This window comes from Rhodococcus sp. H29-C3, assembly GCF_030063405.1.
Lineage (GTDB): Bacteria > Actinomycetota > Actinomycetes > Mycobacteriales > Mycobacteriaceae > Rhodococcoides.
The window spans coordinates 288357-519042 of sequence record NZ_JASITC010000004.1 but is presented as its reverse complement, the minus strand read 5'-3'; the positions used below and the strand labels follow the sequence as shown (position 1 = coordinate 519042).

Sequence of the window (230686 nt, the reverse complement as noted above, 5' to 3'; positions counted from 1 at the left end):
TGCGAACCGTTCCTGATCGGAGCAGCAACCGCCCCGACGGCAGAGCACTTGATGCGATCGCGCTACAGCGCCTTCAGCGTCGGCGACGGCGAGTACCTGCTGAACACCTGGCACAGTTCGAGCGCCCCGGCCGAGTTGACGCTCGACCCGCAGCAAAGCTGGTACCGATTGGACATCCACAGAACCGCCGAAGGAGGGCTGATGGACCAGACAGGTGAGGTCGAGTTCAGTGCGTTCTATCGCCATCCCGAGGGCAATGGGGTGCTCAGAGAATCTTCTCGATTCGTTCGTGAGGACAACCGGTGGGTCTACCTCGACGGCGTCCTGGCGCAGTAAGCGCCTGGGCTACCGCTGTTTCTGAGGCCGGTTGGTAGCGGCCCGTCGAGCCTCGTCCTTCGCCTTGACCCGCGCGGCTTCCGCACGGACGTCGTCCTGTGTACGACGCTCTCGAACCAGCCACTCGGGCTGCTCGTGGAGAAGCTTGTCGATCTCGGATTCGGTCAAAGCGCCGGTGATCTCGGCTCGCGCAAGACCCGCGATGGACACCCCGAGCTTGCGCGCAATAACGTCCTTCGGGAACGGGCCGTTATCTTGGAGGTCGACAAGCCACTGCGGCGGTTCTTTGCGCAATGCGTCCAGTTCGGTGCGGGAAATGGACGCGGCCTGAAACTCTTCCGGCGCTGCGGGAAGGTAGATGCCGAGCTTGTTCGCCGCGGTAAGGGGCTTCATCTGCTGTGGTTTATTCTCCGGGCTCACCCCGACAGCCTATCTGCCCACAGTTGGGCCGGACGCCACTGTCCAGGACAACGGCCCGAGTCGCCTACTGTTGAGATGTGAATTTCGACGTGCAGTCCCTCCGCTGGTACATCGCTGTCGCGGAAGAATTGCATTTCGCCCGCGCTGCCAAAACCTTGAACATCGCCCGGACACGGTTGAGTGCCGCGGTCATCGAACTCGAAACCGAACTCGGCTACTCGTTGTTCGTCCCCGGCGCGTCGCCGACCGAGCTCACCGATCGTGGCTCCGAATTCCTCCAGACCGCACGCGTGATGGTCGCCGAAGAAGACGAACTGCTGCGTGCCGACGCGTCGAACGAGCAGTCCGCCACGCTCACCGTCGGTTTCACCGAAGGCGTCACGCCGACCAAGTGGACCCGAATCTGGTCCGAGCGATTTCCCGACATCGCATTGGAACTGATCCCCACCACAGCCGACACGCAGGAGTCTTCGCTTCGATCGGGCGTCATCGATGTCGGTTTCGTACGACTCCCGGTCGACCGGAACGATCTCAGCGTCATCAGCCTCTACGAGGAAGTGGCGGTGGTGATCGTTCCCAAGGATCACCCAGTCGCCGCGTTCGATCGAATCGCCGTGACAGACCTCGCCGACGAGCACCTGCTGCAGAAACCGTCGGCGGTACCCGAGTGGGCGTCGATTGCCACCGAAATCGCGGACGGCACGAGACTGGCACCGCCGCAGGTGAATTCACATGCCGAACTGGTCGAGTACGTTGCCGCTGGGCTGGGCATCGCCGTTCTGCCACAGTCGATCGCTCGATTGCACAGCCGCAAGGACCTCGTGTATCGCCCGATCGACGGCGTAGCGGGCTCCCCCATCGCCATTGCATGGCTCGTAGACAAGACCACCGAAGAGGTCGAGGACTTCGTCGGCATCGTCCGCGGACGCTCGGTCCGAAGCTCGCGGGGAACTCCGACGCCACCAACCAGTGCAGCGAACCGCAACAACAGTGCGGCAAAGAAGAAACAGCAACTGGCCGCGAAGTCGAGCCAGCCGGCGAAGGGCGCGCGCGGAAGCAGGAAGAACCCTTCCGGCAAGCGCCCGAGGCGGCCCTAGTCATCGGGCTATTTGCATAGCCCGATGACCAGGGCCGACTACCTTCTTCGCGGGGCTACTACGACTTCCACGCCGTCCCGAAGAGCGCCATCGAATTGGAGGAGCCCACCACTCCATGCACGGTGGGGTTCCACACGACGAACTCAGCGAAGGAACTGTAGACCAAGAAGGGCACGTCCTTGTTGACCTGCTGCTGGATCTGGTCGACCAGATCGGCCTTCTCGTCCTTGTCGGAGGCCAACTGCAGATTGTCGATCAACGAGTCCATTTCTGGGCTGGTGTACATCCCATAGGTTTGCTTGCCTTCGCTGTGCATCGTTGCCTGCATCTTTGGAAATGGGTCGGCTTCGCGATAGGACAGACCCCACGCCGCAAGATCGTAGTCACGTTCCTTGGCGATAGTGCGGACTTGGTCACCGATTGTCGGCATCAAGTTGACCTGGACATCGAAGCCAACTGCTTCCAGTTGCGCTTCGACGGCGAGCGCAGTCTGCTGCGAGGCCGGGTCTGATGCGTCGATCACTTCGAGTTTGCCGTTGTAGCCGTCTGCCATCGCCTCGGCAAGCAATTGCTTGGCTTCATCAGGGGCAACGGGCGTGGACTGGGTCTGCGTGTGCCAGCGCGAGTACTCCGGGAAAATCGTGCCGTTTCCCAGGTCGGGATCGTCGAATGCGCGCTGGGTGATGATCTGCGGATCAACGGCAAGTTGCATCGCCTGACGCACGCGTGGGTCAGCTCCGGGACGGCCCTCCGAGGCATTGATGAGCGCGGCGTTTCCGGCGGCGGTCATGTTCACATAGCCGCTCATCCCGCGCTCCACGACCTCGTTGACCTCGTCGGGTTCGCGGACGAACGTCGAGTCGATGCCACCGTTGTACATGGTTTCCAGTCCGACCTGCGTCCCAGGAAGGTACACGATGCGCAGCGCATCCAGATTCGGCTCCCCTGCCCAGTAGTCGTCTCGTGCCGACAACGTCATGCTGTCAGCCTGAGCCCAGGCAGCAAGGGTGAAGGGTCCTGCCCCGATCGGCGTGAACTTTCCGTCCGGACCGTCCGACTCGGTGGAGACGATCATGCCCGGACCGGTTGTGAGCAACCCGGGAAAGTCGGACCAGGACTTATTGAGTGTGTAGGTGACGGTCCGATCGCCCGATGTCTCGATGCTCTCCACGCTGTCGTTCCATAGCGCTGCCTCCGGAGCCGGCTTGGCCGCATAGCGTTCCTGGCTCGCTTTCACCGCCGCCGCATCTACTGGCATGTTGTTGGAGAAACTCACGCCTTCCCGCAACGTCAGGGTCCAGGTTCGAAAGTCGTCGTCGTGGTCGAGGCTCTGCGCCATCTGCGGAACGAATTCGTTGGACTCGGTGTCGAATCGCAGCAGTGAATCGTAGATGTTCAGCATCTCTACGCCACCGGTGGTGACCGCCGCGATCGCCACTGCTGGGTCCAGCGCCGCCGGTTCGGAATACGCCCCGAAGGAAAGAGTGCCGCCGGAGACGGGATCACCACTGTCGGTGGACCCCCTCATGCCCTCGCTCAACTCGTCGGTGGCGGCCCCGCTACCGTTGTCGGCCCCGCTGGCGCAGCCGACAAGCAGCAGCGTGGCCGCGACGGGCACCGCGATCGACTTCCACAGCAATTCCTTGTTGCGATACATAGAGGACTTCCTTACTTTCTCGATGGTGATTTCCTCTCTATGGGGTCGCTCTGCGGCGATGCGAAACCGCGAAACGCTCGACCGATAGCTCGGGAGACGCTGAGCGCGGCGGTGCGCACCGGCGGCGCGGTCCGAGTGATGGCCATTGCATCGGGCACTGAGAGCACAGTCGGATCAGCTTTCAGCGGCCCGAACCAGAGCGCTTCTTGAGCAAGCGCTTGATTCGACCGTAACAGCAGTCGGTCGAAAAGAAAGCGATAAAAGTGAAACCAGTCACAGATGCATGTTCGTGTACTTTTTCGACATCGAGAACGCGGAACGTAGATCCGCGGAGATGAGTGGAACCACACCCTGAAGACCAGGACCAGGCCTTTCAGGACATCAGCAAGGTCATGGGATCGACGAGGCCGCAGGCTCACTGGTGATCATCCGCTTCACGCGCAGCGCTGTCAGCTACGCAGCACGGTCAGCGAATCGTCATCTGGCCGCCGTCGATGTTCCACGACTGCCCAGTGATCCACCGTCCCTTGTCGCTGGCCAGGAATGCCACGGCAAACGCAATTTCTTGCGGGGTGCCGGCTCGGCCCAGCGGCACTCGCTCCGCGATCAGCACGTCCCACTGGTCGGCCGTCAGATCGTCCAGACGTGAAGTAGACACGATCCCCGGGCACAGCGCGTTGACCCGAATCTGGTCACTTCCCAATTCCTTGGCCATCGACGAGGTCAGTGACTGCACCGCAGCCTTCGAGGCCGAGTACGCCGCCGCGTTGGCACCGCTGATCTTCCCCGCAATGGAGGAGATGTTGACGATCGTGCCGCCACGCCCCTGCGCAACGAATTGGCGAGCGAATGCCCTGCTCATCAGGAAGGTCCCGCGCACGTTCACCCGCATCACGAAATCCCAGACGTCAGCCGCCAGGTCCGTGACAGGGACGCGGTCCCCAGCGCGAGCAGCCGCGGCGTTGTTCACGAGGACGTCGGCTCCGCCGAACTCCGCGACGACCTTGTTCACCAACCCGTCGACTGCGGCCTCGTCGGAGACGTCCAGTATCGCGGTGAGGGCGCGGACCCCGAGGCCCCGCGCCTCCTCCGCTACCGACTCGATGTCCCGCCATCCGCTGGCACGTTCCTCTTCCGTGTACCGGTCGGGAGTGCGCCCCGTGCCCGTGAGCACCAGATCGCAACCCTCGCGCGCGAGCTCCATCGCGATGGAGCGGCCGATGGATCTACTGCGGCCTGCACCCGAAATCACCGCCACCTTGCCCGCAAGCCCGCTCGCCTGCGCGCCGCCCGTCATAGCCGCTCGATAATCGCGGCGCTGGCCATGGCTCCACCCGCACAGACTGCGATCAACCCGAATTGCTGGTCGCGAAGCTCGAGTTCGTCGATGATCGCCGCGATCAACCTGATGCCGGTCGAGCCCACCGGATGGCCCAGAGCGATTGCGCCGCCGTTGACATTGAGCTTGTCCGGGTCCACCGCGTGCACCTGCGCCATCGACATGGGAACCGAGGCGAAGGCTTCGTTGACCTCGACCAGATCCATGTCGGACATGCTCATCCGGGCCCGATCGAGCACCCGCTGGGCAGCTTGCACAGGCCCGTCGAGTAGGAACTCGGGCTCGGCACCGATCAGGCATTGGCTCACCATGCGGGCGCGCGGACGCAGTCCGAGGTGCCGGGCGCGGGACTCGTCCATCAGGATCGCTGCGGTTGCACCATCCGAGATCTGCGAGGCGGTGCCTGCGGTGTGCAGCCCACCGTCGATCACTGGACGCAACGTGGACAGTGCGTCCACGGAGGTTTCTCGCAAGCCCTGGTCGCGATCGATGACAGCGGAGCCGTCGGGCCCGGGCACGGTAATCGGAATGATCTGACGATGAAAGCGGTCCTCGCTCCACGCCGCAGCCGCGCGCTGCTGCGAACGCAGCCCGAACAAGTCCAGATCCTCACGGGTGAAAGAGCGCCGGCGCGCGATCCTGTCGGCACCGACGAACTGATTCGGAAGGTCCAGCGTCCAGTCGGCTGGCTTCGGCCCACCGAGACCCTCGGGGATGTTCGACAGCAGCGGCACCCGCGACATCATCTCGACCCCGCACGCCATACCCACGTCTATCGCGCCCAGCGCGATTTGACCGGCGATCAGGTGCGCGGCCTGTTGGCCCGAGCCGCATTGGGAATCAATGGTGGTTGCGCCGGTCTGCTCGGAAAGCCCGGCATTGAGCCAGGCCGTGCGGGTCACATTGGAGGCCTGCTCACCAGCTTGGGTGACGCAGCCACCGATAGCCTGCTCCACCAGTTCGGATTCGACACCGACGCGTTCCAGCGCCGCACGTTGAACCTGACCGAGCAGTTGTGCCGCGTGCAAGCTGGACAGCCAACCGCCGCGTTTTCCACTGGGCGATCGGGCAGCATCGACAATTACGGGGGTGCCCATCAGGCCTCCTATCAATGATGAAAGCAGGGGCGCTTGCATCAACGGCGACTGTAACCACGGCGAAGCGCGCGCCATCGTGCCGATCTCGCTGGACGAGACACGGAGCCTCCCGCCGCGCTCGGCGTCTCGTCCGAGCTACTCGTCTAGTACGAGGCAGAATCCGCTGAAAAATAGCGTCGTCATCAGCTCGGAGAACTCTGCCAGCGTGTATTGCTTTCGGTCCGGCCAATGCGTGGTCGACCAGAGAGTGTCTCGCACGGTCCGGTAGAAGATTTCCGGCGCGATATCGACCCGGAACGCACCCTCTTCCGCGCCCCGCCTGATCGCCTCGAGCCAGTGCTCGCGGATCCCGCGTGACGCACGGTCGACCGGTTCCAGTAGTTCGTGTGCACGAAGGTAGTTGCGATCGTTCTGGTAAATCGCGGTCGCGTACGGATGCAGCTCGATCACCGTGAGCGTCTCACGGATCAGCCCGCGAATGATCTCGACGGGACTCGATGCCGTCGCCTCGATCAGCTCGAACCTTGCCGCAATATCGCCCATCAAATCAGCGAGTAATTCGGCCACGATCGCGTTCTTCGACTTGAAGTAGTGGTACAGGCTTCCGGAGAAGACTCCAGCCGCCTCACCGATGTCGCGCACGGTGGTCCCCGCGACGCCCTTCCTGGCAAACAACTCCGCCGAGCTATCAAGGATCTGCGCCCTGCGGTCCGGGGTCGTTGTTGTCAAGTCATCACTTCTTGTCTGTTGTCGGACACAATCACGCCGATACCCCGGCGTCATGAATTCTTGGTGGTTAGTGCCAGCGAGATGCGCCCTGGCACGAAGGGGTGCCGCAGCATCATCACGACGACGGCCGCAAGAACTCGATGGCTAGGTAATTCACCCCTCGCTAGCCTGCGACGTGGCCTCAGCGTAACCGACTGGACGGACTGATCTGCCCCGTGGGCCCCTCTCTCGGACCATGGTTTTCATTTCTGCGAGGCGCTGATACTCTACAAATCAAGCGCTTGCTCAAGTATGAAATTGCGGAGGGCATCAGTGGAACACTTGGAAAAACAATTCGCCGACTTCATCGGGGTGGAAGCCGAGCCGCCCCGCGTGGCTCGCTATGACGTCAATGCCGCCATGATCCGCAACTGGGCCGAGGCCCACGACGACTTCAACCCGATCTACGTCGACCCTGAGGCTGCGCGCGCAACCGGCCGTAGGGATGTCATCTGTCCACCCGCGATGATCTCTACCTGGGTTATGGCCGGATACCGCCGATACCGCGAGGTGCAGCGTCTCCGCACGGAAGGCGCGATCGAGGATTTCGCCTACTCGCGGCTGCTCGCGATGCTCGACGAGGCGGGCTTCACCTCGGTGGTGGCCACCGACGTCGAGCAGGAGTACCGCGCGGAGCTGCACCCCGGCGACCACGTCACGGCGCTCTTCACCATCGAGTCCATCTCGCCGTTCAAGCAGACCGGCCTCGGCCAAGGCTGCTTCATCACGCTGCACAAGAACTACGTCAACCAGTCGGGCGACACCCTGGTCGAGGAGCGCTTCCGCATCCTCCGGTTCAACCCCACCAGTCAGGAGACCAACGCATGAGCGAGACAACCGAACCGGTCCGGCACACCTCGGTCCCCCGCCTGACGGTGACCCAGGACAACGACTTCTTCTTCAACGCCGCGAAGGAGGGCCGGCTCGAGATCCAGCGCTGCGCCGCCTGCCAGACGCTGCGCCACCCGCCGACCCCGGCCTGCCCGTCCTGCCGCTCCTTCGAGTGGGACACCGTCGAGTCCACCCGCAAGTGCACGCTGCACAGCTTCACCGTGCTGCACCACCCGAAGGACCCGGCGTTCGAGTACCCACTGGCCGTCGGGTTGGTGGATCTCGAAGAGGGCACACGGCTGGTTGCCGATATCGCCGGCATCGACCACGACGAACTCGAGTTCGGCATGGAACTCGAGGTCGCATTCTCCGAGCACGCGCACGGAGAGATCCTGCCGCAGCTGCGCCGCCGCAGCACAACTGGTCTCGACGGGGAGGCCCAATCATGAGCATGCCAAAGTGCCAGATCGGCTACCAGCTGCCCAAGCTCGATCTTCCCCTGGACCGGACGCTGATCGTCGCGGCCGCGATGGCCTCGCAGGACTACGAGGATGTCCACCACGACCCGGGCGCGGCGCAGGGTCGCGGCACACCCGACATCTTCATGAGCATCAACTCCACGAACGGGTTCATCGACCGGTACATCACCGACTGGTCCGGGCCCGCCTCCCGCATCAAGAAGACTTCCCTGCGCCTCGGCGTGCCGAATTTCCCCGGCGACACCATGACGTTCACCGGCGAGGTCACCGCGGTCGACGGCGACGCAGTGACCGTCAAGGTGATCGGTAGCAACGCGCGGGGTCCCCATGTGACCGCCACGGTGACCGTGGAGCCGACCCCACAACAAGGAGAGAGCACATGACCCGCGGATTCTCAGGCGCCACCGCCATCGCCGGTATCGGCGCGACAGAGTTCTCCAAGAACTCCGGACGCAGTGAGTGGCAGCTGGCCTGCGAGTCGGTAGTCGCCGCACTCGCGGACGCACAGATCGGAATCGAGGAGGTCGACGGATTCTCCCTTTTCACCATGGAGAACAACCCCGAGATCGCCGTCGCCCGCGCGCTCGGCATTCCTCAACTCAAGTTCTTCAGCCGCATCCCGCACGGCGGCGGCGGCGCGTGTGCGCCCGTGCAGCAGGCCGCGCTCGCGGTAGCGACCGGGGTGGCCGACGTTGTCGTCGTTTACCGCGCGATGAACGAACGGTCGGGACACCGATTCGGCCAAGGCCCGCCCGCCTTCGCGTACAACCAGAACACGGACCAGGAGTACCGCAACTGGATCAACCCCTACGGATTGCTCACCCCCGCCCAGCAGGAGGCGTTCCTGGCCAAGCTGTACATGCACAAGTACGGTGCCACCAGCGCGGACTTCGGGGCGATCTCGGTGCTCTCGCGCAAGCACGCGGCCAACAATCCGAAGGCCTGGTTCCACGAGCGGCCCATCACCATCGAGGACCATCAGAACTCGCGCCTGATCGCTGATCCGATCCGGCTGCTCGACTGCTGCCAGGAGTCCGACGGTGGCGTCGCGCTGGTCATCGTCAGCGCAGAGCGTGCGCGCGACCTGCCGCACAAGCCTGCCATCATCACCGGCGCAGCGCAGGGCGTAGGCCCGCAGCAGATCTCGATGAGCAGCTACTACCGTGACGACATCGACTCCATGCCGGAAGTCGAACTCGTCGCCCAGCAGCTCTGGAGCCAGTCCGGCCTCAGCCCGGCCGAGATCGACGCCGCGATCCTCTACGACGCCTTCACTCCGATGGTGCTGCTCCAGCTCGAAGAGTATGGCTTCTGCGGCAAGGGCGAGGCGAAGGACTTCATTGCCGACGGCAACCTCGAACTTGGTGGCCGCCTGCCGATCAATACCAACGGCGGCCAGCTCGGCGAGGGTTATATCCACGGCGTCAACGGCATCGCGGAGGGCGTGCGCTTGATCCGCGGCACATCTGTGAACCAGCCCAACAAGACCTTGGACAACGTCCTGGTCACCGGCGGCTCCCCCGTGCCCCACAGCGCTCTCGTGCTCTCAGCCGACCGCTAGCACTCCCCACCTTCTTGTTTCACGATCAGCCATTTAGGAGTTTCCCATGACCGACCGCATCACCTACGCCCGCGCGACCCACGGCGAGGAAGAGATCCAGGCAGTCGTCGACGTGCTGCGCAGTGGCCACCAGGGCCTGCGTATAGGTAAGAATGTCGCCGAGATGGAGCGCCGCATCGCGGAACTCAGCGGCAAGAAGTTCGGCGTGATGGTGAACTCGGGCTCCTCGGGCCTGTATGTCGCCGTCGAACTGCTGGACCTGCCCAAGGGCAGCGAGATCATCACCTCGCCCCTGACATTCTCCACTGATATCGCGCCCATCGTTCGCGCCGGTATGGTCCCGGTCTTCGTGGACGTGGAGCCCAACACGGTCAACATCGACGTCAGCAAGATCGAGGCGATGATCACCGAGAAGACCGGTGCCATCCTGTTGCCGAACCTCGCCGGCAACTGCCCCGACTGGGACGCGATCCGCGAGATCGCCGATCGCCACGGCCTCAAGATCGTCGAGGATTGCTGCGACGCCATCGGCCCGACGCTCCGCGGCACCCCCACCGGCGCCCGCGCCGACATCAGTGTCACCAGCTTCTCGATGGCGCACATCATCACGTGCGCAGGCACCGGCGGCATGGTCTTGGTCGACGACGAGGCAAGTCGCGACAAGGCGCTGCTCCTGCGTCGTTGGGGCCGGCGCAGCGAACCGAACCTGTTCGGCAGCGGCAAGGATGTCGGCCGCGTCTTCCGTGAGCAGCTCGACGGTGTCGACTACGACAACGACTTCATTTTCGACGCCGTCATGCCTTGGAATTTCGAGCCCTCCGAGCTGGGTGCCGCGTACGGCGTCGTGCAGCTGGACAAGCTCGCCGACAACTACAAGACCCGTAAGGCAACCTGGGCCGCCTACACCGAGGCCTACAGCGCGTTCCCGAAGTTTTTCACCACGCCCGTCGAGCTCGAAGGCCTGGACACCGCGTGGCTCTGCTATCCGGTGATGATCAACGCCGACGCACCCTTCACCCGCAGCCAGATGCAGGAGGCTATCGAGGGCGACGGCATCGACACCCGCACCGTCTGGAGCGGCAACATCACTCGACACCCGATGATGAACAACGTCGAGTTCCGTCAGCCCCCCGAGGGGTTGCCGGTGGCCGACGAGGTGTTCGCCCGCGGCATGACCTTGGGCATGAGCCACGGTCTCACCGATGAAGAGGTAGTTCGCATCGGTCAGAGCATCCACCGTTTCGCCTCGAAGTTCGAGTAAATGGTGGGCATGCGATTCGAGGGACGACGCGCGGTGGTCACCGGTTCCAGCCGCGGGATCGGCGCGGGCGTTGCGGAGCGGCTTGCCGCCGAGGGTGCCGACGTGGTTCTCGTCGCGCGCACTCTCTCCCCCGGCGGGCAGCTACCCGGCAGCTTGGAGGAGACCACCGAACGGCTGCGCCGATACGGTCGCAGGGTCGAGATGGTCGTCGCCGACCTGACCGACCCCGAGGACCGCTCGCAGGTGATCGAGAAGGCAGCCGAGTTGCTCGGCGGCCCGATCGACATTCTGGTCAACAATGCGGCAGCTGCGATCTACCAGCCGCTCGTGGACTACCCGCTGCGGCGCCGCCAACTCACGTTCGAAGCGAACGTGCACGCTCCGCTCGACCTGATGCAGGCTGCGACCCCCTCGATGGTCGAGGCCGGCGCAGGCTGGATCGTCAACGTCTCTAGCGCAACGGCCCGCCACCACGAGGGTCCGCCATTCGACCTGGTGCCCCCTGGCACTTCGATGGCGGTCTACGGCGCATCCAAAGCCGCCCTGAACCGGATCACGCACGGCATGGGCGCGGAGCTCTACGGCACGGGGGTGCGGGTCAATACTGTCCAGCCGCGTGCCGCCGTCCTCAGCGAGGGCGCCACCGCATTGGTCGGTGCCACAGTCCGTCCGGACCAGATCGAGGCCATCGAGGAGATGGTCGAGGGCGTTCTCGCGCTCTGTGACTGCGCCGCCGACGTGACGGGGCAAGTGTGCGTGAGCCTGGACCTGATCGACCAGTGGAACCTGACCACCCGCGGGCTGGACGGTAAGTCCTGGGACAACCCCGGACGGAACGTCTCGGATGAGCATCGACGGAACGTCTTGAACAAAATTGAGGAGCTGTCATGACACCGGTAATCGTCGACCTTGCCAGGACCCCGTTCGGCAAGCGCAACGGTTGGATGTCCACGGTCCACTCTGCCGAACTACTCGGCTTGGCGCAGCTCGGAGTGCTCGAGCGCACCGGGATCGATCCGGAGATCGTCGAGGAGGTCATCGGCGGCTGCGTTACCCCCCTGGGTGAGCAGTACGGCAACATCGCCCGCACCTCATGGCTGCACGCCGGTCTACCCCCGCATACCGGCGCGACCACAATCGACGCCCAGTGCAGCACCGCGCAGCGCGCTGTGCAGCTACTGGCTGGTCAAATCGCTGCCGGCGCAACGGATGTCGGCGTCGCCTGCGGCGTAGAGCTGATGACCCGTGCACCGCTGACCGCAAAGGTCGGCACGGGCCTGGGCACGCCGCGGCCCGAATCCTGGTCGGTCGAGTATCCCGACCAGTACACGGGTGCGGACCGCATAGCCCGCAACCGCGGGTTCACACGAGAGGATCTCGACGCGTTCGGTCTGCGCTCGCAGCAGCTCGCGAAGGCGGCATGGGACGCGGGCCGGATCGATGCGCAGATCATCCCCGTCACAGTTCCGAGTCTCGAGCCGGGTCAGAAGCCGGTCCGCGTCACCCGCGACCAAGGTCTGCGCGATTCCACCCTGGAGGGGCTGGCACGCCTGCAACCCGTCCTCGATGGTGGCTTGCATACGGCGGGCAGTTCCTCGCAGATCTCCGACGGTGCCAGCGCTGCCCTGCTGATGTCCGCCGCGCGAGCTCGCGACCTCGGTGTGAAACCCAGGGCACGGATTGTTGCCCAGTGCATCATCGGAGGTGATCTGGAGTACTTACTCGACGGCCCGATCGACGCAGGCCGCAAAGTGCTCGAGCGCAGTGGCATGACCATCGCCGACATCGACCTGTTCGAAATCAACGAGGCCTTCGCGTCGGTCCCGATGTCCTTCGCCCAGGTGCACGGCGTGAGCGAGGACCGGCTGAACGTCAACGGGGGCGCGATCGCGGTCGGTCACCCCGCCGGTGCGACTGGCATCCGGTTGCTCGCGACGGCACTCGACGAACTCGAGCGCCGCGACGCATCCACGGCGATGGTGGCCATCTGCGCCTCCGCGTCGACAACCGCGCTCATTCTCGAGCGGATCTGAGGGGCACATCGTGGCATTAGCACTCGAAGAGGAACATCGGCACCTCGCCGACTCGGTGGCTGCGTTCTGCGTGCGCGCCGACGCCATCGCGCACGGCCGCGCGAACACCGCCGGGCTTGCGGCCGGCGAGCGACCGGACACCTGGGATCATTTGGTGCAGCAGCGCCTGCATGCCATCCACTTATCCGAACAGAACGGCGGGGATGGGGCCGGTATCACCGAGTTGGCCGTCGTTGTCGAGCAGCTGGGCAAAGCCCTGTATCCGGGGCCGTTCCTACCGACCGTCATCACGAGCGCGATTCTTGCGCGCGCCTTCGGCCCCGCGGGGAATTCGGGAATTTCGGTTGGGTTGCTCGAAGAGTTTGCGGACGGCGCGACGGGCGCGACCGCCTTCGGCTCTGGATTGACCGCTGAGCGCACCGATACCGGCTGGCTCGTGCACGGTGCGTCCGAGCCCACACTGGGCCTGCCCGGTGCGACAATCGTGCTGGTCCGCGCACTCGACTCCGACGGTTCGTCGGTATGGTTCCGGCTGGTGTCGGGCGAGACTGCTGCTGTCACCGCCGAGGACGGCGTCGACCTGACCCGTGCCATCGGGATACTCACGCTCGACGGGCACGAGGTTGCGCAGGCCGACGTGCTGGGTGACATCACTGATGCGGATGCAGAGTGGTTGCGTAACACCCTGTTCGCTGCCGAGGCGAGTGGTATCGCGTCGTGGACGCTATCGACAGCCGTCGACTACGTGAAAACCCGTGAGCAGTTCGGCCAGGCCATCGGCACCTTCCAGGCCGTCCAGCACAAGTCCGCGATGATGCTGGTGCGGGCGGAGGTGGCGTGTGCTGCGGCATGGGATGCCGCCCGCGCACAGGAGCATGATGCCGACCAGCGTGCGCTCGTATCCGCGCAGGCGGTGGTCGCCGCGCTGGCGGCAGGCATCGACAACTCCCTCGAATGTGTGACGCTCCTGGGTGGGGTCGGCTTCACCTGGGAGCACGATGTGCACCTGTATTGGCGTCGCGCGATCAGCCTGGCCACCCTCGCCGGTTCCGATCAGATGTGGGCCAAGCGACTCGGCGAACTCGCGATCACCACGACACGGGACTTCTCCTTCATCGGAGCGGACACCTTGCCCGCGCTCCGGGCAGAGGTAGCCGCCGTGCTCGACCAACTCGACGCACTGCCCGACGACGCTGTGCGCAGCGAGGGCTGGGCGCCGGAGCGTGGTGGCAGTCGGCGCGCTCTACTCGCCGACGCGGGCCTGGTGGCGCCTCACTACCCGAAGCCGTTCGGTCTCGGCGCAGGCCCGGAACAGCAGGCCGTCATCGCGCAGGAATTCGCGGTGCGCGGGCTGAAGCAACCGACAACCGTGATCGGTGAGTGGGTCTTGCCCACGATCCTCCAATACGGCAGCGCTGAGCAGCAGCAGAGGTTCGTTCATTCGACGCTGCGTGGCGAGATCGTCTGGTGTCAGTTGTTTTCCGAACCCGGCGCGGGTTCGGACCTTGCAGGGCTGTCCACCGCGGCCCGCAAAGTCGACGGTGGCTGGATTCTCTCGGGCCAGAAGGTATGGAATTCGATGGCTCACGAGGCCGACTGGGGCGTGTGCCTGGCGCGGACGGATCCGGATGCGCCCAAGCACAAGGGTATTTCGTACTTCCTGGTCGACATGCGCAGCACCGGTGTCGATGTGCGTCCGCTTCGGCAGGCCACCGGGTTCTCCGAGTTCAACGAGGTCTTCCTCGACGAAGTCTTCGTGCCCGACGAGTGCCTGGTCTCCGAACCGGGCAAAGGGTGGCGCCTCGCGGTGACAACACTCTCGAACGAGCGACTGAGCATGGGCGGAGCCCTGGACCACGGCTCGAGCAACCGCTTCCGCGATGTCTTGGCGAAGGGCGCGCACAGTTGCTCCCGTGAGGACGCCGTACGTGCCCTGGGTTACAGCACGAGCCGCGAGCTCGCGCTGTCTGCGCTCAATCTGCGCGGTGTGTTGGCTCGGCTTTCCGGTCAGAGTCCTGGGGCGGAGATCAGCGTCGCCAAGGTCTACAACGCACTCGCCCAGCGCGAGGGTTCGCGGGAACTGCTTCGGCTGCTGGGCCCACAGGCTGCGGTCTTGGATCCGGACGCCGACCACGTGATCGACCACATCGGTCTGCCCGCTGTCCTCTTCGGCGGTGGCACCGTGGAGATCCAGCTCAATGTGATCTCACAACGAGTACTGGGTTTGCCACGCTGACGACCCACCCTTCACAAACCCCATGAAAACTCCGTAGAAATTCCTGAACAGGAGACACCTACATGTACTTGGACTTGTCCGACAATTCGAAGGCCCTCCGCGCGGAGCTTCGCGCGTACTTCGCCGCAAACATCAACGAACAGGACCGCCGCGACTTGGTCACACAGACCGAGGGCGGACCCACCTTCGATCGCATTCTGCGCAAGATGGGTGCCGACGGCTGGCTCGGCCTCGGCTGGCCCGAGGAGTTCGGCGGCCGGGGCGAGGACCCCGAGGCGCTCTACGTCTTCTACGACGAGGTCGTGCGCGCGAACGCCCCTCTGTCGCTGGTCACGCTGAACACGGTCGGCCCCGCGCTGATCAAGAACGGCACCCAGCAGCAGAAGGACTTCTTCCTGCCGCCGATCCTGGCGGGCGAGCTCATTTTCGCGATCGGCTACACCGAGCCCAACGCGGGCACCGACCTCGCGGCTCTGGAGACCCGGGCGCGCGTCGAGGGCGACGAGCTGGTCATCAACGGCAACAAGATCTACACCAGTGCCGGAGTGTTCGCCGACTGGGTGTGGCTGGCCGTGCGAACCGACCCCGACGCGCCCCGACACAAGGGCATCTCCGTGGTGCTTGTCCCCACCAGCGCACCCGGGTTCTCGGTCACCGAGATCCACACCGTCGGTGGCATCAGCACCTCCGCCACTTACTACGAGGACGTGCGAGTGCCGCTGTCCAACGTGGTGGGCGAGCTGAACCAGGGTTGGGGCCTGATCACCAACCAGCTCAACCACGAGCGGGTGGCACTGGCCGCGCGCGGCGGCATCGCCAACGAGATGTTCGCCGAGGTCCTCGCGTGGGCTAAGGCCGAGCCCGCCGGCGAAGGCGTCGTCTTCGATATCTCCTGGGTGCGCGACAAGATGGCCGAGGTGTACGCGCTGCTCAGCGCCGCGGACCTGATGAACCTGCGCCTCGTCGCGGACGTCGCCTCGAACACCTTGGGCGGCGGCGACTCCGCAGCCGCCAAGGTCTTCGGCACCGAGGGCGTCGTCAGCGCCTACGGCATGCTGCAGGAGGTCCTTGGTGCCAAGGGTCTGCTGCGCCCCGGCACCCCGGGCGCGGCCCTCGAGGGCCGCGTCGAGCAGCTCGGTCGGCGTGCGCAGAACAACACCTTCGGCGGCGGCACCAACGAGGTCATGCGGGAGATCGTCGCGGGCAAGACCCTCGGCATGACGATGGGTGCGCGTCGCCGCCCCGACGCCGCCAAGACCGACGCCACCAAGACGACAACGGGAGCGAAGTAACATGGAATTCGAATTCAATGAGGAATTGTCCGACGTCCGCGGCCTGGCAGACCAGATCTTCTCCGCCCAGTCCGATGTGACGCACCTGCGGATGGTGGAGCAGAGCGGTGGCCACGACGCCAAGTTGTGGAAGAGCCTTGCGGACTCCGACCTACTGGGCATCGCGTTGCCCGAAGAAGCTGGCGGCGCCGGTATGGGCATGCTCGGGCTGATGGCCGTGCTGGAGCAGCAGGGTCGCCGCGTGGCGTCCGTGCCCCTCTGGTCTTCGATCGCCGGCGCGGCGCTGCCCATTGCCGAGTTCGGCAGCCCCGAGCAGATGTCGGCCTGGCTGCCGGGTCTGATCGACGGCTCCCACATCGTGACCGGCGCGCTCGAGACGGGTTTCGGATCCGACGTCCCCGTGCGCGCCGAGGCCGATGGTGACGGCTGGCGCCTGCACGGTGAGATCGCGTCAGTGCCTGCCGCCGACGTGGCCGCCGCGCTGCTGGTGCCGGTCCGACTACCCGACGGCGGCGTCGCCGTTGTGCTGGTGCGCACCGACGCCGACGGCCTGGCCCGCACCCCGCTCAGCGTCACCAGCTACGAGAGCAGCGCAGCGGTGAGCTTCGACGGCGTCTCCGTGGCCGCCGGCGACGTTCTTCCCGGCGACGGCGCGCAGATCCTGGCGTGGACGGTCCGCCGTGCACGGGTCGCACTCGCGTCGATCGCCATTGGTGTGTGTTCGGAGGCGCTCGCGCAGACCGCGGCCTACACCTCGCAGCGGGTCCAGTTCGGTCGTCCGCTTTCGACGAACCAGGCCGTCGCCGTGCGCGCCGCTGATGCTTATCTCGACACCGAGAGCATCCGACTCACGACCCAGCGCGCCGCCTGGCTGATGGACCTCGGCAAGGAGGACGAGGCGGAGGCCGCGGCCCTCGTCGCGAAGTACTGGGCCTCGAAGGGCGGCCTGCGTGCCGTCCACGCCACCCAACACCTGCATGGCGGCATGGGCGCGGACATCAGCTACCCGATCCACCGCTACTTCCTGTGGGGCCGGCAGATCGCGTTCAGCCTCGGCAGCGCGGGAGCCATCGGCACCGAGCTGGGCGACGCGTTGGAGAAGGGCGCGTCGATCGGCTCGCCTGAGTGACCAGGCCCGAGAACCTCGCGGTGCGCGTGCTGCGCGCACCGCGGGGCCTCCCCCAGCCGGGGGATTTTCTGGTCGAGCCAGTGGAGATAAGCACACCCCGGGACGGCGAAGTCGTCTTCCGGGCGTGCTATCTCTCTATCGACCCCAGCGCGCGCCGCCGGCTACCCGCCGCAGATTCCGGGCCTGGCCCCCTCGGCCAGGTCGCTCGGGTCGGCGATGTCGTGCTCGCCGGCGTAGTGCCGCCGCGCAATGGCCTCGACGGCGCCCTGGTCGGAGAGGTCGTAGAGTCGCGCGACCCGCGATTCCGGCCTGGCGACCTGGTGCGCGGCGGCAACTCTTGGCAGACCTACCACACCGTGGCCGGCGACCTGCTGGACAAGCTGACTCCCGTCCCCGGCTTCCGGATGGCTGCCGAGCTCGGCGTGTTGGGGCGACCGGGATTCGTGGCCTACTGCGGACTGAAGTTCGCCGCCACCGTCCGGCCCGGCTCCACGGTGCTCGTCTCCGCGGCCGGCGGCGCCGTCGGCATGGTGGCCGGCCAGCTGGCCGCGCTGGCTGGCGCCCGAGTCGTTGGCATCGCCAGCGCAGACAAGCCCGGCTATGTGGTGCGCGAGCTCGGCTACGCGGACTGCGTCGACCGGTCCGCCGAGACCATCCCGGAAGGCCTCGACCGAGCGTGCCCCGACGGCGTCGACCTGTACTTCGACAATGTCGGCGGCCCCGCCTTCGACCCCGTCTTCGAGCGCCTCAACGACTTCGGCCAGGTCGTGATCTGCGGCATGGCCAGCGAGTACAACGCCGCGGAGGCAGAGCACGGTCCCGCGCTGCGGCCCGTGCTGCGCAAGCGCCTGCGAATCCAGGGATTCGTGGTGCACGACCACTACGACGAATACCCGGTCTACCGCGAGCTGGCCCTCGGCCACATCGCAGCGGGCCGGCTGCGGTATCGCGAGGACGTGATCGCCGGCATCGAGAACGCCCCACGAGCCCTCGCGGACGTCCTGACGGGCCGCAACCAGGGCAAGCAGATGATCCAGGTCGGCGCCCTCCCCGACGCGCTGCGCAGTCGACACAGCTTCTAGAGATTCTGTTCACCAACCCCCAAGAGATAGGTGTGCACATCGTGACAACTCAGGATCACAAGCCGGGCCTCGCGCTGGTCAGCGGTGCCAGCCGCGGGATCGGCCGGGCCATCGCGCGACGCTTCGCGGCCGAGGGCATCGCCGTGGCCGCGGTGTCCCGCACCATGAGGGCGGGCGACGGCGCGCTGCAGGGCTCGCTCGAGGAAACCGTCGAGCTGATCTCCTCCGACGGCGGCAACGCCGCGGCCTTCGCCGTCGACCTCGGCAACCCCGAGCTGGACCGCGCCGCCCTGATCGCGGAGATCGAGGAGAGGTTCGGCCGTCGGGTGGACGCCCTGGTCAACAATGTCGCCGCGGCCCGCCGCTACGACACGCTGTTCGCCGATATGTCGCGCGAGTGGTTCCAGGACTCCGTCGAGACCAACCTGTGGAACACCTGGGACCTGATGAAGGCCGTGATCCCCGGCATGCGCGAGAGCGGAGCCGGCTGGATCGTCAACATCTCCTCGCGCCAGGCCGGCCCCCGCGTCGGGCCGCCGTTCGCCTTCCATCCGCTGGCCGGCTCCGTGCTCTACGGTGGCACCAAGGCCATGCTCGACCGCATCAGCACCGGCTCCGCGATGGAGCTCTACGAGGACAACATCGCGGTGAGCTCGCTCGCCCCCAACCGCGGCGTCGCCACCGAGCACGCCGCCGGCGCGGTGCCTGGCTGGCCGTCGGAGCCCGAGGACACGATGGCCGAGGCTGCACTGCTGCTCGCCAGCTCGAACCTGGAGCGGATCACCGGCCGCGTCGCCTACAGCCTCCCGCTGCTCAAGGAATTCGGCCGTCCGGTCCAGTCGCTCGACGGGACGGGCCTGCTCGAGGGATGGCAGCCGGCAGACTTCGATGAGGAGACCTTTCTGCTGCCGTACCTGAACTTCAATCCCCCGGGCGCGGTTCCTGAGGGCCTGCTCGAGAAGGATTAGCCGGGAGCAAACCATAGCCCCAGAAAATTTGTTCAATCCTGGTGCCGCCCCATCCCTGGCGGCGAGCGCCACAATCATTTTGGAGTGTGCACGTTGGAAACATTCACCGAGATCGTCCGGCTTCGCGCCGAGGACGACAAGGTCGGGCTCCGGTTCGACGACCAGTCCTGGACATGGCGCGAGGTCGTCCAGGAAGGCGCCGACCGCGCAGCAGCCCTCGTGGGTCTCGTCTCGCCCGCGCCGGCTGACCGCCAAATCCACATCGGCGTGCTCCTGGAGAACGTGCCGGACTTCGTCTTCTGGCTCACCGCGGGGCCGCTCGCCGGCGCGGCCGTCGTCGGCATCAACGCCAGCCGCAGCGGGCCCGAGTTGGCACACGACATCCAGCACGCCGACGTCGACATCATCATCACCGAGGACAAGCTCGCACACCTGGTGGAGGGCACCGGCCACGGCGTACCACCGGAGCTGGTCCTCAATGTCGACCAGCCGTCCTACCTGGAGACGCTCGCCCCGTACCGGGGCGCAGGCCTGCCCGAATCCATCACGACGCCAGATCAGCTGGCATTGCTCCTGTTCAGCTCGGGCTCGACCGGCGCACCCAAAGCTGTCATCGTCGGCCAGGGCAGACTGGGCCGTCTGGCTGAGGTACTCGTCGACCGGGTGTCGATGCGCAGGGATTCGGTCACCTACTTGTGCATGCCGCTTTTCCACGGCAACGCCGTGATGATGAACCTCGCCGTCGCCATGCGAGTCGGCGCGACGGTGGGCATGACCAGAAAGTTCTCCGCCAGCAGGTTCGCCGACGATATCCACCGCTTCGGGGCGACCTACGTCAACTACGTCGGTCGGGCACTGTCCTACGTCCTCAGCCAGCCGGAGAATCCCCGCGACCGGACGGGCACCCTCGAGCTTGCCTTCGGCACCGAGGCCTCGGAAGCTGATGTCGCACGCTTCACCGAACGGTTCGGTTGCGAGGTCATGGAGGGCTACGGGCTCAGCGAAGGAGTGTTCCGCCTTGGTCGCACCCCCCATTCCCCGGCCTATTCTTTGGGTAGGCCTCAAGGAGACCTCGACATCCGGGTGCTCGATGAGCAGACCGGGGAGGAGTGCCCGCGGGCGGAGTTCGACACGAGCGGCCGACTCACCAATCCCGCGGCGGTCGGCCAGATGGTCGCCGTCGGCCTTGCCCACACGTTCGAGGGCTACTACAAAAACCCCGAGGCGATGAGCGACCGCGTCCGAGGCGAGGATTTCTGGTCCGGCGACCTGGGCTACCGAGATGCGGCGGGGTACTTCTACTTCGCCGGACGGTCCTCGGATTGGCTACGGGTCGATAGCGAGAACTTCTCCGCAGCACCAGTGGAGCGAGTTCTCCAGCGCGTCCCCGGCGTTGCTTCGGCACCCGTATTCGCGGTGCCCGACCCCAGCACGGGTGATCAAGTGATGTGCGCAGTGGAGATGGCCGCGGGCGAGCAGTTCGATGCTGCGGACTTCGGAGCGTTTCTCGCGGAGCAGCCGGAGATGGGTGTCAAGTGGTGGCCCACCTATGTGCGGGTGATCGACCAGATCCCGTTGACCGGCAGCGGCAAGGTCAACAAGGCACCGCTTCGCAATGCCGCGTGGAACACCCACGACCCTGTCTACATCCGGGTCGGCAAGACCAGCTCCTACGGCAAACTCGATGACGTTCAGCGGGCAGCGATCGAGGCCGATTTTCTCAGCCACGGCCGCGCCGCACTCTTGCCTGCCCACCTACCCGAGGCCGCACCAGCAACGAATTGACATAGTCGCAGGTCGAGCGGGGCATCGTCGGACAGCTCCGCTCGACAGCCGAATCCGCCAAACAGCGTTGGGCACGTAGTGCCCTTGTCGAATCGTTGAAATCCGAAGGAAATTGATGAAGGTTTTGATTATCGGTGGTACCGGCATGATCGGTACCGCCACCGCCACATACCTGCGCGAGCAGGGCGACGACGTGACAGTGGCCGCCCGCACTGAGCCGGCGCCGGGCACGGTCGCCAACGAGTTCCCCGTCCTGCTCGGCGACTACAGCGAGGGAGGCTTCAACACCTCGGACCTGGCCCCGTTCGAGGGAATCGTCTTCGCCGCGGGCAACGACATCCGACACATCCCCGCCGACGCCGACCGGGCCGAGTTCTGGGAGAAGATGCAGATCGGTGGCGTGCCGCGGTTCGCCGCACTAGCCAAGGAGGCGGGCGTCCCGAACTTCGTCCAACTCGGAAGCTACTACCATCAGGTCCTGCCGGAGCTAGTCGAGACCGACGACTACGTCCGCGCCCGCGCGCTGGCCGACGAGCGCGCTCGAGCCCTCGGCGACGACCAGTTCACCGTCTCCACCCTCAACGCGCCCAACATCCTTGGCGTCACCCCCGGCCCCTCGATGGCCCGCATCGGCCGATTCCTCGATTGGGCCGACGGCAAAAAGCCCGAGATCCCGAACTTCACCCCCGCGGGCGGCACCAACTACATGTCGGTGCACTCGCTCGCCGAGGCGGTCGGGGGTGCGCTGCGCAACGCCGAGACCGGCACGGCGTACCTGCTGGGCGACGCGAACCTCGCCTTCCGCGAGTACTTCCAGATGATTTTCGACGCGGCGGGCAGCACCATCACGCTCGTCGCACGCGATGAAGAGCACCCGATGCTGCCCGACGCGTTCATCGTGCAGGGCCGCGGCAACACGATCTCCTACGAGACGGATCCGGCCCAGACCGCGGCGCTCGGCTACACCCAGGGCGACGCCCCCCGCGCGATCGCAGAGATGGTCGCCCAGACCCGCTCGGGCCTGGCATGACCGACACCGACGCGCTGCTCGGGCCGCTGCTCATCGGCAAGTCGGCAATTGTTACCGGTGGGGCACAAGGAATCGGGGCCGCAATCAGCCGGCTGTTCGCCGCGCACGGGGCGGCGGTGGTGGTGGTCGACAACGATGTGGCGGCCGCCGCATTGGCCCGCGAGGTGCCCGCCATCACGGCGGTCATCGCGGACGCCACCGATCCGGCCGTGGCGCTCGATCTCGCCGCGCATCAGCCGGACATCCTCGTCAACAACGTCGGCCACTTTCTGCGGCCCCCGATCACCTTCGTCGAGGCCGACCCCAGCGAGTGGGTCCAGCTCGGTGAGATCAATCTCGGCCACGCCATGCGCGCTACGCACGCGGTGCTGCCGGGCATGATCGAGCGTGAACGAGGCGGGTCCATCATCAACCTGACCACCGTCGAAGCACACCGCGGCATCCCTGGCCACACCGTGTACGCCACCTACAAGGCGGCGCTGCGGCACTTCACCCGCAGCCTCGCACTGGAGGTGGGCCCTCATGGCATCCGGGTCAACAACATTGCGCCCGACCTCATCGAAACCCCGCAGGTGCCGTACACGAAGTTGGTCGCCGAACAGGATCGGCACCGCTGGCCTCGGTGGGCCCCACTGGGCGGCCCGGGTACCCCGCACGACGTGGCGGGGCCGGCACTGTTTCTGGCCTCGGAAATGTCCCGGTACGTCACCGGCACCACCCTGCACGTCGATGGCGGTAGCGATGCTGCTGGTGGCTGGTTCGCGCGGCCGAACGGGACTTGGACCAATCGACCCCTGAACCCCTGAACCCCGGAGCTGGTTCCGTCGACGGCAGCGGCGGGAGTCGTTCGCTGTCCGCGTAGCAATTGCCAACGTGGGAGTCCACTCGATCGACCCATCACCACCAACCACGATGGTGATGGGTCGATCAACTCTTGCTGCAAGTCGCTTCGAGGTGGCGGATACTGCCTGTCGAAAGGCCGACTGCGCTGGTCGCCCGTGCTACTGGCCCCCTGCGATCGCTCCAGTGGTATCCAGCGCGTTGATGTTGGTCGCCGCGTAGCTCTGTCCCTCCGGAAGATCCTCTATGTACGGGACGACTTGCTCTGCCAATTCAGCCACCGAGAAACTCCCGTTCGCAGCCACGAACTTCTCCTGCACGACGGGTGGTGCCATGAGCGCGACCATGTCGCCGTAGACGATGAAGACCTGGCCGTTGACCTTCTCCGCGGCCGGGGCGGCGAGGAACGAGACGCACGTGGCGACCCGCTCGGGGGCCATGATGTCCAGACCGTCGCGTTCCGTGCCCTCGCCGAAGACTGCGGCCGTCATCTCGGTGCGAGCGCGCGGACAAATCGCGTTCGCCGTCACCCCGTAGCGCGATAGCCCACGGGCGGTCGACAGCGTCAACGCAACGATGCCGGCCTTGGCCGCAGCGTAGTTGGCTTGGCCGGCCCCACCCAAGAGGAACGCCTCCGACGCAGTGTTGATCACACGGCCGTACACCGGTCCGCCGATCGCCTTCGAGGCTGATCGCCAGTGCACAGCTGCGGCGCGGGAAACCGATGCATGTCCCTTCAAGTGGACGGCGATCACGTCGTCCCACTGCTTCTCGGTCATGTTGAACAGCATCGTGTCGCGCGTAATGCCAGCATTGTTGACCACGATGTCCAGGCTGCCGAAGTTCGTTACCGCGGCCTCGACGAGTCGCTCTCCGAGTGACCAATCACTGACGTCGCCGAGCACAGCGACGGCCCGACCGCCCGATGTCTCGATCTCGCGCGCTACAGCTTCGCCCGCTGGGCCGACGTCATTGACCACAACGCTTGCGCCCAGTGCTGCCAGGCCCAACGCTTCGGCCCGGCCTAGACCCGACCCTGCCCCGGTAACGATGGCAGAGCGGCCTGAAAGATCGATGTTCTGCATGCTTTGTCCTCTTGCTGGTAATAAACCATTGGTCTCGGAGCCACTTATGTCTTACGGCCAACCGCAACGTGGGGCCTAGCGTCTTCGCGACCCTGTCCGGGGCGAAGCCTCGGTAGGCGACGTCCTGAGATGCCCCAGCGCCATCCAGCGGCGCAGCAAGTTCAGTTGGCATTCATCTTGACGATAGTAGCCATCGGCGGTGACGAAGTTGAGAGCTGTTTGCTCGTAGCCACTCATGCCGAAGTTGGACGGTCATCAGTTCGTGCGCACGCCTCCGTCCGGATGCTATCCGTAGGATTTCGTTTATCCCTCGGCATCCCACTGTTTTTGGTAGCCTTCTGCTGCTACAAGACAATCAAGCGCTTGATCAAGTGGAAATCACGTGATGGACCGCCCCGAACGAGCTGGAGGAGCACGATGCTATTTCCTGGCAAACGACGATTTGGCACTATTGCCATCGCCACCATGGCCAGCGGCCTGTTACTCGTAGGCTGCACGAGTAATAGCGACAACGACGGCTCTGGTTCGACCGACGCCCAGTCCGCGCCCGGGTCTATCGGCATTGTTGGCGATCAAGGCAAGGGCGGCGATCCGGTTGAGGGCGGCACGCTGAGCTTCGCCGGCTACTCCCCAGTCTCCACGCTCGATCCCGCCAAGACCCAGCCCGCGGGTTCCACGGGCGGCACCGAGATGGCGGCGGTCTACGACCTACTTGTCCGCTACGACGCAACCACCGAAGCCTTCGAGCCGCAGTTGGCGAAATCACTCGACGCGAACGACGATGCGACGGTCTGGACCCTGAAGCTCCGTGACGGCGTCAAGTTCAGCGACGGCACCCCGCTCGACGCCGAAGCCGTCGTCGCCAGCACCAACCGCTTCAACACGAATCGCGGCGGTAACAGCCAGGCCTTCACCGCCGGCGTCAAGTCCGTCGAGGCCACCGACGCCTCCACCGTGACCTACACGATGAACCAGTCATGGACCGAGTTCCCCTCCATGCTCGCCTTCGGCCACGGCATGATCGTCGCCGCCGGCTCGGATCAGCCAGACGGCACGTTCAAGCCGATCGGTGCCGGCGCGTACACGATGGAGAGCCTCACCCCCGGTGCCGACCTGGTGCTTCAAGCCCGCGAGGACTACTGGAACGGCAAACCGAACTTGGACACCCTCAAGTTCGTAGCCATCAAGGATGACCAACCCAAGATCGACGCGCTCAACAGCGGGGGCATCCAGATGGCGTTCCTCATCAACGACGACGCCGTGGACACTGCCATGGCCACCCTGCCCGGATACCTCGAGACCGTCAGCCTCGGCAACTCCATTGTGCAGATCAACCAGCGCGAGGGCCGTCCCGGCGCCGACGTACGGGTGCGCAAAGCGATGCAAATGACCATCGACCCCACCGTCGTCGACACGCGCGCCAAGAACGGTGAGGGCATGCCCGGCACCGAGATGTTCCAGTCCTGGTCCAAGTGGCACAACGACATCGCCCCTGTGCCGCTGGATACCGATAAGGCGAAGGCACTCGTCGACGAGGCAAAAGCAGACGGCTTCGACGGGAAGATCACGTACTTCACAACTCAGACGCAGTCCGGACAGGCCACGGCTCTTTCCATTCAGGCGATGTTGCAGCCGGTCGGTATCGACGTGACCATCGAATACGGAGCATCGGTCACCGATGTCGTCAAGCGCCTTTACGTCGACAAAGACTTCGATATTTCCACCGGCTCGTACAGCATCGCGGATCCAGCCCCATTCACGCGCCTGTACAGCGCTTTGAACAGCACCTCGAGTAACAACATCATCGGAGTCAACGACCCGAAGATGGACAAAATCCTGAGTGATGTCCAGACAGCGAAGGATGACGATGCGAAGCGCGCGGCACTAGCCGACCTGCAGACCGAGGTCAATTCGACGGCTCCGTTCCTGCCGCTCGCGGCTGGTCACAGTTTCGTGCCATGGACCGACAACGTCTACGGCGTAGTCCCGTCGCTCGATGCCATCATGTTGCTCGACCAGGCATGGATCGAATAGGGACCCCGAGGCGAACGCCTCGAATTCCTGCGCCTTCGTAGAGAGGGTAGGGACTGCCCCGGTGCGGTCGACGGAGAGTCGACTGAACCCGGGGCAGTCCCGTTGGCACCTGTGGTCGAGTTGGCTCGGTGCATATGCCGCTGTCGCGCTGACCGCGCACCCTTTCTGGTAACCGGGGCCGGTTGTTCTCGGAAGAGCTTGGGGGTTCACTCGATAAAAAAGGTGTTCACTCACCCCGGCGATAACTCGTTCACTCTCACAGCAGAGTGAAGTCGGTCGACTCCGAGCGCGGTTTGTCGAGCGCTCGGTGCTGCGCTAACCCGGACCGCCCCGGCGGTCACATTCAGGGCGCGCCCCGTGTACGGCCCGTCATTCCCCACCACCCGCAAGTCCGACAGGGGGATCGACACGCCACGCAGATTGGCTTCGATCGTCGTCGACCCGACGTATTCGTTGGGGACGTCCGGTGCCCGACCTCCGCGTTCTGGTGCCGTTTCGGAGACAAACCAAATCGTTAGAATACAACTTGAAATAGTTCCGCTCACATACCTCGAAGCTTGTCGAGGTCGCGTCTCTCGCGTTTGGTCGGTCGGCCTGCGCCGCGGTCTCGCCGCGGTTGCGAGGCGAGAACTTCCTTCGGCGGTGGCGGTGGGCTGCGGTCGATCATGCATTCCGCCACGACACCGGCACCGACACGTTTGGCGATTGCACGCGTAACCACAACGATCTTCTCGGCGCCGTCGACTCGCAAGCGGATCTCGTCGTCAGGACCGATACGTTGCCCTGCCTTGGCTGGGGTGCCGTTGACGCGGACATGACCGGATCGGCAGGCTGCCGCAGCAGCCGACCGCGTCTTGAACAGGCGGACCGCCCAGACCCAGCTGTCGACCCGCACACTCTGTGTTTCGACCATCGACAACACAACCTACATGTCGAGTCCGAGGTCGAGAACCGTCACCGAATGGGTGAGACCCCCGACCGCAAGAAAATCGACACCGGTCTTCGCATAATCGTGCGCTACATCCAGGGTGAGTCCACCCGAGGACTCGAGCTTGGTGAGCGGTGAGAGTTTCACGCGTCGCTGAACCGCCATCTGGGTTTGCCACAACGCGAAGTTGTCGAGTAGCACCAGTTCGACGCCCTCGGCGAGTACTGCGTCCAACTGCTCGAGGCTGTCGACCTCGACTTCGCAGTCGATATCGGGCGCGGCAGCGCGAACTGCCTGCAGCGCGGCGACTATCGAGCCCGCAGCGGCGACGTGGTTGTCCTTGATCAGAGCAGCGTCGCCAAGGCCCATGCGATGGTTCACTCCTCCCCCGGCGCGGACGGCGTATTTCTGCAGGGCACGAAGACCGGGCAAGGTCTTGCGGCTGTCACGGATCTTCGCGTCACTGTCTGCGACCTCGGCAACCCAAGCCGCAGTCGTGGTGGCGATGCCGGACAGATGGCACATCAGATTGAGCATCGTCCGTTCCGCGGTCAGCAGAGAACGCGTCGGCGCTGCCAGGCTCAGAACCGACTGTCCGGCTTCGACTTCGGTTCCGTCTGCAACTCGATCGACGAGCTCGTATGCCCCTTCACCGATGACCTCGTCGAGGACGAGCAGCCCTACGTCGATCCCGGCCACAGTTCCGGCCTGGCGGGCGACGACGGATGCCGACGCGACGGCGTCGGCGGGGACGGTCGCAATGGTGGTTACGTCCGGCCCGTAGCGCAGGTCCTCGTCGAGGGCGGTTCGGATGAGTGCACGCACCTCGTGTGGGTCGAGTCCCTGTTCGGTCAGTGCGCTCACTGTCAACTCACTCCTGTCATGGCCGGTGGCCGTATCTTGTTGGAGGACAACACGAATTCGAGTGAACCGTCCTCGGCCCGACGAATTCGCGTGCTGCGCCGCAGTGCGTCCGAAGCCGTTGGATGGTCCCTGCGGGTATGGCACCCACGACTCTCGGGTCGGGCAGTTGCCGCCTTCACCAATGCCGATGCGGTCACCGTCAGTGCTGCATCTTCGATCAGAGTGACGGCATCGTGCGACAGGGCGGTGTCCGGCCATGCCAGGTCCACTGCCGAGCCCAGCACCGACGCCGTGTGGGCCAGGCCGTTATCATCACGGACAACTCCCACGTGCTCGGTCATCAGAGCCTGTAGATCGCGCCGCGGCACTGTGCGCATCGACGGCAGGATTGGTTCGGCATCGACGCGGGGGCTGCCGAGTCGTTCCAGGGCTGCAATTCCAGCACGTCTGCCGACGACCAGTCCCTCGAGAAGACTGTTCGATGCCAATCGGTTTGCGCCGTGAAGACCGGTTCGCGCCACCTCGCCGGCAGCGAGAAGTCCCGGCACAGTTGTGCGGCCCCACACATCGGTGACGATGCCACCGCAGGAATAGTGCGCCGCGGGGGCGACTGGAATCAGGTGCTCGACGGGATCGATTCCGGCTGCGAGACACGAGGCGGTGACGGTAGGAAACCGTCTGGAAAACCCGGGGATCGCACGTGCGTCGAGCAGGACATGGTCGGTACCGGTGATACGCAGTCGTTCGGCGATAGCTCGCGACACCACATCGCGTGGAGCCAGGTCCCCGAGCGGATGGAGACCGTCCATGAACCGGATGCCGTCGAGATCGACAAGGTGCCCGCCCTCGCCGCGTACAGCTTCACTGACCAATGGTCGTCGTCCCTCCGAACCTGGAGCGAACAGCACCGTCGGGTGGAACTGTACGAACTCCAGATCCGACACTTGAGCACCAGCGGCGAGCGCGAGCGCAATTCCGTCGGCAGTCGAGCCCGGCGGGTTGGTACTGCACGAGTACAACTGGCCCACACCACCAGTGGCCACCAGTACGGCAGCGCAATGGATCACGCCCATTCCCTCGGCAGAGGATGCGAGCAGTCCGCTGACCTCGCCTCGCGCCGTGAGCACGGACACGGCAGCAGTGCCGAACAATACAGCTTGACCCGAGACATCAAGTGCCCGTTGCACTTCGGCGCCAGTCGCATCGCCTCCCGAATGAATGATCCGACTTCGCGAGTGTCCGCCTTCGAGTGTCCGCGCCACCTTGCCATCGGCGCCTCGGTCGAAGACCGCACCCAATGCTTCCAACGCCGCTACTGCGTCGGGACCCCCGGAGACGATGGAACGAACCGAAGGCTCGTCGCACAGGCCTGCTCCGGCCACGCAGGTATCGGCAACATGATCGTCGATGGAATCACCGGAGGCGTCCGAACCTGGGACTGCGATCCCGCCTTGGGCGTACTGTGTCGCCGTGTCCGCCGAACCGCCCTTGCTCACGGTGATGACGCGCAGTCCCCGCCGGCCGGCTGCTATTGCTGCACTGAGGCCCGCGACGCCACCGCCGACCACCACGAGATCGGCCGAAGCCTCCCACGTGATCGAGACCGGCGTGGTCCCTCCCCCGAAGGACAGTGTCACTCGCCGCCGCCAGAGTTACCGATCTCGATCATCCGTTGTACCGACTTGCTCGCGGTGTGTGCGGTCTCGGGATCCACATGCACTTCGTCCTTACCTTCGACGAGGCAGCGCAGCAATGCAGCCGGGGTGATCATCTTCATGTACCCGCACGATGCTCGATCGTTGACTGCCTGAAAGTCGACGTCCGGCGCTGCGCGCCGCAGTTGATGCAACATCCCGATCTCGGTTGCAACGAGTACCTGCTTGGCCCCGGTAGTGCGCGCGGCGTCGAGCATCCCGCCGGTGGAGAGAATCTTGACCTTGTCCGGCGTGACGAAACCTTCACCTGCCAAGTAGAGAGCCGATGTGGCACAACCGCATTCGGGGTGGACGTACAGTTCTGCGTCAGGATGCATTCGAGACTTCTCGGCGAGTTCGTCACCATTGATGCCGGCATGGACATGGCATTCGCCTGCCCAGATGTGGAGATTCTCTCGACCGGTGATCCGCTTGACATGCGCACCGAGAAACTGGTCCGGCAAGAACAGAATTTCACGGCTCGGGTCGATCGATTCGACTACCTCGACGGCATTGGAGGAGGTGCAGCAAATATCGGTCAGTGCCTTGATCTGTGCGGTCGTGTTGACGTAGGACACGACGACGGCGTGCGGGTAGTCGGACTTCCACTCGCGGAGCTGGTCGGCGGTGATGGAGTCCGCAAGCGAGCAGCCGGCACGCTGATCCGGAATGAGGACGGTCTTGTTCGGGCTCAGAATCTTGGCAGTCTCTGCCATGAAGTGCACGCCGCAGAAAACGATCTCGTCTTCTGGAACTTCCGCGGCCAGACGCGAGAGTGCCAGTGAATCTCCGACGTGATCGGCGATGTCCTGGATGGCGGGAACCTGGTAGTTGTGAGCCAGAATGGTGGCTCCCCGCAGGCGCGCAAGCCGTTTGATCTCGGCTGCCCACTCCTGCGTCGGCTCCACGCCGCCGTATCCTCCCGGTCCGTCGACGATGTCGGACACTCCAGCCCAGCTCGATTCCAGCTGCATGGAACCGCTCATTGTCGACACATCGACCGTCGCAGCAGTGGCCGTAGAGCCTTTGGTCTCGTAGCCGGTTGCACTGCTCGCCATGGCGGTACTCCTTCGCCGATTATCCGGCCCGAAAAGTCCGGATTTCCTATGATGGGGTTTTCGACTTATGATCGAAAACATGATTCATCGTAGCACCGTCCACGAAGTACTGATCGCGGTGTTCCAGGTTCGGACCTTCACCGCAGGCCAGAGCCCCGAACTCGGAGTCCTGCTGTGGCAGCGCGCACTCGAGCCGGAGTTGGGCTCGTGGTCGCTTCCCGGTGGTGTCCTCGAATCCGACGAGGATCTCCCCTCCTCCGCTCGTCGCCAGCTCGCCGAGAAGGTCGACGTCCGAAAAGTCGCCCACCTCGAACAATTGTCCGTCTTCAGCGACCCCGATCGGGTACCCGGAGACCGACGGATCGCCTCGACCTTCCTGGGCCTGGTCCCGATCTCCACGGACCCGAAACTGCCGGTAGACACCGAGTGGCATCCGGTCGCGCGGCTTCCCGACATGTCCTTCGACCACCGGACCGTCGTTCGACACGCACGAACCCGATTGGTAGCGAAACTGTCCTATACCAACATCGCATTCGCGCTTGCGCCAGTCGAATTCGCTATGTCCACGCTGCGCGAGATATACGCCGCTGCCCTCGACTACCAAGTGGATGCGACAAATCTCCAACGCGTGCTCGGGCGTCGAAAAGTGTTGGAGGCGACGGGCAAGACTTCACCGTCCGGCAAGGCAGGAGGTCGCCCACCCGCTCTCTACAGATTCGCCGACGCTTCCTTGCGCGTCACCGACGAGTTCGCCGCTTTACGTCCGCCCAGTTAGATCAGAATGTTCGTCGTTCCATAGTGGACCCCGGGCTCTGTTTCCGTCCTCGGCGACAGAATTCGCACTGGGCTCTGATTCCTCGTCGTCCAGCGTGAATCGAAGATTGTCGTGCGGGTTCATCGCCGCAAGGAGCAGCACGACGAACGAGGTCGCCAGTGCCTGCACGATCAGCACCAGCGGAGATTCCACGCCTGCAGCCCGCGTGACAACGGATCCGACGGCGGGATCGTCCGGTCGACTGTGCAGGATTCCGGAGATCCACACCCCGAGGCTCAGCGTCGTTGCCGACCCCAGAAAGGAACCGAGCACCAACCCGAGGGCCATTGCCGGGCCGCGGCGCTCGGTCCACATCCAGAATCCGACCGGGAGAAGTACCCCTGCGACGAGGGTGATGCACAAGAAGATGGCGACCGAATCGAACCGGTGCAGGCTCTCTCCGGTCAACGGTGCACCCCGTCCGGGTGCGAGAACGACGAGATGTTCTGCCGGGGCCAGAAGGGCCCAACACACGCCGGCGAGAGCTCCGACCCCGACAGCAACGGCGACAGTTATGGCCAAGATCCGGAACCGAGGTATCGGTGCCGCGTCCCCGTCGAAGGCGGCGCGGTCCGATTCCATCGTCGAATCCACTGGTCCTATCGCCTTCCCGAAGTCGCGGAGTCGTTCGATCCGTGACGCGAGCACTTCGAGGTCCATCCGTCCGGACGAATCTGCACGACCATGCGTCGACCACACTCGGCGCAGAACCGTGGCGGTTCCAGACCGAGCCGAGCCGCCTCGGTGACAGTCTCGTCCACACCGGGCACCACGGGCTTGCCCGTGTGCAGGCTGTAGCGCTGATCGGTAGTCACGCCTCCACCTTAGATGGTCGAGTTCAAGGCTTTGATCGGCATCCGAAGCTCACCGAGGAGGTCCAGATCTTCCTCCGCAGGCCGTCCCAGAGTGGTCAGGTAGTTGCCGACGATCACGGCATTGATGCCACCGAGAATGCCCTTTTGCGCGCCGAGGTCACCCAAGGTGATCTCGCGCCCACCGGCGAATCGCAGAATCGTCCTCGGCAGAGCCAGTCTGAATGCGGCAACAGCCAGGAGCGCCTCGGACGGTGGTAGTACGTCGAGGTTTCCGAACGGAGTTCCCGGTCGCGGATTGAGGAAGTTCAGTGGCACCTCGTCCGGTTCCAGGGCAGCCAGATCCGCGGTGAACTCCGCTCGCTGCTCCAGCGACTCCCCCATCCCGAGAATCCCTCCGCAGCACACCTCCATTCCTGCCGCTCGCACCATCTCCAATGTGCCCCAGCGCTCTTCCCACGTATGGGTGGTGACAACCTGCGGAAAATACGAGCGGGCAGTTTCGAGATTGTGGTTGTAGCGATGAACTCCCATCGCAGAAAGCTGATCGACCTGCTCCTGGGTCAACATGCCGAGCGAGCACGCGATGTCGATGTCGACTTCGTTGCGAATCGCCTCGATGCCTGCTGACACCTGAGCGAGCAGTCGCTCATCCGGACCACGAACTGCAGCGACGATGCAGAACTCGGTGGCTCCGGACTTGGCCGTCTGTTTGGCAGCCTCCACGAGGGAGGGAATGTCGAGGCGCGCAGCGCGAACCGGTGACTCGAACAGGCCTGACTGCGAGCAGAAATGGCAATCTTCGGGGCAACCGCCAGTCTTGAGACTGATGATCCCTTCGACCTCGATCTCGGGACCGCACCAGGCCATTCTCACCTCGTGCGCCAGCGCCAGCGCTTCCTCCAACCTTTCCTCCGGCAGCCGAAGGATCTCGAGCACCTGACTCTGCGTAAGCCCCTCACCGTTCTCGAGCACTTGCGCACGCGCCCTGTCGACAATGTCGGACTGCACAGATATCTGGGTCACGAACTACTCCTTCGGTCATACGAGCATAATTGAACACCGTTCAAGTTGAACGGCGTTCAGGTTATGCTGGCGGTCGGATACTGTCAAAGCCGAACCGAAGAACAGGAGTGCCGAGTGCAACTGCGAAGAGCGGACGTCCTCGACGGCGCGATATCGATCCTCGACGAATACGGGCTCGGCGATCTGACGATGCGCAGGTTGGCAACGTCTCTGCACGTCCAACCCGGCGCGCTGTATTGGCACTTTCCCAACAAGCAGACACTCCTCGGCGCGATCGCCGATCACCTTCTCACCGACGTCGATGCACCCCCGACCCGTGCCGGATGGGATGAGCAGGTGCGCGAACTTGCCCACCGCCTACGCGATGCCTTGCTTTCACGTCGAGACGGCGCCGAACTGGTTGCCGCGACCTATGCATCGAGACTGACTACCAACCGAGTTCGCGAGCGCATCGCCGCAGTCTGCATCCGAGCAGGTTCGAGCCGCAGCGACGCCGAGCTCACTGCGGACACGCTGCTGTATTACGTACTGGGCCAGACTGTCGACGAGCAGTCACGTATGCAGATGGACTCCGTTGGCGCCCTCACCGAAGAAGCGTCCCCGCTGTTCGAAAGTCCTGATTCGACAAGCAGATTCGATTTCGGCCTGGGGCTGTTCATCGACGGAGTCCGGCACAATCTGGGTGCCTCCGCTCGGCTCTAGACGCCGAAGACGGCTCCCAGTCCGGCGCTGTTGCCCGCACTGGAGGCAAACGGATTGTCGTGCACCATGTACGTCCATGTCGACGTCGGGCGTTGCAGACCCGCATTGTCGAGATCGATTCCCTCGGAAGTGATCTCGGCCGTCTCGAACGTCACATGAGCTTGTTCCATCGCCTTGTCCGAGACGGTCTTGAACGCCTCGACAGCGATTCGGTGATATTCGTCCAATGGGTTCTCTCGACCGAGCGCGCGCAGGTGGATACTCTCGCGCACATCGGCGAGGTGTGCCAAGTAGTCCGACCACGCCCGGTCGAGATGAAACAGCACGATTCGACGGGCCGCGACGACCAGTGTGTCCTTCGATACCTCGGCGCGGAGCTCCGAAGCACGTTCCGGTGCAGCGGAAGTGAGAAGCTCCAACGCGTCAGCAGTGGCGAGCAACGTCGTACGTCTACGGTCGAGGATGTCGCGATGCGCAGCGGTGAGCTGGTTGTACCGCCACGTGCGTGAATGCACTTCGAGCATCGTGCCCTCGGCTATCCGCTGCGCATGATCGATCTTTCCGGCAACACCCGCCGAAGTGATCAGCCCGGTGTCGTCGTGCTTCCTGGGCTGCTCCTTGGGTCCGATATTCGCCGTCACGACGTCGTCCTCCCAGCTGGAGAAGAACACCGAACGTCCCGGATCACCCTGGCGGCCTGCGCGGCCACGAAGTTGATTGTCGAGCCTCTCGGTCGTGTGCCGACCGGTTCCGACCACGAGGAGCCCGCCGAGTTCGGCCACTCGGTCCTTGGCGGCTTTCGTATCGGAACCGGGTCCACCGAGCTTGATATCGGTTCCTCGTCCGGCAATCTGAGTCGACACTGTGACCGCTCCGATCACGCCGGCAGCCGCGATGACGCCGGCTTCCTCGGCGTCGTTCTTCGCGTTCAACACGACGACCGGAACTCCCTGCTTTTGAAGCTGCTCGGCCAGGTCCTCGGATTCGGCAACGTCGTGAGTGCCGATAAGAATCGGTTGTTCTCGCTCGTGAACCTCCTTCACGAAGGCCACCACCGCCGCATTTTTGTTCGAGGCAGTGTCGTAGACACGGTCGGCCTCGTCGATTCGAATGTTCGGCCGGTTGGGCGAAATCAGCGAAACCCCGAGCCCATAGAACTTCTTGAGCTGTTCGCCGGCGGCCAGCGCAGTACCGGTCATTCCGCACACCGTCGGATATCTACCGATCAGAGCCTGCACGGTGATCGTGTCGAGAATCTCCCCTGTCTCCGTCGGCTTCAGTCCTTCCTTGGTCTCCACCGCAGCTTGGAGACCGTCCGGCCACCGTTGCAACTCGGCAACGCGCCCACGTGAGGCATTGATCAACTGGACCCTCCCGTCCCGGACGATGTAATGCACGTCGCGCTGGACCAACACCTGAGCGTGCAGCGCGACATTGACCGCAACCAAGGTGGTCCCGACATGCTCCTCGGAGTACAGGTCGATATCGCCGAGTTCCTTCTCCAACCGGGCAGCGCCCTCATCGGTGAGAAAGACGTTTCGGCCGTCGGCGTCGGTGTCGAAATCGGTGCTCTTCGCCAGGCCGCGAATCGCCTCGAACACCTTCGACGCAGGCACATCCTTCTGTACCGATCCTGCAAGGACCAAGGGAACGAGTGCTTCGTCGACGAGTACCGAATCGGCCTCGTCTATCAGCGCGACGTCAGGAGTCGGCGCGACCAGATCGGCGATGTCGTCGACCAGATGATCACGAAGAACGTCGAATCCGATCTCGTTGACCGATGCGTACGTGACGTCACAGGCATATGCCTTCCGTCGTTCCTCGGACGTCGAGGATTCGGTGACCCACCCGACCGTCAGCCCCAGCATCTCGTACAACGGTGCCATCCAGGCGGCGTCGCGTCGGGCGAGGAAGTCGTTGATGGAGATGACATGCACACGACGACCGGAGAGCACATATCCGCCTGCCGCGACCGCGCCCGCAAGAGTCTTTCCTTCACCGGTTGCCATCTCGACCACGTCGCCCGCCATCATCCGGACGGCCGCGAGCAGCTGAACGTCGAAAGGCCGCAGCTCGACGGCCCGATCGCTCGCTTCACGAACGAGCGCCAGGTAGCGCGGAACGTCGAGGTCTTCGCTTCTGTCGACGCGAAGCGATATCGCCGCCGCGGTGAGCTCGGAGTCGGTGAGACCACGCGCCCAGTCCTCGTGTTCGGACGCCAGGTCCACCCGACTTCTGGAGCGAGCTTGACCCTTCTGCGCCGAACGGCCGAGTACTCGCCAGAGTCGATCAGAACCCAATGCCATCTACCAATCCCTACTTGCGAAGAAAAATCAACGGTGCCTCAGTACTTCTTTCTCCCAGACTACTGAAGCGACGAGCTCGACCGGATGAACCGGATGACACGGGAATTATGCAAAGAGACAGTTGTTGATTCATTTGGGTTCTTCAGCGAAGAGAACCGCAGGAAGGACGAGAAGATGTCGCATTCGTACAGCAAGGACGAGCAGTCACTCGATCGGTTGACTCCCGAGCAGTTGCGAGTAACTCAGAAAAACGGCACCGAGCGAGCTTTCGACAACGAATACTGGGATAACCACGAGCGCGGTCTGTACGTGGACGTCGTAACGGGCGAGCCGTTGTTCTCCTCGGCGGACAAATTCGAATCTCACTCCGGGTGGCCGAGCTTCACCAGGCCCGTCGAGCCGCAGAATGTGGTTGCGAAGCGAGATTTCAGCCACCTGATGGTTCGCACCGAAATACGGTCCGCGAACGGAGACTCTCACCTGGGACACCTTTTCAAAGATGGTCCGAAGGTCGATGGTGGCTTGCGGTACTGCATGAACTCGGCAGCGCTGCGGTTCATCCCCGTCGATCGCCTCGAGGCCGAGGGTTACGGTGACTATCGCGCAAAGTTCGACAGCATCGAAGATAGTTCAGACGAAGGAGCGCAGCAGTGACTACATCTACCGAGACCGCCATCCTCGCCGGAGGCTGCTTCTGGGGAGCACAAGAACTGATCAGGCATCGGCCGGGTGTTGCCTCTACTCGCGTCGGATACTCCGGGGGTGACGTCGCCAACGCGACCTACCGCAATCACGGAACCCACGCCGAGTCCGTGGAAATCGTTTTCGATCCGGAGCAGATCTCCTACCGCGACATCCTGGAGTTCTTCTTTCAGATCCACGACCCTTCCACGAAGAACCGTCAGGGCAACGATGTCGGTGTCAGCTACCGCTCGGCGATTTATTACACGAGTGAGGAGCAGAAGCGCGTCGCCCTCGACACGATCGCCGATGTAGATGCGTCGGGTCTGTGGCCGGGCAAGGTCGTCACCGAAGTGGAGTCGGCCGGACCGTTCTGGGAGGCAGAGCCCGAGCATCAGGACTACCTGCAGAACTACCCGAGTGGCTACACGTGTCACTTCGTTCGTCCCGGCTGGAAGCTTCCACACCGCGAAGCCGCCACCAGCTGACGAGCACATCTTCACGTGTTGTGGCCCCGAGCTCGAGCTCGGGGCCACTTCTCGTTCGGCGCAATACTCGAGATCCGGGTGACGGTCCGCTGATTGCTCGTCTCGTGGGGTGGACCAGTATCGTGGGCGCCAGCAGGCCTCATCGACGATCAACGACCGAGTACCGCCGAAAAGTCGGAGCATTCAACTTCCCATGCATGTCCAGCCCCAATTTCTCGCCGGCGACGAGAACGAGGCGACGAACCCACCGCGCCCGACCTCGGCCTCCGAAGTCCGAGTCGATCTCAACGGGCTCCGTGGGATCGCTATCGCCCTGGTGGTCGTCTTCCACATCTGGATGGGACGGGTTTCTGGCGGCGTCGACGTCTTCCTGACGTTGAGCGGTTTCTTCTTCACCGCCTCGCTCATTCGCACCGCGCAGTCCGGCGGAAGTATCGATCCGATCACGCGGGTTCGGCGAATTCTACGCAGGCTCGGACCCCCACTGATAGTGGTTCTGGCCGCTGTCGCCCTTGCCACCCTGGCTCTTCTGCCCCGCACTCGATGGGCAGACGTAGGCGATCAGCTGATATCTGCAGTGTTCTTCTACACGAACTGGGAACTCGCGTGGACGGCACAGGACTATCTGGCAGCGGACCAGAGTGTCAGCCCGGTTCAACATCTCTGGTCCGTAGCCGTGCAGTTCCAGTTCTATCTGCTCGCGGTCGCCGTCGTGTTCGGCCTCGCTTGGATCGTCCGTCGTTCCAGGGGTGGGCGGCAGGTGAGCCCGCCTGCCGGTCTCTACCTCGTGTTGTTCGCAGGTGCCGCGCTTCTGTCCTTCGTCTACGCCGCAGATGGCACCAGCGAAATGCAGTCGTGGAACTACTACGACACCGGAGCACGCTTGTGGGAGATCCTGATCGGAGCGGCAATCGCAGCGATGTTCGCGGCCCGTCAAGTCCGCGACCGCCCGGCACACCGATGGCGGGACGGGCAGTCGTGGGTCGGTCGGTGGGCGCGCACGCTGCTCGCCGTCGCCGGACTGACGGCCATCGCCCTGTGCGGGTTCGTTCGCGACGGCGTCCGGGAGTTCCCCGGCCCGTGGGCGCTGCTGCCCGTCTCGGCGACCGTCGCGCTGATTCTCGCCGGCCCGGCGACCCCCGTCGCGCAGCTGATGAGCACTCGGCTCGGAGTGTGGCTGGTGTCAGTTTCAGAAGACGAGTGCACGAGTTCAGAAGTGGACTGCACTGGACTACCAAACAAACTACCCAGGAAGAACAACACGCTGTTCAAGACCTCCTCCGTAGCCGTCATACCGGTGGCAGTTTCGGCGGGCATCTCGTCCGCGCACTGGACGTTCTTGTCAGCGATCCAGGCACAAGCGGCGGCTTTGCCGCGATAGCCTGAGCACCATCGTTCTGTGCGTCGTTTTCTACCTCGTGTTGGCGGCGCTCGCCGTAATGTACTGCCGGCTAGGGCGCGCCCCCCCGACGACCCTCGACGCAGCTGACGTGTCAATCGCTGAGGAAGGGTCGATTATGCCCTGGGTGACGTTTTCCTGGCAGGCCCCGGGGATCAGCATCGAATGCGGTCATGAGACGTGGGCACCCCGGGATGAACGGGAATTGATCTCATGACCCCTGCGTCCGCAGCAGCTGAGCAACACGCCCTAGGAGCCTGCGAAGCTGTAGCGCTCACCTCGCCGGCCAATCTGTTCCGTAGCGGTCGGAGACGACCTCGTGGTCGCGGTAAAGCTGTTTGCGTTTGCGTTTGGATAGTCGGTCCCCGAACACGATCCCGTTGATGTGGTCGGTTTCGTGCTGCAAACAGCGTCCAAGGGTGCCGCCCGCTCTGAGTTCGATCGGGTCGCCGTATTGGTCTTGGCCACGACATGTCGAGGAATCGGGCCGTGCGAGGTTCACGTATGCGCCGGGTAGTGACAGACACCCTTCCTCGAAGTCTATGAGCCGCCGATCATTCCCCTCCGGCAATGCGACGACCGGATTGCAGACGACGCCGGTGCTCCGTCGCCCGGTCTCGTCGTTGCAGTCATAGATGAATACGGCGAGGTCCGATGCCGACTTGCTGGGCCGCTAGACCCGCGCCGTCAGCAGCCGTGTTGGTTGCGAACATGTCGGCCAGCAGTTCTTGGAGTTCGCTGCCGAAATCAGTGACCGGTCGAGCTGGTGTATGCAGAACTGACGTGCCCCAACGGGCGATAGGGCGGGCGTTGCCGAGGCGGAGAAGTTCAGAGACAGGCATGACGTTCATGTTCCACTCTGGTTCTGGATGTGGCAACAACTGGGGCATTCCGCCGGTCTACGTTAAGTGACATGCAAAAATTGGGAACTCGATGGTTATATGCGGGTTTCGACATCCACCGGCCACGACGGTCCTGTGACGATCAAGAAGATCGCTATCGCGCACAGTAGAAGCACACCGAAGTTTTCTATCGGGATCACCGAATCACTTGACGTGTATCGCACTTGCTCCCAGTAATAGCTTTGACCGATCTGGAAGACGGCCAATACGGATACGAAAACCGCCGCCCACCTGTTACGCCAACGGGACCCGAACAGCAGAAACGCAACCGTCACTTCCAATACCGCCATGACAGCAAACGCGATCCACATCGATTTCTCGAAAAAGCCTAATCCAGTAAACGACACGACAGTAACGAGTACAAGTCCTGCAATGATCGAGAATTTCATCGTACTCCTTTGACCGGAATAACCCGGGGTGATCGGACGCAGTCCCACGGCTCGCCCGCCTGGTCCAGCGCACTGGTGGAACAGCATCCCTTGCCGACCCGAGCGAGCCAGCAAAGTTGCGGCGTCAATGGTTGTCATTTCTGCATAACCAAACACTCGCATGCCATCGCCGCGGGCGACAGAGTAGAAACCCCTACGCGTGCTCCGACACCGGACCACGCGCCGAGCTGCCGAGGTGAGATGGCTCGACGGGCAGTCTCTCGATCACGCGTGTCGGTCCGTGAACTCCAAGACCAGATTTACATGAGTAACCCGTAGACAGCGGGCAGCGAACGAGTAGTTGTCGACAGCGATCCACGACCACCCAGCGCGAGGCCCCTGTTCTGCCTCTGCGCGCGCATCTCCTACCGTGACGACCCCGGTGTCGCGGCACCGGAGAACAACCGCATCGTCCGCTTAGTCGCGAGCGCGACCGCCCGATCGAGCGGAATGTGACGGGCGATAATGTCCGCGGCCCCGGTCTCGTAGACCGCTTAGGGCTGGACTCTGCGCCTGGAAGGCGTTGTGGATCGTGCCGTACGCCAGTGCAGCGTCGAAGCGTATCGATCCAGCATAAGACGCCTGAGCGCCCCTGATAATGCCAGATGCTTCTCGCGGCCGCAGTATTGTTGTGCGACACCGTCGGACTGGAACTACACGACACGGCTGCATTCACTTGTCGCATACATGCCCCGATCGAGTACGAACCTCACCACTATTCTGACCTCACCGCCGATGATCAGCTCCAAATGGAGGCGGCACAGAATCTGGGATGATTTAGTGGCCACGACTCGTAACGGCGGACATCGAGAGAGGACGACCAGCATGCGAGATAACGACAGACCCACTGATTGGCGCGGAATAGCTGGCAGCAGAGTTCTTGCGGCCGTTTTCGCTGCATTGACAATCGCGTCGATCATTTTATTGTTTTACGTGGGCAATTGGGCGTTGATCGGTCTGGTGTTCGCGATGATCGTGGCAGGCAGCTTGACTTTTTGGTCGGTTGAGGTTTCTGAGGGAGCCATCGAAGCGCGGGCGACATATGGATGGCCACGGATGCGGATCAGCGCCGATGAGATAGACAGTGCGTCTGTCACCGACGTGCGCCCGATGCGCGACTGGGCTGGCTGGGGTCTTCGATTCAATGCCAAAGGCGATACCGGAATTGTGCTGCGCTCCGGGGCCGCCGTGAACATCAAGAAGAAAAATGGTAAACGGACGGTAATTACTGCTCGGGATCCCGAGCAGGCAGTCGCCGCCCTGAACAAGGTCCTCGATCGAGGCTGAACACGGTTTCGCCCCATCGGGCATACGGACCGCGGTCTGCTCCGGCTCCCCACCCGAGCCATAGCCGCGGTCACGTCAGCACTCATCCGCGTCTGCGAGGTCGTCGAGGAGTTCGGAGAGCGCAGCGAGTAGAGACGTTGCTCGGTCTTCGACGTCGTCGAGGACCGAGGTGATCGAGCCGAGATGTGTATGGGCGGCGGCACGAGCTGCGATTCCTCGTTTGTAGTACTGCGTGTCCAGACGCACTGCCGGAGAATATGATCCGCTTGCATCAAGCGCGATACCGGACTCGATCGAACTGCCGGTTGCTCGTGCCGGCAGGAGGTGGTCGGGCGCTGCATCGCGCAGGTGCGCGGTAACGATGTCAGCGACAGCGTGGGCACTGATGGTCGGAGCGATCAAGGGGGTGTGGCCCCATCGATCGATCGAAGTCAACAGAGGCCGATCACCGTGCGGGAGAATGCCCTGGTCGTATCCACTCAGTGCTGTCTCGCTACCCGCCCGAAGCCGCTCGGCGAGCATGGTCGTGCTCGGATACCGGTTCAGGAAGCCGAGGACTTCGCACCACCGTCGAAGCACGAGAACCGGTGATACCCCAGCTGCGGCGACAGCACGCGGAGTGCGTGCGCAGATACCGGTCGCTGTGTCGACGTACAGGACATCACCGGTCAGGTCGTAGCTGACATCACCGACCCGTAGATCCGTGATATGCGTGTACGGCAGACCTGTCGAGGCGAGCACCAGTATCAGTGCGTCACGGCGTCCGAACAATGCTGCAGGCCAACCGGATGTTGGAAGCTGGGCGACGATGTTGCCGAGCTTGGAGGCGAGCTCGTGCACACGCTCAGTGCGTGCGATGTCGAGGGCGGCGCGGACGGCCTCACTTCGTGCCGGCGACGTCAGACCGTACCTGTCGTGTGCGGCACCGACGACGGCGACGCGTCGACGGTGTGTGGTGTTCGCGGCGGGGTGTGCGCCGAGAAAAAGCGCCAGCGTCTGCGGGGTCGCAGGCAACGCCGACAGATCGTGAGCGGTACACCAGTCCTCGAACAGCGTCCAGGTGTGCCGATCCCTTTGCGGGAGCATTGATGTGGCGGTCACGAGTCAGAGTCCGAGATCGTTCACGGCGTTTCCGATCAGGGGTGCGTTCTCGCGGGCGTAGATCTCGACCATCCCGGGGGTGGTGTGCCCGGTCTGGCGCATGATCGCGTGAGCATCTGCTCCATTGCGGAAGGCTTGGGTGACGAACCCGGCCCGCAGCGAATGCCCACCGAACTGGGCGACGAGTTCGGGGTCGTAGCCCGCTTGCTCTGCGCGGCGACGGATCACCGCATGCACTGCCGCACCCGAGAGAGCCGACTGAGACAGGTTGCCGTTCTTGGCGATTGCGCGGAACAACGGAGAGTGTGCCGCGGTCGACGGGGCTGTGTTGCGGCACACGTGGTGATCGAACGGTGCCGCACGGGCGAGGAGCCGGATGACACCGACCCGGCCCGCGGTGTCGAACGCGGCGACGATCTGTGCCCACCGATACCAGGCGCACGGCGGGCAGTAGTCGTGCCGCTCGGTGAACGGTAGAGCCTTCACTGCTCCGGTGCCGTCCTGATCGGTTTTCGAGCGCCGAAGTCGAACGTGCACACCGTCGAGACGGTTCATACGCACATCCCCGCAATAGAGCTCGACGAGTTCACTGCGCCGAAAGGCTCCGGTGTAGCCCATCAGGATCAGGGCGGTGTCGCGGCGCTCAAGTACCTCAGCCGCCCACCCGGTCGCTCGATCGCGTGCAGCCGCGATGATGGCGGTGATGTCGGCGGTGAGCAGAGGTGCCCGAGGAGTGCGGGGCCGATCCCCCGCTGCGGCGTAGTCACGTCGGATCCCGGCGAGGGTGGCACGCACCATCTCATGGCTGCACGGGTTGTCGTCGCCGGCGGTGCGGTGGCGGTCGGTGATCGCGGCGACCCATTTGCCGAAGGTGGCCGGCGAATACGCCCGGATGCCGCCTGTGGTGATCGTGTCCGCCGCGGCTACGAGGTACGCGGCGACCGTCGCCGGGTGCGCCGGCAGCGCAGTGTGTCCGTGGACGGCGGCCCAGGTCTCGAAACGTCGCCACGCCGAGGCGTACGCGCGTCTAGTCCCGGGTGAGCGAGCGGACTCGATCGACCGACCGATCCGGGCCGCGACATCGCCCGTCAGATCCGGGAAAACCGCCACACCCTCCATCGGGGAGGCCGCGGAGGTCAGCGGCCGGGCGGTGACGTGCTCATTCGTCATGGTTCGGACTGTATCGGCTGATACCGACACCCTTCTCCGACCTCGAAACTGTGCTGAGCTGGTATTTCACCGGACATGCTGCGGGAAGGAAAATTCTCGTTGTTCACCGCACATAAACTGTGGGTGACTACGATTCCGGCCAAAAATCGGTCTTCTGGGCTGTCGACGCGTGTGCGTTGCGGGACGAGCCTCACCCCATCCGGAGAGCTACGTCGGCGGATGTTGCAACGGGATCCCGTGGTCGACGAACAGTTGCACCGTTTCATCCAGCTCCCTCGCTGTGCGGCATCCCCAGCGCAGGAAGTTGTACAACGACCTGGCTGATGTGGGATCGACGCGGGCTGCAGCGATGGCTGCCTCGGCCGCAGCGTGCACCTCGGCCCAAGCATCGCGCTCAGGTGCGGGATAGTACGAGCGTGTAGGAGCCGTTCCAGGATCGACCGGCTCGTACGGACGCGGGCACAGCAGAGATGCGTGCGCACCGCCCGCGTCGATCTCACCGTTCTCGATCATCGTGACGGCGGCAGCGGCGGCGCCGAGCACTTTCGCCTGCTCGTCCCCGCGCAGGCCTTCGAATGGCACCCGTGCGGTCCTCGGCGGCCGCGAGTAACCAGCGGCCCTCCAGATCGCCACGAGTCTCGTGGCCCAGCGGCCCGTGCGGCACAAGGGCGTGGACACTTCGTCGACGACAGTGCGGAGAAGCCGAAACCAGACTGCGGCATGAACCCGGCCTGGGCGAAGGTCCACCCATCCCGTTGTCAGAGCCGCGGTGGTACGCCGATCCATTTCCGTGACCGCTGCGGGCACTGGAACGGGTGGCACTCGTTCGTCCGAACCGAACCGGACCTGATCCCAGAAGATTGCGTGGCCGGGGAGGACAGAACAGGGTTCGAGTCGACAGCGGTGGTCGAGGCAGCTGCTCAGCACCGAGGTTTGCTGCAGCAAACGCACTGTGATGTCGGCGGAGGATTCGAGGCTGTCGATGCATGTCGGGCATGCCCGGTTACCCATAGCGCTCACCCAGGGCAGCCATGCGTCGTCTGTGGGTGTCCGGCGTCGTCGATCCTCCATGCTCAGATCAGCTGGTAGCAGGATCGAGAACTGGTGGACGTAGGTATCGAAGTCGCAGCCGACCGGGTCCGTACTGTCGAGCAGCCACGGCGTCCACCCCGCCAACGTCATCAGCCGCAACCTCTCCACCGGGACCGCGCCCCGTCCGGCCAGCACGGTCAATATCGGCTCGGCTGTGTAGCGGTCGAGGTCGCGTGCTGCGATGTCGAAGCCTGTGAGCAGGTGGGCGGGGTTGGTCAGCGAGTACACCTCGCACGTGCGGCTCAGCCACGACGTCAACGATTCGCCGGGCCGTGGCGCCGGGTGTAGCGGCCACGGGCGAATACGGTCATCCCCGCATTCCGTTCTTGGCCGTGCTGTCACGCCAAGTGGCGTTCGAATCGGCGACGTCGCTCGGTGGGCCCTACGTACGGAGTGCGCGCGAGGACTGAGGAGTTGATTGCTTCCTCTCCGTTGTCGACGGCGGTGACAGCGGCGGCCGTGAGCAAAGTTGCCAGTTCGCCGATGGTGCCCTCGCAGCGGGTGAGAAGGTAGTCGGTCATCTCCGGGGATGTCAGGTGCGAGGGTTTGCGGAGGGGAAAGCTCGCGGTGAAGCTGGCCAGCAGCAATCTGGTGTCGGTGGTGTTAGACCATGTCGGCAGGGTCATCGGGTGGAAGCGGTTTTCCAGTTGGGGGTCGGTGCGGATGGCGAGGTAGGCGTCGCGGGTTCCGACGCCTACGAGTGGGATGCGGAGTTCGTTGCCGAGGAAGCGCAACACGTTGAGAAATTCGCGGCGGACGTTGTCGCGGCCGGCGAGAACATTGTGGAGCTCGTCGATGATCAGCATGCGTACGCCGGTGGCGCGAAGCAGCGTCAACGCTTGCTGTTCGAGTTCGTGGACCCGATTGCGTGGACGGGTCGGTGTTCCCAACGCGGTATGCAGTGCGAGGTAGAACCGACCAGGCGAGGGGTCTGGGGGCATCTGCATGCACAACACCGGGATTTGCTCTCGGTCTGACAAGCTAGCCGCTGGGTGCGTGCGCCGAAATTTTTCGATGATCATCGACTTGCCGTTGTTTGTCGGACCGAGCAACAGCAGGTTCGGCATCCGTTGCCGGTCCGGCCAAGCAAGCAATGTCTCCAACTGGTCGAGGACGGCGCGGGCCTGCGGATACCCGATCCACCTCTCGGACCGGATCATCCTGATTCGGTCCGGCCCGTCGAGGGCCGCGAGCGGGCGGACCGCTTCCCTCAGGTGACCTAGAACCGCATCGGGTACCTCTGCCGGTTCAGCGTCGCTCGTCGGGCTGGACGTCATGAGCGCCTCACCATTCCTCGATGTCACTGAACACCGGCACTACGTTTGCGCCGTCCATTGGCCGGTTGTCCGGCGGGTGCACCACGGGCCCCGGTACATCCGCGGTATCGGTGAAGTGCGCGCGACGCGCGCGGTTGCGGCGAGCTCTGCGGGTGGCTTTCTGCGACCGGTCGGCGATCTCGCGCATCTGCTCGATCGTCGCAAACAGTGCACTCTCGTCGACGTTCGACTGTCCCTGCTCACGAAGCCTTGTGGTGGCAGCTCTGTGCTCCCACAGGGTCACCGCTGGGTGTGACATCGTCCGATACGGCACCTCGACATACCCGACGCCGTCGGGTTCGAGGACCCAGATTCTGCTCAAATCGCGTGGGTCACGCCGAATGATGAACCGTCCCAGCTGCTCTCTTCGTGCGATCCACGGTTTGAGCGTGTTGGAGAAGTAGTGCACGTGATCGAGGACGAACCCGGTGCGGGTCAACCGTCGCCGGATGACGGGAAGAAAGTCCACCAAGAAGGCAGTCTCGCCGAGCACTGTGAGAGGGGCGCGACCGTCTGCGGCGACTCCGCTGTCCCACATCGCTGCCGGGGTGCGCCCGAGCCCCGAATGGACGGCTCCGTGATACGAGGAGACGGCCAACACTAGCCAGCGCTCCAACTCGCGCAATGTCAACGCCGCGTGCTTGTCCGAGTCGTAACTTCCTCGGTCCGCTGGATTCGAGAAGGTGGTCCCAGGCAGCTCGTGCACAGCCGTCATGGCCGTTCCGATAATGCGCTCGACGATCCCGCCGTAGTGCGGCCGGCCAGGCGGACGGTACTCGAGGGCGATCGCATGCTGGGCGCATCCGCGGCGCAGCGCTTCGCCTTTGAACTCGGCGGCGTTGTCGAGATATAACTGCTTGGGCTTACCGGCCATCGGCCACTGCACCTGCTCGGCCAGCTCGCATGCCTCCAGCCACGTCTGTTTCTCGCTGCACACACGTCCGAGGCACAGTCCGACCGACACCGCCGACGGCGGCTCCAAGGTGACGACGAACCCAAGAACCGAACGGCTGCAAACATCGATGGCGATCGTCAGATAGGGGCGACCGATCGGCTGGCGTTCGTACTCGTCGACGATCATCACATCGACAACGGTGTGATCGATCTGAACCTGATCGAGGATGCCTGTGACCGGCGGTGGAACGTCGCCGGCGGACTGACGCGGGCGGGCTGCGTCCGGTCCGCCGCGTGAGCGAGCCACTGATGCCGGATGCAATGCAGTGATGCGCGCGTTGACGGTGTTCCGGGCTGGCACAGGCAGACCAGCGCGGTGGCAGGCCAGCGCGATTCGTCGATGCAGAGCAGCAACACTGAGCTTTTGACGGTGCAGGAAGTACCGGGCGATGTGATCGCCAATGATCTCTTCGACTTCGGCGGGCAACCGGCCACTGCCTCGACCACCCGGTGACACGTGTGTTAGCAGGTCAGTAACCGTACCCGCCCCGTTCCGAAGCCTGGCGAGCAACGAGTAGACGTGTCGCCGCGACAGCCCCAATTGCTGCCCTACATCATCGATCATTTCCAGACGCACTGGATGCGTTTCCGACATCGGTGCCAACACGGCGAATCGAGCCTCGGCCCGTGCCCACCGCTCCCCTGACGCCGTCAGCACACCGGTCTCCACGACATCGAGCTTGTCCGGGTCCACCACAAGCCTCCCCGCCACCGATAGCTTCGCGTGACCGTGCACCGCACTTCTGACATCAGAATGTCAGAAGACGAGTGCACTCACCTACGAAACGCCTGCAATCAGCGCAGTCGTCTTCTGAAACCGACAGCTGGGCTCGATTGCCTTCCCCCTGTACCTGTGGCACTGGCCGATCCTGATCTTCGCACTGTTCTTGACCGGCGAGCCATCCGCCGGCCCGACTCTGGGGTTCGTCGTCGTCGGCTTGTCGGTCCTTCTCGCAATGGCAACAGTTCGGCTGGTCGAGAAACCCTTGCAAGCGCCGAATACGTCGATTCCCAAGGTGTTGATCACCGTCGTGGCAACAGCGACGGCAGCGGTCGTGATCTGTGGTTCGGTGGGATGGAACTACTACATCGACCGCTCCGTCGCGGACCTGCAAGCCGGCGCCATCGTCGATGCATCTACGCATCCGGGCGCACTCGTTCTCACCGACAGCGCACTCGCCGAGGACGCCGAGGTAGTACCCGCATTGTTCTCCGCGCCTGCAGACCTCCCCATCACGACGATCGAGGGATGCATCGCGGACTTCGATACCCGTGACGTCATCAGCTGCGAGTACGGGAACAAAGGTTCCGAACGGACCATAGCCCTGGCTGGAGGTTCGCACGCCGAGCAGTGGATTACCGCCCTGGACCAACTCGGACGCGAGAAAGGGTTTCGTGTAGTCACCTATTTGAAGATGGGCTGTCCACTCACCGTCGGAAGCATGCCGATGCTCGGTGACAGCGAATACCCCGGTTGTCTCGACTGGACCGACTCCGTTCTCGGCGAGATCGAGCGGAACAAACCCGACTACGTCTTCACCAACTCGACGCGTCCACATCCCGACGACCACGGCGACGTCACCCCGGATTCGTACGTACAGGTGTGGGCCCAGCTGGCCGATCACGGCGTACCGGTTCTCGGCGTCCGCGACAATCCATGGCTCGATCGCGACGGCGTTGCGTACCGAGCGGCCGACTGTTTGGCCGAAGGTGGAACCTCTACGTCATGCGGAGTGCCCCGCCAGAACGCTTTCTCCCCACTCGACCCGGCGCTGGCCGCGTCGTTCCGTTACCCAGGCGTACATCTACTCGACCTTTCCAACGCACTGTGCGACGGTCCGGTATGCCGGGTGATTCAGGGGAACGTCCTCGTCTATCGCGACGAGCATCACCTCACCGCAACGTACGTTCGCACTCTGACAACCGAGTTGAGTCGGCAGATTGCGTCGGCGACCGGTTGGTGGTGAGCCGGCTACACCGGGCCACAGTAAGGTTGTCCCATGCCTGAGGACGCTCCCACCGAAACATTCGAGATCGCAGTCTGGCCGGGCTCCGCCTATCCACTGGGAGCAACCTACGACGGGGCGGGTACCAACTTCGCACTCTTCTCCGAGGTCGCCGACGCTGTCGATCTATGCCTGATCGCCGACGACGGCACCGAAACTCGAGTCCGTTTCGAGGAGTCCGACGGCTATGTCTGGCATGGGTATCTGCCCTCGGTGGTACCCGGGCAGAAGTACGGATTCCGCGTTCATGGACCGTGGGATCCGAGCAACGGGCACCGGTGCGATCCGAGCAAACTCCTCCTCGACCCGTATGGGAAGGCCTTCGAAGGCGACTTCGATGGTGACCGCTCGTTGTTCTCTTATAGCCTCGACGCACCCGAACCCGAAGCGGAAGCTCCCGCGGAACCGGCGGCAGAGAGCGTCGGCACAGTCTTCGAAGACGAGACCGATCTCGACGATCCAGACGGTGAAGTAGTCGAAGAAGACCCGATCGCGCACGACGAGTCACCGAGCGAGGACTTCCCGCAGTACGACTCGCTGGGCCACACGATGACCACCGTCGTCATCAACCCGTTCTTCGACTGGCAGTCCGACAGAGCACCCAAGCGGCCGTACCACGAGACGGTCATCTACGAAGCCCACGTCAAAGGTATGACGGTGGCACATCCCGACATCCCGGAGTCGCTTCGCGGCACGTATGCGGGGCTGGCGCACCCGGCGATCATCGACCACCTGCTGAACCTCGGAATCACCGCGATCGAATTGATGCCGGTCCACCAATTCATGCAGGACCAGACCCTGCTCGATCAAGGCTTACGAAACTACTGGGGCTACAACACCTTCGGATTCCTTGCACCGCATGCCGACTACTCGTCCAACCCCACCGCAGGTGGCGCAGTGACGGAGTTCAAAGCGATGGTTCGGGCGTTCCACGACGCCGGCATCGAAGTCATTCTCGACGTGGTCTACAACCACACCGCCGAGGGCAACCATATGGGCCCGACCATCAGCTTTCGCGGCATCGACAACGCCGCCTACTATCGATTGGTCGACGGCGACGAAAAGCACTACATGGACTACACCGGCACCGGCAACAGCCTCAACGCCCGGCATCCACACACCCTGCAGCTCATCATGGATTCGCTGCGCTACTGGGTCACCGAGATGCACGTCGACGGTTTCCGATTCGACCTCGCGTCGACACTTGCTCGTGAACTCCACGACGTGGACCGGCTGAGCGCGTTCTTCGATCTGGTGCAACAGGATCCGGTCGTCAGTCAGGTCAAATTGATCGCCGAGCCGTGGGATATCGGCGAAGGCGGATATCAGGTCGGAAACTTCCCGGGCTTGTGGACCGAATGGAACGGCAAGTACCGCGACACCGTGCGCGACTATTGGCGCGGCGAACCCGCCACCCTCGGTGAGTTCGCATCGCGACTGACCGGATCCTCGGACCTGTACGAGGCGACAGGACGCCGCCCAGGGGCGAGCATCAACTTCGTCATCGCGCACGACGGCTTCACGCTCAACGACCTCGTGTCTTACAACGACAAACACAACGAGGCCAACGGCGAAGGCAACAACGACGGTGAGAGTCACAACCGTTCGTGGAACTGCGGAGTCGAAGGCCCAACCGACGATCCCGAGGTTCTCGAACTTCGCAGTCGCCAAGTCCGCAACATCATGGCCACGCTGTTGCTCAGCCAGGGCACGCCGATGATTGCGCACGGCGACGAACTCGGCCGAACGCAGCAGGGCAACAACAACGTCTACTGCCAGGACTCGGAGTTGGCGTGGATGGACTGGTCGCTCGCCGAGACCAATGCCAATCTCATCGAGTTCACCCGCAATGCCATCGCGTTGCGCAACGACCATCCGGTGTTCCGCCGCCGTCGATTCTTCGAGGGTCGCCCGATTCGTAGCGGTGAGCAGGCACGCGACATCGCGTGGCTGACACCTTCCGGCGAGGAGATGACGCCGGAGGACTGGGACAGCGGATTCGGCAAGAGCCTGACGGTGTTCCTGAACGGCGAGGGCATCCCCGAACCGAATCAGCGCGGGGAACGAGTGGTCGACGACTCGTTCCTGATGTGCTTCAACGCCCATCACGAGAGCATCGAGTTCGTCACACCCGATGGGAACTACGCGAAGGAATGGACCGTCGCGCTCGACACTGCCACGCCGACCGGGGTGAGTGAGAATGTCATCGAAGCGGGTACACCGGTCAAGGTGGCCGCCCGGTCGCTCCTCGTTCTACGAAAGACGGACTGACCTATGCCGATCCCGTCCAGCACGTATCGACTTCAACTGCGCGGGGATGGATTCACTCTCGACGACGCCCGAGACCTCGTCGACTATCTTGACGATCTCGGCGTCACCCATGCGTACCTGTCTCCAATCCTGACAGCTACCGAAGGCTCGACGCACGGGTACGACGTCGTGGATCCGCAGACGATCTCTGCTGCTCTCGGTGGTCGGGGAGCATTCGAGGCGCTCGTGGCCGAGCTTCACTCACGGGGAATGGGTGTGATCGTCGACATCGTGCCAAATCACGTCGGTGTCGAGGACCCGCAGCAGAACGCATGGTGGTGGGATGTTCTCGCTTGTGGCAGAGACTCCGACCACGCCGACTGGTTCGACATCGACTGGCGCAGCGACAACGGCACCGATGGAAAGATCGCCCTCCCGGTACTCGGATCCGAAGAGGACACAAGGGAACTGGCGATCGACCGGTCCGGTGACAAGCCTCTGCTCGCGTATTACGACCACAGGTTTCCGATCGCCGAGGGAACCGAGGACGGTGACGCCGAGCAGGTACATGCCCGTCAGGCCTACCGTTTGGTCAGCTGGAAGGCGGGCCTGGTCGGCTACCGACGATTCTTCTCGGTCAATGGCCTTGCCGGACTTCGCCAAGAAGACTATGACGTCTTCACCGCCTCGCACCAGCAGGTCAGCAGCTGGATGTCGGACGGGCTCGTCGACGGGCTGCGAGTCGATCACCCGGATGGCCTCGCCGATCCGGCCGGTTACCTGACCGAACTCCGAGAGGTGATCGGTCCGGACCGTTGGCTGGTAGTGGAAAAGATCCTCGCGCGCGGCGAACCCCTGGACGAATCTCTACCGGTCGACGGAACCACCGGATACGACGCTCTAGCCGATCTCGGCGGGGTGTTCATCTACCCGGACGGTGCGGAGGCCCTCGGCGAGCTGTCGCGGGTCTACACGGGTGTAGTCAACGATGCGAGCTGGCTTCACAAGACCGAGCGGGCCTTGAAAGTCTCTGTCGCACAAGGTGATCTGGCGCCCGAGATTTCTCGCCTGAGCCGTGCGATCGCGCGAGAGTCTTCAGCTGCCATCTCTCACGAAGACATTGCTGCCGCGGTGGTCGCACTGGTGTCTCGGATGCCGTACTACAGATCCGATTACGCCCCTCTCGCCGGCACTGTCGCAAGAGTCGTCGGCGAGGTCCGCGCGAACGACCCGGCCCTCGACGCCGGCCTCGATGCGGTGACAACCGCACTGATCAGTGGCACCGAATCAGCCGCTCGGTTCGAGCAGGTATGCGGGGCCGTGACGGCCAAGGGCGTCGAGGATTGCCTGTTCTATCGCGCGACTCGACTCATCTCGCTGCAGGAGGTCGGCGGCGATCCCGCCGAATTCGGCATCAGCCCAGCGCAGTTCCATCTCGCATCCGCAGACCGAGCAGTACGGTGGCCCGCCGCGATGACGACGCTGTCCACCCATGACACCAAGCGCGGCGAGGATGTTCGTGCCCGCATCGGCGTGCTGTCGCAGACGCCCGAACTATGGGCGCGCTGCCTGACGGACTGGGAACTGCTCGCACCGAGCCCGGACGGGGCAACCGGACTGTTCCTGTGGCAGAACGTCTTCGGGGTATGGCCCGCTGACGGCACGATCACCGAAGAATTTCGAGCCCGGCTTCACGCCTATGCCGAAAAAGCCGTCCGCGAAGCCGGTCTCCGCACCGGCTGGAACGACGTCGAGACTACGTTCGAATCCTCGGTCCACGATTGGCTCGACTCCATCACGGCGGGGTCGATCGCTGAATCGGTCAGCATGCTGGTCTCGCGGCTTGATCCCCACGGCCGCAACGACGCACTCGGACAGAAGCTTCTGCACCTTCTCGGACCTGGTGTGCCCGACGTCTACCAAGGCACCGAACTGTGGGAGGACTCGCTCGTCGACCCGGACAACCGGCGCTCCGTCGACTACTCGGTGCGACGTGAACATCTCGCAGACACCGGCATACCCGTCGTCGACGGCAGCGGTACTGCGAAATTTCATATCGTCCGCACCGCGCTCCAACTCCGGCGTGAGCGGCCCGATAGTTTCGTCGGCGGAACTTACGCGCCCGTCTACGCCGTCGGATCCGCTGCAACGCACGTTCTCGGATTTGCCCGCGGATCGGTACTCGCCGAACCAGATGTGATCGCGCTTGCCACCCGCCATTCGCTGACACTCGCATCACAGGGTTGGGGATCGACAGCGGTGGTACTCCCCGACGGACAGTGGCGCGATCGTCTGACCGATTCCGTGTTCACGGGCGAGATTTCCGCGGAGGTGCTCTTCGCTTCGCTGCCTGTGGCATTGCTGGTACGCGAGAACTGAGGAGCTGCACCCATGATCCACTGTTTCCAAGTGTGGGCACCGACCCCCGAGAAGGTTCGACTGCATCTGGACGGCGAAGTCCACGACATGGACCGTCGGGCCGACGGTTGGTGGTTCACCGAGAAGGAAGCTCAGCCGGACAGCCGATACGGGTTCCTTCTCGACCAGGACGACACGGTGATTCCGGATCCCCGTTCCCCGCGTCAACCGGACGGGGTGCACGCTCCTTCGCAGCTGTACAGGGTGGACGAGTCGAAGTGGACGGATTCGACATGGACGGGCCGACAACTGCCCGGTGGCGCACTGTACGAGTTGCACATCGGAACCTTCACTTCCGAAGGCACATTCGACGCTGCCATCACCAAACTCGACCACCTCGTCGACCTCGGTGTCACCTTCGTCGAGGTGATGCCGGTCAACGGGTTCAACGGCACCCACAACTGGGGTTACGACGGTGTGCTCTGGTACACCGTTCATGAGCCGTACGGTGGGCCGGAAGGTTTGCAGCGCTTCGTCGATGCCTGCCACCGACGTGGACTCGGAGTGGTACTCGACGTGGTCTACAACCATTTCGGCCCATCCGGCAACTACCTCGACCGCTTCGGACCGTATCTCGCTCAGGGGTCCAATTCGTGGGGCCAAGCGATCAACTACTCCGAGGCCGATTCGGGGCCGGTGCGGCGCTACGCAATCGAGAACGCGCTTCGATGGTTCTCCGAGTTCCACATCGACGGGCTCCGGCTCGATGCAGTCCATGCCATCGTCGACCACACTGCCGTCCACCTGCTCGAAGAATTAACTGTGGACACGCGTCGACTGTCGGCTCATCTAGGACGCCCACTGACTCTGATCGCCGAAAGCGACCTCAACGACCCCAGCCTCATCACTGCGCGGTCCGGCGGCGGTTATGGCCTGGATGCGCAGTGGGACGACGACATTCACCATGCGATCCATGCTGCGGTGTCCGGTGAAAGACAGGGGTACTACGGAGATTTCGGTTCGCTGCAGACGTTGGCGAATACCCTGCGCCACGGATTCTTTCATGCGGGGACGTACTCGAGCTTCCGTGGCCGGACGCATGGCCGTCCCATCGACACCCGCCGAATTCCGGCGAGTTCGTTCGTTACCTACACCACGACGCACGATCAGATCGGCAACCGTGCGACCGGTGACCGACCGGGCTTCTATCTCGATCCCGGTCAGTTGGCAGTCAAGGCCGCATTGGTGTTGGCCTCCCCCTACACACCGATGTTGTTCATGGGTGAAGAGTGGGGCGCGTCGACACCGTTTCAATTCTTCACATCACACCCCGAACCCGAGCTGGGTAAGGCGACTGCCGAGGGCCGCAAAGCGGAGTTCGCCGAGCATGGTTGGGACCGCGCGGACATTCCCGACCCTCAGGATCCGGAGACATTCCAGCGATCGACACTGGACTGGTCCGAACTCGGCGCCGGCGACCACGCGCAGCTACTCCAGATCTACCGCGATCTACTGTCCTTACGTCGTGAATACCCAGAGTTGACCGATCCGTGGCTCGAGAACTTTTCCGTCGACTACGACGAGGACGAGCGCTGGATCGTACTGCACCGCGGATCGCTTCGACTGGCCTGCAACCTTGCACCGGACGAGGTTACGGTCCCGGTCGGCGGCACCCCTCTCCTGTCCTGGAGTCCGCCGACCTCGAACGAAACAGGCTCGGCCACAACCATCCCCGGCCATTCGTTCACCATCCTCGCAACCAACGCGCCTGCGGCTACGAAGTCGTGAACGAGACCGCAGACGGTTGAGCCGACCCGTCATGCATCCGTTGTGGTGCCTCGCAGCTTGACGAATACCGCAATCGAGGTAGCAGCCATGACAACAGCGGTAGCCACCGACGCAACGTGCATGCCGCTGATGAATGCCGCGTCAGCGGATTCGGACAAAAGTTCAGCGGTTCGAGCAGGAAGCGTGCGGGCGACGGCAACCGATCCGCCGAGCGTTTCCTGGGCGGACAACGCCTGAACCGGATCGAGGCCGGACACGTCGAGTCCTCGACGGAAGTACGACATGACGACCGTTCCGAGAATCGCAACGCCGAGCGCGATGCCGAGCTCGTACGCTGTCTCCGATACTGCGGACGCAGCACCTGCACGTTCGGGCTCGACCGCGCTCACGACCAGGTCCGAGGTGAGGGTCAGCGCTGTACCTGCGCCGGCACCGACAAGGACGAATCCTGCGATGAACAGTCCAGGTCCACCGTCGGCCCGAAGTCCTATCAGAAGAGCCGCACCTACTGCAGCGACGGCCAACCCGGCTCCGAGCACCGTCCCCGGTGACCAGATGCGAACCAGGTAGGCCGCGATCAATGAGGTCACGATACTCGAGACAGTGCCGGGTAATAGCAGCAGACCGGCCTGGAGCGGGCTGTTGCCCAAGACGAGCTGTAGATATTGAGCACCGAAGAACAGGACTCCGGCAAGTGCGAACACCGACAGGAAGTTGGTGAACACCGCCGTCGAGAATGCAGGCTTGGCAAAGAGACCAAGGTCGATCATGGGTGATTCCAACGTTCGCTGACGTCGCACGAATGCGATACCTGCAGCGATGCCAACGGCTGCAGCGACGGCGTTGACCGTATCGAAACCATGCGTCGCGGTCTCCTTGATTGCGAAAACCAAAGGCACGAGGGCAGCCAGAGACAACGCCGAGCTCACGAGGTCGAATTTGCCGGGGTTCGGATCCTTCGATTCTGGGATCACCAGCGGTCCCAGCGCAATCAGCACGAGCATGACCGGAATGTTGATGAGGAACACAGATCCCCACCAGAAGTGCTCCAGAAGCCACCCGCCCACGAGCGGACCAGCGGCAGCACCGCCGCCTGCCATAGCGCCCCAGATCCCGATCGCCATAATCCGTTGACGCGAGTCGGTGAAGATCGTCCGAATGAGGCCGAGAGTCGCGGGCATCAATGTCGCACCGGATACGCCCTGAAGTATCCGCGCTGCGATGAGCATCTCGGGGCTGACGGAAAAGGCAGCGATGATCGATGCGATGCCGAATCCAGCGGCACCGATGAGCAAAAGCCGACGACGGCCGATCCGATCGCCGAGGGTGCCCATCGTGATGAGCAGACCTGCCAACACGAACGAGTAGACGTCGATGATCCACAGCAGTTGATTACTGGTCGGCGCAAGGTCGGCGCTGATGAACGGCAGCGCAAGGTCGAGCACGGTGCCGTCGACTGCGATCAGAAGCACCGCGAACGCGAGCACCACCAGGCCGAGCCAGTCCTGTGTGGTGGCCCGGCGGTCAGGGGTGGATTGCATGCTGGGCATGCTCGACTCGTTCAAGAACTTCTCCTCGGTTCGACAGTCCTCTACTAGACCGTCCAGACGGTACAGTTAGCCAGAATAGCAGTTCACCGTCCAGTCGGTACAGTGCTGGATATGTCGTCTGACACACGTGATCGAATACTCGACGCCCTCGAGATGCTGCTACTCGACGAAGGATCCACGAAAGTGACACTCGAGAGTGTCGCCGCGTCGGCGGGGGTTTCGAAAGGCGGATTGCTCTACCACTTCAATACCAAAGACGCGATGATCGCCGCCATGGTCCGCAGACTCGGCGAGCGTTCGGACACGCAACGAGCCGAAGCCGAACGCGGAGGATCCACCGTCTCCCACTGGTATCTGCAACCACCCGGAACGATCTCCGACAAAGAGACGGCCCTCTACCGTTCGACCCTCGCCGTACTGCGTAGCATCGACGGCAAGCCTGGAGAGATACAACAAGCCGTCATCGACATGATGCGACTCTGGGACGAGAGCCTCCAGGCCGAGATCGAGGACCCGGTGCACGCGGAGATCGTGAGACTCGTCGGCGACGGCATCTACCTGGGCGCGCTATTGAATCTGCCGCCGGTGGATCCGACACTGCACCAACAGGTCGTAGAACGGCTACTCGGATCCGATCACGTCAAATAGCGATATGCGGGTGTTCCGGGCTCCAACTGCTCGACCTGCAGATGAGACGAACGCATACGTTCGAGAAGCGAACTGAGTCCTGACGCGACCCCGAGTTGAATACCGACCAACGCCGCGCCGGTCTCACGGTTGTTTCGCTTCACGTACTCGAACAGGGTGATGTCGTCGTCCGGGCCGAGAACGTCGTCGAGAAAACGACGAAGTGCGCCTGGTTCCTGCGGAAAGTCGACGAGAAAGTAGTGCTTGAGTCCGAGGTGCACGAGGGAACGTTCGAGTATCTCGCCGTATCGCGACACATCATTGTTGCCACCCGAGATCAAGCACACCACGGTACTGCCGGGCGCGACCGAAATCTGATGCAGCGCAGCGACACTCAATGCGCCGGCCGGCTCGGCAATTACACCCTCGTTCTGGTAAAGGTCGAGCATCGCCGTGCAGATGGCCCCCTCGTCGATCTGCGTGACGAGAAACGGACCGGCGTCGAGGGTTCCCGGCCGAAAAGCAGGCATAGCCATGAGCGGTAACGACGCATGCGAGACAACCTCGGCGCCCAGGTTCTGCAGAGCCGCGTACGGTACGTCACCGATCCGACGGACTGCGGCGCCGTCGACGAAGGGATCGATCTCCGCCAGCGTCACCGGCCCACCTGCGACGAGTGCGGCCGTCATCGATGCGGCTCCGGAGGGCTCGACCCCGACCAATGCGGACGCCGGGGAGCGCTCGCGCAGGTACGTCGAGATGCCTGCGATACATCCACCACCACCCACTGGCATGACCACGGTGTCCGGAGCAGCACCGAGCTGCTCGATGATCTCGGCTGCAATTGTTCCCTGCCCTGCTACTGTCCGCGCATCGTCGAACGGTGGAACCATCGTTGCGCCTGTTCGCGCGACATCGGTCGCGGCAGAAGCACTGGCAGCATCGAACGTGTCCCCGGTGACGATCAGTTCGACGAACTCACCACCATGGACGCGGATACGGTCACGCTTCTGTTTGGGAGTGTTGGCAGGAACATAGATCCGGCCGTGCACCTGCATCGATCGACACGCGAATGCCACACCCTGCGCATGGTTCCCGGCGCTGGCAGTCACTACCCCGACCGCCAGCTCTTCCGGGCTCAGCTGCGCCATCAGATTGTAGGCACCACGGATCTTGTACGAGCGAACGATCTGGAGGTCCTCGCGCTTGAGATAGACCTGCGCACCGGTAACGGCAGAGAGTCGTTCGCAGTATTGCAGCGGCGTCGCGGACACCACGCCCGAAATTCGTCGCGCAGCCGTGTCGATATCGTCCGCAGTGACTGCGAACGTGTGACTGTTGGTTACGACTACATCAGGCGAGTTGGACACTGGTCCATGCTGCCACCAGCACAGTTCCCGATTCGAACCGGGCGTGCATTGCGCCATCGAAGACCTGCTGCGGCCGACCCCGAGCGTCTCGGAGTCGGCCGCAGCCTGTGTGGGCTCAGCCTGTGGCTTACAGAGCTGTGGCGACCTTCCAGGCCGTATGAATCGCACCCTCGATGTAATCGACCGAGACAGCGTCACCGACAACCTGCACATCGGCAACTACACCCGCCAGCGCTTCGGCGAGCGGAGCCTGCGCCGAAACACCCGAAGCGACGACGACCATGGCGGCCGGCGCAGTCGACGTCTCGTCACCGACTCGGAACTCGACGTGGTCCTTGGTAATTCGCTGCACGGTCGCGTTGCGGTGGATCACCACACCGTGCTCCTTCGCATGGCGAACCGCAGTCCAGCGACGCGGCATCGCCATCGGCACGCCGAGCTGCTGCCCTTCTTCGAGCAACGTCACATTCCGTCCACGCTCGGCCAAGAACTCTGCGAGCTCGAGCCCCACGAGCGAGCCACCGACCACGACGACGTTCTTGCCCATCGGCAGGAACTTACGTGTCACGGTTCGGATTGCGGCGGGGCTCTTGGTGATGCCGGAGAGCTTGCCCAACTTGGCCATGATCCGAAGGAACGGTGGCACCTGTGAGGTGTCACCGGCACCGGTCATCAAGGCGCGCAGCGTGTCACCGGTGTGTACGTGCGGCAAGTCGCCACCCGGAACGCTGGGCCGATCACGAACTGCGCCGGTGGCCACCACGACCACATCCGCATCCAACGCCTTGATCGAGGCGACGGTGGCCTCGGTATTCAACCGGATGTCAACACCCAAACGCTCGACCTCGACCTTCAGCCACTTCAGCAGACGCCCATTGTCCGGAGTCGTAAGGCTCGAGAACCAGAGTGTGCCGCCGAGACGATCGGACTTGTCCAGCACCGTAACTCGGTGTCCGCGCTCGCTGGCCACGCGAGCAACCTCGAGTCCGCCGGGACCTGCGCCGACAACAACAACGTGCTTGGGAGTCGCGGTGCGCACGAGCGGAAGCATTGCTTCATTACCCAGGGCGGGGTTCACCGCACACAACGGAGTCTCGTCCCAGAAGTTTTCCTGAACGCACACATAACAATTGATGCAGGGACGGACGCGCTCCGGCGTTCCGGCCTCGAGCTTGTTCACCAAATCCGGATCAGCGAGCAGCTGGCGACCCATCGCCGCGAAGTCCGTGCGTCCTTCTGCGATCATCTTCTCGCTGACGTCGGGGAGCATACGTCCGACGGTGATCACGGGGATCGATATCGCCTGCTTGATTCGCGTTGCATTATCGGTGTAGAAGCCGACCTTGTCGGGCAGGGGCCCGTCGGTGAAGTTGGCGAAAGCGTTCAGTGCGGTACCGGTGACGTGGATGGCGTCAGCGCCGGCCTCCTCGAACATCTTTGCGGCCGCAACGGCTTCGTCGACGGTCAGCCCGTCGGTTTCGCCGTACTCTTGACCGGCCAGACGCACGATAACGGCAAGCGAATCGCCGACCTCCGCCTCGACCGCCCGAATAACTTCACAAGTCAGGCGAGCCCGATTCTCCATGGAACCGCCGTACTCGTCGCTGCGCTGATTCGTGTACCGACTCAGGAAGGCGCCGAGGACGTAGTTGTGGGCACAGTGAATCTCGACGGCGTCGCCGCCCGCGGCCTTCACCCGTCCGGCAGCCTCGGCGAACATGCGGACCAGCCAATCCAGATCTTCCTTGGTGGCTTCGTGGTAGGTCGCCTTCTTGCCCTCGTTGATGGCACCCATCTTGCCCAGTTCTTCGGGTGTGCAATCGATCATCGCACTCATGTCACTCGGCGGCTTCGGCATGGACGGCACCAGCTGCGGTCGGCCGTCGAGGGTGTCGATGCGCGCCACCTTGCCGTGGTGCGTCATCTGCACGCACAGCTTGCTGCCAGTGGCGTGCACCGCGTCGGCCAGCGCCTTGATTCCGGGGATGAACCGGTCTTCCGAGAGCCCCGGCTCCTTGCGGCTGGTGCATCCCACCGGGTAGGCAACAGCGCAGCAACCGGTGATGATCAGCCCTGTGCCACCGGCCGAGCGAGCAACGAAGTGGTCGATGTCGCCCTTTTCGATTTCACCGTCGTGGCTGAGGTTCATGTCCATTGCGGGCAGAACGACGCGGTTCGGAACGGTCATAGGGCCGATGGTCCCGGAGGCGAGCAGGTGCGGGAAAGTTTGGTTGCGGGTCACGAGTAGACGATAATTCGCTTAGCGCCGTGACAATGAATCGCTCTCGATGAACGGGACTCCACGGCGAAAAGCGAACTGCCACCGGCGCGTTTCAGGCTCTGTTCAGTACGAAGACTGGTATGTCGCGATCGGTCTTCTTCTGGTAGTCCGCGTAGTCGGGATACGCCGCAACAGCGCGCTCCCACCACACCGCTTTGTCCTCGCCGGTGACCTCCCGCGCCACGTAGTCGGCCTTGTCCGTGCCGTCCTGCAATTCGACATTCGGATCGGCCACCACGTTGTAATACCACACCGGATGCTTCGGAGCTCCGCCCAATGAGGCGACGACGGCGTACTCACCGTCGTGCTCGACCCTCATCAACGGTGTCTTACGGAGCTTGCCCGTCTTGTTCCCCTTGGTGGTCAGCAGAACTACCGGCATCCCATTCATGGATGTGCCTTGCGTGCCCCCCGATTCCTCGAGAAGTTCGGCCTGCTTACGGGCCCAGTCGGAGGTGCTCGGTTCGTATTCCCCAGTCAACGGCATGGCGTCCAGTCAACACCTACTCGGGCCCCCATGCCACCAGTGCCGACTTTCTTCCCGTTGCGCGATGACACGGAATACCCGACACTGAAGTTCGGTAGCCCGAAACCTTGGGTACGTATAACCTGAACAAGAATGCGCTACCTCCGATTGGAGCAACGAGATGACACACGCCGAGACGACTGCCGGTACGCGTACGCGCCTGCGCACAGTGGATATCGCCGGCACACCGTGGCCGGTGTACAAGCTCGAAGCTCTCGCCGTAGGCGTTCTGGTGTTGCTCGGCGCACTAGCACTGACTACGTCACTGCAGGTAGCCGTTCTCGGTAGCGCATGCGCGACGGTCCTCGCCTGGTGGTCCCTGAGGCTCGCGGAAGCGGTCAGCCTGCCAAGCAGCCAGGACCGAACAGTGCCTTCAAATCACCCATCAACGCCGACGTCGGGGTAACCCGCAGACTGTCGTCGAGCTTCATTGCGGTCACCTTGTCTCCGCTCACCAGACGCAGATGCACATCCGAAGTACCCGGGTGAGACATCAATATCTTCTTCAGTGCACCAACTTTGTCGGCCGTGCACTGACGGGTCGGAAGGCTGACGGCCAATGGCTTCGCAACTCCGACAGCCGAGAGATCCGGTACCGCGAGATCGTTGGCGATCAATGAAATCCGATCGTCACGCACCGATACTCGACCCTTGACCAGTACCACGGAATCTTCGGTCACATCTGCGCCGAAGACCGAATACGCCTGCGGGAAGAACAGCACCTCGATGCCACCGACGAGGTCTTCCAGTTGCGCCGATGCCCAGGTAAGACCGTTCTTGTTGACGCGCCGGTTGACCGAGGCGAGAATTCCGCCGATGGTGACCTGGGTGCCGTCCTTGACGTCCCCTTCGAGAATCGCCGGAATGTTGGTGTCCGACTGCGCATTCAGCATGTGCTCGACACCCAACAGTGGGTGACCGGACACATACAGACCGAGCATTTCTCGTTCGAGTGCCAGACGATGCTTCGAATCCCACTCCTCGTCCGGAACACGCACATTGAAGACCGCCGAGATCGACTCGTCGGCGTCCTCGCCACCGAAGAGGTCGAACTGCCCGATTGCCTCGGCCTTCTTGGTGCCCATCACCGCATCGATAGCGTCGGCGTGAATGAGCATCAACCCTTTTCGAGGGTGGTCCAGTGAATCGAAGGCGCCCGCCTTGATGAGCGACTCGGTGACCTTCTTGCTACATGCAACGGCATCGATCTTCTGGAGATAGTCGGAGAAGTCGGTGTACTTCGACTTTTCCGCCCTCGCACGAAGGATGGAGGCTACGACGTTGGTTCCGACGTTGCGCACCGCGCCGAGACCGAAGCGAATATCCGTGCCGACGGAGGCGAAGTTGAGTTCGGATTCGTTGACGTCCGGCGGCAACACGGTGATACCGAGCTTGCGACAGTCGGCCAGATACAGCGCAGCCTTGTCCTTGTCGTCGCCGACACTGGTAAGAAGCCCTGCCATGTATTCGGCGGGGTAGTTCGCCTTCAGATACGCCGTCCAATAGGACACCAGACCGTAACCGGCGGAGTGCGACTTGTTGAACGCGTAACCGGCGAACGGCAGAACCGTATCCCACAGCGCCTTGATAGCTGCCTCGGAGAAACTGTTGTCCAGCATGCCCTGCCGGAAACCGGCATACGCCTTCTCCAGCTCCGAAAGTTTCTTCTTACCCATCGCCCGACGCAGCAGGTCGGCCTGACCGAGCGAGTACCCGGCCACCTTCTGCGCCAACTGCATGATCTGCTCCTGGTACACGACCAGTCCGTAGGTCTCGCCGAGAATCACCTTGAGGGGTTCTTCGAGTTCGGCGTGGATGGGCTTGACCTCTTGTCGAGCATTCTTACGATCTGCGTAATCGTTGTGCGAGTTCATCCCCATCGGGCCCGGGCGGTACAACGCGAGAACTGCGACGATGTCCTCGAATCCGGTGGGCTGCATGCGTCGGAGCAGGTCTCGCATTGCACTGCCGTCGAGCTGAAACACGCCGAGAGTGTCACCGCGCGAAAGCAATTCGAACGTCGCCGGATCATCGAGCGGCAACGCATCGAGGTCGATGTCGATACCCCTGTTGGCCTTGATGTTCTCGATTGCATCACCGATGACGGTGAGGTTTCGCAGCCCGAGGAAGTCCATCTTGAGCAGGCCGATCGCCTCACACGACGGGTAGTCCCAGCCGGTGATTATCGCGCCGTCCTGTGCACGCTTCCAGACCGGGATCGCATCGGTGAGCGGCTCGGAGGACATGATCACCGCGCAGGCGTGCACGCCGGCGTTACGGATCAGCCCTTCGAGACCCTTGGCCGTTTTGTAGATCGTCGCCACGTCGGGATTGGAATCGATGAGCGCACGGACTTCGGTGGCTTCCTTGTACCGCTCGTGCGCCGGATCGGTGATCCCGGCAACCGAGATGTCCTTGGCCATGATGGGAGGTGGAAGCGCCTTGGTGATCTGATCGGCGATACCGAACCCCGGCTGCCCGAACTGAACACGCGCAGCATCCTTGATCGCGGCCTTCGTCTTGATGGTTCCGAAGGTGATGACCTGAGCGACGCGGTCGCTGCCCCACTTCTCGGTTGCATAACGGACCATCTCACCGCGTCGGCGATCATCGAAGTCGATATCGATATCGGGCATCGACACGCGCTCGGGGTTCAGGAACCGCTCGAACAACAGTCCGTGCGGAAGCGGATCGATGTTGGTGATCCCCATCGAGTACGCCACGAGAGAGCCAGCAGCCGAGCCACGGCCTGGCCCTACTCGGATGCCGACGGCCTTTGCGTGGTTGATGAGGTCTCCGACGACGAGGAAGTACGCCGGGAACCCCATTTCGAGAATGACGCCGATCTCGTATTCGGCCCGGGCGAGGTATTCCTCGGTCGGGCCGTCGGGGAAACGGCGGTCCAGCCCGGTCATGACCTCGTGCCGAAGCCACGTTCCCTGGGTGTGTCCTTCGGGAACGGGGAAGATCGGCATGCGGTCACGGTGCGCCCACACGTCGTCGTAAGGCTGGACGCGCTCGGCGATGGCAAGCGTGCTGTCGCAGGCGCCGGGAACCTGGTCGTCCCATAGTTCGCGCATTTCTGCTGCCGACTTGAGGTAGTAACCGTCGCCGTCGAACTTGAAGCGGGTGGGATCGCTGAGAGTCTTGCCCGTCTGAATGCACAGCAGCGCCTCGTGATTGACCGCTGCGTCTTTCGTGACGTAGTGGCAGTCGTTCGTGGCGAGTGGCGGGATCGACAGCTTCTTGCTGATCTCGAGCAGCCCTTCGCGGACTCGGCGCTCGATCGACAACCCGTGGTCCATCAACTCGACGAAGAAGTTCTCCGGGCCCCAGATTTCCTGCCACTTGGCGGCAGCCTCCATCGCCTCGCGATCCTGACCGAGCCGAAGTCGCGTCTGCACCTCACCCGACGGACACCCGGTGGTGGCGATGATGCCTTCTGCATGTGTGGCGATGAGCTCTTCGTCCATCCGTGCCCACTTGCCCAATTGGCCCTCGATGGATGCCAGCGAGGACAACTTGAACAAGTTGCGCAGACCGGTGGCATTCTCGGCGACCATCGTCATGTGGGTGTACGCGCCACTGCCGGAGACGTCGTCGGACTTTTGACTCCGGTCGCCCCAGAGCACACGCTTCTTGTTGAATCTCGACTCGGGCGCGACATATGCCTCGATGCCGATGATCGGCTTGATGCCCGCCTTCTTGGCCTCGTTGTAGAACTCGCTCGCGCCATACATGTTGCCGTGGTCGGTCATTCCAACCGCGGTCATCCCCAAGCGTCCGGCCTCGGCGAACATCGGCGCGATCTTCGCGGCCCCGTCGAGCATCGAGTACTCGGTGTGGTTATGCAGATGAACGAACGAGTCAGCCACGAACATGTCTCCTGAAGGTCGAACTGTGTGTGAATCTCGGCCCGAAAGTCTCGGGCAGTGCCAATCGCGCCAGCGGGAAAGATCGATACCGAAGCCCACCCACTCTAAGCGTTCGAACCGACAGATTTTCCATGCTGTCGGTGTGTCCTGAGGAACGATGACCGTGTCCTGCCGCTCTCGAGACAGGTGTGACGAAAGCGACGGAAATCGCCATCATCGTGGCGGGGGTACGGGCCCGTCGTCGGGAAGGGGGCCCACAACGGAAACGAATTCAGAAAGCAGCACTCGCACCGCGAAGCGACCGGCAATCGCGTCGGCAGGCAGCGCTTCGACGGCTCGTACTCCCTCGGTGTTCTCGATGGCAAGCAACGCCGACGGAGTGGCACGGAGCACCGCGCCGACGACACAATCGCAACCGGAACCGAGCTGCGCGGCCGATGTGGCGTCGATCTGAGATTGACGATCCCACTGCCCGGCGCTCACCCCGAGCCTCGACGCCGCGACGCTTTCGGCCCCCAGCACCGATTGCTCGCTCCCCGCGACACCGATGTCGATCACCTGGCTTTGCACGCGGTCCATCGGCACTCTCAGAAGTACCCGCGCAATCCGTTCACCGTCAGCAATTGCGACCAGCCGTTGCGGGGAAAGCGGCGTGTCGAAAGAAACGAGAGCCCAATGCGGATTACCGTCATCGACACCACGCAGGGTTCCGCGCGCCCTGTCCAGGTAATCCGACACCATCTCGCCGTTATCCGGCCCGAGTCGATCGGTGTTGACCCCGGGTCGTGGAAGCGGATTCAGAGCACCGACCAACCAGAGCAGTCCGACAACGACTGCCACCAGCACGCCCGCCTCGAGTGCCCCGCCGAACCGTCTCATGCCTTGCGCAATACCTCCAGCGCGTGCTGAAGATCGGCGGGATACTCGCTTTCGATCTCGACCCATCGGCCGTCGGATGGGTGCGTGAACCCCAACGACTTAGCGTGCAGCCACTGACGCTCGAGCCCGAGCCGTGCCGCGAGTTTCGGGTCCGCCCCGTACGTCAGGTCGCCGCAGCAAGGGTGCCGAAGCGCCGAGAAATGCACCCGAATCTGATGAGTGCGACCGGTCTCGAGGTGCACGTCCAACAGGCTCGCAGCCTGAAATGCCTCGATCGTGTCGTAGTGCGTCACACTGGCTTTGCCGTCGGCGCGTACAGCGAACTTCCAATCGTTGCTGCCGTGGCGGCCGATCGGGGCATCGATCGTCCCGCTGCTCGGGTCCGGATGTCCTTGCACCAGAGCGTGATACCGCTTGGAGATGGTGCGCTCCTTGAACGCGCGCTTGAGGACCGTGTACGCGCGCTCCGACGTAGCAACCATCATCACACCCGATGTACCGACGTCGAGACGATGCACGATGCCCTGACGCTCGTGCGACCCGGACGTCGAGATTCGGTACCCTGCGGCGGCCAGTCCACCGATCACGGTAGGTCCGGTCCAGCCGACGCTCGCATGCGCAGCCACTCCGACCGGCTTGTCCACCGCGACGATGTCGTCGTCGGCGTAAAGGATGGCCATTCCCGGGACCGGCTGCGCCACGACCGTCAACTCACGTGCGGGCTCAGGCAGTTCGACCTCGAGCCACGTGCCTGCCGACAGGCGGTCGGACTTACCGACCTTGGCACCGTCGACTACCACCGACCCCTCTTCCGCGAGCGTCGCCACCACGGTTCTGGAGTAGCCGAGCAGCCGAGAGACGCCGGCGTCGACACGCATGCCGTCGAGTCCGTCGGGAACCGGCATCGAACGCGATTCCCTCATTTCTCCACTGCCTTCGTCGCTGTGGCGTTTTTCTTCGACTCGGTACGTCGACCGTTCGGTTCGAGCCCGAACAGGCTCAACACGACCAGAAGAATTGCGCCGCACACGATCGAGGAGTCGGCGACATTGAACACCGGCCACCACCCCACCGACACGAAATCGACCACATGCCCTTGCAACGGCCCTGGGGAACGAAAGAAACGATCGATGAGGTTTCCGAGCGCACCACCGAGAACGAGACCGAGGCCGAGGGCCCACCATGGCGAGCGCAACGTCCGTCCGATCCGAATCACGCCGATCACGACGCACACTGCCACGATGGTGAGCAACCAGGTCATACCGGTCGCCATGGAGAACGCGGCGCCAGGGTTACGCACCAGGCGCAAGGTGACGACGTCACCGAAAATCTCGACCGGTCTGCCCGGGGAAATCCAATGAACAACGGCGATTTTGGTTGCGAGGTCGAAGGCGAGCACGACCACCGCGATCACAACGAGCATCCGGGTACGCAGCGGCTTGTCGGGCACGCCGTCCGACTTCGTGGATTCCGCAGGAATATTCGCGCCTACATGCGCGGCTTCGGGCTTCTCGGCGGTGCTGTCGGGGCTGGTTGGATCGGTCGGGCGGTCTTCACTCACACCCCCATCATGTCGCATCGGGACCCCGCACCACACATCCGGACCGGCGGCGACCACTCTCGCGGGAGCCGTGTCCGTAATCTGGGTGCCGTGATCTCGACTTCCGAAACCTCCGTACGACGTCTACGCGGACTTGCCGCAGCCGCCGCAATCGCCGCTCTCATGACCGCATGCACCTCCTCCGGGGAGGGCACGTCGGTGACCGCGACAAGCTCGTCCCCTACCTCCGGCGTCTCGCTACCCGTCACTCCGGTGACGACAACTCTGCTGGACCCGGGTGCGGAACCACGATCGACCGTGACCTCTGTGCGCAGCGGCAATCAGACGGTTCAGCTGTCCACCCGTTCGGCAGTGACTCAGCAGATCGACGATCAGGCTGTGCAGGACTTCTCCACCCCCGAGCTCACCCTGCCGTTGACGGCGACGGACATGGACTCCTCCGACACGGTGAACCTTCGCGTCGGCAAGGCGACATCAGCAGACCAACGACTCACCGACGCGTTGGCGCCTGCGGAAGGTTCGGCTGCCGGCTTGACCATGACCGATGCCGGGGCGATCACTGCCCTGACGATCACACCGTCGGACGAGACGCAGGATGCAGCGCGTGCGGCTATCGAACAGGCGCTGAACCAGGCCGTATACCGGTCGGTCTCGTATCCGGACGACGAGATCGGCGTCGGCGCGGTGTGGACCGTAGAACAGCAGGTCATCAGCGGAGTGACGCTCAACCAGGTGACGACCGCAACGCTGAGATCACGGGACGGCGACCGCCTGACCATCGACCTGCGGATAGACCAGACGCCCGAGTCGACCACGCTGGAACTGCCCGACAACGCCGGTTCGCTGGCCATCGATTCCTACACCATGACGGGAGCAGGAACCCTCGAGGTCGACGCCGGCACACCACTTCCGTTGTCGGGTGAGGTCACCGTCGGTGGCAAACAGCAGTACAGCGACCCCGAAGGGTCGACCGTGCTGCGTCAGGACATCAGCGACACCGTTCGATGGACCACGCCATGATGACGCGTCCACTGCTGCTCACCGCTCTGGCCGTCGCGACGGGGCTGTCTGCCGCCGCGTGCGGTGGACCCGAGACCGCGCACGATGACGCACCGAACGTCGCTCTCGGCCCGGTTGCCGCCGCACCCGATCCCTTGTTGGGATCGCCGATCACCGATTCTGCGGCGCTACAGTCCGCGATGCTCAGCATGGATCTATTGCCAGACGGGTTTGCGCCGATTCCCGACCCTGTCCGTGATCTCGGCATGGATCCGGCTCCCGAGTACGACGCACCGGACCGATCGGGCACCGATCCGGAAGCCTGCGGCGACGTCCTCGCACCGATAGAACGACAGTTGCCCGGTGCGTCTGCTGGGGCCGACGTGCGGTACTCGGGTCCGAATTTCTCCTCACTCGACGAGGACGCGGTGAGCTACCCCGGCCGCGGAGCCGCCGAGGCTTTTACTGCACTTCAAAACACCTTCGCGGAATGCACCGAGTACTCCGGTACCGATGCGGACGGGGTGCGCGTGGACTACCGACTCGAAGGTCGTGAGCAGGACCCGGTCGGAGACGCTTCGGTCTCGGTGCGTCTGACTATCGACAGTGGCGGCTACACACTGGTCTCGGACGTCGTAGTTGCTGTTGTCGATTCGACGGTCGTGCAACTTGTGGGGACCGGCCAGGATGCATTCGATCCCACAGTCATGACCGAGTTGGCCACGACGGCGGTGGATCGGATCAGAGGCGCCGACCGAGGCGTATAGAACGACGCGTGCGCGCTACCTCTTCGAGCACCTCACCCCGGAACACGCAAATGCCGGTGCCGTCCCAAGAGGGACGACACCGGCATTTATCCGATCGAGTGCTAAGAAATCAAGCGCACGCGGGCGAAGTCAGCTGCGCGAGCTGTACGAGGCCACACGCGTTCTCCTTCGACAGCTTCCACTTTCCGTCTTCGGCGACGAAGGTGAAGTTGCCGGGGTTGGCCTGACCGTTGATGGTCAGCGTTGCGCCTGCATTGAGCGTGCCGTCACCCAAGTCGTCGACGCTGGTGAGCTGAATCGCTGCACCGTTCTGTACGGCTGCGGCCGCGACCTGGTTGATGAGGTCGGGATCGGCCTCTGCACCCTGGATCAGTTCGGCCTTCTCCTCCACCGGCACCGCTGGGTCGAGCCCGCGAAGCAGTTCCGCGTTGAGTTCCTCCGGCGTCGGAACCGGCGGGTAGTCGCCGCTCGCGTCGGGTGCGGCTGAAGCAGAAGATGCCGAAGCAGTGGTGGTGGTTGCGGTGTCGCCGCCATCGTCCGATCCGCACGCGGTCATCGTGAACGCTGCAGCAATCGCGATGCCTGCAACCATGGCCTTACGGGTGTTACGAAGCTTCAAGTGCTTGTCCTTTTCACTCTGATCGCCAGCGATCACTGTCGATCACTGCGGGGGTCAACTTGTCATCGTTCGTCTCGGGTGCCCCACTATGCCATTCGAAATCTCGCACGGCCAGATTCGGGTACCGACCGGTAGGAAATCGCGTCATTGGAGACTGTCGAGCGCATCCGCTAGGCGGAGCATCTCATCCCCCTCGGCAAAAGTACGAGCCCTACCCGGTCCGGAAGATCGGGTCTCGAAACGAACAGTCACCACGGAATGGCCTGCCCCCTGTATCCATCCGTGTCCGTACTCAGGATGCCTTACATCCATCCCGGGGTGCCACCTAGGGCTCGGTTCCGGCGGGACAGGCGCTGGGTTCGGTGTGGTTCTCGCATCGTCGAGAACGTCGCCTGAGTGGTAGTCCAGCTCAGGGAAGAGCGAGCCCTGCTGCACGGTCGACAACCCGGCCAAACCCACTCCCACCAAGCGAATAGGGCCAAGTTCCACCGGGTCGAGCACCAGGCGCTGGGCCGCAGCGACAATGGTCTGCTTGTCGACGGTTGCGTACGGAAGGGTCACCGAGCGCGTGAGGATACTCATGTCTGCTTTACGCAATTTCAGAACCACAGTTCGAGCGCCTCGGCCGTCCTTGCATAACCTGCGGTGGGCGGCGTCGCCGCTCGATTCCACCGCAGCGCGCAGTTGGGCCAACGTCACAAGATCATGTGCGAACGTCGTTTCGGCGCTGACCTGCTTCGCTTCGGCTCGCTCGGCCACCGCGCGATCGTCGATTCCCCGCGCAAGTCTGTGCAGGCTCGGTCCGACCGTCGCCCCGAGGATCGAGGCAACCTCCGATTCCGAAGTGGAGACGAAGGTGCCGATCGTGTCGATCCCGAGCCTGCGAAGCTTCTCCTCCGCCACCGGACCTATCCCCCACAGCTTGCGCACGGGCAATGCCGCCATCAACTCCGTCTGCTCGTGCGGAGTGACGACCTTGACACCATCCGGCTTGGCCAGCCCGGATGCAATTTTCGCAATCTGCTTTCCGGCACCCGCGCCGATCGACGCCACCAAGCCGGTTTCCTCGCGCACCAGAGTCCTCAGTGACTCGCAGAAGTCGAGTACCTCCGCCGACGTCGCACCCACAAGCTCGGACGGCTCCCCGAACGCTTCATCCATCGACAACTGTTCCAAGAGCGGCATCGGAGTACGCAGAGCGTCGAACACTCGGCGGCTGAGCGCCTGATACAAGGAACCCCGAGGGGGCAACACGACGGCACCTCCCCCGACGAGCCGTCGCGCCTGATGCATGGGCATGGCCGAGCGAGCACCGAAAACTCGCGCCTCGTAGCTGCATCCGGCAACGACCCCGCGGCCACCGGCCCCACCCACCAGGACCGGCCTACCCCGCAACGTGGGACGGGTCAGCTGCTCGACGGATGCGAAGAACGCATCCATGTCGAGATGCAGGACCCACCGCGCGCTGCGAGAATTCGTCATGAGCGATGAACCTCGCGCGGATCACGACACTCCACCGTTGTCTCCCCCGGCCGGTCTCTCACTCTTGGCTGAGCTCGAAGCCCAGCGATGCTGCCGCCCGCTCTGGTGACGGATCGCGCCACAGTTCGCCGTAGACCTCGTTCGATGCCAGGGATCTGGTGACGGCCTTGTCGATATAGACCATGCCGTCGAGGTGATCGGTTTCATGCGCCACGATCCGTGCCGGCCACCCGCGGACGATCTCGTCGATCTCATTACCGTTCGAATCGACACATTCGAGCCGAACGGCCGCAGGCCGCGAGACGACAGCCTGATACCCGGGCACCGACAGACACCCCTCGAAGAACGAGCGTCGAGCATCCCCGATCGCGGTGTACGTGGGATTGACGACAACCCGAAACGGCAGCGGAGTGCGATCGCGCGCCTCCGCCATCTCCGGGTCCACCTCGTACATGTCCTCGATCACCGCAATCCGGAGCGGAATACCGATCTGCGGAGCAGCTAATCCCACGCCCGGCGCATCGTGCATCGTCGCCCGCATGACCTCGACGAGCCGCTCGAGTGTCCGGACCTCGAGTTGATCGACCAACGGCGCGGCCGGAGCCCGAAGCACCGGTTCGCCGACGACCACGATCGGGACGACGCCACCACGAGCCGAAGAGAGAATTTCGCGGACGACGTCCTCCATCGATGCGGCTGCCGTCATCGCGCTCGGCTGACCAACGCGCGCACGCCCTCGCCCAGCTCGACCGCTTCCGGGCCCGGATCCCCATCGACCAAGGTAAGCGCAAGGACCTCACCCTTGATGAGTTCCCGGTGGGTGTCGAGCCAGTCGCGTCGATCAGCCGGTACCTCGACGACGATATCGATCCGATCCGACACCTCCAGCCCGAGGTTACGGCGTGCGTCCTGGAATTCGCGGATACGATCCTTCGCCCAACCCTCGGCTTCGAGTTCGGCTGTGACATTCGAGTCGAGCACGACGAGTCCAGCGTTTCCGGGCAACGCAGCCGTCGAATCCGGTTCGGCAGCAACCAATTTGCGGGTGTATTCGGAGGGCAGCAGCTCGATCCCAGCAGCGCCGACAACACCGTTGGCGTCCTCGGACCATTCCCCGGCCTTGACGGCCTTGATGACCTTCTGAACGTCCTTACCGATGCGAGGACCTGCCGCACGAGCGTTGACCACAAGTTCGAACTTGCCGTGCACAGCGACGTCGTCGGTCAGATCCACCTTCTTGACATTGACCTCATCCGCGATGATGTCGGCGTATGGACGCAACCGCTCCGCGTTCTCGGCAGCGACGGTGACCTCGGGCAGCGGCAAGCGCACTCGAAGATTCTGCGCCTTACGTAGACCGAGCACGGTGGAACAGATGGTTCGAACCTCGTCCATGGACTCGACGAGTTCGGGATCGGAAGGCAGCTCACCCGCGTCAGGCCAGTCCATCAGGTGCACCGAACGCCCGCCGGTAAGGCCACGCCAGACGACTTCACTGATCAACGGCAGAAGCGGTGCCGCGATCCGCGTCAGAACTTCCAGCACTGTGTGGAGTGTGTCGATCGCATCGACGTTCTCACTCCAGAACCTCGAACGCGAGCGTCGCACATACCAATTGGTCAATGCATCACAGAACACGCGAAGCTCGTCGCACGCACCTGCGATGTCGTTTCCCTCCAACCCATCGGTGATCGCATCGCGAGTCGCAGCCAGCTTCGCAAGCACGTACCGATCGAGAACATGCGGCGAATCGGTACGCCACACGCCCGGCTTGTCCGCGTACAACTGCAAGAAGCTCCACGCGTTCCAGATCGGCAGCAAGGCCTGACGAACACCCTCGCGGATGCCCTGCTCGGTCACGACGAGATTTCCGCCTCGAAGGATCGGAGAAGACATCAGGAACCACCGCATGGCATCGGAGCCGTCCCTGTCGAACACTTCCTTCACATCCGGATAGTTCCCCTTGGACTTGCTCATCTTCAAGCCGTCGTCTCCGAGGACGATCCCGTGTGCTGCAACGGTTTTGAAGGCCGGCCTATCGAACAGGGCCGTCGCCAGGACATGCAGCGTGTAAAACCATCCACGCGTCTGACCGTTGTACTCGACGATGAAATCGCCGGGGTTGTGAGTGGCGAACCACTCCTCGTTCTCGAACGGAAAGTGCACCTGCGCATACGGCATCGAACCGGACTCGAACCAGCAGTCCAATACCTCCGGAACACGACGCATGGTCGAATTGCCGGTCGGGTCGTCGGGATTCGGCCGCGTCAGATCGTCGATGTAGGGACGATGAAGATCGGTCGGTCGCACACCGAAATCACGCTCGAGATCATCGAGGCTGCCATAGACGTCGAGTCTCGGATACGCCGGATCATCCGAGGTCCACACCGGAATCGGACTGCCCCAGTAGCGGTTTCGGCTGATGTTCCAGTCACGCGCACCCGCGAGCCACTTACCGAACTGCCCATCCTTGATATGTTCGGGGACCCACGTGATCTCCTGGTTCAACTCGACCATGCGATCGCGGAACTTGGTCACCGCCACGAACCACGACGGAACCGCCATGTAGATGAGCGGCTGACCACTCCGCCAACTATGCGGGTACGAGTGCTCGATCGTCTCGTGACGCAGCAACCGTCCCGAGGCCTTCAGATCCTTGATGATGACCGGGTTCGCATCGAACACCATCAAGCCCTCGTACGGCGGCACCATCGAGGTGAACTTTCCACCCGGATCCAGCGGTTGCACCACCTCGATACCGTTGGCCGTCGCCACGTCCATGTCCTCTTCACCGAATGCGGGCGCCAAGTGCACGATTCCGGTACCGGAATCGGTAGTCACGTAATCGGCGGACAGTACGCGATGCGAGTTGGGATGCCCGGAGAAAAAGTCGAACGGAGGCGTGTACTTCAGCCCTACGAGATCGGCACCGGTGTGCTCGGACAACACCGTCGGGTTCTCCCCCAACTCCCGAGCGTAATGAGCCACACGATCACGAGCGAGTACGACGCGTCCGCCTTCTCCGTCCTCGACCTGTACGTAGTCGATGTCCGGACGGACCGCCATCGCGAGATTCGACGGAATGGTCCACGGCGTCGTCGTCCAGATCAATGCATCGGCGCCGTCGAGGGGCGACCCAGGAGCGGAGAGCACCATTCGCACGGTGACGGCCGGATCCTGACGCATCTTGTATGCGTCGTCGAGACGCGTCTCCTGGTTCGACAACGGTGTCTGCTCGTACCAGGAGTACGGAAGCACTCGGAAGCCCTGGTAGATCAGCCCCTTGTCATGGAGCGTCTTGAATGCCCACATGACCGACTCCATGAAGTCCAGATCGAGGGTCTTGTAGTCGTTGTCGAAGTCGACCCAGCGAGCCTGACGGGTCACGTAGTCGCGCCATTCGTCGGTGTACTGCAGGACCGACTGCTTGCAGTACGCGTTGAACTTCGCCAGACCCATCTCGTCGATCTCGGACTTGTCCTTGATCCCGAGTTGCTTCTCGGCTTCGAGTTCGGCCGGTAACCCATGACAGTCCCAGCCGAATCGCCGCTCGACCTTCATACCCCGCATCGTCTGGAAGCGAGGTACAAGATCCTTGACATATCCGGTCAGAAGATGGCCGTAGTGCGGCAGTCCGTTTGCGAACGGGGGGCCGTCGTAGAAGACGAATTCCTCGGCGCCTTCACGGTTGTCCACGCTGGCGCGGAAGGTTCCATCCGCAGCCCAGGCGTCGAGGACCTTCTTCTCGAGATCGGGGAACGATACGCTGCCGGCTTTCGAGCCGTAGATGTCGACGAGCGGGTAGGAATCGCGTGTCGATGTGTGATCGTCGGTCATGGTGACTCCTCGTGCCATCCGCTCGTACGAGCGGAACGTGTCGGCACGGGGACGATGTCCGACGTGTCTTTACGTCGGTACCGCGGTACCACCCCGTTTGCATCGGATTCGCCCGCAAAGGAAACGATCCGGTGCCACTCACGCGGGCTGTGACGGGCCCACCCGTTCGGCTCTACTGAGCAAACCCGTACAAGGCTCACCGTTCTTCCGAAGACTCCCCGGTGATTGCCGGATCAAAGCCTTACTTCTTTCGATCGAACTGCTCTGGAACCGGACCGACTACTGCGCACAGCGATCCAGACCAGCTAATGCTAGGGAACTAATGCTTGGGCGGGGCGAGAGGATCGGGAGGAGACTTCCTACCGGCCAACGCGCCCACAAGCAACAGAACCGCACCCACTACACATACTGCGATACAGCCCCACGCCCAGATCACCGAGCCGGTCATCAGAGCGATGACCAGCAAGGCAAACCCCACTGCCGCCGCACACAGCGTCAGTACAAGCACAACACACCTCGTTCCGGATGCGCCGGCAGGCGATCGTCAGATCCGGAGCGAGCCGTCGCGCGCCATGCGTGAAGCAAACAACCTCTAGTTGTTGCCTTTGGCGTACGACTGGCTGTAACCGGAGGACTGTCCCTCTTGGCTGAAGCCGTCCTTGCCATTGTCCACAGGTAAGGCCGAGGAGCGATTCTCCAACTCTTCGAGCTGCGACTCCAGGTACGACTTGAGACGGACCCGGTACTCGCGCTCGAACGTCTTGAGCTGCTCGATGCGACCCTCCAGCACAGATCGCTGCTCGTTGATCGTCGCCATGATCTCGGTGTGCTTGCGTTCGGCATCGGCCTGAAGTGCGTCGGCCTTCTCCTTCGCCTGCCTGAGCTGCGTCTCCGACCGTGTCTGTGCATCCGACAGTAGCGACTCGGATTTCTGACGAGCATCCGTGACCATTGCCTCCGAGCGCGTACGCGCATCGGTGACGAGGCGCTCGGCGTTGGTCCGCGCGTTGCCGAGCAACTGCTCCGATTCGGTTTTGGCATCGCTCGTCAGACGATCTGCCATTTCCTGAGCGAGGCCCAGGATCTTGGCCGCCTGCATGTTGGAATCGGCGCTCGGCGACGCAGCAACGGGAGCCGGAGCCGGGGCCACCACAGGTGCAGGCTTGGGAGGCTCGACCGGGCGTTGCGGCTCCGGAGGTCGCTGCGGCTCTGGCGCCTTCTGCTGAACGGGTGCAGATTGGCCGGGGCCGGATTGGCGAGCAGAGCTCTTGGAGTCGGACAGCTCCTGATCGAGCTCGCCCACTCGCTGGCGCAGATCAGCATTTTCTTCGATCAGTCGCGACAACTCTTGCTCGACGAGATCGAGGAATGCATCTACCTCGTCTTCGTTGTAGCCGCGCTTTCCGATCGGCGGCTTACTGAACGCGACATTGTGCACATCAGCTGGAGTCAGCGGCATGGAAGGATCCCTTCACGCGTCTTGAGGCGGTAGAGCAAGCATTCAGTTATATCCCATTCCATACGGTCCGGAACAATCAAACTGTAACTGGCGTCCATTCTGTCACATCGGTCGCGCTGGTCGCCCGCGTCCCCGAAGTCTTGTACCAACGTATCGAACCCTACGACCCCAGCCCTCTCACGACAGTCATCAGGATGAATACCCCGAAGAGCAACACCATGATCGACAAATCGAGTCGAACTCCGCCGAGATTCACCGGCGGTATCAGTCTGCGAAGCAGCTTGACCGGCGGGTCGGTCACCGTGAAAATCGCTTCGAGCAAGATCACCACAATTCCAGTGGGACGCCAGTCGCGGGCGAACGTTCTGATGAATTCGACGATGATGCGGCCGATGAGAAGCAGCCAGAACATGAAAAGTACGAAATAGAGAACCGCAAACAAGGCCACGTCTCATACTGTGCCCGAAAAAAGCGGCTCGATCAAAGCGAGCAGGTCAGAGACCCCCGACGCTCGATCGAGCCGCGGACTTATCGCACAACCCGTCCGAGTCATTGCTGACTGTAGAAGCCGGTTTCGGCGATCCGGCGACGCTCCTGAGGCGATACGTCGACATCAGCGGGCGAGAGCAGAAACACTTTCGTCGCAACCTTGTCGAAGGAACCACGCAGTGCGAACGCCAGTCCCGCTGCGAAGTCGACCAACCGCTTCGCGTCGGCATTGCTCATCTCGACGAGATCCATGATGACGGGAGTTCCGTCACGAAAGCGCTCACCGATGGTGCGCGCCTCGCTGTAGTCGCGCGGGCGCAACGTGGTGATTTTGGACAAGGGGCCTCCGTCGTCGACAATCGGGCTTCGACGAGTCTCCGCACGGACATCCATCCTGGTATCGACGGCGAGGTTTCCGCGAGTCGCCGTCGGCCGAGTACCGCCGCCGGATGCGCCGCGTGAACTTCTGCTCCCGATCGGCGCCAGAGTCGGAGCCGGGCGAGGCGCGTCGAAGTCGTCGTAATCTTCGGCGTCGTCCAGATCGGCATGCGCCGGCCGTCGAGACGTAAAGCTAGGGCCGCCGAATTCACGGTCGCCGCGCTCGTCGAGTTCGGCGTATGGGTCGCGCCCCCGCGAAACCCGATGACTATCAGGCTCGTCGAGGTAGTCGTCTTCGTAGTCCGCGAGTGGAACCATGCCGAAGTACGCCTTGAACTTGTGCAGGGTGCTCATCGATCCTTGCCTTCCTTCAAAACTGGCCATTCGGGCTTCACTCCCGGGCGGGTGTTCAGCGTGTCGTCACCAGGTTCACATTGGGTCAGTTGTGACTGATGTGAACCGTGGTCTCTATTGCGAGGTTATCGGCCGCGAACCGAGTATTGCGGTACCGACACGCACGCACGTCGATCCGTGTCGCACAGCGGCTTCCAGGTCGCCGGTCATGCCCGCAGACAGTTCGACGGCCTCGGGATGATCGACGAGAACACGCCGGTGCAGTTCGGCAAGATCGGCGAACGAACTATCGGGGTCGGCTTCGATCGGCGGGACCGCCATCAAACCCGCAAGAGAGAGATCCTCTGCTGATGCGACGAGGTCGACCAGTTCGTCCAGCTGTTCGCGTTCGATGCCGGCCCGGTGAACATCGCCATCGAGACTCACTTGAATCAGCACCCGCAGAGGGCTTGTCCGCTCGCCCTCGCCCAGCGCACGCTGCACTGCGTTCTGAAGCGACTGAACCAATCGCGCACTGTCCACCGAATGAATCGAATAGGCCCACTTCGCAACCGACTTCGCCTTGTTTCTCTGCAGATGCCCGATCATGTGCCATTTCGCGGGAGAGTCGGCGAAGTGCTCGGCCGTCTCCTGAGCCTTGACCGTTGCTTCCTGCTCCCGCGACTCACCGAACTCACGGCAGCCCAGTCGATAGAGATTTTCGACGTCACTCGAGGGGAAGAACTTGGTGACCGGAAGCAACGTCACGTCCTTTTCGGCACGGCCGGCGGAGATACACGCCGCACGCAGCCGATCGCGCACCGACTGCAGTGCGTTCTCTATCTCTACGGCTCTGTCACTTGCGATAGTCATGGCACCAGTCAAGCAGGCTCGGTGTCCATCCAGATCACGCTGGCGAACCTACCGGTCGGTGCTTCCCGCCGATGACTGAACAGGGTTCTGTCCTCGATGGTGCACCGAGGATCGACCACCACCGCCGACACACCGGAAGACTCGAGTTGCCTCCGAATACCCGCTCGGATATCGAGGCCCGGCGTCTTACGAACCGTCGTCGTCGCACTACCGGGTAAATGACGCTCGACGTCGGCCCGCATATGCGCAGGCACTTCGTACTGGCGGCCACTTGCTGCCGGACCCAGAAAAGCACCGATACGTGAGAGGTCCGCCCCGAGCGAAACCATCTTCTCCAGCACCTTGGGCACGATGCCGATTCGGGCCCCCACCCGCCCTGCATGGACGGCAGCGATCACACCTGCCTCGTCGTCGGACAGCAGAAGCGGAACACAATCCGCAGTCAATACCACCAGGCCGAGATTGCGAACGGTCGTCACGAGTGCGTCGGTGACCGGTACGGGCTCGGAGACCGGGCCGTCCACCACCGTGACGGTACGACCGTGTACCTGCTCCATCCACACCAGGCCGTCGACGCCCAGGCCCAGTTCCCGACCCAACCGTTCTCGGTTTGCCGCAACGGCCGCCGGAGCGTCCCCCACATGGTCGCCGAGATTGAAAGTGTCGAACGGCGGCGCCGACACCCCACCTGCTCTGGTGGTGGTAACCCTGCGGACTTTGCCGTTCAGCGCGACATTCCTCTCGGTAGGTGCAATCCTTCTCGGGATGGTCGGATCAGCGACGCATGAACGACGGTACGTCTACCTCATCTTCGCCCTCTTCTTCGGACACCGGGACACGTCGCCCGGTCCCGGGCACACTGTTGGACGGCGCACTGCGTGACTCCGAATTCGGCAGCGGCGGAAGACTACTTCCACTCGGAGTGCCCGCGGAATCACGAAAGACTCCCGCCGAACTGGTCGAATCCGTTGGCCTCGACGAGGACACTTCGCCGGACCGGGCCGATCCGACGGATCCGCGTGCATTTCCTGGCGCAGCTTCCACAGGTCGACGGGTCGGGGTGCCACCGTCGAACCCGGCGGCGATCACTGTGACCCGCACCTCGTCACCGAGCGAATCGTCGATGACCGTGCCGAAGATGATGTTGGCGTCGATGTGAGCAGCTTCTTGCACCAGCGATGCAGCCTCGTTGATCTCGAACAGGCCCAGGTCGGATCCACCGGCGATCGACAGCAGTACACCTCGGGCGCCTTCCATCGACGCTTCGAGCAACGGCGAATTGATGGCAGATTCCGCAGCCTTGATGGCCCGACCCTCACCGCGTGAGGAGCCGATTCCCATCAGAGCACTACCGGCGCCGGACATGACACCCTTCACATCTGCGAAGTCGACGTTGATCAACCCTGGAGTCGTGATGAGATCGGTGATGCCCTGGACTCCGTTGAGCAGTACCTCGTCGGCACTTCGGAATGCATCCATCAAACTGACGGCCGCATCTCCCAACTGCAGCAGCCGATCATTGGGGATCACTATCAGCGTGTCGCAGGACTCACGAAGCTGCTGAATTCCGGTGTCGGCCTGGCCGCCACGACGCTTGCCCTCGAACGAGAACGGTCGCGTGACGACTCCGACAGTCAGAGCACCGAGTTTGCGGGCGATATTCGCGACGACGGGCGCGCCACCGGTGCCGGTGCCACCGCCTTCACCCGCGGTGACGAAAACCATGTCGGCCCCCTTGAGGACCTCCTCGATCTCGTCTTTGTGATCGTCTGCCGCGCGGCGACCCACTTCGGGATCCGCTCCGGCACCGAGTCCGCGAGTCAGCTCGCGACCTACATCGAGTTTGACGTCGGCGTCGCTCATGAGAAGTGCTTGAGCATCGGTGTTGACCGCGATGAACTCGACTCCTTTGAGTCCCTGTTCGATCATCCGGTTGACCGCGTTAACGCCGCCGCCGCCGATGCCGACGACCTTGATTACGGCGAGGTAGTTGTGCGGGGGCGTCATGGGCTCTCGCCTTCCGTGGTTGTTTGTCTGGGCTGTCGGGTGCGGGATAGTCTCAACCTGAACCATAGGCTTAGAGTTATGTCAAGTACCCGACTTGATGAACGCTATTGATCGGTGCAACCTTCTGCCATTAGGCGCGCCGGGCACCGCGAAAAGATTTTGCTTCAGACCGTACCTGCCGGTCACTCGGACAGCTACTTGATGGTCGGTAGATCTGGGCTCGATACATCCAGAACCTGTCCAGGCTGAGACAACAATGTAAGCGCCACAGCGGATTTGCGCTCCGAATTGTCGCTACTCCCCCACACGAGGGTCCTTCCGTCGAGCAACGAAAGGGAGACCTCCGATATCGAGCTCGCGCGAACCTCGCCGACTTGACCACGCAGAGCGTCAGGCATCGAATCCAGAACGGCGAGTCCGCTTGTCGTAGCTGCATCCCCTGGACCGGGTGTATCGGTCACCAAGCGCACGACTCCCGGCGGGGGCGTACCGACCGCAAAGTCGACGCCGTCCTTATCGAGCAGGTGAGTTCCGTCCGGCTCGTCCACGAACGCCACAGGCACTCGTTCCGTCACCGTCACTCGCACGGTCGACGGATACATCCGTTGAACGCGAACCGACGCCACTGCCGGGATAACCGCCACACGCTGTGCAGCTGATCCGACATCGACCCGAACGAGCTTCTCCCCCAGCAGAATGCCGAGGTCCGTGACAATTTCTTCCTCGGACACCGTCACGTTTCCGGTGACCTCGATCTTGCGGACCGACAACACTGGAGTGAGGTACACCAGTGCAAATCCCGCCACGATCACGGCCACCACCGCCGCCGCGATCAGTCCCAGTTTGCGACGCGACCGTGAGACACGCAGACGTTCCGCTTCTCGAGCCTCGCGCCTGCGCTCACGGTCCTTCGCCTCGTGCGATGCGGCCGCCGAATTCACACCGGTATTCGACCTACCATCGAATTCGGCGTTCTTCGGTGTGACCACAGATTTCGGTCTTGTCTTGGACGTGCGGTCGGGCTTGGCGGCCCGGCGTCTACTCCCCCGCTCGGGCCGACCGGTCACTCCGATGCCCGACCTTGCCCGATCCTGAAGTCGGTCTTCGACCGCAACGCATCGAGAATCGGTCCGGCCAACATCGTGACGTCGCCTGCTCCCATGGTGATGACCACATCTCCGGGGCCGGCCAGCGCGGCAACCTGCTTGGCCACCAAAGACAGATCCGGCTGATAGTTCACCGGAACGGTCACCGCCGCTGCCACCAGAGCACCGGTCACCCCGGGGAGCGGTTCTTCGCGCGCGCCGTATACATCGAGTACGACCACCTCGTCGGCAAGGCTCAGCGTCGTACCGAACTCGGAAGCGAAAGTTTCGGTCCGCGAATACAGGTGAGGTTGGAAGACCACGATCACCCGTCCACGCTCGTCTGGGCCCGCGACTCCAGCGACGAGTTGCTGTGCCGCAGTCAGAACTGCACGGACCTCCGTCGGGTGGTGCGCATAGTCGTCGAAGACACGAACGCCGTGTTCGCGACCACGGAGCTGGAAGCGGCGATGAACGCCACCGAATCCGGCGAGACCGGACAGTAGTTCATCGACCCCGGCCCCTACCTGACATCCTGCGCTGAACGCGGCGAGAGCATTGAGCGCTGTATGACGTCCGGGAACCCCCAGACGCAACGTCCGAGGTTTCTCCTCACCCTCGACCAACAACTGGGCCACACCCCCGACATCCTCGGGTTCCCAATTCAGAAGACGGACCGCCATCTCGACCTCGCCCGCATCGACGTTCGCCGATCCGTAGCCGAGCACCCGAACCCCTGACAGGCGGCGTGCGTGAATACGCTGAGCGAGGGCGGCGGACCCCGGGTCGTCCATGCAGGCGATCAACACCCCTCCGGGTTCGAGCAAAGCCGCGAAATCGTCGAATACCTGTACGTAGGCCTCGGTCGTGCCGAAGTAGTCGAGATGATCGGCCTCGATATTGGTGACGATCACGACGTTCGGGCTGTACTGCAGCAGGGATCCGTCGCTCTCGTCCGCTTCGGCTACGAACACGTCGCCGCTGCCATGGTGCGCATTGGTACCGGCCTCGTTGAGCTCACCGCCGACGGCGAAAGAGGGGTCGAATCCGCAATGTTGCAACGCAACCACGAGCATCGACGTCGTAGAGGTCTTTCCATGGGTCCCGGACACCAGCAGGGCCCGATACCCGTCCATCAACGAGGACAACACCGCAGGCCGCAGCACGATCGGAATACCCCGCTCCTCGGCTGCGACGAGTTCGGGGTTGTCTTTCGGAATCGCAGCGAGCGTCGTGACTACGACTGTGGGTCCACCCGGCAGCATGTCCAACGCTGAACTGTCGTGCCCGACTCGGACTTGGGCACCACGTGCACGAAGCGCTAGAACACCGCGGCTCTCCTTGGCATCGGATCCAGAGACCTGGCCGCCACGAGCCAGCAGAATCCGTGCGATGCCCGACATACCGGCACCGCCGATACCGACCATGTGCACCCTCGCGAGCTCGGCTGGAAGCTCGGACATGTCCGTCCTTTCACCCGTCACGACAGTGACGATTCGTTTGGTCGAGCCGAGGCGACGTCGACCACGATCTCGGCAACCGTAGCTGCAGCGTCGCGATGACCCGCACTCCCCGCTGCGATGGACATAGCAGCGATCCGCCCGGTGTCGGTGATCAAGTCCACGATCACGCTACCGACGTAGGAGGCGTCGATCTGCGCGTCCTGCACCAGTATCCCGCCCCCCACATCGACGACAGGCCGAGCGTTCAGTTCTTGCTCGCCGTTGCCGTGCGGCAACGGTACATACACAGCGGGCAGCCCCGTCGCCGACACCTCGGCCACGGTCATGGCACCGGAGCGGCACATCGCCAGATCCGCGGCCGCGTAAGCCAGCTCCATGCGGGTGAGGTACGGAACAGCAATGTACGCAGTCGTTGCTCCTTCGATCGACTCGACGTCGACGGTGTTCTTCGGGCCGTGTGCATGCAGGACCGAGACCCCCGCGGCGGCGAGTTCGGCTGCGGCGCCGGACACTGCGTCGTTCAGCGAGCGTGCACCTTGCGATCCGCCGAACACCAGTAGCACGGGGCCGTCCGCAGGCAACCCGAAGTGGGCTCGCGCTTCTCCACGGCGAGACGCTCTGTCCAGCCCGGTGATCGTGGGTCGGACAGGTATTCCGACTATCTCTGCATCCTGCGCGCCGCGAGCGGATACGCCCGATCCCGGCACTGCCGCCAGCACCCGAGTAGCCAGACGGGCACCGACCTTGTTAGCAATCCCTGCACTGGCGTTGGCCTCGTGCAGAACGATCGGTATGCGTCGACTGTCACGAGCGCACCGCGCCGCGATGTAGGCGGGGAGAGCGACGTATCCGCCGAATCCCACGAGCACATCCGCTTCGGTCTCGGAGAACACTTTCTTGGTCCTACGCACCGATCGAACGAGTTGTCCCGGCAATCGCAGCAAATCGAGTGTCGGTTTGCGCGGAAGCGGAACAGGAGGAATCAGTGCAAGCGGATATCCACGCGCCGGCACGAGGGTGGTCTCGAGTCCACGCTCGGTTCCGAGCGCGGTGATGCGCATCTCGGGATCGAGGGCGCGTAGTGCGTCGGCGACGGCAAGGGCAGGCTCGATGTGTCCTGCAGTCCCTCCGCCCGCTACGACTACGGACAGTGCTCTGGTGACCGGCGGTCGAGTTCGTGCATTCACCGTCGATATCCTTGCCCATCGGGGTGGTTGCGCCGCGCGCCGGGTTGCCTCGGGACCCGACGGCGAGGATCGGACCGTTGTTCACCTGGGGCCCCACGACGTGCTCGATTCGGTGCCCCGCCTACCTGCGCGTGTTCACGCGCGGCCGAACGACCGCTCTCTGCACGTGCCGCAAGCCGACGGCGGTCCTCCTGGTCGAGGGCAGGCCTGGTCGATTTGGATCGAGCGGCGGCTGCGCGCAGAGGCGAGAACGACGCGGGCATCGGAAGCCGGAGCACTCGATCGAGCCGGCTGTCCCTGCCTGCGTGCAACGCCGCGATCGCTTCGGGTTCGTGTCTCGCAGCGTTGGCGATGATACCGAACATGAGCAGCGTGATCGCGGCAGAAGATCCACCGTAGGACACCAGCGGCAGCTGCAGACCCGTCACCGGAAGAAGCCCGACGACATAGCAGATATTGATCATCGCCTGAGCGAAGATCCAGGTCGTCGAACCGGCCGCCAGAAGACGAAGGAACGGATCGACGGATCGCATGGCAATGCGGAGGCCGGTGTATACGAACAGGGCGAAAAGACCCAATACTGCCAGGCACCCGATGAAGCCGAGCTCCTCGCCGATGATCGCGAAGATGAAGTCGTTGTGCGCGTTGGGAAGATAGCTCCACTTGGCGCGGCTCTGACCGAGGCCGACACCGAAGGGTCCACCGTCGGCCAGGGAATACCGCGCTTGCTTGGACTGATATCCCAGACCCTGCGGATCGTCCCCCGGGTTGAGCCATCCCTTGATCCGGTCCGAGCGATAGCCCGCAGTGAATGCCAGCACTGTCGCGGCGCCGATTCCGCCGACCACCAGGATTCCGAACAAACGAGCATTGAGCCCGGCGAACCACAAGAGCGAGACGAGGATGATGCCGATGGCAATGGCCGTACTCAAGTTCGGCTGCAGCACAACCAGCGCGCACATCAACAACGATGCAGGTACCAATGGGATGAGTAGCGACTTCAAGCTGGCATGCTCGCTGCGCCGCGAGGCCAGCAGATGTGCACCCCACAAGACGAGCGTGACTTTGGCTAGTTCGGAGGGCTGGAACGAGACTCCAGCGATGTTGAACCATCGACGCGCACCGTCCGCGCCTTCGGATCCCACACCCGGAATCAAGACGAGCATCAGCATGACCACCGAAATGCAGAACAGCGGGAACGACAGCTTTCGAAGCATCCGAACCGACATACGCAGCGCAATGTAGAACGCAACGACACCGAGTGCGACGCCGATCAGCTGCTGTGTGAAGAGTGAATAGGCGGAGCCGTCCGTCGCATAGGCCTCGGCAGCGGAAGAGGACAGCACCATGACCAGCCCGAGGATGGTGAGCAGGGCCGCAATGGTGACAATCAGATGGAACGACGCAAGCGGTCGGCGCATCCACAAGCCGATTCTGGTCCGTGGTCCGGCGTTGGACGGGCCGGAGCCGGGTCGAGATCGACCGGTAGCGGTACTCACGTTACCGGCCCGACGCCGCGACCGATATCCGCGGAGTCGAGATCGACTACGGCCTCGGCGAAGCTGCGACCGCGATGCCCGTAGTCGACGAACATGTCGAGAGACGCCGCTGCCGGGGCCAGCAACACGGCGTCGCCCGGCCGCGCTCGACGTGCTGCCTCCTGGACGACCGCCCGCATCACTACGTCAGCATCTTCAGCAACATGAGTCACATCAGCATCGTCTCCCGCCGGATACCGCACAACTGGAACATCCGGCGCGTGTCGCGCCACCGCCTCTGCGATCTGCGTCCCATCGCGGCCGATGACAAGTGCGGCGACGAGACGCGGAGCAATCTCGACGACGAGTTCGTCGATGGCAGCGCCCTTCAGCAGCCCCCCTGCGATCCACACGACGCGGGGATACGCGAGGAGCGAAGACCGCGCAGCATGCGGGTTCGTGGCCTTCGAATCGTCCACGAACGTCACTTCGTTCGTCGTGCGAACCACGGCGCCGCGATGGGGCCCGACCTCGTAAGTACGAATACCGTCGGCCACATGCTCCGCACCGACGCCGATCGCACGGGCCAGAGCAGAGGCTGCGAGCGCGTTCATCCACCCGGCGGGACCTGCGGGCAGCACTGCCGTCACCGGCACGATCTGCTCACGATCGGCGAACGCGTTGTCCACCAAGTGATCACCGATGATGCCGAACTCGCCGGCCGCAGGCTCGGACAGTCGGAATCCGATCACACGGTCCGCCGTCGATGTCGCCGAGAGCGCGGCGGCGCGGGCGTCGTCGAGACCGACCACAGCGATATCACCGTTCAGCGCCCGGGCCTTGGACTCGACGTAACCATCCATGCCACCGTGCCAATCGAGATGGTCTTCCGCGATATTGAGCACTGTCCCCGCGGCGGGACGCACCGATGGCGCCCAGAACAACTGGAAAGACGACAGTTCGACGGCCAACACCTGCGGATGCGGCGAGAGCCGAAGGGCACCGAGTATCGGCAGACCGATGTTCCCGCACGCGACGCTGTCGATCCCTGCGGACTTCAAGATCGACGCCAGCATCGACGTTGTCGTAGTTTTGCCGTTGGTACCGGTGACGACCAGCCACCGCGTCGGCGGGCCGTAGATTCCGGCGCGATCGATCCGCCACGACAACTCCACGTCGCCCCAGATGGGAACACCGTGGCTCGCCGCCGCCGCCAACACCGGCGAATCAGCTCGTAATCCAGGGCTCGTCACCACCAGTGCGACGGCACCGATTCGATCGGTGTCAGCGAGTAGCTCGTCCTGCAACACGACGCTCGCTCCGAGTGCGCGAGCGTTGTCCAGCGCAGCCGGATCCGAGTCGGTGACCAGAACCTCCGCTCCCAACTCGAGAAGCGGCGGCACCGTCGCCAAGCCGGACACGCGAGAGCCGGCGACAAGGACGGTCCGTCCCCGTAGCCACGAAAGATCTTCGTCGTATCCGGTCGCGTCGGCAGTCTCGGACACGTGTATCTACCCTCCGATTGCAGCGAGATATTCGCTGTAGAACAGCGCCAACCCGACGGCCGACGCGATGGCGGCCAGAAGCCAGAATCTGATGATTACCGTGGTTTCCGCCCACCCGGCGAGCTCGAAGTGATGATGGAACGGGGCCATTCGGAACACTCGTCGTCGACTGGAGCGGAAGACCGCAACCTGGATCACGACCGACGCTGCCTCGGCAACGAACAGTGCAGCGATGACCACCATGATCAGCTCGGTCCTCGTCACGATGGACAATCCGGCAAGCAGACCGCCCAACGCCAAGGACCCGGTGTCACCCATGAATATCTTTGCGGGCGCGGCATTCCACCACAGGAATCCGATACACGCACCCGCCGCCGCCGCGCAGATCAGTGCAAGGTCGAGCGGATCGCGAACGTCGTAGCAACCGGGCCCGGGGTTCGTGGAACATGCCTGGCGGTACTGCCAGAACGTGATGACCGTGTACGCACCGAGAACCAACGTCATCGAACCCGCCGCCAGACCGTCGAGTCCGTCGGTCAGATTGACCGCATTGGACCAGGCCGTCACCAGGAAGTAGCACCACACGATGAAGACGATCGAACCCATGCTGACGGTGGCGATGTCACGCACGTAGGACAGTTGGGTACTTCCGGGGGTGAGCCCGTTCGGCCCTCGGAACTGCAGGGCAAGGACGCCGAAAATTACTGCGGCAAAAAGTTGACCCACCAGCTTGGCAGTCTTGTTCAGGCCGAGATTTCGCTGCTTACGAATCTTGATGAAGTCGTCGAGGAAACCCACCAGGCCCAGCACCGTGGTCAAACCCAGAACCAGAAGGGCCGAAGCCGACGGCCCGTCCGCTTCGTAACCGATACCGATGAGATGCGAACCCCAGTACCCGGCCCACAGCCCGGCGAGGATCGCAACACCGCCCATCGTGGGAGTCCCGCGCTTGGACTGGTGACTTGCGGGCCCCTCGACCCGAATCTCCTGCCCGAATCCTTGCTTCGAAAACGCCTTGATCAGCACAGGCGTGAGCAGGATCGCCACAGCGAGTGCAATGCCTCCGGCGAAGAGGATCTGTCTCACTGCGATTCCTCCGGTGTCATCGTCTCGTTCTCTCCATCTGCCTCGTTCGGCGCTTCCAGCAACGCATCGGCCACCGACCACAACGCGACCGACTGCGAAGCCTTCACCAGCACGATGTCACCGGGCAACACCTCTCGTCGCAAAACCGCGATTGCCTCCGCATCGCTGGACACGAGCATCGACTCCTCACCCCACGACCCTTCCATCACCGCGCCCTGGTGGAGCGCTCGTGTCGGACGACCGGAGTCGACGATCACCAGACGACTCACATCGAGTCGCACGGCAAGCCTGCCGATCGCGTCGTGCTCGATGACAGATTCTGGACCCAGTTCACCCATTTCACCCAATACGGCCCACGTCCGTCGACGCGGCCCGCTGCCCGAGCGCGACATCGAAACCAATGCTTTGAGCGCCGCCCGCATCGAGTCGGGATTGGCGTTGTACGAATCGTTGACGACGGTCACCCCGTCGGGACGGGTACGAACATCCATTCGGCGAACCGAGGTGGCATTGGAACCCGCAAGCGCGGTTGCGATCGTCTCCAGGCTCGCGCCGCATTCGAGGGCCACGGCGGCCGCGGCCAGCGCGTTGCCTACCTGATGTTCACCGTGGACGGCGAGAGCGATGCCGATGCTCCCGGTGGAGGTAACGAGAGTGAAGCTCGCACGGGCGTCGGCGTCGAGCTCGACGTCCGTTGCTCGAACATCGGCTTCTACCGAATGCCCGACAGTAACCACTCGAGCCGACGTCCGTGACCTCATCGACAACACCAGCGGATCGTCCGCGTTGAGAATTGCCACTCCGCCGTTCGCGGCATCCGGAAGCGCTTCGATCAATTCGCCCTTGGCAAGCGCGATCTTCTCTCTCGATCCGAACTCGCCGAGATGGGCCGTTCCCACGTTCAGGACGACGCCGATTCGCGGAGGCGCGATTGAGGCCAAAGCGGCCACGTGCCCCACACCTCGCGCCGACAACTCGAGAACCAAGAACTTCGTGGATTCGTCGGCCCGAAGGGCCGTCCAGGGATGGCCCAGTTCGTTGTTGAACGACCCAGGCGGCGCAACAACGGAACCCAGTGGTGCCAGTACCGAGGCGAGTAGATCCTTCGTCGATGTCTTTCCCGAGGATCCGGTCACGCCGACGACCGTCAGAGACGTCGTATTCGCCAGGTCGACAACAGAGGCACGAGCCAATGCAGCCAACGCGCCGAGAACTGCGGCTCCTGATCCATCGCTATCGTGTTCGAGAGCCATGGCTCGACCGTCGTGCGCAACGGGTTCGACCACGATTGCGGGCACCCCGACAGGACGGGCGGCTAGGACGGCTACGGCACCCGCGGCCACCGCTGCGGCTGCGTGGTCGTGTCCATCGACCTTTGCTCCCGGCAACGCCAAGAACAGACCTCCCGGGGTTACCTTGCGGGAATCGAACTCGACCGACCCGTCGACGATCCGCGACGGGTCCGGCACCTCGTGCAGGGTTCCGCCGACGATGGTCGCGATCTGTTCGAGCGTCAACGCTTTCACGATGGATCTCCTGCTTCTGCGTCGATCCTGCTGTCGATGGCGGCAGCAAGAACCACCCGATCATCGAATGGATACTTCACACCCGCAATGTCCTGTCCGGTTTCGTGGCCCTTTCCCGCGACCAGAACGACGTCGCCCGCCCTGGCCCACTTCACAGCCTCGGTGATGGCGGATTCTCGGCCGGCTACGTTTCGGACCTCCCCGCGCGCCTGCGGGTCGACCGCCAGCGCCCCGTCGAACATCGCGTCTCGGATCGCCGACGGGTCCTCCGAGCGTGGATTGTCGTCGGTGATCACCAGCAGGTCCGCCCCGCGCGCTCCGGCGGCGCCCATCAACGGGCGCTTCGCTTTGTCTCGATCACCGCCCGCACCGAGGACCACCGCAATTCGCCCCGAGGTCTGTTCTCGCAATGTCTCGATGACGGCTTCGACTGCGGCAGGCTTGTGTGCGTAGTCGACCACCGCCAGAAAGTCCTGGCCGCGAACGATGCGTTGCACCCTGCCGGGGACGTCGACCTCGGACATACCGCGGATCGCGCGGCGGACGTCTACCCCTGCCGCCGAACATGCTGCAGCGGCAAGTACCGCATTGGCAATGTTGTATCGGCCGGGTAGCCGAATTTCGGCGGGGTAGCTCGCGCCGCCCGGTTCGACGATCGAAAAAGTCTGCGTGCCGTTGGCTTCCTTCGACCAGTTTGCGATCGTCCAATCGGAGTGCGCAGCGACCGAGGCTGTCACGACGCTCGTGCCGGCCGCACGAGCTATCTCGGCCATCCGCTTTCCCCAATCGTCGTCGATACACACGACGGCCGAGCGGCTTCGGACACGCGACTCAGCGGTGAACAGTCGACTCTTCGCCTGGAAGTAGTCCTCGAGGGAACCGTGGAAGTCCAGATGATCCTGTGACAAGTTGGTGAAAGCGCCGACCGAGAACACCGTGCCGTCGACGCGGCCCAGCGCCAAGGCATGACTGGACACCTCCATGACCACCGTGTCGATGCCGCGTTCGAGCATCACCGCGAACAACGCGTGCAATTGAGGGGCTTCCGGAGTGGTGAGGGCACTCGGGACCCTGGAGCCGGCCATCTTCGTCTCGATGGTCCCGATCAACCCCGTCACCCTGCCTGCAGCGACCAAAGCGGCCTCGAGAAGATACGCCGTCGTCGTCTTTCCGGACGTGCCGGTAATACCGATGACGGTCATGTTCTCGGAAGGATTGCCGTAGACGAGTGCCGAGACGGTGCCGAGGATCATCCTCGGACTTTCGTGAAGCAAGACCGGCACCGGCAACTGCGGATACTTCCCACGCACGATGCCCATGCCCTCGGAATCGGTGAGGATCGCGACGGCACCCCGGTCCAGCGCGTCCTCGACGAACGTCGCACCATGTACAGACGATCCAGGAAGCGCCGCGAAAAGGTCGCCGCGCTCGATGCCCTGAGCACGCAGGTCGATGCCGGTGACAGGAATTCGCTGCGTCACCTCACCGTCTACGACCACCGCGTTCGACGCGTCGGCAAGGTCCTCGACCGACGTGTGGGGCGGCTTCGACGGGCGAAACGCCGTCGGAGCAGGCTGAGGCACTTCTGGCACGGTCACTGTGCTCCTTTCTGCCCGGCTGCGAGGATGTCTCGGGTCCGCCCGGGGGCGCGGTCGTCGACACTGATATCAAAACCCCCGAATGTGCGGAAGAGGCCGACGAGTCAGGTTACCGGCGAGTGCACCCGGACCCGAATCGGGAGCTGGCCCGATTCGTCGATCGCGATCACAGAGCAGAAGCTAATCATGTCAGTCGGCCTGCAGAACCAGTTTGCGTCCGGGATCGGCCGACAGTGGCACGCTGTCGCGCTGAAGCATCCAGCTAGCGATGTTGTGGAATAGCGGCGCGGCAGACTGACCACCCGATCCGTCGGCACTCCGCGACGGTGCGTCGAGCATTATTCCAATCACGTACCGCGGATCGTCGGCGGGCGCGATCCCCGCGAACGTGATCCAGTAGTTCGAGTTCGAGTAGCACTTGCACTCCGGGTCGACCTGCTGCGCCGTACCGGTCTTTCCGCTGATCTGGTAGCCGGGAACACCGGCCGCCACCCCGGTTCCCCGTTGGTTGCCGGTGTCGTCCTGAGTGACAGCGCGAAACATGTCGCGGACGGTCGATGCAGTCTGCGGGCTGACGACGTATACGCCCTCCGGCTGCTCGGTCTCGGTCGTATCTCCGCTCGGACCCGTCGTCGAACGAATGATCCGTGGTGGAATCCGAACACCGTCGTTGGCGATGGCCTGGTACATGGCCGTCATCTGGAGCAGTGTCATCGACAAACCCTGCCCGATAGGAAGGTTGGCGAATGTGCCGCCCGACCATTGGTCGCGGCTCGGGACACTGCCGGCACTCTCCCCCGGTAGACCGACGTCACTACGCTGACCGAGCCCGAAACGGGACAACATATCGGCGTATCGATCCTCGCCCACACGCTGGGCGAGCATCAGAGTCCCGACGTTGGAGGACTTCCCGAACACTCCCGTCGTCGTGTACGGAGCCACGCCGTGCTCCCATGCGTCCTTGACCGAGACGCCGGACATGAAGATGTTTCCAGGTACCTGCAGAACCTCGTCCGGTGTTGTAAGACCGTATTCGATCGCAGCTGCCGCAGTGATGATCTTGTTCACCGAACCGGGCTCGAAGGGCGTCGTGACAGAGAGATTACCCATCTCCTTGTTCCTGTCATTGTTGCCGACTCCGACACCTGGATTGAAAGTGTTGTCGTTCGACATGGCAAGAACCTCACCGGTATGCACGTCCTGCACGAATGCGGAAGCATCCTTGGCACCGGACAGATCCTTCGCCAACTGCACCTGCTGCTGCACGTAGTACTGAAGGTCGGCATCGATCGTCAACTCGACACTCGAGCCGTTGACGGCGGGTTGCTTGTCACGCCAGCTACCCGGAATGACAGCACCGTCGGACCCACGATCGTAGGTCTGAGAACCATCGGTACCGGCAAGGGTCGAATCGAGTGAATCCTCCAGCCCGAGAAGGCCGTGCCCGTCCCAACCGGTGGCTCCCACCATGTTCGCGGCAAGCGATCCACCCGGGTATTCACGGATGTCCTGTCTTTCCAGTCCTACTTCGTCGAATTCCTTGCTGAGCTTGGTTGCGATCGTCGAGTCGACTCCACGCACGAGGTAGGTGAATTCGTCGTTGCTCTTCAGCTTCGCGAGGATGTCCTTTTCGCTCGCGATATCACCGAGTTCATCGTGAAGTCCGGCAGCAATGGCCTTCAGACGATCGTCGGTTCCCGGCTTGGTCGGATCCTTGGCTCGCGCCTCGTCCAACTCTTTACGAACACGGACCGGCTGGAACGTCAGCGCTTTGGCCTCCATCGTGAACGCGATCGGCTTGCCGTTGCGATCGGTGATAGCGCCTCGGGTAGCAGGATCGACCAGCGTGGTCGTGCGTTGCGACGCCGCCTCTGCCGACAGCCGAGACCCATCGATCCCCATGATCCACAAGAGCTGCAGCGCAACGACTGCGAGCACACCGAACATCAGAACTCTGCCGAAGCCGCTCCGGAAGCCGAACGACGACGCGTCGAACCGCCCTCGGCGAGGGTTTCGAGGCGGCAGGGACGATCCTGATGGTCGAGTCGCGGGCCTCCTGGCGCCGTCTCGCGCGCCGACCCCCGGTGCTCGACGTGTCGACCGTGGACGTCCAGCTGTTCCGGTGGTCGGCCGTGTCACTGCCGACTACCCGACGCGCTATCCGGCGACGGACTTTCCGACTGGGTACTCATGGGAACCAATTGTTCACCGAGAGACCCGGCACGAGCGTCAATGGAGGTGTTCGGCGTGGCGGGTGTTGGACGTGTGGGAGAGGAAGCGGAGCGCGGAGTGACCGATAGGGATGACTGTGTCGGCGAAACACTCTGCGAATCCGGAGGATCCAAGGGCGCGACCGGCTTGCCTTCCGCGGGAGCCGGCGTCCCGATCACCTGCACGGAACCATCGGGCGCGACGACGAGACGCGCAACATTCGCTGCGGGTACCATCCCCATTTCAGCGGCACGCCTCGCGAGTTCTGGTGCCGAGTCGGCTAATTCGACGTCGCGTTGAAGCGAGGCACGTTCCTGAACAAGTCCCTCGTTGTATGCCTTGGCATCGGACAGGTCGTAAGAATCCCCCGCCGATCGAGTCGTCAGCAGCAGCGTCAGACCGAGCCCGAGGGACAACAGCCCGATGATCAGAGCGACGAACGGGATACGGGCCGTCATCGACGCCCCGGACTGCGATAAGCGAGCAGCACCGTGACTGGTAGCCGTTCCGTCCCCGGAGTGCACCGTGGCTCGCTGCTGACGACGCTCGTAGGCGCGCAGCGCAGCACCGGAGCGTGCAGCGCCAGTCTCCGTCGAGGTCGCTCGTGTTCGACGCGTGCGCCGAGTTCCTGCCGAACCCGCGGTGATTGTCATGCCGCTCTCCTTGCGATGCGCTCGGCTGCACGCAGGCGCACAGGCGCCGAACGCGGGTTGTCTTCGATTTCTTGATCCGAGGCGCGTTCGGCCCCTCGGGTAAGCAGCGCGAACTCAGGACCCATCCCGGGGAGCTCAACCGGAAGGCCCTCCGGGCTGCGAGATTTGACGCGTGGAGCCAGCTCCTTCTTGACTACTCGATCCTCGAGCGACTGGTAGGACATGAACACCACTCGTCCACCGATCGAGAGTGCATCCAGACCGGCAGGCACTGCCTTCTCCAGCGAATCGAGCTCACCGTTCACCTCGATGCGCAGAGCTTGAAAAGTACGCTTGGCCGGATGCCCGCCCGTGCGGCGCGTCGCTGCCGGAATCGACTCGTAGAGAAGTTCCACCAGGGCACCGCTCGTGGTGAAGGGTGTGATCGCTCGACGACGAAGTATCGCCGATGCGATACGACCCGCGAACCGCTCTTCGCCATAGGTACTGAGCACCCGCGCGATGTCGCCATGACTGTAGGTATTGAGGATGTCCGCGGCAGTAATTCCCACCGTCGAGTCCATCCGCATGTCCAGAGGCGCGTCTATCGAATAGGCGAATCCACGTTCCGCCTCGTCCAACTGCATCGACGAAACACCGAGGTCGAACAGAATCGCATGTACCGACTCGTACTCGGGCAGACCTGCCTCTTCGAGCGCTGCACCGATTCCGTCGTATGTCGTATGTACGAAGGTTGTCCTGTCGGAGAATTCGGACAGGCGCCGACTCGCGAGATCAAGAGCGGCCGGATCCCGATCGAGACCGATCAGTCGGACACCGGGGTAGGTGCGCAAAAAGTGTTCGGAGTGGCCCCCGAGCCCGAGGGTGGCGTCGATCATGACGCTGCCTTCTCCACCGGGGCCTACTGCGGTCAACGCGGGACCGAGCAGTTCGTCGGCTCGGCCTAAACGAACCGGAATATGCTTGGCACGTGGGGTATTCGATGCATTGGATCCCTGCGACGGTCCTACGGTATTTCCAGGACGGTCAGGAGGGTTGTCCGGGACGGGCGGCTGAGACTCGCCTTCCACAATGATTCCTCCCGGTCTTGCTTGGCGCACCTTGTGCTCGGCGAGCGGATGGAAGAGATGAACGGTGTCGAATGCTTCGAGGTCCCTGTCCGATAGGGATCCTGGCGTTGGGGAAGAACGTCAGGTTCCTGATCTGTGAAACCTGGCGTTGGGGAAGAACGTCAGGGTTCTGATCGGGCAGAGGCCTCGCGGCACTCGGCGGTGATTCGAAGGGCTACATAATCCCTCCGAGGGATTCGTCGAAGGCGTCGGAGAAACTCTGCTCGCTTTCCGCCGAGTAGCGAGTCCAGGACTCTTGGTTCCAGATCTCGATGAACTCGATGGAGCCGTTGACGACGACTTCGCGTCCAAGATTTGCATAGCGCCGATGGTCGGCGCTGATCATGATCCGCCCCTGCCCGTCGAGCTGCTGCTCGTCGGTGCCGGCACCCAACTGCCTGATGTATGCACGTGCGACGGGATTCGACCGCGAGGCTTCGGTGAGCTTGCGAACCCGCTCGGCAAACTCTTCCGGGGTGTAGACAGCGAGGCTGTGATCCTGCCCTTTGCTCACCATCACACCTCCAGAAAGCGCTTCGCGGAACTTCGCCGGCAACGTCAACCGACCCTTGTCGTCGAGCTTTGGCGTGTAGGTACCGAGGAACACTCGACACCTCCTACCTCAACCCTTCGCTGTCCACCACTTTACCCCACTTCCCCCCACTATCAATCCCTGGCGGGGATTCATTTCTCGTCTTCTTCACAAAAACCCAGCTCAAAGAGGCGGAAGGCTGTGGGGAGGATTTCTGCCTGCGGCGCGCCTAGCTCGGATCCCGGACTCTGATCCGTGAGCAGAGGCCAAGAAACTGCAGATCGGATCCCCGTCACGAGCACTACAGATCGTCGGACGAGCGGTGGTGGGTCCAAGTGGGGATTCCCCGGTTCAGCGTCGGCCCGTTGGCGAAAGCGACGTAGACAGCAAAAAAGCGGCGCCCCACCTTTCGGTGGAACACCGCTTTCGCGTTCTTCAGCATCGCGCGTTGCTAGTGCCGCGCGATCTCTGTCGTCAACCGCTGCGGGCGACGATCACGTCCATCGGACTGCAATCGCGCGCACAGTGTTCACTCCTGCTCGAACCGCCGACGGAACCGATCTTCCATGCGCGACGCGAAGCCTCCGCCTTTACGGGCAGACTTGGACTTCTGCCCCGAGCTTCTCGGACCGGAGCCGGAATTGGATCCGCTCACACTCGATGCGTCGCCGTCGGACGGCGTTGCAGCTTTGCGTGATCCGCCGAGAAGAAACAGCACGCCTGCCCCGAACATCAGGACGAAGCCAACGAGACTTATCACAGGAAAACCGCCAGGCTTGAATGGCAGAGCCACCCCGGCGATCAGAAGAACAAGCCCCAACGCGAACAATGCGGCCGCTTGAAAACGGCGTTTGCTCGATGCCGTACGCATGCGTCCGCTTCGTACGTGCGAGGCGAATTTGGGATCCTCGGCGTAGAGAGCGCTCTCGATTTGATCGAGCATGCGCTGCTCGTGCTCGGAGAGTGGCACGGTACCTCCCCCTGAACAGAAATTGAAAGTCATTTCGGGTGCGAAACGACGGGAAGCTGACCTTGGCGGCTACCTACTGTCGATAATACGAGCAGAATCGCCTGCTTACCACCTACTCGCGATATGCGTTCCTGAGAATGTCCAAAGTTTCCCAGCCCAACGCCACAATCTGCACTCGGAAGTCGCTGATCTGCAGCAGCTGCCACAGGCGTCGGGACGCCTACCTGCGACCGAACATGGCGCTCAAGCAGATATCGGATGCGGGCCGACTCCCAGTCTGTCGAGTCGCGAATCGGCTCCGATGTACTCCTCCACCACCTGAAGGAATCGACCTACTTCGCGGTAGAACTCGTCAGCATCGCTCTCGTCGATCGATCGGGACAGGCCCGCCTGGACCGCCGCTCTGGTCGCCGAGAAGCCAGAGAAGTACTCGGCCCAGGAATCGAGCACAGGCGCCGCCTTGGCCATCAACACCCAAGCACTTCGCGAGCGCGCTCGCGAAGTGGCGATCGGCGTCGCCTCCAGGACCGATGCCGCGCCGCGCAGCGCCGCCATGTAGCAGTCGAGAAACATCTCAGCGGCATCCGCGGCGCCGACCGACCGAGACAGCAGAGCATCCGCTCGGCCGAGCAACGCTCTGGCGCGAGGTGATACCGGCGGACGCACGTCAGCACGAAGAACTTTGGTAGCCATACTCGAACACCTCCCGTTCGATTCGCCTCACGTGGTCGTCCGATCTGACACTTCGGATTCGGTGGTACGGATTAGGTACTACCGACACGCCCGGACAACGATGAAGCTCTAAGGTCGGAACCCGGCGAGTCTCGCTTCCCTCGAGCTCTTCGCCGGATCGCCGACATCGAACATTCGTTCGACATATTCAATATAACTGCGCCCACCGACAAGTAGTCAAGGAAAGGTTGAGAACAGTCGCTACCGATGCGGAAACGACCCCTTATCTCGTCGACCTTTCCTCTCAGGAAATTCGTCGCCGCCTCCCCGAAGCTCTGGCCATCTACGTCGAGGCCATGGGTTACCCCAAGGGCACCGAGTACCACCGCGCACCCATGTGGATCGAGCATGTGTCGCGGCCAGGCTGGCGGGGAGTCGGAGCAGTGCTCCCCACCCCCGATGCACCCCTGGTCGCCGTGGCGTACGGCTATCACGGTGCCCGCAGTCACTGGTGGTATCAGCAGGTGCGCGACGGGCTGCGCAGGTCCGGACACACCGGCGAGTACATCGACGGAGTACTCGACGACTACTTCGAGTTGACGGAGCTGCACGTCACACCGAGCGCCCAGGGCCATGGACTCGGCAGCGCACTCACTCGCAGACTGCTACAGGATCGACCCGAAAAAAGCGTGCTGCTGTCCACCCCCGAGGTCGAGCACGAGGAAAATCGCGCCTGGCGGTTGTACCGCCGACTCGGATTCGAGGACGTGCTGCGCAACTTCACGTTTTCTGGCGATCGACGGCCCTTCGCCGTGCTGGGTCACGCGCTACCGTTCGAATGAAGAACGACCTATAGCCTGGACCGGTGATCGACGCTGTGGTAGTCGGCTCCGGCCATAATGCTCTGACTTCGGCTTGCTATCTAGCTGCAGCTGGACTGTCCGTCGAGGTGCTCGAACGAGACACCATCGCCGGCGGCGCGGTGTCGTCCGTGGAGAGATTCCCAGGACACCGCGTGGATCGCGGGTCGTCTGCGCACATCATGGTGCGTCATACGGGAGTGATCGAAGAACTCGAGCTCGCCAGTTACGGACTGCGCTATGCGGAGTGTGATCCGTGGGCTTTCGCGCCCGGAGCTCCGAACTCCACCGAGGAAGCCTTGGTGTTCCACCGCGACCTGGATCGAACATGCGAGTCGATCGCGCGGTCCTGCGGGAGCGCCGATGCGATCGCTTATCGGCAGTTCGTTGCGGTGTGGGGCCCACGAAGTGCAAGGACGATGCGGGCGTTCTCCTCCCCACCCACCGGCCCGGGCTTGCTTCGCTCCTTCTGGGGTCTCGACGCCCCCGACGGCGGAAGCGCATTGTCCCGGGAATTCCTCACTACCGGCGACGCACTGCTCGATGCGTTGTTCACGAGTGAGCGCCTGAAAGCTGCACTGGCGTGGTTCGGCGCGCAATCGGGACCACCCATGTCCGAGCCGGGCACTGCCCCCATGGTCGGCTTCGCGGCGTTGATGCACACGCTTCCTCCCGGGCGTGCTATCGGCGGAAGTGGCGCACTCACCGAGGCCCTCGTTACTCGGCTGACGGCTACGGGCGGGTCGGTTTCCCTTGGCGACGCGGTCGAAGCAGTCTCGCCGAGAGATGGACAGTGGACGACCACGACATCTTCTGGACGATCGATCCGTAGCCGAATGGTCATCGCAGGCTGTCACATTCTGACCACTCTCGACCTTCTCGCGGCAGGCGGCCATGATCCTCGCGCGATCGAAGCCTGGCGCCGACATATTCGGGTCGGCCCCGGTATCGGGATGGCAGTTCGTCTGGCCACCGACTCGCTGCCGCAGTATTCGAGCGCAGCGGCCGATTCAGACGCGACGACGGGTCTACAGATGTTGGTTCGCGACCGTGCACATCTTCGTCTGGCCCATGGGTCCGCGTCTGCAGGTGAACTCCCACCGAGGCCGGCGGTACTCGGCATGTCGTTCACCGCGATCGATCCCACCGTTGCACCCGCAGGCCAACATCAGATTTCACTGTGGTCGCAGTGGCAGCCCCACACCCTGTCCGGAGGACGCCAGTGGCGTGAATCGGACCAGGTACGCGCCGACGATCTCGCTGAGCTCGAGGCGGACCGAATTGTTGCCGAGCTCGAGTCCTACGCACCGGGCTTCGGTGCGTCTGTGCTCGAGCGACATGTCCAGTCACCCGTCGATATCGAACGCGAGCTCGGCTTGATCGGGGGAAATATCATGCATGTAGAGATGTCACTCGATCAGATGATGATGTGGCGACCAGTCCCCCAACTCGCCGGATATCGAGTACCTGGGGCTCCAGGAATGTACTTGACGGGCGCCTCGACCCACCCGGGTGGCGGAGTGTCCGCGGCGAGTGGGCGCAGTGCGGCGCGAATCGCGCTGGCCGATGCGCGAGCAGGCAGACTCCGCCGTTGGATCGGGAACCGCAGACGATGAACAGGTTCGTCATGGCACTCGTGGGTGCCGCAATACTGGCCCAGATTTCGTACCCCCTCGTGACCGGTTCGCGACGCGATATCGTCACCGTCGCAATCGTCGTTCTCCTCGCGTTGTCCGCGCTCGTACACGCCGCCTTGTCCCGCGGTGTCGGGTGGGCTCTGATGCTGTTCGTGACGACCGCCGGACTCGGCCTGATCGCCGAAATAGTCGGGACCGCAACGGGGTTCCCTTTTGGAAGCTACGGATATGCAGCTGATCGACTCGGCCCCGACATCCTGGGCGTGCCCGCGGTGGTCCCACTTGCGTGGACCGCAGGGTTTTATCCGATCTGGTGCGCAGTCTCCTATGTGTTGCAACGATCCTCGACCTCCCCGGAGTGTCGAAGAATCCACCGCGTCGTGATCACCGCGGTCGGGATGGTCGGATGGGATCTCTACCTCGACACACAGATGGTGACAGATGGGCAGTGGACCTGGACGTCGCCGATCGCTGGACTACCTGGAATTCCTTCGATTCCGGTGAGCAACTATCTGGGGTGGTTTGTCACCGCAGCCATCATGGCGCTGATCGTCGATACTCTGGGGCGCCGGTTCCAAGCTGACCGCACCACGCTGTCGCCGATTTCCGACACCGCTCCTCTGGTGCTGTTCACCTGGACGTGGCTCGGGTCGGCGCTTGCTCACGCCGCGCTTCTGACCGGACCGGAACTCCGATACTCGGCCGTCTACGGATTTTTCGCGATGGGGGTCGTCGGAGTTCCGCTCGTATGGACTTGGGCGACGTCGAGATGGACCACTTCGGGAAATCCGACCGCTGAACCGCGAGGACGCACGCGGACTCGGTGACGTTCTTTCGGCTCCCTGGCGCAGACGGTGTCCTACGTCTGGCACGATGTCGAACGTGCAGTCGACATTCCGTGCAGGAACCCGTAACCGTCGAATTATGTCCGCCCTTGCATTAGCGCTGTTCGTAGCGCCGATGTTGGCCGGTTGCCTTCGGGTACAGGTGTCTATGGGTGTCTCTGCAGACGACCGAGTGTCGGGGCAGATCGTGGCCGCGACGATACCGACGTCCGATACCGACACCGGCCCGGTGCTCACGCCTCCGTCTTCGCTCGCGAGCAAGATCCGTGTAGCGGAATACAAGCAGGATGGATATGTCGGCACCCAAGCACGTTTCAGCGATCTCTCCTTCGGCGACCTTCAAACCCTCGGTTCCATGTCGGATCAGGCGACCGGGAGCTACCAGCTCGTGATGCAGCGAGCGGGCGACACCGTAACGCTCGAAGGTAAGGCCGATTTACAGACGGTCCCCGAGCAGGGCACCGATGTTCAGTTCACCATCGCATTCCCCGCTCGAATCGGGACGACCAACGGTACCCGTGAAGGGGACAACATCATCACTTGGAAGTTGCCCGCGGGCGAGGTGACGAGCATGCGAGCCGAGGTCAACTATCCCGATCCCAACACCCGAAGTTTCGCGGGCTGGGCCGGCATCGTCGGCGGTGTCACTGTAGGTATTGCGGCGATCGTCGGAGCCATGGCCTGGGTGACCAGAAACCCGCCGGTGCGCCTCGTCGAGTTGAAGAAGTAGGTCGAGTCGAAGAAGTAGACCGCAGACGCTGAACGCCACACCGTGAGCATCTTCGTCAGCAAGGAATCGATCGTGACTACCGCCGGCCGAGTGATCGCCGGGGTGACTGCTGCCGGTGCGGTGCTATCGGTATCGACGGCGGCCATCTCGGTCGTCAACGCCTTCACAGTGCCTCGCCTGTCCCGCACAACCGATTCCGACATCTACGACTCGATCGTGGTCTGCGTTCCCGCCCGCAACGAACAAGAACAACTCCCCTTGCTCATTGCCGACCTTCGAGCTCAGCGTCGGTGCCGTGATCTTCGGATTCTGATACTCGACGACGGTTCGTCGGATGACACCCTCGCGGCGGCCCAAGCAGCTGCCGGCGACGACGCCCGCGTCAGCATCGTCGAATCGCGCGCCGAGCCACCTTCAGGTTGGACAGGCAAGGCGGCAGCGTGCCGGACCCTTGCCGGTCTCGCGTTCGAGATGAACGATCACCTCGACGCAATCGTGTTCGTCGACGCCGACGTTCGTCTCGCCCAGGACGCGATCGCAGCAGCAGCGTCGGCACTGCGCGGCCACGATGCTGCATTGGTGTGTCCATGGCCGAAGCAGATCAGCGGAAGCGTCGTAGAACACCTGGTACAACCGCTACTTGGCTTCTCGTGGATGTCGACGCTACCGATTCGGCTCGCCAACGGTTCGCTCCGTCCGTCGACTACCGTCTCGTGCGGTCAATTCATGATGTTCGACGCGGCGGCGTACCGCGACATCGGTGGGCACGAGTCGGTGGCAGCCAGCGTGACCGAGGATCTCGACATTGCCCGCACCTTGCGTCGCAGCGGTCGGCGCACGATTCTCGTCTCGGGGGCCGGTCTGGTCGAATGCCGTATGTACGACGGTGTGAACGATCTACGCGCAGGATATTCGCGCTGGTTGTGGAACGCTTTCGGCGGTACCGGGGGTTCGATCGGAGTGTTGTCCGCGGTCTCGGTGATGTATTTGCTTCCACCCGTCGCAGCCCTGGTGGGATCTGGTTCCGTCCGAAGGTGGGGCCGGATCGGCTACGGCGCAGCCGTGGTGTCGAGATTCGCTGCAGCGCAAGCCGAATATTCGAACATGCCCGGTCGATCGACCGACGTTCTTCGCTGTGCTGTCGAGTCGAGCGCCCAACCGCTGTCCGTGGCCATCTACATCTGGCTCACGATCGATTCGCATCGGTCGCACGCGCGCGGAAACCTGAGGTGGAAGCAGCGCCCACTGATCGCCGAGGACCAATCCCCCGCGGTCGAAGGACTTTCCTAGACGCTCACCGGTTTCAGGTCCAGATCACACGCGTGCTGCGCAGAGTCCCAGATTGGTCAGCACTTCCCGCGTCGCACGCGCGAAGTTCAGGGTGATGAAGTGCAGTGCCGGCGCGCCCTCGGCGATGAGACGCTCGCATGTCGACGTCGCCAATTCGATTCCGACTTCGCGAACCGCAGCTCGGTCTTCTTCGGCACCGGTCCCGGCCGCTCTGGTGAAGCGCTCGTCGATCTCGCTGGGAAGCGCCGAGCCCGACAGCGTCAGCGCCCTACGGACCGTACGGAGCGAGGTGATCGGCATGATCTCGGGAATGATGGGCTTGCACGCCTGCTCGGGGTCGAACGCCGCAACGCGATCGCGCAACCGCAGATAGTCTTCGACGTCGAAGAACATCTGCGTTATCGAGTATTCCGCTCCGGCACGAAGTTTGTTCACCAGAACACGGGTGTCCTGTTCGAGATCGACGGCCCGGTAGTGCCCCTCGGGGAACGATGCGACGCCGACGTGAAAGTCTCCGAGCTCTCGAACGAGGCTGACGAGCTCCTCTGCATATTCGACACCCTCGGGGTGCTTGGTCCAGTCGCCGAGCGGATCGCCCGGCGGATCGCCGCGAAGCACCAGAATGTTGGAGATCCCGCGGTCTGCGTATGCGCCGACCATGGATCGAAGCTCATCGATGCTATGAGACACCGCGGTCAGGTGCGCCACCGGCAGCAACGTCGTGTTTTCGGAGATCTCTCCCGTTACTCGGACTGTCCGGTCTCGGGTCGAGCCGCCTGCGCCGTACGTCATGGACACGAATGCCGGCTGCATCTGCTCGAATTCGCGGACAGCACGCCACAGCCTCGCTTCCGCGGCCTCGTCCCGTGGTGGAGAAAACTCGACCGAGAATGGAATCGTCGACTCCGTCGATGTCCGTAGACGATCGACTATCGATGGGGTTCGGGTGACCCACCCCTCACTCGACCGCCCCCTGACGGCATCTGATGTCACGGGCACATCATAGTTTCGTACGAAACTCCGGTGACAGGAGGCTCACGATAGAGGGATCGATCAGCGGTGACGGCTAGTGTGAAAGTGATACATCCCCACCCCGCACTCGACTGGAGGATCCCCTGTCCAGAGACTCGACTCTTCCCGCTCCGCGTCGAACGAGTGACCCCGACCCAGCCCTACGAGAAGCGATCACTGCGCCGGTTGCACTCGTCGAGTCCGCGTTGGCCGAGTTCTTCCATTCCCGACGCGACCAGGTGGCCCGGGTCGGCGGCGGTTACCGTTCTGCCGTCGCAGACCTCGAAGCCTTCGTATTGCGTGGTGGAAAGCGAATCCGGCCCTCGTTCGGCTGGATGGCCTGGCTCGGAGCAGGCGGCGATCACCGTAGCCCGCAGGCCGCATCCGTGCTCCGTGCCTGCGCATCTCTGGAATTGATACAAGCGTGCGCGCTCATTCACGACGACATCATCGACGCTTCGCTCACCCGCCGCGGCTTTCCCACCGTGCACGTCGGTTTCACCGAGAGGCATCGTGCGGCGGGCTGGTCCGGCTCCTCCGAGCGCTTCGGTGAATCTGCCGCGATCCTGCTCGGCGATCTGGCATTGTGCTGGGCCGACGACATGCTTCGAGAATCCGGAATCGGACACGACGCGATGGGGCGAGTGTCTCCGGTGTGGTCGGCTATGCGCACCGAAGTGCTCGGCGGTCAGTTGCTCGACATCGAAGCCGAAGCCGGTCTCGACGAATCTGTGGAGGCAGCGATGCAGGTCAATCGCTACAAAACCGCGGCGTACACCGTCGAACGCCCGCTCCAGCTGGGTGCCGTGTTGGCCGGGGCACCGGAGAGCCTCGTCGACGCATATCGATCCTTCGGAACCGACATCGGCCTCGCCTTCCAGCTTCGTGACGACCTCCTCGGTGTCTTCGGCGATCCGGCAGTCACCGGCAAGCCATCCGGCGACGACATCCGAGAAGGCAAACGCACAGTCCTGATGGCAGTGGCCTTACAGCTCGCCGACCGAGACAGGCCGGAGGCGGGATCACTGCTCAGGTCGAGCCTCGGAGTAGTCGATCTGACCGAGGACACGATCGCGACCATCCGTACGTTGCTGATCGAACTGGGAGCAGTCGCGGACGTCGAACGCCGAATTTCCGAACTCACCGACCGCGCACTCGACACGCTGAAGGCGAGTGCAGTCGAACCGCACGCCGCCGCGCAATTGCGTGCAATGTCCATAGCCGCCACGCAGCGCACCTACTAGATCGGTAGAGAACATTGTCTCAGCAGCCACGCAACCGAAATCGCCTCCGGACCGTACCGGGTCAAATCGAGACCGTCGTGGTGGTCGGTGCAGGACTTGCGGGGTTGTCTGCTGCTCTGCATCTCGCCGGCGCAGGCAAACAGGTGATCGTCTTGGAGCGCGAAGACTCGGTCGGGGGTCGAGTGGGGACCTATACGGTCCGCGACACCGACGGGAGTCGTCTCTATGACATCGACAATGGTGCGAGTGTCCTGACGATGCCCAACCTCATCGAGAACGCGCTGGCGGCAGTCGGTGAGTCTTTCCAATCGACAACACCGGCAATCCAGCTGAGCGCGCTGTCTCCGAGCTACCACTCCCGCTACGCCGATGGCACCGCTATCGACGTGTTTGCCGATCCGAGCGCAATGGCAGCAGAAGTCGAGCGCACGTGCGGATCGACGGAAGCCGCTGGCTACCTGCGACTCCGAGAGTGGCTCGCCTCCATCTTCGAGGCCGAGTTCGACCGGTTCATCGACTCCAACTTCGATTCGCCGCTCGATCTGGTGTCCTCGCGTGCAGCGCTCCGCGACACGGCCACTCTCACCAGGCTCGGTGGATTCGGCCGACTCGGACCCCGCGTCGAATCGTTCCTGAAAGACGAGCGACTTCGACGGGTGTTCACTTTCCAGGCACTCTATGCAGGCATGGCGCCGGCGAAGGCTCTCGCTGTCTACGGCGCGATCGCACATATGGATACCTCGCTCGGCGTCTACTTCCCGGTCGGTGGGATGTCCACGATCGCCGCGTCGATGGCCGATGCACTTTCCCGGAACGGTGGTTCGGTTCGCACCGGCGCAGAAGTATCGACTCTGATTGTCGCCCGCAATCGAGTCACCGGCGTCGCGACTGCGGACGGTGAAACCTACGAGTGCGACGCGGTGGTTCTCACACCGGATCTACCGGTAGTGGACGCACTGCTGGAGCGAGCGGGAGTTACCTCCAAGGGAAGATCACGCGGCTACGGTGTCGTGTCACCCTCGGCGGTCGTTTTTCACGGCACCGTCCCGATCTCGTCCACCGCGTCGTGGCCGAGTAGGTCACATCACACAATCGATTTCGGAGCCCAGTGGGCGAGCACGTTCCAACGAATCACCGCGCGCAGTGGACGCGGAAAGCTGATGGAGGATCCGTCACTGCTCATCACCCGTCCGGGGGTCAGCGACCCATCACTACAGCTGGTCCGTGACGGCGTGCAGTGCGAACCGGTGTCGATACTGGCACCGTGCCCGAACCTCGACGGAGCGCCGTTGGACTGGGCGGCGTTGGCTATGCCGTACGTGCGCGAATTGCAGGGCGAATTGGAACGACGTGGCTATCACGGTCTCACCGCCGATATGACGATCGACCATGTCGACACTCCGCGGACGTGGGCCGATAAAGGCATGCTGCACGGCAGTCCGTTTTCCTCGGCACACGTGTTCAGGCAGACGGGCCCGTTCCGACGGAAGAATCTCGTGGCAGGGCTCGACAACGTGGTGCTGGCCGGGTCGGGAACCACCCCGGGTGTCGGAGTGCCCACGGTTCTCGTTTCAGGCAAACTTGCGGCCGAACGCATCCTGGGAACCCCCGCTGACGCGTCGGCTGGATCGGCCGTAGTTCGGAGCACGGCCGCCGACGCTCTAAACTGACTCCGGTCCAGCACGGATTCAGCGTTCGCACCCGCCACGCCAGCAACTTAGTCCCCGAGAGGAGAGTGACCCGACTTATGTCTTCGGTCTCGTCGAGTTCCACCGCCTCGGGTACCGCGGGAGAAGATCCCGCAGCAACTGGGCAATCTTCAGCCGATACCGTCCGTGTCGGCACCGGACTGCATGCCTCTCGCTTTCACACGGTGATGCTGTTCCTTCGGAGTCCAGAAGGACACTCGGCCATCCTGGGTTTGGTCGGTTCCGTGCTCATCACGTTCGGTGGATTCGGTGCAGGCAGTGTGCGAAGACGCGATCCGCTGCTCGAGTCGATGCATTTGTCTTGGCTTCGATTCGGCCACGGCCTCGTTCTGTCGAGCATCATCGTCTGGATCGGCGTCCTGCTGATGATCATCGCGTGGGTTCGTCTGGGTCGTGCCACGCTCGGTGGTCGCACCACACTGGGCGAACTCCGCTGGATCGTCCCCGCCTGGACAGCCCCTCTTCTGTTCGCAGTGCCCATGTTCAGCCGAGACGCGTTTTCCTACCTTGCGCAGGGTGCCTTGCTGCGCGACGGCTTCGACCCGTATGGAGTTGGACCCGTTGCCAACCCAGGCATTCTCCTCGATAACGTCAGTAACGTCTGGACCACGACGACCGCTCCTTACGGGCCACTGTTCCTCCTCCTCGGTCAGGCGATCACCAGCATCACCGGTGACAACGTCATTGCCGGCACGATGCTGCTACGCATCACGATGCTCCCCGGTCTGGCACTGATGGTGTGGGCTGTCCCCCGGCTCGCCCGGCACCTCGGGGGCTCGGCACCACTCGCTTTGTGGCTGGCGGTACTCAATCCTCTCGTTCTGGTCCACTTGATCGGCGGGGTCCACAACGAGTTGCTGATGGTCGGCTTGATGACCGCCGGCATCGTGCTCGTTCTCGAACGGCATCACGTCGGTGGTGTCGCACTTGTCGCCTTGGCCGTTGCGATCAAAGCCACAGCAGGTCTCGCGTTACCGTTCATGGTGTGGATCTGGATGATTCACGAACGCGAGCGTGCGATCCAAGAGAATCGGACACCGCTGTCACCAATTGCCGCATTCGCGAAGACTGCAGGTATCGGCGCAGGTGTGTTTGCAGCAGTCTTCGTTGTCGCGTCCGCCGTCGCAGGAGTCGGAATAGGCTGGCTCACCGCACTGTCAGGTTCGGCAAAGATCATCAACTGGCTTTCTCTGCCTACGATATTGGCCCATCTCACCACGGTCAGCACGTCCTGGTTCCTCGATGTACGCCTCGGACCTGTCCTCGACGTGACTCGCATGCTGTGTGCCATCGCCCTTGCTGTCATCATCGTCGGCACCTGGTGGCTCTACCGCAAGACCGAGCGCGACGCCGTCAAGGGGATCGTCATCGCGCTGGTTGCGATCGTCGTGCTCTCCCCTGCTGCGCTGCCCTGGTATTACTCGTGGCCACTCGCGCTTGCTGCTGGTTTCGCACTGTCGACACGAACGCTGATGATTCTCGTCGGTCTGTCGACGTGGCTGATGCTCGTATTCAGACCCGATGGATCCATCGGCCTCTACACTTTCGCTCACGTGGTGCTCGCAACGTTCGCGGCCGTCGTGGCAGGGCTTTCACTCACCCGAGTAGACCCTCTGCGACTGCGTGCCGGACACACCGACCGCAAGCCGACGATCGAATCCGACACTCCAGCCGAGAACACCGAAGTGAGTAAAGCGGACCATGGGTGAACTAGACGCTATCGACCCGGCCCTGCACGACGCGTATCGCCTGTGCCGTGACCTGAACGCGCAGCACGGAAAGACGTATTTCCTCGCAACGCGCCTGCTTCCCAGCGACAAGCGGGCAGGAGTGCACGCACTGTACGGCTTTGCTCGAATGGTCGACGACATCGTCGATGTTGACGTGGACTCGGCCGACGTCGAGCTCGAGACGACGACCGCCGCCCCGATCGGCACCACGGTGTCGCAATCCGATCGCGATGCTGCCGCCAAACTCGACGTCCTCGAGCAACGGGTACGCAATGCTCTCGGCGGCGCAGTCTTGGGATCGAGCCGATCGGACAGAGTTCTACAAGCGCTGGCGGACACCACAGCGCGATACTCCATCCCACACGAGTACTACTTTGCGTTTCTTCACTCCATGCGCATGGACATCCCGGGCACACCGATGTTCAAGTCCCGCTATCGGACGATAGCCGAGCTCGACGAATACATGTACGGCTCCGCCGCAGTGATCGGTCTGGAGATGCTCCCGATCCTCGGCACCTCGACGAACATGGCCGACGCAGTACGTCCCGCCGCGGCACTCGGTGAAGCTTTCCAGCTGACGAACTTCATTCGGGACATGGGTGAGGATCTCGACCGCGACCGGATCTACCTTCCGACAGACGAACTGGAGGCATTCGGCGTCGACGAGGAGCTACTGCGAGAGTGTCGGCAATCAGGTCGCACCGACGCCCGAATCAATCGAGCGTTGGCACACCTCATCGCGCACACCCGGGCGGTCTATCGAGACGCCGAACCAGGAATCGACATGTTGGCACCGTCCGTCCAGCCAGGAATGCGCACCGCGTTGCTGCTGTACGGAGGGATCCTTCGTGAAGTCGAAGACGGCGGCTACCGGGTGCTCATCGAACGCGCCCGGGTTCCACAATGGCGTCGAGTATCGGTTGCGGCGCCGAGATTGGCTGCCACCGGATGGACCATGGTTCGCGAAAGGGCACGGCTCAGAAGGCCATCGCTTGAGCGCGCCTGATGACCTCTCGCATCAAATCCCCGTGCAGTGCTTCGGCGGGAGTTCCGGGAAGACTGGAGTCCTCCTCGAACAGCCACTTCAAGATTTCCTCGTCCTGATACCCGCCATCGTGCAATACCGCCAGAAGCCCCGGCAGACCTTTCACGATCTGACCGCTTCGGGCGTCGAGGAACACTTCGGGGACACCGGGAACCCTGTTCCGCTTGACTGCGAGGAGCTGGCGGTCGCGGAGCATCTGCTCGACTCTGGCCTTCGGCACTTCGAGAACCTTGCTGACATCCGCCAGCTGCAGCAGGGAGACGGACGGGTCGAGGACATCGTCGGAATAAGGGATTGTGCTCACTCCGGTAACGTTAACGGGTTCGAGCTCGTATACGAAAAGCACTGCTGCAGGGCTGGCGCCCGCAGAGAATCCCGCTAGGCGACACGTCGTGCTGCGAGACAGTGTCGATATCTACGCTGTTTATCATCGATTCCGTCTTGAAGAAAAGTGAAATGAGGTGCTCCACGGTGATGACCGGAGGGTCCGTGTCGGTAGGTTCATTGCTGGACCGGCGCTACCGAATCGACGCACCGATCGCCCGCGGTGGAATGTCGACGGTGTACCGAGCGCTCGATACACGCCTGGATCGGCCGGTGGCGGTAAAGATCATGGACCCCGCATTCGCCGCGGATCCCCAGTTCGTCGCACGCTTCGAGTTCGAGGCACGAGCGGTGGCCAGGCTGACCAATCCGGGCCTCGTCGCCGTCTACGACCACGGACGCGACGGCGAGTTCGCATTTCTCGTCATGGAGTTGGTCGAAGGCGGAACGCTGCGCGAACTGCTCCGTGAACGCGGTCCGATGCCCCCGCATGCCGCAGCTGCCGTCGTACGGCCGGTACTCGAGGCGCTCGGAACAGCGCATCGCGCCGGACTCGTCCACCGCGACGTCAAGCCCGAGAACATCCTCATCTCGGACTCCGGTGACGTCAAGATCGCCGACTTCGGGCTCGTGCGGGCCGTCGCAGCGTCGAATACGACGTCCAGCAGTGTCATTCTCGGCACGGCGGCCTACTTGTCTCCCGAGCAGGTGACCACCGGTTCGGCCAATGCCGGCAGCGATGTCTTCGGTGTCGGGGTCGTGCTGTTCGAGCTACTGACCGGCCGGACGCCTTTCACTGGGGACACCTCGCTGTCCATCGCCTACCAACGCATCGACAACGATGTCCCCCGCCCCAGCGAGATCATCGCCGGGGTACCGGGAGAATTCGACGATCTGGTCCGCCACGCCACGATCCGCGATCCGGCGGGCCGATTCCAGAACGCCGACGAGATGGCCCGCGCGTTGGCGAGCGTCTGCGCAAAGCTCGAACTGCCTTCGTATCGGGTCCCCGCACCCAGGCGCTCTGCCGAACACAGCAGCGCCGCCGCGATGGGTGCTCCGACCACATTCGCTGGACAGCGTCACGAGCCGCAGGCCCCTGCCACGGAGGTAGTAGCCCTCCCTCAGGCCGAGGCTGTCCATCACACCCGCGTCCAGACGGCACCGACGTCGAGGCCGGAGTACGACTACGAAGACACCCCGCAGCCCGCTGCGGTAGGCCGTCGCCAATACCAGTTTCCGGATTTCGACGCGGACAGGCACCGGTCTCGAAGAACTATCGTCATCTGGCTCACCATCGTGGCATTGCTGGCGGTGTTGGTCGGGTTCGGCGGATGGTGGATGGGTTCCGGACGGTACACCTCGGTACCCGTAGTGGAGGGATTGGACATCGCGGCCGCCGCGAACACGCTCGAATCCGCCGGGTTGACGAGCACTACTCGCGGCACGTATTCCGACAGTGTGCCGCTCGACGCCCTCATCGGAACAGATCCCGGCTCCGGCTCACGGGTCACCAAGGGTGAGGAAGTTTTTCTACTCGTCTCCCTCGGCGCGCCGACCGTCCCCGACGTCGCTCCGAGCACCGCTGTCGGTGATATGCAGCGCCAACTCCGCGATCGCACGTTCGTGCCCGTCGACGGAGGAGAAACGTTCAGCACCACCGCGCCGGTCGGTGCCGTCGCGGCGCTGAATCCCGCACCTGGCACCGTCCTGTCCGTCGGAGACACCGTCAAAGTATTGCGATCCAAAGGTGCTCCCCCCGTGACGATTCCAGACGTAACCGGCAAGTCTGCGGAGGAGGCAACTGCCGAGCTGGCCACTGTCGGCATATCTGTCTCGGCGACCCAGTTGGCGTTCGACAAGTCGACCGACGGCGGAAAAGTAATTGCCACCGACCCAGCGATCGGGGGCACCGTCAACGCCGGCAGCACGGTGACCCTGAAGGTGTCCAATGCGATCACCGTGCCGTCGCTACTCGGACGCTCGGTGGGATCTGCTCGCGGCACACTGGAACGGCTGGAACTGGGTGTCCAGGTTCGGCAAGTCGTGGACACCGATGGGTCACTGGTCATCACCCAGAACCCGAGCCCAGGGTCCAGAGTGGCCCCGGGTTCTTCGGTGTCCGTCGTCTCCCTCCCCTGATCGGACAGTGAGCTGATCGCACTGTGAGCAGGGAGACGCTCATGCGAGGGCTCAGCCGCGCAACATCTCCGCAACCAGGAACGCAAGCTCGAGCGACTGCTGCGTGTTCAGCCGGGGGTCACATGCTGTCTCGTAACGACCGGAGAGGTCGAGGTCGGAGATATCCTGTGCGCCGCCGAGGCATTCGGTCACATTGTCACCGGTCAGTTCGACGTGAATACCGCCTGGATGTGTTCCGAGCCCATTGTGGATCTCGAAGAACCCTTGAACCTCGTCGACGATCCTGTCGAAGTGACGTGTCTTGTATCCGGTCGACGCCTCGTGAGTGTTGCCATGCATCGGATCGCACTGCCAGATGACCTGGTGCCCTGTTGCTTGCACCTTCTCGATGATCGGGGGCAGCAAATCCCGCACCTTGCCGTTGCCCATGCGCGAAATGAGGGTCAACCGTCCCGGCTTGTTCGTGGGGTCGAGTCGTTCGACGTATTCCACGGCCATCTCGGGGGTAGTGCTCGGCCCGATCTTCAAGCCGATGGGGTTGGAAATGAGTTCGGCCAGTGCGATGTGGGCACCGTCGAGTTGGCGCGTGCGATCGCCGATCCACAAGAAATGCGCCGAAAGGTCGTAGAGCTTGGGGTGATCGTCGGTGTTGTCGAGCCGCAGCATCGCGCGCTCGTAGTCGAGCACCAGCGCTTCGTGACTCGCATAAATCTGCGCGGTGTGCAGGTTCGGGTCTTTGACGCCACACGCATCCATGAAGCGGAGGCCTCGATCGATCTCGCCTGCGAGGGCTTCGTAGCGCGCACCTGCAGGCGAATTGGCGACGAATTCACGGTTCCAGTCGTGGACCTTGTGCAGATCCGCCATTCCGGCACCGGTCAGCGCTCGCACGAGGTTCATCGCAGCACTTGCGTTCGCGTACGCACGGACCAGTCGCGATGGGTCGTGGCCTCGCACTGCCTCGTCGGCTACCAACGAGTTCACCATGTCTCCGCGGTAGGACAGCAGTCCGAGTGCGTCGGTGTTGGCAGACCGCGGCTTTGCGTACTGCCCCGCGATTCGCGCCACCTTGACCACGGGCATGCTCGCGCCGTAGGTAAGAACCACGGCCATCTGCAAAAGCGTGCGGATATTCCCCTTGATATGCGGTTCGGTGTTGTCTGCGAAAGTCTCCGCGCAGTCGCCACCCTGCAACAAGAACGCCTCACCACGGGCGACGGCGGCAAGCTTGTCCGACAACGCCTCTACCTCGCCCGCAACCGTGATCGGAGGGACGCTCTCGAGCACCTTGCGCATGTCGGCTGCCTGCTCGGGGTCCCACTGCGGCTGCTGCGCCGCAGGCTTGGCCAGCGCGTCGTCCAACTGAGAGCGCAACGTCGGAGACAGCGGAGGAAGTTCGGGCAAGCGGTCGATGGGTACGTCGACAGTCCAGTTCACGTACCTAGGATATTCGCTGGCCGCAGCGTGGTCTCCGACGGGTTGTCCGTCCGTGCCGTCGGGAACACATATTCAGCCAGAATCAGGCCGACGCAGCCTCGATAGCGATGAACTTAGCCAGGTTGTGCCGCGCGTCGGCGAGGGCGTCGTGGGCATCATCGGGGACCGCAGGCAATGCCGGGCTCCCCCGATCTTCCCAATGCTGCCGGAGCTCGCGGCTGAATCTCGGCAGCGACCTCGGTAGTTCGGTCATCGATCCCCAGAGTTGGCACAGTGCGACGTGGTCGTAGGCAGCCACCCAAGCCCACAACTCCACCTCGGCACCTGGATACGGCACCAGGAACTCGAGCAGTTCGTCGCGAATTCGGGATCTGCCCATCCACAGCGGCGACGAGTACGGTGGCAGCTTGGGCAGGACGTTTCGCCGGACCCATTTGCCGGCGCGGGAGGGATCGAACTCGGAGGAGACTGCATAGAACTCGCGGCCGTCCTCGGAGACCACAGCGATCGAGACGAGCTCGATTGTGCGACCATCCTCGATGAACTCGGTGTCGTAGAAGTAGCGCACGCAGGACACACTAGCCCCGGCGGTAGCGCCGACAAAGATCGCCCGCCATCAGAAGGAACACCCGTTGACACCTCCCGAGACCTCCGACCCGATCGATATCGGCGTCGACGACACCGCCACGCCGGCGAACGGCGTCCGATCCACAGCGCCGGTTGTCCGAAGGACAGCCGTGGCGATCTCGTGCATCGTGATAGTTGCGGGCGTCGCTGCGGGCATCGCCTACAACTTGTTCACGCTTCCCGGTCTTCGTGGGCTGGACGTTCTGGGTGACTACTACAGGATCGATCTGGACGTGTATCGGATCGGCGGCGGCATCTTCGCCTCAGGCTCACCGCTGTACGGTCAGATGCCCGCGACCGCGCTGGGAAACACTCTCCCGTTCACCTATCCCCCGATCGCGGCGGTCCTCTTCAGCCCGTTGTCGATGATCTCGCTCTACTGGGCCGGCATCGTGGTGACTGCACTGTCTTTGGCGCTGCTGGTGACCACAATCGTACTGACGCTGGTTTCTCTCGGGTACTCTCCCAAAACCTTGTTGCTGTGGGCAGCCGGCGCAATCTTCGCGGTGTCGATGATTCTCGAGCCCGTCTTCTCCACACTCGACTACGGACAGGTCAACATCATCCTGATGGTGTTCGTTGCTGCGGATTGTCTGCCGAAGAAGACCCCTTGGCCTCGTGGTGTCCTCATCGGATTCGTCGCAGCCGTGAAATTGACGCCCGCTGTTTTCGTCCTCTTCTTCCTGATTCGCAAGGACTTTCGGGCGGCCGTCATCTCGGGCGTGAGCTTTGCCGCGTTCACCGCCATCGGCTTCCTGGCAACAACGTCCGATTCGGTCGAATACTGGACGCACACCCTCGTCGACTCCGACCGAATCGGCAAACCTGCCTACCCAGCGAACCAGAGCATCACCGGAGTTCTTGCACGGCTAGGACTCGACGACTCGATGCGGTCGGTGTTGTGGATCGCGCTGTCCTTCGGTGCGCTTGCACTCAGCGCGCTCGCTATGCGGAAGGCGTTCGAGGCCGATCTCACTGCCATAGCCCTCGGCGTGAACGCCGTTCTCGGGCTACTTGTTTCGCCGATCTCGTGGTCACACCATTGGGTGTGGGTCGTGCCGTTCCTCGTTGCACTTGCGACTTCTGCTTATCGTCAGCGAAGCGCCTGGCTGGTGTTCCTGGTCGGCATCGGCCTCGTGCTGTTCCATTTCGCGCCACACTGGCGCCTCGCGCCAGGTCGCTCCTCGGGCCTCGGGTGGCCACTGTGGGACCAGTTGGCAGCGTCGTCGTACGTCTGGTGGGGAATTGCGGCAATAGCCACGGTGGCCTTCTCCACTTGGAAAACCTCACAGCGGAAGGCCACGAACAGCTCACATGAACTCCCGCCGACCGAGCCGACACCGGCCGACTCGCATCGGTGAGCTCAGCTCGCTTTGGAGTCCGGGAGACGCTCGGGGTCGATGCCGGCCACGGGCGCTACCGGGGCGTTCTTGAGGGATGCGGCGTAGACATCGACGTACTCCTGACCGGACAACAACATCAGGTCGTACATCACTTCGTCGGTCACCGCTCGCTCGACGAACCGATTACCCGCCATGCCTTCGAAGCGAGAAAAATCGATAGGTTTGCCGATCTTGATGGTGACTTTCGACGGCTTCCAGATCTTCGAACCGATGGGATTCATCTTGTCGGTTCCGATCATCGCCACCGGCACCACCTGTACTCCGGTCTCCAGAGCCAGTCGGGCCATACCGGTCTTGCCCTTGTACAGCCTTCCATCCGGTGAGCGTGTGCCCTCCGGATAGATGCCGAGCAGTTTGCCCTTGGCGATCACCCGAGCGCCGGCGTTGAGCGCATCCTGCGCAGCATCGGCACCCGTCCGGTCGATCGGCACCTGACCGACCGCTGTGAAGAACCACTTCTGGAATGAGCCCTTGAGTCCCGAACCTGTGAAGTATTCACTCTTGGCCAGGAACGTGATTCTTCGCTGCACTTTCAACGGCAGATAGAACGAATCGAGAACTGCCTGATGATTACTCGCCAGAATTACCGGCCCCCGCGCCGGGATGTTCTCGGCGCCTTCTACTGTCGGTCGGCCCATCGCAATCAGAATGGGACCGATAAGCACGTACTTGACCAACCAGTACCACATGGGGTCCTTCCTGATTCGAGACTGTCTGTCCCCGCGGATTCGACGTTGACTCTACCCACCGTTTATGACACCAGCCACAACAACTCGGCAGCCGCGACAGAGGTCACACGCAACTAACGCGCATCGATCAGAAATTCGGAACGCGCAAGGTCCGCCGCACCGATCATGCCAGCCGCTTCACCGAGTTGTGTGCTCACGATCCGCGCAAGCGGCCGGTGACCAGCACCGGTGATGAGTCGCGCATAGTGCCCCCGCGCCTCGTCCAGGAACTGACCCGACGAAGTCGCCACCCCGCCTGCGATGACGATCAAATCCGGATCATAGACATCGCTGACCAAAGCAAGACCGACCCCGAGCCAACGAGCAAAGTCGGCCATCGTGCGTCGCGCGATCTCATCGCCGTCCTGCGCGGCGGAGGCGATACGGCGGCCGGTGAGTGATCCCGGATCGAGAAAAACCTCGCGCGCCAGAATCGTGGACGACGGTTGGTCGGCAGCGAGGAATTCGACGGCCGTGTCGACGAGCGCAGTTCCGCTGCAATACCGTTCCCAACATCCGCGCTTTCCGCACGGGCAGGCACGACCGTCGGGGACGACCTGGATATGCCCCAGCTCCGGTGCAACACCATGACTACCTCGATAGATGCGACCATCGATCAGGAGTGCAGCCCCGATTCCCGTGCCTATCGACACCATCACCACGTTTCGACCGCCTGCCGCAGCACCGAAACGATATTCGGCCCATGCGGCCGAATTGGCATCGTGTTCGAGAAGAACCGGCAAACCGATGCGCTCGCTCATCCGACTGGCCACCGGCGTGTCGATCCACGGCAGGTGCGGCGCGAATCTTACCGAGGTTCGGTCCGAGTCGATGAACCCTGCGACAGCAAGCCCGACCGCGGAAACAGGATGTCGGGCGGCGAGTTCCTGGACGGCTCGATCGAGACCGTGCTCGAGGGCGGCAGCCGAATGAGGCGTGGGCGACTGGGCGGAATCGATGACCTGACCGGACGAATCGACGACGGCGGCACGCAGGCTGGTACCACCGACATCGATGCCGATGGTGAGCAATTCTCGACGCCGCTTCATTACTGACCCTTCCAGTGCCGCCAGCCCCCGAAAAACGACATCGACGATACTTACCGATTCGCACCGGATCTTTCAGATCTCGAATCTCGCCGCTGTCCCGATCGAACTACACCGGATCCTTGACAGTGACGGTAATCGGTACGAATCCGCCTCGTCGAACTACCGGCTCTTCCGTGTCCTGTGCCTCAGCCTGACCCGCCGGGTGATCCGGACCATGCCCGTCGGTGGCGGTGGCGGTGTCGACTCCTGGGTCCTGGGTTGTCGCTGTCGAGGCGTGCGTCGCTTGCGCAGCCGGACCATCCATGTGCTCGGCAACCAATTGCCGGATCATTGCGATGACGGTGGCACCCTCGGTCGCGAGAACTGTGAGTAGATCGTGTTGCTCGCCCCTGATCAACGCAGACAATGCACACACCGGGCACCAACTGCATCCCTGACGTGGGCGCTCCTGCTGATCGGCAACGGCTTGGCGGAGCATCGGCTCGACGCGTGTGAGCACGGTTTCGGCCAACGCCCACAGCTCGGCTGCGACGTCGGAATGCTCGGTGGTCATCTACAGCGTCACCTTTCAGGCCGGCCACAGGGCCGGGTCGGGCCGGAAACGGACCACGAGATTTCCGGATTCGAACTCTGCGCCGAAAACTACACAACGACGCAGCACCGAAGCCAAGCGAACCCGCTTGCGGGTTCCGTCGGCACCGATGATCACGTCGTCCTCCACTCGCCCGAGACTGACCGTCGACGGGTCGACGACCGGGAGACGCAGCGTCATCGTGTACACCGATTCCAACCCCGATCCCGACTCGCGCGCCACCACTGGTTTATCGAACTGGCGTGCGGCGATGTCGGCCCCACCCGATCGCCCGGCCCCCGCTCGGTTTTTCACTGTGACGACACCCACCCGAGTCTCCAGCGCGCGGAGAGATGCCAACCCTACCGGTTCGTCTGCACTTTGTTCCACGACCAGCAACGAACAACCCCGCGCAAGCTGCTCGACGTCGGCAAGGCGGGCCTGCTGGGCTGCGCGCCAACTCTCGAACCACAATACCGCCGGGTGCACACCTACCAGCCCCATCGACGGTGACTCGAGGTCTGGCAGAACCTTGTTGACGATCACCTCGGCGACCGGCAAGCCCATCAATGCAGCCGCCGACATCGTCCGACGTGCCTCCGCGACCCCGACCGAATCCGGCGTCAGAACGATTGTCGCCGTCGTTCGCCGGTGATCGAACAACAGCTCACGAACTGCGTCGGAGTCTGCGAGGACGCGTTCCATCGCTGCGACCAGAACAGTCAGACGTGGGTCCGTCCCGGTACCCGCGACGACCCGATCGTGTTGGGGCCAGAGGCGTTCCAGATAGCCACACAGCAGGTCTGGAAGCGCCAGGGTGCGCAACGCATCAGCGGTTGCCGGAAGGTCGACGAATACTGTGTCCCAAATTCTTTCGTCCACCAGTTCGACCAGCCGATGCAACCCGAGGAGTTCCTGGGCTCCCGGCGCGCCGACGATCTCTTCGGGGTCGATACCGCCGAAACGGACGCCGTGTTCGTGCCCCGTTCCTGCAAACGACACGATGGCCGAGATCGATCGGTAGCTCGCCTCCAGTAGCGCCAAGGTATCCAACTCGAGAACATCGAGTCCCTCGGCCACCGAACTGGGCCGATTACCGGCCGGCGACGTCGAATCATCCGAGGGTGGGCGTCCGAGAACATCGAGCAACGAATGTGCCTGATCGAATGACACCACCAACACTCGACGCCCCGACCTGGCGTCCGCAATCGCAGCCTTGGCAGCAAGCGTCGTCTTTCCCGCTCCGCCCTTTCCGACGAACAGTCGGACCATGGTGCGGGCGTCGGTGCGAGGCTCGCTCAGCCTTCGACCCGTTTCTTCAGCTCTTTGAGCGCGGTGTCGGTGATGACCTTCTCCGCTTTGCGCTTGAACAACCCGATCATCGGAATGTTCAGATCTACCGTCAACTCGTAGACGACATCGGTTCGTCCGTCACCGGTGGCCTTCAACGTGTAGGACCCCGACTGCGACTTCTGCATTTCACCCGATACGAGCTCCCATGCCACCGCCATTCCATCCGGTGCCCAGTCGTAACGAAGTTCGTAGGTGTCCTTGACCATTCCAGCGTCGAGGACGAACTTGACGCGGTCCGCTCGACCGTTCGAGCCGGTAGCCAGCACCTCCACTGACTTCGCTGCCGAGACCCAGGACGGATACGCGTCGAAGTCTGCGATCACGTCCATTACCTGTGCGGACGGAGCGTCGACGGTGATCGACCTCTGAGTTTTCTCGGCCATGCTGTTGGTCCGCTTCCTCTCTCATTCGGTGTCGATGGGCTTGTCTCACCCACGCATCGGCGCTCGCCGTCGACGCCCCTCATCACACACGATCACCTACTGTCCGCACAACGGGGACCGCAAGTGAGCGCGCTTCGCCTCTAGATTCGTGCGTGATCCGGACGTTCGCCCGCAGCGCGGCCTGCCTCCAATTCACGCTTGAGCGCGAATGCCATCGATTTTCCTGCAATCCTTCGCCTGCGGTTCTCGCCGACAAGGTCTAGTCCTTCTCGTCCAGCGGGTGGCTCTGCGTGCAAAAAATAATGGACGATCACGCCGTCGAGGACCGGGACTTCCTCGAGCCACACTTCCATCGTCCCGGTCAGCGCTCCGTCGATGGTCCAACGGATGCCTTTCTCGCCCCGATCTTCGGACACCTCGATCCGCAGGTCAGGCCACCACGACCGCCAACGATCTCTCGGCGCCATCGCCTCGGAGACGCGCGCGCCCGGAACAGCAATGAAGGTTTGATCCGCTACTTGGATACTGCTCATCGAAAGAGCTTCACATATATCTTTCGCGGCGCCGCACCTGAGGCGGTCGAACTGCTACTTAAAGCCGGACTACAGTACAAACAATCCGAGCTACTCGTGAGTAGAGCTAACCGATCCGTTGTTGGAGGTACCCCCGTGCGTGAGTTCACTGTGCCCGCCCGATTCGAAATCGAGGACGGGGAATCGGCAGTCGATTCCGTTTTCACCCGCCGGGCTTCGGCACCCGAGTCGGTGGCGTTTCTCCGCCAAGAGAACGGCAACTGGATCGACGTCACTGCCGAGCAGTTCGCGACTCAGGTCGTATCGGTTGCCAAAGGACTGATTGCCTCCGGTGTCGAGCAGGGTGATCGCGTCGCATTGATGTCCTCGACGCGCTACGAATGGTCGGTACTCGACTATGCGATCTGGGCGGCAGGCGGCGTGACGGTTCCGGTCTACGAGACATCATCTGCCAATCAGGTCGAGTGGATTCTGTCCGACGCCGAGCCGGTTCTACTCGTGCTGGAAAACGGGCAGCACCGCGACGAAACCGCCGACGTCGTCACAGCGTCGACGACGGTACGTAGGACGTTCCAGGTGGACGGTACAACTGCCGATACCGGCGCGATCCACGAATTGACCGAACTCGGCGCGGCCACTGCCGACGGCGTGGTCGAGGCGCGTGTCGCTGCCCTACGTTCGTCCGATCCGGCGACCCTCATCTACACCTCCGGTACTACCGGCCGCCCCAAGGGCGTACAGCTCACCCACGCCAATCTCCTAGCGGAGTCCAAGGGAATCCGCGAGACGACGCTGAAGACACTGCTGAGGGGCGGCACGCGGACCCTGATGTTCCTGCCGCTCGCGCACGTGTTGGCCCGCGCCGTCACGATTGCGGCCTTCGATGCGGGGACAACAGTCGGCCACACGAACGACATCCCCAACCTCGTCGCGACGTTCGGGTCGTTCAAACCCGACTTCATCCTGTCGGTTCCTCGAGTGTTCGAGAAAGTGTTCAACACCGCGAAGCAGAAGGCACACGCCGACGGCAAGGGAAAGATCTTCGACGCGGCCGCCGACACAGCTGTCGCGTGGAGCCAGTCGAAGGACGACGGCTCCACCGGAGTCGTTCTTCGGGTCAAGCATGCAGTGTTCGACAAACTCGTCTACTCGAAACTCCGCGCGGCTCTGGGTGGCAACTGCAAGCTGGCAATCTCCGGCGGCGCCCCGCTCGGCGCACGACTCGGCCACTTCTATCGCGGAATCGGGGTACCGATCTACGAGGGATACGGACTGACCGAGACCAGTGCTGCCTTTGCGGTGAATACGATCGGATATCAACACGTCGGCAGTGTCGGTCGACCCCTCCCCGGCAACACCGTCCGTATCGCCCCCGACGGCGAAATTCAGCTGCGCGGCCCTGTTGTGTTCGCCGGCTACTGGCGAAACGAAGAAGCGACTGCCGAGTCCCTGGACGACGGATGGTTCTGTACCGGCGACCTCGGTTCGCTCGACGCCGACGGGTACATCACGATCACCGGCCGCAAGAAAGAATTGATCGTCACCGCAGGTGGGAAGAACGTCTCGCCCGCAGGTCTGGAAGATCAACTGCGCGCGCATGCCCTGATCAGTCAAGCAATCGTCGTCGGCGATCAGAAGCCATTCATCGGCGCGCTCTTGACGCTCGACACCGACGCTCTGACCGGCTGGAAAGCGCGCAACTCCAAACCCGCAGATTCATCTGCTGCCGACCTGACCACCGACCCGGACCTGATCGCAGAGATCGATGCGGCGATCGCTGAGGCAAACAAGTCGGTCTCACACGCCGAAGGGATCAAGAAGTACCGGATCCTGCCGAACGACTTCACCGAGGAGGCGGGCGAGGTGACACCGACGATGAAGCTCAAACGCAATGTGATCACGAAGTCCTACGCGGACGACGTCGAAGCGATCTACTCCAAGTAGTCACCGCCCTGTTCCCTTGTGTGCCGACCACGCGCACAAGGGAACAGGCCGCGGATCAGAGCAGGCCGCGCAACTTGTGCGCGAGAGTGTCCCAGCGCCAGTTCTTTTCGACCCACTCACGTCCAGCCGCGCCCATCGATGCAGCGAGCGCTGGATCGGACAGAATTCGGACGATCGCCTCGGTTATCTGCTCGACCGAACGACCATCCACTACAAGTCCGGTTTCGTCCTGCCGCACCGTCTCCGGTGCGCCACCGGACATGCCCGCTACGACCGGCACGCCGCACGCCGATGCTTCCAGGTAGACGATTCCCAGGCCCTCGACATCGAGCCCCCAGCCGCGAGTTCTGCTCGGCATCGCGAAGACGTCCGCGATCGTGTGATGCGCGGCCAGCTCCGCCGAAGGGACTGTGCCAGTGAAGATCACGTGTTCCTCCACGTCGCAGCTTCGGACCAGTCCGCGCAAGGTGCCCTCGTACGGCCCGCCACCGACGATGACCAGAACCGCACCGTCGATCGCTTCTCTGATTCCGTGCATCGACCGGATGAGAAAATCCTGTCCCTTGCGCGGCACCAAGCGGGACAGACACAGAATCGTCGGGCGATCCCCCAACCCGTAGCGGGCCCGAAGTTCTGCTCGCGCAGCGGAATCCGGCTTGAATTTATCGGTGTCGACACCCGGCGGCACATGCTCGAGCGCGGCCTGCGGACCGAAAGCCGACGCGAACCGTCCTCGCGTGTACTTGCTTACATACGTCACGGTGTCGACGGAGTTGCCGATCGCTCGTAGCGTTCCACGACCACCTGGAATCATCGACCATCCCACTTCGTGACCATGGGTGCTGGCGATGATCGTCTCTGCCCCAGCGCGTCTGACCACTGGAGCCATCACAGCGAGCGGCGCTGCAGCACCGAACCACACACTGTCACAATCGTGCGACTTCACAAGCCGCGCAGCTCTTCGCGCCACCAGCGGCGTCGGGAGCATCAATGTCGTGGGATGCCGAACTACCTCGTACGGCTGGCGTGCATCGAACGCGACATGACTATCGCCCCGCCATCGGGGGGCATACACCACCAGTTCTTCGGGTGGGAATCTATCCGCAATGCTCTGGAGGTAGGACTGAATACCTCCGGGACGCGGGGGAAAGTCATTCGTTACCAAGAGCGTCCGACCCATTGCACTACCGTAGGTCAGCTCGCATTCTGCGCAACCCAAGCCCCCCAGTCCGCGATGAACGTGTCGGGTCTCGACCCGACAGTCACTTCGAGACCCGCGCTGATCTCGGCGTCTGTGTGTGGACCGGTTGCCAACTGCGCGTAAAGATCTCGGAGCACCTGCTCGCCGTACCGCTCGGCGACGAACGCTGCCAGGGACCATGCGGATTCGTAGGCGAGGGTGGAACGGAGCCCACCTGTCGAGAAATCGGAGTCTGCCGGGAGAACCGTGGGCGGTCCACCTGCCCGGACTGCACGACTCAGGGTCGGCGCCAGCGTCGCGAAGTCGACACCCGATCCGCGATATCCCGAATAGTCCGCGAACCCCTCGAGCATCCACGTCGGGGATCCGTCGACGGTGTTCGCGCGAGCGGCGATGTGCGTGAGTTCGTGACGCAGGACCGAGCGAGTAGTGAAGTCGGTCAATCGCTCTGCGGCGGAGGGAGAGAAGATGACACGCTGCCCAGTCACCGGATCGCCGGGCACGACAAAATCAGAGACGGACACAGCCGCCACGTCCGGGCCTGCAACTCCCCCTGCCGAAGCGAGGAACTCGTCTGTGGAACTCGTCGTCACTACCAGCGTCTTGCGCGGCCAGTCGTCACCCACGAAGTCCGCCACTGCCTCGACCGCGGCCGGCAACTCGGTGGCAAGCCGAGAGGTGAGAAGATCCTGCTCTCGTTTTCCCAACACCATCGATGTTCCCCCGGCCGTCGCGATCGGCGTGACCGTCACCGGCCCGAAGTCCCACGGTCCTCGCCAGGTATGTCGGTCGATACCGGGTATGTCCGTGTCGGACACCAGTCGCCATCTGTCGTCGCGCTCGGCCACCAGCAGCGAGATGGGTCTGCGGGTCGGTAGATCATCCGGCCCGTCGACGCCATACCGAAGAACCACCGACGGCGCCCACACATCGGCGGCCCCCACTCGCTCGGCTACCTCGGACGGGACGGGCGTTTCCGGCTCGTCCACGATCTCGTAACCCCACTCGGACAGCGGCACATCCGAGAGGTTGGATGCGGTGCGGATCAGCGATTGCAGGAATTCAGGTGATGCTGCCGGGTCGACCAGAGCTTCGAGCGCGGCAGCGTCGTTGGACGAGACCGCATCCGCCCAATCCGCCAGAAGCTGTTCTACGCCAGCCTGACGCTGATCCTCGTACGGATTCGAAGGCATCGGCGGCGTCGACTCGGCCGGCGGGCCGGACGCTGTACACCCCGACACCCATACGAGGGCGCCGACGAGGACTGCCGCCAAAAAAGAGCGGCGGACAGTCATCGAGTGAACCAAGCTGGCGCTATCAGTACCGGCGCGCACCGTAGAACGGGAACGAAGCCATCGACTGAACCTTCACCGGCACACCGAACGTCGACGCATGCAGCACGTTGCCGTTGCCGGCATACAGGCCGACATGGGATGCGTCCGGATAGAAGAGAACGACGTCGCCTGGCTGAAGGCTCTTCTGATCGACTGGGGTTCCGCCGGCCGCCTGTGCCTGGCTGGACCGCGGAAGCGTCTTGCCGACCTGCTTGTAGGCCCACACAACCAGCCCTGAGCAGTCGAAGCCATCGGGCCCGGTAGCGCCCCAGACATATGGTTTACCTATCTGCGTCAAACCTGCCTGCAGAGCACCGGACCCCGACCCCGGAACCAAACCCGCGATTATCTTCGACAGGTCGAATCCTGGAGGTAGCGGGCTGCCTGCGTAGTCACTCCGTTCGGCGCCGGACAGCGCACTGAACGCCGCCATCACCTCTGCCGTTTGCCCTTGAAGTTCGCTCTGCTTGGCCTGCAGATCATCGCTGACCATCTTCGCCTGATCTGCAGCCGTGCGCGCCTCGTCTGCAGCTGAACGTGAGGCTTCCTCGGCCGCCACGGCATCGGACGTCGCCTGCTTGAACTGCCCCACCTGCCGGGAAGTCTCCGCGGAAATGATGTCGAGGGCCGACATCTGGTCCAGCAGTTGCTGCGGTGAATCGCTGACCATCACGGCGAACAGCCTGTTTGTCCGACCACCCTGATAGTTGACGTTGGCAACTTTGTCCACGGCGGGCTTCAGCTCGGCCAACGCCGACTCGGCGACCGCGAGCGCGCTCCGATGGGCCTCGACGGCGGCGTCTGCTTCACGCTGTACTGCGGTCTTGGCATCGAGATCTATTTGCGCGTTGTGCAGAGCTTCGGTCGTTTGCTCGGACTCACGCGCAAGGTCCGACAACCGCGTCTGAGCATCGGATGCGCTGTCTATGCCAGGTTGCGCCTGGGCTGTTGCGGCCGGCGCCACGAGTAGACACAGCGCACACGCTGCAGCGGCGAGGACGCTGCGCTTGGATCGGACAACGTTCTTGACTGTCGGTGTCGCCACAGAAGGTGACTCTCCGTTCTTGCAGGTGTGTCGATGAAGCAATGGCGCAGTGCAGATTTGCTGCGACGTTCGCTCACCAGTGCACAAACGACTGAAATGCGCATGATTGACTGAAAACAAACTCTACCCATCAGTTTCGTTATATGGGCGAGAATGAAGTCGGATACAGCGGAACTTTTCAAGCATTCGGACTTTTTACACAGTCGGGACTCGGCAAGATTACGGAATCGTCACACCTGTGTCCAACCATGACCGAATCAGCGGGCGGACACGCACGTCTCGAGACCTCCGAAACGACGAAACAGCATCAGGTCCGCGGCCGACGCGACCGGGTCCTGATGCTGTTTGCGCACCGATCACACGAATCAGTATCGACGAGCTCCGTCGAACGGCATCGACGACACCGGTGCAACCTTGACGGGAACACCTGAAGTGGATGCATGGATTACGTTGCCTCCGCCTGCGTAGATACCCGAATGCGACCCACCGTAGAAGGAGACGACATCTCCCGGCTGGAGATCGGACTGAGATACCGAAACACCAGCGGACGCCTGGTCGTAGCTCGTACGGGGCAAGCTGACACCGGCCTGCTTGTATGCCCACTGCACCAGACCCGAGCAATCGAACGAGTCAGGACCGGATGCACCGTAGACGTACGGGGAACCGACCTTGGACTCGGCGGCTTGCACAGCCTTCGCAGCAGGCGTGACCTGGGGAGCGATAGGTGCCGGTGCGCCGGGTAGCCCGGGGACGGCCGGCAGCGGGGGCATGCCCGGGATCTCTGGTATTTCGAACGTACCGACACCCGGGATCGTGATGGGGGCCGCCATTGCGGGGGCAGCGGGCAGGATGACCGCGCCGGCAGTGATCGCACCGGCTACGAGTATTCGACGCAATTGGCGGGTTGAAGTATGTGACGCCACGAGAGGTTGTGCTCCGTTTCTTCCACTCATCCGCCGACCGAGTTAGCTGACGGGTTCGGGCTGGGAAGATCAGCCCTACCCACCGTTCGCATAACTGCGATCCGGCGGGATTCACCCCAGTAGAAATCGGGTTCCCGGTACGGCCACTCTGTCGAGTGCCCGATTAGGCGGTGACTTGCGACGCCACTCCTGTCTGGACTGGCGAGACTCCGCAAGGTCTCAGGAAGGTTACGAAATGGCATAGCTCCGTGTCGACCCCAACGCGCCGAAGAGTCACGAATATCTGAAAATCGGACTACATCGCACGTAGATCCGCGCTTGAATCACAAGACGGTAACGACGAGCTTCGGGAAGCGTCGCCTGCTTCCACGACCAGACGTAAACGCGGGACGAGACCGACGTCTGCCAGAACCCCGATTGCGCCGAGTTCCGCCTGGTCGATGTCTATTTTCGAGCCTTCGTGACCGACTCCGACATCGACCGAACCGGCCGCTCCCGGAGGCCCCAGAAGGACAGTTACGACGCAGTCTCCGCACGCGATGTCGCGAACCCTGCAATCACTGCAATCCACAATCATGTGATCCTCGTCTCTTTCGTGTTTCAGCTCGAAATTTCGACCCGTTTCGGGTGAACGTACCGACGGGGTACGACACGCCTTCCGCTGAAGAGGCAACACACGATTCTGTCGGTACCGCCATCTACCGTCCTGTTTCGTGACTCTTCCGATCCAGCTGACGTTCGATGAACTGGACACACCGTTGCATCAGACGACTTTCGTGATCGTCGATTTGGAGACGACGGGTGGCAGCGCCGATACCGAAGCAATCACCGAAATCGGGGCGGTCAAGGTCCGTGGAGGTGAGGTGATCGGAGAGTTCGCCACACTCGTGGATCCAGGCCGGTCGATTCCGCCTTACATCGTCGAGCTGACCGGAATCACGTCCGCGATGCTCATCGACGCCCCGCGCATCGAGCGTGTACTTCCCGGCTTCCTGGAATTCGCACGGGGCGCAGTCCTGGTCGCCCACAATGCGGGGTTCGACACCGGTTTTCTCCGAGCCGCCGCCAGCCGACTGGACATCGCCTGGCCCAAGTTCCAAGTGTTGTGCACCGTCAAACTGGCGCGTCGTGTGCTCACCCGCGACGAGGCACCATCAGTGAAGTTGTCGGCTCTCGCATCGTTGTTCGACGTCGGCACCACGCCGACTCACCGCGCCCTGGACGACGCTCGCGCGACGGTCGACGTGCTGCACGCGCTGATCGAGCGCGTCGGAAATCAGGGTGTGCACAGCTACGCCGAACTCGTGGACTATCTCCCGAACGTATCCGCCGGACAGCGCGCGAAACGTTCTCTCGCGGCCCACCTCCCCCGAACCCCGGGGGTATACCTGTTCACGGGCCCCGGCAAGGAGGTTCTGTACGTCGGTACCTCGACCAATCTGCAACGTCGAGTCCGGACCTACTTCACCGGTTCGGAAACTCGCGGACGGATGAAGGAGATGGTCGGCCTTGCTGTCGATGTCGACTACGTGGAGTGTGCTCACGGCCTCGAGGCAGGCGTACGCGAACTCCGGTTGTTGAGCGCGCACATCCCGCCGTACAACCGCCGATCGAAGTTCCCCAAAAAGGGATGGTGGATCACCACGACGGTCGAAGCATTCCCCCGGCTTTCCATCGTGAGAACACCGACAGCCAGCTCACTCGGGCCCTTCACAGCGCGGAGTGATGCCGCAGACGCTGCAGCGCTCGTCTCCGAATTCGCTTCGATCCGTACCTGCTCCACTCGCATCCCACGCACCGGAACACACGGACAGAGCTGCCCACCGACCGCAGTAGGTGGTTGCGCGGCAGCGACAGCAGGTGTGCTGTCGTCCGACGAATACTCGGTTTATCCCACGCGATTCCACGCTTTGATCGACGGCGTCGACAACTCCATGCTGGACGCGGCGCGAGCACGGGTCGTACAACTCGCCGACACCGAGCTTTTCGAATCGGCAGCCCGTCTGCGTGATCGACTCACCGTTCTCGCCGACATGATCCGAAGAATGCACCGTCTCGCCGCGATTGCAGCAATCACCGAACTCGTAGCCGCCAGAAGAACTACGGAAGGAGGATGGGAACTCGCAGTGATTCGCAACGGGCGGCTGGCGGGCGCGGCTACCACCGCGCGTCGCGTGCACCCGATGCCGGTCGTGGAGGCCATCACCACCGCAGCCGAGACCGTCATCCCGGACACCACCACGTTGCGCGGCGCATCACCCGAGGAGGTGGGCCTCATTGCCCGGTGGCTGGACTCCGACGGCGTCCGCATAGTCAGGACCACCGACGGGTACGCCGAGCCGGCATACGGCGCTGGCGCGTGGAAAGACTGGTGCAGCATCTCTCGCGCCGCATCCCGTCACGAGTACAGCGCGCCGCCGTACCCGGACCGGCACGCACTCTAAGCTCGCGGGGAGTCGAAACGTACGCGTGTTCGCGCATTCAATGAGGGAGACCCATGATCCACGCCATTGTCATGATCGACGCCGAGGCAAGTGCCATACCTGAGACCGCGCAAGCAGTCGCGGACGTCGACGGTGTTTCGGAGGTCTATTCGTGTGCGGGAGATGTCGACCTGATCGCCATCGTCAAGGTCCGCGACCATCAGCAGATCGCCGAGGTAGTGACGCAACGGATCAGCAAGGTGGCCGGCGTCCTGAATACCGCGACGCACATTGCATTCCAGTCATATTCGAGCGCCGATATCGACGCGGGGTTTTCGATCGGCGAGTGAGGCACTTCCGCGCCTGAGCCGGTCGGATCAATCCAGCTCGTTCGACCGGGTCACCCATCGAGCCAGCAGTGCGGCTGCCGCACCTGAGTCGACAGCCTTCGTTGCGCGCACCAACCCTGCAGAAAGCGCACCGATGATGTCGCCGGCGTCGATTCCTTCGTCTATTCCGGCATGAGCAGTCAGTGCGGCTGCCGCGTTCAGCAGAACTGCGTCGCGCACCGGGCCGGTCTCTCCGGCTAGAACAGCGTGCACCACCCTCGCGTTGAACGCAGCGTCACCGCCTTTGAGCGCCGACAGCGGTTCGTAGTCGAACCCGAAGTCCTTCGGATCGATCGTGGTAGCAGTAACCGAGCCTCCGGAGACGACGTGCACGCTGGTCGTGGTGGACATCGTTATCTCATCGAGGCCGTCGTCACCGCGGACCACGAGAGCGCTCGTGCCACGGCCGGCGAAAACCCCTGCAACAACCGGCACCAAAGCTTCGAATGCGCACCCGATCAACCCTGATCGTGGCCGACCGGGATTGGTGAGTGGGCCGAGAATGTTGAAGACCGTCGGAATGCCGATTTCCTTCCGCGGCGGGCCTGCGAACCGCAGCGCGGGATGAAAGACCGGGGCGAAACAGAAACCGATACCTACATCGCGCACACTTTCGGCAACTCCACTCGGTCCGAGACCGAATTTCACTCCCAGCGCTTCCAGAACGTCGGTGGTACCGCTCTGCGACGAGGCCGCTCGATTCCCATGCTTGACCACTGGAGCACCCGCCGCGGCAGCCACGATCGCGGCCATCGTGGAGATGTTCACCGTATCTGCGCCGTCGCCACCGGTACCGACGACGTCCACCGATTTCGGTTCACTGTCGACGTGCGAGGCATGCGCGAGCATCGAGTCGGCGAGCCCTCCCACCTCGGCCGGAGTGGGCCCCTTCATCTTGAGGGCCACACCGAAGGCGGCAATCTGCGCGGATGTGGCGTGGTCGGACATGATCTCGTCCATCGCCCAAGCCGTATCGGCACTCGATAGATCGACCCACGACGTCAATGCCCCCAGAATGCTCTTCCAGGTCCTGCTCGACTCGTCGTTGATCGGTGTGGTCATCTTTTCCCGTGCCTTCCTGAACTGACGGCCATATCTCCGGCACCAGTGTGGCCCGACCGATGTGGCGAAAGCTTAGTCAGCGACACGGCCTGCGTCGGAATCAGGCTGCAGGGCGTCCCACCCCAGCACGAGTCCGCCGCGGCGTTGCGCGAGCCCAGCCATACGAGAACGCTCCTGTGAGCAGTGCAGCGCGTCCAGCACTTGAACGCGCTGCAGGATTATCGGAATTCCTCCATCGACGGCAGGCTGATATCCGGTGATCTCGGGCGCTTCCATCGTCATCGAACCGGGGGCCCGCTCGTAACCGTCCTGGGCAGCGATCGCCACCGCGTCGTCGATCATGTCCGGCGGCAGGATCAGGTGGTGCCGGAGGACTATCTCTTCGTCCTCAACCCATGCATTCTGCTGTGCGCCGCGTTCCAATGCCGCAGAACATGACTCGGCGTCGTCGAAGGACGATGCCACGACGAGCAAATCGGTCCTGTCGGGGTCGAGTGGGATCGACCGTGCGCGCGAAAACCACCGTCGGAACCAACCCGTCTTACCGTTCGTTGACATGAGGCAACCCTTCCACGGAGCCCTCACCCGAGCGCGACTGGTGCCGCCGACCAGCACCTCGACTGGGGAAAGAGTCTGTACCGATGGTCGCGACGCGCCAACACCGGACCCGGGTATGCAATCGGTACTACGGGCAGTCATACTTCTCTTTGTGACGAGCGCTGTAGGGACTCAGGGATCGGCAATCACCCAACGCGTGCACTCGCTGAACCGTCCTAATATGGTCAGCGTCGGCACCATAGTGTGGTTGTCGAGCGAACTAATGTTTTTCGCTGGACTTTTTGCGATGTACTTCGTCGCGAGGGCGCAGGCAGACGGCATCTGGCCACCGGAACCGACCGAGCTGAACCTCGGTCTCGCGGTACCGGTGACAACCGTTCTGATCGCATCCTCCTTCACCTGCCAGCTAGGCGTATTCGCCGCTGAGCGCGGTGACGTCTTCGGACTGCGACGCTGGTACATCATCACGTTGGTTATGGGGACGTTGTTCGTCGCCGGCCAGGGGTACGAGTACTACCACTTGGTGGAAGAGGGCACCACGATCTCTTCGAGCGTCTATGGCTCGGTCTTCTACATCACGACCGGATTCCACGGCCTCCATGTGATCGGTGGACTTATCGCCTTCGTCTTCCTGATCACGCGAACGCTGGTCAGTAAGTTCACGCCCGCTCAGGCAACAGCTGCGATCGTCGTGTCGTACTACTGGCACTTCGTCGACATCGTCTGGATTGCGCTGTTCGCGACCATCTACTTCATCCGCTGATGAATATCGGCAAAGCAAGTGTTTCGACTTCGTCGACAACAATGAACGTCAGGAATCAGCCCCAGGCGTTCAGTCCGTCCCGACACGACAAGGGATAGAAGATGAGCTCATCTCCCCCAGCATCACCCGGCGACAACACAGATATCCCGTCAGCCGGTTCTCCTTCAGCAGTGAAGAGTCGGCGGCAGCGCAAGGTTCGCCGCCGTGTGACAGGCGCAGTAGTACTCATGATGGGTCTCATCAGCGCGGGATTTCTTGCGTCGGCTCTGACCCCCACCCCACAGGTGGCGACGGCCGATCAGGATTCAGCCGCTTTGATCCGCGAAGGTAAGCAGTTGTACGACACATCGTGTGTCACCTGCCACGGTGTGAACCTGCAGGGTGTGCAAGACCGCGGGCCCAGCTTGATCGGTGTCGGTGAAGCCGCTGTGTACTTCCAGGTCTCGACGGGTCGGATGCCCGCGGTTCGTAACGAAGCGCAGGCTGAACGCAAACCGGCGAAGTTCGACGACAAGCAGATCGACGCGCTCGGTGCGTATGTCCAGGCCAACGGTGGCGGCCCGACCGTGCTCCTCGACAGCAACGGCGAGGTTGCGCAGTCTTCGCTTACCGGCGGTGATATTGCCCGCGGCAGCGAGCTCTTCCGTCTCAACTGCGCGTCATGCCACAACTTCACCGGCCAAGGTGGCGCCTTGTCCTCGGGCAAGTACGCACCTTCGCTCGGGCCTGCCTCCGAGCAGGAGATCTACACGGCCATGGTCACGGGCCCGCAGAACATGCCCAAGTTCTCGGACCGTCAACTGACGCAAGAAGAAAAGATCGACATCATCTCTTACGTGAAGTCAGCGCAGGATACGACTGCACCGGGCGGCTGGGGACTCGGCGGCTTCGGCCCGGGTACAGAAGCCCTTGCAATCTGGATCATAGGAATCGGTGCCGTTGTCGGCGCAACGTTGTGGATCGGAGCGAGGTCATGAGTGACGGTGATTCCGGACGCGCGGACGCCGGGCAGACCGGTGGGAACGATGTGGATGTGAACAGGAAGTATTCCGACGAGGAACTCGCCGGAATGACGCGTGACCAGCTGGTGAAGCTGGGCACCAATCTCGACCACGTCGATGTTGCATTCCGTAGAGATCGATGGGCAGTTCAAGGCACCCGCGCTGAGAAGCGCGCCGAACGCAACGTTGCGTTCTGGTTCGCTCTTTCAGGCGTCTCGGCTGTCGCATTCATCGCGATCTACCTGTTCTGGCCTTGGGAATATGCCGGAATCGGTGAAGAGAGCTACTGGAAGTACACCCTCTACACCCCGCTGATCGGCCTGACCATGGGTCTCGCGATCCTCGGTGTCGGTGTCGGCGCTGTCCAGTTCACCAAGAAGTTCATTCCCGAAGAGGTATCCATTCAGGATCGCCACGACGGATCTTCGTCCGAGGTGGATCGACAGACTGTCGTTGCCCAGCTGAGTGATTCGCTCGACACGTCGACCATCGGACGACGCAAGGTAATCAAGCGCTCGTTGTTCTTCGGCGGCGGCGCGCTCGGAATCATGGCCATCCTGCCCCTCGGTGGTCTGATCAAGAACCCGTGGGCCGAGGGTGACAAATCTCCTCTATGGGTCTCCGGCTGGACTCCGCGCTACCCTGGAGAAACGATTTACCTTCGGCGCGATACCGGTCGTCCCCACGACGTCGTTCTGGTCCGCCCAGAGGATATGGATGCCGGAGCCATGGAGACAGTATTTCCGTTCCGTGAGGCCGACCGCGACGACGATCACGCCTTGCTCAAATCGCTTCGTGGAATCCGCAACGCGACCATGCTTATCCGTCTCCGCTCTGAGGACACGGCCAAGGTCATCAAGCGCAAGAACCAGGAAAGCTTCAATTACGGCGACTACTTCGCCTACTCGAAGATCTGCACCCACCTGGGTTGCCCGACGTCGCTGTACGAGCAGCAGACCAATCGGATTCTGTGCCCGTGCCACCAGTCGCAGTTCGACGCACTCGAGTATGCCAAGCCGATCTTCGGACCGGCTGCTCGCGCTCTGCCGCAGCTGCCAATCACTGTTAACGAAGAAGGTTTCTTAGTAGCGGACGGGGATTACATCGAAGCCCTCGGACCCGCCTTCTGGGAGCGTAGACCGGAGACTGATTCATGAGTCCTTCACTGCAAGCCCTCGCTGCCAAGCAGGCCGACGACGTCGACAGTCGTTACCATCTGGCACCGGGCATACGTCGACAGATCAATAAAGTCTTTCCGACTCACTGGTCATTCCTTCTCGGCGAGATCGCGCTTTACAGCTTTGTGATCCTGTTGATCTCAGGCACGTTCTTGACGCTGTTCTTCGACCCCTCGATGAGCGAGGTCGAGTACAACGGCATCTACGAACCGCTCCGTGGCGTCACGATGTCTCGGGCATACGAAACAGCATTGAATATCTCGTTCGAGGTCCGCGGCGGTCTGTTCATGCGACAGATCCACCACTGGGCAGCACTGATGTTTGCTGCTTCGATCATCGTTCACATGATGCGTATCTTCTTCACCGGTGCGTTCCGCAGGCCGCGTGAAGCCAACTGGGTCATCGGCTGCTTGCTTCTCATCTTGGCGATGTTCGAGGGCTTCTTCGGCTACACGCTTCCTGACGACCTGCTGTCCGGCACCGGTCTTCGTGCCGCGTTCTCCGGTATTTCGATGAGTGTTCCTGTCATCGGAACGTGGTTGCACTGGTTGGTGTTCGACGGTGACTTCCCCGGCACGATCATCATTCCGCGCCTGTACGTCGCTCACGTTCTGTTGCTCCCCGCCATCATTTTGGCGCTGATCGCAGCACACCTCGCTCTTGTCTGGTACCAGAAGCACACGCAGTTCCCCGGACCGGGCCGCACCGAGACCAACGTCGTCGGCGTCCGCATCTTGCCGGTCTTCGCCGTCAAGTCCGGTGCATTCTTCGCCGTCACGTTCGGCATCCTTGCACTCATGGGCGGCCTCATCCAGGTGAACCCAGTCTGGAATATCGGACCGTACAACCCATCTCAGGTCTCGGCCGGCTCCCAGCCCGACTTCTACATGATGTGGACCGACGGCTTGGCACGACTGTGGCCCGCTTGGGACATCTACATTGCGGGTCGCTACACGATCCCCGCAGTCTTCGCTGTCGCGCTGATCATGGGTCTCGTCTTCACTGTGATGATCATGTACCCGTGGATCGAGAAGCGTCTTACCGGCGACCGGGCACATCACAACCTGCTTCAGCGTCCGCGCGACGTACCGGTCCGAACTGCGATCGGCGCAATGGTCCTGGCGTTCTACCTTGTCCTGACCATCTCATGCGTGAACGACATCATCGCTTACAAGTTCGACATCTCGCTCAACGCGATGACGTGGATCGGTCGAATCGGAATGCTGATTCTGCCTCCGATCGCGTACTTCGTTGCGTACCGGTTCTGCATCGGACTGCAGCGCAGTGACCGCACTGTTCTCGATCACGGCATCGAGACGGGCATCATCAAGCGTCTACCGCACGGTCAGTACGTCGAGGTCCACCAGCCACTCGGGCCGGTCGACAGCCACGGACACCCGATCCCGCTCGAATATCAGGGTGCAGCAATTCCGAAGAAGATGAACAAGCTTGGTTCTGCTGGAAAGCCTGGATCAGGTTCGCTTTTCCAACCAGATCCGGTTGCCGAGAGCAAGGCTCTGGAAGAGGCTCTCCACCATGGCGAGGTCGAGCAGCTGAACATGTTGAAGAACTATCAGCTCCAGCTCAACGGTCACTCGAACGGCAACGGTCACTCGAACGGCAACGGTCACCCGAACGGCAACGGAACCAACGGCCATTCGAACGGCCATGCCAACGGCAACGGCTCCGCGAAACATGCTGTCGATCGTGAAGACAGTGAGAGCGAGACCTAGAAGTTCTCGACGAACATGAAAAGGGCGGCACCCATCGGGTGCCGCCCTTTTTCGCGTCGAAAGCTGGCGACGCATGCGGGGGCGTCCCGAAGTCCGCCCAGGCTCGCATCAGGCGCACCCTCCCCTCCCCCGCCGGGCACAGGTCCACCTGTGCATGTACATGGTTGGGCAGCTCGTTCCAGGTGGTGTCTGCGCGAGAACACTTCACAGCACGAAGCTGTCTGCATCCGGGCTCCGACCTCGATTACAAGAGAGCGCCCATTGGCTGCTCGAGTTCGTTCTCCGGCAGATGCATGGGCCCAAGAGTGCATTCAGACCGACGATTGTCGGGGGCGGTGGTGAGCATCGCGATCCCCAATCCCATTTCGAGACCAAGCACGAACCTGTCGCAACACGAATGAAGGATGTGTGTACTCGAGCACGACCCACTGCCATACGGTGTCGCGGCCCAGATCTGGGGTGAAGCTGCATCAGACCCGGGCATTCGCAGCATTGTCGAGCCCGGATACCGGCGATCGAGGACGCCTTCGCCGTGCGAGCTATTCATGCCGTCGTCGGATCGCCGACCGTAGCCACGTTCGTCAGGAACGTGGGGCAGCAACGATCCGCCGGAAGGGGTCCATGCGGTGTACCGCCCGACCGGATTCGCCGCTCCACGCTCCAGTTTCCGGCACAGATCATCTGGAAGTCGGATACAAAGCAAGGCGCTGACCGTCCCCGTAGGGACGATCAGCGCCTTGGCTCGAGTCTAGAGACCGACTACGTGCAGGTCAGTGCTTCTCTGGTCCGATGTGGTACTCGAATACCAATCCGGCAGCAGCGGCCAGAACCAATGCGATGCCCAACGCCATGAGCCACGGCATGAAGAACGCAAAGCCGACTGCCGTGACCGCTGCAGCGCCTGCAAGGCTGATCGGCCAGAAGCTACCGGGGCTGAAGAAGCCTAAGTCGCCGGCGCCGTCGCTGATCTCCGCATCGTCGAAGTCTTCTGGACGCGTGTCCAAGCGTCGAGCGACGAATCGGAAGTACGTCCCGATAATGAGGGTCAAGCCGAACGACAGGGCAATTGCGGTAACGCCTGCCCACTCGACACCGGTGCGGGAGAACCCGGTGAATACGGCGTACACAATCCCAACGAGAAGGAAGAAGACAGTCAGGATCTCAAAGATCTTGGCTTCGATTTTCATATCAGCATTCTTCCTTTGTCAGTTGCCGTCGGCAACGGATTCAGACTTCTGCGTGCGGTCTGTAGTGAACGGGATGGTGCTGGTCGAAACCGGTGACTGACCGATTGCTTCCAACGCCTGCGCGTTCGTCAAAGCCTCGCCGCCTTCGCTCTTCGGCTTACGCGATTCGATGTACTGCTGGAAGTCGTCCGGGGATACCGCACGAACTTCGAAGTTCATCATGGCGTGATAGGTGCCGCACATTTCGGTGCATCGACCGACGAAGGAGCCTTCTCGTTCGATCTCCGAGATCTGGAAGACGTTATCGGAGTGGTTCTCCTCCGGGTTCGGCATCACGTCGCGCTTGAACAAGAACTCGGGGACCCAGAAGCCGTGGATGACGTCGGACGAGGCCAGTACGAATTCGATGCGCTTGCCGGTCGGAAGCACGAGCACAGGAATCTCGTCGCTGGTGCCGACTGTCTCGATCTTGTTGTAATGCAGGTACGACAGATCCTGCGGGCTCACACCGTGGATAGCTCCCGGTACGATCTCGCCGTCCTCGCTACCTTGGGCTTCACCCTCGGGCGGGGAGGCTGCAGCTTCTGCTGCTGCCTGCGCCTCGAGGTCGGTGCCCTCGTACTTGACGACGCCGTCCTTGAGGTCGATGGTCTGGTACCCGAACTTCCAGTTCCACTGGAACGCGGTCACGTCGACGGTGACGTCGGGATCCGGCTGCTTGTCACCGATGTAGTTCTGCACGACCACAGTGAAGTAGAAGAGCACGGCGATGATGACGAACGGCACGGCTGTGTAGAACAGCTCCAATGGCACGTTGTACGCCGTCTGCCTAGGGAACTCCGGAGAGTCCTTCTTCTTACGGTGGAAGATGACCACCCAAAAGATCAATGCCCAGACGATGATGCCCATGACAAGCGCCGCCACCACGGACCAAGTCCACAATTCACGAATACGTGTGCTCTGTGGAGTGATGCCCGACGGAAAACCGAAGCGCAAAACTTCACTGTCGATGGAACAACCCGACAACAGCACAGCGGCTAAGCCGAGAACTGTTGTCAGCCCGGCTCGCCGAAGGATCCGACTCTGCGCCACGTTCACGCCTTCCTGATCGCCCACCACTGAAGAATAAGGGCCTCCACATGGAGATGCCCTAGTACTACGCAGCGTAGACCAAAGCTGCCACAGGACCACTGTTGGGTCACTACCTTCGAGCGCGTCGCGTCTGCGGCATACTCGGACCCGGGCGCTCGCCTTACGACTACCAACCCGCGTCGGGCGAGTGTCGGTTGAACCGATCCCTAATTGGAAAAGAGGTAGTGGACTCTGTGTGTGGACTACTAGGCCTGCTCACGTCGGCCGGCACGGACGACGCAGGAGTCGACCTCGTCGGTTCCGCCATGCATTGCATGCGTCACCGCGGGCCAGACGAACCTGGCACTTGGCACGACGAAGACGTAATTTTCGGATTCAACCGATTGTCGATCATCGATATCGAGCATTCGCACCAGCCACTTCGCTGGGGGCCCGCCGAGAATCCGACGCGCTACGCCATGACGTTCAACGGGGAGATCTACAACTACCTGGAACTACGTGAGGAGTTGACGCGCGAGCACGACGCTGTCTTCTTCACCGAGGGCGACGGCGAGTCGATCGTCGCGGCATTCCACTACTGGGGTCACGACGCTCTGCGCCGATTGCGAGGCATGTTCGCCTTCGCGATCTGGGACACCGAGACTCGCGAGTTGTTCCTGGCCAGAGATCCGTTCGGCATCAAGCCACTGTTCATCGCAACCGGGCCCGGCGGTACTGCATTCGGGAGCGAGAAGAAGAGCCTGCTCGAACTGGCCGATCTCATCGGTATCGGTACCGAACTCGACCCTCGTGCGATCCAGCACTACACCGTTCTGCAGTACGTTCCGGAGCCCGAGTCGTTGCACCGAGAGATCCGGCGACTCGAATCGGGTTGTTCGGCGACCCTCTCCCCCGGCACACAACCGAAGATCACTCGTTACTTCACTCCGAAGTTCCCGGTGAAGCCGTTCGTAGCCGGAACGGAGGCGGCGAGGTATCAGGAGATCACCGACGCGCTCGAGGACTCCGTTGCCAAGCACATGCGCGCAGATGTCACAGTCGGCGCTTTCCTGTCCGGCGGAATCGACTCGACAGCGATCGCAGCGCTGGCGATACGCCACAATCCGAATCTGATCACCTTTACGACCGGATTCGAGCGCGACGGCTATTCCGAGGTAGATGTCGCCGCCGAGTCCGCTGCGGCGATCGGTGCCAAACACGTCGTGAAGGTCGTCGGACCGGAGGAGTTTGCATCCTCGATCCCAGAGATCGTCTGGTATCTCGACGATCCGGTGGCCGATCCCGCACTGGTGCCGCTCTACTTCGTGGCCAAAGAAGCCCGAAAGCATGTGAAGGTCGTGCTCTCCGGTGAGGGCGCGGACGAATTGTTCGGCGGCTACACCATCTATCGAGAACCACTGTCCCTCAAGCCTTTCGAGTATCTTCCACGCGGATTGCGTCGTGCCGCAGGCGCCCTCAGCGACAAGATCCCCGACGGTACGCGCGGCAAGAGTTTGCTTCATCGCGGATCCATGACGCTAGAGGATCGCTATTACGGGAATGCCCGAAGCTTCGGCGATGCTCAGCTCCGTGCAGTTCTGCGGGATTTCCGTCCGGAGTGGACCCACACCGATGTGACGGCGCCGATCTACGCGCAGAGTCGAGGATGGGATCCGGTTGCGCGTATGCAGCATTTGGATCTGTTCACTTGGCTACGTGGCGACATCCTCGTCAAGGCCGACAAGATCACGATGGCCAACTCGCTCGAACTGCGGGTCCCGTTCCTGGACTCCGAGGTTTTTGCCGTCGCCGAGAGGTTGCCGCTCGATCAGAAGATCACTAAGGACACGACGAAGTACGCACTGCGCAAGTCGTTGGAGGGCATCGTTCCCGGGCATGTCCTCAACCGCGCCAAGCTGGGATTCCCCGTTCCCCTCCGCCATTGGTTGAGGGGTACCGAATTGTTCGACTGGGCGCATCAACAGATCGCCGAATCCGAAACCGATCACATACTCAACAAGGCTGCGATCACCGCGATGCTGAACGAGCATCGCGACGGCAAGTCCGATCACAGCCGTCGACTGTGGACCGTTCTCATCTTCATGATCTGGCACGGGATTTTCGTGGAAAAGCGCATCGTTCCGAAGATCAGCGAGCCGACCTACCCGGTCGAAATCTGATCCTTCCGGACACAGGTTCCGCTGAATTACCGAAAGGGACCGTCATAACCGTGAACACGGTAAGGACGGTCCCTTTTTGCGATGAACGCCGGGCTACGCCGGGAGCAGCGCGCCGATCTGCTCGGCCGCGGTAGCTCCGTAGGCGGCGCTCAGACGCTTGAGTGCGTCGTCTCGTACAAAAGTCCACTCTTGAGTTCCGGTGGTCTCGAGAACGAGGACCGCCACATAGGAGCCCAGCTGTGCTGCCCGCTCGACGGAAGCGCCGGCGAGATGTGCCATGAGGAAGCCGGCCCGGAAACCGTCGCCCACTCCCGTCGGGTCCACTTTGCTGGTCTCGGGAACCACATCCACGTGCGTGCGTACGCCGTCGGGAGTGACGATCTCGACGCCGGACTTGCCTAGCGTCGTGACCCGAATTCCCACCTTGGCCGCGATCTCCGTCTCGGACAGGCCCGACTTCTGGCGCAGCAGTCCCCACTCGTACTCGTTGGTGAAGAGGTATGCCGCACCCTCGATGAGATCGACCGCTTGTTCACCGGTCAGACGCGCGAGTTGCTGTGACGGATCTGCTGCGAAAGGAATGTTCAGCGCTCGACACTGCTGAGTGTGGGCGATCATCGCGTCCGGATCGTTGGCGCCGACCAATACCAGTTCCAGCGTTCGTCCTGCGGAAAGCTCATCGATCGAGATTTCGCGCGCTTCACTCATCGCACCTGGGTAAAACGACGCAATTTGAGCCATGTCCACGTCGGTGGTGCAGACGAAGCGCGCAGTGTGAGCCGTCGCCGACACGCGTACCGCGGTGCAATCGACTCCGTTGGACTCCAGCCAAGACCGATATTCACCGAAGTCCGGCCCGACGGCACCCACCAGGAGCGGGGATCCGCCCAACACGCCCAGGGCGTAGGCAATATTGCCGCCGACTCCACCTTTTCTGATGACCAGATCATCGACAAGGAAGCTCAGCGAGATATTGGAGAGCTGGTCTGCAACCAACTGCTCGGCGAACTTGCCCGGGAACCGCATCAGATGATCGGTAGCTATCGATCCCGATACCGCGAGAGTCACGTGGTTGAGCCTTTCGATGGTGGTCGGAGCGAGATCCATGCTACTGCGCGGCGCCCCAGAACTTGGTGCGAACACAACTCTGACCGGTACCCGAAAATGCAGTACCGGTCAGAGTTGGTGGTTCAGATCAGTTGAACGAATCGCCGCAGGCACATGAGCCCGTTGCGTTCGGATTGTCGATCGTGAAGCCCTGCTTCTCGATGGTGTCCACGAAGTCGATGGATGCACCCTCGACGTACGGAGCACTCATCCGGTCGACAGCCAGCGTGACTCCGTTGAAGTCCACTGCGAGGTCGCCGTCGAGGCTGCGATCGTCGAAGAAGAGCTGATAGCGCAGGCCCGCACAGCCACCAGGCTGCACAGCAACGCGAAGCGCGAGGTCGTCGCGTCCTTCTTGGTCCAGCAGCGCCTTGGCCTTCAATGATGCAGCTTCAGTCATCGTGACCTTGTGCGTGATGGTTTCGTTCGAGACGGTCATGGGCTCTCCCTATCAGTCGTACTCAACCCGTGAACGACTCAACCGTACTCCGCGTACAGGTATTCCTCACAGCCCGCCGCGTAAAGGCGGCGTGCCTTGATCGAACCGTCGCGCTGCGTACGCGGCCAAATGCTCGAGTTGTGGTCCGGCATCACTCATCGCCTTGTCCACCGAACCGGCGAATTCGGCTACGGAATACGCTCGCGAAAGACCTGCTGCTTTCCACTGTGCGGTCTCGAGAGCTACTTGACCTGCAAGAACTATCGTCTGCGCTCCGGATATCGCGCCCGCGGATGCAAGTTGAGTGACGAGCTTGCCGCGAAGGGACTGACTGTCGAACTTTCCTTCACCGGTGATGACGAGATCGACCGACTCGAGTAGATCGGCTTGGTCGGTGAGTTCGGCCACCACGGCCGCGCCGGACTCCCGCCGCCCGCCCAGCGCAAACAGTGCCGCACCGATACCCCCGGCAGCGCCCGCACCTGGCAGCTCGGCGACGTCGACTCCCGCCACGCGTTCCAAGATTACTGCCCATTCGCGGTTGAGCTCTTCGAGAACGTCGACCATGGCGGCATCCGCGCCCTTCTGTGCCCCGAAGACGTGCGCTGCGCCGTGCTCGCCCAGAAGCGGGTTCTCGACGTCGGTGGCAGCGACCAGTTCGACCGACCGCAGTCGTGCTGCGGCATCGGCGAGTCCACCGAGTGCACGAATCATCCCCCGTCCGCCGTCGGTACAACTACTGCCGCCGAGACCGACGAACACCGTCTCGATGCCGTCGACACCCAGGGCAGCATCGATGAGCTGGCCGACACCGTCGCTACTTGACCGCGAGGCGCTGCTGGTGGTCGGCGGACCGTCCAGGAGGCTCAATCCACAGGCCTGCGCGACTTCGATGAACGCTGTGTGACCGTCGAGCAACCACCGCGCCCGAACCCGTTTCCCGAGTGGTCCGTAAACGTCGAGTTCGCGCACTTCGCCACGCTTGCCCGCCAACACGTCGACGAATCCCGGACCGCCGTCGGATTGGGGCGCCAACACGAGTTCGTCCTCCGGACGTCCGAGCCGCCAACCCCGGGCGATCGCGTCGGCCGCCTCGTTCGCGCTCAGTGTGTTTCCGAACGAATCAGGCGCAATCATCACTCGCATCGTCGGAAGTCTAGGTCGATGCTCGAGATGCGGCATGTCGAGGGCGCCGTGCTCGAGGAGCCTTCGCGGACGTAAGTTGGCGTGGCCGATGTTCACCTATTCGCTTCCATCCCATAGCCTGGGTGAGTGAAGTTGCTACGCCGCGGAAACTCTGACAATTCGGACAAGCATGATTCGGCCTCGACCGAGTCGTCACCGACGGATGTGTCGCCGCCGAACGAGATCGTCGGCAAAGGTCGCCCCACGCCGAAACGACGTGAGGCCGAAGCTCGACGCCGCGGTCCGGTCGCGCCACCGCCGATGACGAGCAAAGAGGCCCGCGAGCGTCGCAAGGCGAACAAGGGAACCAAAGTCGACCGTAAAAAGGCATCCGAGGAGCGCAGAGCCTCCTCCGCCGACCGCCGCGCGCGGATGCTTGCCGGCGAGGACAAGTTCTTGCTTCCGCGGGACAAGGGCCCCGTCCGGGCGTACGCCCGCGACCTCGTCGATGCCCGCCGGAATTTGGTCGGTTTGTTCATGCCGCTCGCGCTTCTGCTGATCTTCGCGCTCTTCCTCGATCCTGCTGTTCAGGCGTACGTCACGCTGGCGATGTTCGTGATGATGCTGTTCATGGTCGGCGAAGGAATTTTCATCGGCCGCCAGATCAACAATCGCGTTCGGGCTCGCTTCCCCGAAACCACCGACGGTGGGTTCAAGCTCGGGTGGTACGCGTTCGTTCGTGCTTCGCAGATCCGCAAGATGCGTGCACCACAGCCTCGCGTCAACCGCGGCGCGGCTGTCTGACACTATGACGCTGCCCAAGCGCACACTGCTGCTCGGTGGCGCGCGATCGGGCAAGTCCGGCCACGCCGAACATCTCGCCGCAGAAGCAGAAGACGTCAGATACGTGGCCACCGGACGAAGGCGCCCCGCTGACGCCGATTGGGATGCGCGGATCGAAGAACATCGAGTACGGCGGCCGGCCACCTGGACAACTGTGGAATCGACCACGAACCTGCCCCAGCTGATCGTCGACGGAACACTAGGAGTCACGCTCGTCGACGATCTCGGCACCTGGCTCACCCACACCATCGACGATCGGGCGGCCTGGGACAGTCCTCGCGGCACGATTGCGGCGGAGATCGACGCGCTCGTCGAGGCCGTCGCGCAATGCACGGGCACCCTATTGCTGGTCACTCCCGAAGTGGGGTTGTCCGTTGTCCCGCACACTCGATCGGGCAGATTGTTTCAAGACGAGATCGGCGCGCTCAATTCCCGGCTCGCCGAGGTGTGCGACGACGTCGTACTCGTCGTGGCCGGCCTTCCCCTCACACTCAAGTGTGCCGGGGTTCACCCTTTCCGAAAGGCTGAGCAGCAACCGTGACGTCCGAAACAACCGAGAACTCGACGCCGTTGCGCCCGGTCGCTCCGCCGTCGCCGCAGACCCGCTCTGCGGCGTCGGAACGACAGAAGTCGTTGACCAAGCCTGCCGGCAGTCTCGGTCGACTCGAAGAGATCGGTGAGTGGATTTCGGCGTGCCAAGATCAGTGTCCGCCCCACGCGCTGGTCCGACCCCGGGTAGTTGTGTTTGCCGGTGACCACGGTGTTGCGGCGCACGGGGTTTCGGCCTATCCCACCGAGGTGACCATTCAGATGGTGGCCAACATCGCGGCCGGTGGGGCCGCGGTCAATGCACTGGCCGCCGTGGCAGGCGCAACGGTCCGTGTCGTCGATATCGCTGTCGACTCGGATACGGACACCACGATCAGCCGATACAAGGTCCGACGGTCCAGCGGTTCGATCGATCGTGAGGATGCGTTGTCGGAGTCCGAGGTTCGGGCTGCGATCGAGGCCGGTCGTACGATCGCCGACGAGGAGATCGACAGCGGTGCCGACTTGCTGATCGCCGGTGACATGGGAATCGGAAATACCACTCCGGCAACGACATTGATCGCAGTACTCACCGACACCGAGCCGGTGGCCGCAGTAGGTCGCGGTACTGGCGTCGACGACGCCGGTTGGATCCGCAAGACGGCAGCGATTCGTGATGCGATGCGGCGTGCCCGTCCGGTCGTGAAGGATTCTGTCGCGCTGCTACGCGTTGCCGGTGGCGCGGATCTTGCTGCCATGGCCGGGTTTCTCGCCCAAGCTGCGCACCGTCGTACGCCTGTCATTCTCGATGGGCTCGTCGTGACGGCTGCGGCCTTGGTTGCGGAGGAGTCGGCGCGAGGGGCCCGTGAATGGTGGATCGCCGGCCATCGCTCGTCCGAACCCGCACACTCGATTGCCCTGCGCCACTTGCGAATCGAACCCCTTCTCGAGCTCGACATGCGACTCGGCGAGGGCTCGGGCGCTCTCACCGCCCTACCGTTGGTGCACGCGGCAATCGCCGCGCTGAAGGACATGTCGACCTTTGCAGATGCAGGTGTGAGTAACCGAGCCTCCAATCCCGAAGCGCCGTCCGAGGCCTGAGAAGTGCATTCGATATGGGTGGGCCCTCGTCTGGCCCTGTCCTGGTTGACAGTCCTTCCGGTGCGGGGTCCGCACCACATCGATCGGGATGCTGCCCGTAAAGCCATATCGGCCGCGCCTGTCGTCGGACTGCTGCTCGGGGTGTTTGCGGCAGGCGCTTCGTGGTGTGCGGACGCACTCTCGCTCGGCGGACTGCTCGGCGGACTGCTCGTCGTCGGCGCGCTTGCCCTGCTGACACGCGGCATGCATATCGACGGCCTTGCCGACACGGCAGACGGTCTCGGTTGCTACGGCCCTCCTGAACGAGCCCGTGAAGTCATGCAGAGTGGAAGCGCCGGGCCGTTCGGGGTCGCTGCACTCGTCCTCACCCTCGCAATTCAGGCCACCGGCTTCGGCCTGCTGGCGGAGCAGCAGGCTTTCTCCTCGATAGTGCTGGCCGTCGCAGTAGGTCGTGTCGCTGTCGTACTCGCGTGCAGACGTGGGACGTTTCCAGCCGTCGAGCACGGGTTCGGAGCACTCGTTGCGGGCACGCAAAGCCGCACAGTGATCGGTTTTTGGTGTGCCGCAGCGCTTGTCGCAGCGGCCGGCTGCGTGGACGGTCGCTGGTGGCAAGGCCCCGCCGTCGTCGCAACCGTGTTGGCGATCGGCGTAGTTCTTGTGCGCCACTGTGTCCGACGGTTCGATGGCCTCAGTGGCGACGTACTGGGCGCGGCTCTGGAAATCACCACAACCCTCACCGTGGTGGGTTTGCTGATCGGATCCTGAACTCAGCCGAGCTTGGTCATCCACCCATGAGTGTCGGCGAAGGTGCCGCGCTGAATGCCCGTCAAGGTATCGCGCAGGGCGAGAGTGATGTTGCCCGGTTCGCCGTCGGCGATGGTGAACTCACCGTCAGCTGATTTGACGCTGCCGACGGGAGTGATGACTGCCGCGGTTCCGCATGCGAATACCTCGGTGATGTCGCCGGACTCCGCCTTCTTCTGCCACTCTTCGGTCGAGATGCGTCGCTCCTCCACCGGGATTCCGGAGTCGGTCGCCAACGCCAGGAGCGAATCGCGGGTAATTCCCGGAAGCAGCGACCCGGACAGTGAGGGCGTGACCAAACGGGCATCGGAACCGGAGCCGAAGACGAAGAACAGGTTCATACCACCCATTTCCTCGACGAAGCGACGCTCGATCGCGTCCAGCCAGACAACCTGGTCACAGCCTTGATCGCTGGCCTGCGCCTGCGCAAGCAGCGATGCCGCGTAGTTGCCGGCAAATTTCGCCGCTCCGGTACCACCGGGAGCGGCGCGTACGTATTCGGTCGAAAGCCACACGCTGACCGGTTTGACACCACGAGGGAAGTACGCGCCGGCGGGAGAGGCAATGAGCATGTACCGGTACGCGTCCGCCGGCCGGACACCGAGCCCCGCTTCGGTAGAGAACATGAACGGGCGAAGGTAGAGGGCATCCTCGCCACCGGCGGCCGGGATCCACTCGCGATCCACGGCAAGCATCTCCTCGATCGAGGAGATGAACAGCTCAGTGGGAAGCTCCGGCATCGCCAACCGCCTGGCCGAGGATTTGAATCGCTCGGCGTTGGCATCGACGCGGAACGAGGAGAGATCCCCGTTGGGCTGACGGTAGATTTTCAACCCTTCGAAAATCGCCTGCCCGTAGTGCAGGACCATCGCCGCGGGATCCAACTCGATCGGCCCGTACGGCGCGATGGTCGCGCCGAACCAGCCCTTCTCCGAGGTGTAGTCGATCACTGCCATGTGGTCGGTGAAGAACTTCCCGAACCCGGGTGCAGCCAATACTGCTTCTCTGACCTCCGAAGGAGCCGGAGAAGGATGCTGCACACGAGTGAATTCGGGAACGCCTGTCATGCAGTGAGCTTATCGAACGCGTCGAAGCCCGCTCACTTGGTGTTCGCTGCAACGAAAGGCGGGGCGACGATCTCACATCGAAGTGCCCGGCCACGGACATCGACCTCGACGATGCCACCCGGCGTCACCCCCGCCGTGGCGTCTATTAATGCAAGCGCAATTCCTGCCCCGAGCGTGGGCGAGAACGTCCCTGACGTCGTGACGCCGACCACGCCGCCGTCCATCACAACGTTCTGTCCCTGCCGCAGCACTCCGCGGTCGAGTGCTTTGACGCCACGGAGCACTCGCGTCGGACCTGCTGCCTTTTCTGCAAGCAGAGCGTCCCTGCCCCAGAATCGGTCCTTCTTCCATCCGATCGCCCAACCACATCGGGCTTGGAGCGGCGAGATGTCCAGCGAGAGCTCATGGCCGTGGAGTGGATAGCCCATCTCGGTCCGCAAGGTATCTCGCGCACCGAGCCCTGCCACCTGACCGCCGGAAAGTTTCACGACGTCGACAAGGGCACGGAACAGTGCTTCGGCGTCGTTCCACGAGCAGACCAATTCGTAACCGTGCTCACCGGTATAACCCGTGCGGCACACCCGGACCGGTGCCTCGTTGCCGTCGGCATCGGACCACTTCGCGTCGACGAAAGCCATGTACTCCAATTCCGCTGGGAGACCCAACTGCTCGACCACAGCTCGAGAATCGGGCCCCTGCACCGCGAACACGCCGAAATCACGATGCTGGTCGCGAACCACGACGCCTTCGGGAGCCTCGGCGCTCAACGCGGCGACGACCGATGCGGTGTTGGCGGCGTTCGGAATCAGGAATATCTCTTCGGGTGAGACGAAGTAGGCGATCAAATCGTCCACCACTCCCCCGGACATGTTGCAACACAACGTGTATTGCGCCTTCCCTGGGCCCACCCGGGTGAGGTCGTTGGTCAGCGTGGAGTTGACGAAGTCCGCCGCACCGGGTCCTTCGACTATCGCCTTCCCGAGATGACTGACGTCGAAGACGCCGACGGAGGTACGGACTGCCTTGTGCTCCGCCACGACTCCGACGTAGGAGACTGGCATCTCCCATCCGCCGAAAGGCGCGAACGTCGCTCCCAGTTCGACGTGAACGGCGTGCACGGGTCCGCGAGCAAGTTCTTCTGCACTCATAGCGGCCAACGCTAGCGGACGGCCGCACGTCGGGCCCGAGTCACTACGATCGTGTACGACCGAGAACAATCAATCCTTCAGGAGCTGCAACGTGCCATCGACTTCACCCCGCACTCTCGGACCCGAGCTGGTGCTGGCCGGCCACCTCGGAAAAGATGTCGACGTTCTCGTCGTCGCACTCAGTACAAGTGAAGACGGACTCGAGCTCGTCATCACCGACGACATCTCCGGAGATGCGCTCGCGGCCGAGTTGCTCGATGCCTTCGAGGCTGTCGGTGCAACAGGCAAGGCTGACGAGCTCACCCGCATTCCCGCCCCTGCAGCGCTGGACGTGACGAGTGTCCTCGCAGTCGGGCTGGGCAAGTCGGCCGACATCGACACCGAACGCATCCGCCGGTCCGCCGGTACTGCAGCTCGCGCGCTGTCGGGAACTTCGATCGCGGCGACGACGCTCTCTGCCCTCGACCTGGGCGCCGCGGCAGAAGGCTTCTTCCTCGGTGCCTACACCTTCACCGAGTTCAAATCTGCACTGTCGGCACCCACTCCCGAAGCGGGACCTCTCGGGCGCGTCGAACTGCTGGTAGGCGACCCACGCGCTCGCGAAGCCAAGGACGAGCTGACCCGTTCTGTTGCCATTGCCGAAGCCGTCGCGATCGCCCGCGACTTCGTGAACACCCCACCCAGCCACCTGTACCCGGAGGAATTCGCCGCACGCGCGAAGGCACTGGGCACCGATGCCGGACTGAGTGTCGAAATTCTCGACGACAAGGCTTTGGAGAAAGGCGGTTACGGCGGAATCCACGGCGTCGGCAAGGGCTCCTCACGACTGCCCAGGTTGGTACGTCTGACGCATTCAGGTGGTAAACGTAAGTCCAAGAAGGTGGCGTTGGTCGGAAAGGGAATCACCTTCGACACCGGCGGCATCTCGATCAAGCCCGCGGCCGGCATGGAAAACATGACCTCCGACATGGCTGGTGCTGCAGCCGTGATCACGACTGTGATTCTCGCTGCCAAGGTGGGTCTCGAACTCGACGTCGTCGCCACGGTTCCCATGGCGGAGAACATGCCGTCCGGCACCGCGCAACGGCCTGGTGACGTACTGACGCAGTACGGCGGTATCACAGTCGAGGTCATCAACACCGACGCCGAAGGACGACTGGTGCTCGCCGACGCCATCGTGCGCGCGTGCGTGCGAAGACGATCCCGACTACCTGATCGATACCGCAACGCTGACGGGCGCGCAGGTCGTCGCACTCGGCAACCGGACGCCGGGAGTCATGGGCACCGACGAGTTCCGCGACCGCGTCGCCGAGATTTCGCAGGCCGTGGGCGAAGATGCTTGGGCCATGCCGCTCCCAGGTGAGATTCGACGCGAGTTGGACTCCAGAGTCGCCGACCTCGCCAACGTCACCAACGGACGCGCGGGCGGGATGTTGGCTGCTGCATTGTTCCTGAAGGAGTTCGTCGCAGACGGCGTCCAGTGGGCGCACATCGACGTTGCCGGTCCGGCATTCAACACCGGCGGCCCGTTCGGCTATATCGGCAAGGGCGGAACTGGAGTGCCGGTCCGCACGATGTTCGCCGTTCTCGAAGATATCGTCGAGAACGGTTAGACGCTTCACACCATGTGCGTGATTCGAGTGCGTCGGGGGCACTCGAATCATGCACCGCTATTCGCGGGCCCTCCGCTCGAGGATTTTCTGTCGAGCGTCGTGGTCCCGCATCCGCTGGGGGTAGCCCGTCTTTCGGACGTCGTAGACGGGGATCTCGAGGTCGGGTCCAAGCTTTTTGATGTGTTTCTCATCAACGACGCGCCGAGTCCACTCACCATCGTGTGCCACCAGAACGACCGTGACAGGAGTCACTGTCGTCTTCGGTTCCACGAATGCTTCGACGCCGATTCTCGCCGCCGTCCAGTCCGCGAGATACTGCGCTACCGACCCCTCTCGGGGGCCTCTACCTTTGCCACTGCGTCGAGTGAGGCGATCGAACAAGCTCACTGAATCACTCCTGTCTCAGGTGCGTGAAGATTGACCTTCTCGTTCGCACAAGCCTTGTTACTCATGAGTTTGCCAGTGCGAGGGCAGCCCCTCGCGGAACGTGAGCACTCCAAGGATGGAAGGATGAACATAGAGGGTTCAACTCTCTCGTTGTAGAGAACGATTTCCGGTCTCGTCGAAAGGGCGTCTACGTGTCTGCAGTAAAAGTCCGTGGATCGTGGAAAGACGTTTTCTTCGATTCGGCGCGGACACAGACAGCGCCGAGGATCGCAATTAACGCAAGTATCGTCCGCGAACCTTGCAACGCCAGCACAATGGTCTACGACCACAAGTCGTAAGAACTAAATTACCCGCACACAACTGTCGAGGAGTCAACAGACATGGCCTTCTCCGTCCAGATGCCAGCTCTTGGTGAGAGCGTCACCGAGGGAACTGTCACCAGGTGGCTCAAACAGGAGGGCGACACCGTCGAGGTCGACGAGCCGTTGCTCGAAGTGTCGACCGACAAGGTCGACACCGAAATCCCGTCCCCCGCTGCTGGTGTTCTGACGAAGATCGTGGCACAGGAAGACGACACCGTCGAAATCGGCGCCGAGCTCGCTCAGATCGGCGAAGCCGGCGAGGCTTCCGGGTCTTCCTCCGAGCCCGAGCCTGCTGCCGAAGAGCCCGCCGCCGAGCCAGAGCCCGCGGCCGAACCTGTGGCTGCTGCAGAACCAGAGCCGCAGGCCGAGGAAGAAGCACCGGCTCAGAGTGCGCCGGCCGCCAGCTCCGACTCCGGCTCTTCGGGTACCCCGATCAAGATGCCGGAACTGGGCGAGTCGGTCACCGAAGGCACTGTCACCCGCTGGCTGAAGGCCGTGGGCGACGAGGTCGCCGTTGACGAGCCACTCCTGGAGGTGTCCACCGACAAGGTCGACACCGAGATTCCCTCCCCGGTGGCGGGAACACTGCTCGAGATCAGTGCAGAAGAAGACGACACCGTCGAAATCGGTGGCCAGTTGGCCGTCATCGGCACGGGCGCCCCTGCGGCCAAGGCTGCGGAGCCGGCAAAGCCTGCTCCCAAGCAGGAAGCTCCCAAGCAAGAGGCACCCAAGCAAGAGGCACCCAAGCAAGAGGCACCCAAGCAGGAAGCACCCAAGCAGGAACCTGCGAAGGCTCCCTCGGCAGACGCATCCCCCTATGTCACGCCTCTGGTTCGGAAGCTCGCAACGGACAACGACGTGGACTTGACCACGGTCAAGGGCACCGGCGTCGGTGGACGCGTCCGTAAACAGGACGTTCTCGCGGCCGCCGAGGCGAAGAAGGCTCCGGCAGCTCCCGCTGCTGCTCCGGCAGCCGAGTCGAAGCCTGCCGCACCGGCTACAGCCGGAGTGCGACCGGAGTTGGCTCATCTACGCGGAACCACGCAGAAGATGAACCGCATTCGCCAGATCACGGCGAAGAAGACGCGCGAGTCTCTTCAGTCCTCTGCTCAGCTGACTCAGACCTTCGAGGTCGACGTCACCCGGGTAGCCGGTCTGCGTGCCAAGGCCAAGTCCAAGTTCCAGGAGAACGAGGGCGTCAACCTGACGTACCTTCCGTTCTTCGCAAAGGCAGTTGTCGAGGCTCTCAAGGCTCACCCGAATGTCAACGCCAGCATCAACGAAGAAGCCAAGGAGATCACCTATCACGCCGAGGTTCACCTCGGTATCGCTGTGGACACCGAGCAGGGCTTGCTGTCCCCGGTCATCCACAACGCGGGCGATCTCTCCTTGGCTGGTCTCGCCCGGGCGATCAACGACATCGCCACTCGCGCCCGATCCGGTGGCTTGAAGCCCGACGAGTTGTCCGGTGGCACGTTCACGATCACCAACATCGGCAGTCAGGGCGCGTTGTTCGACACTCCGATTCTGGTACCGCCACAGGCAGCCATGCTCGGCACCGGCGCGATCGTCAAGCGTCCCGTCGTGGTCAAGGACGACGCGGGCAACGAGTCCATCGGCGTCCGGTCGATGTGCTACCTGCCGCTGACCTACGACCATCGTCTGGTCGACGGCGCGGACGCAGGTCGTTTCCTCAGCACCATCAAGCAGCGGCTCGAGATCGCGTCGTTCGAAGCAGACCTAGGTCTGTAGAGCAGGTCGAAAGCCGAGCAGTCTGTACTGTGGACTGCAGGTGAGCAGTGTTCAGCGCTCGGCCGATCCTCGAATCAACGGGGAACCGAACTAACAGTGTCGGGGCATCATCCGCTTGGCGGATGATGCCCCGGTTCTGTCGAGGAGGCTTTCGAATTCATGCGTGTAGTCATTGCTGGTTCTTCCGGATTGATCGGTACCGCGCTCGTCGCCTCGTTGCGAGGTAAGGGGCACGAGGTTGCCAGATTGGTTCGAAGAGCACCTGCCGGCCCGGACGAGTTCGAGTGGAACCCGCCGCAGGGCTCGTTGAACGATCGTGCGTTGCGTGGCGCAGACGCTGTGGTCAACCTTTGTGGGGTAGGCATCGGGGACAAGCGATGGTCGGGCGCCTACAAGCAGAAGGTCCGCGACAGCCGGATAACTCCCACCGAGGTGCTGGCGGAAAACTGCGCAAAGTTCCAGGTTCCGACACTGGTCAATGCCAGCGGGATCAACTTCTACGGCGATACCGGCGACCGGGTGGTCGACGAAACGGCCCCTGTCGGCGAGGGGTTTCTGGCGGAAGTGTGCCGAGACTGGGAGAACGCGACTTCGGCCGCTACGGCCGGCGGAGTCCGCACCATAATGTTGCGCAGTGGCGTGGTCTTGTCGCAACGCGGCGGAATGCTGGACAAGCTGAGGCCTCTCTATTTGCTGGCGCTCGGTGGACGCCTCGGCAGCGGCCGACAGTACTTTCCCTGGATCTCACTCGAGGACGAGATCGCAGCGACCATTCATGGCATCGAGAACGAGTCGGTATCGGGCCCGGTCAACATGGTCGGTCCAGCCCCAGTCACCAACGCACAGTTCAACAGCGCCATGGCCCGTGCACTGCATAGGCCTGCGCCATGGGCTGTACCGGGATTCGCGTTGAAAGCGGTCATCGGCGAATTTGCCCAGGAAGCAATTCTGACCGGACCTCGAGCTGTCCCGAAGGTGTTGGAAGACACCGGATTCGTTTTTGCTCACAACACGATCGGCGAGGCACTGCGAGTAGCTGTCGGTAGCTGACTCGGCGTAGCGTGCCTGGCATGACTAACGCGGGAACCTCCGCACGGGAGAGTTCGGATCCGGTCGACGTCCGAAGACTCGGTCGCATCGATTACCTCGAGGCGTGGGCACGTCAACGCGAACTCGCCGACATGCGCGCTGAGGGGCAGGGTCTCGACACGCTACTTTTGCTCGAGCATCCGCCAGTGTTCACTGCCGGCAGGCGTACGGCACCCGAGGACCGGCCGCGCGACGGCGCGCCTGTTATCGAGGTCGATCGCGGCGGCAAGATCACCTGGCACGGTCCAGGACAGCTCGTCGGATACCCGATCATTCGCCTCGCACAGCCGATCGACGTCGTGAAGTATGTGCGCCGGATCGAAGAAGCGCTGATTTCCGTGTGCACCGAGCTGGGCATCACCTGTGGCCGCATCGATGGCCGCTCTGGTGTGTGGTTGGCAGCAGGACGCAGTGTCGCGGGCGATACCGATGACGGGCCGTGGTTGCCGGAGCGGAAGATCGCAGCCATCGGCGTACGGGTTCAGCGGGGTGTGACACTGCACGGTTTCTCACTCAACTGCAATGCGTCCATGGCAGGCTTCGACGCAATCGTGCCGTGTGGCATCGCCGACGCCGGTGTGACCTCACTGTCCGCGGAACTCGGACGGGACGTCACTGTCGACGAGGTCGAACCCGCCGTCACCGAGGCCGTTCTGGCTGCTCTGGACGGCGGATTGCCGGTGACCGAACACGACGTCGTGCGCCCCTTGCTGGAGACAGTCTCCAGTAACCCGCACTTCACCACGACGAAGTTCGGCGCGTAGCATCGACCATGTGACTGTGGCTCCAGAAACACCCTCGAACGCTGCGCCGTCCCTCGGGTCATCCCCCGATACTTCGCTCACCTCCAGCACTCCACTCGCCCCACCCGGACGCAAATTGCTTCGCCTCGAAATCCGAAACGCGGAGACACCGATCGAACGCAAGCCCAACTGGATCAAGACCAAGGCCAAGATGGGCCCGGAGTACACCGAACTCAAGGGTTTGGTAAAGCGCGAGGGTCTGCACACCGTCTGCGAAGAGGCCGGCTGCCCCAACATCTACGAGTGCTGGGAAGACCGTGAGGCGACGTTCCTCATCGGCGGTGAACAATGCACCCGCCGTTGCGATTTCTGTCAGATCGATACCGGCAAGCCCGATGACCTCGACCGCGACGAGCCCCGTCGAGTCGCCGAAAGCGTTCAGGCCATGGGTCTGCGCTACTCGACGATTACCGGAGTGGCGCGCGATGACCTCGAAGACGGAGGCTCTTGGCTGTACGCCGAAACGGTCCGGTACATCAAGAAGTTGAACCCCAACACCGGCGTCGAATTGCTGATTCCCGACTTCAATGCCAAGCCCGATCAGTTGGCCGAGGTCTTCTCTTCGCGACCGGAAGTTCTTGCGCACAATGTTGAAACGGTTCCGCGTATCTTCAAGCGAATCCGCCCGGCTTTCCGCTACCAGCGATCCATGGACGTCATCACTGCAGCTCGAGACGACGGTCTGGTAACCAAGTCCAACCTGATCCTCGGTATGGGCGAGACGCCGGAAGAGGTGCAGGAGGCAATTCGTGACCTGCACGAGGCAGGCTGCGACATTCTCACCATTACCCAGTACCTGCGCCCGTCGCCGCGCCACCACCCCGTGGAGCGGTGGGTCAAGCCCGAAGAGTTCGTCGACCATTCCGATTACGCCACCGAGGTCGGCTTCGCTGGGGTTCTGGCGGGACCGCTGGTCCGCTCTTCGTACCGGGCAGGGCGGCTGTACGCACAAGCGATGCAGCATCACGGTCGCGTACTCCCCGAGAGCATGAGTCACTTGGTGAACGGTGGCGAAGCCTCGCAGGAGGCAAGTTCGTTGATTGCTCGTCTCGCTGCTCGCTAGGCATAGAACCGGCTAGCGATGCACGTGACTTCAGCGTCTACACGTATCCTGTGAAGCATGGCGAACGGCAGTAAAGCGGGCAAAGCAGGTAAGCCCAGCAAAGAAGCAAAGGCGGCAGCGAAAGCGGCCCGTAAGCAGGCATCGAAAGAGCGTCGCGGCCAGTTGTGGCAGGCGTTCAACATGCAGCGCAAGGAAGACAAGCTTCTTCTGCCGCTGATGATCGGCGCCATCGTCGGTATCGGTCTCGTGCTGTTTCTCATCGGCTTGATCTTCGATCTGCAGTGGTTTCTGCTGCCCATCGGACTACTCGTCGGAGTCCTCGTGGCCTTCATCATCTTCGGCCGTCGGGTCCAGAAGTCGGTGTACACCAAGGCAGACGGGCAGGCGGGTGCAGCCGCTTGGGCTCTGGACAACCTGCAGGGATCTTGGCGCGTGACCAACGCGATTGCTGGAACGACTCAACTCGACGCCGTGCACCGCGTCATCGGCAAGCCCGGGATCATTCTTGTCGCGGAAGGCGCGCCGCAGCGTGTGAAATCACTTCTCGCCCAGGAGAAGAAGAAGACCGCGCGAATCGTCGGCGATACCCCGATCTACGACATCGTCGTCGGCAACGGGGAAAACCAGATCCCACTGTCCGGTCTCCAGAAGTATCTGACGAAGCTGCCCAAGAACATCGACAGCAAGCGGATGGACACCATCGAGTCCAGACTCTCGGCACTCGGTACCAAGAGCGGCCCCGCAATGCCGAAGGGACCGCTGCCCGGTGGCGCGAAGATGAAGGGCGTTCAGCGGACGATCAAGCGTCGCTGATCGTCAGCGCACCCGCACCATCGCTGTGCCTGTCGCCCGGTCGTGCATACCGCGACCGTCGTGGTCCGAGATCACGGCCGGGACGACGAAGATGATGAAGAACGTTCGCACAAGTGCTCGCACGAATCCGACGCGGGCATGCGCATCCACACGCGTCACCTGAATTCCAGCTACCAGTTGGCCTGGTGTGAACGAAAAGATACTCACCGAGCCGACGCCGAGAACGAACCAGACCAGCAGGGTCAAGCTGGAGACCTGTACCGCAGCCCCGGTCGCGCCGACGATCAGTGCCGACACCCCCATCGACATCAACCAGTCGAGCAACAGTGCGCCGGAACGACGCCCGAGCCCTGCTATCGCGCCCGGGCCTTCGGCCGGAAGTCCGAGTCTCTCTCCTGGAAACTTCTGCTCGGTTCCGTCCTCGGATCGAGCAGCCGAGGGTCCGGACAACCAAGAACCTGTCATTCGTGCCATGGACACCAGGATAGGCGCCGACGTGAATGCGCGGATCAGCCGTCACCGTAGTGTGTGCGGTGAGTACGATTCTTTTTCTTCTGCCCGCCTGGAGAGTGTCGTGGCTCACTCGGGTACGCGCATTGATGAGACGACGTGTAACACGGGCGAAACACAAGCTTGACCGGCGGGCAACACCAGGTCCATAACGTTTGGTCGACGGACTCAACAAAGGAGCAACAGCGTGGCGTTCAGCACGGCCGAAGAGGTCATCAAATTCATCGCCGACGAAAGTATTGAATACGTCGACATCCGATTCACGGATCTGCCAGGTATTCAGCAGCACTTCTCGATCCCGGCTTCTGCATTCACGCAGGATGTCTTCGAAGACGGCCTCGCGTTCGACGGTTCGTCCGTACGTGGCTTCCAGTCGATTCACGAATCAGACATGATGCTCCTGCCCGACGTGTCGACGGCGCAGGTCGACCCCTTCCGGGCCGCGAAGACGTTGAATATGAACTTCTTCGTTCACGATCCGTTCACCCGCGAGTCCTACAGCCGCGACCCGCGCAACGTCGCCCGTAAGGCCGAGGAGTACTTGCTCTCCACCGGCATCGCGGATACCGCGTTCTTCGGCGCCGAAGCCGAGTTCTACATCTTCGACTCGGTCAATTACGACTCGAGCATCAATGGCGCCTACTACGAACTCGACTCCATTGCGGGTTCGTGGAACACCGGCAAGAAGACGAACGCCGACGGCAGCCCCAACCTTGGTTACAAGGTCCGCGCCAAGGGCGGGTACTTCCCCGTGGCTCCGTACGACCACTTCGTCGATCTTCGCGACGAAATCTCCACGAACCTCACCAATGCAGGCTTCGAACTCGAGCGCGGACATTCCGAGGTCGGCACCGGCGGCCAGCAGGAGATCAACTACAAGTTCAACACGCTGCTCGCTGCTGCGGACGATCTGCAGTTGTTCAAGTACATCGTGAAGAACACCGCGTGGAAGAACGGCAAGTCGGCCACCTTCATGCCGAAGCCTTTGTTCGGCGACAACGGCTCGGGCATGCACGTGCACCAGTCGCTGTGGAAGGACGGCAAGCCCCTCTTCCACGACGAGGCCGGATATGCCGGACTGTCGGATCTAGCTCGCCACTACATCGGCGGCATTCTCCATCACGCACCGTCGCTGTTGGCGTTCACCAACCCGACCGTCAACTCGTACCACCGACTGGTGCCGGGCTACGAAGCCCCCATAAACCTCGTGTACAGCCAGCGGAACCGTTCGGCCGCAGTTCGAATACCGATCACGGGAAACAACCCGAAGGCCAAGCGCGCCGAGTTCCGCGCACCGGACTCCTCGGGCAACCCTTACCTCAACTTCGCCGCTCAGATGATGGCCGGCCTGGACGGGATCAAGAACAAGATCGAACCGCTGGCCCCGGTCGACAAGGATCTCTACGAGCTGCCGCCCGAGGAGGCCAAGAACATTCCTCAGGCACCGACGTCGCTGGAGACCGTCATCGACCGCCTCGAGGCCGATCACGAGTACCTGACCGAGGGTGGCGTCTTCACCACGGACCTGATCGAGACCTGGATTTCACTCAAGCGTGAGCAGGAGATTGCTCCGATCAACCTGCGGCCGCACCCGTACGAGTTCAACCTCTACTACGACGTGTGATCCACCCTCTGCGTTGACGTGTGATCCACACATAGCTCTCCTTCACCAGAGCCACCCGCCCTTGCCATAGAGCAGGGCGGGTGGCTCTGTTTGTGGGCAGAGTTGTGTGTACGCACGGTAACGAGTTATCGAAAACAGGTTTGGATACGAGCGACATCAGCCATTCTCGAACTAAGAGACTGGCCGGATTCTCCAAAGAAACCGTGTATACGGAAAGTTGGTGGGTTTACCTTCAATGGACGAGCTCTGGAATTTCGTCTCCGGACGACGACAACAGCTGCTGACAGATTCATATCTTCACGTCTCTGCCGTCATCCAGTCGATCATCATCGCCACGATCATCGCAATCATCGTGGGCATCGCGGTCTACCGATCCCCCGCGGGATCAGCCATTGCGACAGCCCTGGCCAGCACGATTCTGACTATCCCCTCCTTCGCCCTACTCGGGCTGTTGATTCCGATCCTCGGGTTGGGGGTGGCTCCGACCATCACGGCGCTGGTCCTGTATGCACTCTTGCCCATCGTCAGAAACACGATCATCGGACTCGCAGCGGTCGACCCCGCTGTCACCGATGCTGCTCGCGGGGTCGGTTTGAATCGCGCGCGCATTCTTGCTCGGATCGAGATGCCCTTGGCGTGGCCGTCGATCTTGGCAGGTATGCGGGTCAGCACACAGATGATCTTCGGAATCCTCGCCATCGCGGCGTATGCGAAGGGCCCTGGACTCGGCAACCTCATCTTTTCGGGTCTGTCCCGCGTCGGTAGCCCTACAGCCGTTCCGCAAGCACTGGTCGGCACCGTTCTGATCGTCATTCTCGCTTTGATTGTCGACGGCATCCTCGTTCTCGTCGGCCGTCTTACAACCTCGAAGGGCATCGCGTGACCCCAACAGCGAACAATCAGAACGTCTCTGGCGTCGATATCGTGCTCGAGTCCGTCAGCAAGCGCTATCCCGGCCAGAAGGCTGCAGCGGTGGAGAACGTGTCGTTGACCGTTCCTGCAGGTGAGATCGTTGTCTTCGTGGGGCCTTCCGGCTGCGGCAAGACCACCACGATGCGCATGATCAACCGACTCATCGAGCCTTCTTCGGGAAAAATCACCATCGACGGCAAGGACGCTTTGTCGATCGACCCGGACGAGTTGCGACGGGGAATCGGATACTCGATTCAGCAGGCCGGATTGTTTCCGCACCTGACGATCGCAAAGAACGTTGGGACGGTGCCTGGGCTGATCGGGTGGGACAAGAAGCGGATCGCGGCTCGGACGGACGAGATGCTCGACCTCGTGGGACTGGATCCGGATACCTATCGAGACCGCTATCCGCGTCAGCTTTCCGGCGGCCAGCAACAACGCGTCGGTGTTGCACGAGCGCTCGCTGCGGATCCGCCCGTGCTGTTGATGGACGAGCCGTTCGGCGCGGTAGACCCGATCACCCGAGGCCTGTTGCAGGACGAGTTGATGCGGCTGCAATCCGAACTCGGCAAGACGATCGTCTTCGTCACGCACGACTTCAACGAGGCAGTCAAGCTCGGTGACCGCATTGCCGTCCTGGGTGACCGCTCGACGATCGAGCAATACGACACCCCGGAGGCGATCCTGGCGAATCCTGCCAGCGACATGGTGGCTGGATTCGTAGGCGCGGATGCGTCGCTCAAACAGCTGACGCTCACTCGCATTCGTGACGTTCGCCTGGTTCAGTGTCCGACCGCTAAGGAAAGCGATCCGGTGGACGGGATCCGCGCGAAGGTCGCGACCCGCAAGTGGCCGTGGGGACTGATTCTGGACGACCGAAACAGGCCGCTTCGCTGGGTTGGTCCCGCTCATCTGGCACACGCGTCTTCGCTGCGCGGAATCGGTGTGCCGATCGGCGAACTGGTGTCCATTCAATCCACGCTTCAAGATGGGTTGGAAGCACTTCTCGCCGAGAGCACCGCGTCGACGGTCGTCACCGGTCTTCGCGGTGAGTACGTCGGGTTGATTTCGATCGATGTTCTCGTCGGCCATCTGCAGCAGATGCGCGAAGCCCATGAGCACGATCACGACGACGATGACGCCGATGCCGATGAAGTCAGTGGGGAGTTGCCCGCATGACCGCATCCGTGGAAAGCCCCCTCGCGGCCGAGATGGACGCGGCACCTGACGAAGGTGCGTCGGAGCGAAATGCTGTGAAACGCGCCGATCGCCTACGCCTGCTGGTGCAACCCGCCGTCGTTCTGATTCTGGTTGTCGGTGTGCTCGTCTGGGCCTTCAGTCGTGACCTGACCGCGACTCAACAGGGCAGCATTACTGCCAGCAACCTCGCAACGCTCACCTGGCAACACATCTTGATTACCGCAGCAGTGGTGATCATCGTCGTGTTCATCGCCGTCCCGCTCGGAACTCTGCTCACCCGACCCGGATACACCCGTCTCGCTCCATTTTTCGTGGGCATCGCCAACGTCGGCGCGGCTGCACCTGCAGTCGGGCTGCTCGTCCTCTTTTACCTGGCAACGCGTCAGACGGGTTTCTGGATAGGAGTACTGCCCATCGCTTTCTACTCGCTGCTTCCGGTGTTGCGCAACACAATTCTGGGATACCAAGAGGTCGACAAGACGCTCATCGATGCCGGCCGCGGTCAAGGCATGTCCTCGATGACGGTGCTCCGGAGGCTCGAGTTCCCGATGGCAGTGCCGTACATTCTCGCCGGCCTACGCACATCACTGGTCCTCGCGGTCGGAACGGCGACGCTGTGTTTCCTCGTGAGTGCAGGTGGACTCGGCATTCTCATCGACACCGGATACAAATTGCGAGACAACGTCACCCTGGTAACCGGCGCCGTACTTGCTGTGTCCCTGGCACTGTTCGTCGATTGGCTCGGCGCCTTGGCCGAGCAGTTCCTGGGCCCCAAAGGATTGCGATGAAGAAGACGAAGACCGTATTTGCACTGGCCATGGCGGGCGCTCTACTGGCCGGCTGCGGACTCGAATCCGGCGGCGCCGTTCCGCTCTCGGTCGGGCCGGCGAGCATCCAACCGGTCCCCGAACTCGAGGGCGTGAAGATGACCGTCGGTTCCAAGGACTTCACCGAACAGATCACGCTCGGCTACATAATCGAGTTCGCGATGGTCGCCGCCGGTGCCGAGGTCCGAGATCTGACCAACATTCAGGGATCCAACAGCACACGTGACGCCCAGTTGAACGGTCAGATCGATCTGACGTACGAGTACACCGGCACTGGGTGGATCAACTATCTGGGCAACGAGACACCGCTACCCGACTCGACCGAGCAGTACGAAGCGGTGCGCGATGCCGACCTCGCGGCAAACGACATGGTGTGGGGGCCTCCCGCCCCGATGAACAACACTTACGCGCTCGCGATGAACAAGCAGACTGCGGAGGAAACTGGAGTCAAGACGCTGTCGGACTACGCCAACCTTGTTCGAACCAACCCGTCCGCGGCCACCACCTGTGTCGAGACCGAGTTCAACGTTCGTCAGGACGGCTACCCCGGCATGGCCGCCAAGTACGAGTTCGATCCGAACCTTGCGCCTCGGCAGATTCTGCAGACCGGCATCATCTATCAGGCCACCGCCGACGGCACCCAGTGCAAGTTCGGTGAGGTGTTCACTACCGATGGACGCATCATCGCGCTCGATCTAGTTCTACTCGAAGACGATCGAGCCTTCTTCCCGAAGTACAACCCGTCACTGATCATGAAGAAGGACTTCGCCGATGCCCATCCCGAGGTGCAGGAAGTCATGGCGCCCATCACCGCGAAGCTGGACGACAAGGTCATGACCGAATTGAACCGCCAGGTGGACGTCGAGGGCAAGGAGCCCGCCGACGTCGCCCGCGACTGGCTCGTCTCGGAAGGTTTTGTCACCGCCGGCTGAACGACGGTGGAGTGGTCAGGCCCCGAAGGTCCGCTCCACCACGGCCTTTGCGCGACGCGTCACACGTAGGTAGTTGTCGAGGAACTCCCCCGCGTCGGCGTTCTTCCACCCGGCCACCTTGGCGACGGCGGAGAGAACATGTCCCGGTGCGGGGAGTTGGTCCGTCGGCTTTCCGCGCACGAGTACGAGTGCGTTGCGTGCCTTCGTCGCGAGAATCCATGCTTCGCGCAACAGTTCTATGTCGGTTTCGCTCATCAACTCGGCCGCGCCGATTGCGTCGAGAGTTTGCAGAGTCGAGGTGTTGTGCAACGACGGCACATGGTGCGCATGCCTGAGTTGGATGAGCTGCACCGTCCACTCGATGTCGGCGAGCCCGCCTCTGCCGAGCTTGGTGTGGGTGGCGGGGTCGGCGCCCTTCGGCAGACGTTCGGAGTCGATTCGTGCCTTGATGCGGCGAATTTCTCGTACGGACTCCTGGGAGACGCCGCCTTCCGGATATCGGATCTTGTCGACCATGAGCAGAAACTTGATGCCGAGATCCTGATCGCCGGCAACCTGATGGGCCCGCAGCAGCGCCTGGACCTCCCAGGCCTGAGCCCATTGCGCGTAGTACGCCTTGTACGACGCGAGGGTCCTGACGACCGGCCCGTTTCGGCCTTCCGGCCGCAATCCGGTGTCCACTTCCAACGGAGGATCGGTACTGGGCGCGCCGAGTAACTTGCGAACCCGATCGGCAATGCCGTTGGCCCACTTGACTGCGACACTGTCGTCGGAGCCCTCGACGGGTTCGCAGACGAACAGCACATCTGCATCGCTGCCGTAACCGAGTTCTCCGCCGCCGAGTCGGCCCATCCCGATCACAGCCAGGGCGGCCGGAGCCGGCTCACCACGTTCGGCTTCGCTCGCGCGAATAGCGGCTGCCAGTGCCGCGTTGATCACCGCGGCCCATACCGAGGACAAAGCGGTACAGACCTGTGGCACGTCGAGCATGCCGAGGATGTCGGCCGACGCTACTCGCGCAAGTTCGTGTCTACGCAGGGCACGCGCGGCGTCGATGGCGCGAACCGGATCATCGTACCGGCCCGAAGACGACAGGATAGCTCGGTACGTCTCCTGTGGTTCGACGTCGAGAAGCCTTGGGCCGGTTGGGCCGTCGGCGAACAGTCGGATGACCTCGGGGGCCTTGATGAGCAGATCCGGCACGTATGCCGAAGATCCGAGCACGATCATCAGCCGCTGGGCGACGGCACCTTCGTCGCGAAGTATCCGCAAAAACCAGGTGTGGTCCTGAGCGGCCTCGCAGAGTCGGCGGTAGTTGAGTAGGCCTGCGTCCGAGTCCGGGGTATCCGCTAGCCATTCGAGCAGTGTCGGCAGCAGAACCGCTTGAATCTGGCCACGCCGAGAGCCTGAACCGACGAGGGCGCGCAGATGCCCGATCGCGTTCTGGGGCGCGGCGAAACCGAGCGCCGAGAGTTGCCGCACGGCTGCTTCCGGAGTCAATCTGACAGTGTCGGAATCGAACCGTACGACGGAATCCAGCAGTGGTCGATAGAACAATTTCGCGTGCAGCCTGCGAATCCGCAGCGCGTTGCGTTTGATCTCGGCGTTCAGCACTCCGAGCGCGTCACGATTGCCATCGGGACGCATGTGCGCTGCACGGGCGAGCCAGCGCAACGCTTCCTCGTCGTCCGGCGGTGGCAGAGTGTGCGTTCGCTTCATCCGCTGAAGCTGCAGACGGTGTTCGAGCAATCGCAGGAACTCGTAGGACGCGGACAAATTCGCTGCGTCGTCGCGCCCGACGTATCCCCCGTCACTGAGCGCCACCAGGGCGTCCACCGTGCCGAGAACTCGCAGAGTTTCGTCGGTGCGGCCGTGCACGAGCTGCAGTAGCTGCACTGCGAACTCGACATCCCGCAGGCTTCCGCGACCGAGTTTGATCTCGCGTTCACGGAGCTCGGGTGGGACCATCTCCTCGACGCGCCGACGCATCGCGCGGACCTCGGGAACGAAGTCCTCCCGCTGCGAGGCCAACCACACCATCGGATTGAGTGCGGCGACGTAGCTGTGACCGAGCTCGAGGTCGCCGGTCATCGGACGCGCTTTGAGCAGAGCCTGGAACTCCCAGGTCTTGGCCCACCGCTTGTAGTAGGCGACATGCGAATCGAGGGTGCGGACCAGTTCGCCACGTTTGCCCTCCGGCCGAAGCGCTGCATCGACCTCGAAGAACGCCGAGGAGCCGATTCGCATCATTTCACCCGCGATCCGACTGGCAACCGCATCGGCGGGTTCCGCCACGAATACGACGTCGACGTCGGAGACATAATTGAGCTCTCGTGCACCGCATTTGCCCATTGCGATCACGGCAAGTCGGGTCGGCATCGGATCGTCCGGGCAAACTGTCGCGACAGCGACGGCCAAGGCTGCGGTCAAGGCTGCGTCAGCCATGTCGGAGAGCTGATTTCCGACGAGCTGATACGGCACTACCGGTTCGTTTTCCACGGTGGCAGCGAGATCCGCCGCGGCGAGAACCATCACTTGGTCACGGTAGGTTTTACGCAGTGCGACAACGGCATCGGGTCCGGTCAGACCAGCCCGGTACAACTCCGGTGAGGCATTCGGACCGGTCTCGGGCACTGCGTCGACTGCGGCCAGAAGTTCGTCGGTGAGCTGCTGCTTGCTGGGTAGTTCCACTCGCGCGGATGGACCCGTGGCGCGGCCTGCCGGTGTGGTGAGCAGACGCCAAGTATCCGGATCGGCAACGAGGTGATCGGCAAGCGCGCTCGAGGCACCGCAGAGACCCAACAGTCGACCGCGAAGGCCCTTGTCCGAACGCAAGGCCTGGTCGACTTCGGAGAAGCCGTCGCCGAGCAAATCCTGCAGCCTTGTGAGTGTCCGCAGCGCGAGATCCGCGTTGGCCGCACGCGACAACGACCACAGGAGTTCGAGACTGTTCTCGTCGACCCACCCGAGCTTCTGCAGATCTCCAGGCGCAGTGGCCTCGACCAGACCCAGACGTCCTGGCCCTGGCACGATCGAACGTGATGTGGGTGGACGCACCATCAGCGAACACCTCGACTCTGGCGTAACACAGGTTCACCTCACCGCGGGCGGGAACTAGCTCTTACTCGAACGAAGTAAAATCTAGCCCATCACGCCGGCATTCGATGACAGTGCGCAGATCACAATCCCAAGTAGGCCTTCAGCTCGTACGGCGTCACATGCGAGCGGTATTCCTCCCACTCCCGACGCTTGTTGCGCAGGAAGAAGTCGAAGACGTGCTCACCGAGGGCTTCGGCGACGAGCTCGGAGCCTTCCATTGCGTTCAGAGCCTGATCGAGGTTGCCTGGAAGCTCCTTGTACCCCATGGCGCGACGCTCGGCGGATGTCAACGCCCACACGTCCTCTTCGGCCTCGGGCGGCAACGTGTACCCCTTTTCGATGCCACGCAGACCGGCAGCGAGCAGGACTGCGAAGGCAAGGTACGGGTTGCAGGCGGAGTCGGGGCTGCGGATCTCGACGCGACGCGAGGACGCCTTGTTCGGGGTGTACATCGGAACCCGGATGAGTGCCGAGCGGTTGGACGGTCCCCAAGACGCTGCGGTCGGTGCTTCGCCACCGCGGATCAACCGCTTGTAGGAGTTGACCCACTGGTTGGTGACGGCGCTGATCTCGTTGGCATGTTCGAGGATTCCGGCGATGAACGACTTGCCGGTCTCCGAAAGCTGCATCGGGTCGTCCGGATTGTGGAACGCGTTGGTGTCGCCCTCGAACAAGCTCATGTGCGTATGCATCGCCGAGCCGGCCTGATCACTGAACGGCTTGGGCATGAACGTTGCGCGGACGCCCTCGGCGATCGCAACTTCCTTGACCAGGTATCGGAAGGTCATGATGTTGTCGGCCATCGACAGTGCGTCGGCGTAGCGGAGGTCGATTTCCTGCTGACCGGGCGCGGCTTCGTGATGGCTGAACTCGACGGAGATGCCCATCGACTCGAGCGCATCGATGGCGTGCCGACGAAAGTTCGGCGCCGAGTCGTGCACGGCCTGATCGAAATATCCACCGTTGTCGGCGGGCGTGGGCGGCGATCCGTCCTCCGGGCTGTCCTTGAGCAGGAAGAACTCGATCTCCGGATGCACGTAGCAGCTGAATCCGAGGTCTGCGGCCTTGCTCAATTGGCGACGCAGCACGTGGCGCGAATCAGCCCAGGACGGTGAGCCGTCGGGCATCGCGATGTCGCAGAACATGCGTGCCGAATGCTGGTGCCCCTTGCTGCTCGACCAGGGCAGGATCTGAAAAGTCGACGGATCGGGCTTGGCGACGGTATCGGCTTCGGAGACGCGGGCGAATCCCTCGATAGCGCTTCCGTCGAAGCCGATGCCTTCGTCGAAGGCACCTTCGAGTTCCGCCGGGGCGATGGCAACCGATTTCAGATAGCCAAGAACATCGGTGAACCATAGGCGGACGAAGCGGATGTCGCGCTCCTCCAGGGTCCGAAGCACGAATTCCTTTTGGCGATCCATGTCCGCGAGACTAAGCAAACCGCGTTAAATCTGTGTTACATCGTGATCTCGGTCTCACGTCGGACATTTCTCAGCGGACACATCGGGGACGTGAAGCTCGCGTCAGCACACCAGATCGTTACCTGTCGGAACCAGATCGACGAGATAATCGACCAACGGATCGTCGACGCATTCCTCGCCGGAGAAGGCGACCGTATGTTGGGTCCCTTCGTAGGTGACCAGGTCCGCGTCGAGCTGGCGGGCAAGGTCGACGCCTGCCTGGTACGGCGTGGCCGGGTCGAAAGTCGTGGACACGACCACTAGCTTCGGTAGCCCCGGCGCCGAGATCGTGTGCGGACTTCCGGTATTCGGTACGGGCCAGAATGCGCACAGGTCGAGAGGCGCGTTTCCGGTCCCGCGGCCGTCGTCGAGGAACGGGGCGGCCTCTCGATAACGTGTGTCTGCCTCGTCGGCCTCGGCTCGGTCGATGACCGGTGGATCATCGACGCACCGAATTGCATTGAACGCGTCGTCGAGATTCGCGTACGACCCGTCTTCGAGTCGTCCGCTGTACGTGTCGGCCAATCGCAGGAGCGTGTCGCCGCGACCGTCCCGCAGTTCGCTCAGTCCCGCTCGAAGAAGCCGCCACAGAGTTTCGGAGTAAAGCGCCTGCTGGGTCCCCGTCAGCGCGTCGTCGTAGCTCAGTCCACGCGGATCCGTCGTCTCGGCTGGACGCTCGATGAGTGGGTCGACGAGGGCACGGAACTGTCGGTTCGCGTCTGCGACGTCGGTGCCGAGCGGACAGGACGTCGATCGTGCGCAATCCGCAGCGAAGCCGTCGAATGCGCCCTGGAAGGCTGCTCCCTGCTCGACGGCCTCGTCGACGGGACTTTGCTCTGGATCGAGTGCGCCGTCGAGCACCATTGCTCGCACGTTCCCGGGGAACGCCTCGGCGTACGCGGTGCCGATTCGAGTGCCGTACGAGTAGCCGACGTAGGTGAGCTTCGCGTCCCCCAGTACCGACCTGATCACGTCCATGTCTTGGACTACCTCGCGTGTTCCCACGTGTTCGAGAAGGTCCTTACCGCTCCGCTCTGCGCATGTGGAGGCGTAGTCCTGATGCTCCGCTTCCGATTTCGCGATACCTTCCGGCGAGACGTCGACATCCGGCTCGCGTCGCTCCTCTTCGATCTCTTGCGAAGTCAAACACCGAACGGCCGGAGTCGATGCACCGATTCCGCGCGGATCGAAACCGATTCGATCGAAGCGTTCGGATAAACCGGAACCGTCCGCCTGCGTGGCCATGTACAGCCCTGACGCCCCTGGACCACCTGGGTTGAACAAGATCGAGCCGATCTTGTCCCCGTTCGCCTGCGTCCGCGAAATGGCGATCTGGGCCCTTTCTCCCGTCGGTTCCTCGTAGTCCAGTGGCACCGTGACCTTCGCGCACTCCATATCGTTACGAAAATTCGTTCCGTCGGTGTCGTAGGAATCGCAGGGCCCCCACTCGAGCGACTGGGTGTAGAACTCGGCGAGGCCGGCGGGGACGATTCCGGCCCCGGGCCCGAAAGATTCGACGGACGGCGAAAGCCCCTCTGCTTCCGGGGTGCCCTCGGTTGTCGAGCTCTGCGCGCACCCCGCCGCGGCCATCAACCCCACCGCGCCCATGGCTGCCATCCGAACCAGCGGAGTGCGACTCGTTCTCATTCCCACGATGGTGCCAGAACTTCGTGTGCGCACTGCTCACGCAGGACAGCAGCGAAGCCGAACCTCCCGCGAATGGCTCGTGCCCGGAACAGACGGTGTGACCGATTGCACTACCGCGTGCTCTTCGGTCGAGTAGACACGGGTGGCAGACTGAAGGCGTCATCAACCCCATCCCGGGGACCCGAAATCGGGCCTCGAGGAACCGAAAGGGACAAAGATGTCCGACAACACGATTTACGGTGGATCCGACGCATCCGTATCCGGATTGACTCGCAAGACCCGTACCCACCATCTTCTGCAGATGAAGGCCGAGGGTGAGCGCTGGGCAATGCTCACCGCTTACGACTATTCCAGCGCTCGCATCTTCGAGGAGGCCGGCATTCCGGTTCTGCTCGTCGGAGATTCCGCAGCCAACGTCGTCTACGGCTACGACACCACAGTTCCGATCACCATCGACGAACTCCTCCCCCTCGTCCGCGGGGTCGTGCGTGGAGCCCCCAATGCACTCGTCGTCGCAGACCTTCCCTTCGGCAGCTACGAGTCCTCCGCGCAACAGGCGCTGGCCACAGCCACCAGATTCATGAAGGAAGGGCTCGCCAACGCCGTCAAGCTCGAAGGCGGAGAGCGCGTCGCAGATCAGATCGCCGCCATCACTGCAGCGGGTATCCCGGTCATGGCACACATCGGATTCACCCCGCAAAGCGTGAACGGCCTCGGCGGATTCCGGGTGCAGGGCCGCGGCGACGCCTCGGACAAACTGGTCGCCGACGCTATCGCCGTCCAAGAGGCAGGTGCGTTCTCCGTCGTCATGGAGATGGTTCCGGCCGACATCGCGGGCCAGGTATCCCGCAAGCTGACGATTCCCACCGTCGGAATCGGTGCGGGCAACGAGTGTGATGCACAGGTACTCGTCTGGCAGGACATGGCCGGTTACACCAATGGAAAGACGGCGAAGTTCGTCAAGAAGTTCGGCCATGTCGGAGACGAACTCCGATCTGCGGCCGCGTCGTATCTGTCCGAGGTCCGCTCCGGTGTCTTCCCAGGACCCGAACACAGCTACTGAGTCGCCTCCGGTGGCGTGAGCTGATTGCTGGAGCCGATCGAGATGGCACACTCGTTGCCATGAACTCAGCTACCCAGGCCCAGTCCAGGTTTCGTCGAGTACCCCGAGTCGTCGTTTCTGTCGCGGGCGCGGTAGCAGTGTTCGCTGCTACCGCCGCTTGCGGTACGAATTCGACGACCACCGGCTCGTCGTCGACCCCGACCGCGACTGACACACCCACGAGCGCTACCTCCCCCTCTGGTGCAGCCGGAATCACCGAGCAGCAGAGCCGGCAACTGTGCAGCGATCTGGATGCGCAGCTGCAGGAATGGAGAATTCAAGGCCCGACGATCGGCCGTGGAGGTCTCAATATCGTCGTCCAGACCTGGGCGGCGCAGAGCGGCACGATCAACCTTCAGGTTGTGCAGAACCGCTCGATCGTCGACGAGGTGACCATCGCTAACTGCCCGGATACCCGTGCGGAAGCCATGCGGTCGCTCGAGATTCCTGATCTCGCATCCGGTCTCGTCGGGTTCTGACGCGTGACGTCGACATCACTGCGAGAGCTGTATCCGCCGATCGAGCCGTTCGACGGCGGTCTCCTCGACGTAGGCGACGCCCAGCACATCTATTGGGAGGTCAGCGGTAACCCAACGGGCAAGCCGGTTGTGTTCGTTCATGGTGGGCCGGGCGGTGGAACCGGCCCTACGCAGCGCCGTTACTTCGACCCCGCGGTGTATCGCATCGTTCTGTTCGATCAGCGGGGCTGCGGGCGTTCCACGCCGCATATCGCCGACGGCGGAGATCTGGCGGTGAACACGACCGACCGGCTCGTTGCCGACATGGAAAAGCTACGAACGAATCTCGCCATCGAACGGTGGCTCGTGTTCGGTGGTTCCTGGGGTTCGACTCTCTCGCTCGTGTACGCACAAACTCATACCGAACGCGTCAGCGGTTTGATCCTCCGAGGAATCTTTCTTCTTCGACGCAGTGAGATCGACTGGTACTACAACGGCGGTGCGGGCCATGTCTTTCCGGAGCAGTGGGACAAATTCCTCGCTCCGATCCCGAAAAACGAACGCGACGGGGACCTGGTCGAGGCGTACCACCGCCTGCTGACTTCCGAGGATCGTGATGTCGCGACCTCGGCCGCGGTCGCCTGGTCGGCGTGGGAAGCCTCCACCAGCTATCTCGTTCCTCGGCCGGATCAGATTGCGCAGAACGAGGATCCACGATTCGCACTCGCGTTTGCGGGAATCGAAAATCACTACTTCGGCAATGCGGGGTTCCTTCGGGACAACCAAGTGCTCGCCGACGCGCACAAGTTGGAGGGCATCGACGGAATCATCGTCCAAGGACGGTACGACGTCGTGTGCCCCGCGACAAGCGCATGGGAACTCCACAAGGCCTGGCCCGGCGCCGAACTCGTGATAGTCGACGACGCCGGCCACTCGGCCGCCGAGCCTGGCATAGTCCACCATCTGATCGAGGCCACCGATCAGTTCGCGTCACTACCCGATTCGTAGGCGAAGCCGATTCGACGGGAGTCGGTGTCGGCGACGGTGAGCCGCACCGTCACCTTCTCCCCTTCGGGTGGATTGCCTGCGCATCTGCTGATGACGATCGGGTCGTGAACAAAGACTTCGGCCTCGCGCTTGTTCTCGGCCCCGCGAAGCACCAACGCGCCGAACCGTTCACCGACGCGGCCCGTGAGAATTGCCGATTCGGCGAGATCGATGCACGCCCGATCCACCTTGGACGCAACGGAATCGGACTTTCGCATGGTCGCCGGAAGTTCGGGAAGCGCGCTTGCGGCCCACTCCGGTACATCCGTCCCCGCAACGACCGCCAAACACACCTCGGTGGCGAACCGGTCCGACAGTCGACGAAGCGGCGCCGTCACATGGGCGTACGGAGCTGCGATGCCGGAGTGCTCGCTGAGTTTCGGCGCGGCGCCGTCGAACGCCGCGTAGTCGGCGCCGCGCAATAGGCCGGTCGCCTGGGTCATCATTGCCAACGTTTCGGGCGCATCGGCTGGGAGAGCAGAGAGTACTGCGCCGGCCGATACACCGTCCGGCCAATCGATTCCGAGCATCGAGGCGGTGTTGCGCAATGTTGCCAACGCCGTGTCGGTCGCACGCGGAAGTGTGCGCAGTAAACCGATGTCGGCGGCGAGCATGATCTGTGCGGCACACATTCCGGTCAACAGTGACACTTCGGCGTTCCAGCCGTCGACAGAAGTTCTGGCCTGGAGCTCGATACGCCACGAATCGCCGTCGGGAACCACTTCCTGTTCGGGCAGCGTGATGTCCACCGCACCCCGCCGAATCGACGATTCCGCTCGCAGCCGCCCGAACTCGTCCAGATATGCAATCGACGGATGCGGACTCGCGGCATCGAAGTCGGCCTGCACTCCGGCGTAGTCGAGTCTCGCAATCGACCGTACCGACGCTCTGGTCACCGTCCACGACGTCGGCTCGCCGGATCTGTCCAGCTCGATCCTCCACAGCGCCACCGGCCGAGTCTCGTTCGGCAACAAGCTCGCCGAACCCTCCGACAGGACCCGCGGATGAAGTGGAACCGAGCCGTCCGGGAGATAGAACGTCTGTCCGCGTTCACGCGTCTCCGCATCCAAGGCGCCGCCGGGAACGACAAGCGCTCCGACATCGGCTATCGCATAGTGGATGACGAAACCGGTCGTTGACTTCTCGATGTGTACAGCCTGATCGAGATCCATCGACCCGGGCGGGTCGATGGTCACCAGCGGGATGTCGGTGCGATCGACGCGATCTCCGATATGACGGTCCGTAGCCGACCGAGCCTCCGCGAGAACGACCTCGGAAAACTCGTCGCGGAGGCGAAACTCGGATCTGATCGCGCGAAAATCGAAAGCTGGTGCGGTCAGCCGGGTCAGAAACACCGGCTAGTTCTTCCAGTCGTCGTCGGCCTTGTCCGCAGCCTTGTTGCGCTCGGCGGCGATCGTCAACGCGCGCTCGGCGGTCTGGCGGTCCGGGTAGGGCCCCATCCGGTCCAGTGCGCCGGACTCCTTGCCCTGAGCCACGGTCTTGGTGCGGATGTCGTAGAACCACGCGTCATCGTCATTACTCATGTTCACAGTCTGCCCGAAGGTCCACGACGGAATCCAGGGGGTCATTCCGCAGGCTCCACTCCCGACGAGTGCGAACGAGTCGGTATATAAGCCGGATCCTGTGATCCTTACCTCGCCGAGGCGAGGAAAGGAACGACGACCATCCATCTGGGCACACCGTCGCCGGGTACCTCGAGCAGTCCACCCGCAGGCTCGGGCGAGCAGCCCTCGAGCACCTGCGCAGCCGAACCTTCGCTAGAAGGTACGGCCTTCGACCTTGCTCCGGGCGGGGTTTACCTAGCCACCCCAGTCACCTGGGGTGCTGGTGCGCTCTTACCGCACCGTTTCACCCTGACCCGTGTCGAGATCTCCCGAAGGAGATTTCTTCGACACGGGCGGTCTATTTTCTGTGGCACTGTCCCGCGAGTCACCTCGGGTTGCCGTTAGCAACCGCCCTGCTCTGTGGAGTCCGGACTTTCCTCGGCCTGGAGCTTGGCAGAATCGCTCTGCCAGTCCTCCGAGCCGCAGCCGTCCAACCGACTCGTTCGCGAGATGAACTCTACTGTGTCCTCGCTCCGAACTACAGTTTCACTCATGAAGCACGTCGTCCTTCTTCGCGGAATCAACGTCGGTGGCATCAATATCAAGATGGTCGAACTGCGCGCAGCCTTGACCTCCGCGGGATTCGACGACGTTCGAACAATCCTCGCGACAGGCAACGTTGTGCTCGAAAGCACGCTTTCCGCCCTTGAAGTGAAGAAGTCCGTCGAGAAGATTCTGTCGGAGACCTTCGGTTACGAGGCGTGGGTGATCGTTCTGGACGTGTCGTCACTGCAGTCGATCATCGAAAGCTACCCGTTCGACGCCGAACGTAACGGCTGGCATCCGTACGTCATCTTCGGCAACGATGCCGACCATCTGCGCGAAGTGGCAGGTATAGCAGACACTCTCGACCCCGAACTGGAATCACTCGCCCCGGGCCACCGCGTCGCATACTGGGAAGTGGTGCGGGGTCACACCACGGACAGCCGCGTCGGGAAGTTCATGGCCAAGGCGAAGTACAAGCCGACCACCACTACTCGTAATCTGCGGACGCTCGTCAAGATGCTGGCGTGAGCGTTGTCGCCGCGGCACTTGTTGCCGCAGTGCTGATTTTCGCGATCTTCGCACCACGTTCCCTACCGGAGATCACGGTCGCGATCCCTGCCGCCGTTCTGACACTCCTGCTGGGACTGGTGACCGTAGCCGACGCACGCAAGCAGATTCTCGAGCTACTGCCGACGGTCGTGTTCCTGGCATTCATTCTCGTACTGGCTCATCTGGCAGACGCACTCGGATTGTTCGCCTGGGTCGCATCGGTCATGGCGCGATCCGCGAGGGGAAGCCCGCACCGGCTCCTCCTATCGGTATTCCTCGCTGCCGCAATCACCACCGCAGTATTGAGCCTCGACGCGACGGTAGTACTTCTGACACCTGCGGTCATCGGTGCGGCACGGGCGCTGCGGATGCCTGCACGTCCGCACAGTTATGCCACTGCGCACCTTTCCAATTCGGCGTCGACGCTTCTGCCTGTGTCCAATCTGACGAATCTACTGGTGTTCTCGGCGACGGGGCTGACGTTCGCACATTTCGCTGCGCTGATGGCACTGCCGTGGATTGTGGCGATCGTCATCGAAGCTGCTGTGTTCTGGGTGTTCTTTCGCAAGGACTTGGTGAGCACAGAGGCAGTGGTGAGCACAGAGGCAGTGGTGAGCACAGAGGCAGTGGACCCGACTCCCGATGTGGCTGCGCCGATCGGCACGCTCGTCGTCCTGGGGATCACTCTGGTGGGTTTCGGTGTGTCCGGAGTTTTCGGTATCGAACCGTTCTGGGTAGCGGCAGCCGGATCGGTTGTCCTCGCCGTTCCGGCATTACGCGGTGGGTTCACCGTTCCCCGGCGAATCCTGCGGGCAGCGGATCTGAAGTTCTGCGGATTCGTGCTGTTGCTGGGCATTGTCGTCGGGGGTGTCACTTCGGGACCCATCGGCCGGTGGCTCGGCGATATCCTCCCGACCGAGACCACGTTCCTCGGCCTGCTCTCGGCGGCCGCTATCGCTGCTGTCGCGGCCAACGTCGTCAACAACCTGCCCGCGACGCTGATGCTGTTGGCAGCGTTCGGCCCGTCGGCGTCGCCCGGTCTACTGCTCGCGATGATCATCGGGGTGAACCTCGGACCCAACCTCACCTACGTCGGGTCGCTGGCCGTCATGTTGTGGCGTCGAGTGGGGGCCGCCAACCACGAGCCCGCAGACCTGCGGACCTTCACCGCACTCGGCCTCATCACGACTCCGCTGACCATTCTCGGTTCGACGGCCGCGCTCTGGCTAGTGCTACTTGTGTAAGTAGGACGTCTCGTTCACCAGGCGCACCGAGGCCCCACCGTCTGGGTAGAACTCCGCGATGCTCAGGGAGGCCAGATCGAGGTGCAGCCGATAGAGGATCGACGGGCCGACATCGAGCGCCAGCTGCAGCAACAACTTGATCGGTGTCACGTGTGTGACCACAACAACGGTGGATCCCGCATGCGCGGAAATAAGTTTCTCCCGTGCCGACTGGACCCTGTCGCGAACGACGTCGAAGCTCTCACCGTTCGGCGGTGCTACCGATGTATCTCCGAGCCACTTCCGGTGCACATCCGGATGATTCTCGCCTGCCTCCTTGAAGGTCAGGCCCTCCCAAGCGCCGAAATCCGTCTCCGTCAGCTCATCCAGAGTCGAGACGGGAAGCCCTATCTTGGCGGCGAGGGCGCCGGCCGTCTGCTGTGCTCTGGCCAGCGGCGAGGCGACGATCGCGGCAATGTCGTCACGCTGCGCAAGATGCGCCGCAGCGGCTGATGCCTGCTGCGCACCCAGTTCGGTGAGAACTGGGTTTCCTCGCCCGGAGTACCTGCGATCGACGGACAAAGGTGTCTGACCATGACGAAGCAGCAGCAAACGTGTCGGTGCACCGACGGCACCGGTCCATCCCGGCCCTGCCGACTTTTCGGCAATCGGAGCAGGCGACTTGTCGGCAATCGGAGCTGTCGGCCTTTCGGCCACATGCACAGCAGGCTCGCGATTCTTACCCGCGGCCGCGTCCATCGCCTCGTTCGCGAGTCGATCCGCATGGGAGTTCTCTGCCCGTGGAATCCATTGGTACGACACTCGATCGAAGCCGCGGACCAGAGCGGCCGCCTCGCGATTGAGCGGAATCATGTCCGGATGCTTGACCTTCCACCGACCCGCCATTTGTTCGACGACGAGTTTCGAGTCCATCCGTACGTCGACCTCACGGGCGCCGACGTCAGCGGCTGCAGTCAGACCGGCGATGAGGCCTCGATACTCGGCCACATTGTTGGTCGCGATGCCAAGCGCAAGGCGACGTTCGGCGAGAACCTCGGAGCGATCCGGGGACAACACGACCGCACCATATCCAGCTGGTCCTGGATTTCCCCGAGAGCCACCGTCAGCTTCGACGATCACGCGGATGTGGGCTGCGGAACTCAAATTCCGGACTCCTTGGTCCGCACGAGAATCGCGTTGCACTCCGAGCATCGGACGAGTTTGTCAGCCGGCGCGGCGGCAATTCGAGAGATCTCGCCACGGTCCAGTTCGATTCGGCACGCGCCGCAACGGCGAGCCTGAAGTAGAGCGGCACCGCGGCCGGACAGCGCGCGCTGCTTCTCGTAGATCTCCATCAGATCTTCGGGCAGGGCTGACGCGAGCTCGGTTCGACGGGCAGTTGCGCGTTGCTCGGCAGTGTCGATATCCGCCACTGCGTCGTCGCGGCGCCGACCCGAATCGACGAGTTCGTCCTCGATCTGCGTCACTTGTGCACCGGCATGGTTGTAGTCGGTCTGGGACGCCTCGCGACGTTCCATGACCTCGAGAAGCTCCTCTTCCAACAGGCCCTGTCGACGTTCGAGGCTGGTGAGCTCGTGCTGCAATTCCGACATTTGCTTGGGTGCGATCGTTCCGCTGTCGAGCATCTTGCGGTCGCGGTCTTCGCGCTGACGGACAGCGTCGACTTCGTTTTCGAGTTTCTTGATATCGCGGTCGAGATCGTCCATCGACATCTGGACTGTGACGGCAGCGTCTCGACGTGAGACTCGCTCGGCCTCGAGCTTCTCGAACTCGGTCTGCTCCGGAAGCGTTCTACGCCGATGAGCGATCTGCGTCAGTTCGGTATCCACTGAGGCCAGTTCGAGAAGTGAGGCCTGCACTCGGGGGTCGACATTCACGCGTGATGACTCCTGCGACTATGGAAGTTGATTCGGTCGAACCTTACCGGCTCGCGCACCGACGGCGGACAAGAGTTGGTCCGGGGACTATTTCGACGCGGTCGGCGCCGCGCCGAGTGTCCAGGGGTCGGTTCTCGTTCCACTGACGCGACTCCCCCATCCCGCGGTCTCGGCAAATGCTGCGTCGACGATGCTGCGGGCCTGCTCACACCACGGGAACTCCGACGCCCAGTGCGCCACGTCGATCACCGCGGGGCCACCGCTACGGAGATGTTCGTCGACGGGATGGTGCCGAAGATCCGATGTGAGGTAGACGTCGACTCCCAATGCGCGAACGGCGTCGAGAAACGAATCCCCCGCACCGCCGCACAGCGCAACAGTACGCACGACGGCGTCGGGATCACCGGCTGTGCGCACACCCCACACCGTGTCCGGCAGCGCCAGGCGCACCCGTTCGCTGAATTCGCGAAGCGTGGTCGGCGACGCGAGCGTGCCGATCCGTCCGAGGCCGGTCGAGGTCGGCAGGCGGGCTTCCTCGAAGACGTCGAATGCAGGCTCTTCGTAGGGGTGCGCCGAGGTGAGTGCAGCGAGAACGGTCGGCCGCGCCGACGCCGGGGCAACCACTTCGATGCGGTCCTCACTCACCTGCGCGAGGCTGCCGACCGCACCGATCGCCGGCTCGGACCCGGCCTCCGGACGAAACTGGCCTATACCTTCGACGGTCCAACTGCATTCGCGGTAGTTGCCGATCGCACCGGCGCCCGCGCCGAACAACGCCGAGCGAACGGCAGAACTGTGAGTCTTGGGAACAAGAACGACCCACTTGTCGACTGCGGGCGCGTCGATCGGCTCGATGGGACGTGAGACGGCGACCCCGAGGACCGCGGCCAACGCGTCGGACACGCCGGGATCGGCGGAGTCCGCGTTGGTGTGGGCGGTGAACAACGCACATCCCGCCTTGACGAGGCGATGGATCAGGGCACCTTTCGGCGTATTCGCCGCGACGGTGTCGACTCCTCGCAGGAGCAACGGATGGTGCGCGATCAACAGATCGGCGCCCCACTCGAGTGCCTCCTCCACGACGTCCGCGGTCGCATCCACGGTGTACATCACCTTGCGCACACGATCGGATGGATCTCCGCAGACCAAGCCGACCGAGTCCCAACTCTCGGCGAGCCGAGGAGGATATGCAGCGTCGAGCACCGCCACCACGTCGGCCAACTTCACTGTCTGATCGGTCATGCTGATTCTCCCTCTGCACGTGCTTTGGCCAGAGCGTCGACGAGTATGTCGACCTGTTCTCGCCCGCGGACCGCTACCCGCAGGTGATCCGTCGTCAGTCCTGGAAAGGTGTCGCCGCGCCGCACTGCCACGCCTTGGGTGCGTAGTCGAATCCTCAGGTCTGCGGCACCGGGCATTCGCAACAGTAAGAACGGGGCGCGGGCGCCGGCGGCGACGTCGATACCGAGGCTTCGCAGTCGGTCGGTCATCGATGCCCGGTCTGCGGCGATAGTCATGGCCTTCGCCGCCGCGGCGTCGACTGCAGCGGGTTCGCTGCACGCGGTGATCGCCTCGATCTGGAGAGTGCCCAGCGGCCAGTGAGCTCGGCCGCGGGTCAACCTGGCGAGCAGATCGGGGTGCCCCAGCGCGTAACCGCATCGCAGACCCGCCAGCGCCCACGTCTTGGTAAGACTTCTCAGAACGAGGACGTCTGGAAGGCTCGCCGACGCCAGCGAATGCTCCTCCCCCGTTATCGCGTCGGCGAATGCCTCGTCGACGACCAGCACACGCCCTGGCCTTCGCAGGGCCAACAGTGCGTCGCGTTCGTGGAGAACCGAGGTCGGATTGGTGGGATTGCCGACCACCACCATGTCGGCTTCGTCGGGGACGCAGTCGGGATCGAGCCGATACGGTTCCGGTAGGAGAACCTGCACGGTCTCGATGTCGGCTTCTCGCAACGCCCATTCGGGTTCGGTGAACGATGGGTGCACGACGGCAGCAAGTCGCGGCTTCAGTCTCGGCAACATGGCGAATCCTTCGGCGCCCCCGGCGAGCAGAAGGACCTCTTCCGGTGACCGGCAGTGTCGTCGCGCCACCATCTCGCGGGCCGCGCGATCAGCTTTCTCGGTCGGATAGGTCCCCAGGCTGCCGAGGCTCGCAGCGAGGCGCGTCCGTAGCCACTCCGGTGGAGCGGTGCCTTGAACGTTGACTGCGAAGTCGACCATTCCGTCGCCGACCTCTGCGTCACCGTGGTGACGGAGAGGTGACAGTGCCGCCAGTTCGGGGAGTGCTCTCATTGCCGGTGAGCGTAGTCGGCGGTCTCACCGATAAGGTTTTCGTCATGACAAAGCTCGACCCACCGACTACCCGTGCCCAGGTCGTGCTCTTCGATCTCGATGGAACCCTCACCGATTCGGCACCTGGGATTCTCGCCGGATTCCGCCATTCGTTGGCCACGGTCGGAGCGCCCGAACCAACCGAGAAGCAGCTGGCTCTGGTCATCGGTCCACCGCTACTCGATTCGTTCCGAACGATGGGGCTTGCCGAGGACGTGGCGCAGCGGGCGCTCGCCGCCTACTTCGCGCGTTACGACGCGCAGGGCTGGGCCGAGAACTCGGTCTTCGACGGTATCGAGCCGGTCTTGGCTGGATTGAAGGCTCGCGGTGTCCGGCTCGGTGTCGCCACGTCGAAGTCGGAACGGTTCGCGCACCGCATTCTGGACCACTTCGGACTGTCGAAGTACTTCGAGTTCATCGGCGGAGCGAGTAACGACGGTGCACGCAGATCGAAGCCCGATGTGATCGCACATTCGCTGCGCAGTCTCGGTCTCGTTCCCAAGGAGGTGTCCGATGGCGGGACGTCCGGCGTTCTGATGGTCGGCGATCGGGATCACGATGTTCACGGCGCAGCTCGGTTCGGCATTCCGACGGTCTATGTCGACTGGGGCTACGGAATCGAAGGCGAGGACGATGACGCGTCGTTCGTCGTGACAACGATGGACGAGCTCGCAAAGGTGCTCGATGACAACACCGAATAGCGCGCTCGATCGACGCACGCTTCACGTGACATTCGTCTGCACCGGCAACATCTGCCGATCTCCGATGGCCGAGAAGGTGTTCGCCGAGCATCTCCGGGAGGCGGGCCTCGAAGAATCCGTCCGGGTGTCCAGTGCTGGGGTCGACGGCTGGCACGAGGGCGAAGGGGCAGATCCGCGAACCGTCGCCGAGCTGCAAGCGCATGGCTACGAGAGCGATCACGAGGCCGCTCAGGTCGGAGAAGACCATCTGGCGGCCGATCTCATCATCGCCTTGGACACCGGCCACGCCGAGGCACTGCTGCAACTCGGCGCTCCCGCAGACCGAATCTCCCTGTTGCGATCGTTCGACGAGGATGCGAATTCGAAGTCCGTCGCAGACCCCTATTACTCCTCCGACGATGCTTTCGTCGAAATGCGCGAGCAGATCGAGGCGGCTATGCCCGGACTTGTGGATTGGGTGACTGGACGCCTCTGAGCCGGCGTGAGTGGCATGGTTGGTCGCTGAGGCTAACCTAGAGGCGTGCGAAGGTTCAGATTTCTGCTCCGTCCAGGTTGGTTGGCGCTGGCAGCTGTAGTTGCCATGTTCGCCTACTTCTGCTTTTCGGTCCTCGCCCCATGGCAGCTGGGCAAGAATACCGCGACGACACAACGAAACGCGCTGATCGACCAGTCGGTGAATGCCGAGCCCGTCGATATTTCCGAAGTTCTGGGCTCGACCGGATTCTCCTCGGACGACGAATGGCGGCGAGTGCTCGCCACAGGTTCGTATCTTCAGGACAAGGAAGCGCTGGTTCGTCTACGCAGCATCCGTGAGCAGCCTGCATACGAAGTCATCACACCGTTTCAACTCCAGGATGGTTCGATCGTCCTCGTCAATCGCGGATACGTCCTACCTGTGCAGGGAACGCAACCTCCACCCATCGACCCGCCGCCTACCGGGGAGCTGACCCTCGAAGCTCGACTTCGTCAGGCCGAGGGCACCTCACGTGAGCCGATCGAGGAAGCCGGGCGTCTGCAGGTCTACAACATCAATCCGGAACAGATCGGAACGGCCGTCGGTGTCGATGCCGTCGACGCGTATTTGCAACTCGACGACGCCCAACCCGGTGGTCTCGGGCTCATCGAGCTTCCGCAGACCGAGTCCGGGCCGTACTTGTCCTACGGACTGCAATGGCTCGCGTTCGGCATCATGGCACCACTCGGGCTCGCTTACTTCGCCCGTGCCGAGTGGCGTGAACGACGCAAGTCCAAGCAGCAGGACATCCTCGACACAGCATCGTCGTCGGTCGACTCGGTCGATCCCCTCGCGGAGACACCATCGGCGAGCAGGCAAGACGAGGAACCCGAATTTACGTTGCCCACTCGTAGAGAACGGCGTTCGAAGTCGAAGGCGAAGACGGAGTCAACGAATCGATCGGCCAACGATGTTCGCTTGGCCGATCGCTACGGCAAGAACAGCTGACACCACGGTAGTACCGATCTGCACGATGAGGGACAGCGTTGCCGCTCTATCCAGATCGCTCGTTGTCGGAGCACGTCCGTGACCGAGGGTCGGCCGTATCTCCACGCCGTGCGCGTACTCGGTGCGGCCCCCGAGGCTGATTCCGAGTGCACCCGCAGCAGTTGCTTCGGCCACACCGGCATTGGGGCTCGGGTGCTGTGAGGCATCACGACGCCAGGCACGCAGCGATTCGGTCGATCGTCCGTCCACCAAGGGTGCCGCGACCACCGTCGAAATGCCAGTCAGTCGAGCAGGGATCAGGTTCACTACGTCATCGAGACGTGCGGCGAACCAACCGAAGCGCAGGTACCTGGTGGAGCGGTACCCGATCATCGCGTCCAACGTGTTGATCGCCCGGTACCCGAGAATACCGGGCACACCGGCCACAGCGCCCCAGAACATGACACCGACCGTGGCGTCGGAAGTGTTCTCGGCAATCGATTCCAATGATGCGCGCGCCAGCCCGTCGGTGTCGAGCACACTCGGATCTCGACCACAGAGCGATGGCAGCAACGCACGTGCAGAGTCGAGATCGCCTGCCTCGAGGTGACGCGCCATCTGTGATCCTGTGCGGGCCAGTGACGTCCCGCCGAGCGCTACCCAGGCGGCGGCCGCGGTCATCGCGGTGTCGGTAACGGCGCCGCGTCGACGCGCGAACGATGCTGCCAGCACGCCTAATCCGATAGTGCCTCCGACCAACGTCGCCGTGTGAACGACACCTGCCGACTTCGAATCCCGATAGGTACTGGATTCGAGCCCTCCCGCGATCCGGCCGAAGCCAGCAACAGGGTGCAACCGTCGTGGATCCCCCAGCACTCGGTCGAGTACGAGCCCAAGTACCAGCCCCGCGGCACGTGATCGGGGGTCCCTCGCGCCATCCTTCACGACTCGACAATTCATGACTCGACGGTAGCGAGCCGGAGGCCGAGCAGATGCAGTGGGCGGGTCGGCGCCAGCGGTACACCCCGTGCCTCTACCGGAGTCCACTTCGAGAACCGTGGTCGTGGAGAGCGTCCAGCCACTCGCCCAACATGTGCTCCCTTAGAATCGACCGTATGACTGCCGAAGGCACGACCCCCACCACCACGACGACGACCGGCATGCCGAGCTGGGCCAAGAGAAGCATCCTCATAGCGGTAGGCGTGCTGGCGTTGGTGGTTGCGTACTTCATCCTCGCCGCGTTCCTGCCGAGATGGTGGAGCATCCGCGTCGGAAATCTTTCGGATCAAGCGTTCAGCAAAGGCATTTTCTGGGGCTTGATCTTCGGCACTCTCTGCACCTTGGTGCCACTGCTGTTGTTCACGGTGGCATGGGTCGTCCGCAAGCGCCGGGGCGGAAGGGTCGTCGCCATCATCGCCCTCGTGCTGGCCGTCGCAACTGCCATTCCGAACCTGCTGACGCTCTCGATCGTTCTCGGCGGCAACAATGCTTCCCACGCGGGTGAAAGAACTCTCGACACCGAAGCTCCCGGATTCCGGGGCGCGAGCCTGGTCGGTGCAGTCATCGCGATCGTACTGTTCGCGCTCTTGACGTTCGTGGTCGTCCGTGGGCAGCGTCGTCGAGCGCAAAAGCGTCTGAACGCTGCAACGACAAACCCGGCCGAATCAGGCCCAGCTCAGGGAACGACAGGTGCCTTCCCGCCGTCGTAAGGCTCGATAGTCAGCAGCGCTTCCGGTTCGAACGTCAAGGTCACCGGTTCACCGCCGTCGGAGACGGTCACGACGACCGACAAGCCCTCCTGACCGACCGACTCGATACGCCCTCGCGAATCCCCCGCTTCATCCACGAGCGAATAGTCGCCCACCTGGACGAGCAGCTCTTCGGCCGCGACAGTACGACGGCCACCGAAATCTTCCACATTCATTCCCTCACCGTAGGCGAGGAATCGCCGTGCGTCATTCGTGCCCGTCAGGCGGATCGGTCACCAGCACATCATCTGCCGGAATCACGATCGGGAGTTCGACGCGGCGCTCTTCCCAGCTTGGGTATCCCGGCCGAATCCATACGCGAGTGTCATCCAGCTGAACGAGCACCATCCGGCGCCACTGCCATGACGGTTCGGGGCTGCGCAGGTCGGTGTCACGTGAAATCGGCATCGGCGCAAACGCCCAACAGGGCACCGACAGCGACGAGAGCCCCTCCGTGACGAGGACTTCGGCAGCATGGAGCACGTGCAGTCCGGTCGCAACGAGATGCCCGACGGGATTGACAGCATCGACGGAGTATTCGTCGTAGTTCTCCGACAACGTCCATCCCACGAGCTCGCCGTCCGACGGACGTGTCACCGGGAGCCTGCTGCGCCACCGACCGATATCCACCCGCACCACTGTACGGTTCCGGATCCTGCACCTCACTGCACAATCCCGCACCTCACTGCTCAATCTTGGGCCGAAACGGCGGGATCCCGTCGAAGGCGGACAGTAGTGTGCAATCAGTTGCGCTCTTGTACCGATAAGAGGAGTCGAACCATGGTTGCCCACATCTCGTTTCCGAGGTTTCTGAAGCTCGGCCCCGGCGCCGTCGAGGAACTCGGGTCGGTTCTAGTCGACCTGAATGTCGAACGTCCGCTACTCGTCACCGACGCATTCATGGTCGGCAACGGTTCCGCCGAGCGACTGATTCGCATCATCGAGGCGGCGGGCAAAAAGGTGGCTCTGTTCTCCGACACGGTCCCCGATCCCACGACCGACTCGTTGCAAGCCGGCGTCGACGCGGTGAAGGCCCACGACGCCGACGTCGTCATCGGGTTCGGTGGCGGCAGTCCGATGGACACAGCCAAAGCGCTGGCGGTGCTGGCCGGGCAGGGCGGTGCGATGCACGAGTACAAGGCGCCGCGTACCTACGCGGGCCCAGCACTTCCCATCATTGCTATACCCACTACCGCAGGAAGCGGTTCGGAAGCAACGCAATTCACCATTATCACCGATCTCGCGACCGACGAAAAGATGCTGTGTCCGGGATTGTCGTTTCTGCCGATCGCGTCGATCGTGGATTCGGAACTCACGATGTCGATGCCTCCACGCCTGACGGCCGATACAGGTATCGATGCGTTGACGCATGCCATCGAGTCCTACGTCAGCAAGAAGGCGAACCCGATCTCCGACGGACTTGCACTGTCCGCGATGAATTCGATCGGCCTGTTTCTGTTACGTGCCTACCGTGACGGGTCCGACCGCGAGGCACGAGATGCGATGATGCACGCCTCGACACAGGCAGGAATGGCCTTCTCGAATGCAAGCGTCTGCCTGGTGCACGGTATGAGCAGGCCGATCGGTGCACATTTTCATGTGGCACACGGTCTTTCCAACGCGATGCTCCTGCCTGCTGTCACCAAGTTCTCCATCCCTGGCGCGCGAGATCGATACGCAGATTGTGCACGCCAGCTCGGTACCGCAGATCGCTCCGACTCCGACGAGGTTGCGTCGGCGAAGCTCGTCGAGTTCATCGATACCCTCTGCGCCACCGTCGAGGTGCCCACACCCAGCACATACGGAATCGACATCTCACGCTGGGAGGAACTCATCCCGCTCATGGCGGAGCAGGCATTGGCGTCGGGCTCCCCGTCGAACAATCCGGTGGTGCCGACGGCGGACGACATCGCCGAGCTGTACCGCAGCGCGTACTGAAGCCCGAACCTGAAAGAGGTTGGCGTCGAGGGAACCTCACGCACCGCCCCATGATGGAAGAACGCACACGCGTCGAGTGGTCGTGTCCGACGCCTACGCTGAGGGCGTGAGCCCTTCATCGGACGTTGTCACCATTGTCGGAGCCGGCATGGCAGGCGCTGCGTGTGCCGCAGTACTTCGAGCCGCCGAGGTGCCGTTTCGTCTCGTCGAGCGCGGCCACGCTGTCGGTGGACGAATGGCATCCCCGGTGTTGCACGGCCGTCGGGTCGACGTCGGAGCCGGATACTTCACGGTTCGTGACCAGGAGTTCGCCGACGTCGTGGATCGGTGGCACATTGCCGGTTCGGCCCGACCGTGGACCGACACGTTCGGGGTGCTCGTCCCCGGCGAAGATCCGGGCACCAGTTCCGGACCCACACGGTGGGCGACACCGGACGGTCTCAGGTCCCTGGTCCGTGCACTTCTCGACGGTATCGACGTGGAACACGAAGACATCACCGAACTTCCCAAGGGCGACGTCGTGCTCGCGATGCCCGATCCGCAGGCCGAGCGGCTTACCCCTGTTCCCGACGCCGTCGATTACGACCCAGTTATCGCGGTCGTCCTCGGTTTCGATTCGTTGACGCTGCCTTTTCGAGACGCGGCGTTCGTCAACGAGCATCCTGCCATCCAATTCGTCGCCGATGACGGTGCTCGACGCGGCGACGGCGCACCGGTGCTCGTTGCCCACACGACGCCCGAGTGTGCGCGAACGCATCTGCTGAACCCCGACAATGCAGTCGAACCGGCACTGAAGGCCCTACGGGAAGTGCTCGACGCGCCTGCACCGATATGGACTCATGCACATAGGTGGTCCTTCGGCAAACCTGCCGACCACCATCCGAGCAGCTTCTCCATCATCGAATCCGGTGGCCGCACAATCAGTTTCGCAGGTGATCAGTGGAGTCCAGCCGGCCCGCCTCGCGTCGAGAGTGCGTGGAGGTCTGGAACCGATCTGGGTAGAGCACTGACCGCGCTACGCGTATGACGACGTCCGATCGCTACCAACTGCTTAGTGTACGAACTATTCGCGTACACTTGAATATGTGTCCACCACCGAAGACGATCCCCTCGCGCTCGACCGCCAAGTATGTTTCGCGTTGGCCGTGGCAAATCGCGCGGTGCTGTCGGTGTATCGCCCGCTTCTCGAACCGATGGGTCTCACCCATCCGCAGTACCTGGTGATGCTTGCTCTTTGGGGTGAGTCACCGATGTCCGTGAAATCGATCGGCGCCGCACTTTCGCTCGATTCGCCCACACTCTCACCACTGCTCAAAAGGCTCGAAGCGAACGGCCTCGTCTCCAGAACCCGCAGCAGCAGCGATGAGCGCCAACTCGAGATCCGCCTTACCGAATCCGGTCTCGCCCTGCGAGATGAAGCGGTCGCGATTCCACCCGCCGTAGTGGCGAAGCTGGGGGTCGACATCGCCGAACTGGAAGAACTTCACCGAGTGCTCGGACGAATCAACCGGGCTGCCATCACAGCAGGAGCATTGTCGTGACATCACCGGTTTTTCGAACCAACGAGAATCGACCGACCGCCACGAAGCCGAACTTCGTGCTGTGGCTCGGCTACGTCGCGGGCCGGCGTCTGCCTCCGTCGATGCAGGACTGGGTGAAGAACGACTTGGTCGGTAAAGGTGCTGTGCCGCGACACCTCTTACGTTCGATGATTCCGTTCTTGCCGATCTTCGTCGGATTTCTCGTGCTGTTTCCCGGCGCGCTGTGGCTCCGCGGGTCCATGGTGTTGCTTTCCGTTCTTCTCGCAATGTTCTACACAGTTGCGTTCATGGAACTCAATCGCGCCAGAAGACTTCAGTTGCACGGTCTTCCTGCGGATCTACAGAGTTACCGCAAGCGGGCTGCCCTCGACGACGAACGGGCGCGTTACGAGAAGTTGCATCTTCGAGATCGTTGAGGGCAGATCGATCGAACCCTCAATCAGCGAACACGATCCGCGACGACACCGCAACCAGTGCGCGCAGAAGACTCTTCGATGGATGCTTACTCAGCGGACCGCCGTCCATCCGTAATGAGTGAACGGTCATCAGCAGTTCGATGAGCGATCTCGTCGACAACGAGTGCGATGCATGCTCGATCGCCGCGGCACGTTTGGTGGCGGGTACCGGACTCGGCGACAGGTATTCGAAGGCCTGCTGAATGTGCTGGTCCTCGAATTCTCGACGCACGGTCGCCGCCCCCGACGTCGCGCCCGGCATCTGATAGTGCACCAACCGCGACTCGTTCGGATGAGCCTCCACCCAGTGCCACACTGCGACGAGCACTGCTTCGAGTGACCGGTCCGAGTTGGGATCTTCCTCTGCACGAACATCTGCCACAACCCCGTTGACCGTGTCCAGCACCCGGCGCATCGCCAGTTCGAACAATTCGTCTTTGCCAGCGAAGTGGTAGTAAACGGCCGAGGGCACTACATTCGCCTCGTCGGCAACATCCTGAATACTGGCGTCCGAAAAACTCTTCGCAGCGAAGACGCGAATGGCAGCGTCGACGATATCCTCTCTGCGAGATGGTCGGTGCGGTGACTTCTTCTCCACGTGTTGCTTCGCCCCCTGCTCGATCAACGCTCCCCTTACCCCCGTAAGTCGAAGCACTAGTCTTGCATGACCCGAGTCCCAGGAGAGTGAATGTCAGCACCAGTGAGGCGTCCTGCGCATCGACCGTCCCGTCGTGGAGTCATCGTCGAGGCGGCGTTCGAACTCTTCGCGTCGGGTCCGGTCGACAATGTGACCGTTGTCGACATCGCGGCTGCCGCCGATATGACCTCGGCTGCGATCTACTACCACTATCCCTCCCGCGAGGAGATCCTGCTCGAAGGGCTTCGCGAGTTCTCCACCTGCTACGTCGCCGAAATCGAACGTATCGCGACCGAGGTAGTCCTACCGGCAGCGGGCATGGGCGCCTTCGTCGAACCGTTCATGACGTGGCTGGATCAGAATCGAACGCGCGCACTTGTCTACTTCGTACAGTCCAGGGGCGCGAGCCAGCAGGTGGAGGCGATCCGACGCGACAACAGCGGCTCGCTGATTCCGATCTTCGCACGGGCGGCCAAGAAAACACGCGAGAAGCTACCTGCAGCGGAAGCCAGCATCATTGCCCTTGCTCTGATTGCACAGATCGAAACGTTCGCTTCGGCATTCTTGTCCCGAGATGCTTCGTTCTCGACGCTCGGCCGGCGCGCATTCATTCAGTCCGGCGCAGAGCTCGCAGATCACATCGCAGGCACGACAGCGGTCTGATCGATACCCCGGGCCAAGTCGTCGCACCGGCCGGCGTGGAGTAGGTGCGAGGCTAAGGAAAGCCAAGTAGATGGTGGGCGCAGAGGGGTTCGAACCCCCGACCGCTGGTGTGTAAAACCAGAGCTCTACCGCTGAGCTATACGCCCGAGTCACTGTTGGGCCGAGGCCGTTTGTGACGCTTGGAGAAATTTATCTTGTCTGAGCGAATTCTCCAATTCCGCATGTCAACGCCCTGCTTGTGAGTGGAAATGTGTCCGGTGGGGCGCATTTCCACTCACAAGAGGCGAAGTTCGTCTACGTGTCCAGAACGGACAATGCTTCGTTCCACGCAGACTGATCACGAGCTTCGCCGGGTTGATTCATCTCGGCGAACCGGACAGTGCCCGATTTGTCGACGACGAACGTTCCCCGGTTGGCGAAACCGGCTTTCTCGTTGAAGACGCCGTACGCCTGCGCCACCGCACCATGTGGCCAGAAATCGGACAGAAGCGGGAAGGTGTAGCCCTGTTCTGCTGCCCAGATCTTGTGCGTCGGAGGCGGTCCCACCGAAATTGCAAGGATTGCTGAATCATCGTTCTCGAACTTGGGCAGTTCGTCGCGCACCTTGCATAGCTCACCCTGGCAGGTGCCGGTGAAAGCTAGCGGATAGAAGACCAGAAGGACGTTCTTGACGCCGCGATACGACGACAAGCTCACTTCCTGATTGTTCTGGTCTTTGAGTGTGAAGTCCGGCGCTTGTGCGCCTACCTCGAGTGGCATCGAATCGGATTCCTGTTCTCGGGCACTACCGCTTGGTTGCCCGCGTCTTCGGCTGAACCAGTCGGCTACCGATCCAGTCTCCGAGATTGGCCGCCGAAGTCTGCGTCAACCCTGCGGTCGGTGCCGATTCGGCGATTTCACTCGGTTCGACGTGTCCCGGAAGTCCGGTTTTAGGACTGAGTACCCAGACGAAACCATCGTCCGAGAGAGGTCCGATCGCGTCCATGAGGGCGTCGACAAGGTCACCGTCGCCGTCGCGCCACCACAGCAGCACTACGTCGATCACCTCGTCGGAGTCCTCGTCGAGGGTCTCACCACCAATGGTGTCCTCGACATCCGCACGCAGATCGTCGTATGTGTCCTCGTCCCAGCCCAGTTCCTGAACGACCAAGTCGCGAGTGATACCAAGTTTCTGAGCGTAGTTCTGAGCGTCCGCCGCGGCGACCACGGTGGTGACCTCCTTGCATAGTGGGTGAAGTAGTGCAAGCGAACAGGGTTTCGGCCGTATCCGCAAGCTGACCGCGCCGAAATTGCGTAGATAAATTTCTACTGGTGGGTATTGGGACTCTCCTTCACCTGCCGCGAAGATGTGTAGGAGGATTGATGAGAATCACCGGAATGAGGAATGTCGATCGCCGTCACAGAAGGCGAAAGGCCTGGAACGGTTGCCACACCGAGCGACCGCCACATTGAGGAGTACACACGTTGTCCGAGTTGAACCAGGACGACCGGCAGAACACACAAGCTGCCGGCAAGACACCCGCGCCTACAGGCTCGGACGGTCGAGTACGCGTCATCCGCGAGGGTGTCGCGTCTTATCTGCCCGACATCGACAGTGACGAGACCAACGAATGGATCGAATCCTTCGACGGTCTGCTGGAGCGGTCGGGCCCATCCCGCGCCCGGTACTTGATGCTGCGTCTGCTGGAGCGGGCTGGTGAACGGCGAGTTGCACTGCCGTCACTGACGTCGACGGACTACGTCAACACCATTCCTACCGAGAACGAGCCCTGGTTCCCCGGCGACGAAGAGGTCGAACGCCGCTACCGCGCCTGGATCCGCTGGAACGCCGCGATCATGGTGCACCGCGCGCAACGCCCCGGCGTCGGCGTCGGCGGACACATCTCCACGTATGCATCGTCGGCAGCGTTGTACGAGGTCGGGTTCAACCACTTCTTCCGTGGCAAGGATCATCCGGGCGGTGGCGACCACATATTCATTCAGGGCCACGCCTCCCCCGGCATCTACGCCCGCGCATTCCTCGAAGGACGCATTCCTGCCGAGCGCATGGACGGCTTCCGTCAGGAGTACAGCCACAGCGATTCCGGTGGCGGTCTGCCGTCGTACCCGCATCCGCGGTTGATGCAGGACTTCTGGGAATTCCCGACGGTATCGATGGGCCTCGGGCCCATGAACGCCATCTACCAGGCACGCTTCAATCATTACTTGGATGATCGCAAGATCAAGGACACCTCCGACCAGCATGTGTGGGCATTCCTGGGCGACGGCGAGATGGACGAGCCCGAGTCGCGCGGTCTGGCGCACGTAGCCGCGACGGAGGGTCTCGACAATCTGACGTTCGTAGTGAACTGCAACCTGCAGCGTCTCGACGGGCCGGTCCGCGGAAACGGGAAGATCATCCAGGAACTGGAATCCTTCTTCCGCGGCGCGGGATGGAATGTCATCAAGGTCGTCTGGGGCCGTGAGTGGGACGCGTTGCTGCACGCAGATCGCGACGGCGCGTTGGTCAACCTGATGAACACCACGCCCGACGGCGATTTTCAGACGTACAAGGCCAACGACGGTGGCTATGTACGCGACCACTTCTTCGGGCGTGATCCCCGCACCAAGGAATTGGTCAAGGATCTGACCGACGCCGAGATCTGGAATCTCAAGCGCGGTGGCCACGACTACCGCAAGGTCCACGCGGCGTATGCAGCTGCCATGGCGCACAAGGGCCAGCCGACGGTGATCCTGGCGCACACGATCAAGGGCTACACGCTCGGCAAGCTCTTCGAGGGCCGCAACGCGACGCACCAGATGAAGAAGCTCACCCTCGACGATCTCAAGACTTTCCGCGACCTGCAACGTATCCCGATCTCCGACGAGGAGCTCGAAAAGGATCCGTACATGCCGCCGTATTACCACCCCGGAAAGGATTCTCCGGAGATCGCGTACATGCTCGATCGACGCAAGGCGCTCGGCGGGTTCGTTCCGGAGCGTCGGGTGAGTCCCGATCCGTTGCCGCAGCCTGCGGACAAGACCTACGCAACGCTGATCAAGGGCTCCGGTAAGCAAGAAATTGCTACCACCATGGCGCTCGTGCGAGTGATGAAGGAACTGCTTCGGGACAAGGAGATCGGCCACCGAATCGTACCGATCATCCCTGACGAGGCGCGCACCTTCGGTATGGATTCGTGGTTCCCATCGCTGAAGATCTACAACCGGAACGGTCAGCTGTACACGTCGGTGGACTCCGAACTCATGCTCGCCTACAAGGAGAGCTCGATCGGACAGATCCTGCACGAAGGCATCAACGAGGCAGGCTCGACGGCATCGTTCACCGCAGTCGGAACGTCGTACGCGACGCACGGCGAGGTCATGATCCCGCTGTACATCTTCTACTCGATGTTCGGTTTCCAGCGCACCGGTGACGGCCTGTGGGCAGCAGCGGATCAGATGGCACGTGGATTCGTCCTGGGTGCCACCGCCGGCCGCACCACGCTGACGGGCGAGGGTCTCCAGCACGCCGACGGCCATTCGTTGTTGTTGGCGTCGACCAACCCGGCCGCGGTTGCCTACGATCCGGCGTTCGCCTACGAGATCGCGCACATCATCAAAGACGGCTTGCGTCGGATGTACGGCGGGACAGAAGGGGTAGAAGGCTTCGGCGGCGAGAACATCTTCTACTACATCACCCTGTACAACGAGCCGTACCAGCAGCCGGCGCAGCCCGAGGACCTCGATATCGACGGGCTACTCAAAGGCATCTACCTGTTCGAGAAGCCGCAAGAGGGTGACGGCCCGGAGGCGCAGATCCTCGCGTCGGGTGTCGGAATCGTCGCGGCCCGCAAGGCCCGCGAACTACTCGAATCCGAATGGCACGTCCGCTCGGGTGTCTGGTCGGTCACCTCATGGGGTGAACTGCGCCGCGACGGCGTCGAGTCGGAAAAGGATGCGCTGCGCGATCCAGGGGCCGAGAAGCGCATTCCGTACATCACGCAGGCACTGTCGAGCGCTGCTGGTCCCGTTGTGGCCGCATCGGATTGGATGCGTGCGGTCCCGGATCAGATCCGTCAGTGGGTTCCGGGCGACTACGTCACGCTCGGGACCGATGGGTTCGGGTTCTCCGATACCCGTCCCGCAGCACGACGAGTGTTCAACGTCGACGCAGAGTCCATCGTCGTCGCAGTGCTGTCTGCGCTGGCGGCGTCGGGCGAGATCGATCGGTCCAAGGCTGTAGAGGCAGCCGAGAAGTACCGCATCGACGATGTCCTCGCGGCCCCCACGTCGTACGCCGACACCGGCTCCGCATAGCTCGTAGAGTCCTGTACGCCCGCCTGCTCGTGTCCATGTCCTCGGACGCGAGCAGGCGGGCGTAGGTTTTGCCTATGGTCCACGACAAGAGCGCAGCCTGCGGAGTGACCGGAGAACACAGCACCGCAGACTCCGGCGTGACCGAAGGATACGAAAGCGCACCGAAGACCGGGACGCACCACAAGGACGACCAGGACGGCCATATCACCGACAACGAGGTACATCCACCGGTCAAGGCTCTGACGCCTTCCAGGCAGAAGCGCGACCCCCTTCCCGACGCTCTTCTTCGGCGCGTGAAGCAGTTCTCGGGTCGTCTGTCCACCGAGGCTGTGACGACGATGCAGGATCAGTTGCCGTTCTTCAGCGGCCTTGATGCGGCGCAGCGGGCGAGCGTGCAGTTGCTGATTCAGACGGCGGTGGACAACTTTCTGGAGTGGTTGAAGAATCCGCAGAGCGATATTCGCTTCAGCCTCGATGCTTTCCAGGTCATTCCTCAGGATTTGGCGCGGCGGTTGACCCTGCGCCAGACGGTCGACATGGTGCGGGTCGCGATGGAGTTCTTCGAGCAGTGGCTTCCGGCACTTGCCCGAAATGATCAGCAGTTGGTTGCACTGACCGAGGCGGTACTTCGGTACGGCCGTGAGCTGGGTTTTGCGGCGGCTTCGGTGTATGCCAGTGCCGCGGAGTCCAGGGGTGCGTGGGATACCCGCCTGGAGGCTCTGGTCGTCGATGCCGTCGTGCGAGGGGACACGGGGTCCGACATGCTTTCGCGAGCTGCCACTTTGAACTGGGATGCCACTGCGCCTGCGACTGTTCTGGTCGGCACTCCGCCGGAGGATCAGGGTGTGTCCGTGGTCAGCACGGTGCACATGGTTGCGCAGAAGCACAATCGCGCAGCTCTCGCGGTCGTACAAGGGACGCGGCTCGTCATGGTCGTCAGCGGCCAGCTGATCGACAGTGCGGCAAACACGGCCTTCTTGACCGATATGTTGCAGAATTTCTCCGAGGGCTCTGTTGTCATCGGTCCGACAACTCGCACGTTGGGCGCGGCCCATTCAAGCGCGGTGGAAGCGTTCGCGGGCATGCAGGCGGTGGCGGGATGGCGCGGTGCCCCTCGGCCCGTTCACGCGGGAGAGCTGCTGCCAGAGCGTGCACTGCTAGGTGATTCGGCGGCCATCGCGACGCTCAACGAGCATCTGGTCGCTCCGTTGGCGGCGGCAGGTTCCGGCTTGGCGGACACCCTCGATGCTTACCTTGATTGCGGTGGCGCCGTCGAGACCTGCGCGCGACAGCTGTTTGTTCATCCAAATACTGTCCGGTATCGGCTGAAGCGAATTGCCGAAGTTACGGGACGGGACCCGACGCAATCGCGTGATGCGTACGTGCTTCGTGTTGCGGCAACAGTAGGCCGACTGGCTCGAACTCATCACGAACCGCAGCATCCTGTCCCACAAACCACACACGTAACATTCGGTGAGGTAGTTACGTAACGTAGTAGCACGTGCTGGCGATGCGACCGCTCCACGAGGCAATTTGTGGGTTCCCCACAAATTGAGTGCCGAGAGTTCATCGAGAGCGACATCTCCCAAACAGGCCTTCACAGTGTTCTCTTAACGAGTGATTGCGTTGCTTGCGCCCGGACAGGGCTCCCAGACACCCGGCATGCTCGTGCCGTGGCTCGAACTACCCGGTGCCGAAGACCGCGTTGCTTTATGGTCCAAGGCATCCGGACTCGACCTTGCTCGGCTGGGCACCACTGCCACCGCGGAGGAGATCACCGACACGTCGGTGACACAGCCACTCGTGGTCGCTGCCGCGCTACTCGCTTTCGAGGAGATAGCCAACCGGGGACTGCTGCAGGATGACGCGATCATCGCCGGTCATTCGGTCGGCGAACTCGCAGGCGCAGCGATAGCCGGTGTGATCTCGGCTGACGAGGCCGTCACGCTGGCGGCCGTGCGTGGCGCCGAGATGGCCAAAGCCTGCGCTCTCGAACCGACTGGGATGTCTGCAGTGCTCGGCGGTGACGAGTCCGAGGTCCTGGCTCGTCTCGAAGAACTCGGTCTCGAACCTGCCAATGTCAACGCAGCCGGACAGATCGTGGCAGCCGGATTGCTGACAGCATTGGCCGAACTCGCCGCCAGCCCCCCGGAAAAGGCTCGCGTTCGCGCATTGCCTGTCGCGGGAGCTTTCCACACCCGCTTCATGGCACCGGCGCAAGACGCGGTTGCGACAGCGGCAGCGGCGATCACGCCGTCGGAACCGGTGCGGACTCTGCTCTCGAACTCCGACGGTAAAGCAGTCACCTCGGGCGCGGACGCGCTGACCAAGCTTGCCGCGCAGGTAACCAAACCTGTTCGATGGGATCTGTGCACTGCGACTTTGAAGGAGCTCGCGGTGTCGTCCATCGTCGAATTACCACCGTCAGGCGCACTCGTCGGAATTGCCAAGCGCGAGATGCGCGGTACTCCGAACCTCGGATTGAAAAAGCCCGAGGATATTGCGGCACTGACCTAGCTCTACAAAGACCTCCCGTAGCTGATTCGTTACGGGTTCAGGGTGCGGTCTCGTAAGAGATGCGCGCGTGGCGTGTAGATACACAGCGCGCCGCAGACCACGCAGGATCAGCATCGAACTTCGGCGCATCGATTCACGATGCACCGACACAATGAAGGGAGCCACGCAGTGGCCAGCCAGGAAGACCTCATCGCCGGACTTGCAGAAATCATCGAGGAGGTCACGGGTATCGAACCCTCCGAGGTGACCATCGACAAGTCCTTCGTGGACGACCTCGATATCGACTCGCTGTCGATGGTCGAGATCGCCGTTCAGACCGAAGACAAGTACGGCGTGAAGATCCCCGACGAAGACCTCGCAAGCCTGCGCACCGTCGGTGACGCAGTTGCGTACATCCAGAAGCTCGAAGCAGAGAACCCCGACGCTGCCGAAGCAATCAAGGCCAAGCTCGACGACTCCGCGAGCGAGTGAGAGAAAACATGACCAACCCATCCACAGCCAACGGACGCTTCCCGAATGTCGTCGTCACCAGCCTTGCTGCGACCACGTCCATCGCGGGCGATGTCGACGCGACGTGGAAGGGTCTGCTGAACGGTGAGAGCGGCATTGGCGTACTCGAAGATGATTTCATCGCCGAGTACGACCTCCCCGTTCGAATCGGCGGACACCTCGCGGTCAGTCCGTCGAGCCTGCTCACGCGAGTGGAGATGCGGCGACTGAGCTATGTGGAGCAGCTGTCCACTGTTCTCGGCCGCGAGGTATGGAAGAACGCTGGAAGTCCCGAGGTGGATCCGCTCCGCCTCGCCGTCTCCATCGGCACCGGTCTCGGCGGTGGTGACTCGCTCATCGATGCCGTCGACAAGCTCAAGACCGGTGGGTACCGCAAGGTCTCTCCCCTCGCAGTTCAGATGGTCATGCCGAACGGCCCCGCAGCGGTGGTCGGTTTGGAGCTCAAGGCACAGGCCGGAGTCATCACTCCGGTATCTGCGTGCTCTTCAGGGTCGGAGGCCATCGCTCACGCGTGGCGCATGATCGTGATGGGCGACGCCGACATGGTTGTCACCGGTGGCGTCGAGGGATTCATCGACGCGGTGCCGATCGCGAGTTTCTCCATGATGCGCGCGATGAGCACCAACAACGACAATCCGAAGGGCGCGTCGCGGCCGTTCGACAAAGACCGGGACGGGTTCGTGTTCGGCGAGGCGGGTGCGCTCATGGTCATCGAGACCGAAGAGCATGCCAAAGCACGTGGAGCCACGATCCATGCACGTCTTCTCGGCGCCGGTATCACCTCGGACGGATTCCACCTCGTGGCACCCGATCCCGAAGGAACCGGAGCGGCTCGGGCGATGACCCGGGCGATCGAAACAGCGGGACTGCAGAAGTCCGACATCACGCACGTGAATGCACACGCAACGGCAACACCGATCGGTGACACCGCTGAAGCGCTTGCAATCAACAAGGCGGTCGGCAACCATGCAGCGGTGTATGCACCAAAGTCCGCATTGGGACACTCGATCGGCGCCGTCGGCGCACTCGAGTCGGTGCTTACGGTGCTCGCAGTGCGCGAGGGAATCATTCCTCCCACACTGAATTTGGATAATCAGGATCCGAAAATCGATCTCGATGTCGTCAAGGGCGAGCCCCGCGTCGGACAGATCGACTACGCGATCAACAACTCGTTCGGATTCGGTGGGCACAACGTCGCGCTCGCCTTCGGTAGAGCTTGATCCTGTCCGAGTAGTTCACTCGTGATCGAGCTCACACTCGAACCCCGGGAGGGGTCCTATCAGACCTCTCCCGGGGATCGCCCGCCCCGGGCATCAAGAAGGAGAACGCCATGACCATCTTGTCCCCCGCCACTCGCTCCCACAACGCGACCGATCCCCGCGATCCGGTCGCGCGGCTCGAGAAGCTCTTCGACGCGGGGACGATGGTTTCGCTCCACGACCGTGACAAATCCGGTCTGCTCGCGGCCTCCGGTGACATCGACGGCGTTCACAGCGTCGCGTACTGCTCCGACGCCACCGTCATGGGTGGCGCAATGGGTGTCGATGGGTGCAAGCACATTGTCTCGGCCATCGATATCGCACTCGAACGCAATGCCCCCATCGTGGGAATTTGGCATTCCGGCGGAGCCCGACTCGCTGAGGGCGTCGAAGCTCTGCATGCAGTCGGCCTCGTGTTCGAGGCCATGGTTCGTGCCTCCGGGGTTGTCCCTCAGATCTCTGTCGTCCTCGGCTTCGCAGCCGGCGGCGCCGCGTACGGCCCGGCCCTCACCGACGTCGTCATCATGGCTCCCGAGGGACGTGTATTCGTCACCGGTCCCGATGTCGTGCGCAGCGTGACGGGCGAGCAGGTGGACATGGTGTCCCTCGGCGGACCGGACACGCACCACAAGAAGTCCGGCGTCTGCCATATTGTCGCGGACGACGAGCTCGACGCCCTCACGCGCGCCCGTCGACTGGTCTCCATGTTCAGCGAGCAAGGCACATTCGACATCGCCGCCGCCGAACACGGTGACACCGACCTCAAAGCACTACTGCCCGAGTCGAATCGGCGCGCCTACGACGTACACCCAGTAATCGACGAGCTTCTCGACAACGTCGAGGGCGAGTCGACGTTCGAGGAATTCCAGGGTGGCTGGGCTCGCAGCATCGTCATCGGTCTTGGTCGCCTCAGTGGCCGGACCGTCGGCGTGATCGCCAACAATCCGATTCGCCTCGGCGGGTGTCTCAACTCCGAAAGCGCCGAGAAGGCAGCACGATTCGTCCGCCTGTGCGATGCGTTCGGCATCCCGCTCGTGGTGGTCGTCGACGTTCCGGGCTATTTGCCGGGTGTCAGCATGGAATGGGAGGGGGTCGTCCGTCGTGGCGCAAAGCTCCTCCATGCATTCGCGGAAGCGAAGGTACCGCGAGTCACCCTGGTGACTCGCAAGATCTACGGCGGCGCGTACATCGCGATGAACGCGCGAGCCCTCGGCGCAACCGCGGTCTATGCCTGGCCGGGTTCCGAGGTCGCTGTCATGGGCGCCAAGGCAGCGGTTGGGATTCTGCACAAGAAGGCGTTGGCAGCTGCGCCGGAAGAAGAGCGCGAGGCGTTACACGATCGACTGACCGTGGAGCACGAAACCATTGCAGGCGGGGTCGATCGGGCCGTGGCCATCGGCGTCGTCGACGCGGTCATCGAGCCTGCCCTCACGCGTTCGACCATCGCAAAAGCGTTGGCCGGTGCGCCTGCAGCGCGTGGCAACCACAAGAACATCCCGCTGTAACCGCTTGGGAGCGGAAGCGAAGCAGTGCCCCGGTGTCTCGGACACCGGGGCACTGCTTTGGGCAGCAGAGCACTTCGAGCTACAAGGTCAGCCTTCGAGCCACTTGTGTGACGCGGCAATGCGAATGACGGCCTCACGCACGTCGAGCACTTGCTCGGCGGTGAGACCGCGGTTCGCCTGCAGGAGAGCTTCGGTCAATTCGGTCGAGAAGTCGCCGCGCGCGAGGACATCGCACACGACGTCGTCGTATTCGTGCCCGGTCGACGCTGACACTGCATGTGCAACTGGATGCGCTGGTCGATGTTGCACCGGCGCTGCGGAGTCGACTATCTGGACTTGGCCTGCCTTGAGGCCTCGATCGCCGTGCTCGGCGACGTACTCGACCCGAACCCCAGGGGCGAGAAGTCGCTTGTCGAAGTCGAGGTCGTTGACATGAATGAAGACATCCTCACCGCCCTCGTCGGGCGCAACGAATCCATAACCCTTGAACTCATCGAAGCGAATTACTTTACCTGTCGACAACATAGAACCACCCCTCGAGAAACCGTCGAACCCGCATGCCTAGCCTGGCACAGTTCCGACACTACCGAAGGGTGAATTCTCCGGGAGACTCCGGTCATCCCGCATTGCGGCTGAGCCAAGTGACCTCGGCCCCGGCTCCCCCGGTCCGGTACGGTTCGAGCGCGTGATCCCAGGCGCTGCCCAGGGCGTGTTCGATCTCTGCGGCAAGATTTCCCGAATTTCCCTCGATCATCGACTTGAGTCGCATCTCGCCAAGGATCACGTCGCCGTTCGCGCTCGTCGAGCCACGCCAGAGCCCGAGACCTGGTACATGGGCAAAACGTTCACCGTCGACGCCCTCGCTGGCATCCTCGGTGACCTCGAACCTCAGCATCTGCCACGTCCGAAGAATGCCTGCCAGCGCGGCCCCGGTACCCACGGGACCGACCCAGTCACTGGCAGCACGAAGCTGCCCGCCGCCGGCCGGCTGCGCGGACCACTTGAGATTCGCACGGCAGTTCAACGCGTCGGATAGTGCCCATTCGACGTGCGGGCACAACGCGGCAGGTGACGCGTGAATGTAGACCACACCCGACGTGGCATCTGCGAACTGATTCAATGCACGCATTCGATTACTCCTCCAGCTTCGACGAGGGACGTCTTCCCCAACGACCTCTTACACGAACTGGTATTTGAAGCTCTCTCATACGTACATGCACTAGTGTGCCCCGAGTTACCCCTGTTGCGCCAGTGCACTAGTGATTCCAATGATGATCTGGGCGGTGCCGAGGTCTCTACCTGGGATTATTGTCGAGCACTTCATCGGACAGCTCGGTCCACAGTGACTTGGCCCACTCGCCGAACGCGAGATCCGTGAGAACGACAGTGGCCAGGCCGACGTCCGGGTCCACCCAGAGAAACGTTCCGGACTGTCCGAAATGGCCGAACGTCCGAGTCGAATTCCGCTGTCCGGTCCAGTGAGGTTCTTTTCCGTCGCGGAGTTCGAAGCCCAGGCCCCAATCGTTCGGCCGCTGAGATCCATAACCGGGCAGAATGCCGTCGAGCCCCTCGAAGTGCACGCTGACCGCGGCCGCGAAGGTCGCCTCCGACAGCAGGGTCGGCGACAAGAGTTCGGATGCGAATGCAGATAGATCGCGCACTGATGAGCGCGCACCGTGACCTGCCGGCCCCGCAAGCGTCGAGGCGGTCATACCGAGCGGCGCGAACACGGCCTCGGCGAGGTAGTCATCGAACGCGATTCCGGATTCGGACTCGATCAGCGCGGCGAGCAGCTCGAAGCCGACGCTCGAGTAGATGCGCTTGGTCCCGGGGGCTGCTTGTACCTTGTTCTCACCGAAGGCGAGCCCCGAACTGTGCGCAAGAAGATGACGGACGGTCGAGCCCTCAGGGCCCGCTTGCTGATCGAGATCGATTGCTTCTTCTTCGACTGCGACAAGTGCCGCGTAGGCCACCAGTAGTTTGGTGACCGACGCCAGCTCGTACACACGGTCGACATCGCCGTACTGCTCGCTCACACCTTCCGTCGACACCACCGCTGCGGATGCATTGTCGACGGGCCAACCAGCGATCAAATCCAAGGAGTGCACGCGGATGAGCCTAGTTGTAGGCAGACGAGTCGGTGCGGGCGTCTGCCCACACCGACTCGTCTGCCAAGGCCAAGCGCTTGAATGGTCCCGTCAATCCATCTGATCGTATGGATGTGTCATTCAAACGATCCGGTTACTACCGGTCGGCGTCGGTGAACTTGATGACGCCGCGAATGTTCTTCCCTTCGAGCATGTCCTGGTAGCCGGTGTTGATGTCGTCCAGTGCGTAGGTTTTGGTGACCATATCATCGAGATTGAGCTGGCCGCTCTTGTACATCTTCAACAACAATGGGATGTCGTGACGAGGATTGCCACCGCCGAAGATCGCGCCCTGCAGGTCCTTCTGGAGCATCGTGAACAAGAACAAGTTCAGCTTGACGTCCATGTCCTCCATGCGTCCCATTGCAGTGACGACACAGCGGCCCGCCTTGGCCGTCAGCAACAGTGCAGCCTCGATATCTTCGCCGGTGATCTCACCGACGGTGATGATGGTCTTGTCCGCCATCAGCCCCCAGGTCAGCTCCATCATCGGCATCAAAGCTTCGGCTGCCGTGGCATATACGTGGGTGGCGCCGAATTTGAGTGCCTGATCTCGTTTGTACTGGACAGGATCGATCGCAATGATCTTGGATGCACCGGATTGCACGGCACCCTGGAGGGCGCTCATACCCACGCCACCGACACCGATGATCGCGACGGTGTCTCCTGGAGTCACCTTGGCAACATTGACCGCCGATCCCCAACCCGTCGGTACCCCGCAACCGACCAAAGATGCGACCTCGAACGGGATGTGTTCGTCGATTTTGATGGCCTGGGTCTCGTGCACGGTCATGTACGGAGAGAAGGTGCCCAGCAGGCACATCGGGATCACGTCCTGCCCGCGGGCCTGAATGCGGTAAGTGCCGTCGCTGATAGCCATTCCACTGAGCAGGCCCATGCCGAGGTCGCAAAGGTTCTGGTGCCCGTTGGCGCACGCCGGACAATGCCCACACGAGGGGATGAAGGAGAGAACGACGTGGTCTCCCTCCTTCAATGTCTTCACCTCGGGGCCGGTCTTGATGACGACACCGGACCCCTCGTGTCCACCCATTACCGGGAACGACGGCATCGGCGTCGCACCTGTCACGATGTGGTGATCGGAGTGGCACATCCCCGCAGCTTCCATGCGGATCTGAACCTCGCCGGCCCTTGGGTCACCGATCTCGATTTCTTCTACCGACCATGGCTCGTTGAGGCCCCACAGCACAGCGCCTTTGGTTTTCATCGCGATTCGCCTTTCACACGCCGATAGACCCGATGTTCGGGCCACTTGATGTTGAGTTCGACGATAGTCATACGAACGCGAAATTGGAACACGTTCTAGATTTTTGGTCAGTAATCGACGCAGGAAGCAAAGACCGTACGAGCGAGACCGGAACCGGGTCCTCCGAAGAATGCGTTGACCCTGTCGACGATGACTGGCTGCGAGGCAAGAATCGCTTGGCGCTGCCACACTGGTGCGGCCAGGAATGCCGCGAAACTTCCCGCCATCGGTGATGCGGCGAGCGCTGCTCCCTCTTCTTCGTCCTGTGCGTACGTGGCGGCAACGATCTGCGAGAACGAGCACGGTGTGTTGACCACGGTCTCGGCGGGTGTGGCTGTGGCGACGCCGCCGAAGAGCAGAGCTCCGACAGCAGTAGCGCCGAGCACGGTTGCGACCTTGGTTGTGGACGAGCGAGAGATCATGAATTTCCCCAATCGAGGTTAGCGTTGTGGTGGGATCGACAAGTGTTCGACAGCAACGATATCGGCAGGCCAGGCTTCGTGTCGCACTGGAGGACATACTGATAGAACGCCCGAAAACACCTATCTCGACGGGTTATCGGTCGGTTCGGCCGTGAGAGGGACGACTCTCGTCGATACGGTCGAGCCACTAGGGACAGGAGACCCGATGACGATCGCTTACGGCTCGTGCAATCTGTGTGAAGCGATGTGCGGACTCGAATTCACGGTCGAGGAGAATACGGTCATCTCGATTCGAGGCGACAAGGAAGACCCACTCTCTCGCGGGCACATCTGTCCGAAGGCACTGTCCTTGATCGATCTCCACGCCGATCCCGATCGGTTGATCAAGCCTGTTCGACGCGAGGGCGCCGACTGGGTGGAGATCGAATGGAGCGAAGCATACGAACTGGTGGTCGAAGGACTGGTTACCACCCGTGAGCAGTATGGGTCCAACGCTGTCGGTGTCTATCAGGGGAATCCGAACGTCCACAGCCTCGGTTCGATGACTCACGGAATTCCGTTCACCTCGATGCTGCGCACCCGCAATCGATACTCGGCTACCTCACTCGACCAACTCCCCCATCAGCTCGTGAATCACCTGCTGTACGGCCACCAACTGGCTCTACCGATCCCGGATATCGACAACACCGACTTCTTTCTCGTTCTCGGCGGCAACCCGATGGCCTCGAACGGCAGCATGATGACCGTGCCGGATTTTGCACGTCGCGCCCACGATCTGCAGGCGCGCGGCGGCACTCTCGTGGTGGTCGACCCCCGTAAGACCGAGACCGCGGACATCGCAGACGTTCACCACTTCATCCGGCCGAGTACCGATGCCCTGCTGCTCCTAGCGTTGATCAACGTCGTCACGGCGGACGGGGTGACCCGGGTTGCGAACTACGTCGACGGCGCCGAGGAAGTCGCAAATTTGGTCCGCGATTTCACTCCCGACGCGGTCGCGCCCGTCGTGGGTATCGCGGCCGCCGACATCGTCTCGCTCGCGACGCAGTTCGCCCGTGCGAAATCCGCGGTCGCCTACGGCCGAATGGGTGTGTCGACACAGCAGTTCGGCAGTCTCTGTCAGTGGGCGATTCAAGTACTCAACATCGTGACAGGCAATCTCGACCGGATCGGTGGTGCACTGCTCACCGACCCTGCGGTGGATCTCATCCGGAAGAAGATCGTCGGCCGAGGGCATTTCGACAAGTGGCGCAGTCGTGTTCGGGATCTGCCCGAGTTCGCGGGTGAATTTCCGTGCTCGACCTTGGTCGACGAGATGACGACCCCCGGCGAAGGTCAGATCAGGGCCATGGCGGTGTTTTCCGGCAATCCGGTGTTGTCCATGCCGGGCGGCACCAGGTTGAACAAGGCCTTCGCCGACTTGGATTTTATGGTGTCCTTCGACTTCTACATCAACGAGACATCACGGCACGCGAACGTTATCCTTCCGCCCACGATGTCCCTCGAGCGAGACCACTACGATCTCATCTTTCAGTCCTTCGCTGTCCGCAACACGGCAAAGTTCATGCCGGCGATCCTGACGAAAAAGCCTGGTGCAAAATCGGATTGGGAGATCTTCCGTGATCTCGGTATTCGCTATCGGGCACGCCTCGCCGGGTCGTCCATGTTCGACCGCCTCCGTACGCGCCTGACGCCGAAATCGCTTGTCGCGGAAGCTCGGCTACGCCTGTCGCCACGACGAACGATCGATCTACTACTCCGCAGTCATCGCGCGGGCCTGTCGGTGGCAAAGCTGAAGAAGTCTCCACACGGCACCGACCTCGGACCGCTCCGCCCCGGCTTTCCCGGAAAGCTGCAGACCCGGAACAAGCGAATCAACCTGGTACAGAACATCATCATCGCGGAACTACCGGCTCTGCGCGATCTGATGAGAACCGCGGCGGTGCCCAGCGGAGACCAACTTCTCATGATCGGTCGACGGCATCTGCGCAGCAACAATTCCTGGATGCACAACTCTGCGAGGTTGACGAGGGGTAAGCCTCGCCATCAACTTTTTGCACACCCCGACGATCTGCTTGCGCGCAGCATCGAAGACGGTTCGGTGGTGTCCGTGACATCGGCCGCCGGATCGGTGCAGATAGAGGTACTCGCTACCGACCGCATGATGCCGGGCGTGGTGAGCATGCCTCACGGGTTCGGACACCAACGCCCCGGCGTCGAGTTGTCCGTGGCGACTACGGTCGTCGGAGCGAGCGTCAACGACATCACCGACCCACACCGGGTGGACGCGGTCTCGGCCAACGCGATCCTCAATGGCGTGCCTGTCACGATCTCGCCGACGTGACCGACCCCGCGGGCACACGTCGGCGGAGCGTTGAAGTAGCATTCGTCACGGCTCGCTCGGTGCGAGATGGGGCGGTAGCTCAGTCGGTTAGAGCCGTGGACTCATAATCCATTGGTCGCGGGTTCGAGCCCCGCCCGCCCCACCATTCCTCGGACCAACCCCTCACTCACAGCGGTCTATGGAACCACGGTGACGGGCCAGCGTCCGGTTTTCACCAACCTCACCGCGACGGACCCGAACATCCGGTGGCCTGCATGTTCGGATGCCCCGACGACAATGGCGTCGACCCGTAGTTCATCCGCGCTTCCGACGAGGCCGCTGTAGGGATCACCCTGTGCGGTGCGGAACTCTCATCGAATCGATTCGACACCGTATTCGAAGGCGTGCGCATTATTACCGCGAGTTTCCGCTGACTCATCTACGCATGCAGGTTGCTCAGCAACACTACGTAACTCGCTGATACCTACACCAGACTCCATTGCCGGGTTCTAGTCTGGACTTCCGCTACCGGCCCGCCGACGAGAGGTTCATTTTCATGTCCAAGATCGTCCGCTCGGCCACTGTCGGATTCTGCTGCTTCGCTGCTGCAACGCTGTCCCCTGCGCTCGCCGATGCCACTCCGCCGTCGGGTGTCACGGCCGAGACGCTGGCACACGTATCTTTTCCGCTCATCCCCGGCAGTGTCGACCTGGCCGGAACCGACTTCACTGCACGCAAGATCACGATCGCGCCCGGTGGCACCACTGGATGGCATTTTCATGACGGCCCGGTCTACGCGTATGTCGAGTCCGGTGTCCTGACCAGGATCCTGACGGATTGCAGCGAGGTGTCGACCCCGGCAGGTAACGTCGTCGCAGAGGATGTCGGGAGCAACCACGTACACGAGGGCATCAATGCCGGGACTGTTCCGGTCGTTCTGTACGCGGCGTACATCGAGCCTCCCGGTAAGCCGTTCGCAGAGGATGCGCCTGCTCCGTCGTGCGCCTGAGCCACCTGACGCTGGATCCAAGCTGTGCGGTCGGTACCCTTGTATGTCGGATGTGGCTCCTCGAGAAACGGGCAGCGCACGGAAAGCATTATTTTTTTTCGAACGGAGTCTAGATGAACGACGACTCGATTCTCGACAAATCGGCCACGGCCGACCCTGCTACGGTCTTCGCCGCACTTGCGGACATCGTCTATCGCGGTCGGGCAGCTGAGGAGGTCTACACGGCCATCTGCGTGGCGGCGACGCTGCTGGTGCCCGGGTGCGATCATGCCAGCCTGATGCTGACCGGTCGGGGCAAGCCGGTGACGGTTGCGGCTTCGGATCAGATCGCACGGGTTGTCGACGACATCGAGCGCGCTACCGGCGAAGGACCCTGTCTCGACGCAATCATCAGTGAGGCAGCCCAGATCGAACCGGACTTCAACACTCCAGGGCCGTGGCCCGCACTTGCCCGCGGAGTCCTTGCGCGGACGCCCGTGCGTGGCGCCATGGGTTTTCGATTGATGCTCGACAGCAAGAAGGTTGGCGCACTCAATCTGTTCAGCGATACCGCCGGCCGATTCGACAGCGACACCGCTGACCGAGCCATCGTGGTCGCAGCGTTCGCGGCTGTCACAGTTGCCGCCATCATCAAAGGCGAACAGGCCGACACTTTGCGTCTCGGTCTCGAGAGCAACAGGGAAATCGGGAAGGCCATCGGCTTGTTGATGGCCATGCACGAGGTTACCGACGATCAGGCTTTCGATATGCTGCGCAAGACCTCTCAGGATATGAATGTCAAGATCGCAGCGTTGGCGCGATCGGTTGTCGAGTCGCACACCCAGAGCCTGACCGCACAGAGCCTGCAGCCCTGACAGTCCGACGGCTCGGGTTGTGTACAGCCAGCCTCCGCGGACTGCACACAACCCCGGCGGGTTACTCGCTCGGAACCATGGGCCCCGGAGCGTCGACGCGCTTGGGCAGCGCGAACACCAGCAGCAGTGCGACGACTCCGAAGGCCGCGCTGACAGACATCGCAATCGACGCCCCGTGCATGAATCCGCTGGCCACGGTGTCGGGTCCGGTGATGGTCAGATTGCCGAACAGAACGCTGCCGATTACCGCGATACCGACGGCGCTGCCGATTCGCTGCATCGTGGCGATGACGCCGCTCGCTGCGCCTGCATCTGCGCGGTCGACGGTTGCCACGATGAATTGAGCGTTCGGCGCAATGAATGCGCCGTTACCCAGACCACCGATCAGCATGGGCAGCAACAATTTCCAGTTGGTCAGATCGGCAGCGTCGGTGGTAGCCAAGATGAGCCACATCCAGATCAGGCTGATCGCCACGAACGAGGTGCCGATCAACAGAACTGTACGACCGAGCCGCTGTGTGAGCCGGTTGCTCTGGGACGCGGCGATGATGCTGCCGATTGCGAAGGGAAGCATCACGATGCCGGAAGACAGTGCGGAGTTTCCGAGCCCGCTCTGCCACAGCAGCGAGATGGTGAAGAAGATACTGGTGAACGAAGCGAAGTAGACGAGCGCGAGAATTGTCCCACCGGTGAAGGCGGGGTGCGCGAACAGCTTCGGCGGCACCAATGGGTTGTCGCGACGCTTGGTGTAGAACACTTCCCACGCAGCGAATACTGCGATGAGAATTACACCCGCCACGATCGAGACATAGGTCCACACCGGCCAACCCTGGTCCTGTCCTTCGATGAGCGGGACCAACAGTGCGACCAGACCTGCGGTGATGAGGATGAGTCCGATCCAGTCAATCCCGGTCTTGGCCGCGACCGTTCGGTTCTCCGCGCGTCCTGGAAGCAACAGTGCAGCAGCAACGAGTCCGACGATTCCGATCGGTAGGTTCACCCAGAACACGCCACGCCAGCCGTTTTCATCCCCGAAGGCTTCGATGATGAGACCGCCCGCAATCGGCCCCAAGGCCGTCGAGACACCGATGACTGCGCCCATGATCGCGAAGGCTTTGCCACGCACCTGGCCTGGGAACAGGAGTTGAATAAAGGCCGTCACGGCGGGGACGAAGATTCCGCCTGCGAGTCCCTGCACGATTCGTGCGATGACCAATTGAAGGTCGTTCTGTGCGAGGCCGCAGGCAAAACTGGCGACGGTGAACAGTGCCAGTCCGGTGAAGAAGACCCACTTGTGGCCGATACGGTCGCCGATTTTTCCTGCGGGAATCAATGCCAGCCCGAAAGCAAGAGCGTATCCGGAGATGATCCACGCAAGAGTTGCCTCGGAGGCGTCGAGGCTGGTGCTGATCGTCGGAAGCGCAACGTTGACGATGGTCGTGTCCAGCAATGCCATGAACATCCCGAGCAGCAGTACAACCAGTGCCTGCCATGCGCGACGTGGCACTTCGACGGGAGGCGCCGATACCCGTGAGCTGTTGTCGGTCATCTTGTCTCGCTGTTCTGTGTTCAGGTGGGAAGTGGGGGGTGAATTCTGTGTCGTTCGTCGGCGAGAATGCCCGGTAGTGCAGCAACGAATCCTTCGTGCCATTCGATCTCTGCCCGCAGACGATGTTCACGGTGCTCGAGCGCGTAGGTTTCGGCCAATGTCAGATACGGATGCGCCTGTTCGTTCGCATCGACGGTAGTCCGAAGGAGTTCGTTCAACAGTCGGACCCGTTCCGCGATCACCTCGGATAAGTGGTCGAGCCGGTCGGGGTCGAGCCTGGTCAGAGCCAAATCGAACGGGTCGGGACGAAGTACGAAGTTGGACAGGCCCTCACTTTGCAAGGCTCGCAGCTGCTCGCGCCCACGATTGGTGATCGCATACACCTGCCTGGCCGGGAAGTTTCCATCCTGCTCGGTCCGCACATCCGCGATCAGACCCTCGGCATGAAGTCTCTTCAGCGCACCGTAGAGGCCCCCCACCGAAATATCTGTCCACATCTGCACATGTTCTTCTTCGGCCAAGAGACGGAGTTGGTGACCATGCATCTCGCCTCGTTGCGCGAACGAGCCGAGAATGAACAATCGGATCGAAGACACGCGAGTACTCTTGCACGAGTACTTATTGGTGTCAAAATCCGCTTCACGATCACTGCACCGTCTCTGTGAGGACAACGTCACGTCGGGCTAACTGATGCGTCATCGACGTGAATCGTCCAATGCGCATCGTGGGAGTCGTGTCACCGACGCCCATCGATATCTCCCCAATCGATATCTCAGTAGTCACGCGCACCGTCAAGACGGTGTGCGCGTATTGCGGCGTCGGTTGCGGGATGAAACTCGAGATCGAACAACGCCAGAACCAACCGTCCACAGTCACCACATCGGTCGGCGACAAGTCCCACCCTGCCAATTTCGGGCGTCTCTGCACCAAGGGCTCGACGACGTCGGACATGCTCGCTGCGCCCGGACGCCTCGACGCCGCGCGTGTACGGGCCAATCGCGGCGATGATCCGCAACCGGCGGACACGAGAAAAACGATCGAGCGAACGGCGCGGAAGCTGCGCGCGCTGATCGACGAGCACGGTCCCGACGCTTTTGCGCTGTATGTCTCGGGGCAGATGTCCATCGAGGCGCAGTATCTCTCCAACAAGTTGGCCAAGGGTTTCATCGGAACCAATCAGATCGAATCGAACTCTCGCCTCTGTATGGCGAGCGCGGGCACCGGTTACAAGCTCTCGCTCGGTGCCGACGGGCCGCCCGGGTCGTACGAGGATTTCGATCATGCCGATGTCTTTCTGGTGACCGGGGCGAATATGGCCGACTGTCATCCGATTCTGTTTCTGCGAATGATGGACCGCGTCAAGCGCGGCGCGAAGTTGATCGTCGTCGACCCTCGGCGGAACGCGACTGCCGACAAAGCCGATCTTCACCTGAAGCTCGCTCCGGGGACGGACTTGGACCTGCTCAACGGAGTGCTGCACATCCTGCTCGCGGAGGGGCTCACCGACGACCGGTTCATCGCCGAGTTCACCGACGGCTGGGACGTTATGGGGGACTTCCTGGCCGACTACACACCGTCTCGCGTGAGTGCCAAGACGGGTATTCCCGAGGCCGATCTGTACACGGTCGCGCGGTGGATCGGCGAGGCAGAGAACTGGATGAGCTGCTGGACAATGGGACTCAATCAGTCGACGCATGGGACGTGGAACACCAATGCACTGGTCAATGTGCACTTGGCGACCGGTGCGATCTGCAAGCGTGGAAGCGGACCGTTTTCGCTCACCGGCCAACCGAACGCCATGGGCGGCCGCGAAATGGGTTACATGGGACCTGGGCTTCCCGGCCAGCGGACCGTGTTGGTCGACGAGGATCGAGCATTCGTCGAGGACAAGTGGAATCTCCCCTCAGACACGTTGCGTACCGATGTCGGTGCGGGCACCATCGACATGTTCTCCCGGATGGCAGACGGAGAGATCAAGGCATGTTGGATCATCTGTACCAATCCTGTCGCGTCGGTTGCTAATCGAAAAACGGTCATCGCCGGTCTCGAGCGGGCTGAATTGGTGATCACCCAGGACGCGTTCGCCGACACGGAAACCAACGGCTATGCCGACGTCATCCTTCCGGCGGCCCTGTGGACCGAGTCCGAGGGCGTCATGATCAATTCCGAACGAAATCTCACTCTGTTCCAGAAGGCCGTCGACGCTCCCGGCCAAGCACTGCCGGATTGGCAGATCATCGCGCTGATGGCGTGCGAGCTCGGCTACTCCGAGGCGTTCACCTATTCGTGCGCAGAGGAGATATTCGAGGAGATCAAGGAGTTCTCCAACCCCAAGACCGGATACGACTTACGCGGTGTCACCTACGAGCGACTCCGTACGACGCCGCTGCAGTGGCCGTGCCCGCCGGACGACGACGAGGATCGCCACCCGATCAGATACCTCAACGACGGCGTCAGCCAACCTCTGCGCACGCTCGACGATGGTAGTACCCCGCGCCTGTCCTTTCCCACGCCATCCGGTCGGGCCCAGTTCTTCGCCCGACCATCGATGTCGCCGGCTGAGATGCCGGACGACGACTATCCCTTCCTGCTCAATACCGGTCGCCTGCAACATCAATGGCACACGATGACCAAGACCGGGAAAGTGGCGAAGCTCAACAAGCTCAACCCTGGTCCGTTCGTCGAGATCCATCCGCGCGACGCCGAGTTCCTCGGCTGCGAGTCAGGTGACCGGGTCGAGGTCGCATCGCGCCGCGGGCGAGCAGTACTGCCCGCGCTCGTCAGCGATCGGGTGAGGCCGGGTGACTGCTTCGCACCGTTCCACTGGAACGATTCGTTCGGTGAATACCTTTCGATCAATGCGGTGACCAACGACGCGGTCGATCCGTACTCACAGCAGCCGGAATTCAAGATCTGTGCGGTCACTTTGACCAAGGTTCCTGCAGCGGAATCTCAGTCACATTCCGGTCCAGAACATGGAGGAGACGCCATGTCGCCGATCGACGCCTTTGCCGACCTCGTGGGTGAAGTTTCCGGGCCGTCGCTGCCCCTTCCGCTGATCGAGCAGCGTTATGTGGCGGGCCTGTTGGCCGGATTACGGACGGACGCCGGCCGCAGTGCCGGAGGAGTTCCCACTCTGCCGACGACGACGCCGTTGTCCGCAGAAACTCACGCCTGGCTCGGCGGCATGCTCGCCGGCTTGTTCTCACGCAGCGCCACGACTGCCGCGCCGCAGACACCTGTACCCGTCGACTCGGCCGGCGACAACAATGACAATGACGAACCACCGGTACTCGTACTGTGGGCTTCCCAGACGGGGACGGCAGAAGAATTCGCGTCCAGCTGCGTCGAGCATCTCCGGTCGACGGGTCTTCTCGTAGAAGAGCACGTCATGGAGAACTTCGCACCAACCGAGTTGGTGCGGTACCGCGATGTGCTCCTGATCAGCAGCACTACCGGCGACGGCGACGCCCCTGACAACGGCACGTCCTTCCTCGACGGGCTGTCCGGGGACTGCGCTCCTGATCTGTCCGGGAACAGATTCGCTGTTCTCGCCCTGGGTGATTCGAGCTACCACGATTTCTGCGGAAACGGTCGACGTCTGGACAGTCGATTCGCCGAACTGGGTGGTCAGCGTCTGGTGGGACGTGTCGATTGCGAACCGGAATTCGAGGAAGCGGCGTCGGTATGGCTGGATCGCGTGGTGTCCAAATTGGGCACGCCGCCGGCGGACCCCGTCGCCTCCGCTGGAACCACGGTCGAGATGGTCCCGACCTACGGTAAGAAGGCACCGCTGGCAACGGCACTGGTGCGCAACACTGTTCTGACGGCGACCGGGTCACGAAAGGATGTCCGCCAATTCGGATTCCACCTTCCCGACGGCACGCTGAGCTACGAGGCAGGCGATGCGCTCGGTGTGTGGCCGCGCAACAGCATTGCACTGGTGGACGAGTGGCTCGAACTGACCGAGCTCGACGGCGACAGCGTCGTCGACATTGCCGGGCACGATGCGATGCCGCTTCGCAACGCCCTGCGCGAGCGGTTGGAGATCGCGAAAATCTCCCCGGATCTGTTGAAGTTCGTCCATTCCCGCACGCACGACGACGATCTGGAACGCTTGTTGATGCCGGAGAGCAAGAAGGACCTGCAGGATTGGATCTGGGGTCGTCAGGCGGTCGACGTCCTCACGCATCTTCCGGTGCGTGCAGGGATCGATGAATGGCTCGGTGTCCTCAAACCGCTTCAGCCGCGACTGTATTCGATTTCTTCGAGTCCTAAGGAGAATCCGCGCGAAGTACAGCTGACAGTGTCCACGGTGCGCTACAACATCCATGGCGTACCTCGACGTGGTGTCTGCTCGACCTATCTGGCCGATCACGCCGAAGGTGAAGACGTCAGCATTTTCGTGCAGAAGTCGGCGCACTTCAAACCACCGGAGGACCCGGCCGCGCCGATGATCATGGTCGGGCCCGGCACCGGCGTCGCCCCGTTCCGCGCATTCCTGCACGAGCGCCGAGCACGCGGACACACCGGACCGAACTGGTTGTTCTTCGGCGAACAGCATGCCTCCACGGACTTCTACTATCGCGAGGAACTGACCACGATGCTCGACGACGGGTCGCTGACCCGGCTGGATCTGGCTTTCTCGCGTGATCAGAGCGCGAAGGTCTACGTGCAGGATCGAATGAGCGAACATGGTGCGCAGCTGTGGGAATGGCTTCAGCGTGGTGCGCACTTCTACGTATGCGGCGATGCTTCACGAATGGCAAAAGATGTCGACAATGCCCTGAAAGGCGTTGTTGCTCAACATGGTCGACTCGCGCCCGCCAGCGCGGAGGCCTACGTCAAAGCATTGGCGGCAGAAAAGCGTTACATGCGGGACGTGTACTGACTATCCTCGTTCCCGTGACCACCCTGCCCGGCCGTCCCAATACCGCACTGCTCGTCGTCGACGTGCAGATCGATGTCATGGCCAGTTCGATCGGGTCCGAGGCCATTATCGCCAACATCGTCAGGTTGGTGGACAAGGCACGCGCGCACGATGTTCGGGTCGTCTGGGTGCAACACTCCTCCGATCAGCTCCCCCGGGGCAGTGCTGGATGGGAGTACGTCCCCGAACTCGTGCGGAAGACTTCGGAACCGCTGCTCCACAAAATCTACGGGGACGCGTTCGAAGACACCGACCTGGAGTCCGTCCTGGCCGAGGCTGCAATAGGACGATTGATCGTGGCAGGCGCGCAAACGGACCAGTGCATTCGAAGCACCCTGCATGGTGCTCTTGTGCGCGGCTACGACACCATTCTCGTCAGCGACGCGCACACGACGGAAGACCTCACCGAGTGGGGAGCCCCTCCCCCGGCAGAGGTCGTCTCGCACACCAACCTGTACTGGAGTTTCCAGAGCGCACCCGGACGAGAGGCAGGGACGACCGACACCGAATCCGTCGCGTTCTGACGCGAACCGGCTGAACGTCAGTCCGGGATTGCTGCCACGTCCGGGGCGACGACGCCGAACAGATCTGCGATCGACGCCAGGCTCGCGGCCTGGAGTGCGCCGGCGTCGACGCCGCCTGCACCGGGCAAGGATCGGGTGGCTGTGGTGCTGGCGACGACCGTCGGGCTGTAGCCCAGACTGAACGCTCCCCGGGCGGTGGAGTTGACGCACATGTGTGTCATGAATCCGGCGAGCAGCAGATTTTCCACTCCGAGTGCACGCAACCTCTCGTCGAGGTCGGTGCTCACGAATGAGTTCGGGTAGTTCTTCACGATCACCGATTCATCGCCGCGGGGAGCGACTCGCTCGACGATCTGGCCGATGTCGGCGCTGATGTCGTACGGACTTCCTACCCCGGCGTCGTGCATGATGTGGAAGATCGGGGTACCGGCACTACGAGCCCGCTCGAGCAGGTCGGCAGCAGCATCCAGTGCAGGTTGAACCCCGACGAGTTCCAAGACACCCTGGGTGTAAGTGTTTTGAAGATCGATCATGATCAAAGCCGAATTGGCGAGCGCAGACGGCGCGTCGGGCATTCCGGTCAGTTGGCGAAGCGTCACGTTGTCGGTCATTCTTACATCCTCCTGGATGCTCGGAACTCGGACACCGAACTTAAACCCACGCAGGTTGCTTCCACGTTGCAACCCGCGCCGATCGAGCGTCAGCCCAGCAAACCCGCAGTACGAAGCGCTGCCCGAACGTCCTCGTAATGCCATTCGTCGAGCGGAACCAGTGGCAGCCTGATGCCCCCTGGCATCAATCCCATCTCCGCCAGCGCCCACTTCACCGGAATGGGGTTCGGTTCGGCGAACAAGGCTGCGTGCAGGCCGACGAGCTTCGCATCGATTTCCGACGCACCTTCGGAGTCACCGGCCAGGGCTGCAGCACACATCCGAGCCATCGCTTCCGGCGCAACATTTGCGGTCACCGAGATGTTGCCTTGGAATCCGGCCAACATGCTGGCCCTCGCCGTACCGTCGTCACCCGAATACAACGCGAAGTCTCCGAGTTCGAGAGCAACCAATTCGCGGACGCGGTCCAGGTCGCCCGCAGCTTCTTTCAAGCCGACGATGTTCGGGATCTCCGCGAGCCTGGCGACGGTCGACGGGAGCATGTCGCAGCCCGTACGCGAGGGCACGTTGTAGAGGTACTGAGGGATGTCGACGGCCTCGGCGACCGCACGGAAGTGTCGGTACAGCCCCTCTTGCGGGGGCTTGTTGTAGTACGGAGTGACCAGCAGCGCACCATCGGCTCCGGCGGCCTTGGCAGCCCGGGTGAGGTGAATCGCCTCGGATGTCGAATTCGCGCCGGTCCCCGCGATGACCGGAATACGCCCAGCAACCACGTTGATGGTTTCTCGAATGATCTCGGTGTGCTCAGCCACCGAGAGAGTCGACGATTCGCCGGTCGTCCCAGCTGCAACAATCGCCGAGGTTCCGCCACTGACCTGGCGCTCGACTAGTTCAGCGAACGATGCATGGTCGATCTCGCCGCTATCGGTCATAGGCGTGACAATTGCAACGATGCTTCCGGTGATCACAGCGTGACGCCTTCCGTCCAGAGTTCGATCTACGTCGGGAATGGTAGACGAACGCGCCGATGCCCGAGCCTCGGCCGTCGCGACCAGTGCTTCGCGGCGTCGCTGGGCGGGCCGAATCCGGTCGTTGTGGTTGACTTGAATTCAACCGAAGGGGCCCTGTGAACAAGCTCAACGTCGCAGCCACAACGCGGCCGCTCGAAAGCGCGAAGCCATGATCGTCGACCCAACCACCCTCGCTTCGGCAGAGCGCGGACTCTCCGAGCCCGAGGGCCCCATGGTCGTGTGGACCGAGAACGGGCAGGAGCGCTCGACGCGGTGGCGTTCGGAGAACAACGCCCCACCGCCCAAGGCCATCCACATCATCGGCGACGACATCACCGCTGACGTTGCGTACAAACGCGCGTCGATCGGTGAGTCCTTACTGTGGCGTGGCGATTTCAACAATGCACGCCAATTGCTGAAGGCGATCACCCGCAGGGCCGAGCCGCGGACGCGAAAGCCGTCGTCTACTCCGGCAGAAGACTTTCATCTCCACCGCCAGGATCAGGCCCGGCGAGCGCGCACTCTCGGAATGCTGCTCGTCGAACTCGATTCGAATTTTGTTCTCGACTACAGCAGAGCACCCGACGTCGGGCTCGCAGCCCGTGAGGTCTACGGCGAGGCCTCGACGCCTTCGCTGTTGTCTCTTCGAGAACTACTCAGTCTCATCGGTGCACACGAATGGCGACGCAAAGGTGTTCGCATTCCCGCGCTGGACGCCACCATCGAGCCACACTTCGGCGTCTTCTCGCCGCTGCGTGGCGAATACGTGCAGCTGGTAGCAGACACTCCCCTTCCCGACGGAACGACCACGGCCTTCGACATCGGTACCGGCACAGGCGTTTTGGCTGCCATCCTGGCGCGACGCGGTGTCACCGACATCGTCGCGACGGATCGGGACCCTCGGGCGGTTGCGTGCGCCACATCCAATCTCGAGCGACTGGGTTTCGCCGACAGCGTCGATGTGCAGCTCACCGACATCTTTCCTGCCGGACGCGCATCGCTCGTAGTGTGCAATCCGCCGTGGATCCCGACGAAGCCGACCTCGGGGATAGAACACGCGATCTACGACCCGGGAAGCCGCATGCTGCGGGCTTTCCTGGATCGACTGCCCAAGCATCTCGAACCCGGCGGCGAGGCCTGGCTGGTGATCTCCGATCTGGCCGAACTCCTCGGGCTCGCGACACGCGAGGATCTCCTCTCGGCAATCGACCGCGCCGGCCTGGAAGTACTCGGCAGAACAGACACTGCGCCGACGCATTCTCGTGCGCGCGATACCGACGATCTCTTCCACGCTGCACGCTCTCGCGAGACGACGTCGCTATGGCGACTGGCTGCGCGCTGACCGACCGACCTGGTCATCTCACCCGTGCCGCCTGCGGTACTCCGCTTCGGCCCCTGGATGAAGAGGGATGGCGCCGGTCATGACGAGCGACCGGGCGTCGAGGAATTGGCTACCGATCGCCTGTCGGGGAACCAGCGAGGACGACTGATCGAGCAGCAGGCCCACCAATTCCGCCACAGTCCGGTCCGGCACGTCCGGGTGGGCCAGCAGCAGGTTCGGGATTCCGACGGTCGTCACTTCCGGATGTTCGCCATAGACGTTCGCCGGCACCAGGACCGATTCGTACGCGGTCCCGAACTCGCGCCTCAAGTCCGCGACCACGGCGCCTAGATCGAGCAACCGGATTGCCATCGGCGGATCGGCGAACGCCGGCGTCGGCAATCCCCCAGCCCACATCACTGCGTCGATCTCGTTGTCTGACAAGGCATGTGCCGCCAAACTCATCGACATCTGGACTTCGCGGACCGCACCGGGACCGGACAGACCCGTCGCGTCGAAAATGCGCTGGGATACCAGCGTGGCGCCGGATCCCGGGGCGCCGACGCTCACCGGCCGCCCCCGCAGATCACCCACCGTCTCGATGCCCGAGTCGGCTCGCACGGCGACCTGGAAGTAGTTCTCGTACACGCACCCCACCGCCGCCAAATCTCGACTCGGGTGGCTGTAGGCGGCGTCGGCCAACGTTAGTGCCAGCTCGGCACGTCGCGAATCCAAGGCTTCCAGGTTGTCGAGGGAGCCCGCCGTCGTCAGCGGAACGACTTCCGACGTAGCCGTCGCGGCGGCCGCGTCGGCGAGCAGGCCCGCGAACTCCCAGAAGAAGCCGCCGACCTCCCCTGATGCGAGACGGAGTTGCGGTGGCGGATCCGATGCGCAGGCAGTGCCCACCGCGGCGGCGCTCACAGCCAGCAGTCCCGCCCGCAGCGCGGCTCTGCGGGAGAGCAACGCTGCGGGCGGGACCATGTTCGTCACTGTAAGGCGTGGCAGATCACTCGAACGCTCGACCCTGCTCCCGGTCGAGGACGGTCTCGGACTTGTTCCGCAGAACGAAGATGTAGACCAGCAGCGACACTGCGATCACCACTGTCACGTAGACGATGAACCAGGTGACCTGCCCGCTGTTCTTCGCCGCCTGGTAGATCAGCGGGGCGGTGCCGCCGAACGCAGAGTTCGCGAGCGCGTATCCGAGACCGACGCCGAGTGCGCGCACGTGAGAGGGGAACAACTCGGCCTTGACGATCGCGTTGATCGAGGTGTAACCGGTCAGGATGATGTAACCCACGCACACCAGGGTGACCGATGCGAAGACGGACGTCGCCGTCGGCAGATACGTGATGAGGAAATAGGTGTACAGCACGCCGCCGATTCCGAAGAAGACGAGGAGTGGTTTGCGACCCACCCTGTCGCTGATCATCCCGCCGATGGGCTGCAGAAGCATGAGGAAGACCAGGCCGAAGAGGTTGATCCACGTTCCGGTCATCCCCCGGTCCTCGTACGCGGTCCTGATCATCGAGGGCGCGTTGACGCTGTAGGTGTAGAAAGCGATGGTGCCACCGGCCGTCACCAAGAAGCAGATCAGAAGTGCGCGCCAATGGTTGCTGAGAAGTTCCCTCATCGAACCGGAGGCTCGGTCGACTCCGCTGCGAACGGCGGCGAGCTGATCCTTCGTCAGCGATTCGTCCATGCTGCGCCGCAGCCAGAAGACGACCACGGCCGCGACACCGCCGATGAAGAACGCGATGCGCCAGCCGAATTCCTCCATCTGCCCGCGATCGAGAAACACCTGCATGATCAACAGGGTCACCTGCGCGAGAACATGCCCGCCGACCAGTGTCACGTACTGGAACGAAGAGAAGAAGCCACGACGCTCACGAGTGGCAGCCTCGGACATGTAGGTCGCCGACGCACCGTACTCACCGCCGGTGGCGAAGCCCTGGACCAGACGGCTCAGAATGAGGATGATCGCCGCCCATACTCCGATGCTCTCCCTCCCCGGGGTGAGTGAGATGACCAGCGAGCACGCGGCCATCAACGACACACTGAACGTGAGTGCAGCGCGTCGACCGTTCCTGTCCGCGTAGCGGCCGAAGAACCACGAGCCGACCGGTCGCATCAGGAAGGTCACCGCGAAGATCGCGTACACGTAGAGGGTCGAATTCTTGTCCGCCGAATCGAAGAACTGATTCTCGAAATATGTTGCAAAGACCGTGTAGACGTACACGTCGTACCACTCGACGAGATTGCCCGACGAGCCCCGCAACGTGTTGTAGACGGCGCGACGGGTGGCAGCGGGAGAGGAGACAGGCGGGGTCGGGCGCGACGGATCGGCGATCGAGGTGGCCTCGTTGGCCATGGGCTGGTCCTTCCACAGAGTGCTGTTGGGCGGATTGCCTTAGAGCGAAACGGCAACCGGAGTCCCCATACTGTGACCGCAGGCACAGCCCGAAACCAAGCTGTTCCGACTTTCCTAACACTCCCTTAGGAAAGCGAGCTCAATTTTCAAACCCGAGGGTCGAAGCGCACTCACCTCGATAGTTCCCCCGGCCCGCTCGGTCAGCGCGTGGACGATCGACAAGCCGAGACCGGTACCTTCACCGCGGGCGCTCGACGCCCGGAAGAACCGGTCGACGATTTTCGGGAGTTCGTCGGCAGGCACACCCGGCCCGCTATCGGACACCCAGACGGTGATGTGGCCTTCGCTTGTCCGGTGGCCGATTTCTACCTCTGCACCGTCGCCTGCGTATTTCGTCGCGTTGCTGAGTAGAGCGTCGAGAATTCGAATCAGGTCGTCTTCCGATATCGCGGCACGGGTGTTCTCCTCGGGGCTTTCTACGTGCACACCGATCCCCGCCACTGTCATTGTGCTCGACCAGAATTCGACACGATCGGCAATCGCCGCTCCCACGTCGCACCCGGTTGTCTGCTTCGTGAACGGCGTCTCAGCCGCGGCGAGGACGAGCAGATCTTCGACGACGGTAGTCAGCCGGTCGACTTCGCGTGTGGTCGCGAGGTGTGCTTCGGTTGCCGAATCAGGCACCCTCATGCCCAACACATCCAATCGGATCCTCAGTGCCGCCAAAGGGTTGCGTAGAGCGTGGGCGGTGTCCGCCACCAGTCGGCGCTGCGCAGCCGTCGCCGCTTCGACGTCGTCTGCCATGCCGTCGAACGCGCTGGATAATTCTCGGACTTCCGGCGGCCCCACGTACTCGGCGGGCTTCGGCATGCGGGAATCTGCAGTCGGCAGCTGATCGTGGAACTTGTCGCCGAACGAATGCACACGCGAGGACAATGCGGTCAATGGGCGAACGACCCAGCGCGACAAGACAGCGGCGATCACCGCGACGGTAGCTAGAATCAGCAGGGCGCCGAAGGCGATGGCTACCCACGCCACAGCGACGTCCCTGCGCACGGCATCGGTGGACGCGGCGATCACTACGGCGCCGTCGACCTGCGTGCCCCCGCCGACCGGAGCGGCAATCAACACCGAGGACCGAGACCATGGCGTCACACTCGACGGGAGGTATCCACGTTGGTTCCGCAACGCTCCTGCCACCGCCTGCTGCACGTCGGCGCGCTCGATGTCCACGCCCGCCAGTGCACGCGGTTCTCCGGTGCGATCGACGATGACGATCCCCTCGTCGTACAGACTGTTGTAGCGCTGTAGAGACTCTCGGAGCCGAGGTACGCCGGATACGCCCTCTCGTGAACTGAGTTCGGCGAAAAACGTTGCTGCAGCGGCTCGGTTCTCTCCGAATCGTTGCGCTCGTTCGCGGCCGACCAGCAACCCAAGGGGCACCGACAGTGCGAGGACGACGACGGTGGAATAGATCATCAGCACCACCAGGACACGGCGTCGCATCTCACGTGTCCCAGCGGTAGCCGAAGCCGCGGATGGTGACGATGGTGCCGGGTCGCCCGAGCTTGGAACGCAACGCCGTCATGTGCACGTCGAGTGTCCGCGAAATCGCGACATAGGCGTCACCCCAGATGGCGTCCATCAACTGCTCCCGGCTGACCGCTTCACCGCGTCGCGTCACAAGATGAGCGAGGAGTTCGAACTCCTTGGTCGTCAGTGCAATGTCCCGTCCGTCGACTTCCGCACTCCGGCCGACGAGATCGACGACGATGTCGCCGATAACCAGACCGTCGGTGGCAGGTTCGCTCGACGCGCTTCGACGCCGCGCCGCAACCTGTAGACGTGCGTGCAATTCCCCCAACCGAGCAGGTTTGACCACATAATCGTCGGCGCCACCGCGAAGGGCTCGAACTACCGAGCGTTCGTCGTCACGCGCAGTCAACACCACCACCGGGACCGAACTCAATGTCCGAAGCTTGCGGAGCACCTCCAGGCCGTCCATATCCGGCAGACCGAGATCGAGCAGTACGACATCCATATAGTGGTAGCCGAGCAGCAGGTCGGCGCCGCGGCGCATGCGGACAGGCGCATGCCCGACCTCGGTCAGCGCGTCGAACAGCGCGTCACCGACTCCGTCGTCGTCCTCCACCACCGCAATGCGCATTCACGCCAACATAGGCCAGCACGGCAGTTCGTTCGGCAGCGCCTCCTTCGAAACGGTGACAGAGAAATTGGAGAGCCAGTTCCTCGGTCCGTCACTCGACATGCGCTTACCGATCGGCACCAGCGAAACCTGTGTCGAGTAAAACAGTTCGGCCACAGGTCGATTCGCACAGTGTGACCGGCGAGTCTTGACGTTCGCAATGTCCTGGTCGAGGACATGTTCTTCGTCGTGTGAGAAGCCGGAATTCGCGATCGGCCCGAATTGTACGGACATAGTGCACTCTCGCTCCAGTGGTCCAAAGTCGGCCATTTTTCAGTTTTTTTCAGAAACTCCGTCTATTTGACCGTTTACGGCTTGAATAGCAACCCCGAGTGTGGTTCATTAGTGAACAGAAGAACGAATGTGATAGAAGTCACATTCAAACGGCCGTCGGGGGTCGACTCTGGGAGGGGTCAGTGTGCACTGCCGACTGTGCAATTCCGACCGCATGCGTAGCATTTTAGATCTTGGCGCTACGCCGCCGTGCGAACTGTTCCTCACAGAGTCGGGCCTGGACATGCCCGAGATTACGTACCCGTTACACCTGCGGTTGTGCGAAGACTGTCTACTGCTGCAGATTCCGGCCTTGATCACTCCTGAGGCCACATTCACCGATTACGCTTACTATTCGTCGTTTTCGGATTCCTGGGTCGAACACGCCCGTCAGTTCGTCGTCTCCTCGGTCTCCCGCCTCCACCTGGACAGTGCATCCCTGATCGTGGAGGTCGCCAGCAACGACGGGTACCTACTGCAACACTGCAACGACACCGGTATCCGCTGTCTTGGAATCGAGCCGTCGCACAACGTGAGCGAAGCTGCTCGCGAACGTGGAGTTCCCACTCTCACAGCATTTCTCGACGAAGACCTCGCGGGTCATGTCCGAGCAGAGTACGGACCGGCCGACCTGGTGGTCGCCAACAACGTATACGCTCACATTCCCGACCTGCTCGGCTTCACGCGCGCACTTCGCACCCTGCTAGCCGACGATGGTTGGTTGAGCATCGAGGTTCACCACGCCTTGAATCTCGTAGGGAAAGCACAGTTCGACACCGTTTACCACGAGCACTTCCAGTACTACACAGTGTTGTCCGCTTCCCGGGCACTCGCGACGGCGGGCCTTGCGGTCGTCGACGTGGAGCTGCTCGACACTCACGGCGGATCGATTCGGGTGTGGGCACGTCCCGATGCTGCTCGGGGAATACCGACCCCACGCGTCGCCGAGGTACTGAAGCAGGAGGAGTCGGCGGGATTGCACGATGTCGGTGGTTACGCCGCACTGGAACCGCGGGCTCGCGCGGTGCGGCAGGAGATACTCCAGTTCCTGCTCGAGTGCCGTGCCGAGAACAAAACCGTCGTGGGCTACGGCGCTCCAGGTAAGGGAAACACCCTTCTGAACTACTGCGGGATCCGCCCGGATCTACTCGAGTACACAGTGGACCGAAACCCGTACAAACACGGACGCTTCACGCCCGGCACCCGAATACCGATTCTCGATCCGAGGATGATCCGAAAGGATCGACCCGACGTCGTGCTCGCGCTTCCCTGGAATCTCGAAGTCGAATTGACCGAACAACTGCGCTTCATCACGGAGTGGGGCGGAGAGTTGGTCTTTCCGCTCCCCTCACTGCATCGCGCTTCATTCGAATCTCCCACCGAGTCAAGGAGTCTGACGTAATGAAGGTAGTCCTGTTCTGCGGTGGGTACGGCATGCGTATGCGCAATGATCGCAATGACACAATTCCCAAACCGATGCAGATGGTTGGGCCACGACCCCTTCTCTGGCACGTGATGCACTATTACGCCCATTTCGGACACACCGAGTTCATCCTGTGTCTCGGCTATGGTGCGGATGCGATAAAGAGCTTCTTCCTCGACTATCGTGAAGCAGAGTCAAACGATTTCGTGATGCACGGCAACAGGATCGAGCTGTTGCACTCCGACATCGCCGACTGGTCCATCACTTTCGTCGATACCGGCTTGGAATCGGCCATAGGCGAACGCCTCCGCCGTGTCAGGGAGCACCTCGGCGGAGACAAGTGCTTTCTTGCAAACTATGCGGACGTCCTTACCGACGCTCCCCTGGACGATGTCATCGCGCAGTTCCACGAGTCCGGTGCCGCCGCGTCGATGCTCGTCGTCCCGCCGCAGTCCTCGTTTCACTGCGTACACGTAGCAGAAAACGGCGAGGTGAAAGAGATCATTCCGGTCGGCCAACTACCTGTCTGGGAAAACGGCGGATACTTCGTCCTGACCGATGAGATCTTCGACTTTCTCCCACCTGGTGGTGACCTGGTTGCGGACGTATGCGGAACACTTGCGGGAGAAGGCCGCCTGTTCGGATACCGACACGGCGGATTCTGGAAGCCTGCGGACACCTTCAAGGAACGCGCCGAACTGGACGCCAACTACTCCAAAGGCATTCATCCGTGGATGGTGTGGGATCACCCGCTGCCGGTGCCGAGCTCATGATCGAGTTGCGCACGTCCGAGCTCAGCGAGGTGGCGGTGCTCGGCGCGCATTGCGACGACATTGCAATCGGGCTCGGTGGGACCCTGCTCATGCTGGCGTCCGCCAACCCCGGACTCCGCGTCCACGCTTTCGTTCTGTCCGGCAGTGATTCTCGTCGCGAAATCGAGGAACGGCACGCGTTGGCCGCCTTGTGTCCAGGAGCCGACCTGGAGTTCACCATTCTCGACATTCCCGACGGCCACGCTCCCGCGTACTGGGACCCGATCAAGTCCGGGCTCGAGGGCTTTCGACGATCCTGCGAGCCCGACGTGGTGTTCGCCCCACACCGAGGCGACGCGCACCAGGATCACCGGCTCTTGGCCGAACTGGCACCGACAGTGTTCCGTGACCATCTGGTGCTGGGGTACGAAATCCTCAAGTGGGAGGCCGATACCCCACAACCGACGATCTTCCATCCCCTCACACGCACGGCGGCTGAGGAGAAGGCGCGATTGCTCATGAAGCACTATCCATCACAGACTTTCCACGACTGGTTCGACGAGGAAGCGTTTCTCGGGCTCTCCCGGTTGCGGGGAGTGCAGTGCCGGCAAATCCACGCGGAGGCGTTCACAGTCGAGAAGGCCACCATCCGATTCGGAAGGAACTGACATGCGCGTACTCGTCACAGGCCATCGCGGCTACATCGGGTCGATCATGATTCCCCTCCTGCGCGCCGCCGGCCACGACGTCGTCGGACTCGATTCAGGGTTGTTCGCCTTGTGTCTGCTCGGGCCGCCGCCCGACAGCCCCCCGGAATTCGACGTCGACATCCGTGACGTCACCGAGGCCCATCTGCAAGGAATCGACGCCGTGATCCACCTCGCGGCATTGTCGAACGACCCGCTCGGGTCGCTTGCCCCCCAGATCACCCATGACATCAACCATCACGCGTCGGTCCGGCTGGCACACCTCGCGAAGGAGGCAGGCGTCCGGCGATTTCTGTATGCCTCGACCTGCTCGGTGTATGGCTCGGCGGGTGCTGAGCTGGTAAAGGAGGACGCTCCCCTCCGCCCTTTGACTCCCTATGCGGAGAGCAAGGTTCGCGTCGAGGACGACGTTGCGGCCATCGCGGACTCGGGGTTCTCACCCGTGTTCTTACGAAACGCCACAGCGTTCGGATTCTCGCCGTGTCTACGCGCCGACATCGTGCTCAACAATCTCGTCGGAAGGGCGGTGTTGACCGGCACCGTCCGAGTGCTGTCGGACGGAACACCGTGGCGACCGCTGGTACATGTGCAGGACATCGCGTCCGCGTTCATGTGCGCCCTTACGGCACCGATCGACAAAATTCACTGTGCCGCATACAACGTCGGCACCGAGGTCAACAACATGACGGTGGAACAGATTGCGAGAGCCGCGGCGGCCGCAGTACCCGGATCCACGGTCCTTGTCACAGGCGATACCGGACCTGACCCGAGGTCCTACCGGGTGGACTTCTCCGCAATCCGCTCCGCCTTCGACGGATACGACCCCCAGTGGACCGTAGCGGACGGTGCCGCGGAACTGTACGAGAATTACACGCACTGGGGACTCACCGAATACCTGTTCTCGGAACGATTCACCCGCCTGGTGCATCTCGAAAAACTTTTGGCTGCAGGCGTTCTCGACGCATCGCTTCGGTTTCAGTTGATCGGTGCGGGTTGTGAATGACATGCGGGGCCGCCGACGTTTACACCGACTCCATGAGCTGGGACCAACTGCCCGCCGCAGCATCCCGAGTGCTGATATGCGTTACCGGCAACGGCCAGGGAATCGCGAGCTCGGAATCGGCGTATGCCACTGCTATGTCTTCCCGGGGGTCATGCTCCCGATCGATCCGATAGCAGACATCGGCGGTCGGGGTCAGTGCCTGGAAACCGTGCAGAAACCCCGAGGGAACGTAGAGAAGCGCGAACGCTACATCGTCGAGAGTGAAAGCCTGCTGCATACCGAAAGTCGGCGAATCCCTTCTGATGTCGACCAGCACGTCGAATACTGTTCCGTGCGCGCATCGTACGAGTTTGGCCTCTCCGCGTCCCGACCGTCCGTGCATTCCGCGAACCACGCCCCGATTCGATCTCGACTGCGAATCCTCGATGAAGTCGTCGGCGCGCGTCGGCACTCGCCGATCTCGTTGATACTTCGAGAGTTCCGAGTCGAACAGACGCGATTCGAAGGTCCGGGTGAACAATCCACGCTCGTCCCTGAATGGTTCAGGGGTGAACAGCAACACGTCCGCGAGTTCAACAGTTTCGACACGCATGTCGTCATTCTGCCGCATTTCAGCAGGCGAAACAGGCAGATCCGGCCCGTTCGGACATCGAGAGTGTGACGCAATGGTCTGCAGAGGCTGCTCGTGCACCGAAACCGACCGCGTACTCGACCTCGGACGGGTGCCGGCTACGGATTGCTTTCCGCTCGCATCCACTCCGATCTCATCGGAGGAATCGGTACATCCGCTCGCGATGGCGCTGTGCCGGGCCTGCGGTCTCGCGCAGCTTGCAGACGACGACACCACAGCTGACGAACCACGCGGTGTCGAACCGCAAGCTTTGAAGGATCAGGCCGCCCAAGCCGTTCGACTCGTCAGCGAAGCGGGCGCTCTTACCGGCGATACGGTCATCGAATTCGGCAGCCCACACGGCGGAAGCTGGCTCCCCTTGCTCGCCGAGCGGGGTCTTCGGTCACCGGTGCACACCACCAGAGCTGCGGTGGTAGTCGACTGTTTCGGAGCGATGCACGAACCAGACCAGCGTGCGGCCTTCCGACAGCGGGCCGCAGCCACAGCCGACGATGGTGTGCTTCTGATCCAGTTCCATTCTCTACGCGCGATCGTCGGCGGTGGACAGTGGAATGCACTGCGCCACGGTCACTTCGCGTACTACTCCCTGACCGTCCTGCGTCGTCTGCTCGAGGACGTCGGAATGTTTGTCACGGCCGTATGGGAGTTCGATCTGTACGGGGGCACCGTTTTGGTGGCGGCCCGCCACCGGCCTGACGGACCGCTGTCGGCCGACGTTCGTTGCATACTCACCGCCGAACACACTGTAGGTCTCGCCGACCCTAATGTGCTTCGTTCCCTGCAGCGCGCTGCGAACGAGCAGACTGCCGCGCTGCACGAGTGGCTGACGCTGATGGCACGTCGGAATCTACGTATCTTTGCGTACGGAGCCGCGTCTCGCGCCGTGCCGTTGTTCGCCAAAGCCGGTGTCGATCGCACCCTCGTCACCGCCGTCGCCGACGTCTCGCACGCCAAGCAAACGCGACGGATGCCTGGCACCGATGTGCCGATCATCTCCCCCGAGCAGCTGGTCGAAGCTCGCCCGGACCACGTTCTGCTCACCCTGCCCGAACTCCTCCCTGAGGTGCAACGTCGAATTCCGGCACTCACCGGTCGATGGATGGTCCCCCCGACACACGCAGTCGGAGATGGATTCGACGCATACCGAACGACCGGTGTCCGAATGGCGGTGGAATCATGACCACAGCGTCCCGCCGGACAGCGCTCGGTGCACCTGTTTCCCATGCCCGGACCGTTGCGACCTCCCCAGCCCACCGGGCCACCGGCATCGTCCCGATTGCCTCGGACACACCCAGCCGACTGAGCAGCCGGATCGGTGCACATGTCGACCTCTACCCGCTGGCCGGTGATCTAGTCGTCCTATTCTTCGTCTGTTCGCTCGTTCGGATCGACTACCCCGCGCCTGCAGCTGTGGTTCTGGTGTCGGCCATGGCAGTGATGGGCGAGTACCGCACACACCTGACGCTGTCGGTTCTCGACGTCCTGCCGCGGACCGCGATGGCCAGCGTATTGGCGGCCGTATGCACTCAATTGGTGTTGGCGTCACGGACCGAGCTGACGGACGCAATAAAGGTGACCGCCATAGCGCTTGCTGCGGTGATACTTTCGCGAAACGTCACCTATGGAGCAGAACGATTCCTCAGGAGGAAGCTCACTCGTCGACACCGCACGGTGATAGTAGGCAGCGGTTCGATCAGTTCCATGCTTGCGGACAGCATGGTTGCGGAGCGCTCGTGCGGACTGGAGCTGATCGGGGTACTCGACGACTCTCCGCACATCATGACCGACAAGCGATCTGTGCCGGTTCTGCCCTTGCGTGGCAACCTCTGCAGGTTCCTCACCACCGAACACGTAGAGGCGGTCGTACTCGCGTTTTCCACGATCCGTGACAGCGATATGTTGAGCATTCTGCGGACGTGCGATCGTATCGACTGCGAAATCTTCGTCGTGCCCCGGTTGTGGGAGATGACAGCAGTGTCCGGTGACATGGACCGCATCGGCGCGATCCCATTGACCAAAGTCCGCAGAGCAGCGCATCGTTCACCGACATGGGGCGTGAAGCTGTGGACGAGTCGTGTACTGAGCGCAGTGCTGCTTTTGTTGTTGTCGCCGCTGCTCCTCGCCACCGCTGCCGCGGTCTATTTCTCCGACCGTTCGGCACCGATCTTGTTCCGACAGGAACGTATCGGTTTGGATGACCGCGAGTTCGAGCTACTCAAATTTCGCACGATGAAACCAACGAACGAGGATGAGTCGGCGACGAACTGGTGCATTGCCCACGACCCGCGCGTCGGGCGCCTCGGTCGGATCATGCGAGCGACCTCGCTCGACGAATTGCCCCAGTTGTGGAATGTCGTCCGCGGCGACATGACTCTCGTCGGACCACGACCGGAACGTCCGTATTTCGTCGCAAAGTTCTGTGGAACCATCCCCAACTATTCGGCCCGCCATCGGGTACCAGCCGGACTGACCGGGTGGGCCGCTGTGAACGGGTTCCGCGGAGATACATCCATCGAGGAGCGCGCTCGCTACGACAACTACTACATCGAAAACTGGGGACTGTGGTTGGACGTCAAGATCATGCTCCGGACGTTGTCCGCGGTCCTGATGATGAAAGGTCGATAATGCATCGACGGAGAGCGATCGACTCACACACCGACTGCGGGGTGACGCGATACGAGGGCGTTGGTTCGCACCACCACCCGCGCGAAAGCGGCTCGCACCAAACGCATGTCACCCGCCATAACGTCGGCACCGGTTACGAATTCGGGGTATTCGCGCGCGATGCGATGATGAAATCGCAGCAAATCCGACAACTTGCTGTAGGTCGAGGTTTGGCTACACAGATTGAACCTCGAGTCGCGCCACGCCGCGAGACGTTCCGAAATCCCGAAGAACATGCCGTACACACAGACTCGCGCAAACAGGTCCACATCCATGGGAAACACAAGGTCTCCGCGAAATCCACCTACACTGTCGAAGTCCTCTCGCCGGAACATCGCAGCAGCTGTAGGACCGAAGTCGGCGGGGCCTCGACGAACGATGAGTCGCATGAGTGAACGCGGGGTTTGGAGCCCCTCCAGGCCCGGTACACCGAGTCCCGTTTCCTGTACTCCACCGTCCTCGTCGATCACGTCGAACCGGGCGGACGATATCGCGATTCCTCGGTCGTCCATCACGCGTACCTGTGACTCCAAAGATCCCGGAAGCAGAATATCGTCAGCACAGACCACCTTGACCAGCCTGCCGGTGGACAGCGCGACAGCTTTGTTCCAGTTGTCCCCGATGGGCAACACGACATCGTTGCGGATCACTCGCACTCGAGAATCGTCGACGGAATGCGCAATCACGCCGGTGTCGTCCCGGCTCGCATTGTCGAGTACAACCACCTCTACATCGACATCCTGCTCGAGAATCGATCGCAAGGTCGTGTCGAGGGTGCGGCCGGCATTGTATGCGGGAACGCAGATAGAGACCGAAGCAACCATTGCGCTACTCCCACTTGCCGATTGCGCATCGAGATCGTATCGAAGGATAACACGCGCCGCCGCATTCATGCATTCGAAAAGTGTGTGGCAAAAGTTTACAACGGATGTCGCACAACGACATCGAACGCGGCTGCGCCGCGGTAGAGTTCGACTATCCGGTCCCGAACGGATCGAAACTGCAGCACCCGACAACGACAGCCGTCCTATGAGACCTCACTCGTATTCCGCGCAGCCCTCGAGAATTCTCCGGCTCCACATGACTGG

207 protein-coding genes, 2 tRNA genes, 1 other RNA gene, 2 pseudogenes and 1 riboswitch (2 of these 213 only partly in view) are annotated in these 230686 nt (G+C 62.6%); of the genes and pseudogenes, 99 read left to right on the top strand and 113 right to left on the bottom strand.

What is annotated here, in order from left to right:
- Positions 1-336: the 3' portion of a YchJ family protein gene (locus QMK32_RS12565; RefSeq protein WP_283475262.1), read on the top strand. Its footprint begins 48 nt before the window's first position; the window shows 336 of its 384 coding nt (coding positions 49-384); its start codon lies off the left edge, out of view; it ends in the stop codon at positions 334-336.
- 9 nt (positions 337-345) lie between these two features.
- On the opposite strand, the gene QMK32_RS12560 is transcribed toward QMK32_RS12565, so the two are convergent.
- Complete coding sequence (locus tag QMK32_RS12560) at positions 346-756, bottom strand: DUF5997 family protein (protein WP_502943578.1); 411 nt, start codon at positions 754-756, stop codon at positions 346-348.
- Positions 757-833: 77 nt separating this feature from the next.
- Here QMK32_RS12560 and QMK32_RS12555 point away from each other — a divergent pair, with 77 nt between their 5' ends.
- Positions 834-1853, top strand: coding sequence for a LysR family transcriptional regulator (locus QMK32_RS12555; protein WP_283475260.1), 1020 nt, complete (start codon positions 834-836; stop codon positions 1851-1853).
- A 58-nt stretch (positions 1854-1911) separates the two neighbouring features.
- Here the strand turns inward: QMK32_RS12555 and QMK32_RS12550 are convergent, their stop codons facing one another.
- The 4 genes from QMK32_RS12550 to QMK32_RS12535 all read right to left on the bottom strand — a co-directional run bounded on the left by QMK32_RS12550 (position 1912) and on the right by QMK32_RS12535 (position 6675).
- Positions 1912-3510 carry an ABC transporter substrate-binding protein gene (locus QMK32_RS12550; RefSeq protein ID WP_283475259.1) on the bottom strand — a complete coding sequence of 533 codons (1599 nt, stop codon included), beginning with the start codon at positions 3508-3510 and terminating at the stop codon, positions 1912-1914.
- A 466-nt stretch (positions 3511-3976) separates the two neighbouring features.
- Positions 3977-4807, bottom strand: coding sequence for an SDR family NAD(P)-dependent oxidoreductase (locus QMK32_RS12545; protein WP_283475258.1), 831 nt, complete (start codon positions 4805-4807; stop codon positions 3977-3979).
- Entirely contained in the window at positions 4804-5946 is a 1143-nt protein-coding gene (locus QMK32_RS12540) for a steroid 3-ketoacyl-CoA thiolase (protein ID WP_283475257.1), read from the bottom strand. The genes QMK32_RS12545 and QMK32_RS12540 overlap by 4 nt, the downstream gene beginning before the upstream one ends.
- 135 nt (positions 5947-6081) lie before the next feature.
- Entirely contained in the window at positions 6082-6675 is a 594-nt protein-coding gene (locus QMK32_RS12535; RefSeq protein ID WP_247596067.1) for a TetR/AcrR family transcriptional regulator, read from the bottom strand.
- A 312-nt stretch (positions 6676-6987) separates the two neighbouring features.
- Between QMK32_RS12535 and QMK32_RS12530 the strand changes: the two genes are divergently transcribed.
- From QMK32_RS12530 to QMK32_RS12460, 15 genes are all read left to right on the top strand, one after another.
- On the top strand, positions 6988-7542 hold the full coding sequence (locus QMK32_RS12530) for an FAS1-like dehydratase domain-containing protein (RefSeq protein WP_283475256.1): 555 nt from the start codon (positions 6988-6990) through the stop codon (positions 7540-7542).
- Positions 7539-7994, top strand: coding sequence for a Zn-ribbon domain-containing OB-fold protein (locus tag QMK32_RS12525; RefSeq protein WP_136172078.1), 456 nt, complete (start codon positions 7539-7541; stop codon positions 7992-7994). Before QMK32_RS12530 ends, QMK32_RS12525 begins: the two co-directional genes overlap by 4 nt.
- Entirely contained in the window at positions 7991-8407 is a 417-nt protein-coding gene (locus tag QMK32_RS12520) for a hotdog family protein (RefSeq protein WP_283475255.1), read from the top strand. Before QMK32_RS12525 ends, QMK32_RS12520 begins: the two co-directional genes overlap by 4 nt.
- Positions 8404-9585: a lipid-transfer protein gene (locus tag QMK32_RS12515; protein ID WP_283475254.1), complete on the top strand. Its 1182-nt coding sequence runs from the start codon at positions 8404-8406 to the stop codon at positions 9583-9585. The genes QMK32_RS12520 and QMK32_RS12515 overlap by 4 nt, the downstream gene beginning before the upstream one ends.
- Before the next feature lie 46 nt (positions 9586-9631).
- Positions 9632-10846, top strand: a complete 1215-nt coding sequence (locus QMK32_RS12510) for a DegT/DnrJ/EryC1/StrS family aminotransferase (protein ID WP_283475253.1) — start codon at positions 9632-9634, stop codon at positions 10844-10846.
- Positions 10847-10855: 9 nt separating this feature from the next.
- Positions 10856-11737, top strand: a complete 882-nt coding sequence (locus QMK32_RS12505; protein ID WP_502943577.1) for an SDR family NAD(P)-dependent oxidoreductase — start codon at positions 10856-10858, stop codon at positions 11735-11737.
- The gene (locus QMK32_RS12500) at positions 11734-12879 is read left to right on the top strand and encodes a steroid 3-ketoacyl-CoA thiolase (protein ID WP_283475252.1); all 1146 of its coding nucleotides are present in this window, start codon (positions 11734-11736) and stop codon (positions 12877-12879) included. The genes QMK32_RS12505 and QMK32_RS12500 overlap by 4 nt, the downstream gene beginning before the upstream one ends.
- Positions 12880-12889: 10 nt before the next feature.
- A complete protein-coding gene (locus QMK32_RS12495; RefSeq protein ID WP_283475251.1) occupies positions 12890-15115 on the top strand; it encodes an acyl-CoA dehydrogenase family protein in 2226 nt (741 codons plus the stop codon).
- A gap of 62 nt (positions 15116-15177) precedes the next feature.
- Entirely contained in the window at positions 15178-16407 is a 1230-nt protein-coding gene (locus tag QMK32_RS12490) for an acyl-CoA dehydrogenase family protein (RefSeq protein ID WP_283475250.1), read from the top strand.
- Between the two features lies 1 nt (position 16408).
- On the top strand, positions 16409-17536 hold the full coding sequence (locus QMK32_RS12485; RefSeq protein ID WP_283475249.1) for an acyl-CoA dehydrogenase family protein: 1128 nt from the start codon (positions 16409-16411) through the stop codon (positions 17534-17536).
- Complete coding sequence (locus QMK32_RS12480) at positions 17533-18618, top strand: MDR family NADP-dependent oxidoreductase (RefSeq protein WP_283475248.1); 1086 nt, start codon at positions 17533-17535, stop codon at positions 18616-18618. Before QMK32_RS12485 ends, QMK32_RS12480 begins: the two co-directional genes overlap by 4 nt.
- Positions 18619-18659: 41 nt before the next feature.
- On the top strand, positions 18660-19586 hold the full coding sequence (locus QMK32_RS12475; protein ID WP_283475247.1) for an SDR family NAD(P)-dependent oxidoreductase: 927 nt from the start codon (positions 18660-18662) through the stop codon (positions 19584-19586).
- A gap of 84 nt (positions 19587-19670) precedes the next feature.
- Positions 19671-21371 (top strand): AMP-binding protein, encoded by a 1701-nt coding sequence (locus QMK32_RS12470; RefSeq protein ID WP_283475246.1) that lies wholly within the window; start codon positions 19671-19673, stop codon positions 21369-21371.
- 115 nt (positions 21372-21486) lie between these two features.
- Positions 21487-22401 carry an NAD-dependent epimerase/dehydratase family protein gene (locus QMK32_RS12465; protein ID WP_283475245.1) on the top strand — a complete coding sequence of 305 codons (915 nt, stop codon included), beginning with the start codon at positions 21487-21489 and terminating at the stop codon, positions 22399-22401.
- A complete protein-coding gene (locus QMK32_RS12460) occupies positions 22398-23207 on the top strand; it encodes an SDR family NAD(P)-dependent oxidoreductase (RefSeq protein ID WP_283475244.1) in 810 nt (269 codons plus the stop codon). Before QMK32_RS12465 ends, QMK32_RS12460 begins: the two co-directional genes overlap by 4 nt.
- A 195-nt stretch (positions 23208-23402) precedes the next feature.
- Here QMK32_RS12460 and QMK32_RS12455 read toward each other — a convergent pair whose 3' ends face one another.
- Positions 23403-24326, bottom strand: coding sequence for a 3-oxoacyl-ACP reductase (locus QMK32_RS12455; RefSeq protein ID WP_283475243.1), 924 nt, complete (start codon positions 24324-24326; stop codon positions 23403-23405).
- A gap of 465 nt (positions 24327-24791) precedes the next feature.
- Between QMK32_RS12455 and QMK32_RS12450 the strand changes: the two genes are divergently transcribed.
- Positions 24792-26360 (top strand): ABC transporter substrate-binding protein, encoded by a 1569-nt coding sequence (locus tag QMK32_RS12450; protein ID WP_283475242.1) that lies wholly within the window; start codon positions 24792-24794, stop codon positions 26358-26360.
- A gap of 541 nt (positions 26361-26901) precedes the next feature.
- Here QMK32_RS12450 and QMK32_RS12445 read toward each other — a convergent pair.
- From QMK32_RS12445 to nadA, 4 genes are read right to left on the bottom strand one after another with little or no spacing between them, the layout of a single operon-like run.
- A complete protein-coding gene (locus QMK32_RS12445) occupies positions 26902-27273 on the bottom strand; it encodes an RNA-binding S4 domain-containing protein (protein ID WP_084346750.1) in 372 nt (123 codons plus the stop codon).
- 12 nt (positions 27274-27285) lie between these two features.
- Positions 27286-28152: a carboxylating nicotinate-nucleotide diphosphorylase gene (nadC, locus tag QMK32_RS12440; RefSeq protein ID WP_283475241.1), complete on the bottom strand. Its 867-nt coding sequence runs from the start codon at positions 28150-28152 to the stop codon at positions 27286-27288.
- A 2-nt stretch (positions 28153-28154) separates the two neighbouring features.
- Positions 28155-29789: an L-aspartate oxidase gene (locus tag QMK32_RS12435; protein WP_283475240.1), complete on the bottom strand. Its 1635-nt coding sequence runs from the start codon at positions 29787-29789 to the stop codon at positions 28155-28157.
- On the bottom strand, positions 29786-30820 hold the full coding sequence (gene nadA, locus QMK32_RS12430) for a quinolinate synthase NadA (RefSeq protein WP_283475364.1): 1035 nt from the start codon (positions 30818-30820) through the stop codon (positions 29786-29788). Before nadA ends, QMK32_RS12435 begins: the two co-directional genes overlap by 4 nt.
- A 163-nt stretch (positions 30821-30983) precedes the next feature.
- Between nadA and QMK32_RS12425 the strand changes: the two genes are divergently transcribed.
- Complete coding sequence (locus QMK32_RS12425) at positions 30984-31679, top strand: NUDIX hydrolase (RefSeq protein ID WP_283475239.1); 696 nt, start codon at positions 30984-30986, stop codon at positions 31677-31679.
- Here the strand turns inward: QMK32_RS12425 and QMK32_RS12420 are convergent.
- Genes QMK32_RS12420 through bioB form a run of 3 tightly spaced genes read right to left on the bottom strand, consistent with a single transcriptional unit; the run spans position 31662 to position 33556 of the window.
- On the bottom strand, positions 31662-32300 hold the full coding sequence (locus tag QMK32_RS12420; RefSeq protein WP_283475238.1) for a DUF2567 domain-containing protein: 639 nt from the start codon (positions 32298-32300) through the stop codon (positions 31662-31664). The genes QMK32_RS12425 and QMK32_RS12420 overlap by 18 nt on opposite strands.
- Before the next feature lie 17 nt (positions 32301-32317).
- Positions 32318-32533 (bottom strand): biotin synthase auxiliary protein BsaP, encoded by a 216-nt coding sequence (gene bsaP / locus QMK32_RS12415; RefSeq protein ID WP_283475237.1) that lies wholly within the window; start codon positions 32531-32533, stop codon positions 32318-32320.
- Positions 32534-32542: 9 nt separating this feature from the next.
- Positions 32543-33556 carry a biotin synthase BioB gene (bioB, locus tag QMK32_RS12410; RefSeq protein WP_269303954.1) on the bottom strand — a complete coding sequence of 338 codons (1014 nt, stop codon included), beginning with the start codon at positions 33554-33556 and terminating at the stop codon, positions 32543-32545.
- Between the two features lie 114 nt (positions 33557-33670).
- Here bioB and QMK32_RS12405 point away from each other — a divergent pair, with 114 nt between their 5' ends.
- Positions 33671-34258, top strand: a complete 588-nt coding sequence (locus QMK32_RS12405) for a TetR/AcrR family transcriptional regulator C-terminal domain-containing protein (RefSeq protein ID WP_283475236.1) — start codon at positions 33671-33673, stop codon at positions 34256-34258.
- Here QMK32_RS12405 and secA2 read toward each other — a convergent pair.
- Positions 34255-36564 carry an accessory Sec system translocase SecA2 gene (gene secA2 / locus QMK32_RS12400; protein WP_283475235.1) on the bottom strand — a complete coding sequence of 770 codons (2310 nt, stop codon included), beginning with the start codon at positions 36562-36564 and terminating at the stop codon, positions 34255-34257. The genes QMK32_RS12405 and secA2 overlap by 4 nt on opposite strands.
- Positions 36565-36738: 174 nt before the next feature.
- On the opposite strand from secA2, the gene msrB reads away from it, so the two are divergent.
- The 3 genes from msrB to QMK32_RS12385 all read left to right on the top strand — a co-directional run bounded on the left by msrB (position 36739) and on the right by QMK32_RS12385 (position 39114).
- Positions 36739-37218 carry a peptide-methionine (R)-S-oxide reductase MsrB gene (gene msrB / locus QMK32_RS12395; protein WP_283475234.1) on the top strand — a complete coding sequence of 160 codons (480 nt, stop codon included), beginning with the start codon at positions 36739-36741 and terminating at the stop codon, positions 37216-37218.
- Positions 37215-37733: a peptide-methionine (S)-S-oxide reductase MsrA gene (msrA, locus tag QMK32_RS12390; RefSeq protein ID WP_269303959.1), complete on the top strand. Its 519-nt coding sequence runs from the start codon at positions 37215-37217 to the stop codon at positions 37731-37733. Before msrB ends, msrA begins: the two co-directional genes overlap by 4 nt.
- Positions 37734-37926: 193 nt before the next feature.
- Entirely contained in the window at positions 37927-39114 is a 1188-nt protein-coding gene (locus tag QMK32_RS12385) for an acyltransferase family protein (protein ID WP_283475233.1), read from the top strand.
- Positions 39115-39406: 292 nt separating this feature from the next.
- Here QMK32_RS12385 and QMK32_RS12380 read toward each other — a convergent pair whose 3' ends face one another.
- From QMK32_RS12380 to QMK32_RS12370, 3 genes are all read right to left on the bottom strand, one after another.
- Entirely contained in the window at positions 39407-39769 is a 363-nt protein-coding gene (locus QMK32_RS12380) for a peptide deformylase (protein ID WP_283475363.1), read from the bottom strand.
- Positions 39762-39974, bottom strand: a complete 213-nt coding sequence (locus tag QMK32_RS12375; protein WP_283475232.1) for a peptide deformylase — start codon at positions 39972-39974, stop codon at positions 39762-39764. The genes QMK32_RS12380 and QMK32_RS12375 overlap by 8 nt, the downstream gene beginning before the upstream one ends.
- 95 nt (positions 39975-40069) lie before the next feature.
- Complete coding sequence (locus QMK32_RS12370) at positions 40070-40423, bottom strand: hypothetical protein (protein ID WP_283475231.1); 354 nt, start codon at positions 40421-40423, stop codon at positions 40070-40072.
- An 864-nt stretch (positions 40424-41287) separates the two neighbouring features.
- Between QMK32_RS12370 and QMK32_RS12365 the strand changes: the two genes are divergently transcribed.
- Positions 41288-41749 carry a hypothetical protein gene (locus QMK32_RS12365; RefSeq protein ID WP_283475230.1) on the top strand — a complete coding sequence of 154 codons (462 nt, stop codon included), beginning with the start codon at positions 41288-41290 and terminating at the stop codon, positions 41747-41749.
- A 75-nt stretch (positions 41750-41824) separates the two neighbouring features.
- On the opposite strand, the gene QMK32_RS12360 is transcribed toward QMK32_RS12365, so the two are convergent.
- The 5 genes from QMK32_RS12360 to QMK32_RS12340 form a co-directional block, all read right to left on the bottom strand.
- Entirely contained in the window at positions 41825-42850 is a 1026-nt protein-coding gene (locus tag QMK32_RS12360; RefSeq protein WP_283475229.1) for a recombinase, read from the bottom strand.
- A 3-nt stretch (positions 42851-42853) separates the two neighbouring features.
- Positions 42854-44020 carry a site-specific integrase gene (locus QMK32_RS12355; protein WP_502943576.1) on the bottom strand — a complete coding sequence of 389 codons (1167 nt, stop codon included), beginning with the start codon at positions 44018-44020 and terminating at the stop codon, positions 42854-42856.
- Positions 44021-44227: 207 nt separating this feature from the next.
- Positions 44228-45454: a TniQ family protein gene (locus QMK32_RS12350; RefSeq protein ID WP_283475228.1), complete on the bottom strand. Its 1227-nt coding sequence runs from the start codon at positions 45452-45454 to the stop codon at positions 44228-44230.
- A complete protein-coding gene (locus QMK32_RS12345; protein ID WP_283475227.1) occupies positions 45451-46389 on the bottom strand; it encodes a TniB family NTP-binding protein in 939 nt (312 codons plus the stop codon). The genes QMK32_RS12350 and QMK32_RS12345 overlap by 4 nt, the downstream gene beginning before the upstream one ends.
- Positions 46390-46396: 7 nt before the next feature.
- Positions 46397-48076, bottom strand: a complete 1680-nt coding sequence (locus QMK32_RS12340; protein ID WP_283475226.1) for a TnsB C-terminal domain-containing protein — start codon at positions 48074-48076, stop codon at positions 46397-46399.
- A gap of 193 nt (positions 48077-48269) precedes the next feature.
- Here QMK32_RS12340 and QMK32_RS12335 point away from each other — a divergent pair, with 193 nt between their 5' ends.
- From QMK32_RS12335 to treZ, 4 genes are read left to right on the top strand one after another with little or no spacing between them, the layout of a single operon-like run.
- The gene (locus QMK32_RS12335; protein ID WP_283475225.1) at positions 48270-49349 is read left to right on the top strand and encodes an SGNH hydrolase domain-containing protein; all 1080 of its coding nucleotides are present in this window, start codon (positions 48270-48272) and stop codon (positions 49347-49349) included.
- A 33-nt stretch (positions 49350-49382) separates the two neighbouring features.
- Positions 49383-51659 carry a glycogen debranching protein GlgX gene (glgX, locus tag QMK32_RS12330; RefSeq protein ID WP_283475224.1) on the top strand — a complete coding sequence of 759 codons (2277 nt, stop codon included), beginning with the start codon at positions 49383-49385 and terminating at the stop codon, positions 51657-51659.
- 3 nt (positions 51660-51662) lie between these two features.
- The gene (gene treY, locus QMK32_RS12325) at positions 51663-54017 is read left to right on the top strand and encodes a malto-oligosyltrehalose synthase (protein ID WP_283475223.1); all 2355 of its coding nucleotides are present in this window, start codon (positions 51663-51665) and stop codon (positions 54015-54017) included.
- Between the two features lie 15 nt (positions 54018-54032).
- A complete protein-coding gene (treZ, locus tag QMK32_RS12320; protein ID WP_283475361.1) occupies positions 54033-55784 on the top strand; it encodes a malto-oligosyltrehalose trehalohydrolase in 1752 nt (583 codons plus the stop codon).
- Positions 55785-55813: 29 nt separating this feature from the next.
- Here treZ and QMK32_RS12315 read toward each other — a convergent pair whose 3' ends face one another.
- The gene (locus QMK32_RS12315) at positions 55814-57334 is read right to left on the bottom strand and encodes an MFS transporter (RefSeq protein ID WP_283475360.1); all 1521 of its coding nucleotides are present in this window, start codon (positions 57332-57334) and stop codon (positions 55814-55816) included.
- Between the two features lie 111 nt (positions 57335-57445).
- On the opposite strand from QMK32_RS12315, the gene QMK32_RS12310 reads away from it, so the two are divergent.
- The gene (locus tag QMK32_RS12310) at positions 57446-57982 is read left to right on the top strand and encodes a TetR/AcrR family transcriptional regulator (RefSeq protein WP_283475221.1); all 537 of its coding nucleotides are present in this window, start codon (positions 57446-57448) and stop codon (positions 57980-57982) included.
- Here QMK32_RS12310 and ilvA read toward each other — a convergent pair.
- The 7 genes from ilvA to lspA all read right to left on the bottom strand — a co-directional run bounded on the left by ilvA (position 57970) and on the right by lspA (position 68315).
- Entirely contained in the window at positions 57970-59331 is a 1362-nt protein-coding gene (ilvA, locus tag QMK32_RS12305; RefSeq protein ID WP_283475219.1) for a threonine ammonia-lyase IlvA, read from the bottom strand. The two genes, QMK32_RS12310 and ilvA, sit on opposite strands and share 13 nt — an antisense overlap.
- Before the next feature lie 127 nt (positions 59332-59458).
- Positions 59459-61519 carry an oxidoreductase gene (locus tag QMK32_RS12300; RefSeq protein WP_283475359.1) on the bottom strand — a complete coding sequence of 687 codons (2061 nt, stop codon included), beginning with the start codon at positions 61517-61519 and terminating at the stop codon, positions 59459-59461.
- 145 nt (positions 61520-61664) lie between these two features.
- A complete protein-coding gene (locus QMK32_RS12295) occupies positions 61665-62099 on the bottom strand; it encodes a nitroreductase family deazaflavin-dependent oxidoreductase (RefSeq protein ID WP_283475217.1) in 435 nt (144 codons plus the stop codon).
- Positions 62100-62476: 377 nt separating this feature from the next.
- A complete protein-coding gene (gene dnaE, locus QMK32_RS12285; RefSeq protein ID WP_269303975.1) occupies positions 62477-66013 on the bottom strand; it encodes a DNA polymerase III subunit alpha in 3537 nt (1178 codons plus the stop codon).
- A gap of 213 nt (positions 66014-66226) precedes the next feature.
- Positions 66227-66892, bottom strand: coding sequence for a hypothetical protein (locus tag QMK32_RS12280; protein ID WP_283475214.1), 666 nt, complete (start codon positions 66890-66892; stop codon positions 66227-66229).
- Positions 66889-67815, bottom strand: a complete 927-nt coding sequence (locus QMK32_RS12275; RefSeq protein ID WP_283475213.1) for an RluA family pseudouridine synthase — start codon at positions 67813-67815, stop codon at positions 66889-66891. Before QMK32_RS12275 ends, QMK32_RS12280 begins: the two co-directional genes overlap by 4 nt.
- Positions 67812-68315 carry a signal peptidase II gene (gene lspA, locus QMK32_RS12270; protein WP_269304501.1) on the bottom strand — a complete coding sequence of 168 codons (504 nt, stop codon included), beginning with the start codon at positions 68313-68315 and terminating at the stop codon, positions 67812-67814. Before lspA ends, QMK32_RS12275 begins: the two co-directional genes overlap by 4 nt.
- A 300-nt stretch (positions 68316-68615) precedes the next feature.
- On the opposite strand from lspA, the gene QMK32_RS12265 reads away from it, so the two are divergent.
- Together QMK32_RS12265 and QMK32_RS12260 are read left to right on the top strand one after the other, a co-directional pair.
- Positions 68616-69473 carry a hypothetical protein gene (locus tag QMK32_RS12265; protein ID WP_502943588.1) on the top strand — a complete coding sequence of 286 codons (858 nt, stop codon included), beginning with the start codon at positions 68616-68618 and terminating at the stop codon, positions 69471-69473.
- The gene (locus QMK32_RS12260; protein WP_283475211.1) at positions 69470-70219 is read left to right on the top strand and encodes a hypothetical protein; all 750 of its coding nucleotides are present in this window, start codon (positions 69470-69472) and stop codon (positions 70217-70219) included. The genes QMK32_RS12265 and QMK32_RS12260 overlap by 4 nt, the downstream gene beginning before the upstream one ends.
- Positions 70220-70328: 109 nt before the next feature.
- On the opposite strand, the gene QMK32_RS12255 is transcribed toward QMK32_RS12260, so the two are convergent.
- From QMK32_RS12255 to QMK32_RS12135, 25 genes are all read right to left on the bottom strand, one after another.
- On the bottom strand, positions 70329-70838 hold the full coding sequence (locus QMK32_RS12255) for a WKL family lipoprotein (protein WP_283475210.1): 510 nt from the start codon (positions 70836-70838) through the stop codon (positions 70329-70331).
- Positions 70839-70982: 144 nt separating this feature from the next.
- Positions 70983-72320, bottom strand: a complete 1338-nt coding sequence (locus QMK32_RS12250) for a DNA polymerase IV (protein WP_283475209.1) — start codon at positions 72318-72320, stop codon at positions 70983-70985.
- A gap of 58 nt (positions 72321-72378) precedes the next feature.
- Complete coding sequence (locus QMK32_RS12245; RefSeq protein WP_283475208.1) at positions 72379-73026, bottom strand: peptide deformylase; 648 nt, start codon at positions 73024-73026, stop codon at positions 72379-72381.
- A complete protein-coding gene (gene ileS / locus QMK32_RS12240) occupies positions 73023-76157 on the bottom strand; it encodes an isoleucine--tRNA ligase (protein ID WP_283475207.1) in 3135 nt (1044 codons plus the stop codon). Before ileS ends, QMK32_RS12245 begins: the two co-directional genes overlap by 4 nt.
- Before the next feature lie 319 nt (positions 76158-76476).
- Positions 76477-76665: a hypothetical protein gene (locus QMK32_RS12235; protein WP_283475206.1), complete on the bottom strand. Its 189-nt coding sequence runs from the start codon at positions 76663-76665 to the stop codon at positions 76477-76479.
- An 84-nt stretch (positions 76666-76749) separates the two neighbouring features.
- Positions 76750-77616, bottom strand: a complete 867-nt coding sequence (gene wag31, locus QMK32_RS12230) for a DivIVA-like cell division protein Wag31 (protein ID WP_283475205.1) — start codon at positions 77614-77616, stop codon at positions 76750-76752.
- Positions 77617-77776: 160 nt separating this feature from the next.
- On the bottom strand, positions 77777-78064 hold the full coding sequence (locus QMK32_RS12225) for a YggT family protein (protein WP_084346610.1): 288 nt from the start codon (positions 78062-78064) through the stop codon (positions 77777-77779).
- Between the two features lie 101 nt (positions 78065-78165).
- Entirely contained in the window at positions 78166-78837 is a 672-nt protein-coding gene (locus tag QMK32_RS12220) for a cell division protein SepF (RefSeq protein ID WP_283475204.1), read from the bottom strand.
- A 114-nt stretch (positions 78838-78951) separates the two neighbouring features.
- Complete coding sequence (locus QMK32_RS12215; protein ID WP_283475203.1) at positions 78952-79689, bottom strand: YggS family pyridoxal phosphate-dependent enzyme; 738 nt, start codon at positions 79687-79689, stop codon at positions 78952-78954.
- 8 nt (positions 79690-79697) lie between these two features.
- On the bottom strand, positions 79698-80417 hold the full coding sequence (gene pgeF, locus QMK32_RS12210; RefSeq protein WP_283475358.1) for a peptidoglycan editing factor PgeF: 720 nt from the start codon (positions 80415-80417) through the stop codon (positions 79698-79700).
- Positions 80418-80463: 46 nt separating this feature from the next.
- Entirely contained in the window at positions 80464-81696 is a 1233-nt protein-coding gene (gene ftsZ, locus QMK32_RS12205) for a cell division protein FtsZ (protein ID WP_269303997.1), read from the bottom strand.
- 194 nt (positions 81697-81890) lie between these two features.
- Positions 81891-82763: a cell division protein FtsQ/DivIB gene (locus QMK32_RS12200; RefSeq protein WP_283475202.1), complete on the bottom strand. Its 873-nt coding sequence runs from the start codon at positions 82761-82763 to the stop codon at positions 81891-81893.
- Complete coding sequence (murC, locus tag QMK32_RS12195; protein ID WP_283475201.1) at positions 82760-84244, bottom strand: UDP-N-acetylmuramate--L-alanine ligase; 1485 nt, start codon at positions 84242-84244, stop codon at positions 82760-82762. Before murC ends, QMK32_RS12200 begins: the two co-directional genes overlap by 4 nt.
- A gap of 17 nt (positions 84245-84261) precedes the next feature.
- Positions 84262-85440: an undecaprenyldiphospho-muramoylpentapeptide beta-N-acetylglucosaminyltransferase gene (gene murG, locus QMK32_RS12190; protein ID WP_502943587.1), complete on the bottom strand. Its 1179-nt coding sequence runs from the start codon at positions 85438-85440 to the stop codon at positions 84262-84264.
- Positions 85428-86852, bottom strand: coding sequence for a putative lipid II flippase FtsW (ftsW, locus tag QMK32_RS12185; RefSeq protein WP_283475199.1), 1425 nt, complete (start codon positions 86850-86852; stop codon positions 85428-85430). Before ftsW ends, murG begins: the two co-directional genes overlap by 13 nt.
- Before the next feature lie 74 nt (positions 86853-86926).
- The gene (gene murD, locus QMK32_RS12180) at positions 86927-88414 is read right to left on the bottom strand and encodes a UDP-N-acetylmuramoyl-L-alanine--D-glutamate ligase (RefSeq protein ID WP_283475198.1); all 1488 of its coding nucleotides are present in this window, start codon (positions 88412-88414) and stop codon (positions 86927-86929) included.
- Between the two features lie 6 nt (positions 88415-88420).
- Positions 88421-89500, bottom strand: a complete 1080-nt coding sequence (mraY, locus tag QMK32_RS12175; protein ID WP_084346613.1) for a phospho-N-acetylmuramoyl-pentapeptide-transferase — start codon at positions 89498-89500, stop codon at positions 88421-88423.
- Complete coding sequence (locus QMK32_RS12170) at positions 89497-91026, bottom strand: UDP-N-acetylmuramoyl-tripeptide--D-alanyl-D-alanine ligase (protein ID WP_283475197.1); 1530 nt, start codon at positions 91024-91026, stop codon at positions 89497-89499. Before QMK32_RS12170 ends, mraY begins: the two co-directional genes overlap by 4 nt.
- Positions 91023-92624, bottom strand: coding sequence for a UDP-N-acetylmuramoyl-L-alanyl-D-glutamate--2,6-diaminopimelate ligase (locus QMK32_RS12165; RefSeq protein ID WP_283475196.1), 1602 nt, complete (start codon positions 92622-92624; stop codon positions 91023-91025). The genes QMK32_RS12170 and QMK32_RS12165 overlap by 4 nt, the downstream gene beginning before the upstream one ends.
- Positions 92625-92813: 189 nt before the next feature.
- The gene (locus tag QMK32_RS12160; protein WP_283475357.1) at positions 92814-94649 is read right to left on the bottom strand and encodes a peptidoglycan D,D-transpeptidase FtsI family protein; all 1836 of its coding nucleotides are present in this window, start codon (positions 94647-94649) and stop codon (positions 92814-92816) included.
- 110 nt (positions 94650-94759) lie between these two features.
- Positions 94760-95488: a cell division protein FtsL gene (ftsL, locus tag QMK32_RS12155; protein WP_283475195.1), complete on the bottom strand. Its 729-nt coding sequence runs from the start codon at positions 95486-95488 to the stop codon at positions 94760-94762.
- The gene (gene rsmH, locus QMK32_RS12150; RefSeq protein WP_283475356.1) at positions 95485-96447 is read right to left on the bottom strand and encodes a 16S rRNA (cytosine(1402)-N(4))-methyltransferase RsmH; all 963 of its coding nucleotides are present in this window, start codon (positions 96445-96447) and stop codon (positions 95485-95487) included. The genes ftsL and rsmH overlap by 4 nt, the downstream gene beginning before the upstream one ends.
- Before the next feature lie 325 nt (positions 96448-96772).
- A complete protein-coding gene (gene mraZ, locus QMK32_RS12145) occupies positions 96773-97204 on the bottom strand; it encodes a division/cell wall cluster transcriptional repressor MraZ (RefSeq protein ID WP_269304009.1) in 432 nt (143 codons plus the stop codon).
- Positions 97205-97658: 454 nt separating this feature from the next.
- Positions 97659-98099 carry an SCO2097 family morphological protein gene (locus QMK32_RS12140; protein WP_136172024.1) on the bottom strand — a complete coding sequence of 147 codons (441 nt, stop codon included), beginning with the start codon at positions 98097-98099 and terminating at the stop codon, positions 97659-97661.
- A gap of 243 nt (positions 98100-98342) precedes the next feature.
- The gene (locus QMK32_RS12135; RefSeq protein WP_283475194.1) at positions 98343-98792 is read right to left on the bottom strand and encodes an SAV_6107 family HEPN domain-containing protein; all 450 of its coding nucleotides are present in this window, start codon (positions 98790-98792) and stop codon (positions 98343-98345) included.
- 227 nt (positions 98793-99019) lie between these two features.
- Between QMK32_RS12135 and QMK32_RS12130 the strand changes: the two genes are divergently transcribed.
- The 5 genes from QMK32_RS12130 (at position 99020) to QMK32_RS12110 (ending at position 104133) form a co-directional block, all read left to right on the top strand.
- Complete coding sequence (locus QMK32_RS12130; protein ID WP_283475193.1) at positions 99020-99613, top strand: GNAT family N-acetyltransferase; 594 nt, start codon at positions 99020-99022, stop codon at positions 99611-99613.
- 23 nt (positions 99614-99636) lie between these two features.
- Positions 99637-101247 (top strand): phytoene desaturase family protein, encoded by a 1611-nt coding sequence (locus tag QMK32_RS12125; RefSeq protein WP_283475192.1) that lies wholly within the window; start codon positions 99637-99639, stop codon positions 101245-101247.
- Positions 101244-102095, top strand: a complete 852-nt coding sequence (locus QMK32_RS12120; protein ID WP_283475191.1) for a carotenoid biosynthesis protein — start codon at positions 101244-101246, stop codon at positions 102093-102095. Before QMK32_RS12125 ends, QMK32_RS12120 begins: the two co-directional genes overlap by 4 nt.
- A gap of 97 nt (positions 102096-102192) precedes the next feature.
- Positions 102193-102843: an LppM family (lipo)protein gene (locus QMK32_RS12115; RefSeq protein ID WP_283475190.1), complete on the top strand. Its 651-nt coding sequence runs from the start codon at positions 102193-102195 to the stop codon at positions 102841-102843.
- Positions 102844-102915: 72 nt separating this feature from the next.
- Positions 102916-104133 carry a glycosyltransferase family 2 protein gene (locus QMK32_RS12110; protein WP_283475189.1) on the top strand — a complete coding sequence of 406 codons (1218 nt, stop codon included), beginning with the start codon at positions 102916-102918 and terminating at the stop codon, positions 104131-104133.
- 24 nt (positions 104134-104157) lie between these two features.
- Here QMK32_RS12110 and metF read toward each other — a convergent pair whose 3' ends face one another.
- The gene (metF, locus tag QMK32_RS12105) at positions 104158-105126 is read right to left on the bottom strand and encodes a methylenetetrahydrofolate reductase [NAD(P)H] (protein WP_283475188.1); all 969 of its coding nucleotides are present in this window, start codon (positions 105124-105126) and stop codon (positions 104158-104160) included.
- 191 nt (positions 105127-105317) lie between these two features.
- Here metF and QMK32_RS12100 point away from each other — a divergent pair, with 191 nt between their 5' ends.
- The 4 genes from QMK32_RS12100 (at position 105318) to QMK32_RS12085 (ending at position 110833) form a co-directional block, all read left to right on the top strand.
- On the top strand, positions 105318-106388 hold the full coding sequence (locus QMK32_RS12100) for a polyprenyl synthetase family protein (RefSeq protein WP_283475355.1): 1071 nt from the start codon (positions 105318-105320) through the stop codon (positions 106386-106388).
- A gap of 80 nt (positions 106389-106468) precedes the next feature.
- The gene (crtI, locus tag QMK32_RS12095; protein WP_283475354.1) at positions 106469-108058 is read left to right on the top strand and encodes a phytoene desaturase family protein; all 1590 of its coding nucleotides are present in this window, start codon (positions 106469-106471) and stop codon (positions 108056-108058) included.
- A gap of 206 nt (positions 108059-108264) precedes the next feature.
- A complete protein-coding gene (locus QMK32_RS12090; RefSeq protein ID WP_283475353.1) occupies positions 108265-109806 on the top strand; it encodes an alpha-(1->6)-mannopyranosyltransferase A in 1542 nt (513 codons plus the stop codon).
- Positions 109799-110833: a phytoene/squalene synthase family protein gene (locus QMK32_RS12085; protein ID WP_269304024.1), complete on the top strand. Its 1035-nt coding sequence runs from the start codon at positions 109799-109801 to the stop codon at positions 110831-110833. The genes QMK32_RS12090 and QMK32_RS12085 overlap by 8 nt, the downstream gene beginning before the upstream one ends.
- Here the strand turns inward: QMK32_RS12085 and QMK32_RS12080 are convergent.
- On the bottom strand, positions 110805-111176 hold the full coding sequence (locus QMK32_RS12080; RefSeq protein WP_269304026.1) for an Rv2175c family DNA-binding protein: 372 nt from the start codon (positions 111174-111176) through the stop codon (positions 110805-110807). The two genes, QMK32_RS12085 and QMK32_RS12080, sit on opposite strands and share 29 nt — an antisense overlap.
- A gap of 170 nt (positions 111177-111346) precedes the next feature.
- On the opposite strand from QMK32_RS12080, the gene pknB reads away from it, so the two are divergent.
- Complete coding sequence (pknB, locus tag QMK32_RS12075; protein ID WP_283475187.1) at positions 111347-113338, top strand: Stk1 family PASTA domain-containing Ser/Thr kinase; 1992 nt, start codon at positions 111347-111349, stop codon at positions 113336-113338.
- A gap of 51 nt (positions 113339-113389) precedes the next feature.
- Here the strand turns inward: pknB and QMK32_RS12070 are convergent, their stop codons facing one another.
- Positions 113390-114775, bottom strand: coding sequence for a class II 3-deoxy-7-phosphoheptulonate synthase (locus QMK32_RS12070; RefSeq protein ID WP_136172012.1), 1386 nt, complete (start codon positions 114773-114775; stop codon positions 113390-113392).
- 82 nt (positions 114776-114857) lie between these two features.
- On the bottom strand, positions 114858-115343 hold the full coding sequence (locus QMK32_RS12065) for a polyadenylate-specific 3'-exoribonuclease AS (RefSeq protein ID WP_136172011.1): 486 nt from the start codon (positions 115341-115343) through the stop codon (positions 114858-114860).
- A 169-nt stretch (positions 115344-115512) separates the two neighbouring features.
- Between QMK32_RS12065 and QMK32_RS12060 the strand changes: the two genes are divergently transcribed.
- Positions 115513-116763 (top strand): glycosyltransferase 87 family protein, encoded by a 1251-nt coding sequence (locus tag QMK32_RS12060; RefSeq protein ID WP_502943586.1) that lies wholly within the window; start codon positions 115513-115515, stop codon positions 116761-116763.
- A 2-nt stretch (positions 116764-116765) separates the two neighbouring features.
- Here the strand turns inward: QMK32_RS12060 and QMK32_RS12055 are convergent, their stop codons facing one another.
- From QMK32_RS12055 to QMK32_RS12030, 6 genes are all read right to left on the bottom strand, one after another.
- Positions 116766-117494 (bottom strand): lysophospholipid acyltransferase family protein, encoded by a 729-nt coding sequence (locus tag QMK32_RS12055; RefSeq protein ID WP_283475186.1) that lies wholly within the window; start codon positions 117492-117494, stop codon positions 116766-116768.
- A gap of 113 nt (positions 117495-117607) precedes the next feature.
- Entirely contained in the window at positions 117608-118582 is a 975-nt protein-coding gene (locus QMK32_RS12050; protein WP_283475185.1) for an ROK family protein, read from the bottom strand.
- Between the two features lie 106 nt (positions 118583-118688).
- Complete coding sequence (locus QMK32_RS12045; protein ID WP_283475184.1) at positions 118689-119135, bottom strand: hypothetical protein; 447 nt, start codon at positions 119133-119135, stop codon at positions 118689-118691.
- Between the two features lie 15 nt (positions 119136-119150).
- Positions 119151-120425, bottom strand: a complete 1275-nt coding sequence (locus QMK32_RS12040) for an ArsA family ATPase (protein ID WP_283475183.1) — start codon at positions 120423-120425, stop codon at positions 119151-119153.
- Positions 120426-120451: 26 nt separating this feature from the next.
- The gene (locus QMK32_RS12035) at positions 120452-120889 is read right to left on the bottom strand and encodes an SRPBCC family protein (RefSeq protein WP_283475182.1); all 438 of its coding nucleotides are present in this window, start codon (positions 120887-120889) and stop codon (positions 120452-120454) included.
- A 140-nt stretch (positions 120890-121029) separates the two neighbouring features.
- The gene (locus QMK32_RS12030) at positions 121030-121422 is read right to left on the bottom strand and encodes a polyketide cyclase / dehydrase and lipid transport (protein ID WP_269304040.1); all 393 of its coding nucleotides are present in this window, start codon (positions 121420-121422) and stop codon (positions 121030-121032) included.
- Positions 121423-121557: 135 nt separating this feature from the next.
- Between QMK32_RS12030 and QMK32_RS12025 the strand changes: the two genes are divergently transcribed.
- Positions 121558-123366 carry an AMP-dependent synthetase/ligase gene (locus QMK32_RS12025; RefSeq protein WP_283475181.1) on the top strand — a complete coding sequence of 603 codons (1809 nt, stop codon included), beginning with the start codon at positions 121558-121560 and terminating at the stop codon, positions 123364-123366.
- A 55-nt stretch (positions 123367-123421) separates the two neighbouring features.
- On the opposite strand, the gene QMK32_RS12020 is transcribed toward QMK32_RS12025, so the two are convergent.
- The 4 genes from QMK32_RS12020 to QMK32_RS12005 form a co-directional block, all read right to left on the bottom strand.
- The gene (locus QMK32_RS12020) at positions 123422-124546 is read right to left on the bottom strand and encodes a glycosyltransferase family 4 protein (RefSeq protein WP_283475180.1); all 1125 of its coding nucleotides are present in this window, start codon (positions 124544-124546) and stop codon (positions 123422-123424) included.
- A gap of 14 nt (positions 124547-124560) precedes the next feature.
- Positions 124561-125862, bottom strand: a complete 1302-nt coding sequence (locus tag QMK32_RS12015) for a peptidase MA family metallohydrolase (RefSeq protein ID WP_283475179.1) — start codon at positions 125860-125862, stop codon at positions 124561-124563.
- Between the two features lie 22 nt (positions 125863-125884).
- Positions 125885-126946: a C40 family peptidase gene (locus tag QMK32_RS12010; protein ID WP_283475178.1), complete on the bottom strand. Its 1062-nt coding sequence runs from the start codon at positions 126944-126946 to the stop codon at positions 125885-125887.
- 365 nt (positions 126947-127311) lie between these two features.
- Positions 127312-127869 carry a C40 family peptidase gene (locus tag QMK32_RS12005; protein ID WP_269304049.1) on the bottom strand — a complete coding sequence of 186 codons (558 nt, stop codon included), beginning with the start codon at positions 127867-127869 and terminating at the stop codon, positions 127312-127314.
- Positions 127870-127885: 16 nt separating this feature from the next.
- A riboswitch (cyclic di-AMP (ydaO/yuaA leader) is annotated at positions 127886-128049 on the bottom strand.
- 533 nt (positions 128050-128582) lie between these two features.
- On the opposite strand from QMK32_RS12005, the gene QMK32_RS11995 reads away from it, so the two are divergent.
- Positions 128583-130313 carry a DEDD exonuclease domain-containing protein gene (locus tag QMK32_RS11995; protein WP_283475175.1) on the top strand — a complete coding sequence of 577 codons (1731 nt, stop codon included), beginning with the start codon at positions 128583-128585 and terminating at the stop codon, positions 130311-130313.
- 53 nt (positions 130314-130366) lie between these two features.
- A complete protein-coding gene (locus tag QMK32_RS11990) occupies positions 130367-130642 on the top strand; it encodes an Lrp/AsnC family transcriptional regulator (RefSeq protein WP_283475174.1) in 276 nt (91 codons plus the stop codon).
- Between the two features lie 27 nt (positions 130643-130669).
- Here the strand turns inward: QMK32_RS11990 and trpD are convergent, their stop codons facing one another.
- Both trpD and QMK32_RS11980 read right to left on the bottom strand, forming a co-directional pair.
- Entirely contained in the window at positions 130670-131743 is a 1074-nt protein-coding gene (gene trpD / locus QMK32_RS11985) for an anthranilate phosphoribosyltransferase (RefSeq protein ID WP_283475173.1), read from the bottom strand.
- Between the two features lie 72 nt (positions 131744-131815).
- Positions 131816-132301: a hypothetical protein gene (locus QMK32_RS11980; RefSeq protein WP_283475172.1), complete on the bottom strand. Its 486-nt coding sequence runs from the start codon at positions 132299-132301 to the stop codon at positions 131816-131818.
- A 151-nt stretch (positions 132302-132452) separates the two neighbouring features.
- Here QMK32_RS11980 and ctaE point away from each other — a divergent pair, with 151 nt between their 5' ends.
- From ctaE to qcrB, 4 genes are all read left to right on the top strand, one after another.
- Positions 132453-133064, top strand: a complete 612-nt coding sequence (gene ctaE / locus QMK32_RS11975) for an aa3-type cytochrome oxidase subunit III (protein ID WP_269304059.1) — start codon at positions 132453-132455, stop codon at positions 133062-133064.
- A gap of 101 nt (positions 133065-133165) precedes the next feature.
- Positions 133166-134041: a cytochrome bc1 complex diheme cytochrome c subunit gene (gene qcrC, locus QMK32_RS11970; RefSeq protein WP_269304061.1), complete on the top strand. Its 876-nt coding sequence runs from the start codon at positions 133166-133168 to the stop codon at positions 134039-134041.
- Positions 134038-135222, top strand: coding sequence for a cytochrome bc1 complex Rieske iron-sulfur subunit (gene qcrA, locus QMK32_RS11965; RefSeq protein WP_269304064.1), 1185 nt, complete (start codon positions 134038-134040; stop codon positions 135220-135222). The genes qcrC and qcrA overlap by 4 nt, the downstream gene beginning before the upstream one ends.
- Positions 135219-136976, top strand: a complete 1758-nt coding sequence (qcrB, locus tag QMK32_RS11960; RefSeq protein WP_283475171.1) for a cytochrome bc1 complex cytochrome b subunit — start codon at positions 135219-135221, stop codon at positions 136974-136976. The genes qcrA and qcrB overlap by 4 nt, the downstream gene beginning before the upstream one ends.
- 770 nt (positions 136977-137746) lie before the next feature.
- Here qcrB and QMK32_RS11955 read toward each other — a convergent pair.
- Complete coding sequence (locus tag QMK32_RS11955; protein WP_283475170.1) at positions 137747-138163, bottom strand: cytochrome c oxidase subunit 4; 417 nt, start codon at positions 138161-138163, stop codon at positions 137747-137749.
- Positions 138164-138181: 18 nt separating this feature from the next.
- Entirely contained in the window at positions 138182-139261 is a 1080-nt protein-coding gene (gene ctaC / locus QMK32_RS11950; RefSeq protein WP_283475351.1) for an aa3-type cytochrome oxidase subunit II, read from the bottom strand.
- 227 nt (positions 139262-139488) lie between these two features.
- On the opposite strand from ctaC, the gene asnB reads away from it, so the two are divergent.
- Complete coding sequence (asnB, locus tag QMK32_RS11945) at positions 139489-141414, top strand: asparagine synthase (glutamine-hydrolyzing) (protein WP_283475350.1); 1926 nt, start codon at positions 139489-139491, stop codon at positions 141412-141414.
- 93 nt (positions 141415-141507) lie between these two features.
- Here the strand turns inward: asnB and QMK32_RS11940 are convergent, their stop codons facing one another.
- From QMK32_RS11940 to QMK32_RS11930, 3 genes are all read right to left on the bottom strand, one after another.
- A complete protein-coding gene (locus QMK32_RS11940; RefSeq protein WP_283475349.1) occupies positions 141508-142482 on the bottom strand; it encodes a carbohydrate kinase family protein in 975 nt (324 codons plus the stop codon).
- A 127-nt stretch (positions 142483-142609) separates the two neighbouring features.
- A complete protein-coding gene (locus QMK32_RS11935) occupies positions 142610-142960 on the bottom strand; it encodes a HesB/IscA family protein (RefSeq protein ID WP_269304076.1) in 351 nt (116 codons plus the stop codon).
- A 66-nt stretch (positions 142961-143026) separates the two neighbouring features.
- A complete protein-coding gene (locus QMK32_RS11930; protein ID WP_283475169.1) occupies positions 143027-144106 on the bottom strand; it encodes a glycerate kinase family protein in 1080 nt (359 codons plus the stop codon).
- Between the two features lie 126 nt (positions 144107-144232).
- Here QMK32_RS11930 and QMK32_RS11925 point away from each other — a divergent pair, with 126 nt between their 5' ends.
- Genes QMK32_RS11925 through QMK32_RS11910 form a run of 4 tightly spaced genes read left to right on the top strand, consistent with a single transcriptional unit; the run spans position 144233 to position 147322 of the window.
- Positions 144233-144889, top strand: coding sequence for a DUF3043 domain-containing protein (locus QMK32_RS11925; protein WP_283475168.1), 657 nt, complete (start codon positions 144233-144235; stop codon positions 144887-144889).
- 4 nt (positions 144890-144893) lie between these two features.
- Positions 144894-145469: a bifunctional adenosylcobinamide kinase/adenosylcobinamide-phosphate guanylyltransferase gene (gene cobU, locus QMK32_RS11920; protein ID WP_283475167.1), complete on the top strand. Its 576-nt coding sequence runs from the start codon at positions 144894-144896 to the stop codon at positions 145467-145469.
- Positions 145466-146557, top strand: coding sequence for a nicotinate-nucleotide--dimethylbenzimidazole phosphoribosyltransferase (cobT, locus tag QMK32_RS11915; protein ID WP_502943575.1), 1092 nt, complete (start codon positions 145466-145468; stop codon positions 146555-146557). The genes cobU and cobT overlap by 4 nt, the downstream gene beginning before the upstream one ends.
- A 12-nt stretch (positions 146558-146569) precedes the next feature.
- Positions 146570-147322: an adenosylcobinamide-GDP ribazoletransferase gene (locus QMK32_RS11910; RefSeq protein WP_283475347.1), complete on the top strand. Its 753-nt coding sequence runs from the start codon at positions 146570-146572 to the stop codon at positions 147320-147322.
- A 2-nt stretch (positions 147323-147324) separates the two neighbouring features.
- Here QMK32_RS11910 and QMK32_RS11905 read toward each other — a convergent pair whose 3' ends face one another.
- Together QMK32_RS11905 and gcvT are read right to left on the bottom strand one after the other, a co-directional pair.
- On the bottom strand, positions 147325-148428 hold the full coding sequence (locus tag QMK32_RS11905) for a branched-chain amino acid aminotransferase (RefSeq protein WP_269304081.1): 1104 nt from the start codon (positions 148426-148428) through the stop codon (positions 147325-147327).
- 32 nt (positions 148429-148460) lie between these two features.
- Positions 148461-149576: a glycine cleavage system aminomethyltransferase GcvT gene (gcvT, locus tag QMK32_RS11900; protein WP_283475166.1), complete on the bottom strand. Its 1116-nt coding sequence runs from the start codon at positions 149574-149576 to the stop codon at positions 148461-148463.
- 91 nt (positions 149577-149667) lie between these two features.
- Between gcvT and QMK32_RS11895 the strand changes: the two are divergent.
- A pseudogene (locus QMK32_RS11895) lies at positions 149668-151189 on the top strand (leucyl aminopeptidase).
- A gap of 57 nt (positions 151190-151246) precedes the next feature.
- On the opposite strand, the gene QMK32_RS11890 reads toward QMK32_RS11895, so the two are convergent.
- Positions 151247-151576: an oxidoreductase gene (locus QMK32_RS11890; protein WP_269304088.1), complete on the bottom strand. Its 330-nt coding sequence runs from the start codon at positions 151574-151576 to the stop codon at positions 151247-151249.
- A 380-nt stretch (positions 151577-151956) separates the two neighbouring features.
- On the opposite strand from QMK32_RS11890, the gene sucB reads away from it, so the two are divergent.
- The 5 genes from sucB to QMK32_RS11865 all read left to right on the top strand — a co-directional run bounded on the left by sucB (position 151957) and on the right by QMK32_RS11865 (position 157458).
- A complete protein-coding gene (gene sucB, locus QMK32_RS11885; protein ID WP_283475165.1) occupies positions 151957-153690 on the top strand; it encodes a 2-oxoglutarate dehydrogenase, E2 component, dihydrolipoamide succinyltransferase in 1734 nt (577 codons plus the stop codon).
- Positions 153691-153849: 159 nt separating this feature from the next.
- Entirely contained in the window at positions 153850-154740 is an 891-nt protein-coding gene (locus QMK32_RS11880; RefSeq protein WP_283475164.1) for a TIGR01777 family oxidoreductase, read from the top strand.
- Between the two features lie 20 nt (positions 154741-154760).
- Positions 154761-155543: a lipoyl(octanoyl) transferase LipB gene (gene lipB / locus QMK32_RS11875; RefSeq protein ID WP_283475163.1), complete on the top strand. Its 783-nt coding sequence runs from the start codon at positions 154761-154763 to the stop codon at positions 155541-155543.
- 10 nt (positions 155544-155553) lie between these two features.
- Positions 155554-156645: a lipoyl synthase gene (gene lipA / locus QMK32_RS11870; RefSeq protein WP_442972352.1), complete on the top strand. Its 1092-nt coding sequence runs from the start codon at positions 155554-155556 to the stop codon at positions 156643-156645.
- Between the two features lie 57 nt (positions 156646-156702).
- The gene (locus QMK32_RS11865) at positions 156703-157458 is read left to right on the top strand and encodes a DUF4191 domain-containing protein (protein WP_269304094.1); all 756 of its coding nucleotides are present in this window, start codon (positions 156703-156705) and stop codon (positions 157456-157458) included.
- Positions 157459-157461: 3 nt separating this feature from the next.
- Here the strand turns inward: QMK32_RS11865 and QMK32_RS11860 are convergent, their stop codons facing one another.
- Positions 157462-157932: an RDD family protein gene (locus QMK32_RS11860; protein ID WP_283475162.1), complete on the bottom strand. Its 471-nt coding sequence runs from the start codon at positions 157930-157932 to the stop codon at positions 157462-157464.
- Between the two features lie 223 nt (positions 157933-158155).
- On the opposite strand from QMK32_RS11860, the gene glnA (QMK32_RS11855) reads away from it, so the two are divergent.
- From glnA (QMK32_RS11855) to QMK32_RS11835, 5 genes are all read left to right on the top strand, one after another.
- Entirely contained in the window at positions 158156-159592 is a 1437-nt protein-coding gene (gene glnA, locus QMK32_RS11855) for a type I glutamate--ammonia ligase (RefSeq protein WP_084346663.1), read from the top strand.
- A gap of 235 nt (positions 159593-159827) precedes the next feature.
- Positions 159828-160475, top strand: coding sequence for an ABC transporter permease (locus QMK32_RS11850; RefSeq protein WP_269304524.1), 648 nt, complete (start codon positions 159828-159830; stop codon positions 160473-160475).
- Positions 160472-161683: an ABC transporter ATP-binding protein gene (locus tag QMK32_RS11845; protein WP_283475161.1), complete on the top strand. Its 1212-nt coding sequence runs from the start codon at positions 160472-160474 to the stop codon at positions 161681-161683. The genes QMK32_RS11850 and QMK32_RS11845 overlap by 4 nt, the downstream gene beginning before the upstream one ends.
- A gap of 32 nt (positions 161684-161715) precedes the next feature.
- Positions 161716-162492: an ABC transporter permease gene (locus QMK32_RS11840; RefSeq protein ID WP_283475346.1), complete on the top strand. Its 777-nt coding sequence runs from the start codon at positions 161716-161718 to the stop codon at positions 162490-162492.
- Positions 162489-163463 carry a glycine betaine ABC transporter substrate-binding protein gene (locus QMK32_RS11835; RefSeq protein WP_283475160.1) on the top strand — a complete coding sequence of 325 codons (975 nt, stop codon included), beginning with the start codon at positions 162489-162491 and terminating at the stop codon, positions 163461-163463. Before QMK32_RS11840 ends, QMK32_RS11835 begins: the two co-directional genes overlap by 4 nt.
- 15 nt (positions 163464-163478) lie before the next feature.
- On the opposite strand, the gene QMK32_RS11830 is transcribed toward QMK32_RS11835, so the two are convergent.
- From QMK32_RS11830 to QMK32_RS11820, 3 genes are all read right to left on the bottom strand, one after another.
- Positions 163479-166523: a bifunctional [glutamine synthetase] adenylyltransferase/[glutamine synthetase]-adenylyl-L-tyrosine phosphorylase gene (locus QMK32_RS11830; RefSeq protein ID WP_283475159.1), complete on the bottom strand. Its 3045-nt coding sequence runs from the start codon at positions 166521-166523 to the stop codon at positions 163479-163481.
- Between the two features lie 119 nt (positions 166524-166642).
- Positions 166643-167983, bottom strand: a complete 1341-nt coding sequence (gene glnA / locus QMK32_RS11825; RefSeq protein WP_084346669.1) for a type I glutamate--ammonia ligase — start codon at positions 167981-167983, stop codon at positions 166643-166645.
- A 102-nt stretch (positions 167984-168085) separates the two neighbouring features.
- Positions 168086-169669: an alpha/beta hydrolase gene (locus QMK32_RS11820; protein WP_283475158.1), complete on the bottom strand. Its 1584-nt coding sequence runs from the start codon at positions 169667-169669 to the stop codon at positions 168086-168088.
- A 217-nt stretch (positions 169670-169886) separates the two neighbouring features.
- Between QMK32_RS11820 and panB the strand changes: the two genes are divergently transcribed.
- Genes panB through pip form a run of 3 tightly spaced genes read left to right on the top strand, consistent with a single transcriptional unit; the run spans position 169887 to position 172237 of the window.
- A complete protein-coding gene (panB, locus tag QMK32_RS11815; protein WP_283475157.1) occupies positions 169887-170732 on the top strand; it encodes a 3-methyl-2-oxobutanoate hydroxymethyltransferase in 846 nt (281 codons plus the stop codon).
- Positions 170733-170791: 59 nt separating this feature from the next.
- A complete protein-coding gene (locus QMK32_RS11810) occupies positions 170792-171250 on the top strand; it encodes a hypothetical protein (RefSeq protein WP_283475156.1) in 459 nt (152 codons plus the stop codon).
- Positions 171251-171268: 18 nt separating this feature from the next.
- Positions 171269-172237 carry a prolyl aminopeptidase gene (pip, locus tag QMK32_RS11805; protein ID WP_502943585.1) on the top strand — a complete coding sequence of 323 codons (969 nt, stop codon included), beginning with the start codon at positions 171269-171271 and terminating at the stop codon, positions 172235-172237.
- On the opposite strand, the gene QMK32_RS11800 is transcribed toward pip, so the two are convergent.
- The 3 genes from QMK32_RS11800 to rnpB form a co-directional block, all read right to left on the bottom strand.
- Positions 172210-173625: an RNB domain-containing ribonuclease gene (locus QMK32_RS11800; RefSeq protein WP_502943584.1), complete on the bottom strand. Its 1416-nt coding sequence runs from the start codon at positions 173623-173625 to the stop codon at positions 172210-172212. The genes pip and QMK32_RS11800 overlap by 28 nt on opposite strands.
- 9 nt (positions 173626-173634) lie before the next feature.
- Complete coding sequence (locus QMK32_RS11795) at positions 173635-173820, bottom strand: hypothetical protein (protein ID WP_084346673.1); 186 nt, start codon at positions 173818-173820, stop codon at positions 173635-173637.
- Positions 173821-173891: 71 nt separating this feature from the next.
- An RNA gene (gene rnpB, locus QMK32_RS11790) (RNase P RNA component class A) lies at positions 173892-174343 on the bottom strand.
- A gap of 50 nt (positions 174344-174393) precedes the next feature.
- On the opposite strand from rnpB, the gene QMK32_RS11785 reads away from it, so the two are divergent.
- A complete protein-coding gene (locus QMK32_RS11785) occupies positions 174394-174915 on the top strand; it encodes a DUF1697 domain-containing protein (protein ID WP_283475153.1) in 522 nt (173 codons plus the stop codon).
- Positions 174912-176180 carry an SLC13 family permease gene (locus QMK32_RS11780; protein ID WP_283475152.1) on the top strand — a complete coding sequence of 423 codons (1269 nt, stop codon included), beginning with the start codon at positions 174912-174914 and terminating at the stop codon, positions 176178-176180. The genes QMK32_RS11785 and QMK32_RS11780 overlap by 4 nt, the downstream gene beginning before the upstream one ends.
- Here QMK32_RS11780 and QMK32_RS11775 read toward each other — a convergent pair.
- The 4 genes from QMK32_RS11775 to cobC all read right to left on the bottom strand — a co-directional run bounded on the left by QMK32_RS11775 (position 176169) and on the right by cobC (position 180354).
- The gene (locus QMK32_RS11775; protein ID WP_283475345.1) at positions 176169-177305 is read right to left on the bottom strand and encodes a bifunctional RNase H/acid phosphatase; all 1137 of its coding nucleotides are present in this window, start codon (positions 177303-177305) and stop codon (positions 176169-176171) included. The genes QMK32_RS11780 and QMK32_RS11775 overlap by 12 nt on opposite strands.
- A gap of 14 nt (positions 177306-177319) precedes the next feature.
- Positions 177320-178057, bottom strand: a complete 738-nt coding sequence (locus QMK32_RS11770) for a zinc ribbon domain-containing protein (RefSeq protein ID WP_283475151.1) — start codon at positions 178055-178057, stop codon at positions 177320-177322.
- Positions 178058-178144: 87 nt separating this feature from the next.
- Positions 178145-179299 (bottom strand): Nif3-like dinuclear metal center hexameric protein, encoded by a 1155-nt coding sequence (locus QMK32_RS11765; RefSeq protein ID WP_283475150.1) that lies wholly within the window; start codon positions 179297-179299, stop codon positions 178145-178147.
- Positions 179296-180354 carry an Rv2231c family histidinol phosphate aminotransferase CobC gene (gene cobC / locus QMK32_RS11760; protein WP_283475149.1) on the bottom strand — a complete coding sequence of 353 codons (1059 nt, stop codon included), beginning with the start codon at positions 180352-180354 and terminating at the stop codon, positions 179296-179298. The genes QMK32_RS11765 and cobC overlap by 4 nt, the downstream gene beginning before the upstream one ends.
- Before the next feature lie 44 nt (positions 180355-180398).
- Here cobC and QMK32_RS11755 point away from each other — a divergent pair, with 44 nt between their 5' ends.
- From QMK32_RS11755 to QMK32_RS11745, 3 genes are read left to right on the top strand one after another with little or no spacing between them, the layout of a single operon-like run.
- Positions 180399-181094: an HAD-IA family hydrolase gene (locus tag QMK32_RS11755; protein ID WP_283475148.1), complete on the top strand. Its 696-nt coding sequence runs from the start codon at positions 180399-180401 to the stop codon at positions 181092-181094.
- Positions 181078-181569, top strand: coding sequence for a low molecular weight protein-tyrosine-phosphatase (locus tag QMK32_RS11750; protein ID WP_283475146.1), 492 nt, complete (start codon positions 181078-181080; stop codon positions 181567-181569). The genes QMK32_RS11755 and QMK32_RS11750 overlap by 17 nt, the downstream gene beginning before the upstream one ends.
- Before the next feature lie 45 nt (positions 181570-181614).
- Positions 181615-182556 carry an SURF1 family cytochrome oxidase biogenesis protein gene (locus QMK32_RS11745; protein WP_283475144.1) on the top strand — a complete coding sequence of 314 codons (942 nt, stop codon included), beginning with the start codon at positions 181615-181617 and terminating at the stop codon, positions 182554-182556.
- Here the strand turns inward: QMK32_RS11745 and QMK32_RS11740 are convergent.
- A complete protein-coding gene (locus QMK32_RS11740; protein ID WP_502943574.1) occupies positions 182497-183495 on the bottom strand; it encodes a cobalamin biosynthesis protein in 999 nt (332 codons plus the stop codon). The genes QMK32_RS11745 and QMK32_RS11740 overlap by 60 nt on opposite strands.
- 155 nt (positions 183496-183650) lie before the next feature.
- Here QMK32_RS11740 and QMK32_RS11735 point away from each other — a divergent pair, with 155 nt between their 5' ends.
- Positions 183651-184244, top strand: coding sequence for a permease (locus QMK32_RS11735; protein WP_283475141.1), 594 nt, complete (start codon positions 183651-183653; stop codon positions 184242-184244).
- Here QMK32_RS11735 and QMK32_RS11730 read toward each other — a convergent pair.
- Positions 184211-184459 carry a hypothetical protein gene (locus QMK32_RS11730; protein WP_283475139.1) on the bottom strand — a complete coding sequence of 83 codons (249 nt, stop codon included), beginning with the start codon at positions 184457-184459 and terminating at the stop codon, positions 184211-184213. The genes QMK32_RS11735 and QMK32_RS11730 overlap by 34 nt on opposite strands.
- A gap of 31 nt (positions 184460-184490) precedes the next feature.
- Positions 184491-184913, bottom strand: coding sequence for a hypothetical protein (locus QMK32_RS11725; RefSeq protein WP_283475137.1), 423 nt, complete (start codon positions 184911-184913; stop codon positions 184491-184493).
- A 150-nt stretch (positions 184914-185063) separates the two neighbouring features.
- Here QMK32_RS11725 and QMK32_RS11720 point away from each other — a divergent pair, with 150 nt between their 5' ends.
- From QMK32_RS11720 to QMK32_RS11705, 4 genes are all read left to right on the top strand, one after another.
- On the top strand, positions 185064-186221 hold the full coding sequence (locus QMK32_RS11720; protein WP_283475135.1) for an iron-containing alcohol dehydrogenase: 1158 nt from the start codon (positions 185064-185066) through the stop codon (positions 186219-186221).
- A gap of 106 nt (positions 186222-186327) precedes the next feature.
- Positions 186328-187248, top strand: a complete 921-nt coding sequence (locus QMK32_RS11715; RefSeq protein ID WP_283475132.1) for an NAD(P)/FAD-dependent oxidoreductase — start codon at positions 186328-186330, stop codon at positions 187246-187248.
- A gap of 58 nt (positions 187249-187306) precedes the next feature.
- On the top strand, positions 187307-187762 hold the full coding sequence (locus tag QMK32_RS11710; protein WP_269304132.1) for a MarR family winged helix-turn-helix transcriptional regulator: 456 nt from the start codon (positions 187307-187309) through the stop codon (positions 187760-187762).
- On the top strand, positions 187759-188178 hold the full coding sequence (locus QMK32_RS11705; protein ID WP_283475129.1) for a DUF5313 family protein: 420 nt from the start codon (positions 187759-187761) through the stop codon (positions 188176-188178). The genes QMK32_RS11710 and QMK32_RS11705 overlap by 4 nt, the downstream gene beginning before the upstream one ends.
- Before the next feature lie 19 nt (positions 188179-188197).
- On the opposite strand, the gene QMK32_RS11700 is transcribed toward QMK32_RS11705, so the two are convergent.
- Complete coding sequence (locus tag QMK32_RS11700) at positions 188198-188842, bottom strand: TetR/AcrR family transcriptional regulator (protein ID WP_283475128.1); 645 nt, start codon at positions 188840-188842, stop codon at positions 188198-188200.
- Between the two features lie 63 nt (positions 188843-188905).
- On the opposite strand from QMK32_RS11700, the gene QMK32_RS11695 reads away from it, so the two are divergent.
- A complete protein-coding gene (locus QMK32_RS11695; protein WP_283475126.1) occupies positions 188906-189517 on the top strand; it encodes a TetR/AcrR family transcriptional regulator in 612 nt (203 codons plus the stop codon).
- Positions 189518-189588: 71 nt separating this feature from the next.
- Here QMK32_RS11695 and QMK32_RS11690 read toward each other — a convergent pair.
- The 3 genes from QMK32_RS11690 to QMK32_RS11680 form a co-directional block, all read right to left on the bottom strand.
- Positions 189589-189663: transfer RNA gene (locus QMK32_RS11690), tRNA-Val, on the bottom strand.
- Positions 189664-189811: 148 nt separating this feature from the next.
- Entirely contained in the window at positions 189812-190276 is a 465-nt protein-coding gene (locus QMK32_RS11685) for a peroxiredoxin (RefSeq protein WP_283475124.1), read from the bottom strand.
- Between the two features lie 25 nt (positions 190277-190301).
- The gene (locus QMK32_RS11680; RefSeq protein ID WP_084346699.1) at positions 190302-190724 is read right to left on the bottom strand and encodes a DUF3052 domain-containing protein; all 423 of its coding nucleotides are present in this window, start codon (positions 190722-190724) and stop codon (positions 190302-190304) included.
- 257 nt (positions 190725-190981) lie between these two features.
- Between QMK32_RS11680 and aceE the strand changes: the two genes are divergently transcribed.
- From aceE to QMK32_RS11650, 6 genes are all read left to right on the top strand, one after another.
- Positions 190982-193813, top strand: a complete 2832-nt coding sequence (gene aceE, locus QMK32_RS11675; RefSeq protein WP_442972353.1) for a pyruvate dehydrogenase (acetyl-transferring), homodimeric type — start codon at positions 190982-190984, stop codon at positions 193811-193813.
- 74 nt (positions 193814-193887) lie between these two features.
- Positions 193888-195303 carry a PucR family transcriptional regulator gene (locus QMK32_RS11670; protein WP_349307562.1) on the top strand — a complete coding sequence of 472 codons (1416 nt, stop codon included), beginning with the start codon at positions 193888-193890 and terminating at the stop codon, positions 195301-195303.
- Positions 195304-195430: 127 nt separating this feature from the next.
- Entirely contained in the window at positions 195431-196330 is a 900-nt protein-coding gene (locus QMK32_RS11665; protein WP_283475121.1) for an ACP S-malonyltransferase, read from the top strand.
- Positions 196331-196498: 168 nt separating this feature from the next.
- Positions 196499-196801, top strand: coding sequence for a meromycolate extension acyl carrier protein AcpM (acpM, locus tag QMK32_RS11660; RefSeq protein WP_084346702.1), 303 nt, complete (start codon positions 196499-196501; stop codon positions 196799-196801).
- An 8-nt stretch (positions 196802-196809) separates the two neighbouring features.
- Positions 196810-198060, top strand: a complete 1251-nt coding sequence (locus tag QMK32_RS11655) for a KasA/KasB family beta-ketoacyl-ACP synthase (protein ID WP_084346703.1) — start codon at positions 196810-196812, stop codon at positions 198058-198060.
- A 110-nt stretch (positions 198061-198170) separates the two neighbouring features.
- Positions 198171-199604 (top strand): acyl-CoA carboxylase subunit beta, encoded by a 1434-nt coding sequence (locus QMK32_RS11650; protein WP_283475117.1) that lies wholly within the window; start codon positions 198171-198173, stop codon positions 199602-199604.
- Between the two features lie 87 nt (positions 199605-199691).
- Here the strand turns inward: QMK32_RS11650 and QMK32_RS11645 are convergent, their stop codons facing one another.
- The 5 genes from QMK32_RS11645 to QMK32_RS11625 form a co-directional block, all read right to left on the bottom strand.
- Positions 199692-200129 (bottom strand): cold shock domain-containing protein, encoded by a 438-nt coding sequence (locus tag QMK32_RS11645; RefSeq protein WP_283475115.1) that lies wholly within the window; start codon positions 200127-200129, stop codon positions 199692-199694.
- 91 nt (positions 200130-200220) lie between these two features.
- The gene (locus QMK32_RS11640) at positions 200221-200733 is read right to left on the bottom strand and encodes a DUF3145 domain-containing protein (protein WP_269304149.1); all 513 of its coding nucleotides are present in this window, start codon (positions 200731-200733) and stop codon (positions 200221-200223) included.
- A gap of 166 nt (positions 200734-200899) precedes the next feature.
- Positions 200900-201712 carry a serine hydrolase domain-containing protein gene (locus QMK32_RS11635; protein WP_283475112.1) on the bottom strand — a complete coding sequence of 271 codons (813 nt, stop codon included), beginning with the start codon at positions 201710-201712 and terminating at the stop codon, positions 200900-200902.
- A gap of 136 nt (positions 201713-201848) precedes the next feature.
- Positions 201849-202976 (bottom strand): NDMA-dependent alcohol dehydrogenase, encoded by a 1128-nt coding sequence (locus QMK32_RS11630; RefSeq protein WP_269304152.1) that lies wholly within the window; start codon positions 202974-202976, stop codon positions 201849-201851.
- Between the two features lie 107 nt (positions 202977-203083).
- Positions 203084-203437: a hemophore-related protein gene (locus QMK32_RS11625; protein WP_283475110.1), complete on the bottom strand. Its 354-nt coding sequence runs from the start codon at positions 203435-203437 to the stop codon at positions 203084-203086.
- Positions 203438-203642: 205 nt separating this feature from the next.
- Here QMK32_RS11625 and QMK32_RS11620 point away from each other — a divergent pair, with 205 nt between their 5' ends.
- Complete coding sequence (locus QMK32_RS11620; RefSeq protein WP_283475108.1) at positions 203643-205781, top strand: molybdopterin-dependent oxidoreductase; 2139 nt, start codon at positions 203643-203645, stop codon at positions 205779-205781.
- A 68-nt stretch (positions 205782-205849) separates the two neighbouring features.
- Positions 205850-205926: transfer RNA gene (locus tag QMK32_RS11615), tRNA-Ile, on the top strand.
- Between the two features lie 31 nt (positions 205927-205957).
- Here the strand turns inward: QMK32_RS11615 and QMK32_RS11610 are convergent.
- Positions 205958-206113 (bottom strand): annotated as a pseudogene (locus QMK32_RS11610) (universal stress protein); the annotation flags it as partial.
- 203 nt (positions 206114-206316) lie between these two features.
- Here QMK32_RS11610 and QMK32_RS11605 point away from each other — a divergent pair.
- Together QMK32_RS11605 and QMK32_RS11600 are read left to right on the top strand one after the other, a co-directional pair.
- Positions 206317-206769 carry a cupin domain-containing protein gene (locus QMK32_RS11605; RefSeq protein WP_283475107.1) on the top strand — a complete coding sequence of 151 codons (453 nt, stop codon included), beginning with the start codon at positions 206317-206319 and terminating at the stop codon, positions 206767-206769.
- A gap of 113 nt (positions 206770-206882) precedes the next feature.
- A complete protein-coding gene (locus QMK32_RS11600) occupies positions 206883-207623 on the top strand; it encodes a GAF and ANTAR domain-containing protein (RefSeq protein ID WP_283475106.1) in 741 nt (246 codons plus the stop codon).
- Between the two features lie 61 nt (positions 207624-207684).
- Here QMK32_RS11600 and QMK32_RS11595 read toward each other — a convergent pair whose 3' ends face one another.
- Positions 207685-209172, bottom strand: a complete 1488-nt coding sequence (locus tag QMK32_RS11595; RefSeq protein ID WP_283475105.1) for an MFS transporter — start codon at positions 209170-209172, stop codon at positions 207685-207687.
- 20 nt (positions 209173-209192) lie between these two features.
- Positions 209193-209768 (bottom strand): PadR family transcriptional regulator, encoded by a 576-nt coding sequence (locus QMK32_RS11590; RefSeq protein ID WP_283475104.1) that lies wholly within the window; start codon positions 209766-209768, stop codon positions 209193-209195.
- A 233-nt stretch (positions 209769-210001) separates the two neighbouring features.
- Between QMK32_RS11590 and QMK32_RS11585 the strand changes: the two genes are divergently transcribed.
- Together QMK32_RS11585 and QMK32_RS11580 are read left to right on the top strand one after the other, a co-directional pair.
- Positions 210002-214063, top strand: coding sequence for a bifunctional nitrate reductase/sulfite reductase flavoprotein subunit alpha (locus QMK32_RS11585; RefSeq protein ID WP_502943583.1), 4062 nt, complete (start codon positions 210002-210004; stop codon positions 214061-214063).
- Between the two features lie 14 nt (positions 214064-214077).
- Positions 214078-214626 (top strand): isochorismatase family protein, encoded by a 549-nt coding sequence (locus QMK32_RS11580; RefSeq protein ID WP_283475101.1) that lies wholly within the window; start codon positions 214078-214080, stop codon positions 214624-214626.
- 17 nt (positions 214627-214643) lie between these two features.
- On the opposite strand, the gene QMK32_RS11575 is transcribed toward QMK32_RS11580, so the two are convergent.
- Together QMK32_RS11575 and dapA are read right to left on the bottom strand one after the other, a co-directional pair.
- Positions 214644-215237: a cysteine hydrolase family protein gene (locus tag QMK32_RS11575; protein WP_186628273.1), complete on the bottom strand. Its 594-nt coding sequence runs from the start codon at positions 215235-215237 to the stop codon at positions 214644-214646.
- Positions 215238-215326: 89 nt separating this feature from the next.
- Positions 215327-216169 carry a 4-hydroxy-tetrahydrodipicolinate synthase gene (gene dapA / locus QMK32_RS11570; RefSeq protein ID WP_502943573.1) on the bottom strand — a complete coding sequence of 281 codons (843 nt, stop codon included), beginning with the start codon at positions 216167-216169 and terminating at the stop codon, positions 215327-215329.
- Positions 216170-216479: 310 nt separating this feature from the next.
- On the opposite strand from dapA, the gene QMK32_RS11565 reads away from it, so the two are divergent.
- The gene (locus tag QMK32_RS11565; RefSeq protein WP_283475343.1) at positions 216480-217589 is read left to right on the top strand and encodes a methyltransferase; all 1110 of its coding nucleotides are present in this window, start codon (positions 216480-216482) and stop codon (positions 217587-217589) included.
- 18 nt (positions 217590-217607) lie between these two features.
- Here the strand turns inward: QMK32_RS11565 and QMK32_RS11560 are convergent, their stop codons facing one another.
- The 4 genes from QMK32_RS11560 to QMK32_RS11545 form a co-directional block, all read right to left on the bottom strand.
- Positions 217608-218549 (bottom strand): TAXI family TRAP transporter solute-binding subunit, encoded by a 942-nt coding sequence (locus QMK32_RS11560; protein WP_283475097.1) that lies wholly within the window; start codon positions 218547-218549, stop codon positions 217608-217610.
- Positions 218550-218574: 25 nt separating this feature from the next.
- Positions 218575-219939: an MFS transporter gene (locus QMK32_RS11555; protein WP_283475096.1), complete on the bottom strand. Its 1365-nt coding sequence runs from the start codon at positions 219937-219939 to the stop codon at positions 218575-218577.
- A 114-nt stretch (positions 219940-220053) separates the two neighbouring features.
- Positions 220054-221445 (bottom strand): sensor histidine kinase, encoded by a 1392-nt coding sequence (locus QMK32_RS11550; RefSeq protein WP_283475093.1) that lies wholly within the window; start codon positions 221443-221445, stop codon positions 220054-220056.
- Position 221446: 1 nt separating this feature from the next.
- Positions 221447-222106 (bottom strand): response regulator transcription factor, encoded by a 660-nt coding sequence (locus QMK32_RS11545; RefSeq protein WP_269304186.1) that lies wholly within the window; start codon positions 222104-222106, stop codon positions 221447-221449.
- A gap of 457 nt (positions 222107-222563) precedes the next feature.
- Here QMK32_RS11545 and QMK32_RS11540 point away from each other — a divergent pair, with 457 nt between their 5' ends.
- Genes QMK32_RS11540 through QMK32_RS11525 form a run of 4 tightly spaced genes read left to right on the top strand, consistent with a single transcriptional unit; the run spans position 222564 to position 226303 of the window.
- Positions 222564-223820, top strand: a complete 1257-nt coding sequence (locus QMK32_RS11540; RefSeq protein WP_283475088.1) for a class I SAM-dependent methyltransferase — start codon at positions 222564-222566, stop codon at positions 223818-223820.
- The gene (locus QMK32_RS11535) at positions 223820-224614 is read left to right on the top strand and encodes a glycosyltransferase family protein (protein WP_269304191.1); all 795 of its coding nucleotides are present in this window, start codon (positions 223820-223822) and stop codon (positions 224612-224614) included. The genes QMK32_RS11540 and QMK32_RS11535 overlap by 1 nt, the downstream gene beginning before the upstream one ends.
- Entirely contained in the window at positions 224611-225261 is a 651-nt protein-coding gene (locus tag QMK32_RS11530) for a PIG-L deacetylase family protein (RefSeq protein WP_283475087.1), read from the top strand. Before QMK32_RS11535 ends, QMK32_RS11530 begins: the two co-directional genes overlap by 4 nt.
- A 1-nt stretch (position 225262) precedes the next feature.
- Positions 225263-226303 carry an NAD-dependent epimerase/dehydratase family protein gene (locus QMK32_RS11525; protein WP_283475086.1) on the top strand — a complete coding sequence of 347 codons (1041 nt, stop codon included), beginning with the start codon at positions 225263-225265 and terminating at the stop codon, positions 226301-226303.
- Positions 226304-226322: 19 nt separating this feature from the next.
- Here QMK32_RS11525 and QMK32_RS11520 read toward each other — a convergent pair whose 3' ends face one another.
- The gene (locus tag QMK32_RS11520; RefSeq protein WP_283475085.1) at positions 226323-226895 is read right to left on the bottom strand and encodes a dTDP-4-dehydrorhamnose 3,5-epimerase family protein; all 573 of its coding nucleotides are present in this window, start codon (positions 226893-226895) and stop codon (positions 226323-226325) included.
- Between the two features lie 73 nt (positions 226896-226968).
- On the opposite strand from QMK32_RS11520, the gene QMK32_RS11515 reads away from it, so the two are divergent.
- The gene (locus QMK32_RS11515; RefSeq protein ID WP_283475084.1) at positions 226969-228114 is read left to right on the top strand and encodes a transferase; all 1146 of its coding nucleotides are present in this window, start codon (positions 226969-226971) and stop codon (positions 228112-228114) included.
- Entirely contained in the window at positions 228111-229559 is a 1449-nt protein-coding gene (locus tag QMK32_RS11510; protein WP_283475083.1) for a sugar transferase, read from the top strand. The genes QMK32_RS11515 and QMK32_RS11510 overlap by 4 nt, the downstream gene beginning before the upstream one ends.
- A gap of 23 nt (positions 229560-229582) precedes the next feature.
- Here the strand turns inward: QMK32_RS11510 and QMK32_RS11505 are convergent, their stop codons facing one another.
- On the bottom strand, positions 229583-230422 hold the full coding sequence (locus tag QMK32_RS11505) for a glycosyltransferase family 2 protein (protein ID WP_283475082.1): 840 nt from the start codon (positions 230420-230422) through the stop codon (positions 229583-229585).
- Positions 230423-230678: 256 nt separating this feature from the next.
- Here QMK32_RS11505 and QMK32_RS11500 point away from each other — a divergent pair, with 256 nt between their 5' ends.
- On the top strand, positions 230679-230686 hold the 5' end (the start) of the coding sequence (locus QMK32_RS11500) for a glycosyltransferase family 4 protein (RefSeq protein ID WP_283475080.1). It continues 1054 nt past the right edge of the window; 8 of the gene's 1062 nt are visible here — the first part of the coding sequence; its start codon is at positions 230679-230681; its stop codon lies off the right edge, out of view.

Coding starts and splice junctions, on each gene's coding strand:
- QMK32_RS12545 (WP_283475258.1), bottom strand. CDS start 4,807: ATGACGGGCGGCGCGCAGGCGAGCGGGCTTGCGGGCAAGGTGGCGGTG.
- QMK32_RS11955 (WP_283475170.1), bottom strand. CDS start 138,163: ATGAAAATCGAAGCCAAGATCTTTGAGATCCTGACTGTCTTCTTCCTT.
- QMK32_RS12365 (WP_283475230.1), top strand. CDS start 41,288: ATGCGAGATAACGACAGACCCACTGATTGGCGCGGAATAGCTGGCAGC.
- murC (WP_283475201.1), bottom strand. CDS start 84,244: ATGTCCGAGCTTCCAGCCGAGCTCGCGAGGGTGCACATGGTCGGTATC.
- QMK32_RS12445 (WP_084346750.1), bottom strand. CDS start 27,273: ATGGTCGAAACACAGAGTGTGCGGGTCGACAGCTGGGTCTGGGCGGTC.
- QMK32_RS12460 (WP_283475244.1), top strand. CDS start 22,398: ATGACCGACACCGACGCGCTGCTCGGGCCGCTGCTCATCGGCAAGTCG.
- QMK32_RS11515 (WP_283475084.1), top strand. CDS start 226,969: ATGGTCTGCAGAGGCTGCTCGTGCACCGAAACCGACCGCGTACTCGAC.
- QMK32_RS12295 (WP_283475217.1), bottom strand. CDS start 62,099: ATGCCGTTGACTGGGGAATACGAACCGAGCACCTCCGACTGGGCCCGT.
- QMK32_RS11695 (WP_283475126.1), top strand. CDS start 188,906: ATGTCAGCACCAGTGAGGCGTCCTGCGCATCGACCGTCCCGTCGTGGA.
- QMK32_RS12370 (WP_283475231.1), bottom strand. CDS start 40,423: ATGAAATTCTCGATCATTGCAGGACTTGTACTCGTTACTGTCGTGTCG.
- cobC (WP_283475149.1), bottom strand. CDS start 180,354: ATGAGAGCACTCCCCGAACTGGCGGCACTGTCACCTCTCCGTCACCAC.
- QMK32_RS12425 (WP_283475239.1), top strand. CDS start 30,984: ATGATTCATCGTAGCACCGTCCACGAAGTACTGATCGCGGTGTTCCAG.
- QMK32_RS12490 (WP_283475250.1), top strand. CDS start 15,178: ATGTACTTGGACTTGTCCGACAATTCGAAGGCCCTCCGCGCGGAGCTT.
- treY (WP_283475223.1), top strand. CDS start 51,663: ATGCCGATCCCGTCCAGCACGTATCGACTTCAACTGCGCGGGGATGGA.
- QMK32_RS12050 (WP_283475185.1), bottom strand. CDS start 118,582: ATGAAGCGGCGTCGAGAATTGCTCACCATCGGCATCGATGTCGGTGGT.
- QMK32_RS12485 (WP_283475249.1), top strand. CDS start 16,409: ATGGAATTCGAATTCAATGAGGAATTGTCCGACGTCCGCGGCCTGGCA.
- QMK32_RS12280 (WP_283475214.1), bottom strand. CDS start 66,892: ATGAGACGGTTCGGCGGGGCACTCGAGGCGGGCGTGCTGGTGGCAGTC.
- QMK32_RS11530 (WP_283475087.1), top strand. CDS start 224,611: ATGATCGAGTTGCGCACGTCCGAGCTCAGCGAGGTGGCGGTGCTCGGC.
- QMK32_RS11865 (WP_269304094.1), top strand. CDS start 156,703: ATGGCGAACGGCAGTAAAGCGGGCAAAGCAGGTAAGCCCAGCAAAGAA.
- QMK32_RS11720 (WP_283475135.1), top strand. CDS start 185,064: ATGGTTGCCCACATCTCGTTTCCGAGGTTTCTGAAGCTCGGCCCCGGC.
- QMK32_RS12385 (WP_283475233.1), top strand. CDS start 37,927: ATGCATGTCCAGCCCCAATTTCTCGCCGGCGACGAGAACGAGGCGACG.
- QMK32_RS11640 (WP_269304149.1), bottom strand. CDS start 200,733: ATGCGTGCATTGAATCAGTTCGCAGATGCCACGTCGGGTGTGGTCTAC.
- dapA (WP_502943573.1), bottom strand. CDS start 216,169: ATGACCGATAGCGGCGAGATCGACCATGCATCGTTCGCTGAACTAGTC.
- QMK32_RS12510 (WP_283475253.1), top strand. CDS start 9,632: ATGACCGACCGCATCACCTACGCCCGCGCGACCCACGGCGAGGAAGAG.
- QMK32_RS11765 (WP_283475150.1), bottom strand. CDS start 179,299: ATGACCGATCAGACAGTGAAGTTGGCCGACGTGGTGGCGGTGCTCGAC.
- QMK32_RS12045 (WP_283475184.1), bottom strand. CDS start 119,135: ATGACCACCGAGCATTCCGACGTCGCAGCCGAGCTGTGGGCGTTGGCC.
- QMK32_RS12345 (WP_283475227.1), bottom strand. CDS start 46,389: ATGACGTCCAGCCCGACGAGCGACGCTGAACCGGCAGAGGTACCCGAT.
- QMK32_RS11990 (WP_283475174.1), top strand. CDS start 130,367: ATGATCCACGCCATTGTCATGATCGACGCCGAGGCAAGTGCCATACCT.
- QMK32_RS11525 (WP_283475086.1), top strand. CDS start 225,263: ATGCGCGTACTCGTCACAGGCCATCGCGGCTACATCGGGTCGATCATG.
- QMK32_RS12355 (WP_502943576.1), bottom strand. CDS start 44,020: ATGACGAATGAGCACGTCACCGCCCGGCCGCTGACCTCCGCGGCCTCC.
- QMK32_RS11850 (WP_269304524.1), top strand. CDS start 159,828: ATGGACGAGCTCTGGAATTTCGTCTCCGGACGACGACAACAGCTGCTG.
- QMK32_RS12515 (WP_283475254.1), top strand. CDS start 8,404: ATGACCCGCGGATTCTCAGGCGCCACCGCCATCGCCGGTATCGGCGCG.
- QMK32_RS11785 (WP_283475153.1), top strand. CDS start 174,394: ATGAAGCACGTCGTCCTTCTTCGCGGAATCAACGTCGGTGGCATCAAT.
- QMK32_RS12465 (WP_283475245.1), top strand. CDS start 21,487: ATGAAGGTTTTGATTATCGGTGGTACCGGCATGATCGGTACCGCCACC.
- QMK32_RS12450 (WP_283475242.1), top strand. CDS start 24,792: ATGGCCAGCGGCCTGTTACTCGTAGGCTGCACGAGTAATAGCGACAAC.
- QMK32_RS12550 (WP_283475259.1), bottom strand. CDS start 3,510: ATGTATCGCAACAAGGAATTGCTGTGGAAGTCGATCGCGGTGCCCGTC.
- QMK32_RS11880 (WP_283475164.1), top strand. CDS start 153,850: ATGCGTGTAGTCATTGCTGGTTCTTCCGGATTGATCGGTACCGCGCTC.
- QMK32_RS12420 (WP_283475238.1), bottom strand. CDS start 32,300: ATGGAATCGGACCGCGCCGCCTTCGACGGGGACGCGGCACCGATACCT.
- QMK32_RS11795 (WP_084346673.1), bottom strand. CDS start 173,820: ATGAGTAATGACGATGACGCGTGGTTCTACGACATCCGCACCAAGACC.
- QMK32_RS12375 (WP_283475232.1), bottom strand. CDS start 39,974: ATGCCTGTCTCTGAACTTCTCCGCCTCGGCAACGCCCGCCCTATCGCC.
- QMK32_RS11565 (WP_283475343.1), top strand. CDS start 216,480: ATGGTCGTGTGGACCGAGAACGGGCAGGAGCGCTCGACGCGGTGGCGT.
- QMK32_RS11630 (WP_269304152.1), bottom strand. CDS start 202,976: ATGAAAACCAAAGGCGCTGTGCTGTGGGGCCTCAACGAGCCATGGTCG.
- QMK32_RS12115 (WP_283475190.1), top strand. CDS start 102,193: ATGTCCGCCCTTGCATTAGCGCTGTTCGTAGCGCCGATGTTGGCCGGT.
- QMK32_RS11575 (WP_186628273.1), bottom strand. CDS start 215,237: ATGACCGACAACGTGACGCTTCGCCAACTGACCGGAATGCCCGACGCG.
- QMK32_RS12245 (WP_283475208.1), bottom strand. CDS start 73,026: ATGACGGCAGCCGCATCGATGGAGGACGTCGTCCGCGAAATTCTCTCT.
- ftsW (WP_283475199.1), bottom strand. CDS start 86,852: ATGCGCCGACCGCTTGCGTCGTTCCATCTGATTGTCACCATTGCGGCC.
- glnA (WP_084346669.1), bottom strand. CDS start 167,983: ATGGATCGCCAAAAGGAATTCGTGCTTCGGACCCTGGAGGAGCGCGAC.
- QMK32_RS11505 (WP_283475082.1), bottom strand. CDS start 230,422: ATGGTTGCTTCGGTCTCTATCTGCGTTCCCGCATACAATGCCGGCCGC.
- QMK32_RS12090 (WP_283475353.1), top strand. CDS start 108,265: ATGCTGTTCCTTCGGAGTCCAGAAGGACACTCGGCCATCCTGGGTTTG.
- QMK32_RS11645 (WP_283475115.1), bottom strand. CDS start 200,129: ATGTTGTCGACAGGTAAAGTAATTCGCTTCGATGAGTTCAAGGGTTAT.
- QMK32_RS12455 (WP_283475243.1), bottom strand. CDS start 24,326: ATGCAGAACATCGATCTTTCAGGCCGCTCTGCCATCGTTACCGGGGCA.
- QMK32_RS12250 (WP_283475209.1), bottom strand. CDS start 72,320: ATGACGAATTCTCGCAGCGCGCGGTGGGTCCTGCATCTCGACATGGAT.
- QMK32_RS11735 (WP_283475141.1), top strand. CDS start 183,651: ATGACTGCCGAAGGCACGACCCCCACCACCACGACGACGACCGGCATG.
- QMK32_RS11830 (WP_283475159.1), bottom strand. CDS start 166,523: ATGGTGCGTCCACCCACATCACGTTCGATCGTGCCAGGGCCAGGACGT.
- QMK32_RS12505 (WP_502943577.1), top strand. CDS start 10,856: ATGCGATTCGAGGGACGACGCGCGGTGGTCACCGGTTCCAGCCGCGGG.
- QMK32_RS11905 (WP_269304081.1), bottom strand. CDS start 148,428: ATGACAGGCGTTCCCGAATTCACTCGTGTGCAGCATCCTTCTCCGGCT.
- QMK32_RS11600 (WP_283475106.1), top strand. CDS start 206,883: ATGAACGACGACTCGATTCTCGACAAATCGGCCACGGCCGACCCTGCT.
- QMK32_RS11750 (WP_283475146.1), top strand. CDS start 181,078: ATGACAACACCGAATAGCGCGCTCGATCGACGCACGCTTCACGTGACA.
- QMK32_RS11810 (WP_283475156.1), top strand. CDS start 170,792: ATGAACTCAGCTACCCAGGCCCAGTCCAGGTTTCGTCGAGTACCCCGA.
- qcrB (WP_283475171.1), top strand. CDS start 135,219: ATGAGTCCTTCACTGCAAGCCCTCGCTGCCAAGCAGGCCGACGACGTC.
- QMK32_RS12540 (WP_283475257.1), bottom strand. CDS start 5,946: ATGGGCACCCCCGTAATTGTCGATGCTGCCCGATCGCCCAGTGGAAAA.
- QMK32_RS11980 (WP_283475172.1), bottom strand. CDS start 132,301: ATGTCAACGAACGGTAAGACGGGTTGGTTCCGACGGTGGTTTTCGCGC.
- QMK32_RS12520 (WP_283475255.1), top strand. CDS start 7,991: ATGAGCATGCCAAAGTGCCAGATCGGCTACCAGCTGCCCAAGCTCGAT.
- qcrA (WP_269304064.1), top strand. CDS start 134,038: ATGAGTGACGGTGATTCCGGACGCGCGGACGCCGGGCAGACCGGTGGG.
- QMK32_RS12215 (WP_283475203.1), bottom strand. CDS start 79,689: ATGACTATCGCAAGTGACAGAGCCGTAGAGATAGAGAACGCACTGCAG.
- QMK32_RS11820 (WP_283475158.1), bottom strand. CDS start 169,669: ATGAGAACGAGTCGCACTCCGCTGGTTCGGATGGCAGCCATGGGCGCG.
- QMK32_RS11730 (WP_283475139.1), bottom strand. CDS start 184,459: ATGAATGTGGAAGATTTCGGTGGCCGTCGTACTGTCGCGGCCGAAGAG.
- QMK32_RS12135 (WP_283475194.1), bottom strand. CDS start 98,792: ATGGCTACCAAAGTTCTTCGTGCTGACGTGCGTCCGCCGGTATCACCT.
- ileS (WP_283475207.1), bottom strand. CDS start 76,157: ATGACCGACGATCACACATCGACACGCGATTCCTACCCGCTCGTCGAC.
- QMK32_RS12300 (WP_283475359.1), bottom strand. CDS start 61,519: ATGACCGTTCCGAACCGCGTCGTTCTGCCCGCAATGGACATGAACCTC.
- wag31 (WP_283475205.1), bottom strand. CDS start 77,616: ATGCCGCTGACTCCAGCTGATGTGCACAATGTCGCGTTCAGTAAGCCG.
- pknB (WP_283475187.1), top strand. CDS start 111,347: ATGACCGGAGGGTCCGTGTCGGTAGGTTCATTGCTGGACCGGCGCTAC.
- panB (WP_283475157.1), top strand. CDS start 169,887: ATGTCCGACAACACGATTTACGGTGGATCCGACGCATCCGTATCCGGA.
- QMK32_RS11545 (WP_269304186.1), bottom strand. CDS start 222,106: ATGCGCATTGCGGTGGTGGAGGACGACGACGGAGTCGGTGACGCGCTG.
- QMK32_RS11535 (WP_269304191.1), top strand. CDS start 223,820: ATGAAGGTAGTCCTGTTCTGCGGTGGGTACGGCATGCGTATGCGCAAT.
- QMK32_RS11840 (WP_283475346.1), top strand. CDS start 161,716: ATGGACGCGGCACCTGACGAAGGTGCGTCGGAGCGAAATGCTGTGAAA.
- QMK32_RS11930 (WP_283475169.1), bottom strand. CDS start 144,106: ATGCGAGTGATGATTGCGCCTGATTCGTTCGGAAACACACTGAGCGCG.
- sucB (WP_283475165.1), top strand. CDS start 151,957: ATGGCCTTCTCCGTCCAGATGCCAGCTCTTGGTGAGAGCGTCACCGAG.
- QMK32_RS12315 (WP_283475360.1), bottom strand. CDS start 57,334: ATGCCCAGCATGCAATCCACCCCTGACCGCCGGGCCACCACACAGGAC.
- cobU (WP_283475167.1), top strand. CDS start 144,894: ATGACGCTGCCCAAGCGCACACTGCTGCTCGGTGGCGCGCGATCGGGC.
- ftsZ (WP_269303997.1), bottom strand. CDS start 81,696: ATGACGCCCCCGCACAACTACCTCGCCGTAATCAAGGTCGTCGGCATC.
- QMK32_RS11585 (WP_502943583.1), top strand. CDS start 210,002: ATGAAACTCGAGATCGAACAACGCCAGAACCAACCGTCCACAGTCACC.
- QMK32_RS11685 (WP_283475124.1), bottom strand. CDS start 190,276: ATGCCACTCGAGGTAGGCGCACAAGCGCCGGACTTCACACTCAAAGAC.
- QMK32_RS11625 (WP_283475110.1), bottom strand. CDS start 203,437: ATGATCTCTCGCTCGTCCACAACCAAGGTCGCAACCGTGCTCGGCGCT.
- QMK32_RS12085 (WP_269304024.1), top strand. CDS start 109,799: ATGGGTGAACTAGACGCTATCGACCCGGCCCTGCACGACGCGTATCGC.
- QMK32_RS11755 (WP_283475148.1), top strand. CDS start 180,399: ATGACAAAGCTCGACCCACCGACTACCCGTGCCCAGGTCGTGCTCTTC.
- QMK32_RS11620 (WP_283475108.1), top strand. CDS start 203,643: ATGACGATCGCTTACGGCTCGTGCAATCTGTGTGAAGCGATGTGCGGA.
- QMK32_RS11520 (WP_283475085.1), bottom strand. CDS start 226,895: ATGCGTGTCGAAACTGTTGAACTCGCGGACGTGTTGCTGTTCACCCCT.
- QMK32_RS12030 (WP_269304040.1), bottom strand. CDS start 121,422: ATGAGCAGTATCCAAGTAGCGGATCAAACCTTCATTGCTGTTCCGGGC.
- QMK32_RS11655 (WP_084346703.1), top strand. CDS start 196,810: ATGACCAACCCATCCACAGCCAACGGACGCTTCCCGAATGTCGTCGTC.
- secA2 (WP_283475235.1), bottom strand. CDS start 36,564: ATGGCATTGGGTTCTGATCGACTCTGGCGAGTACTCGGCCGTTCGGCG.
- QMK32_RS11605 (WP_283475107.1), top strand. CDS start 206,317: ATGTCCAAGATCGTCCGCTCGGCCACTGTCGGATTCTGCTGCTTCGCT.
- QMK32_RS12035 (WP_283475182.1), bottom strand. CDS start 120,889: ATGGCCGAGAAAACTCAGAGGTCGATCACCGTCGACGCTCCGTCCGCA.
- QMK32_RS11650 (WP_283475117.1), top strand. CDS start 198,171: ATGACCATCTTGTCCCCCGCCACTCGCTCCCACAACGCGACCGATCCC.
- trpD (WP_283475173.1), bottom strand. CDS start 131,743: ATGACCACACCGATCAACGACGAGTCGAGCAGGACCTGGAAGAGCATT.
- QMK32_RS12020 (WP_283475180.1), bottom strand. CDS start 124,546: ATGGGTCGGACGCTCTTGGTAACGAATGACTTTCCCCCGCGTCCCGGA.
- QMK32_RS11670 (WP_349307562.1), top strand. CDS start 193,888: ATGGTCCACGACAAGAGCGCAGCCTGCGGAGTGACCGGAGAACACAGC.
- glgX (WP_283475224.1), top strand. CDS start 49,383: ATGCCTGAGGACGCTCCCACCGAAACATTCGAGATCGCAGTCTGGCCG.
- gcvT (WP_283475166.1), bottom strand. CDS start 149,576: ATGAGTGCAGAAGAACTTGCTCGCGGACCCGTGCACGCCGTTCACGTC.
- QMK32_RS11835 (WP_283475160.1), top strand. CDS start 162,489: ATGAAGAAGACGAAGACCGTATTTGCACTGGCCATGGCGGGCGCTCTA.
- QMK32_RS11550 (WP_283475093.1), bottom strand. CDS start 221,445: ATGCGACGCCGTGTCCTGGTGGTGCTGATGATCTATTCCACCGTCGTC.
- QMK32_RS12275 (WP_283475213.1), bottom strand. CDS start 67,815: ATGAGGGAATCGCGTTCGATGCCGGTTCCCGACGGACTCGACGGCATG.
- QMK32_RS12220 (WP_283475204.1), bottom strand. CDS start 78,837: ATGAGCACCCTGCACAAGTTCAAGGCGTACTTCGGCATGGTTCCACTC.
- QMK32_RS12525 (WP_136172078.1), top strand. CDS start 7,539: ATGAGCGAGACAACCGAACCGGTCCGGCACACCTCGGTCCCCCGCCTG.
- QMK32_RS12500 (WP_283475252.1), top strand. CDS start 11,734: ATGACACCGGTAATCGTCGACCTTGCCAGGACCCCGTTCGGCAAGCGC.
- QMK32_RS11860 (WP_283475162.1), bottom strand. CDS start 157,932: ATGGCACGAATGACAGGTTCTTGGTTGTCCGGACCCTCGGCTGCTCGA.
- ftsL (WP_283475195.1), bottom strand. CDS start 95,488: ATGACAATCACCGCGGGTTCGGCAGGAACTCGGCGCACGCGTCGAACA.
- QMK32_RS11555 (WP_283475096.1), bottom strand. CDS start 219,939: ATGGCCAACGAGGCCACCTCGATCGCCGATCCGTCGCGCCCGACCCCG.
- QMK32_RS12120 (WP_283475191.1), top strand. CDS start 101,244: ATGAACAGGTTCGTCATGGCACTCGTGGGTGCCGCAATACTGGCCCAG.
- QMK32_RS11595 (WP_283475105.1), bottom strand. CDS start 209,172: ATGACCGACAACAGCTCACGGGTATCGGCGCCTCCCGTCGAAGTGCCA.
- QMK32_RS12265 (WP_502943588.1), top strand. CDS start 68,616: ATGACCGCATGCACCTCCTCCGGGGAGGGCACGTCGGTGACCGCGACA.
- qcrC (WP_269304061.1), top strand. CDS start 133,166: ATGAGCTCATCTCCCCCAGCATCACCCGGCGACAACACAGATATCCCG.
- QMK32_RS12055 (WP_283475186.1), bottom strand. CDS start 117,494: ATGTGGTACTGGTTGGTCAAGTACGTGCTTATCGGTCCCATTCTGATT.
- lspA (WP_269304501.1), bottom strand. CDS start 68,315: ATGCTCGTTGTGATCGCGGTGGTCGTGCTCGCCTTCGACCTCGCAACC.
- lipB (WP_283475163.1), top strand. CDS start 154,761: ATGACTAACGCGGGAACCTCCGCACGGGAGAGTTCGGATCCGGTCGAC.
- QMK32_RS11560 (WP_283475097.1), bottom strand. CDS start 218,549: ATGGTCCCGCCCGCAGCGTTGCTCTCCCGCAGAGCCGCGCTGCGGGCG.
- QMK32_RS12310 (WP_283475221.1), top strand. CDS start 57,446: ATGTCGTCTGACACACGTGATCGAATACTCGACGCCCTCGAGATGCTG.
- QMK32_RS12040 (WP_283475183.1), bottom strand. CDS start 120,425: ATGGTCCGACTGTTCGTCGGAAAGGGCGGAGCGGGAAAGACGACGCTT.
- QMK32_RS11510 (WP_283475083.1), top strand. CDS start 228,111: ATGACCACAGCGTCCCGCCGGACAGCGCTCGGTGCACCTGTTTCCCAT.
- QMK32_RS11740 (WP_502943574.1), bottom strand. CDS start 183,495: ATGAATTGTCGAGTCGTGAAGGATGGCGCGAGGGACCCCCGATCACGT.
- nadA (WP_283475364.1), bottom strand. CDS start 30,820: ATGCAGCTGGAATCGAGCTGGGCTGGAGTGTCCGACATCGTCGACGGA.
- QMK32_RS12260 (WP_283475211.1), top strand. CDS start 69,470: ATGATGACGCGTCCACTGCTGCTCACCGCTCTGGCCGTCGCGACGGGG.
- msrB (WP_283475234.1), top strand. CDS start 36,739: ATGTCGCATTCGTACAGCAAGGACGAGCAGTCACTCGATCGGTTGACT.
- QMK32_RS12015 (WP_283475179.1), bottom strand. CDS start 125,862: ATGACTGTCCGCCGCTCTTTTTTGGCGGCAGTCCTCGTCGGCGCCCTC.
- QMK32_RS11935 (WP_269304076.1), bottom strand. CDS start 142,960: ATGACCGTCTCGAACGAAACCATCACGCACAAGGTCACGATGACTGAA.